The 230,686-nt window shown below is 59.4% G+C and carries 208 protein-coding genes, 2 tRNA genes and 1 other annotated feature (2 of these 211 cut by a window edge); of the genes, 103 read left to right on the top strand and 107 right to left on the bottom strand.

Annotated features, from left to right (window positions below; all coding sequences use genetic code 11):
- Together V8N38_RS08875 and V8N38_RS08870 are read left to right on the top strand one after the other, a co-directional pair.
- Positions 1-351, top strand: partial view of an APC family permease gene (locus V8N38_RS08875; RefSeq protein WP_063989483.1) — the 3' end only. 1,215 nt of this gene lie to the left of the window's left edge; 351 of the gene's 1,566 nt are visible here — the last part of the coding sequence; the start codon falls outside the window, past its left edge; its stop codon occupies positions 349-351.
- A 19-nt stretch (positions 352-370) separates the two neighbouring features.
- Positions 371-1,384 (top strand): Ldh family oxidoreductase, encoded by a 1,014-nt coding sequence (locus V8N38_RS08870; protein WP_060419613.1) that lies wholly within the window; start codon positions 371-373, stop codon positions 1,382-1,384.
- A 46-nt stretch (positions 1,385-1,430) separates the two neighbouring features.
- On the opposite strand, the gene V8N38_RS08865 is transcribed toward V8N38_RS08870, so the two are convergent.
- The 3 genes from V8N38_RS08865 to V8N38_RS08855 form a co-directional block, all read right to left on the bottom strand.
- Positions 1,431-2,111 (bottom strand): hypothetical protein, encoded by a 681-nt coding sequence (locus V8N38_RS08865; protein ID WP_060419615.1) that lies wholly within the window; start codon positions 2,109-2,111, stop codon positions 1,431-1,433.
- A gap of 177 nt (positions 2,112-2,288) precedes the next feature.
- Positions 2,289-2,717, bottom strand: coding sequence for a universal stress protein (locus V8N38_RS08860; RefSeq protein ID WP_033642623.1), 429 nt, complete (start codon positions 2,715-2,717; stop codon positions 2,289-2,291).
- 179 nt (positions 2,718-2,896) lie between these two features.
- Complete coding sequence (locus V8N38_RS08855) at positions 2,897-3,613, bottom strand: autoinducer binding domain-containing protein (RefSeq protein WP_147839482.1); 717 nt, start codon at positions 3,611-3,613, stop codon at positions 2,897-2,899.
- A gap of 339 nt (positions 3,614-3,952) precedes the next feature.
- Between V8N38_RS08855 and V8N38_RS08850 the strand changes: the two genes are divergently transcribed.
- From V8N38_RS08850 to V8N38_RS08840, 3 genes are all read left to right on the top strand, one after another.
- Entirely contained in the window at positions 3,953-5,131 is a 1,179-nt protein-coding gene (locus tag V8N38_RS08850) for an MFS transporter (RefSeq protein WP_147839483.1), read from the top strand.
- A gap of 100 nt (positions 5,132-5,231) precedes the next feature.
- Entirely contained in the window at positions 5,232-5,798 is a 567-nt protein-coding gene (locus V8N38_RS08845; RefSeq protein ID WP_147839484.1) for a GNAT family N-acetyltransferase, read from the top strand.
- Positions 5,782-6,336 carry a hypothetical protein gene (locus tag V8N38_RS08840; protein WP_060419623.1) on the top strand — a complete coding sequence of 185 codons (555 nt, stop codon included), beginning with the start codon at positions 5,782-5,784 and terminating at the stop codon, positions 6,334-6,336. Before V8N38_RS08845 ends, V8N38_RS08840 begins: the two co-directional genes overlap by 17 nt.
- Before the next feature lie 117 nt (positions 6,337-6,453).
- On the opposite strand, the gene V8N38_RS08835 is transcribed toward V8N38_RS08840, so the two are convergent.
- Positions 6,454-6,756, bottom strand: a complete 303-nt coding sequence (locus V8N38_RS08835) for a putative quinol monooxygenase (RefSeq protein ID WP_047730753.1) — start codon at positions 6,754-6,756, stop codon at positions 6,454-6,456.
- A gap of 383 nt (positions 6,757-7,139) precedes the next feature.
- Between V8N38_RS08835 and V8N38_RS08830 the strand changes: the two genes are divergently transcribed.
- Positions 7,140-8,453 (top strand): MFS transporter, encoded by a 1,314-nt coding sequence (locus V8N38_RS08830; protein ID WP_087762294.1) that lies wholly within the window; start codon positions 7,140-7,142, stop codon positions 8,451-8,453.
- 74 nt (positions 8,454-8,527) lie between these two features.
- The gene (locus V8N38_RS08825) at positions 8,528-9,031 is read left to right on the top strand and encodes a DedA family protein (protein ID WP_060419625.1); all 504 of its coding nucleotides are present in this window, start codon (positions 8,528-8,530) and stop codon (positions 9,029-9,031) included.
- A gap of 220 nt (positions 9,032-9,251) precedes the next feature.
- On the opposite strand, the gene V8N38_RS08820 is transcribed toward V8N38_RS08825, so the two are convergent.
- A tRNA-Lys gene (locus V8N38_RS08820) sits at positions 9,252-9,327 on the bottom strand.
- Between the two features lie 349 nt (positions 9,328-9,676).
- Between V8N38_RS08820 and cycA the strand changes: the two genes are divergently transcribed.
- Entirely contained in the window at positions 9,677-11,077 is a 1,401-nt protein-coding gene (gene cycA, locus V8N38_RS08815) for a D-serine/D-alanine/glycine transporter (RefSeq protein ID WP_070913933.1), read from the top strand.
- 51 nt (positions 11,078-11,128) lie between these two features.
- On the opposite strand, the gene V8N38_RS08810 is transcribed toward cycA, so the two are convergent.
- The gene (locus V8N38_RS08810; RefSeq protein ID WP_141958751.1) at positions 11,129-12,052 is read right to left on the bottom strand and encodes a DMT family transporter; all 924 of its coding nucleotides are present in this window, start codon (positions 12,050-12,052) and stop codon (positions 11,129-11,131) included.
- A 67-nt stretch (positions 12,053-12,119) separates the two neighbouring features.
- Here V8N38_RS08810 and V8N38_RS08805 point away from each other — a divergent pair, with 67 nt between their 5' ends.
- From V8N38_RS08805 to V8N38_RS08780, 6 genes are all read left to right on the top strand, one after another.
- Positions 12,120-12,695, top strand: a complete 576-nt coding sequence (locus V8N38_RS08805) for a helix-turn-helix domain-containing protein (RefSeq protein WP_060440248.1) — start codon at positions 12,120-12,122, stop codon at positions 12,693-12,695.
- A gap of 117 nt (positions 12,696-12,812) precedes the next feature.
- Entirely contained in the window at positions 12,813-13,283 is a 471-nt protein-coding gene (locus V8N38_RS08800; RefSeq protein WP_049272896.1) for a helix-turn-helix domain-containing protein, read from the top strand.
- Between the two features lie 86 nt (positions 13,284-13,369).
- On the top strand, positions 13,370-13,969 hold the full coding sequence (gene wrbA / locus V8N38_RS08795) for an NAD(P)H:quinone oxidoreductase (protein ID WP_147839485.1): 600 nt from the start codon (positions 13,370-13,372) through the stop codon (positions 13,967-13,969).
- 236 nt (positions 13,970-14,205) lie between these two features.
- Positions 14,206-14,520 (top strand): hypothetical protein, encoded by a 315-nt coding sequence (locus tag V8N38_RS08790; protein ID WP_016928271.1) that lies wholly within the window; start codon positions 14,206-14,208, stop codon positions 14,518-14,520.
- 134 nt (positions 14,521-14,654) lie between these two features.
- The gene (locus V8N38_RS08785; protein ID WP_060419630.1) at positions 14,655-16,115 is read left to right on the top strand and encodes a TrkH family potassium uptake protein; all 1,461 of its coding nucleotides are present in this window, start codon (positions 14,655-14,657) and stop codon (positions 16,113-16,115) included.
- A 152-nt stretch (positions 16,116-16,267) separates the two neighbouring features.
- Positions 16,268-17,068, top strand: coding sequence for a DNA/RNA non-specific endonuclease (locus V8N38_RS08780; protein WP_015377376.1), 801 nt, complete (start codon positions 16,268-16,270; stop codon positions 17,066-17,068).
- 49 nt (positions 17,069-17,117) lie between these two features.
- Here V8N38_RS08780 and V8N38_RS08775 read toward each other — a convergent pair whose 3' ends face one another.
- The gene (locus tag V8N38_RS08775) at positions 17,118-20,198 is read right to left on the bottom strand and encodes a MexW/MexI family multidrug efflux RND transporter permease subunit (protein WP_147839486.1); all 3,081 of its coding nucleotides are present in this window, start codon (positions 20,196-20,198) and stop codon (positions 17,118-17,120) included.
- Positions 20,199-20,208: 10 nt separating this feature from the next.
- A complete protein-coding gene (locus V8N38_RS08770; protein WP_060440252.1) occupies positions 20,209-21,294 on the bottom strand; it encodes an efflux RND transporter periplasmic adaptor subunit in 1,086 nt (361 codons plus the stop codon).
- Positions 21,295-21,439: 145 nt separating this feature from the next.
- Between V8N38_RS08770 and soxR the strand changes: the two genes are divergently transcribed.
- Positions 21,440-21,913 carry a redox-sensitive transcriptional activator SoxR gene (soxR, locus tag V8N38_RS08765; protein WP_087762292.1) on the top strand — a complete coding sequence of 158 codons (474 nt, stop codon included), beginning with the start codon at positions 21,440-21,442 and terminating at the stop codon, positions 21,911-21,913.
- A 41-nt stretch (positions 21,914-21,954) separates the two neighbouring features.
- On the opposite strand, the gene V8N38_RS08760 is transcribed toward soxR, so the two are convergent.
- The 5 genes from V8N38_RS08760 to V8N38_RS08740 all read right to left on the bottom strand — a co-directional run bounded on the left by V8N38_RS08760 (position 21,955) and on the right by V8N38_RS08740 (position 27,673).
- A complete protein-coding gene (locus V8N38_RS08760; RefSeq protein WP_087762291.1) occupies positions 21,955-23,025 on the bottom strand; it encodes a fimbrial protein in 1,071 nt (356 codons plus the stop codon).
- 18 nt (positions 23,026-23,043) lie between these two features.
- On the bottom strand, positions 23,044-25,536 hold the full coding sequence (locus V8N38_RS08755) for a fimbria/pilus outer membrane usher protein (RefSeq protein ID WP_060440255.1): 2,493 nt from the start codon (positions 25,534-25,536) through the stop codon (positions 23,044-23,046).
- A 15-nt stretch (positions 25,537-25,551) separates the two neighbouring features.
- Complete coding sequence (locus V8N38_RS08750; RefSeq protein WP_060440256.1) at positions 25,552-26,247, bottom strand: molecular chaperone; 696 nt, start codon at positions 26,245-26,247, stop codon at positions 25,552-25,554.
- Between the two features lie 48 nt (positions 26,248-26,295).
- A complete protein-coding gene (locus V8N38_RS08745; protein WP_038875270.1) occupies positions 26,296-26,880 on the bottom strand; it encodes a fimbrial protein in 585 nt (194 codons plus the stop codon).
- Between the two features lie 181 nt (positions 26,881-27,061).
- Positions 27,062-27,673: a response regulator transcription factor gene (locus V8N38_RS08740; protein ID WP_060440257.1), complete on the bottom strand. Its 612-nt coding sequence runs from the start codon at positions 27,671-27,673 to the stop codon at positions 27,062-27,064.
- 403 nt (positions 27,674-28,076) lie between these two features.
- On the opposite strand from V8N38_RS08740, the gene V8N38_RS08735 reads away from it, so the two are divergent.
- Both V8N38_RS08735 and V8N38_RS08730 read left to right on the top strand, forming a co-directional pair.
- A complete protein-coding gene (locus V8N38_RS08735) occupies positions 28,077-28,874 on the top strand; it encodes a winged helix-turn-helix domain-containing protein (protein ID WP_147839487.1) in 798 nt (265 codons plus the stop codon).
- Positions 28,875-29,357, top strand: coding sequence for a hypothetical protein (locus tag V8N38_RS08730; protein ID WP_147839488.1), 483 nt, complete (start codon positions 28,875-28,877; stop codon positions 29,355-29,357).
- A gap of 87 nt (positions 29,358-29,444) precedes the next feature.
- On the opposite strand, the gene V8N38_RS08725 is transcribed toward V8N38_RS08730, so the two are convergent.
- Positions 29,445-29,660 carry a hypothetical protein gene (locus V8N38_RS08725; RefSeq protein ID WP_038875263.1) on the bottom strand — a complete coding sequence of 72 codons (216 nt, stop codon included), beginning with the start codon at positions 29,658-29,660 and terminating at the stop codon, positions 29,445-29,447.
- Between the two features lie 227 nt (positions 29,661-29,887).
- Positions 29,888-29,975, bottom strand: a tRNA-Ser gene (locus V8N38_RS08720).
- A 226-nt stretch (positions 29,976-30,201) separates the two neighbouring features.
- Here V8N38_RS08720 and yccA point away from each other — a divergent pair.
- Together yccA and tusE are read left to right on the top strand one after the other, a co-directional pair.
- A complete protein-coding gene (gene yccA / locus V8N38_RS08715) occupies positions 30,202-30,861 on the top strand; it encodes an FtsH protease modulator YccA (protein ID WP_004928091.1) in 660 nt (219 codons plus the stop codon).
- A gap of 111 nt (positions 30,862-30,972) precedes the next feature.
- On the top strand, positions 30,973-31,302 hold the full coding sequence (gene tusE, locus V8N38_RS08710; RefSeq protein ID WP_100396514.1) for a sulfurtransferase TusE: 330 nt from the start codon (positions 30,973-30,975) through the stop codon (positions 31,300-31,302).
- Positions 31,303-31,336: 34 nt separating this feature from the next.
- Here tusE and yccX read toward each other — a convergent pair whose 3' ends face one another.
- Positions 31,337-31,615 carry an acylphosphatase gene (gene yccX, locus V8N38_RS08705; RefSeq protein WP_060419652.1) on the bottom strand — a complete coding sequence of 93 codons (279 nt, stop codon included), beginning with the start codon at positions 31,613-31,615 and terminating at the stop codon, positions 31,337-31,339.
- Positions 31,616-31,707: 92 nt separating this feature from the next.
- On the opposite strand from yccX, the gene rlmI reads away from it, so the two are divergent.
- Positions 31,708-32,898 (top strand): 23S rRNA (cytosine(1962)-C(5))-methyltransferase RlmI, encoded by a 1,191-nt coding sequence (gene rlmI / locus V8N38_RS08700; protein WP_087762288.1) that lies wholly within the window; start codon positions 31,708-31,710, stop codon positions 32,896-32,898.
- Positions 32,899-32,958: 60 nt separating this feature from the next.
- Entirely contained in the window at positions 32,959-33,276 is a 318-nt protein-coding gene (gene hspQ / locus V8N38_RS08695) for a heat shock protein HspQ (protein ID WP_033637900.1), read from the top strand.
- Positions 33,277-33,333: 57 nt separating this feature from the next.
- Here the strand turns inward: hspQ and V8N38_RS08690 are convergent, their stop codons facing one another.
- Entirely contained in the window at positions 33,334-33,747 is a 414-nt protein-coding gene (locus tag V8N38_RS08690) for a CoA-binding protein (protein ID WP_060419657.1), read from the bottom strand.
- 256 nt (positions 33,748-34,003) lie between these two features.
- On the opposite strand from V8N38_RS08690, the gene V8N38_RS08685 reads away from it, so the two are divergent.
- The gene (locus V8N38_RS08685; RefSeq protein ID WP_060419659.1) at positions 34,004-34,669 is read left to right on the top strand and encodes a DUF2057 family protein; all 666 of its coding nucleotides are present in this window, start codon (positions 34,004-34,006) and stop codon (positions 34,667-34,669) included.
- Positions 34,670-34,791: 122 nt separating this feature from the next.
- The gene (locus V8N38_RS08680) at positions 34,792-35,250 is read left to right on the top strand and encodes a methylglyoxal synthase (protein WP_060440261.1); all 459 of its coding nucleotides are present in this window, start codon (positions 34,792-34,794) and stop codon (positions 35,248-35,250) included.
- Positions 35,251-35,283: 33 nt separating this feature from the next.
- On the opposite strand, the gene helD is transcribed toward V8N38_RS08680, so the two are convergent.
- Positions 35,284-37,338 (bottom strand): DNA helicase IV, encoded by a 2,055-nt coding sequence (helD, locus tag V8N38_RS08675; RefSeq protein WP_060440262.1) that lies wholly within the window; start codon positions 37,336-37,338, stop codon positions 35,284-35,286.
- A gap of 166 nt (positions 37,339-37,504) precedes the next feature.
- Between helD and V8N38_RS08670 the strand changes: the two genes are divergently transcribed.
- Positions 37,505-37,957, top strand: a complete 453-nt coding sequence (locus V8N38_RS08670) for a YccF domain-containing protein (RefSeq protein WP_004928120.1) — start codon at positions 37,505-37,507, stop codon at positions 37,955-37,957.
- 26 nt (positions 37,958-37,983) lie between these two features.
- Positions 37,984-40,119, top strand: a complete 2,136-nt coding sequence (gene yccS / locus V8N38_RS08665; protein ID WP_087762286.1) for a YccS family putative transporter — start codon at positions 37,984-37,986, stop codon at positions 40,117-40,119.
- A 4-nt stretch (positions 40,120-40,123) separates the two neighbouring features.
- On the opposite strand, the gene V8N38_RS08660 is transcribed toward yccS, so the two are convergent.
- Positions 40,124-40,780 (bottom strand): TfoX/Sxy family DNA transformation protein, encoded by a 657-nt coding sequence (locus tag V8N38_RS08660; RefSeq protein WP_060419667.1) that lies wholly within the window; start codon positions 40,778-40,780, stop codon positions 40,124-40,126.
- A 229-nt stretch (positions 40,781-41,009) separates the two neighbouring features.
- Here V8N38_RS08660 and sulA point away from each other — a divergent pair, with 229 nt between their 5' ends.
- Together sulA and ompA are read left to right on the top strand one after the other, a co-directional pair.
- The gene (gene sulA, locus V8N38_RS08655) at positions 41,010-41,516 is read left to right on the top strand and encodes an SOS-induced cell division inhibitor SulA (RefSeq protein WP_047727899.1); all 507 of its coding nucleotides are present in this window, start codon (positions 41,010-41,012) and stop codon (positions 41,514-41,516) included.
- Between the two features lie 357 nt (positions 41,517-41,873).
- Positions 41,874-42,956 carry a porin OmpA gene (gene ompA, locus V8N38_RS08650; protein ID WP_038875614.1) on the top strand — a complete coding sequence of 361 codons (1,083 nt, stop codon included), beginning with the start codon at positions 41,874-41,876 and terminating at the stop codon, positions 42,954-42,956.
- Positions 42,957-43,057: 101 nt separating this feature from the next.
- Here ompA and matP read toward each other — a convergent pair whose 3' ends face one another.
- The gene (matP, locus tag V8N38_RS08645) at positions 43,058-43,516 is read right to left on the bottom strand and encodes a macrodomain Ter protein MatP (RefSeq protein ID WP_019454505.1); all 459 of its coding nucleotides are present in this window, start codon (positions 43,514-43,516) and stop codon (positions 43,058-43,060) included.
- Positions 43,517-43,726: 210 nt separating this feature from the next.
- Here matP and V8N38_RS08640 point away from each other — a divergent pair, with 210 nt between their 5' ends.
- Together V8N38_RS08640 and fabA are read left to right on the top strand one after the other, a co-directional pair.
- Positions 43,727-45,475 (top strand): AAA family ATPase, encoded by a 1,749-nt coding sequence (locus tag V8N38_RS08640; RefSeq protein ID WP_147839489.1) that lies wholly within the window; start codon positions 43,727-43,729, stop codon positions 45,473-45,475.
- A gap of 68 nt (positions 45,476-45,543) precedes the next feature.
- Positions 45,544-46,062, top strand: a complete 519-nt coding sequence (gene fabA / locus V8N38_RS08635) for a bifunctional 3-hydroxydecanoyl-ACP dehydratase/trans-2-decenoyl-ACP isomerase (RefSeq protein ID WP_049200448.1) — start codon at positions 45,544-45,546, stop codon at positions 46,060-46,062.
- A gap of 317 nt (positions 46,063-46,379) precedes the next feature.
- On the opposite strand, the gene rmf is transcribed toward fabA, so the two are convergent.
- From rmf to rlmKL, 6 genes are all read right to left on the bottom strand, one after another.
- Positions 46,380-46,550: a ribosome modulation factor gene (gene rmf / locus V8N38_RS08630; RefSeq protein WP_004928150.1), complete on the bottom strand. Its 171-nt coding sequence runs from the start codon at positions 46,548-46,550 to the stop codon at positions 46,380-46,382.
- A 270-nt stretch (positions 46,551-46,820) separates the two neighbouring features.
- A complete protein-coding gene (gene pqiC, locus V8N38_RS08625; protein WP_147839490.1) occupies positions 46,821-47,381 on the bottom strand; it encodes a membrane integrity-associated transporter subunit PqiC in 561 nt (186 codons plus the stop codon).
- Positions 47,378-49,024, bottom strand: a complete 1,647-nt coding sequence (pqiB, locus tag V8N38_RS08620) for an intermembrane transport protein PqiB (protein ID WP_060440264.1) — start codon at positions 49,022-49,024, stop codon at positions 47,378-47,380. The genes pqiC and pqiB overlap by 4 nt, the downstream gene beginning before the upstream one ends.
- On the bottom strand, positions 49,011-50,327 hold the full coding sequence (gene pqiA, locus V8N38_RS08615; protein WP_084826478.1) for a membrane integrity-associated transporter subunit PqiA: 1,317 nt from the start codon (positions 50,325-50,327) through the stop codon (positions 49,011-49,013). Before pqiA ends, pqiB begins: the two co-directional genes overlap by 14 nt.
- A 73-nt stretch (positions 50,328-50,400) precedes the next feature.
- Positions 50,401-52,305 carry an ABC transporter ATP-binding protein gene (locus tag V8N38_RS08610; protein WP_046686785.1) on the bottom strand — a complete coding sequence of 635 codons (1,905 nt, stop codon included), beginning with the start codon at positions 52,303-52,305 and terminating at the stop codon, positions 50,401-50,403.
- 5 nt (positions 52,306-52,310) lie between these two features.
- Positions 52,311-54,437, bottom strand: a complete 2,127-nt coding sequence (rlmKL, locus tag V8N38_RS08605) for a bifunctional 23S rRNA (guanine(2069)-N(7))-methyltransferase RlmK/23S rRNA (guanine(2445)-N(2))-methyltransferase RlmL (RefSeq protein ID WP_087762369.1) — start codon at positions 54,435-54,437, stop codon at positions 52,311-52,313.
- 103 nt (positions 54,438-54,540) lie between these two features.
- Between rlmKL and V8N38_RS08600 the strand changes: the two genes are divergently transcribed.
- Positions 54,541-55,644, top strand: a complete 1,104-nt coding sequence (locus tag V8N38_RS08600; protein ID WP_038874255.1) for a YcbX family protein — start codon at positions 54,541-54,543, stop codon at positions 55,642-55,644.
- Positions 55,645-55,650: 6 nt separating this feature from the next.
- Here the strand turns inward: V8N38_RS08600 and V8N38_RS08595 are convergent, their stop codons facing one another.
- The gene (locus V8N38_RS08595) at positions 55,651-56,199 is read right to left on the bottom strand and encodes a cell division protein ZapC (protein ID WP_004928171.1); all 549 of its coding nucleotides are present in this window, start codon (positions 56,197-56,199) and stop codon (positions 55,651-55,653) included.
- A gap of 176 nt (positions 56,200-56,375) precedes the next feature.
- Positions 56,376-57,386, bottom strand: a complete 1,011-nt coding sequence (gene pyrD, locus V8N38_RS08590; protein WP_019454516.1) for a quinone-dependent dihydroorotate dehydrogenase — start codon at positions 57,384-57,386, stop codon at positions 56,376-56,378.
- A 258-nt stretch (positions 57,387-57,644) separates the two neighbouring features.
- Between pyrD and ssuE the strand changes: the two genes are divergently transcribed.
- From ssuE to ssuB, 5 genes are read left to right on the top strand one after another with little or no spacing between them, the layout of a single operon-like run.
- Positions 57,645-58,223: an NADPH-dependent FMN reductase gene (ssuE, locus tag V8N38_RS08585; protein ID WP_060440267.1), complete on the top strand. Its 579-nt coding sequence runs from the start codon at positions 57,645-57,647 to the stop codon at positions 58,221-58,223.
- A gap of 24 nt (positions 58,224-58,247) precedes the next feature.
- On the top strand, positions 58,248-59,213 hold the full coding sequence (locus tag V8N38_RS08580) for a sulfonate ABC transporter substrate-binding protein (RefSeq protein WP_060440268.1): 966 nt from the start codon (positions 58,248-58,250) through the stop codon (positions 59,211-59,213).
- Positions 59,214-59,233: 20 nt separating this feature from the next.
- On the top strand, positions 59,234-60,382 hold the full coding sequence (gene ssuD, locus V8N38_RS08575; RefSeq protein ID WP_084826481.1) for an FMNH2-dependent alkanesulfonate monooxygenase: 1,149 nt from the start codon (positions 59,234-59,236) through the stop codon (positions 60,380-60,382).
- An 11-nt stretch (positions 60,383-60,393) separates the two neighbouring features.
- Entirely contained in the window at positions 60,394-61,188 is a 795-nt protein-coding gene (gene ssuC / locus V8N38_RS08570; RefSeq protein WP_060440270.1) for an aliphatic sulfonate ABC transporter permease SsuC, read from the top strand.
- On the top strand, positions 61,185-61,958 hold the full coding sequence (gene ssuB / locus V8N38_RS08565; RefSeq protein ID WP_147839491.1) for an aliphatic sulfonates ABC transporter ATP-binding protein: 774 nt from the start codon (positions 61,185-61,187) through the stop codon (positions 61,956-61,958). The genes ssuC and ssuB overlap by 4 nt, the downstream gene beginning before the upstream one ends.
- A gap of 56 nt (positions 61,959-62,014) precedes the next feature.
- On the opposite strand, the gene pepN is transcribed toward ssuB, so the two are convergent.
- Entirely contained in the window at positions 62,015-64,633 is a 2,619-nt protein-coding gene (gene pepN, locus V8N38_RS08560; RefSeq protein WP_147839492.1) for an aminopeptidase N, read from the bottom strand.
- Positions 64,634-64,968: 335 nt separating this feature from the next.
- Between pepN and V8N38_RS08555 the strand changes: the two genes are divergently transcribed.
- From V8N38_RS08555 to V8N38_RS08535, 5 genes are all read left to right on the top strand, one after another.
- The gene (locus V8N38_RS08555) at positions 64,969-66,669 is read left to right on the top strand and encodes a GGDEF domain-containing protein (RefSeq protein ID WP_147839493.1); all 1,701 of its coding nucleotides are present in this window, start codon (positions 64,969-64,971) and stop codon (positions 66,667-66,669) included.
- 255 nt (positions 66,670-66,924) lie between these two features.
- Positions 66,925-68,130, top strand: a complete 1,206-nt coding sequence (gene pncB, locus V8N38_RS08550; protein WP_060440274.1) for a nicotinate phosphoribosyltransferase — start codon at positions 66,925-66,927, stop codon at positions 68,128-68,130.
- 213 nt (positions 68,131-68,343) lie between these two features.
- On the top strand, positions 68,344-69,744 hold the full coding sequence (asnS, locus tag V8N38_RS08545) for an asparagine--tRNA ligase (RefSeq protein ID WP_038874233.1): 1,401 nt from the start codon (positions 68,344-68,346) through the stop codon (positions 69,742-69,744).
- A gap of 301 nt (positions 69,745-70,045) precedes the next feature.
- Positions 70,046-71,170 (top strand): porin OmpC, encoded by a 1,125-nt coding sequence (gene ompC / locus V8N38_RS08540; RefSeq protein WP_060421783.1) that lies wholly within the window; start codon positions 70,046-70,048, stop codon positions 71,168-71,170.
- 245 nt (positions 71,171-71,415) lie between these two features.
- Positions 71,416-72,606 carry an amino acid aminotransferase gene (locus V8N38_RS08535; RefSeq protein ID WP_060421780.1) on the top strand — a complete coding sequence of 397 codons (1,191 nt, stop codon included), beginning with the start codon at positions 71,416-71,418 and terminating at the stop codon, positions 72,604-72,606.
- A 72-nt stretch (positions 72,607-72,678) separates the two neighbouring features.
- Here the strand turns inward: V8N38_RS08535 and V8N38_RS08530 are convergent, their stop codons facing one another.
- The 7 genes from V8N38_RS08530 to cmoM form a co-directional block, all read right to left on the bottom strand.
- Positions 72,679-73,326: an MBL fold metallo-hydrolase gene (locus tag V8N38_RS08530; RefSeq protein WP_049195843.1), complete on the bottom strand. Its 648-nt coding sequence runs from the start codon at positions 73,324-73,326 to the stop codon at positions 72,679-72,681.
- A 64-nt stretch (positions 73,327-73,390) separates the two neighbouring features.
- Positions 73,391-73,939 (bottom strand): YcbK family protein, encoded by a 549-nt coding sequence (locus V8N38_RS08525; protein ID WP_025302289.1) that lies wholly within the window; start codon positions 73,937-73,939, stop codon positions 73,391-73,393.
- A 180-nt stretch (positions 73,940-74,119) separates the two neighbouring features.
- The gene (gene ldtD / locus V8N38_RS08520) at positions 74,120-75,928 is read right to left on the bottom strand and encodes a L,D-transpeptidase (protein ID WP_071605332.1); all 1,809 of its coding nucleotides are present in this window, start codon (positions 75,926-75,928) and stop codon (positions 74,120-74,122) included.
- 220 nt (positions 75,929-76,148) lie between these two features.
- Positions 76,149-80,597 carry a chromosome partition protein MukB gene (gene mukB / locus V8N38_RS08515; RefSeq protein ID WP_060440277.1) on the bottom strand — a complete coding sequence of 1,483 codons (4,449 nt, stop codon included), beginning with the start codon at positions 80,595-80,597 and terminating at the stop codon, positions 76,149-76,151.
- Entirely contained in the window at positions 80,594-81,322 is a 729-nt protein-coding gene (gene mukE / locus V8N38_RS08510; RefSeq protein ID WP_033637863.1) for a chromosome partition protein MukE, read from the bottom strand. The genes mukB and mukE overlap by 4 nt, the downstream gene beginning before the upstream one ends.
- On the bottom strand, positions 81,303-82,625 hold the full coding sequence (gene mukF, locus V8N38_RS08505; protein WP_004928228.1) for a chromosome partition protein MukF: 1,323 nt from the start codon (positions 82,623-82,625) through the stop codon (positions 81,303-81,305). Before mukF ends, mukE begins: the two co-directional genes overlap by 20 nt.
- Positions 82,622-83,407, bottom strand: a complete 786-nt coding sequence (gene cmoM, locus V8N38_RS08500; protein WP_015377334.1) for a tRNA uridine 5-oxyacetic acid(34) methyltransferase CmoM — start codon at positions 83,405-83,407, stop codon at positions 82,622-82,624. Before cmoM ends, mukF begins: the two co-directional genes overlap by 4 nt.
- Before the next feature lie 152 nt (positions 83,408-83,559).
- Between cmoM and elyC the strand changes: the two genes are divergently transcribed.
- Positions 83,560-84,333: an envelope biogenesis factor ElyC gene (elyC, locus tag V8N38_RS08495; RefSeq protein ID WP_038880809.1), complete on the top strand. Its 774-nt coding sequence runs from the start codon at positions 83,560-83,562 to the stop codon at positions 84,331-84,333.
- A 7-nt stretch (positions 84,334-84,340) separates the two neighbouring features.
- On the opposite strand, the gene V8N38_RS08490 is transcribed toward elyC, so the two are convergent.
- From V8N38_RS08490 to V8N38_RS08465, 6 genes are all read right to left on the bottom strand, one after another.
- Positions 84,341-85,237, bottom strand: a complete 897-nt coding sequence (locus V8N38_RS08490) for a YcbJ family phosphotransferase (RefSeq protein WP_060421759.1) — start codon at positions 85,235-85,237, stop codon at positions 84,341-84,343.
- Between the two features lie 149 nt (positions 85,238-85,386).
- Entirely contained in the window at positions 85,387-86,136 is a 750-nt protein-coding gene (kdsB, locus tag V8N38_RS08485; RefSeq protein WP_004928235.1) for a 3-deoxy-manno-octulosonate cytidylyltransferase, read from the bottom strand.
- Entirely contained in the window at positions 86,133-86,315 is a 183-nt protein-coding gene (locus V8N38_RS08480) for a Trm112 family protein (RefSeq protein WP_004928237.1), read from the bottom strand. The genes kdsB and V8N38_RS08480 overlap by 4 nt, the downstream gene beginning before the upstream one ends.
- A gap of 295 nt (positions 86,316-86,610) precedes the next feature.
- The gene (locus V8N38_RS08475) at positions 86,611-87,837 is read right to left on the bottom strand and encodes a winged helix-turn-helix domain-containing protein (protein ID WP_084826485.1); all 1,227 of its coding nucleotides are present in this window, start codon (positions 87,835-87,837) and stop codon (positions 86,611-86,613) included.
- Between the two features lie 113 nt (positions 87,838-87,950).
- On the bottom strand, positions 87,951-88,172 hold the full coding sequence (locus V8N38_RS08470) for a cold-shock protein (RefSeq protein ID WP_004928241.1): 222 nt from the start codon (positions 88,170-88,172) through the stop codon (positions 87,951-87,953).
- Between the two features lie 222 nt (positions 88,173-88,394).
- A complete protein-coding gene (locus tag V8N38_RS08465; RefSeq protein WP_019454537.1) occupies positions 88,395-88,604 on the bottom strand; it encodes a cold shock domain-containing protein in 210 nt (69 codons plus the stop codon).
- A gap of 525 nt (positions 88,605-89,129) precedes the next feature.
- On the opposite strand from V8N38_RS08465, the gene V8N38_RS08460 reads away from it, so the two are divergent.
- Complete coding sequence (locus V8N38_RS08460; RefSeq protein ID WP_087762277.1) at positions 89,130-90,536, top strand: VOC family protein; 1,407 nt, start codon at positions 89,130-89,132, stop codon at positions 90,534-90,536.
- Between the two features lie 2 nt (positions 90,537-90,538).
- Here V8N38_RS08460 and lpxK read toward each other — a convergent pair whose 3' ends face one another.
- The 9 genes from lpxK to ansB all read right to left on the bottom strand — a co-directional run bounded on the left by lpxK (position 90,539) and on the right by ansB (position 102,846).
- Positions 90,539-91,519, bottom strand: a complete 981-nt coding sequence (lpxK, locus tag V8N38_RS08455; RefSeq protein WP_087762276.1) for a tetraacyldisaccharide 4'-kinase — start codon at positions 91,517-91,519, stop codon at positions 90,539-90,541.
- On the bottom strand, positions 91,519-93,267 hold the full coding sequence (gene msbA, locus V8N38_RS08450) for a lipid A ABC transporter ATP-binding protein/permease MsbA (protein ID WP_147839494.1): 1,749 nt from the start codon (positions 93,265-93,267) through the stop codon (positions 91,519-91,521). The genes lpxK and msbA overlap by 1 nt, the downstream gene beginning before the upstream one ends.
- 35 nt (positions 93,268-93,302) lie before the next feature.
- Positions 93,303-95,534, bottom strand: a complete 2,232-nt coding sequence (locus tag V8N38_RS08445) for a ComEC family protein (RefSeq protein WP_371935058.1) — start codon at positions 95,532-95,534, stop codon at positions 93,303-93,305.
- A gap of 315 nt (positions 95,535-95,849) precedes the next feature.
- On the bottom strand, positions 95,850-96,134 hold the full coding sequence (gene ihfB / locus V8N38_RS08440) for an integration host factor subunit beta (RefSeq protein WP_004928264.1): 285 nt from the start codon (positions 96,132-96,134) through the stop codon (positions 95,850-95,852).
- Between the two features lie 62 nt (positions 96,135-96,196).
- Complete coding sequence (gene rpsA, locus V8N38_RS08435; RefSeq protein WP_004928267.1) at positions 96,197-97,870, bottom strand: 30S ribosomal protein S1; 1,674 nt, start codon at positions 97,868-97,870, stop codon at positions 96,197-96,199.
- A gap of 184 nt (positions 97,871-98,054) precedes the next feature.
- Positions 98,055-98,744: a (d)CMP kinase gene (cmk, locus tag V8N38_RS08430; protein WP_004928270.1), complete on the bottom strand. Its 690-nt coding sequence runs from the start codon at positions 98,742-98,744 to the stop codon at positions 98,055-98,057.
- 266 nt (positions 98,745-99,010) lie between these two features.
- Entirely contained in the window at positions 99,011-100,297 is a 1,287-nt protein-coding gene (gene aroA / locus V8N38_RS08425) for a 3-phosphoshikimate 1-carboxyvinyltransferase (RefSeq protein WP_060421740.1), read from the bottom strand.
- Positions 100,298-100,410: 113 nt separating this feature from the next.
- A complete protein-coding gene (gene serC / locus V8N38_RS08420; RefSeq protein ID WP_147839496.1) occupies positions 100,411-101,496 on the bottom strand; it encodes a 3-phosphoserine/phosphohydroxythreonine transaminase in 1,086 nt (361 codons plus the stop codon).
- 303 nt (positions 101,497-101,799) lie between these two features.
- Positions 101,800-102,846, bottom strand: coding sequence for an L-asparaginase 2 (ansB, locus tag V8N38_RS08415; RefSeq protein ID WP_070913952.1), 1,047 nt, complete (start codon positions 102,844-102,846; stop codon positions 101,800-101,802).
- Between the two features lie 148 nt (positions 102,847-102,994).
- Between ansB and ycaO the strand changes: the two genes are divergently transcribed.
- From ycaO to pflA, 4 genes are all read left to right on the top strand, one after another.
- Positions 102,995-104,758, top strand: coding sequence for a 30S ribosomal protein S12 methylthiotransferase accessory factor YcaO (ycaO, locus tag V8N38_RS08410; RefSeq protein ID WP_087762271.1), 1,764 nt, complete (start codon positions 102,995-102,997; stop codon positions 104,756-104,758).
- Positions 104,759-105,219: 461 nt separating this feature from the next.
- On the top strand, positions 105,220-106,080 hold the full coding sequence (gene focA / locus V8N38_RS08405) for a formate transporter FocA (protein WP_019454548.1): 861 nt from the start codon (positions 105,220-105,222) through the stop codon (positions 106,078-106,080).
- A gap of 54 nt (positions 106,081-106,134) precedes the next feature.
- Positions 106,135-108,417 (top strand): formate C-acetyltransferase, encoded by a 2,283-nt coding sequence (pflB, locus tag V8N38_RS08400; protein ID WP_016928324.1) that lies wholly within the window; start codon positions 106,135-106,137, stop codon positions 108,415-108,417.
- A gap of 280 nt (positions 108,418-108,697) precedes the next feature.
- Positions 108,698-109,438 carry a pyruvate formate lyase 1-activating protein gene (gene pflA / locus V8N38_RS08395; RefSeq protein ID WP_015377324.1) on the top strand — a complete coding sequence of 247 codons (741 nt, stop codon included), beginning with the start codon at positions 108,698-108,700 and terminating at the stop codon, positions 109,436-109,438.
- A 48-nt stretch (positions 109,439-109,486) separates the two neighbouring features.
- Here the strand turns inward: pflA and V8N38_RS08390 are convergent, their stop codons facing one another.
- Positions 109,487-110,638 (bottom strand): MFS transporter, encoded by a 1,152-nt coding sequence (locus tag V8N38_RS08390; protein WP_033637849.1) that lies wholly within the window; start codon positions 110,636-110,638, stop codon positions 109,487-109,489.
- A 163-nt stretch (positions 110,639-110,801) separates the two neighbouring features.
- Here V8N38_RS08390 and V8N38_RS08385 point away from each other — a divergent pair, with 163 nt between their 5' ends.
- Positions 110,802-111,167, top strand: coding sequence for a DUF1801 domain-containing protein (locus V8N38_RS08385; protein WP_060421731.1), 366 nt, complete (start codon positions 110,802-110,804; stop codon positions 111,165-111,167).
- 51 nt (positions 111,168-111,218) lie between these two features.
- Here V8N38_RS08385 and serS read toward each other — a convergent pair whose 3' ends face one another.
- The 5 genes from serS to lrp form a co-directional block, all read right to left on the bottom strand.
- Entirely contained in the window at positions 111,219-112,511 is a 1,293-nt protein-coding gene (serS, locus tag V8N38_RS08380) for a serine--tRNA ligase (protein ID WP_060440286.1), read from the bottom strand.
- Between the two features lie 109 nt (positions 112,512-112,620).
- Positions 112,621-113,907 carry a replication-associated recombination protein A gene (locus V8N38_RS08375; protein ID WP_060440717.1) on the bottom strand — a complete coding sequence of 429 codons (1,287 nt, stop codon included), beginning with the start codon at positions 113,905-113,907 and terminating at the stop codon, positions 112,621-112,623.
- A gap of 67 nt (positions 113,908-113,974) precedes the next feature.
- Positions 113,975-114,586, bottom strand: coding sequence for an outer membrane lipoprotein chaperone LolA (gene lolA, locus V8N38_RS08370; protein ID WP_019454555.1), 612 nt, complete (start codon positions 114,584-114,586; stop codon positions 113,975-113,977).
- 198 nt (positions 114,587-114,784) lie between these two features.
- Positions 114,785-118,435: a DNA translocase FtsK 4TM domain-containing protein gene (locus V8N38_RS08365; RefSeq protein WP_147839497.1), complete on the bottom strand. Its 3,651-nt coding sequence runs from the start codon at positions 118,433-118,435 to the stop codon at positions 114,785-114,787.
- A 120-nt stretch (positions 118,436-118,555) separates the two neighbouring features.
- Positions 118,556-119,050 carry a leucine-responsive transcriptional regulator Lrp gene (gene lrp / locus V8N38_RS08360; RefSeq protein ID WP_004928318.1) on the bottom strand — a complete coding sequence of 165 codons (495 nt, stop codon included), beginning with the start codon at positions 119,048-119,050 and terminating at the stop codon, positions 118,556-118,558.
- A gap of 654 nt (positions 119,051-119,704) precedes the next feature.
- Here lrp and trxB point away from each other — a divergent pair.
- The 7 genes from trxB (at position 119,705) to infA (ending at position 127,113) form a co-directional block, all read left to right on the top strand.
- Complete coding sequence (gene trxB, locus V8N38_RS08355; protein WP_047727946.1) at positions 119,705-120,676, top strand: thioredoxin-disulfide reductase; 972 nt, start codon at positions 119,705-119,707, stop codon at positions 120,674-120,676.
- A 75-nt stretch (positions 120,677-120,751) separates the two neighbouring features.
- Positions 120,752-121,639: a LysR family transcriptional regulator gene (locus tag V8N38_RS08350; protein WP_060421725.1), complete on the top strand. Its 888-nt coding sequence runs from the start codon at positions 120,752-120,754 to the stop codon at positions 121,637-121,639.
- A 93-nt stretch (positions 121,640-121,732) separates the two neighbouring features.
- Complete coding sequence (gene gstA, locus V8N38_RS08345) at positions 121,733-122,350, top strand: glutathione transferase GstA (RefSeq protein WP_060421720.1); 618 nt, start codon at positions 121,733-121,735, stop codon at positions 122,348-122,350.
- Positions 122,351-122,525: 175 nt separating this feature from the next.
- Positions 122,526-124,292, top strand: a complete 1,767-nt coding sequence (gene cydD, locus V8N38_RS08340) for a heme ABC transporter permease/ATP-binding protein CydD (RefSeq protein WP_147839498.1) — start codon at positions 122,526-122,528, stop codon at positions 124,290-124,292.
- Between the two features lie 2 nt (positions 124,293-124,294).
- The gene (gene cydC / locus V8N38_RS08335) at positions 124,295-126,034 is read left to right on the top strand and encodes a heme ABC transporter ATP-binding protein/permease CydC (protein ID WP_147839499.1); all 1,740 of its coding nucleotides are present in this window, start codon (positions 124,295-124,297) and stop codon (positions 126,032-126,034) included.
- Between the two features lie 29 nt (positions 126,035-126,063).
- Positions 126,064-126,789, top strand: a complete 726-nt coding sequence (gene aat / locus V8N38_RS08330) for a leucyl/phenylalanyl-tRNA--protein transferase (RefSeq protein WP_147839500.1) — start codon at positions 126,064-126,066, stop codon at positions 126,787-126,789.
- 105 nt (positions 126,790-126,894) lie between these two features.
- Positions 126,895-127,113, top strand: a complete 219-nt coding sequence (gene infA, locus V8N38_RS08325) for a translation initiation factor IF-1 (RefSeq protein WP_002211347.1) — start codon at positions 126,895-126,897, stop codon at positions 127,111-127,113.
- Positions 127,114-127,318: 205 nt separating this feature from the next.
- Here infA and clpA read toward each other — a convergent pair whose 3' ends face one another.
- Positions 127,319-129,598 (bottom strand): ATP-dependent Clp protease ATP-binding subunit ClpA, encoded by a 2,280-nt coding sequence (gene clpA / locus V8N38_RS08320; RefSeq protein WP_004928343.1) that lies wholly within the window; start codon positions 129,596-129,598, stop codon positions 127,319-127,321.
- Positions 129,599-129,625: 27 nt separating this feature from the next.
- Positions 129,626-129,946, bottom strand: coding sequence for an ATP-dependent Clp protease adapter ClpS (clpS, locus tag V8N38_RS08315; RefSeq protein ID WP_004928347.1), 321 nt, complete (start codon positions 129,944-129,946; stop codon positions 129,626-129,628).
- 356 nt (positions 129,947-130,302) lie between these two features.
- On the opposite strand from clpS, the gene cspD reads away from it, so the two are divergent.
- Positions 130,303-130,524, top strand: coding sequence for a cold shock-like protein CspD (gene cspD, locus V8N38_RS08310; RefSeq protein WP_004928349.1), 222 nt, complete (start codon positions 130,303-130,305; stop codon positions 130,522-130,524).
- Between the two features lie 87 nt (positions 130,525-130,611).
- Here the strand turns inward: cspD and macB are convergent, their stop codons facing one another.
- A complete protein-coding gene (macB, locus tag V8N38_RS08305) occupies positions 130,612-132,558 on the bottom strand; it encodes a macrolide ABC transporter ATP-binding protein/permease MacB (protein WP_047727959.1) in 1,947 nt (648 codons plus the stop codon).
- Positions 132,558-133,622, bottom strand: a complete 1,065-nt coding sequence (gene macA / locus V8N38_RS08300; RefSeq protein ID WP_230200980.1) for a macrolide transporter subunit MacA — start codon at positions 133,620-133,622, stop codon at positions 132,558-132,560. The genes macB and macA overlap by 1 nt, the downstream gene beginning before the upstream one ends.
- A gap of 245 nt (positions 133,623-133,867) precedes the next feature.
- Between macA and V8N38_RS08295 the strand changes: the two genes are divergently transcribed.
- Entirely contained in the window at positions 133,868-134,821 is a 954-nt protein-coding gene (locus V8N38_RS08295; RefSeq protein ID WP_060421702.1) for a VirK/YbjX family protein, read from the top strand.
- A 14-nt stretch (positions 134,822-134,835) separates the two neighbouring features.
- Here V8N38_RS08295 and V8N38_RS08290 read toward each other — a convergent pair whose 3' ends face one another.
- Positions 134,836-136,494 carry an ATP-dependent endonuclease gene (locus V8N38_RS08290; protein WP_038880734.1) on the bottom strand — a complete coding sequence of 553 codons (1,659 nt, stop codon included), beginning with the start codon at positions 136,492-136,494 and terminating at the stop codon, positions 134,836-134,838.
- 187 nt (positions 136,495-136,681) lie between these two features.
- On the opposite strand from V8N38_RS08290, the gene V8N38_RS08285 reads away from it, so the two are divergent.
- From V8N38_RS08285 to ltaE, 5 genes are all read left to right on the top strand, one after another.
- Positions 136,682-137,578, top strand: a complete 897-nt coding sequence (locus V8N38_RS08285) for a lysine exporter LysO family protein (RefSeq protein ID WP_004928363.1) — start codon at positions 136,682-136,684, stop codon at positions 137,576-137,578.
- Between the two features lie 180 nt (positions 137,579-137,758).
- Entirely contained in the window at positions 137,759-139,408 is a 1,650-nt protein-coding gene (hcp, locus tag V8N38_RS08280; protein WP_060421649.1) for a hydroxylamine reductase, read from the top strand.
- Positions 139,409-139,464: 56 nt separating this feature from the next.
- Positions 139,465-140,466, top strand: coding sequence for an NADH oxidoreductase (gene hcr, locus V8N38_RS08275; RefSeq protein WP_087762264.1), 1,002 nt, complete (start codon positions 139,465-139,467; stop codon positions 140,464-140,466).
- Between the two features lie 199 nt (positions 140,467-140,665).
- Complete coding sequence (poxB, locus tag V8N38_RS08270) at positions 140,666-142,387, top strand: ubiquinone-dependent pyruvate dehydrogenase (RefSeq protein ID WP_147839501.1); 1,722 nt, start codon at positions 140,666-140,668, stop codon at positions 142,385-142,387.
- Between the two features lie 75 nt (positions 142,388-142,462).
- Entirely contained in the window at positions 142,463-143,479 is a 1,017-nt protein-coding gene (gene ltaE / locus V8N38_RS08265) for a low-specificity L-threonine aldolase (protein WP_087762262.1), read from the top strand.
- 30 nt (positions 143,480-143,509) lie between these two features.
- On the opposite strand, the gene V8N38_RS08260 is transcribed toward ltaE, so the two are convergent.
- The gene (locus tag V8N38_RS08260) at positions 143,510-144,205 is read right to left on the bottom strand and encodes an N-acetylmannosamine-6-phosphate 2-epimerase (protein WP_087762261.1); all 696 of its coding nucleotides are present in this window, start codon (positions 144,203-144,205) and stop codon (positions 143,510-143,512) included.
- Positions 144,202-145,758 carry a PTS transporter subunit EIIC gene (locus V8N38_RS08255; protein ID WP_089185756.1) on the bottom strand — a complete coding sequence of 519 codons (1,557 nt, stop codon included), beginning with the start codon at positions 145,756-145,758 and terminating at the stop codon, positions 144,202-144,204. The genes V8N38_RS08260 and V8N38_RS08255 overlap by 4 nt, the downstream gene beginning before the upstream one ends.
- Before the next feature lie 167 nt (positions 145,759-145,925).
- On the opposite strand from V8N38_RS08255, the gene V8N38_RS08250 reads away from it, so the two are divergent.
- Positions 145,926-146,753 (top strand): MurR/RpiR family transcriptional regulator, encoded by an 828-nt coding sequence (locus V8N38_RS08250; protein WP_060421676.1) that lies wholly within the window; start codon positions 145,926-145,928, stop codon positions 146,751-146,753.
- Here V8N38_RS08250 and V8N38_RS08245 read toward each other — a convergent pair whose 3' ends face one another.
- On the bottom strand, positions 146,754-147,101 hold the full coding sequence (locus V8N38_RS08245) for a DUF1294 domain-containing protein (protein WP_033654657.1): 348 nt from the start codon (positions 147,099-147,101) through the stop codon (positions 146,754-146,756).
- Between the two features lie 151 nt (positions 147,102-147,252).
- On the opposite strand from V8N38_RS08245, the gene V8N38_RS08240 reads away from it, so the two are divergent.
- Both V8N38_RS08240 and V8N38_RS08235 read left to right on the top strand, forming a co-directional pair.
- Complete coding sequence (locus V8N38_RS08240) at positions 147,253-148,692, top strand: DUF2867 domain-containing protein (RefSeq protein WP_147839502.1); 1,440 nt, start codon at positions 147,253-147,255, stop codon at positions 148,690-148,692.
- Between the two features lie 158 nt (positions 148,693-148,850).
- Complete coding sequence (locus V8N38_RS08235; RefSeq protein WP_147839503.1) at positions 148,851-149,861, top strand: NAD-dependent epimerase/dehydratase family protein; 1,011 nt, start codon at positions 148,851-148,853, stop codon at positions 149,859-149,861.
- Here V8N38_RS08235 and V8N38_RS08230 read toward each other — a convergent pair whose 3' ends face one another.
- Positions 149,862-150,698: an N-acetylmuramoyl-L-alanine amidase gene (locus tag V8N38_RS08230; RefSeq protein WP_087762258.1), complete on the bottom strand. Its 837-nt coding sequence runs from the start codon at positions 150,696-150,698 to the stop codon at positions 149,862-149,864.
- A gap of 187 nt (positions 150,699-150,885) precedes the next feature.
- Between V8N38_RS08230 and V8N38_RS08225 the strand changes: the two genes are divergently transcribed.
- Positions 150,886-152,412: a DUF3300 domain-containing protein gene (locus V8N38_RS08225; RefSeq protein WP_147839504.1), complete on the top strand. Its 1,527-nt coding sequence runs from the start codon at positions 150,886-150,888 to the stop codon at positions 152,410-152,412.
- A gap of 48 nt (positions 152,413-152,460) precedes the next feature.
- On the opposite strand, the gene V8N38_RS08220 is transcribed toward V8N38_RS08225, so the two are convergent.
- Positions 152,461-152,784: a heavy metal-binding domain-containing protein gene (locus V8N38_RS08220; protein ID WP_004928400.1), complete on the bottom strand. Its 324-nt coding sequence runs from the start codon at positions 152,782-152,784 to the stop codon at positions 152,461-152,463.
- A 159-nt stretch (positions 152,785-152,943) separates the two neighbouring features.
- Here V8N38_RS08220 and V8N38_RS08215 point away from each other — a divergent pair, with 159 nt between their 5' ends.
- From V8N38_RS08215 to artJ (V8N38_RS08190), 6 genes are all read left to right on the top strand, one after another.
- The gene (locus V8N38_RS08215) at positions 152,944-153,486 is read left to right on the top strand and encodes a lipoprotein (RefSeq protein WP_049202208.1); all 543 of its coding nucleotides are present in this window, start codon (positions 152,944-152,946) and stop codon (positions 153,484-153,486) included.
- Between the two features lie 264 nt (positions 153,487-153,750).
- Positions 153,751-154,479 (top strand): arginine ABC transporter ATP-binding protein ArtP, encoded by a 729-nt coding sequence (gene artP / locus V8N38_RS08210; protein WP_038884338.1) that lies wholly within the window; start codon positions 153,751-153,753, stop codon positions 154,477-154,479.
- Positions 154,480-154,511: 32 nt separating this feature from the next.
- A complete protein-coding gene (artJ, locus tag V8N38_RS08205) occupies positions 154,512-155,243 on the top strand; it encodes an arginine ABC transporter substrate-binding protein (protein ID WP_147839505.1) in 732 nt (243 codons plus the stop codon).
- A gap of 9 nt (positions 155,244-155,252) precedes the next feature.
- On the top strand, positions 155,253-155,969 hold the full coding sequence (gene artQ, locus V8N38_RS08200; protein WP_025159684.1) for an arginine ABC transporter permease ArtQ: 717 nt from the start codon (positions 155,253-155,255) through the stop codon (positions 155,967-155,969).
- The gene (gene artM, locus V8N38_RS08195; protein WP_033637817.1) at positions 155,969-156,637 is read left to right on the top strand and encodes an arginine ABC transporter permease ArtM; all 669 of its coding nucleotides are present in this window, start codon (positions 155,969-155,971) and stop codon (positions 156,635-156,637) included. The genes artQ and artM overlap by 1 nt, the downstream gene beginning before the upstream one ends.
- A 199-nt stretch (positions 156,638-156,836) precedes the next feature.
- The gene (artJ, locus tag V8N38_RS08190; RefSeq protein WP_033637816.1) at positions 156,837-157,571 is read left to right on the top strand and encodes an arginine ABC transporter substrate-binding protein; all 735 of its coding nucleotides are present in this window, start codon (positions 156,837-156,839) and stop codon (positions 157,569-157,571) included.
- Positions 157,572-157,603: 32 nt separating this feature from the next.
- On the opposite strand, the gene rlmC is transcribed toward artJ (V8N38_RS08190), so the two are convergent.
- The 9 genes from rlmC to V8N38_RS08145 all read right to left on the bottom strand — a co-directional run bounded on the left by rlmC (position 157,604) and on the right by V8N38_RS08145 (position 165,866).
- On the bottom strand, positions 157,604-158,734 hold the full coding sequence (gene rlmC / locus V8N38_RS08185; RefSeq protein WP_087762254.1) for a 23S rRNA (uracil(747)-C(5))-methyltransferase RlmC: 1,131 nt from the start codon (positions 158,732-158,734) through the stop codon (positions 157,604-157,606).
- A 69-nt stretch (positions 158,735-158,803) separates the two neighbouring features.
- Complete coding sequence (locus V8N38_RS08180; protein ID WP_047727995.1) at positions 158,804-159,283, bottom strand: YbjO family protein; 480 nt, start codon at positions 159,281-159,283, stop codon at positions 158,804-158,806.
- A gap of 104 nt (positions 159,284-159,387) precedes the next feature.
- The gene (potI, locus tag V8N38_RS08175) at positions 159,388-160,233 is read right to left on the bottom strand and encodes a putrescine ABC transporter permease PotI (RefSeq protein ID WP_025302238.1); all 846 of its coding nucleotides are present in this window, start codon (positions 160,231-160,233) and stop codon (positions 159,388-159,390) included.
- Complete coding sequence (potH, locus tag V8N38_RS08170; protein ID WP_049202213.1) at positions 160,230-161,192, bottom strand: putrescine ABC transporter permease PotH; 963 nt, start codon at positions 161,190-161,192, stop codon at positions 160,230-160,232. Before potH ends, potI begins: the two co-directional genes overlap by 4 nt.
- A 24-nt stretch (positions 161,193-161,216) precedes the next feature.
- Positions 161,217-162,350 (bottom strand): putrescine ABC transporter ATP-binding subunit PotG, encoded by a 1,134-nt coding sequence (potG, locus tag V8N38_RS08165; protein ID WP_049202214.1) that lies wholly within the window; start codon positions 162,348-162,350, stop codon positions 161,217-161,219.
- A 122-nt stretch (positions 162,351-162,472) separates the two neighbouring features.
- Entirely contained in the window at positions 162,473-163,582 is a 1,110-nt protein-coding gene (potF, locus tag V8N38_RS08160; RefSeq protein ID WP_048233230.1) for a spermidine/putrescine ABC transporter substrate-binding protein PotF, read from the bottom strand.
- Positions 163,583-163,988: 406 nt separating this feature from the next.
- A complete protein-coding gene (locus V8N38_RS08155) occupies positions 163,989-164,468 on the bottom strand; it encodes a YbjN domain-containing protein (protein WP_004938666.1) in 480 nt (159 codons plus the stop codon).
- Positions 164,469-164,604: 136 nt separating this feature from the next.
- Positions 164,605-165,507, bottom strand: a complete 903-nt coding sequence (rimK, locus tag V8N38_RS08150; RefSeq protein WP_038880682.1) for a 30S ribosomal protein S6--L-glutamate ligase — start codon at positions 165,505-165,507, stop codon at positions 164,605-164,607.
- A 56-nt stretch (positions 165,508-165,563) separates the two neighbouring features.
- The gene (locus tag V8N38_RS08145) at positions 165,564-165,866 is read right to left on the bottom strand and encodes a YbjC family protein (protein ID WP_033646672.1); all 303 of its coding nucleotides are present in this window, start codon (positions 165,864-165,866) and stop codon (positions 165,564-165,566) included.
- Positions 165,867-166,096: 230 nt separating this feature from the next.
- Between V8N38_RS08145 and V8N38_RS08140 the strand changes: the two genes are divergently transcribed.
- Positions 166,097-166,360 carry a GrxA family glutaredoxin gene (locus tag V8N38_RS08140; RefSeq protein ID WP_004938676.1) on the top strand — a complete coding sequence of 88 codons (264 nt, stop codon included), beginning with the start codon at positions 166,097-166,099 and terminating at the stop codon, positions 166,358-166,360.
- Positions 166,361-166,404: 44 nt separating this feature from the next.
- On the opposite strand, the gene V8N38_RS08135 is transcribed toward V8N38_RS08140, so the two are convergent.
- The gene (locus V8N38_RS08135) at positions 166,405-166,794 is read right to left on the bottom strand and encodes an inner membrane protein YbjM (protein WP_033637808.1); all 390 of its coding nucleotides are present in this window, start codon (positions 166,792-166,794) and stop codon (positions 166,405-166,407) included.
- Between the two features lie 293 nt (positions 166,795-167,087).
- Between V8N38_RS08135 and V8N38_RS08130 the strand changes: the two genes are divergently transcribed.
- Positions 167,088-168,776, top strand: a complete 1,689-nt coding sequence (locus V8N38_RS08130; protein WP_047728000.1) for an aspartate:alanine antiporter — start codon at positions 167,088-167,090, stop codon at positions 168,774-168,776.
- Between the two features lie 464 nt (positions 168,777-169,240).
- On the opposite strand, the gene V8N38_RS08125 is transcribed toward V8N38_RS08130, so the two are convergent.
- The 7 genes from V8N38_RS08125 to V8N38_RS08095 all read right to left on the bottom strand — a co-directional run bounded on the left by V8N38_RS08125 (position 169,241) and on the right by V8N38_RS08095 (position 176,132).
- Complete coding sequence (locus tag V8N38_RS08125; RefSeq protein ID WP_147839506.1) at positions 169,241-169,984, bottom strand: ankyrin repeat domain-containing protein; 744 nt, start codon at positions 169,982-169,984, stop codon at positions 169,241-169,243.
- 89 nt (positions 169,985-170,073) lie between these two features.
- A complete protein-coding gene (locus V8N38_RS08120) occupies positions 170,074-170,847 on the bottom strand; it encodes an ankyrin repeat domain-containing protein (protein WP_147839507.1) in 774 nt (257 codons plus the stop codon).
- Positions 170,844-172,325 (bottom strand): phospholipase, encoded by a 1,482-nt coding sequence (locus V8N38_RS08115; RefSeq protein ID WP_147839508.1) that lies wholly within the window; start codon positions 172,323-172,325, stop codon positions 170,844-170,846. The genes V8N38_RS08120 and V8N38_RS08115 overlap by 4 nt, the downstream gene beginning before the upstream one ends.
- A 380-nt stretch (positions 172,326-172,705) precedes the next feature.
- A complete protein-coding gene (locus V8N38_RS08110; protein WP_126180655.1) occupies positions 172,706-173,056 on the bottom strand; it encodes a hypothetical protein in 351 nt (116 codons plus the stop codon).
- A gap of 183 nt (positions 173,057-173,239) precedes the next feature.
- Complete coding sequence (locus V8N38_RS08105) at positions 173,240-173,932, bottom strand: 4-hydroxythreonine-4-phosphate dehydrogenase (RefSeq protein ID WP_049202222.1); 693 nt, start codon at positions 173,930-173,932, stop codon at positions 173,240-173,242.
- A gap of 32 nt (positions 173,933-173,964) precedes the next feature.
- Complete coding sequence (pdxA, locus tag V8N38_RS08100; protein ID WP_087762243.1) at positions 173,965-174,966, bottom strand: 4-hydroxythreonine-4-phosphate dehydrogenase PdxA; 1,002 nt, start codon at positions 174,964-174,966, stop codon at positions 173,965-173,967.
- Positions 174,963-176,132: a four-carbon acid sugar kinase family protein gene (locus tag V8N38_RS08095; RefSeq protein WP_147839509.1), complete on the bottom strand. Its 1,170-nt coding sequence runs from the start codon at positions 176,130-176,132 to the stop codon at positions 174,963-174,965. Before V8N38_RS08095 ends, pdxA begins: the two co-directional genes overlap by 4 nt.
- 58 nt (positions 176,133-176,190) lie before the next feature.
- On the opposite strand from V8N38_RS08095, the gene V8N38_RS08090 reads away from it, so the two are divergent.
- Positions 176,191-177,096 (top strand): LysR family transcriptional regulator, encoded by a 906-nt coding sequence (locus V8N38_RS08090; RefSeq protein WP_222706163.1) that lies wholly within the window; start codon positions 176,191-176,193, stop codon positions 177,094-177,096.
- A gap of 55 nt (positions 177,097-177,151) precedes the next feature.
- Here the strand turns inward: V8N38_RS08090 and eco are convergent, their stop codons facing one another.
- Both eco and V8N38_RS08080 read right to left on the bottom strand, forming a co-directional pair.
- Complete coding sequence (gene eco / locus V8N38_RS08085; RefSeq protein WP_049202226.1) at positions 177,152-177,664, bottom strand: serine protease inhibitor ecotin; 513 nt, start codon at positions 177,662-177,664, stop codon at positions 177,152-177,154.
- 140 nt (positions 177,665-177,804) lie between these two features.
- A complete protein-coding gene (locus tag V8N38_RS08080; protein ID WP_060429826.1) occupies positions 177,805-178,650 on the bottom strand; it encodes a 5'-methylthioadenosine/S-adenosylhomocysteine nucleosidase in 846 nt (281 codons plus the stop codon).
- Between the two features lie 147 nt (positions 178,651-178,797).
- On the opposite strand from V8N38_RS08080, the gene V8N38_RS08075 reads away from it, so the two are divergent.
- Both V8N38_RS08075 and ybjG read left to right on the top strand, forming a co-directional pair.
- Entirely contained in the window at positions 178,798-179,532 is a 735-nt protein-coding gene (locus V8N38_RS08075; protein WP_060440313.1) for a phosphatase PAP2 family protein, read from the top strand.
- A gap of 5 nt (positions 179,533-179,537) precedes the next feature.
- Positions 179,538-180,143 carry an undecaprenyl-diphosphate phosphatase gene (gene ybjG / locus V8N38_RS08070; protein WP_060440718.1) on the top strand — a complete coding sequence of 202 codons (606 nt, stop codon included), beginning with the start codon at positions 179,538-179,540 and terminating at the stop codon, positions 180,141-180,143.
- Positions 180,144-180,180: 37 nt separating this feature from the next.
- On the opposite strand, the gene V8N38_RS08065 is transcribed toward ybjG, so the two are convergent.
- Complete coding sequence (locus V8N38_RS08065; RefSeq protein WP_060440314.1) at positions 180,181-181,017, bottom strand: hypothetical protein; 837 nt, start codon at positions 181,015-181,017, stop codon at positions 180,181-180,183.
- 213 nt (positions 181,018-181,230) lie between these two features.
- Between V8N38_RS08065 and deoC the strand changes: the two genes are divergently transcribed.
- From deoC to V8N38_RS08045, 4 genes are all read left to right on the top strand, one after another.
- Entirely contained in the window at positions 181,231-181,911 is a 681-nt protein-coding gene (deoC, locus tag V8N38_RS08060; protein ID WP_038881133.1) for a deoxyribose-phosphate aldolase, read from the top strand.
- A gap of 153 nt (positions 181,912-182,064) precedes the next feature.
- The gene (deoR, locus tag V8N38_RS08055) at positions 182,065-182,829 is read left to right on the top strand and encodes a DNA-binding transcriptional repressor DeoR (RefSeq protein ID WP_060421601.1); all 765 of its coding nucleotides are present in this window, start codon (positions 182,065-182,067) and stop codon (positions 182,827-182,829) included.
- 979 nt (positions 182,830-183,808) lie between these two features.
- Positions 183,809-185,107, top strand: a complete 1,299-nt coding sequence (locus V8N38_RS08050; RefSeq protein ID WP_038881129.1) for an HAAAP family serine/threonine permease — start codon at positions 183,809-183,811, stop codon at positions 185,105-185,107.
- Between the two features lie 92 nt (positions 185,108-185,199).
- Positions 185,200-186,567, top strand: coding sequence for an L-serine ammonia-lyase (locus V8N38_RS08045; protein ID WP_025302221.1), 1,368 nt, complete (start codon positions 185,200-185,202; stop codon positions 186,565-186,567).
- A 54-nt stretch (positions 186,568-186,621) separates the two neighbouring features.
- Here the strand turns inward: V8N38_RS08045 and V8N38_RS08040 are convergent, their stop codons facing one another.
- The 9 genes from V8N38_RS08040 to V8N38_RS08000 form a co-directional block, all read right to left on the bottom strand.
- Complete coding sequence (locus V8N38_RS08040; RefSeq protein ID WP_060421597.1) at positions 186,622-187,287, bottom strand: response regulator transcription factor; 666 nt, start codon at positions 187,285-187,287, stop codon at positions 186,622-186,624.
- Positions 187,284-188,672 carry an FKBP-type peptidyl-prolyl cis-trans isomerase N-terminal domain-containing protein gene (locus tag V8N38_RS08035; protein ID WP_147839510.1) on the bottom strand — a complete coding sequence of 463 codons (1,389 nt, stop codon included), beginning with the start codon at positions 188,670-188,672 and terminating at the stop codon, positions 187,284-187,286. Before V8N38_RS08035 ends, V8N38_RS08040 begins: the two co-directional genes overlap by 4 nt.
- The gene (locus V8N38_RS08030) at positions 188,669-189,091 is read right to left on the bottom strand and encodes a hypothetical protein (protein WP_060435266.1); all 423 of its coding nucleotides are present in this window, start codon (positions 189,089-189,091) and stop codon (positions 188,669-188,671) included. Before V8N38_RS08030 ends, V8N38_RS08035 begins: the two co-directional genes overlap by 4 nt.
- Positions 189,092-189,115: 24 nt before the next feature.
- Positions 189,116-189,670: a fimbrial protein gene (locus tag V8N38_RS08025; protein WP_060440319.1), complete on the bottom strand. Its 555-nt coding sequence runs from the start codon at positions 189,668-189,670 to the stop codon at positions 189,116-189,118.
- 50 nt (positions 189,671-189,720) lie between these two features.
- Positions 189,721-190,359: a fimbrial protein gene (locus tag V8N38_RS08020; RefSeq protein ID WP_147839632.1), complete on the bottom strand. Its 639-nt coding sequence runs from the start codon at positions 190,357-190,359 to the stop codon at positions 189,721-189,723.
- A 71-nt stretch (positions 190,360-190,430) separates the two neighbouring features.
- Positions 190,431-191,195, bottom strand: coding sequence for a fimbria/pilus periplasmic chaperone (locus tag V8N38_RS08015; RefSeq protein ID WP_048321394.1), 765 nt, complete (start codon positions 191,193-191,195; stop codon positions 190,431-190,433).
- Positions 191,196-191,276: 81 nt separating this feature from the next.
- Positions 191,277-193,811, bottom strand: a complete 2,535-nt coding sequence (locus V8N38_RS08010) for an outer membrane usher protein (RefSeq protein ID WP_084826514.1) — start codon at positions 193,809-193,811, stop codon at positions 191,277-191,279.
- A gap of 46 nt (positions 193,812-193,857) precedes the next feature.
- On the bottom strand, positions 193,858-194,394 hold the full coding sequence (locus tag V8N38_RS08005) for a fimbrial protein (RefSeq protein ID WP_060421578.1): 537 nt from the start codon (positions 194,392-194,394) through the stop codon (positions 193,858-193,860).
- A 78-nt stretch (positions 194,395-194,472) separates the two neighbouring features.
- Positions 194,473-194,994, bottom strand: coding sequence for a fimbrial protein (locus tag V8N38_RS08000; RefSeq protein ID WP_025302212.1), 522 nt, complete (start codon positions 194,992-194,994; stop codon positions 194,473-194,475).
- Positions 194,995-195,659: 665 nt separating this feature from the next.
- On the opposite strand from V8N38_RS08000, the gene V8N38_RS07995 reads away from it, so the two are divergent.
- The 3 genes from V8N38_RS07995 (at position 195,660) to V8N38_RS07985 (ending at position 197,550) form a co-directional block, all read left to right on the top strand.
- A complete protein-coding gene (locus V8N38_RS07995) occupies positions 195,660-195,980 on the top strand; it encodes a hypothetical protein (RefSeq protein ID WP_047728024.1) in 321 nt (106 codons plus the stop codon).
- Positions 195,981-196,121: 141 nt separating this feature from the next.
- On the top strand, positions 196,122-197,039 hold the full coding sequence (locus tag V8N38_RS07990; protein ID WP_142109595.1) for a fimbrial protein: 918 nt from the start codon (positions 196,122-196,124) through the stop codon (positions 197,037-197,039).
- Between the two features lie 19 nt (positions 197,040-197,058).
- On the top strand, positions 197,059-197,550 hold the full coding sequence (locus V8N38_RS07985; RefSeq protein WP_225528983.1) for a fimbrial protein: 492 nt from the start codon (positions 197,059-197,061) through the stop codon (positions 197,548-197,550).
- A gap of 100 nt (positions 197,551-197,650) precedes the next feature.
- On the opposite strand, the gene V8N38_RS07980 is transcribed toward V8N38_RS07985, so the two are convergent.
- A complete protein-coding gene (locus V8N38_RS07980; RefSeq protein ID WP_038881127.1) occupies positions 197,651-198,856 on the bottom strand; it encodes a serine hydrolase in 1,206 nt (401 codons plus the stop codon).
- 466 nt (positions 198,857-199,322) lie between these two features.
- Here V8N38_RS07980 and V8N38_RS07975 point away from each other — a divergent pair, with 466 nt between their 5' ends.
- Both V8N38_RS07975 and V8N38_RS07970 read left to right on the top strand, forming a co-directional pair.
- Positions 199,323-200,690, top strand: a complete 1,368-nt coding sequence (locus tag V8N38_RS07975) for a pyridoxal-phosphate dependent enzyme (RefSeq protein WP_147839511.1) — start codon at positions 199,323-199,325, stop codon at positions 200,688-200,690.
- A 12-nt stretch (positions 200,691-200,702) separates the two neighbouring features.
- A complete protein-coding gene (locus tag V8N38_RS07970; protein ID WP_025302206.1) occupies positions 200,703-201,848 on the top strand; it encodes a trans-sulfuration enzyme family protein in 1,146 nt (381 codons plus the stop codon).
- Positions 201,849-201,907: 59 nt separating this feature from the next.
- Here V8N38_RS07970 and V8N38_RS07965 read toward each other — a convergent pair whose 3' ends face one another.
- Both V8N38_RS07965 and V8N38_RS07960 read right to left on the bottom strand, forming a co-directional pair.
- Positions 201,908-202,930, bottom strand: a complete 1,023-nt coding sequence (locus V8N38_RS07965) for an isopenicillin N synthase family dioxygenase (RefSeq protein WP_070913983.1) — start codon at positions 202,928-202,930, stop codon at positions 201,908-201,910.
- Positions 202,875-203,111 carry a hypothetical protein gene (locus V8N38_RS07960; protein ID WP_072271032.1) on the bottom strand — a complete coding sequence of 79 codons (237 nt, stop codon included), beginning with the start codon at positions 203,109-203,111 and terminating at the stop codon, positions 202,875-202,877. Before V8N38_RS07960 ends, V8N38_RS07965 begins: the two co-directional genes overlap by 56 nt.
- 107 nt (positions 203,112-203,218) lie before the next feature.
- On the opposite strand from V8N38_RS07960, the gene V8N38_RS07955 reads away from it, so the two are divergent.
- Both V8N38_RS07955 and V8N38_RS07950 read left to right on the top strand, forming a co-directional pair.
- Entirely contained in the window at positions 203,219-203,875 is a 657-nt protein-coding gene (locus tag V8N38_RS07955; RefSeq protein ID WP_004938759.1) for an HAD family hydrolase, read from the top strand.
- A gap of 89 nt (positions 203,876-203,964) precedes the next feature.
- Positions 203,965-204,585 carry a glutathione S-transferase family protein gene (locus V8N38_RS07950; protein WP_060440323.1) on the top strand — a complete coding sequence of 207 codons (621 nt, stop codon included), beginning with the start codon at positions 203,965-203,967 and terminating at the stop codon, positions 204,583-204,585.
- 13 nt (positions 204,586-204,598) lie between these two features.
- Here V8N38_RS07950 and V8N38_RS07945 read toward each other — a convergent pair whose 3' ends face one another.
- Positions 204,599-205,699: a PQQ-dependent sugar dehydrogenase gene (locus V8N38_RS07945; RefSeq protein ID WP_060440324.1), complete on the bottom strand. Its 1,101-nt coding sequence runs from the start codon at positions 205,697-205,699 to the stop codon at positions 204,599-204,601.
- Positions 205,700-205,830: 131 nt separating this feature from the next.
- On the opposite strand from V8N38_RS07945, the gene V8N38_RS07940 reads away from it, so the two are divergent.
- Together V8N38_RS07940 and V8N38_RS07935 are read left to right on the top strand one after the other, a co-directional pair.
- Positions 205,831-206,250, top strand: a complete 420-nt coding sequence (locus V8N38_RS07940) for a GNAT family N-acetyltransferase (protein ID WP_041034264.1) — start codon at positions 205,831-205,833, stop codon at positions 206,248-206,250.
- Positions 206,251-206,261: 11 nt separating this feature from the next.
- The gene (locus tag V8N38_RS07935) at positions 206,262-207,245 is read left to right on the top strand and encodes a magnesium and cobalt transport protein CorA (protein WP_055312326.1); all 984 of its coding nucleotides are present in this window, start codon (positions 206,262-206,264) and stop codon (positions 207,243-207,245) included.
- 63 nt (positions 207,246-207,308) lie between these two features.
- On the opposite strand, the gene V8N38_RS07930 is transcribed toward V8N38_RS07935, so the two are convergent.
- From V8N38_RS07930 to speB, 4 genes are all read right to left on the bottom strand, one after another.
- On the bottom strand, positions 207,309-208,121 hold the full coding sequence (locus V8N38_RS07930; RefSeq protein WP_100396922.1) for a nitrilase-related carbon-nitrogen hydrolase: 813 nt from the start codon (positions 208,119-208,121) through the stop codon (positions 207,309-207,311).
- Positions 208,118-209,545 carry a purine-cytosine permease family protein gene (locus V8N38_RS07925; RefSeq protein WP_147839512.1) on the bottom strand — a complete coding sequence of 476 codons (1,428 nt, stop codon included), beginning with the start codon at positions 209,543-209,545 and terminating at the stop codon, positions 208,118-208,120. The genes V8N38_RS07930 and V8N38_RS07925 overlap by 4 nt, the downstream gene beginning before the upstream one ends.
- A gap of 31 nt (positions 209,546-209,576) precedes the next feature.
- A complete protein-coding gene (locus V8N38_RS07920; protein WP_102984970.1) occupies positions 209,577-210,962 on the bottom strand; it encodes a sodium:solute symporter in 1,386 nt (461 codons plus the stop codon).
- 77 nt (positions 210,963-211,039) lie between these two features.
- Complete coding sequence (gene speB / locus V8N38_RS07915) at positions 211,040-211,972, bottom strand: agmatinase (RefSeq protein WP_033637774.1); 933 nt, start codon at positions 211,970-211,972, stop codon at positions 211,040-211,042.
- Between the two features lie 248 nt (positions 211,973-212,220).
- On the opposite strand from speB, the gene V8N38_RS07910 reads away from it, so the two are divergent.
- Positions 212,221-213,126 (top strand): LysR family transcriptional regulator, encoded by a 906-nt coding sequence (locus V8N38_RS07910; protein ID WP_060421547.1) that lies wholly within the window; start codon positions 212,221-212,223, stop codon positions 213,124-213,126.
- On the opposite strand, the gene V8N38_RS07905 is transcribed toward V8N38_RS07910, so the two are convergent.
- The gene (locus V8N38_RS07905) at positions 213,117-214,307 is read right to left on the bottom strand and encodes an MFS transporter (RefSeq protein ID WP_141958632.1); all 1,191 of its coding nucleotides are present in this window, start codon (positions 214,305-214,307) and stop codon (positions 213,117-213,119) included. The two genes, V8N38_RS07910 and V8N38_RS07905, sit on opposite strands and share 10 nt — an antisense overlap.
- A 137-nt stretch (positions 214,308-214,444) precedes the next feature.
- Here V8N38_RS07905 and V8N38_RS07900 point away from each other — a divergent pair, with 137 nt between their 5' ends.
- Positions 214,445-215,329 (top strand): LysR family transcriptional regulator, encoded by an 885-nt coding sequence (locus V8N38_RS07900; protein ID WP_147839513.1) that lies wholly within the window; start codon positions 214,445-214,447, stop codon positions 215,327-215,329.
- Positions 215,330-215,344: 15 nt separating this feature from the next.
- On the opposite strand, the gene V8N38_RS07895 is transcribed toward V8N38_RS07900, so the two are convergent.
- On the bottom strand, positions 215,345-216,169 hold the full coding sequence (locus V8N38_RS07895; protein ID WP_015377257.1) for an SDR family oxidoreductase: 825 nt from the start codon (positions 216,167-216,169) through the stop codon (positions 215,345-215,347).
- A 229-nt stretch (positions 216,170-216,398) separates the two neighbouring features.
- Between V8N38_RS07895 and hisL the strand changes: the two genes are divergently transcribed.
- The 9 genes from hisL to hisIE all read left to right on the top strand — a co-directional run bounded on the left by hisL (position 216,399) and on the right by hisIE (position 223,685).
- Positions 216,399-216,446: a his operon leader peptide gene (hisL, locus tag V8N38_RS07890; RefSeq protein WP_100396937.1), complete on the top strand. Its 48-nt coding sequence runs from the start codon at positions 216,399-216,401 to the stop codon at positions 216,444-216,446.
- Positions 216,422-216,548: a sequence feature (His leader region), on the top strand. It overlaps the preceding gene by 25 nt.
- Before the next feature lie 71 nt (positions 216,549-216,619).
- Positions 216,620-217,519: an ATP phosphoribosyltransferase gene (gene hisG / locus V8N38_RS07885; RefSeq protein WP_049202244.1), complete on the top strand. Its 900-nt coding sequence runs from the start codon at positions 216,620-216,622 to the stop codon at positions 217,517-217,519.
- Positions 217,520-217,523: 4 nt separating this feature from the next.
- Positions 217,524-218,831: a histidinol dehydrogenase gene (hisD, locus tag V8N38_RS07880; protein WP_060440329.1), complete on the top strand. Its 1,308-nt coding sequence runs from the start codon at positions 217,524-217,526 to the stop codon at positions 218,829-218,831.
- Positions 218,828-219,916, top strand: coding sequence for a histidinol-phosphate transaminase (gene hisC, locus V8N38_RS07875; protein WP_033646737.1), 1,089 nt, complete (start codon positions 218,828-218,830; stop codon positions 219,914-219,916). The genes hisD and hisC overlap by 4 nt, the downstream gene beginning before the upstream one ends.
- A complete protein-coding gene (gene hisB, locus V8N38_RS07870) occupies positions 219,913-220,980 on the top strand; it encodes a bifunctional histidinol-phosphatase/imidazoleglycerol-phosphate dehydratase HisB (RefSeq protein ID WP_033637767.1) in 1,068 nt (355 codons plus the stop codon). Before hisC ends, hisB begins: the two co-directional genes overlap by 4 nt.
- Positions 220,980-221,570 (top strand): imidazole glycerol phosphate synthase subunit HisH, encoded by a 591-nt coding sequence (gene hisH / locus V8N38_RS07865; protein ID WP_004938803.1) that lies wholly within the window; start codon positions 220,980-220,982, stop codon positions 221,568-221,570. The genes hisB and hisH overlap by 1 nt, the downstream gene beginning before the upstream one ends.
- A 5-nt stretch (positions 221,571-221,575) precedes the next feature.
- Positions 221,576-222,313, top strand: a complete 738-nt coding sequence (hisA, locus tag V8N38_RS07860; protein WP_060421534.1) for a 1-(5-phosphoribosyl)-5-[(5-phosphoribosylamino)methylideneamino]imidazole-4-carboxamide isomerase — start codon at positions 221,576-221,578, stop codon at positions 222,311-222,313.
- On the top strand, positions 222,295-223,071 hold the full coding sequence (gene hisF, locus V8N38_RS07855) for an imidazole glycerol phosphate synthase subunit HisF (protein ID WP_060440332.1): 777 nt from the start codon (positions 222,295-222,297) through the stop codon (positions 223,069-223,071). Before hisA ends, hisF begins: the two co-directional genes overlap by 19 nt.
- Positions 223,065-223,685, top strand: a complete 621-nt coding sequence (gene hisIE / locus V8N38_RS07850; protein WP_147839514.1) for a bifunctional phosphoribosyl-AMP cyclohydrolase/phosphoribosyl-ATP diphosphatase HisIE — start codon at positions 223,065-223,067, stop codon at positions 223,683-223,685. The genes hisF and hisIE overlap by 7 nt, the downstream gene beginning before the upstream one ends.
- Positions 223,686-223,759: 74 nt before the next feature.
- Here the strand turns inward: hisIE and gndA are convergent, their stop codons facing one another.
- Positions 223,760-225,166 (bottom strand): NADP-dependent phosphogluconate dehydrogenase, encoded by a 1,407-nt coding sequence (gene gndA / locus V8N38_RS07845; RefSeq protein ID WP_060440334.1) that lies wholly within the window; start codon positions 225,164-225,166, stop codon positions 223,760-223,762.
- Positions 225,167-226,194: 1,028 nt separating this feature from the next.
- On the opposite strand from gndA, the gene V8N38_RS07840 reads away from it, so the two are divergent.
- The 3 genes in view from V8N38_RS07840 to V8N38_RS07830 are tightly spaced (each overlapping or abutting the next) and all read left to right on the top strand, a layout consistent with a single transcriptional unit that may run on beyond the window.
- On the top strand, positions 226,195-227,022 hold the full coding sequence (locus tag V8N38_RS07840) for an ABC transporter permease (protein WP_084826527.1): 828 nt from the start codon (positions 226,195-226,197) through the stop codon (positions 227,020-227,022).
- Positions 227,012-228,346 carry an ABC transporter ATP-binding protein gene (locus V8N38_RS07835; protein WP_084826528.1) on the top strand — a complete coding sequence of 445 codons (1,335 nt, stop codon included), beginning with the start codon at positions 227,012-227,014 and terminating at the stop codon, positions 228,344-228,346. The genes V8N38_RS07840 and V8N38_RS07835 overlap by 11 nt, the downstream gene beginning before the upstream one ends.
- Positions 228,339-230,686, top strand: the 5' portion of a protein-coding gene (locus V8N38_RS07830; protein ID WP_147839515.1) for a glycosyltransferase family 4 protein. Its footprint extends 421 nt past the window's final position; 2,348 of the gene's 2,769 nt are visible here — the first part of the coding sequence; it begins with the start codon at positions 228,339-228,341; its stop codon lies beyond the right edge, outside the window. Before V8N38_RS07835 ends, V8N38_RS07830 begins: the two co-directional genes overlap by 8 nt.

Below are 230,686 nucleotides of genomic sequence, written 5' to 3'. Positions count from 1 at the left end.
GGCCCGTTGTCGTTTATCATTTCGGCGTTGATCGTCTTCTGGTCCGGCTGGGATACCGTCTCCTGGCTGCTCGGTTTGCAGATCCTGATGTTCTTCATCTACATCCTGTTCAAAAATCAGGTGCCGACCCACGCCGTTAGCCTCCGGCAGCAAATTTGGTCCTCGCTGTGGCTGATCGTCTTCTATGCGCTGGTGATCGCACTCTCCTACCTCAGCAGCTTCGGCGGCATCGGAGCCATTGCCCACCCGTGGGACACCCTTACCATGGCGGTGATTGCGCTGGCGGTTTACTACTGGGGCGCCTATACCTGTTTACCCCAGGCCAATTTTATCGGCGATGAAGAAGAATGAACCCAGGGAGGACATCAAAATGACATCCATGCACGTTCTGTCGCTGGAACAGGCTTATCAACTGGCGTTGCGCGCACTGCGCAGCAACGGTTTCAATCAGGCGCATGCCGAGGCGGTAGCGCAAAATGTCACCCAGGGTGAACGCGACGGCTGCGCTTCGCACGGGTTGTACCGGCTCTTGGGCTGCGTGCGATCGCTGCAGGCAGGCAAGGTTTCTGCCGATGCGATACCCAGGCTGTTCGACCAGGCGCCGGCTATCTTGCGCGCCGATGCCGGCGGCGCGTTTTCTCTGCTGGCCTACCGCACCGCTCTGCCGGCCTTTATCGATAAGGTGCGCACCAACGGTATCGCCGCGTTGACGATCAACCGCTGCGTGCACTTCTCCGCGCTGTGGGCCGACATCGAACCGCTGACCGAGCAGGGGTTGGTGGCCTTGGCCTGCACGCCCAGCCACGCCTGGGTGACGCCGGCCGGCGGTTCGCGCCCGCTGTTCGGCACCAACCCCATTGCCTTCGGCTGGCCGCGCCCGGATCGGCCGCCGTTTTTGTTCGACATGGCCACCAGCGCGACGGCACGCGGCGAAATCGAATTGCATCGCCGCGCAGGCACCCCGCTGCCTGAAGGCTGGGGCATTGATAAGGCAGGCAATCCGTCCACCGATGCCGCCAGCGTGTTGGAGGGCGCAATGCTGACCTTCGGCGGACATAAGGGCTCGGCGCTGGCGGCGATGGTTGAATTGTTGGCCGGGCCGCTGATCGGCGATATGACCAGCAAGGAATCGCTGGCCTACGACGACGGCACCGGTTCGTCGCCTTACGGCGGTGAGCTGATCATCGCGTTGGATCCTGAACGTTTTCTCGGTGCGGATAAGGCGAAATATTTCGCCAGCGCAGAGGCGATGTTTGCTGATATGCAGGCGCAAGGCGCACGCATCCCCGGCGAACGCCGTTATCGGCAGCGGAGGCAGAGCGAACAAGACGGCGTGGAGATCCCCAGGGCGCTATATGACGAAATCGTGGCACTGTGCGATTAGCGCCGGATTGATTCCCTCGCGCCGGCAATCCGGCGCGAGGTGAGTTTTACCCTGCCTGAGCCAAGTCGCTGTGCAGACGCTTGCGCCATACCGGTTTGGTATCCCAGCGGGCGAAGTGTTTCGCCTCTTTACCCGACTGCACCTGATGCCACATGTCTTCTTGCCACCGGATCGGTTCCTTTCCTCGCAACGTTGGGCGGGTCTGTTTAATCGTCCGTTGCAAAATGCCCGCTTCCTTAGCGGTAATGGGCGGCGCCTGTCTGGCGGCGTCCAGCGCCCGGCGGCCCAACGGCTCCATCACCCGGTACAACACGTTGACCTGCTGCTGCGTCGCCTGCTGGTTAGTGCTCATCCCCTTACCCGACCAACCGTCGAAATTTTCACCGGGATCGTCTCCCTGCGCACGATATTCATTACCCGGCCCCTCGACGATATTCCATCCTTGCCAGGTCACCAAAGTGTGTAATCCATCGCGATCCTGCAGGTTTTTATTCTTGATCTGTTTGAGCACCTCGGCGCGGTTTGGCACACCGATCAGGTTCATAAACTCGTCCAGCGCGTCCCAATGCTGCCCCGCGACCAGACCATTCCAGACATTACGCAAACAGTTCCAGGGAATGGTGTGATGCCAGGTCAGCGTGATAAGCGGTTTGGTTGACGCGTGTTGCCAACGGCTCGGTTCACTGCCCCGATCGCCTCTGATGATCCCATCGACTTCTAATGGCATAGCTGCCCCTCTTCTGGCTGAGATGAAGAATATGCGCAAGGCCGGTGGCCCGGTTGGCATAAAAACGTCAGCTAAAATCGTAGCAGCTCAGGCTGAGATGGCAATAAAACGCCAGGCACGCTCTGCAGCCGACCGGCAAACGCAGAACGCGCCCGAAAACGGTGGGCTTAAAACGGATTATCTGACGACCATCACCGAAATATTGGCATGGCGAACGATAGCGGCAGCGTTAGACCCCAGCAGATAGGTTTTCACGCTCGGGCGGCGCGAACCGATGATGATCAGATCGGCGTCGATCTCTTCCGCCAGCTCCAGCGCCTGATCGCGCGCAGAGCCGAAGCTGACGGTGTAATTGAGGCGATCCAACGGCAGATCGATTTCCGACATGATTTTCTTCAGCTTCTCGACCGCCTTCACTTCCGCCTGATTCTCAAATTCCTTGAGACCGAACGAATAGGCAGTCACAAAAGCCGAGGCATCCGGCAGCGCATGGAAGAAATGCACTTTAGCGCCGGACATCTTCGCCAAATATTCCACATGCTTCAGCGCATGTTCGGTCAACAGGTCCTCTTCAATATCGATCGGCACCAAAATAGTCTTGTACATATCACGTCCTTTCTATGTAAACCGGGTGCCTACAGAATACTGCCGCGCACGGGCGCGGTGAATCGCTTTATCACGCTTTTGTGATCGGGGGTAAATACTGATAAGGATAGTTCTTAATTTAACAAAATATAAACATCACACCAATAACGGATAGGCGATTAATTATTTAGTACTCGAGATTAAATCAGCTGCAAATAAACCGCTTTGGCGGTGGCGGCGGTCTTATTGGCGACAGAAAGTTTTTTAATCGAGTTGCCGATATGGAAATTGACCGTGCGCTCGCTCAACCCCATCAACAGCGCGATCTCTTCCGCCGTTTTCCCTTCGCTGCACCAGCGTAAAATGTCTTTTTCACGCAGCGTCAGCACACCTTTTATCGCGTCGTCGTTCACCGAGATCAAGGCTTCACGCAGCGTTTTATGGGCGGTTTGCGCCAGCCAAAGGAAAAAAGTTTCATTTACTGCGCGCGCTTGCGGCGTTTGCTCGGGTAGCGCTTTACCGGCAAACGTCAGGATCCCCAGCCGGCCATAACAATCCTTAACCGACTGCGACCAGCCGGCGCACAGGCCGAATTGCGCCATATGCCGCCAAAGCGTCGGCCGCTCGTGATAAAAGCTTTCGTCCCACTGGAACTGCAGCGTGGAATGGTGAGCGCGCTCAATAACCGGATCCTGCAAATACACCCGCTGCCGCCGGTAATCCTCGAGATAGTTCGCTGAAAAATTCCCTTCGATCAGCATCTTGGGGCGGCTGGCCGGATAACAGGAAAACACGATGTAGGAGAAATAATCAAACCCCAGCGCCTCGGCGCAGGGCTCCAGCTGCGTCAGAAAGCATTCGCGATCGGCCAGGCTGCCAATCACCTCCGCCATGAGCCGTTGAGTGCGGGTATCCATAACGCAGGTTCTCCAGATAGCGATGCCGATTTATCGATAGGTCAGACTCACTATAGAATATCGTCGCCCGGCGCCAGTAGCCGTTTCATATAATAAAAAACACCAACGCTATAACGAAAACAGCTATTCCCTTTAAAATAAGCCTTTTTATTGCACCGAACAGAAAAACTGCGCGAATAGCATAATCTCCTCGGCACGTAAACCTGTTATTCCTGTCATAGACAACGCCACCTATCCACCATTACTTTTCCTGTGAGCCTAAGTTTGATGAATAGACGCCGTCATGCAGAAAATAATGGAGGCGTGCCGCGATAAAAACGAACATGCCAGGAATACAGAATGAGATTAACGGGCTATAACGGTCAGCTTTCCCCGCTTTATCTGATGGCGACCGGCACGTTCGCCATTGGCACCGACGCCTTTATCGTCGCCGGCGTGCTCAGCGACATTTCCGATACCTTTGCCGTCAGCCCCGCGCAAGCGGGGCAGTTGATATCGGTATTCGCGCTGGCTTATATGTTGTTCGCGCCACTGACCGCCTGGCTGCTCGGCAACGTCAACCGCAAGCATATCCTGCAGTTGGCGCTGGTGCTGTTCATCGCCGGCAACCTGGCGTGCGCCTGGGCCACCAGCTACCTGCAGATCGCGTTCGGCAGAGTGCTGGCCGCATTGGGAGCGGCCTGTTACACGCCGCAGGCCGCCGCCGCCGCGGTGGGGCTGGTGGCGGAAAAACGCCGCGGTCTGGCCATTTCCATCGTCTATGGGGGCATGACGTTGGCTATTGCGCTCGGTATTCCATTCGGTACCTTTCTCGCCAAACTGCTCGGCTGGCGTGAAATATTCCTGTTCATCGCCCTGTTGGGGGCAATTGCGCTACTGGGCCTTTCGCTGGCGCTGCGCGCCATTGCGCCACCGGGCAAGCATTCGCTGAAAGAGCGGCTCACCCCGCTGCGGCAAAAGGCGGTGCTGACTACGCTGCTGATCACCTTTTTTGCCGTTTGCTCGGAACACATCGTCTACAGCTACGTCAGCGTCTTGCTGAAAAACACCCAGTTCGGCCCGCAGGCGATTCTTCCCCTCGCGCTGCTGCTGTTCGGCATTGGCGCGGTGATCGGCAATTTTGCCTCCGGTGCGTTAACCGATGCTCTCGGCAGCAAGTTTGTGCTGCTGTTTTCCGTGGCGCTCCAGACGCTGTCCCTGTTTCTGTTAGCCTTTTATGTCACCTCACCCTGGTGGGTGCTGGCCATCTTTCTGGTCTGGGGTATCACCGGCTGGATGTATCTGGTGCCGATCCAACATCACCTGTTGTCGCTGTCGAAACGCTTTGGCGCGCTGACCGTGTCGCTCAACAGCTCGGTGCTGTACGCCGGCATCGCGGCGGGCGGCATGCTGGGCGGCCTGGCGCTCTACGCGCTGCCGGCCCATTACCTGCCGCTGTTTTCGCTGCCGCTCGGCGCCATCGCCCTGCTGCTGACGCTGATCTTTTTCAGAGAAACACTCCCGACGAGTGAACGATGACCGACTTTCCTCACCTTTTTCCACAGCTCATTTTACGCAGCCCACCTCTCGGCGCTGGGCTACACTGCCGGTAGCCCTAATGCGCTGATAAGGAAAAACAATGCGCCCTTTGCCTCTGCAGACTCCCAGGCTGATCCTGCGCCCGTTCACGGCCGACGATCTGCCCCATTTTACCGCCTACCGCAGCCACCCCGACGTGGCGCGCTATCAAAGCTGGAGCGACTACGGCGCCGCCGATGCGCAGGCCTTTTTCGAACGGCAGCGGCGGCTCGAGTTCAACCGTGACGACAGCTGGTTTCAACTGGCGGTCGAGCGCCGCGAAGACGGCGCGTTGCTCGGCGATGTCGCAGTGCATTTCTTCGATGCGGGGCGCCAGGCTGAACTGGGCGTGACCTTCGCGCCCAGCCATCAGCGGCAAGGGATGGCGCACGAGGCGCTGAACGCCGTCATCGCCCTGCTGTTCGGGCCGCTGGCGAAGCACCGCATTACCGCAGTGGTGGACGCGCGTAATCTTGGCGCCGCCGCGCTGTTCGGCAAGCTGGGTTTTCGGCGCGAGGCCCATTGGCGGCAAAACGTGTTTTTTAAAGGCACGTGGGGCGACGAATTCGGTTTCGCTCTGCTGCAAAGTGAATGGTGGGAGAATGCAAAGCATGGCGCTGCTGAATAAATACCTTGGGCAATACCAGTTCTCGGAGCGGCATGCCATCACCATCGCCGCGCCGTCGGCCCGGATACTGGCGGCCGTGGCCGCTTACGATCCCAAGCACGATCGCTTTTTCCGCAGCATGATAGCGCTGCGCGAATTGCCCGCACGGCTGATGCCACGCGATAAACCCAGCCCACCGCCGTTTGGCCTGCATAACTTTTGCCTGCTTGAGCGGGATGAAACGGCGCTGGTCTATGGCCTGATCGGCCGCTTTTGGCAGGCCGAATACGGTCTGGAGGACGTCGCCGACGGGCCGGGGTTTCTGGCCTTCGCTCAGCCCGGCGTCGCCAAACTGGCGTTGGGTTACGTCGTGACCCCTTTGCCGAGCGGCCACTGCCGCCTGGTAACGGAAACGCGCATCTTCTGCCCCGACGACGCCAGCCGACGGCGGTTCACCCCCTACTGGTATACTATTCGCCTGGTCAGCGGGCTGATACGCCGCCGTATGTTGCGCGACATCAGGACCGCCAGCGAGGCCACCGCGCATAATCATTCATAGGATGAATACATTTAGGAGCATTCTCAGAGCATGCCTCAAGCAATAAGGTTATTTATTAACCATTACAAGATGCATTGAGAAGCCATTAGCCCCGCCCCCCTGCGGGGTTTTTTTCATCTAGTCGCCGTTCAAACCGGGAAATACCTGCATAAACAGGAAGGTGCAAGGCTTGCGCTGATGCTGATTGATCTGCGGCACCAGCCGGGTGAAATGCTCGGTCTGGCAATGTACATCCAGGGCGGCGCGATCCGGCCAGCTTTCGATAAAAATAAAATGCCCGGGGTCCTGCTGGTCGATGCACAGCTCATAACTGATGCACAAAGGTTCCTGCCGGGTTTTCTCCACCAGCTCGCGATACCATGGCATAACGGTTTCAATGTGTTCCGGATGGATAAAATCTTCAGCGATGACCTTCAGCATGTTGCGCTCCTGCATTCTGTTTTGCCGTGCCTCACCTTATCGTCCTCACTCCCGAGATGAAAGCCCCCTACTCCAGGCCTATCGCCGGGTTGCCAATTCGGTGATAGCGCACACAGATCTCGATCAAAGCGCTTGAACCTACCCTGGCCCTGTGTGAACTTCCGGTTAACAAAAAAGCAACACACCATTCACCATGGTGATGTCTGCACCACCCTGCCGACCCGATACGCGGCGTTTTTTTCGCCCTCAAAGGCCTGACCATTAGTCCTTTAGACCTTTAAGGATCGCGAAGAAAAACCGGGGTTACCGTCGTGTTGAGGGCAACGGCATCAGGACGGTCCTGTGACCGACGCTTGTCATTCTCAGAAGAGAGGTTAACGCCAGTGAATCACACCACCTATGCCGCTCCTGCGCTCAACGTCGCCATTCGTAAAACCTGGCGCAGGCTGGTGCCATTGATGTTCGCCATGTACTTTATCGCCTTTATCGACAGGGTTAACGTCGGCTTTGCCAAGGACGCGATGGCCATCGATATCGCGCTGTCGCAATCCGCCTTCGCATTGGGTGCCGGGATATTTTTTGCCGCCTATGCGCTGTTCGGCATCCCGGCCAACCTGCTGATGAACCGCTGGGGCGCCAAACGCTGGCTCAGCGCCACCACTGCGCTGTGGGGGGCGCTGTCGGCCTGCACCGGGCTGGTGACCAACGAACAACAGTTTATCGTCCTGCGGTTTCTGCTGGGGATCGCCGAGGCCGGGTTTTACCCCGGCATCCTGCTGCTCGCGTCGATCTATTTTCCCAATAAGGTGCGCGCCTCGGTCATTGGCATTTTCGTGCTCGGCGTGCCGGCGGCCCTGACGCTCGGCTCCCCGCTGTCGGGGGCATTGCTGGAGATGCACGGCGTACTGGGTAAGCCCGGCTGGTTCTGGATGTTCGTGCTGGAAGGGTTGCCGGCCGTCGCCCTCGGCGTCTTCGCCTTTTTCTATCTCGACGATAGCCCGCAGCAGGCCCGCTTTCTGACTGAGGAAGAACGCACGGCGCTGGTCGCACAGTTGGCCGCCGAACAGCAGCAGACCGAAACCAGCAGCGTCAAAGCAGCGATGAGAAGCGGCAAAGTTTGGCATCTGGCGTTGATCTACGGCACCCTGCAGATCGGCGTGTACGGCCTGATGTTTTTCCTGCCTTCGCAGGTCGCCTCGCTGATGGGCACCCATCTCGGCTTCAAGGCCTCGCTGGTGGCCGCCATTCCCTGGGCGTTCTCTGCGCTGGGCGTCTATTTCCTGCCGCGCTTTGCCGACAGAAACACCGCCAGAAGACTACCGATCGCCGTCGCCTGCATGGTCGCGGCGGCGTTAGGGCTGGTGGTCTCTTCCTATGCCGGTCCTTTGCTCGCTATCGCCGCACTGAGCTGTTGTGCAGTCAGTTTCCTGGCGGTACAGCCGATTTTCTGGACGTTTCCCGCTCAGGTGCTCACCGGCCCGGCGCTGGCGGCCGGCATCGGCTTTTGCACCACGCTCGGCGCGGCGTTCAGCTTTTTAGCCCCGCTTATCCGCACCGAGGCGGAACAGCGTTTTCACAGCCCGCATGCCGGGCCGCTGGTGCTGGCCGCCTTTGCACTGCTGTGCGCCGCGCTGTTGTGGGCGCTCAAAAACCGGCGCGCCGACGTGAGCAAGCAAGACGCAAAGATTGCCGGATAGCGGCGCGTTATTTAGCCATTATTGAACCTGCGGATGGGACACTGGCATTCAGCCTCCTCGCCCACAGGTGTTAAATGGATGAATTGACGCACATTATCGCCAAATACAGCCCGGAGCCGGAGATGTTGCTGCTGCTGATTTTCCTGTTTGCGCTGGGTAAATCCGTGATCTTCGTTTCCTCCGTCCTGCCGCCCGCCTCGGTCACGCTGCTGATGGGCATCGTTGCGGGCAAGCACGCGCTGCCTGTCGGCACCGTTTGGGCGGCCATCACCCTCGGGGCCGCGCTGGGATCGATCTTGTCGTTCCACTGCGGCGCGCTGCTATGCCGCCGCGATCTTGGCAGCCGGCTACCGGCGCGTTTTCATGCGCCGCTGCACAAAGCCCAGCGCGCCCTGCAAAAGCGCGGGTTGCCATTGCTGTTCGCCTCGCGTTTTCTGGCGGTAATGCGCTATACCGTACCGCTGATGGCCGGCATGCTGAAGCTGCCGCTGGGGCGCGTCTATGCCACCGCCGCACTCTCGGCCGCCGCCTGGGCGCTGATCTTGATGTCGGCTGCGCATTTATTCCCCGCATCTTGACCTGAAAGATTCTTGGGCAAATGACCGCCCCATGCGCCGACGTTGCGCCAGCGCACAGCCTCTCTTGCCGTATAAACTGCCGTGCAACACCGCAGTTTGCGCCAGATCACCTTTCTGAACATCAGTCGAAAAATGCGAATTTTTTTGCAGAATGCGCGCTTAAAACGGCGCAATGCGGGAAGAAACGGAGAAAAGCCTGGGCGTAACACGCTGATTTGGTTGGTGGGTCGTACAGGGTTCGAACCTGTGACCAATTGATTAAGAGTCAACTGCTCTACCGACTGAGCTAACGACCCAACGGGATAAATTGTCCTCCTCGCCAATGCCGCTGTCAAACGCTTACACTCATTACTTTTTCTCATGCGAATTTTACAACCCTTTGTTTAATCAACGAGATAAGCCGCATAAGGTCTATTAATCCCACCTTTTGAAGAGTAATCTTCCGCTCCCTGAACGTCCGATTTGCCTCCTCCGTGTAAAGATTGATCGACTTTTATCCCGCGTATAAATGTTGTAAACATGTTGCACAAAGGTGGCGTTATTGCACTACCTTACTAAAGCCGGGCCAACCGGATAAATGTATAAAAAAGAGCCACTTCAGAGCTCGCGACTTCACTAATGACAGGTAAAACAGGACATCATCAGATGGTAGATCACTCTAAAATAGCGACTGACGCGACGCCCGCTTCAGAAGATCATCTACGGCGAAACCTCACTAACCGACATATTCAACTGATCGCCATCGGCGGCGCCATCGGCACCGGTCTGTTTATGGGCTCAGGTAAAACCATCAGCCTGGCCGGCCCTTCGATCATCTTCGTGTACATGATCATCGGCTTTATGCTGTTCTTCGTGATGCGCGCCATGGGCGAGCTGCTGCTGTCCAATCTGGAATACAAATCGTTCAGCGATTTCGCTGCGGATCTGCTCGGCCCGTGGGCCGGTTTCTTCACCGGCTGGACCTACTGGTTCTGCTGGGTGGTCACCGGCATCGCCGACGTCGTAGCGATTACCGCCTACGCCCAGTTCTGGTTCCCCGGGCTGTCGCAATGGATCGCTTCGCTGCTGTGCGTACTGTTGCTGCTCGGCCTTAACCTGGCGACCGTGAAGATGTTCGGCGAAATGGAATTCTGGTTTGCGATGATCAAAATCGTCGCCATCGTCGGGCTGATCGTCGCCGGGCTGGTGATGATCGCCATGCAGTTCCAGTCGCCGACCGGCACCGTGGCCTCATTCACCCATCTGTGGAATGACGGCGGCATGTTCCCGAAAGGCATCAGCGGCTTCTTCGCCGGCTTCCAGATTGCGGTATTCGCCTTCGTCGGCATTGAGCTGGTGGGCACCACCGCCGCAGAAACCAAGGATCCGGAGAAATCGCTGCCGCGCGCCATCAACTCGATTCCGATCCGCATCATCATGTTCTACGTGTTCTCCCTGATCGTCATCATGTCGGTGACGCCGTGGAGCTCCGTGGTGCCGGACAAGAGCCCGTTCGTTGAACTGTTCGTGCTGATCGGCCTGCCTGCCGCGGCCAGCGTGATCAACTTCGTGGTGCTGACCTCCGCCGCCTCCTCCGCCAACAGCGGCGTGTTCTCCACCAGCCGCATGCTGTTCGGGCTGGCGCAGGAAGGCGACGCGCCAAAATCGTTCGCCACTCTGTCCAAGCGCGCGGTGCCGGCCAACGGCCTCACCTTCTCCTGCATCTGCCTGCTGGGCGGCGTGGTGCTGATTTACCTGATCCCGAACGTGATGACGGTCTTCACCCTGGTGACCACCGTATCGGCGATTCTGTTCATGTTCGTTTGGACCATCATCCTGTGCTCGTATCTGGTCTACCGTAAACAGCGCCCGGCGCTGCACCAGAAATCGATCTACAAGATGCCGGCCGGCAAACTGATGTGCTGGGTGTGCATGGCGTTCTTCGTGTTCGTGCTGGTGCTGCTGTCGCTGCGCGAAGACACCCGCCAGGCGTTGATCGTCACCCCGCTGTGGTTCATCGTGCTCGGCCTGTCTTACGTGTTCCTGCGCAAGAAGAAAACCGCATGATGCAAAAAGGGGCGGATATCTCCGCCCCTTTTTTCCTTCTAAGCCTCCGCGCTAATCCGCTTCCGTCGCCACCGCCGCTTTATCCTTGCGCCGCACGCGCAGCTCGCTGACCACCACCCCAATCACGATCAACGCGCCCCCCAATAACGCCACGCCCGGCAAACGCTCGCCGGCCAACCGCCCGACGATGCCGGCCCAGACCGGTTCGCCGGCGTAAATCACCGTGGCCCGAGTCGGCGAAACGCTGCGCTGTGCCCAGTTCATGGTCAACTGAATCAAGGCGCTGGCCAGCCCCAGCCCAATGGCGCTGTACAGCAGATAATCCGAATACGGCGGCGGCGACTCGCCGGTCGGCGCCATCATTAAAAATGAGGTCAGCGAGGCGGTCGCCAGCTGCACGATGGTCACCCGGCGGATATTCACCTTACCGGCGAAGGCGCCGATCAGAATGATCTCTGCCGCCATCCCCAGGGTACCGGCCAGCGTCAGAATTTCGCCGAGGCTCAGCGTCATGTCGGTGCTGCTCGGCGCCGCCAGCAGCATCAGGCCGGTAAAGGCCAACAGAATGCCGATCCACGACATGATGCCGGGGAACCGCCCCAGCACCAGCCATTGCAACAGTGGCACGATCGGCACGTACATAGCGGTGATAAACGCCGATTGGCTGCTGGTGATGGTCTGCAGGCCGACGGTTTGCATACTGTAACCAAACATAATCGCCAGCCCAATCAGCCCGCCCGCCTTCAGTTCATACAGGGTCAGGCCGCGCAACACGCGCAGCGAAAACAGGGTCAGCGCCAGCGTAGCGGTGGCGAAACGCAGGCCGACGAAAAAGAACGGCCCGCTGACCTGCATCGCGTGATGCACCGCCAAAAAGGTGCCGCCCCAGATCATGGTGATGAAAATCAACACCGCTTCCGGCAGCCTGATTTGCGGAACCATGGCGGAAATAAAGGATTTTTTTGCTGCTGACACCGGCTTGCCCTTCCTGCTGAGTGCAATATAATGCACAGATCCTGCCAGTATGAGATAAAGTCCGGCGATGAGCAATACGGCGCATAACGCAAAAACCGATCCCCCCAAGGTGCTGCAGTACCTGAGCAGCAATCTGCGCGGCTACCGCCAACAGGCGGGCCTGAGCCAAATGGCGCTGGCCGAGCTTTCCGGCGTCAGCCGTCGCATGTTGGCGGGCATCGAGGCCGGCGATCGCAACGTCAGCCTGGCGGTGCTCGACAAGATCGCCGCCGCCCTGGCGATTTCCTTTACCGACCTGATCCAGGCACCGGAGGCGCGCGGCAGCCATATGGTCGGGGAATTGGCCTGGCAAGGCGCGCAGCCGGGCAGCCAGGCGCTGTTCGCCGCCAGCGTACCGGCGCGGCAGCGGGCCGAGCTGTGGGAATGGACGCTGATGCCGGGCGAGCGCTATGACTCTGCGCCGGACGCCGAAGGCTGGAGCGAAATGATCTACGTGATTGCCGGTACCCTGACGCTGGAGCTGGAACAAGATACGCTGACGCTCACCGCCGGCGCCGCGCAAACCTTCAACAGCGATCAACGCTACGCTTACGCCAACCACGGCGACCTGCCCCTGCGTTTTATCCGCAACGTCGCCTTCTGACCGCCCGCCGGCCCGCACCGGCGGCGGATGTCGTGTCGCTGTCGTGCCGCTGTCGTGGCGCCGCCAACCCGCTCGCCCTACACTGAATGACAGTGACAGCGAACTCAGGAGTGCACCATGCAAAAGTACCGCATCAGGCCATTACGTCTGGAAAAAGGCTGGTCGCAGGAGCAGCTGGCGACGATCGCCGGCCTCAGCACCCGCACCGTCCAGCGGATAGAAAACGGTGAACAGGCCAGCCTGGAAACCTTGACCGCGATCGCTGCCGCGCTGGGCGTGCAGGTCAGCGATCTCAATGCGCAGCCGCAACAGGCAATGGAGGAGGAGACGCCTGACGAACAGCGCATTCGTCGCCAGGTCGCGGCAGAAGGCAAACTGCTGAGCATGGCGGTACGTTTCGCCGTGATTGGCGTGATGTTGTTCGCCATCAACTGGTTTACCCATCCGCAATATCTCTGGTCGCTGTGGGCGATCGGCGGCATGAGCCTCGCGCTGGTCATGCGGGCGGTGCGTACCCTGCTGCTGCGCAATGTCTTCAGCCGCTGGCAGGAACAGCGGCTGGCGCACAAGCTGCGGCGCTTGCCCTGAATCCGCCATTCGACAAAACCAAATTCGTCATTCGCTTCTATGCTTATCAAGGGTTTTTGTTAATCATCTGAGCGGGAGTACGGAACATGACGAAAGTGTTGGTGCTTTATTACTCAATGTACGGCCATGTCGAACACCTGGCGCAGGCGGTGGCCGAAGGCGCGAATCGGGTTAACGGCGTGGACGTGACGATTAAACGCGTGCCGGAAACCATGACGCCGGAGGCCTTTGCCAAAGCCGGGGGCAAACAACATCAGCAGGCGCCGGTCGCCAGCCCGCAGGAGCTGGCGGACTATGACGGCATTATCTTCGGCACGCCGACCCGCTTCGGCAATATGGCCGGGCAGATGCGCACCTTCCTCGATCAGACCGGCGGCCTGTGGGCTTCCGGCGCGTTGTACGGCAAGGTAGGCAGCGTCTTCTCTTCCACCGGCACCGGCGGCGGCCAGGAACACACCATCAGTTCCACCTGGACCACGCTGGCGCACCACGGTTTCATCATCGTGCCGATCGGCTATGCCACGCCAGAGCTGTTTGACGTTTCGCAGGTACGCGGCGGCACCCCGTATGGCGCCACCACCATCGCCGGCGCCGATGGTTCGCGGCAACCGAGCAACGAAGAATTGACCATTGCCCGCTATCAGGGCGAGCACGTGGCAAAAATCACCGCCAAGCTGAAAAGTTAAGCACCCTCCTGCGCCTGTGATTCAAAGGGCCGCGCATTCGCACGGCCCCATCTTGTTGCCGACCCGCCGCAAGGTTAGAATGCCCCTCCCCCGGCCATTCAGCGTCTGAAGGCCAGGCCCGAATTCGTTCTGCCCGTCGCTTGTCAGCCTTAGGCGCGAGGACGGGCGTTCTGTTTTTTGCGCACAGCGAAGGGAATAAGTCAGTGTCTAAAGATTTTGATGAACTAATAAGAGACATGGATCTTATTATTGAAAATGTAGACAGCTTCAAGGCTCTGGCTCCGCGCGCGCCCGAGCCGGCTCCGGCCCCGCCGCCGCCGGTTCATCACTACGATTCGTTCTGCGAGAACATCGCGCTGAAAGTGGTCTTGAAGGTGCTGCTGTCTTCGGTGGACAAGATAGTCAAAGTGCAAATCGCCAACAAAGTCGAGCAAGAGATCGCCCAGATTGAACAGCAGGTGGTGCGCGCCGGCGGCGGCCCGGTGTCGCCGGACGATCTGGCGCAAATGACGCACTATGTGCGCCGCACGGTCAACGACCTGCTGGAATAACGTCTTCCCCGGCAGGCTCACCGGCCATATTTATTCGGCGATATGAATTTTTACGCTATTTTTATATCGCCTGCTTTATGCTTGATACACTTCAATAAATTGACACATTGTCGGCAGGCATTCCGAGCAACAGCATGGTCAGAACCAAACAAATCCTGGTCGTCATTCATCTTTGCAGCTTTTTGGTCCTTCTTTACAGCCTTTCGATGATCCCGCCCCTGCTGATGGGCCTGTTGTATAAAGAAAAAAGCGCCTTCTCATTCTTCTATACCCTGGTGGTGGCCGCCACGCTCGGCGGATTGGGCTGGTTCAGCACCCGCCAGTCGAAAGTGCAGTTGCGCACTCAGGACGGCTTTCTGATCATCGTGATGTTTTGGCTGCTGTTTTCCGCGATCAGCGCCCTGCCGCTGTGGCTGGATGATACGCTGAACGTCCGGCTGGTCGACGCGATGTTTGAGGGAGTCTCCGGCATCACCACCACCGGCGCCTCGGTGCTGAATGACGTCTCGAACGTGCCCAAATCGGTCCTCTACTACCGTTCCCAGCTCAATTTTATCGGCGGCCTCGGGGTTATCGTGTTGGCGGTGGCCGTGCTGCCGCTGCTGGGCATCGGCGGCGCCAAACTTTACCAGTCGGAAATGCCCGGCCCGTTCAAGGAGGAACGCCTGACGCCACGCCTGGCCGATACCTCGAAAAACCTGTGGTTGATCTACCTTGGGCTGGGGTTGGCCTGTACCGTCGCCTTTCGTCTGGCGGGCATGCCGTGGTTCGATGCGTTATGCCACGGCATTTCCACCGTTTCGCTCGGCGGATTTTCCACCCGCAACGAAAGCCTGGGGTACTACGACAGTTCGGCAGTGGAAATGGTCGGCGGCATTTTCTCTATTCTGGCGGCGGTGAACTTCACGCTCTATTTCGTGGCCGTCGGCCGCCGCAGCCTGAAACCGCTGTACCGCAGCCCCGAGCTGCGCTTTTTCCTGTTGATTCTGGCCATCGTCGTGGCGATCGTGTGTATCGAGCTATACCGTTCAGGCATGTACGGCGCCAAAGACGCCTTCGTGCACGGCTTTTTCCTCACCAGCTCGATGATGACCGACAACGGCCTGGCGATTGCCGATTACACCCGGATCCCGTCCCATACCATCATGCTGCTGCTGGCGGCGAGTTTCTTCGGCGGCTGCGTCGGCTCCACCTGCGGCGGCATTAAAGCACTGCGTTTTCTGATCATGTACAAGCAAAGCCGGCTCGAGATCAACCAGCTGGTGCATCCCAACGCCATGTATACCATCAAGGTCGGCAATGCACCGATCCAGGATCGAACGCTGCGCTCCGTTTGGAGCTTCTTCTTTCTCTATGTACTGTTCACCTGCTTGTTTATCTGGCTGCTGAATCTGATGGGCTATGATCTGGTCACCGCCTTCGCCACCGTCGCCGCCTGCATCAACAATATGGGGCTGGGGTACGGAGAAACCGCCGCCGGTTTCGGCACGTTGAACGATGCGGCGAAATGGCTGATGTGCGCCGCCATGCTGCTCGGCCGCCTCGAGATCTATCCGATGCTGATCCTTTGTTCACGCGCATTTTGGCGTTTTTGATCGGCCAAGCGGCGTGTAAGGCGCCGTTCCGCTCTGCTAACGCTGACACATTCGCAACATGAATATGTTGCATTGTTGTATTCGTTTCACTGCGATAAGTTTAATTCACTGTAAATATATACAGTGTTTTTTAACTTATTGAGGATATGAATATGCGCTTTAACAACAAGATGTTGGCCCTGGCCGCCCTGCTGTTCGCCGCACAGGCGTCGGCCGACACGCTCGAATCCATCGACAACTGCGCGGTCGGCTGCCCGACCGGCGGCAGCAGCAACGTGTCGATCGTGCGTCATGCTTATACGTTGAACAACAACAGCACCACCAAGTTCGCCAACTGGGTGGCCTATCACATCACCAAAGACACGCCGGCCAGCGGCAAGACGCGCAACTGGAAAACCGACCCGGCGCTCAATCCGGCGGATACCCTGGCGCCCGCCGATTACACCGGTGCCAATGCGGCGTTGAAGGTCGATCGCGGCCATCAGGCGCCGCTGGCCTCGTTGGCGGGCGTTTCCGACTGGGAATCGCTGAACTACCTGTCCAACATCACGCCGCAAAAGTCCGATCTTAACCAGGGCGCCTGGGCGCGGCTGGAAGATCAGGAACGCAAGCTGATCGATCGCGCCGATATCTCCTCGGTCTATACCGTGACCGGGCCGCTGTATGAACGCGATATGGGCAAACTGCCGGGCACCCAGAAAGCGCACACCATCCCCAGCGCCTACTGGAAGGTGATTTTCATCAACAACAGCCCGGCGGTAAACCACTATGCCGCCTTTCTGTTCGATCAAAACACGCCGAAGGGCGCCGATTTCTGCCAATTCCGCGTGACGGTGGACGAGATCGAGAAGCGTACCGGCCTGATCATCTGGGCCGGTCTGCCGGACGACGTGCAGGCCTCGCTGAAGAGCAAGCCCGGCGTCCTGCCGGAGCTGATGGGCTGCAAAAACTGACGAAAAAACCCGCCTCGGCGGGTTTATTTTTCATTCGGGCGCCGGCGGTTTATTCCGTCAGCGCCTTTTGCGCGGCGGCCAACTCACGCTGCCGGGGCGACGCCACCGCGTGATCGCGCGCCAACAGTGTGTACACCGTCGGCAGCACAAACAGGGTGAACAGCGTGCCCACCAGCATGCCGGACACGATCACCAGCCCCAGACCGAAGCGGCTGGCGGCACCGGCGCCGCTGGCGAACAGCAGCGGGATCAAGCCGAACACCATCGCCCCGGTGGTCATCAGCACCGGCCGCAGGCGAATTTGCGCCGCCTGCAAAATCGCGGCGCGCCGCGTCAACCCCTGATGCATCTGCAGTTCGTTGGCGAACTCCACCATCAGAATACCGTGCTTGCTAATCAGCCCTATCAGGGTCACCAGCCCGACCTGGGTATAAATATTCATCGTGGCGTAACCCAGCGCCAGCGGCAATAAGGCGCCGCAGATCGACAGCGGCACGGTGATGAGGATGATCAGCGGATCCTTCAGGCTCTCATACTGCGCCGCCAGCACCAGGTAGATGATCACCAACGCCGCCAGGAACGCGAACGCCAGCGCGCTGCCTTCCTGGGTATATTGGCGCGAATCCCCCTGCCAGTCGTGGCTAAATTCGGCCGGCAGCGCATTGGCCTGCCGCTCGAGGAAGGCGACCGCTTCGCCCATCGAAACGCCGGGGGCGGGGATGGCCTGCAGGGTGGCGGCGTTCTGCTGGTTAAACTGGGTCAGCTTGTTCGGCTCGACCTTAACGGCCACCGACACCACGGTGGAGAGCGGCACCAGCGTATCGTCCTGCGTGCGAACGTACTGCCGCGCCAGCGCCTGCGGCGTCAGCCGCTGTTCACGCAGGCTCTGCGGGATCACGTCATAGGCGCGCCCGTCCATGCCGAAGCGGTTGAGGTAGTTCTCCCCCACCAGCACCGCCAGCGATTCGCCGATGTCGCTCATGCGTATCCCGAGGCTGTTGGCCTTGGCGCGGTCGATATGCACCTCCGCCAGCGGGTTGTTGTAGTCCAGATCGCTGTCCACCACCATAAACAGGCCGCTGTTTCTGGCATTCTGCTTCACCTCTTCCAGGGTGCGATACAGCTGCGGGTAGTCCTGCGGCGTGCGCAGCACCATCTGCACCGGCAGCCCGCCGGTGGAGCCCGGCAGCGCGGGCAGTTGGAAGGCGAAAATGCTGGTGCCTTCGACGTCGTTCACCGCCCGTTGCAGATCGGCCTGCACCGCCGACGCCGAGCGCTGGCGCGCCTGCCACAGCGTCAGGTTGATGCCGCCGATACCGGACGCCGTGCCGTCGCTGCCGTTGATGATCCAGCGGCTTTCGGTTTCCGGCATGCGGTTGTAAACCTCGTCCAGCTTGTACGCAAAGCGCTCGACATAGTTCAGGTTGGCGTGCTGCGGCGCCTTGATGGCGGTCAGTACGATGGCCTGATCCTCGGTCGGCGCCAGCTCGCGCTGCGGCATCAGGTACAGCAGCGGCAGGCTGATCATCACCAGCAGCGCCAGCGCGCCGGTCACCCAACGGTGGTGCAGCGAGAAATCCAGCGCGCGCGCATAGCGACGCGTCAGGCCGCCGAAGAACCACTCGGCGGCGCGCGCCACGCGCCCTTCGCTCTGTTTGGCCGGCAGTAGAAGAGAACTCATTACCGGCGACAGCATCAGCGCGACTACGCCGGATACCACCACCGCGCCGGCTAGCGTCAGCGCGAACTCGCGAAACAGCGCGCCGGTCAGCCCGCCCATCAGGCCGATCGGCGCGTAGACCGCCGCCAGCGTCAGGGTCATGGCGATCACCGGCCCCGCCACTTCGCGCGCGCCGATCATCGCCGCCGCCAGCGGCGTTTTCCCCTCTTCAATATGGCGATGCACGTTCTCCACCACCACGATGGCGTCGTCCACCACCAGACCGATCGCCAAAACCATCGCCAGCAGCGTCAGCAAATTGACGCTGAAGCCGAAGGCCAGCATCAGCCCGGCGGCGCCAAGGATCGACAGCGGAATGGTCACCACCGGGATCAGCACGGTGCGCAGCGACCCCAGACACAGGTAGATCACCGCCACCACGATCGCCAGCGCTTCGAGCAGGGTATGCACCACTTCATCGATCGAGGCCTGGATAAAGCGTGCGGTTTCGAACGCCAGCGCCATCTTCACGCCCGGCGGCTGCATCTTGTCAATTGCCGGCATCAGGTGACGAATGCCGTCGACGATCACCAGCGGGTTGCCGGTCGGCGTGGGGAAGACGCCGAGAAACACCGCCGGTTCGCCATCCATCAGCGCGCTGGTTTCCGTGGCTGCGGCGCCCAGCTCCACGGTGCCGACGTCTTTCAGGCGCACCAGGCCGTTGCCGTCGTTGCGCACCACCAGATTACGGAACTCCTCCACGCTGGTGAGATCGGTATTCACCCGCACGTTGGCAACCACATACTGCCCTTTCACCTTGCCCGGCGCCGCCTGGTAATTGTTGCGCCGCACCGCGTCGGCCACGTCGGCGGCGGTCAGGCCGCGGCCGGCCAGCCGATCGCTGTCCAGCCACAGGCGCATCGCCATTTTTTGCCCGCCGAACACTTCCACCTTGGCGACGCCGTCGATAGTGGTGAACATCGGCTCCACCACCCGCGTCAGGTATTCGCTCAGCGCCGGCGTGGATAGCGTTTTACTGGAAAAGCCGACATAGGCGACGGCGGTAGCTTCACCGGCGGAGCGCTCAATCACCGGATCGTAAGCCTGCTCCGGCAGCTTGTAGCGCACCTGGTTGACCTTGGCCATCACTTCAGTCAAGGCCTGGGTCGAATCGCGGTTCAGCGCCATGCGCACCGTCACCACGCTGCGCCCCTGCACCGACGAGGATGAAAGGTAGTCAACGCCCTCGACGGACGACACCGCCTGGGCGATCGGCTGCGTGACAAAGCCCTGCATCAGCTCGGACGACGCACCGGGATAGTCGGTGCTGATGGTGATGGTGGAGTTTTCCAACAGCGGGTATTGACGGATCGGCAGTTGGCTGAGCGCCAGCGCGCCGAACAGCAGGATCAGGGTGCTGACCACCAGCGCCAGCACCGGCCGGCGCACGAACAGATCGGTAAATGTCATCGGTCTCTCCTCAAGAACCAGCCTGGGCGGCGTTCAACGTATCCTGCGCCACCGGCTCGGCCGCCATGCCGTCGCTCAGCTTGAGCTGGCCCGAGGTCACCACCCGATCGCCTTCCTGCAGGCCGCTGACGATCTCGACGCGCCCGTCGTTGCGCTCACCCACGGCGACCGAAACGCGTTTGACCGTCATGCCCTTTTCACCCTGCTGTGCCAGGAACACGGTATCGCCGTAGGCCGTGTAGGTCAGCGCCGTTTCCGGCACCGTCAACACCGCCACGCGCTGCTGCTGCGTGACGCGAATGCCGGCGTACATGCCGGCCTTCAGCAACCCCTGGCGGTTGGTCAACGTCGCCTGCACCTGCACGGTGCGGGATTTGCCGATCATCGGGTCGATAGCGGTAATGGCGGCAGGGAAAGCGCGATCGGGATACGCCCCAACCTGCACCGACACCGCCTGCCCCAGCGCCAGCCCGGCGCTGCTTTGTTCGTCCAGCGAGAAGTTGACGCGCAGCGTATCGGCGTCCACCAGGTTCGCCACCGCGTCGGCGGCGTTGAGGTATTGCCCTTCATGCACGCGGCGAATGCCGATGGTGCCGGCGAACGGCGCGCGGATCGCCTTTTGCGCGATTTTGGCCTGCGTTTCCTGCACCGCACCGAGCGCCATATCCCGTTCGGCCAGCGCATCGTCCAGCTGTTGCCGCGCGGTGGCGTTGAGGTTCATCAGCTTGCGCATGCGCGCCAACAGCAGATCGGCATTGCGCAATTGCGCCTGCAGGCGCACCAGCTCAGCCTGCTCGACCGCATCGTTGAGCTGCACCAGCAGTTGCCCCTGCCGCACCGTTTGGCCGGATTCGAACAGAATGCGCGTGATGCGGCCGCTGGTCTCCGCCGCCACAGCCACCTGGCTGGCCGCCTCCAGCTCGCCCACGCCGGCGTAACTGCGCGCCGCCTGTTCACGCAGGGCGGGCGCCAGCGCCACCTTCACCGGCGGATAGGCCGGCGCGCCTTCGTTTTGCCGCGCGGTGGATCGCATCGCAACGGCGGCGACGGCGAGCGCTGCCAGCAGCGCGGCAATAATGAGGTATCGTTTCATCATGTAACGGTTTCTTCCTGATTTTACAGCCAAAGCCATCCTTCCCCCGACGCAGCGCAGGCAGGTGACGAGAGATGCCGGTTGCCAAGCCCGGCTGGCTGCACTATAAAACCTCAGGTTAACTTGAGGTCAAGCTAAGGAACGTGGAATGGCAAGAAATGAACCGATTGACACCTATCGGCTATTGACCGTGGGGGAAGTGGCGAAGCGCAGCGGCGTGGCGGTATCCGCGCTGCACTTTTACGAAAGCAAGGGGCTGATTCAGGCAACGCGCAACGCCGGTAATCAGCGTCGCTACACGCCGGTGGTGTTGCGCTACATCGCGGTGATCAAAATCGCGCAAAGCGCGGGCATTCCGCTGGAGGAGATCCGCGCCACGCTGGGCCGCTTTCCTGCCGGCAGCAAGCTGACCGCCGAACAATGGGGAATTTTGTCCTCCGCCTGGCGCAAAACGCTGGATGAGCGCATTCAGCGGCTGACGGTGCTGCGCGACCATCTCGACAGCTGCATCGGTTGCGGCTGCCTGTCGCTCACCGACTGCCCGCTGCGCAACCCAAACGATATTTTGGGCCAACAGGGCGCCGGCGCGCATATTTTCGAACGCATGACGGAACACCGGTGAGCGAAACAGGTTGCGCACCGGTTATTCCGAGCCCGAACCTCTCAGGGATAGATGATGTTCAACGTGGCCGAGGTGTTGATTTCCCCCTGCGTGACGCCATCGCGCTGATAAGGGTAATAATAAGCCCCCATGCCGATGATGAAGTGACTGTTCAGGCTGCCGCCGGCGGCGACGTGAAACAGTGAGGTGGCGCTGCCGCGATCGACGTTGGAAGGCGACAGTACCACCGGCGAACTCGGCATGTCGCGCTTGACCAGGCGCAGCCCCACCCCTTGCGCCCCGCCCGCATTGGCATTGGTCAACACGCTGGCGTCGGAGGCCAGCAGGTTATTGCTGGACAGGAACATCTCAACGGCGCGATCGGCGATGCCTTCCTGCTGCATGTTCTGGCAGCTGATGTTCAGCGAGAACGGCGTGTAGCCGGGTTGGTTGTTACTCAGCACCTGCGCCACGCCCATTTTGGGCAATCTGACCGTCAGGCCGGCGTTGTCGAAACGGCAGGTGGTGGTTTTCGGCGCGTACTTGATGTTCATCGGCTGGCCATACATATCGCGATCGTCATAAGGCCAATTGCCGGTAAGCAACCAAGTGAGCAGTTTCCCCACCTGCTCCAGCAGCCAAAACGGTAACTCCAGTATGCCGATGCCGGTCACGTCACTCACCATTAAAGCATCATCGAGCATCAGTGTATCGCCCGGTACCACCCGCCCATCCTTAGGCTTTTGCACCAGAGAATAACGAATGGTCATCGGGGAATTTAATTCTGAAGCAGAGTGTTCCCCTCTCCCCCTCAACGTTCTGTCACTTATCTTGTTGGTGATTTCTGCGCGGACCCACTGTTGGCCATCGTTAAAACCGAAAATCGCGGCCTGCGAGTCTTTCGTCGGAAGTTTGATGGTGTAGGAAAAGTTGCTTTTGGACTTGCTGCAGTTAAAGGTGCCGGTGTACTGGGTATTGTATTGCGCCTCCCATACCGGCGTATTGGCGCTCAGCTTATCGGAAAGATCGACGAAAATCGGCGACGCAAACTCCACCCCCTTGCCATAGCAGGAAGCATAGCTATAGCCGCTGAACAGCCCAGACAGCAGCAGCAAAAAAATCAGCCTGATCATAGGTTCGGTTATCCTGTATTAGCGGCAAACGCCGGGCGACGCGTCGAGCGCCAGAGTCGGTTTGGCGATGCGGCAACGGCCGTCGCGCAGTTGCACCGTCAACGCCGTCGGCGGCTGTTCGGCGCGCAGGTACAGCACGCTGGCCTGGCCGACAAAGCCTATCGATCGGCCGTTTTCATCCAGCACTTCGGCACCGAACGGCAGCGGTGCGCCATCGGCACGCTGCGCTCGCAGCTGGAATGGCCGACGTGGGTCAGTCTCGAATTTCAGGTAGCTGACCGCACCGTAGTACGGCACGTGGTTGGCAACGTTGCCGCTGATTTCCGCCCCGCTGCTGTGGCCGGTATCCGACAGCGTGACCGAATTTTGCCGGTACGGCGTAGCATAAGGCACCAGCGCCAGGCCCTGCGCGTTGGTCACAATGCTTTCGTCGCCGTTGACCATCAGCCCTTCGGCCTGCGGCGCTTCGACCACCGTCATGGTGTTGCCGATTTCGTTCGACGCCAGCACATGCCAGGGGATCGCCACCAGGCTGCCGCGCGCGCTGAGGCCGCTCTGGCGATAGTCGTTGCCTTCGCTGTAGGAGACGCCGAGCGTCGAGAGGCGGGTGCGATAGGCCGCATTGAGGCCGGCCATGTTGTCTCCGCCGCTGCGATTGCTGCCGCTCAGCGAGTAGCTCAGGCGGTTGGATTCCAGCGCGTTGCCGCTCAGGCTGACCGTGCTTTGCTGATAGTGAGAGTCCGTCGCCGACAGGCCGGTGCTGAGATAAGCGTTGTTGTCGAACACCGACAGCGGCAGGCTGAACGACAGGTAATAACGCGTTTCTTCCTCACGCTGGCTATTACGCACCCGACTGGCGGAAACGGAGTAGCTGACGCGCCCCAGATTGTTGGAGTATCCCAGCTGGTATTCGCGGCTTTTCGCGTTGGCCGTCCAGTAATCGCGCTGGGAACCGGAGAAGAACAGCGTGCCCCACCCTTCGTTAAGACGCTGGTTCAGGTTAAGCGTAAAGGTATTTTTCGGCCGGGCGGAACGCAGCGCGTCCCAGGTGTTCATATCCAGTTCGGACACGCCCTCCTCGTCGCGCCAGCGGTCAAACTGCCGTTCCAGTTGGCGGTAGCCGTCATTGGAGTAAATGGCGTCGGTAAAGCTGTAGTAACCGCGGGTGGAGTAACGGTAGGCCGCCAGCGTGAAGTTGGTCGCGGTGACGTCGAGGAATTTACTGTAGGCAATACGGAAACTTTGCCCGCTTTCACGGCGGTTTTTCAGGCGGGTATCGGCATGCGTCAGGTCGATGGACACCGCCCCTATCGGCAGGTTCCAGCCACTGCCGAGCAGCCAGGCCTGATAGTCGTCGCTCAAAATGCTGCCGGCATAACCGGTCACCAGGTTGTTGAAACCGTACTGCAGGGTACCCTGCACAAAGCCGGGATCGTAATCGGTATTGCTTTCGTTCACCTTGCCGGCCAGCACGCTGTATTGGCTGACCCCCTGTTTCAACATGTTGGGTACGGCGGAAAACGGCACGCTGAACGACTGTTCGCGCCCATCCGCCTCTTTGACCGTCACCCACAGATCGCCCGCCGAGCCAGTCGGCTGAATGCTGTCGAGGGTAAAGGCGCCCGGCGGCACGTTTTCCTGGTAGATCACGTTGCCGTTCTGCATCACTTTCACCAGGGCGTTGGTTTGCGCCACGCCCCGCACGACCGGTGAAAAGCCCTGCTGCGAGTTGGGGCGCATGCTGATGTCCGACGCCAGCGCCACCCCGCGGATGCGTACCGAGTCGAACAGATCCCCCGGCGAATAAAAATCACCGGCGGTCAGGTTGGACTTGATGTCGGCGAAGCCGCGCTGCAGGTAGCGAGTGTTGTTCTGCCAGTGGCTCCCCCGCCCGCTGCCGTGGCGAAAGCTGCTGCTGTCGCGAAATTGCCAGCCGGCCAGATTGATCCCGGATTCCAACCCGGTATAAAAATCGTCATTGTTGCTGTGATTGCCGTCGCCGCGCGCCTCGGCGTGGTAGTACGTCGCGTTGTAAGCCAGCGTCAATGCGGAGATGCCGCGATTCCAGAAGGCCGGATCCACGTATCCCGCCTCCGACCGGTTGACCCGCGCCTGCGGCACCGTCAGCCGCAGGCTCAGCGCACCGACGTCCATATCGAACCGCCCACCCTGTACCAGCGTGGCGATCGACAGCGTCGTCAACGGTGCCTGGGGCCTCGGCAACTGACTCAGATCGATGCCCAGCCGCTGCGCATCCTGGTAGTCGATTTGGATATCGTCGCGTTGTGTGCCAAACAGCAGCGCATAGCGCCCTTTCCAGTCATGGTTGACATACACATCGATCTCCTGTCGGCCGGCAGGCATGTCATTATTGAGGTAAAAACGCGAGAGATCGGAATCGCGTGATTCGCCGGCCAACAGCGAAGTGTCGAACGTCACCGCCCAGGCCGTATCCGGCAACAAGAATGAAGAGGCGGTCAGCAGCGAGAGGACTTTTTTATTCAGCTTCATTGTTGTTCTTTCAGGTTAGTGTGCGGTGATGGCTTTAGACTTGTAAGCCCCCAGATCGTCGATATACATCAGGTCATAACGGACGTTTTTACTGACCGATCGTTTGCTGGCAGCAAACTGGGAGGAAAACGGCGCGACCATCAGCGAATCAACCAGCAGATGCTTGTCCGTACCCTGGCCGATATTCGCTACCGTGATGAAATACGGGCTGTTGTTGATGACGTTGAACCCTTTGCCATTGGCTTGCAGCGTCAGTTTTTCCATCGCGTTTTCTACGCCGCGGGTTAGCGTCTGCGGGCGGTAGAACAGCTTGATGCGTGACTTGATCGCCAACTGCAGCGTATTGGTGCCCTGGAGGTTTTCTGGCGTCGGCGGGATATCCAGCACGTTGAGATAGAACACCGATTCGCGATCCGCCGCCAATGCGGCGCCGACTTTCTGAATGCGCAGCTGCTGCCCGCTGTTGCCGTTCACTTTCACCACCGGCGGCGACAGCAAAAACGGCACGTTGGCGGTTTCCGGGGTGGAATTGATATCGCCGTCGTCGATCCAGGCCTGAACCAGTGAGGGATCGGCGCCGTTATTCAGCAGTTGGACAATCACATCCTTGTTGTTTGCCGGGTAGATCACCCGCGTCCCGTTAACCACCACATTGGCCTGGGCACCAACGGAACCGAGCAACAACGCCGCTATCATCATGTATTTTTTCATCGTTCCCCCGGGTGGCCAGGCCCATCAAGGGCCTGGCTGTCAGCGCGATTACAGGTAAGAAATGGTGTAAGTCACGTTGGAGCTCAGAGCGCCCACTTTTGCCGCTTCGGCGTTGGTTTTGTAGTAGTACGCGTCCAACGTCAGGGTTTCTGAATCCGGTGCCGCTTTGTCGCCCATGATGTCGGTGACATAAGGCACGTTCAGCTGGATGGGGGTGGAAGAACCGGTTTCCGCCAGAGAGAAGCCCACGTTCTTCGCGACGGAAGCGTCGTTCTCGTTGACCGAGTTGTTCAGCAAATATTTGCCGTCGGTGGAGATGTTATCCGCCGAGGAGAAGTAGATTTTCAGCGGAGTGCCTGCGGTACCGGCCGCCGGCGAACAGCCGGAGAAGGTCAGCGAGAAGGACTTCTTGTTCTTGGTGATTGGCCCAACGGTGTTACCCGCGTCAGTCACCGAGATCGGGCTCAGCGCTACGGTGAAATCCGCGCTCTTGCCGCCGTTAATCGTACAGGTGGTGTCGGTAATGGCGCCGGTAAAGTTAATGACGCCACCGGCGGAATTGTCTTCAGCAAAAGCCACTGGCGCAGCGACCGCAGCCGCCATGATTGCAACAGAAAGCATCTTCTTCATCATGAGATAAAACTCCATAACAGTTTGGTTTGAGGGAATAAATAAAAAACGGCCGCTGCCGGCGGGATGAAATAATCCCTCCCCGTAATACAGAGGCAAAAGGGTGAACACATTCCTGTTTTTATAAAATCAAGCCATCGAGTTATTCGTCAGCCGGTAATGAAAACGGTGAACATAACGATTTCTAGATAACCTCCGAGAAACCGGATGAAATCTCCAATAAGTTGTGCACTCGATTTTTCAACCCCATTTTGCGTAACGCACTGCATTTCTGCGTGCTGACCGTTTTTACGCTTTTATCAAGAATTCGGGAAACCTGAGTCACCGTATAGCCGAAGGAAAGCAAATGGAGCGTTTCCACCTCACTTTCCGTCAGGCGGTTTTTCGTATTGCGAACCGTTCCGCCCTCAACGTCTCCATTTAATGCAGAGCACTGCGTGACCTTATCCACCAGAAAAGAAAACTCTTTACTCATACCGGGGATACTGATTTTTTTATCGAGCACAACCACATCACGCGAGACGGAACGGAATAAAAGACGGCGTTTTTCTTCCGTCGTCAAAAAAACCTTTACGCCATGAATAGCAGACAATAATGTCATCGCCATGCTAAAGCGCAGCATGCTTTTTACCGCATCATCGACGATCAGAATATCGTGGCAATTACGCCCCATAGCCAAAGGCAGATCGTCGTAGTAGGCAATAACGTGATCTTTATGAAAAATCCTTGGCATCAATATTCTTTTTATCGCCTCTCTGAAAAAGATGTTTTCAGATACGATACCGATACTGAGCATACTTCCTCCATCCATGGCTAAGGATAACGGCGATACCTTGCACTAAATACCCGCCGTCTTCTTGGAAAATTCGCATTGCCGTTCGGGAGCAAACAATAAGCGACTGGCACGTAAACCGGTGTCGTAAAACACTAAGATAATTCTGCATCAAACCATTAACAACAGGAACATTATTTTTATTAACGTAAATTTTAATTATTATAATCTATAAAACATTGCATTTTCAGAATTTAACACCAAAAAAGACCAACAAGAGGGTAATTCACCGCACATTCCTTTCGCCGGAAAAATAAAAAAAGACCTGAATTATTTATGTTTTCCGTCCGGAACCTTGACCTCTCCGAAGTTTCACTAAATACTAGCCGCGAACTGGAAGCCTATATCATTATAAAAACCTGAATACATGAAATATATTATCGACCTCTGCGTTATCTATGACGCAAACGCGTGTCGTCTCCAACTCATTGACAATGATGAGTCATCGATACGGATATCCAACCCGGCTTCACGCCTGTTAATTGAAATGCTGACTCATCCGAATATCCCATTGAAACGTGAGATGTTGATAAAAAAGGTATGGGAAGAGTATGGTTTTTCAGGCTCATCGATCAGCCTCAATGTGGCCGTCAGTGAAATAAGGAAAGCATTCAAACTGCTGGGGAGAGAAACCTCCCCCATAAAGACCCTGGCGAAAGTCGGCTTTTGCTTTACCGCCATGATTGATATTTATCCATCACCGCAGACAACCGTGAACGAAACGCCGCCCTCTTCCACATCAGAGCCGCTTTCGCCTCCCCAGCCGGTTGTCGGATCTCATATCACGTCACCGCAGAAGAAGGTAAAGATTAGCGCTATTGCCGCTATCTGCGGCGTATGTATTCCGCTGTTGTTCATCGCGGCCTTCTATCCTATTGAACCGCCCGATCAACCGAGAGAAAAGTTAGTTCCGCTAGGAAAAAAAGACCGCTGCACCTTGTATTCTCTGGATGCGGACAAGCATATTGATGACAATCTGGAAAAAAGCATGGTTAACCAAGCGTTAGAGAGCAGCGGCGTCGATTGCATCAACAGCAAGGCGGATATCTATTTCTCCTCCGTAAAGCACACGTTGACTTATAACACCTTTCTCGGTGTGTGTTATCTCAGTGCGCAAGATCAATATACCCAGTGTGTCACCTACAAAATTCTCAACGGAAAATAAATGGCCGCATTGCACAATCCCAAAATACTGATTATCGGATTTTTGGCGGTGATCCTCTTCATTGTCCTGTTTCGCGTTTTAACACCCGCCGCACCTGTGCATATGAATTGCCAGGCCGATACGATAACTAAAAAACGATTAGCTTCAGGCGATGACCTGGAATTAAAAGTGACGGGCAGTTTATTCATCTATGACGAACACCATGCCATGATCGTGCAGCGCGGGGACATTACCGTAAGAGGAAAAACCTATAGCCTGGATAGAAAAATAAACTTAGAGATAAGGAGGTTAGCTCACGGGTTTTACATGACTACCCACCGAGAAATCAGCAAAACCCCCGACGACAACGCACCGGACGAACTGACCAAAGAAATCCCCATGATCTCTCTCGGCATTAAGAACGGCGTTTTTTCGATGCGTAAAGTTCGGCAGGATGCGTACATCGTTCATGGCGTGCTTTTCCCGGTCACGCTATGCCGTTAACGTGAAAACAGAATGTAATGGAGAGGCAGAAACAGTACAAAGGGCGCGTTTATGGCAAACACGCCCCAGATACCGATTGGGGAGGGACTATTTTACCGACATATCCGTGCGGACGATGCCGTGATTCTTCATCACCTCTTCCATGGTGAGGTTCTCATCATACGGCTTATCATCCACCACGACGTCTTGCGGGCGCACATAGGGTTTGGTCGCGCGTTTGAACATCCACCACCACACGAACACCAGGAAAGCGCCGGACTTCAAAAATATCATGGTCCATAGGGCGACTTGATACCAGTTCATCTCTGTCTCCATAAGAGCATTAAGCGAAATTGATAAGGTGGCGTTGATTATCACCCCGGCGGCGCCTGGCAGCAGCAGGCATCCGGGCAGCCAACCTTGATGACCGCATAATCTCACCGATGCGTGGCCCTTATCAATAGCCGATCGCGTTTCCTGCAAAAGCGCCCCAGTTTCTGGCACGCAAAAGCAAAAAACCCCGTGCTCAGAGAGCACGGGGTCAGAATGTATGGCGGAGGAGCAGAGATTCGAACTCTGGAACGGTTTCCCGTCGACGGTTTTCAAGACCGTTGCCTTCAGCCACTCGGCCACCCCTCCGCAACGACGCGCACTATAAACAGACCTCATTCGCTTGTAAAGCCCAAGCGCGTTCAACCGCGCGAAAAATCGGCGAAGGCGCAGCAAACGGCGAACAAACGCGCACCTCCCCCCGCTGTTGCCGTAATGATAACTAAGGGTAAAGATTGGTAAACAAACTTTAATCAAGCGCTTGCGCTGCCTATTATCGGGATTATTTTGTGATGGCTTGATAAGAGAGAGCATTATGGACCGCATTGTCGTCTCATCTTCTTCGCGCGACTCGCTGCTCAGCACGCATAAAGTCCTGCGCAACACCTATTTCCTGTTATCCCTGACCCTGGCCTTCTCAGCCCTGACCGCAACCGCCAGCACGATGCTGGGTCTGCCGGCTCCGGGTCTGCTGCTGATGCTGGTCGGTTTCTATGGCCTGATGTTCCTGACCCATAAACTGGCCAACAGCCCGGCGGGCATTCTGGCGGCGTTCGCGCTGACCGGTTTCATGGGATACGCCCTTGGCCCAATCCTCAGCTCGTTCCTGAACGCCGGCGCGGGCGACCTGATCATGCTGGCGCTGGGCGGTACCGCAGCCGTCTTCTTCTGCTGCTCGGCGTATGTGCTGACCACCCGTAAAGACATGTCGTTCCTGTCCGGCATGATGATGGCCGGTTTTGTGGTGCTGCTGGTGGCGGTGATCGCCAACCTGTTCCTGCAGATCCCTGCCCTGCACCTGGCTATCAGCGCGCTGTTCATCCTGTTCTCTGCCGGCGCGATCCTGTGGGAAACCAGCAACATCATTCACGGCGGCGAGACCAACTACATTCGCGCCACCGTTAGCCTGTACGTGTCGCTCTACAACATGTTCATCAGCCTGTTGAGCATTCTGGGCTTCGCCCGCAGCAACTGATCGCACGTTACGCATGCCTTCCTGGCCCCGCTCCGGCGGGGCTTTGTTTTTTGCGGCCGAAAAAATTTGCTAAACTGGCGGCCGTTCCGAATTATCCGTTATCGAGGCAGTATGTTGGAGTTTGAAGGTCAGGTTATCGACACTGACGCGCAGGGCTATCTGAAAAACAGCGCCGACTGGCATGAAGGACTGGCGCCACTGCTGGCGGCACAGGAAGAGATCGTGCTCACCGAAGCACACTGGGAAGTGGTGCGCTTCGTGCGCAACTTCTATCAGGAATTTAACACCTCCCCGGCGATTCGCATGCTGGTCAAGGCCATGGCGCAAAAATACGGCGAAGAAAAAGGCAACAGCCGCTATCTGTATCGCCTGTTCCCGAAAGGGCCGGCTAAACAAGCCACCAAGATCGCCGGATTGCCGAAACCGGTAAAATGCATCTGACCGCTCCGCCCGCAGCGCCGCTGCAGCCCGGCATTCAATAGCGAATGCCAAACCCGGCGTAATCGACCACGCCCTGCGGCTCCACCAGCACGCGTTCGACGCGCGCGCTGCGCGGGCCGCCCTGTTTCAACCACGCCACCAGCTTGTCCACCTGCGCCTGCGTGCCGCAGGCCACCACCTGAACGCTGCCGTCATCAAGGTTGCGCGCATAGCCGGTCACCCCCAGCGCCTCGGCCTGCCGCTGTGTGGAATAGCGGAACCCGACCCCCTGCACCACGCCATACACATACGCAGCTATGCAAACTTGTGTCATAATCGCCCCCTTATTCAGTTTTCGTTATGGCATTGCCGTGCTTTTGCACCGCCGTGTCACTCTTTTTCTCCTAGCTGGCAGCATTATTAATTATGACCGTACGCCTGTTTCTCGCCAAAGGACGTGAAAAGTCCTTACTCCGTCGCCACCCTTGGGTGTTCTCCGGCGCCGTTCAACGCGTTGAGGGCAAAGCCCACTCCGGTGAAACCATCGATATTCTCGACAGCCAGGGAAAATGGCTGGCGCGCGGCGCCTATTCGCCCGAGTCGCAGATCCGCGCACGCGTCTGGACCTTCCAGTCAGATGAAGAGATTAACATCGATTTCTTCATCCGCCGCCTGCAGCAAGCGCAAAGCTGGCGCGATTGGGTCGCGCAGCGCGACGGTCTGGACGGATACCGCCTGATCGCCGGCGAGTCCGACGGCCTGCCGGGCATCACTATCGATCGTTTCCAGAATTTCCTGGTGCTGCAGCTGCTGTCCGCCGGTGCCGAATACCAGCGCCCGGCCCTGCTTTCCGCCCTGCAACATTGCTACCCGGAATGTTCGATCTACGATCGCTCCGACGTTGCAGTGCGCAAAAAAGAAGGCCTGCCGCTGGCACAGGGCCCGGTGCTGGGCGATCTGCCCCCGGAACTGCTGCCGATCACCGAACACGGCATGAAGCTGCTGGTGGACATTCAGCAGGGGCACAAGACCGGTTTCTACCTCGACCAGCGCGACAGCCGCCTGGCGGCGCGCAATTACTCCGCCGGCCGTCGGGTGCTGAACTGCTTCTCCTACACCGGCGCCTTCGCCGTTTCCGCTCTGATGGGCGGCTGCGCGCAGGTAATCAGCGTGGATACCTCGCAGGCGGCGCTGGATATCGCCCGGCAGAACGTCGAGCTCAACAAGCTGGATCTGAGCAAAGCGGAGTTCGTCCGCGATGACGTGTTCCAACTGCTGCGCAACTACCGCACCCAGGGCGAGAAATTCGATCTGATCATCATGGATCCGCCGAAGTTCGTCGAGAACAAAAACCAGCTGGCTAGCGCCTGCCGCGGCTACAAAGACATCAACATGCTGGCGCTGCAGCTGCTGAATCCGGGCGGCATTCTGCTCAGCTTCTCCTGCTCCGGCCTGATGCCGACCGACCTGTTCCAGAAAATTTTGGCCGACGCCGCTGTAGATGCCGGACGTGATGTACAATTTATAGAGCAGTTCCGGCAGGCTGCCGATCACCCGGTGATCGCCACGTATCCTGAGGGGCTGTACCTGAAAGGATTCGCTTGTCGGGTGATGTAACTTGAAATGCGCTGCCTTGCCCCCATATATGAGCAAGGCATTGTTTCTCAGGAGGTCATCATGATTGCCAGCAAATTCGGTATCGGACAACAGGTTAGGCATAAACTGCTGGGGTATTTGGGTGTCGTGATCGATATCGACCCGGAATACTCTTTGGAACAACCCAAAGCTGACGAGATAGCGGCGAACGATGAACTGCGTTCCGCCCCTTGGTACCACGTGGTGATGGAAGACGAGGAAGGCCAACCGGTACACACCTATCTGGCGGAAGCACAGCTGGATAGCGAAGCCCAGGAGGCACACCCCGAGCAACCATCGCTGGATGAACTGGCGGAATCCATCCGCCACCAGCTACAGGCGCCACGCTTGCGCAATTGACCGCGCCAAGACCTGAGAAACCCGAGAGGGCCTGGCATCGCGCCAGGCCCTTTTTATTCAGCGCTCCAGCCCCAAACGCGGAATGTCGATTTTCGGACAGCGATCCATCACCACGCGCAGCCCGGCCTGTTGCGCCAGCTCCGCCGCCTGATCGTTAATCACGCCAATCTGCAGCCACAGCGCCTTGGCGCCGATCGCTATCGCCTCTTGCGCCACGCCGTAAGCCGCCTCCGAATTGCGAAACACGTCAACCATATCCACCGGCTGCGGTATAGCGGCCAGCGTAGCGTAAACCGGCTGCCCCAGCAGCGTCTGCCCCGCCAGTTTTGGGCTGACCGGGATCACCTGGTAGCCTTGCGCCAACAGATATGCCATCACCCCATAGCTGGGCCGCGACGGGTTATCGCTGGCACCGACCAGCGCGATAGTTTTCACCTGCTGCAACAGCTCGATAATCTCTTGATCTTGCATCTTTCAACTCCCGTTTATCACACCGCCACTCTCCGCTTCGAGTGTAACCGATCGGCACCCGCTCGGCTAAACGCAACGCGAGGGAAACTTCAGCGCAATCTTATGGTCAGAGGCTGTCGCGGTTCAGCTGCTCATGGTCGTGTCTAATCGCGATAAAATATGTAAAAATGTAAACATAACGCCCGATTGAAAAATTTTGACACAACCTGTGCCGTGTTCAACACTTAGAGCTACGTCACTTTATAAGGAGATAATGATGAAATTTGGTCTGGTGGTTGCGGCGTTGCTCAGCATCAGCATGCCTGCCGCGGCTACGACCCTGAAACTCTCCCCGGACATCGACCTGCTGGTGGTCGACGGCAAGAAAATGACAGGTTCGTTGTTAAAAGGCGCCGACAGTCTTGAACTGGATGGCGGACAGCACCAGCTGCTGTTTAAAGTGACCAAAAACGTCCGCGCCGGCCAGCATACGCAGGCCTATGCTTCCCTGCCGCTGGTTGCCTCCTTCAATACGCAAAAGATCAGCCAGGTGGCGATCGAACTGCCGCGCATCGAGAACGATCGCGATGCGCAACGCTTTGACAAGACGTTGAATTATCTGGTGGTCGATAAAGACGGCAACGCCCTGCCGTTCCGGCATGACGTGCTGCATCCCGACAGCGTCACCTTCAATGCCGATTTGGAAAAGGTGATGACAGATTACAACCGCCAGAATCGCTCCGCCTCCGTCGCGGCCTTCGTTCAGGCGAACGCCGATAATCCCTCAACGCCCTCGCTGGCCGGCACGCCGCTGAACGCTCCAACGGTCACGCTGAAAGGGGAAAACGTGTCGGAACAGATGCTGCAATATTGGTTCCAGCAAGCCGACAAGGAAACACAGAAGCGTTTTCTGCGGTGGGCCAATAAACAACCGGTTCGCTGATCCTTCCCGGCGTCTTTCCCCGCAAAGGCGCCTTTTCTTCGCATTTTCAAGCGCAAACGCTAGGCAGTGAAAAACAGTTTCAGTAATCTGTCGCACATCCCCGATTAGCGAAGGACACCGAGATGGAATTGACCACCCGCACTATCGCCGCGCGCAAACACATTGCGCTGGTGGCGCACGATCACCGCAAACAGGCCCTGTTGGAGTGGGTAGAGAGCCACAAGAGCATTTTGGCGCAGCACCAGCTGTACGCCACCGGCACCACCGGTAACCTGATCCAGCGCGCCAGCGGCATTCCGGTCACCAGCATGCTGAGTGGCCCCATGGGGGGTGATCAGCAGGTTGGCGCATTGATTGCGGAAGGCAAGATAGACATGCTGATCTTCTTCTGGGATCCGCTGAACGCGGTACCGCACGATCCGGACGTGAAGGCGCTTCTGCGGCTGGCGACCGTATGGAATATCCCGGTGGCCACCAACCGCTCGACCGCGGACTTTCTGATCGACTCTCCGCTGTTCAAAAGCGAGGTGGAGATCGCCATCCCCGACTATCAGCGCTATCTGCAAGAGCGCCTGAAATAGTCCTCGCGGCCTGGCTACCGCCAGGCCTGATGCCTACGGTTTTTTCTGCACCGGTACGCCAAGATCTTGCAGCTGTTCGACGAACACCGAAGGGCGTTCACGATCCTGCAACAGCCAGACCTGGTGTTTGGCGCGAGTCAATGCGACATACAGCAGGCGGCGCTCTTCGGCATCCGGAAAATCCTCCGGCTGTGGCAGCAGCACCTCTTCCAACACCGACTCGCGCGCCACGGCCGGGAAACCGTCACGCCCGTCATGCAAACCGGCGATGATGACGTATTCCGCCTGCTGCCCCTTGCTGGCGTGGATGGTCATAAACTCCAGATCCAGCTTGGGCCAGCGGGTGGCCGCTTTCGCCAGCGCTTCCGGTTTCAGATGATGGTAGCGCGCCAGTACCAGAATACGCTCGTCCGGCTTGGCATAGCCGCTCAGTTTATCCAGCAAGGGCTCCAGCTGCTCGTGCGGCAGGATCGCCACCGACTTTTTATTGCCCTTGCTCAGGCTGTTGAGCGGTTTTTTCAACTGGTGCGGGTTCTGCTGCACGAACCGGTTGGCTACCTCACCGATACGTTCATTAAAGCGATAAGTGGTGTCCAGCGCGCACTGCGCCCCTTCACCGAAGTGAGTGGTGAACGCCGTGGTTAACGTCAACTCTGCGCCGCTGAAGCGATAAATCGCCTGCCAGTCATCCCCCACCGCAAACAGGCAGGTCTGTTTGTTTTGTCGACGCAGCGCCGCCAGCAACAGCGCACGCTGCGGCGAGATATCCTGAAACTCATCGACCAGAATATGTTTCCACGGGCTGACAAAGCGCCCCTTGTCGAGAATATTGACCGCCTGATGGATCAGACCGGAGAAGTCCACCGCCCCTTCCTCTTTCAAGGCGCTTTTCCAGGCTTTCAGCAGCGGTGCCATCAGCCGGATGCGTTTTGAAAACAGATCGCGGATTTCTTCATCCGCCTGCTCAATCATTTCCGCCTGGCTGCCACCGTGCATGCGCATCAGCCCCAGCCAGCGTTCCAAGCGGCCCGCCAGCCGATCCGCCAGGCGTTGATCCTGCCAAAAGTCGCCTTCCGGCACTTCCCATTCCAGTTCGTCGCTCAACCATTGACGCCACCCCTTGGCCTGGGCTTTTTTCTCTGCGCACTGTTGTCGCCAATGGGTAATCAGCAACGCTTTGCGCGCTTTGGCATCGGTTTCCAATCGGCTGATGGCCGGGGCTTTGCGGCTGCCCTGTTGAATGATCTGCAGCGCCAATGCATGGAATGTCTTGGCCTGAATGCCGACATCGCCCAAACGCGCTTTGATGCGATCATTCATCTCACTCGCTGCCTGACGGCCGAACGCCAACAGCAAAATTTGGCCCGGCTCCGCCTCCTGACGGCGCAGCAGCCAGCCGGCGCGCGCCACCAGCACCGACGTTTTGCCGCTGCCGGCCCCCGCCAATACCAGAACGGAATCCTCGCCGTTGACCACCGCACGGCTCTGAGAGTCATTGAGCGGTGAACTCTCGACGGTCTGGAAGAAGTCGTGATGTTGCTCCAGCATGCGCTCGGTCCACTGCCGGTTGCGTTGTTCGACGCTGCGCAGCCCCTGCTGCAGCCATTGCAGACACAGATGATAATCAGCCCGGCAGTTATCAAACTCATCCAGACGCGCCACCGGCATCGGCAACGCGGAGAAAGCCTCGTGGATTTGCTGCTGCAGCTTGCCCAGCTCAGACTTTTTAAACCATTTGTCTTGCTGCTCGATGCGCTGGATCTGCGCCACCTGCTGTTGCAACACGCCGGCGCTGACCTCGCTCATTTCTGCGCTCCACTGCTGCCAGGCCTGCTGCAGATAATGATGAAAACGCTGCGTTTCCTGCCATTCGGTGCCGTGCAGCCGCACCACTTTTTCGTCCGGCAATTCAAATTCCAGCTCGCCCCAGACGATGCCGCGCTTGCACCTGACCTGAATCAATTGATTGAAGGGGATCAGATATTCATGTTTTTCCCCGCTCACCTCAACGCCGGCGTGCAGCAACCGCACGCGGTTATAAGGGTGCTGAGCCAGGTGTTTCCCCAGCGATGTCGCTTTAAGTTCCATATCGTCGCGCCATGACTATGTTGAGATTAAATAACGGATATCTGCCAGTTTACCTGTGATAAGCAGTGGCACTCTAGCGCTAAAAAAAGGGTAGAATAGATTTTGCGTTTTTATCGTGAATACGCCCGCATCGCGGTTTGGCCATCATTAGAGCAGAATGACGTCTATGCGTACTGTACTGAATATTCTTAATTTTGTGTTGGGCGGTTTCTTCACCACGCTGGGTTGGCTCATCGCCACGGTGTTCAGCGTGCTGCTGGTCATCACGCTGCCGCTCACCCGCTCCTGCTGGGAAATCACCAAGCTGTCGCTGGTGCCTTTCGGCAATGAGGCAATTCACGTCGATGAACTCTACCCGGAAAAAAGCAATGCGCTGCTCTCCGCCGGCGGTTCGCTGCTCAACATTATCTGGTTGGTGCTGTTCGGCTGGTGGCTATGCCTGTCACACATCGCCGCCGGCATCGTGCAGTGCGTTTCGATCATCGGCATTCCGGTCGGCATCGCCAATTTCAAAATTGCCGCCATCGCGCTGTGGCCGGTGGGGCGCCGCGTCGTCTCGGTAGAAATGGCCCAGCAAGCGCGTATTGAGAATGCTCGCCGCCACTATCATCAGCGTTAATTTTTTCTCCGTTTGAGGAGTTTTTCGTGCTCTCTTTTGCACCCGCAGTTCGTCGTTATACCTACAACAGCAACCTGCTGTATCACCTGCGCATCCTTATTGCGCTGATCGGCACCACCGCCGTTCCCTGGTGGTTGGGCATTCCCAAGCTGACCATCCCGCTAACGCTGGGCGTCGTGGCGGCGGCCCTGACTGATTTGGATGACCGCCTGGCCGGCAGGTTACGCAACCTGCTGATCACGCTGGTGTGCTTCTTTGTCGCCTCTGCTTCAATCGAGCTGCTGTTCCCCTACCCCTGGTTGTTCGCCCTTGGCTTAACCACGTCGACCTGCGGTTTTATCCTGCTCGGTGCCTTGGGGCAACGTTACGCCACCATCGCCTTCGGCGCGCTGCTGATCGCGGTTTATACCATGCTCGGCACCGCCATGTACGATGCCTGGTATCAGCAGCCGCTGCTGTTGGTGATCGGCGCACTGTGGTACAACCTGCTGACGCTGGCGGGCCACCTGCTGTTCCCTATCCGGCCGCTGCAAGAGAACCTGGCACGCTGCTACGATCAGTTGGCCAACTATCTAGATGCCAAAGCCAATCTGTTCGATCCCGATGCCGAGCGCGACGCCGATCTGCCCTGGATGGATGTCGCGATGGCCAACAGCGCCCTGGTCGCGTTGCTTAACCAAACCAAAGCCTCGCTGCTGACGCGCCTGAAAGGCGATCGCGGCCAGCGTGGCACCCGCCGCACCTTGCACTACTATTTTGTCGCGCAGGATATCCACGAACGCGCCAGCTCTTCCCACGTTCAGTACCACGCACTCAGCCGGCAATTCCGCCACAGCGACATTTTGTTCCGCTTCCAGCGTTTGCTGAGCATGCAGGCGCGCGCCTGCCGCCAATTGGCGCAATCGATCCTGCTGCGGCAAAAGTACCAGCACAACCCGCGCTTTGAACCGGCTTTCAGCCGCATTCAGGAGGCATTGGCGCGCATCGCCGAAACCCAGGGCAATACCGAGCAGACCAAGGCGCTGGCGCATCTGTTGAAAAACCTGCATGCGATCGATGCGCAGCTGGCCAATATCGAATCAGAGCAGACGCTGGCCAGCGGGCAAGCGGAAGAGAACAGCCTGGCCGATGACCGCTTAACCGGCTGGAGCGATATCCGGCTGCGCATCAGCCGCCATTTGACGCCCCAGTCGGCCCTGTTTCGCCACGCGATCCGCATGTCGGTGGTGCTGTGCGTGGGTTACGCCTTCATTCAATTCACCGGTATGCAGCACGGTTACTGGATCCTGTTGACCAGCCTGTTCGTCTGCCAACCGAACTACAATGCCACCCGCCGACGCCTGGCATTGCGCATCATCGGCACCCTGGCCGGTATTCTTATCGGCCTGCCAATCCTCTATTTCGTGCCTTCACTGGAAGGACAGCTGGTGTTGATCGTCATCACCGGCGTTCTGTTCTTCGCTTTCCGCACCGTACAATATGCGCACGCGACGATGTTCATTACGCTGCTGGTGCTGTTGTGCTTTAACCTGTTGGGTGAAGGATTCGAAGTGGCAGCTCCGCGCGTTTACGATACCTTGCTGGGCTGCGCCATCGCCTGGGCGGCAGTCAGCTTTATTTGGCCGGACTGGAAGTTCCGCCAACTGCCGGCGGTGGTGGATAAAACGCTGAATGCCAACTGCCGTTATCTGGACGCCATTCTGGTGCAATACCACCAGGGTAAGGATAACGGCCTCGCCTACCGCATTGCGCGGCGAGATGCCCACAACAGCGATGCCGAGCTGGCTTCGGTCATCTCCAACATGTCCGCCGATCCCAAGGCCGACAAGGCGCTGCAGGAAGCCGCCTTCCGCCTGCTCTGCCTGAACCACACACTCCTGAGTTATATCTCGGCGTTGGGTGCGCACCGCGAGCGGCTGAATACCCCTGCCACGCTCGACCTGCTCAATGATGCCGTGTGTTACGTGGACGGCGCCCTGCATCAGGAAGAACAGAACAGCCAGCGCATTGCTCAGGCGCTGGAACAGCTGGCGGAGCGTATTCGCCAAGCCGTTCCGGAACCTGAAAGCAAAGAACAGCTGGTTTTGCAGCAGGTGGGGCTGGTGCTCGAACTTCTGCCGGAACTCACCGCGCTGCACACCCAAATCAATAAGACAGCCTAATCATTCAGGGCCCGCTCGACGGGCCCTGAATCACCGGCTCATGTCCATGGCGGCGCATCGCCATCATATGATCGAACCAGCGCACCAATTCGTTATGCAATTCAGCCGGTAATGCCGCCTGATGATAACCGGCTATCGCCCCGCCCAGCGACAACAGGACTCGCAATCCCAGATTGGTCTGTTGTTGCAGCAGGCTAAGATAGCTGCGTTTCGCGCCCTGCAACCGCAGGTCATAGGCGTTGCGGATACCCGCTCGCCACAACAGCCGCTCCATATTGACATCTATATTCGGCAGCGCCTTCAATCTGCCGTGGTCGCCGGCCTTGAGCCGCTGTTCCCGACGGGCCTCCCTGACAGCTTGCCAAGCCAGCCCCACCAATTCGTTACGTTCCCGCCACAGGGACTCGTCAACCCAGTAATAGCGCAAAGTGATGGGCACTCCGCGCTTGGAATAGACCATATTGACCATGCCCCGAGCGCGAAAGGCCGGTTCCATGCTCGCCGTAGCCCGCAAATACAGCTCGCCTTCCGCTATCACTGCAAACATCACCCCCTCAGCCAACAGCCCATAGCCGCCAAACTGTGACCGCGTGGTGATGGTGCCCAGCGCCGCGAAGCAACTTTTAGCCTGCGTGATTCTTCTCGTCGACATCCTTTTCATAGCATTCCTCCTTTTTAGGTTCCGGTCGTATTATTTCTCTCATCAATGAAAAAAGTAACGTGAACAACTAATTAGAAAAATACGCACTATCCGTCTGCATGCCAATCACAAAAAACACCGGTACAAAAAATGATCGCAATTATGCGAGCCGCTACGAAAATTTGGGTTGATCTTATCCGAAATCAGGGATACTGTATAAACATACAGTAACACGACGGGCGGGAACTTTATGCGTACTCAATCACTCTACCAACCTCATTTTAGCCATGGCTCTTTTACCGCGAACAGCGTTGCGAAGAACACAAATGTCGGCAAAGAGAATGGCTTGATCAGTGAACTTGTTTACAACGAGCGCCAGCCCGCAGTGGCTCAACTGCTGTTGCCCCTGCTCCAGCAACTGGGCAAGCAGTCTCGCTGGCTTCTGTGGCTGACGCCGCAGCAAAAGTTAAGCAAGCAATGGCTGCAGCAATCCGGCCTGCCGGTGGATAAAATGGTGCAGTTGAGCCAAATCAGCCCGGTGAATACGGTTGAGGCAATGGAAAAAGCGCTGCAAACGGGGAACTACAGCGTGGTTCTCGGCTGGTTGCCCGAGCTAACGGAGGAGGATCGTCTAAAATTAAGACGTGCGGCAGAATTGGGTAATGCCTACGGGTTTATCATGCGTCCTCAACGTGACATTGACCCGACTCACGGACACTGTTCCACCCTAAAAATTCACTCTTCTTTGTATCATTAAGTAAATTTAGGATTTTTCCCATCATTTTCGCACCCCGTAGAGGGAACCTTTGCGGGATAAGGCACAAAGCTAGTCCGGCTGCGGTTTGCCAAGCAAAAACGCCCGATGAATCGCCGTTTTTTTAGGCTAAGAATGTTAGCAAATATGTACGATTCCGCGTTTTTTTTTAGAGCCTTATCACATCACACTTGTAACTTTCGCGCCACGTTGTAGACTTTACATCGCCAAGGTTGCTCTATAACGTCAGAAAAACTGGCGAGTAACAAACGAGGGCTTAAACCTTGGCGAAGGAATTTAACCAAGGGCTTAAAACAGCTTTAAAGCTCATTGCCTATTTGGATGATAACGAGGCGCAAAATGAAAAAGACAGCTATCGCATTAGCAGTGGCACTGGCAGGTTTCGCTACCGTAGCGCAAGCCGCTCCAAAAGATAACACCTGGTACACCGGTGCTAAACTGGGCTGGTCCCAGTACCACGACACTGGTTTCTACGGTAACGGTTACCAGAACGGTATCGGCAACGGCCCAACCCACAAAGATCAGCTGGGTGCCGGCGCGTTCCTGGGCTACCAGGCAAACCAATACCTGGGCTTCGAACTGGGCTATGACTGGCTCGGCCGTATGCCTTACAAAGGCAGCGTGAACAACGGTGCTTTCAAAGCGCAGGGCGTTCAACTGGCTGCTAAACTGAGCTACCCAATTGCTGACGATCTGGATATCTACACTCGTCTGGGTGGTATGGTATGGCGTGCAGACTCCAAAGCTAACTACGGCCGCACTGGTCAGCGCCTGAGCGACCACGACACCGGCGTTTCTCCGCTGGCTGCTGTTGGTGTTGAATACGCACTGACCAAAAACTGGGCTACCCGCCTGGACTACCAGTTCGTAAGCAACATCGGTGACGCAGGTACCGTTGGCGCACGTCCAGACAACACCATGCTGAGCCTGGGCGTTTCTTACCGCTTCGGTCAGGATGACGTAGTTGCTCCAGTTGCTCCAGCCCCAGCTCCGGCTCCAGTTGTTGAAACCAAGCGTTTCACTCTGAAGTCTGACGTGCTGTTCAACTTCAACAAAGCAACTCTGAAGCCACAAGGTCAGCAGGCTCTGGATCAGCTGTACTCCCAGCTGAGCTCCATGGATCCTAAAGACGGTTCCGTAGTTGTTCTGGGTTACACCGACGCCGTTGGTTCTGCTCAGTACAACCAGAAACTGTCTGAAAAACGCGCACAAAGCGTTGTTGACTACCTGGTCTCCAAAGGCATCCCGTCAGACAAAATTTCTGCACGTGGCATGGGCAAAGCTGATCCAGTTACTGGCAACACCTGTGGCTACAAAGCTGGCCGCGCTACCAAAGCTCAGATCGACTGCCTGGCACCAGATCGTCGCGTAGAGATCGAAGTTAAAGGTATCAAAGACGTTGTAACTCAGCCTCAGGGCTAAGTTTACTCGCCTAATAAAAAACCCCGCATTGCGGGGTTTTTTTTCGTCCTGTTGTTATCAGAACATTCAAGACCCAGTGTAACTAAGGCGCTCTGCCCCGTTTACTTAGGTTCTTTACCGAGAATCGCCTTCAAATCTTCTTTCAACGACGACATCTGATTCGCATACTTCTCTTTGCGCTCAGCATCTTCGATAAGCTGCACAACCGTTTCCGACAGCGTGACGCCACGACGGCGCGCCAGGGCTGCCAAGCGTTGCCAAACCAAAAACTCCAGATCGATAGATTTTTTACGCGTATGCTGGTGTTCTGCGTTAAAATGACGTTTGCGGCGGGCGCGGATCGTTTGCTTCATCCGGTTATCCAGCTCCGGATTCATATGAGCGGCAATCCATGCAAGTACCTTTACCGGCTCATTTTCCAGCTTCAGCAGCTCGTTAACCGCCTCCTGAGCAGCGCTGTTTTCAATGTAGCGGGTAATAAGTTCCCCTTCCCGGTGCTTCTTCACCAGGTACTTCCATTTCCAACCGCTCTCCAGATTTTCCAGTTGCTGATATTTCATCTTGAGCTCTTCAGTGACCGCGTAACTTCAAATAAGCATAACAGCTTTGCGCCGAATTTCCCCGGCAATTAAGCCGTCTTTTAGACTGTTTTTTGCACAGTCATCGCGCGATGTCAAACTCCCTGACGCCAACTGGCACTCCACATGTATCAAGCCGCCGTTATTCTTGTATAATCGCCCTTTCCCTTTTTAACGATTGCATCTAACACTTTGACCAATAACCGACTTGAATGGCAATCTTTATTGCCGGACGTAACGCCTTATCAGGCGATATTTGATACCGCCGCTCAGTTGGCACCCGTGCCCTTTTCCGCCATTCAGCCTCGGCTGGAAAATGCCCTGACGCTATTTTGCCACCCTCAATCGCCACCGCGTTTCATGCTGTTGAAAGCGCAAGAAACGCGAGAATACCTAGAACTGATCGCACACGCCGTCAACCCGCTTCTGGCGAAGAATACGGCATGCCGCGGCAGCCACTATGCCATTCAGGATGGCAAGGTCAGCATAGAGCCGGCCAGCCGTGGCGATGAACCTTTCGCCGCCGGCGGTGCTTGTCTGTTCCAGGAGTGGATTGAACCGGAGCAGCTGTTTGGTTGCGTACGGATCCACAATGGCGACATTACCCTGCAACCGGGTCTGGTGCACCAGGCCAACGGCGGCGTCCTGATCCTGTCGGCTCGGGCGCTGCTGGCTCAGCCATTGCTATGGCTGCGGCTGAAGCAGATGATCGGCCAGCGCCAGTTCCATTGGGTTTCGCCAGACGAAACCCGCCCGCTGCCGGTAGCCATTCCACCGATGCCGCTGGACCTGCGGCTGATTGTGGTCGGCGACCGTCACGGCCTGGCCGATTTCCACGATATCGAGCCGGAACTGAGCGAACAAGCGGTCTACGGCGAATACGAAGACGATCTGCAGCTGACCGAAGTCGATGATATGGCGCAGTGGTGCGGCTACGTCAACGGCGTGATTGCCGATCGGCAGCTGCCGATGTTAGCGGCCGACGCCTGGCCGCCGCTGATCGTCCAGGCTGTGCGTTACACCGGCGATCAGGGCATCCTGCCACTCTCGCCGGTTTGGCTTGGCCAGCAGCTGTCCGAGGCCGCACTGTATGCCGAAGAGGAGCGCATTACCGCCAAAGCGTTTGAGGCAGCGTTGAATGCCCGCGAATGGCGCGAAAGCTATCTGGCCGAGCGTATGCAGGATGAGATTGAGCTGGGTCAGATCCTGATTGAGACCGAGGGTGAAGTGATCGGGCAGATTAACGGCCTGTCAGTCCTGGATTATCCCGGCCATCCGCGCAGCTTCGGCGAGCCCTCGCGCATCAGTTGCGTCGTGCATCTTGGCGACGGCGAGTTTACCGACGTCGAGCGCAAAGCCGAGCTGGGCGGCAACCTGCATGCTAAAGGCATGATGATCATGCAGGCGTTCCTTATCGCCGAACTGGATTTGGATCAGCAGTTGCCCTTCTCCGCTTCCATCGTCTTTGAACAATCTTACGGTGAAGTGGACGGCGACAGCGCCTCGCTCGCCGAGCTGTGCGCCTTGGTCAGCGCTCTGTCGCAGCAGCCAATCACACAGCAGATCGCCGTCACCGGCTCCGTCGACCAATTCGGCAACGTACAGCCGATAGGCGGCGTTAACGAAAAGGTCGAAGGTTTCTTCGAAGTTTGTTTACGCCGCGGCCTGACGGGCAAACAGGGCGTCGTATTGCCCGTGACCAACGTGCGCCACCTGTGCCTGCGTCAAGATGTCGTCGACGCGGTACGCGAGGGGCAATTCCATCTGTGGGCGGTAGAGAGCGCGGCGGAAGCCTTGCCTTTGCTTACAGGTTGCCTCTACTCTGATGAACAACAGCCGAATTTGTTGGCGGCCATTCAGGAACGGATTGCGCAGGTGAGCCTGCAGGAACGCCGTCGTCCATGGCCGCTGCGCTGGCTCAACTGGTTCAACCACGGCTGATCGGACTTGTTCAGCGTACACGTGTTAGCTAACCTGCGTCCTTCATTAAAATAAGGCTTACTGAGAACATGGTAGATAAACGCGATTCCTATACGAAAGAAGACCTCGAAGCATCCGGCCGTGGCGAGCTGTTCGGCGCCGGTGGCCCACCGTTGCCGGCAGGTAACATGTTGATGATGGACCGCGTGGTCAAAATGAGCGAAGACGGCGGGACTCACAACAAAGGTTATGTGGAAGCGGAGCTGGATATTAATCCGGACCTATGGTTCTTCGGTTGCCACTTTATCGGCGATCCGGTCATGCCTGGTTGCCTGGGCCTGGATGCCATGTGGCAGTTGGTCGGTTTCTACCTCGGTTGGCTGGGCGGCGAAGGCAAAGGCCGCGCGCTGGGCGTCGGTGAAGTCAAGTTCACCGGCCAGGTGCTGCCAACCGCCAAGAAGGTGACTTACCGCATTAACTTCAAGCGCGTTATCACCCGCAAGCTGATCATGGGCGTCGCCGATGGCGAAGTGCTGGTTGACGGCGAAGTGATCTATACCGCTACCGATCTGAAAGTGGGCCTGTTCAAGGATACCGCAGCGTTCTAATCACGCTGACGAGAAGACGGCCACCGCCTTCTTTTCCAACGATCGCGCATGCCGTCACGTCTCTCGTGGCGGCATTTCTTTTATCCCTCAATGCCTTGCACCGCCTCCGCCCTCCCTTCAAGAATCTCCTGTTTACCCACCGCCAGAGCGCCTAAAGCGTGCCTCGTCTATACGAATCACGCTTTCTCGCTCCTCGTCAGGCCAGCGCGAAGCAATAACCCCGCTGAGAACGCCCTGGGTGATGCCACCTCAGAGGCCACAAACAAAAACCTCCGCCAAAGGGCGGAGGTTATTCCTTTTATTTGACAGGGAGCCGCTTAAGCGGTCACAGCCCTGTCTTCCATGGCTTCTCGCCAACCTCCCAGCCATTGAGACCGGGCGTCCACTGATGATTGGTAGGGACAATGTTCCCTGGAACGCCCTAAAATACCTGCCTGATACCCTCTCGAATGCGCCCTTTCCAGACGATCGCGTTTCTGTCTCTTCATGCCTCGTTTCCCTCATTTTGGTCTGGTGGAAAGAAAACAATGGCTGCTTTTTGCGCAGCCACGAGTTATCAATAGCGCTAAAAGAAGAGAAGATCAATGCGCAAAATTCACGCCAATGTCATATTTGTGAGCTACGCCCGAGGAAAGTGCTAAGTGGCTGATCTGCCGGGAAAGGGTTTAACTTTTTGAAATGAAAAAGAAATCCCTGCCAGGGAGAAAAAAATACTTTTCACGCTGACAGGGATTAGACGATTTTAGACCAAATTATGACTAAATGCCGCCCATCTGTGCTGCGATAGCCTGGGCTTCCTGCTGCCAGCCCTGCGCCAGCGTGCGCACCAGGGCATCATAGCCGTCCTCACCCTGTTTCAACTCCAGGCTGAAAGGCCGTTTGATCAAGCGCCCCTGGCGGTTCAGCACCCACTCGCCGCGAACGATCGCCTTGCCGTCAAAGCGGCCATGGAAACCGCTGATGGTCACGTTCAGCACATCCTGATCGCTGCTCATCGGTTGCGAAGAAACCACCCAGCCTGGCAGCGCGCTGCTCAGGTTGGTGACCAGCGTTTGCTGCAGCTGCTGGTCGAGCGGGCTGGCCCACAGGTTGTTCTGGGCTATCACATACTGTACGTCGTTGGTTTGATACACCACGCCGTTCTGCGCCAGATAATCCGCCACGCTCACGTGCTCCAGCCACAGCTGGCGCGTGGAAGCGCCGCTGCTGCTGGCAGCGGCCGGCGCCCCCAGCGCCGGCAACTGATAGTAGGTCTTCTGTGGCGAACTGCTGCAGGCGCTGAGCAACAGCGCCAGGGCTACCGGGATCCATTTCATCATTTCGTGGCCTTCTTCGGCTGAGGGTCAGTGCTGCCGGCGGCTTCAAACACCAGCGCGTTGCTCTTCTCATTCAGGGTGCGCAGCACCGGTTGTAGCTCACGCAACACCTGGTCGAGGCGCTGCATATCGCCCACCATCTTGTTGTAAGCCGGTGAACCAGGCTGGAACCCTTTCATGCTGCGGTTCAGCTCCAGCAGCGTTTTCTGCATGTCCTGCGGCAGCGCCTGCATCTCTTTGCTGGCGATGATGTCGTTCAACGACTTCATGGTCTGCTGCGTCGACTTCATGGTTTTCTGACTTTCCGCCAGCGTCTTGGTCGCTTCGTTGATCATCGGATTGATCGGCATCGCGTTGATCTTGTCCAGCGTCTGCATCAGTTTCTGCTGGATCTGCGCCAGCCCGCCGCTGGTGGTCGGCATCAGCGGATAACCGAACAGCTCGCGCGGCCCTTTCCACGGTTTCTCCTGCGGATAGAAGTCGAGATCGATATACAGCGAACCGGTCAGCAGGTTGGCGGACTTCATCGAGGCGCGCATACCGCGCGATTCCGCGTCCTTCAAATGCCCTTCGATATCGAAATTACCGCCCAGCTGTTTCTGGAAGCGATCCGGCTCGATGCGGATCAGCACCGGAATGCGGTAGTCGTTATCCAGGCGTTGCGCCATGCCCTCTTTATAGAATGGCACCTGAGCCACCGTGCCCAGGCGGATGCCGCGGAACTCTACCGGGGCGCCCGGCTGCAGGCCGCGTACCGAATCGGAGAAGAACAGCAGGTAGTCCTTATGCACGGTATACAGCGAATCCTGCGTGCTGCGCTGGTTGTCGAACAGCTGGTACTCCGCCTTCTCTTTCGCCAGTTCACCGCGATCCCAGCCGTCCGGCACGTCGAAGCTGACGCCGCCGCTGAACAGGGTAGTCAGCGATCCCATCTCCACCCGCATGCCCTGCGCCGACATGTCGAACGCCACGCCGCTGTCTTTCCAGAAGCGTACGTTGGTGGTGACCAGCTGGTCGTAAGGCGCGGTGATGAACAGCTGATAGCGCATGGCGCGTTCTTTAGGATCGAAGTAGCTGGTTTCCACCGACCCGACGCGATAGCCGCGGAACAGCACCGGGTCGCCGGCGTTGAGCTGGCCCGATTTCTCGCTGTCCAGCACGATGCGCAGCCCCTTGGCGTCCGGGGAGGCCAGCGGCGGCGCGTCGAGCAGCTGATAGTTGTCTTTGCCGTCTTTGCCCTTGCTGCCCGGCTGCAGTTCGATATAGGCGCCGGACAGCAGCGTGCCCAGCCCGGAGACGCCTTCACGGCCGATCTGCGGCTTCACCACCCAGAAGGCGGAGTCCTGACGCAGCAATTTCTCCATGCCGGAATTGAGACGCGCTTGCACCATCACCTTGCTCAGATCATCGCTCAGCGTGACGGTTTCCACCACGCCGACGTCCACGCTGCGGCTTTTGATTTTGGTTTTACCCGCTTCCAGCCCTTCCGCCGTCGTGGTGACCAGCGTCACCACCGGCCCCTGATGGCTGAAGTGGTAAAACAGGATCCAGGCGCCGATCAGCGCGGTCACGATGGGAATGATCCACACCGGCGACCAGCGTTTGATCTTCTCAACGTCTGCGACGCTATGATTATTTTCCGTCACCTTGCGGCTCCTTGTTGATTGTTTCACTTGCGCGATCCCAGGTCAGCCGGGGATCAAATGTCATGGCGGCGAACATGGTGAGGATCACCACCAGCGCGAACAGCACGGCGCCCGTCGCAGGATAAATGCTCATCAACTGCCCCATTCGCACCAGCGCCGACAATACGGCGATCACAAATACGTCGATCATTGACCAGCGGCCAACGAACTCGACCACTTCATAAATCAGGTGCATGCGTTCGCTGTCGGCACGCGGCTTCTTCCTGCCGTTGGCATCCCAGCACAGCCAGCCGATCGCCAGCATTTTCAGCGACGGCACCATGATACTGGCGATGAAAATCACCATCGCCACCGGATAAGAGCCGTCCCCCCACAGCAGGATCACCCCCGCCATGATGGTGGAGTTCATCTTGTTGCCCAGCGCCTCGGTCACCATGATCGGCATCAGGTTGGCCGGGATATACAGCATGATGGAGGTCACCAGCAGCGCCAACGTCCACTGCAGGCTGTGGCGGCGGCGCACGTAGCCCTTGGTGTGGCAGCGCGGGCAGCTCACCTGATTGGCCGGCAGGATCGCCGTGCAGCAGGCGCAGGAGCGCACGCCCTGGCGCATGCCGGTGCGCCCCACCGTCAGCGGACGATCGAGACGCGGTGCCGGTTCGATGTCCTGCCACAGCCAGCGCCGATCCACGCACTGGAAGGCGCGCACCTGCAGCAGGCAGAACAGGCAATAAGGCACGAAGCTGCTGCCGATGCCGATATCGCCGTAGGCCATCAGCTTGACGAAGCTGACCAGCACCCCGGCGAGGAAAATTTCCACCATGCACCAGGTTTTGAACTGGAACAGCACCCGGGCCATCCACTCTTTGAGCCCCAGCGGCAAGCGCACTTTGGCGCACAGCAGAACGATCGCCACCATGCAAAACGCCGGGATCAGCTGCACGAACACCATAAACAAGGTGGCCATACTGGCGTAATCTTCCGCCACCATGACCTCCGGAATTTGAATCAGCCGGATTTCGTTGCCGAGGCCGGCGACGCGCATGTTGATAAACGGGAAAATGTTGGCCAGCACCAGCATGAACAAGGCACTGAGCGCGTAACCGATCGGCCGCTTGCGCGGTTCGTCCCAGCGGACGCTGAGCGTGGTTTTGCAGCGCGGGCATACCGCTTTGCTGCCATAGGCCAGCGGCGGTAGCGCCACCAGCATGTCGCACTGCGGGCACAGCATCAGGTTATCCTGGTGCTCCGCCGAAGGTACGGAATGACTATGCTGCTGATGATTGTTGTGGGAACACACCATATTCCTCCTCAATAACGTTGCTCACCGGCACGTCGATACCGCCCGCAGCAGCGCGCGGGCGGTATCGCAACGGTCAGCCGTTTTTCATCGCTTCCAGCTCTTCCCAACGGGCGAAGGCCTGCTCGAGCGCCTGCTCTGCGTTAGCCAGCGCCGTCAGCACTTCTTGCGTTTCGCTGTGCGGCCGCGTGAAGAAGTCGGCATCGCTCATCTGCGCCTGCAGCGCTTCGATTTCCGCCTCCAGCTGTTCGAGCCGCTGCGGCAGCTGTTCCAGTTCGCGCAGCAGGTTGTAACTCAGCTTGGCCGCCGCTTTCTTCGGCTGTTCGGCCTTTTTCTCCGCCGCCGGTTTGCTCGCGCTCGGCGCCGCCTGACGAATCGGTTTCGCCGTGGCGCGCTGATGATGCGCATCGTAATAGCCGCCGACGAAGGCGTTGATCACGCCGTTACCTTCAAAGATCCAGCACTCGGTCACCGAGTTGTCGACGAACTGGCGATCGTGGCTGACCAGCAGCACGGTGCCCTGATAGCCGTCGATCAGCTCTTCCAGCAGCTCCAGCGTTTCGACGTCGAGATCGTTGGTTGGTTCATCGAGGATCAGCAGATTGCTCGGTTTCAGAAACAGCTTAGCCAACAGCAGGCGGTTACGCTCACCGCCCGAAAGTGCCTTCACCGGCGTCATCGCGCGTTTCGGGTGGAACAGGAAGTCCTGCAGGTAGCCCAAGACGTGACGAGGACGGCCGTTGACCATCACTTCCTGCTTGCCTTCCGCCAGGTTGTCCATCACCGTGCGCTCCGGATCGAGATCCGCGCGGTGCTGGTCGAAGTAAGCCACTTCCAGCTTGGTGCCGCAGTGCACGCGGCCGCTGTCGGCTTTCAGCTGACCGAGCATCAGTTTCAGCAGCGTAGTTTTGCCACAGCCGTTCGGCCCCACCAGCGCAATCTTGTCGCCGCGCTGTACCTGAGCGGAGAAACCGCGCACCAGCACTTTTTCGCCGACCTGATAGTTGACGTCTTCCAGCTCGAATACGATTTTGCCGGAGCGGGTCGCCTCTTCCACCTGCATCTTGGCGGTGCCCATCACTTCACGGCGCTCTGAACGCTCGACGCGCAGCGCCTTCAGCGCGCGCACGCGCCCCTCGTTACGGGTACGGCGCGCTTTGATGCCCTGACGGATCCAGACCTCTTCCTGCGCCAGCTTGCGATCGAACTCGGCGTTTTGCAGCTCTTCCACCCGCAGCGCTTCTTCTTTGCTCTGCAGATACAGATCGTAGTTGCCCGGCCAGGAAACCAGCTTGCCGCGATCCAGATCGACGATGCGCGTCGCCATGTTGCGGATAAACGAACGATCGTGCGAGATGAAGACGATGCTGCCGTCAAACTCTTTCAGGAAGCCTTCCAGCCAGTCGATGGTTTCGATATCCAGGTGGTTGGTCGGTTCGTCGAGCAGCAGCACGCGCGGCGAGCTCACCAGCGCGCGGCCCAGCGCCGCTTTGCGCAGCCAGCCGCCGGACAGCGAGGAAAGCTCGGCGTCGCCGTTCAGCCCCAGCTGCAGCAGCACTTCGCTGATGCGGCTGTCGAGCTGCCAGAGCCCCTGATGATCGAGGATCTCCATGATTTGCGCCATGCGCGCCAGGTTTTTCTCGCTCGGATCGCTCTCGACCAGGTGGGAAATCGCATGGTACGCCTTCAGGTGTTCCGCCTGCTCCGCGACGCCTTCGGCCACGAAGTCGAACACGCTGCCGCCGATATTGCGCGGCGGATCCTGTTGCAGGCGCGCCACGATCAGATCCTGTTCGTAGATCACCCGGCCGTCGTCCAGCGGGATCTCTTTGCCGAGGATCTTCAGCAGCGTGGACTTACCGGCGCCGTTGCGCCCGACCAGACACACGCGCTCGTTGTCTTCGATATGAATTTCGGTGTTGTCTAAAAGCGGCGCATCGCTGAAAGAAAGCCAGGCGCCGGACATGCTGATTAACGACATAGTAATTATTTTCCTTCGCCGGCGTGAGTCACCAGCCAGCAGTTGTGGATCTGACGGTTACGGGCAAAGTCCTGCGACAGCGTCTTGGCGGTGATCTCTTTCGCCTCCAGGCCCAACGCGCTCAGCCCTGCCATATCCATTTGGAAACCGCGCTTGTTGTTCGAGAACATGATGGTTCCGTTACGGCGCAGCAACCGTTTCAAATCTTTCATCAGCGCCAGATGATCGCGCTGCACGTCAAAAGTGTTCTCCATCCGCTTGGAGTTGGAGAACGTCGGCGGATCGATGAAGATCACGTCGAACTGTTCGTTGGCGTTGCTCAGCCACGACAGGCAGTCGGCCTGGATCAACCGATGCTGACGGCCGGTCAGGCCGTTGGCGCGCAGGTTCTTCTCCGCCCATTCCAGATAGGTACGCGACATGTCCACCGTGGTGGTGCTGCGCGCGCCGCCCAGCCCGGCATGCACGCTGGCGGTGCCGGTATAGGCGAACAGGTTGAGGAAGTCCTTGCCGTTGCTCATCTCGCCCAGCATGCGGCGCGCGATGCGGTGATCGAGGAACAGGCCGGTATCGAGATAGTCGGTCAGGTTGACCCACAGCTTGGCGTTATACTCTTCCACCAGCAGGAATTCGCCTTTCTGCGCCAGTTTCTCGTACTGGTTCTTACCCTTCTGCCGCTCGCGGGTTTTCAGGATCAGCTGATTCGACGGCAATTCCAGCACCGCCAGCGTCGCGTTGATCACATCGAACAGGCGCTGACGCGCTTTTTGCGCATCGACGGTTTTCGGCGGCGCATACTCCTGCACCACCACCTTGCTGCCGTAGCGGTCCACCGCGACGTTGTATTCTGGCAGATCGGCATCGTACAGGCGGTAGCATTCAATGCCCTGCTGTTTCGCCCACTTGTCGAGCTTCTTCAAGTTCTTGCGCAGACGGTTGGCGAAATCTTCCGCCACCTGCACGCCGCCGGTAGTGGCACCGGCCGGGTTCGCCGCCAGCTGATAGTTTTTCTGCACGCACTCCAGCGGGCCGTTTTTCGCCTTGAACTGGCGCTCGGCGCGCAGCTGCAGGCAGCTCAACAGCTCCGGCGAGGCGCTGAACAGCGAAAGCTGCCAGCCGCCGAAGGCGCTTTTCATCACGCGGCCCAGCATGTTGTGCAGCGCGATCAGCGCCGGTTCGCTTTCCAGACGCTCACCGTACGGCGGGTTGCTGATCACGGTGCCGTGCGGGCCTTCCGGCAGCGGATTGGTCAAGCGCGCCACGTCGCCGACGTTGAAGGTGATCAGCTCGGCGACGCCGGCGCGGCGGGCGTTGCCGCGCGCCATTTCAATCACCCGACGATCGATATCGGAGCCGAAGAAGCGAGAGGCGGTTTCCTGCAGGCCGCGGCGTGCGCGCACCTGCGCTTCGGTGGTGACTTCACGCCACAGTTCGGCGTTGTGGCCGTTCCAGGCGCTGAAGCCCCAGTGTTGGCGGTGCAGGCCCGGCGCGCGATCGGCAGCGATCATTGCCGCTTCGATCAAGAGCGTGCCGGAGCCGCACATCGGATCGAGCATCGGCGTGCCCGGCTGCCAGCCGGAACGCAGCACGATGGCGGCCGCCAGGTTTTCCTTCAGCGGCGCCTGGCCGGTGAGATCGCGGTAACCGCGCTGATGCAGGCCTTCACCGCTCAGATCGAGCGCCACGCTGGCCATATCGCGCTGCAGGAAGACGTTAACGCGAATATCCGGCTGCTGCTTGGCGACCGTCGGGCGTTGGTCAAGTTTGCGGGTAAAGCTGTCGACGATGGCGTCTTTCACCTTCAGCGCGCCGTACTGGCTATTGCGGATCTCTTCGTTCACGCCGCTGAAATGCACGGCAAAGGTTTTATCCACGCCAAAAATGCTCGGCCAGTCGATCGCCTGCACCCCGAGGTACAGATCCAGATCGCTGTGCACGCGGAATTCGTTCAGCGGCAACAGAATGCGCGAAGCCAGGCGGCTCCACAGCAGGCTTTGGTACAGAAGACGATCGTCACCCTGAAAATGTACCCCACCCTGCACCACTTTGCAGTCGTGAGCGCCAAGCGCTTCCAGCTCGCTTTTTAACAGTTCTTCCAATCCACGCGCCGTGCTGGCAAACAGAGAGTTCATATCGTGCTTATCACCAAAAAGAAAATTGTTGCGCATTATAGCTAATCCGCACCGCTTGTCATAAAGTTGCTCCCTTCTATTTAATCATCGCACGGAGATAAGGGTGATCACGCTTTCCAGACTCTACGTCCATCCGGTTAAATCACTGCGCGGTCTGCAGCTTTCTTACGCCCAGGTCGGCAGCAGCGGTCTGGCCTTCGACCGCAACTTTATGATCACCGAGCCGGATGGCACCTTTATTACCGCGCGCCAATACCCGCAGATGGTGCTGTTCACGCCGGCGCTGCTGCCGGACGGGCTATTCCTGACCGCGCCGGACGGCGAAAGCGCCGCCATTCGCTTCAGCGACTTCGCCGCCGCGCCGCAGCCGACCGAGGTATGGGGCAACCATTTCACCGCGCTGATCGCGCCGGATGAGATCAACCGCTGGCTGAGCGGCTATTTCCAGCGTGACGTGCAGCTGCGCTGGCTGGGGCCGGAGTTGACCCGCCGAGTGAAAAAGCACCCCGAAATCCCGCTGACGTTTGCCGACGGCTATCCTTATCTGCTGATTAACCAGGCTTCGTTCAACGATCTGCAGCAGCGTTGCCCCGGCAGCATCAAGCTGGAGCAGTTCCGCCCCAATCTGGTGGTGAGCGGCGCAACCGCCTGGGCCGAGGACGGCTGGCAGGTGATCCGCGTCGGCGACGTCATGTTCGATCTGGTGAAACCCTGCAGCCGCTGCGTGCTCACCACCGTCAGCACCGAGCGCGGCCGCAAGCACCCGAGCGGCGAACCGCTGAGCACGCTGCAAAAATTCCGTTCCGCCGACAACGGCGACATCGATTTTGGCCAGAATATGATCGCGCGTAACAGCGGCATCATTCGCGTGGGCGATACGGTGGAAGTTCTGTCGACCAAGCCGCCGCGCCCTTATGGCGCCGGGAAAGTGGTGGAGAGCGTGCAAGCGCCGCAAGACAGCGAGCACAGCGTCACTATCGAATACGAAGGAAAGGTGTTTACCGGCAATAACCAGCAGATCTTGCTCGAGCAGCTGGAACAGCAAGGCATCCGCGTACCTTACTCCTGCCGTGCCGGGATTTGCGGCAGTTGCCGCATTACGTTGCTGAGCGGTGAAGTCGCGCCCCTGAAGAAAAGCGCGCTGGGCGACAACGGCACCATCCTGTGCTGCAGCTGCATCCCGAAAAGTGATTTGACCCTGGCGTAATCCGCCTTATACCGCCCTGTCGTAAGCCGGGGCGGCGCTTTCATCCTGCGCGCAGGGTTTCAACCGATCGTGCATCACCTTGATGGCATCGCCCAATACCATGGTGCGGCCAGCGACCGTCAGCTGATTTTGCGCCAGCAGGCACAGGCTGGCGTTATCCCCGGCCTCTACCACCAGCAGGCGCGCTTCCGCGCCGCTTTCCATCACTTTCACCGCCGCCAGCTCGCCGTTTTTCGGCTGCAACGGGTAATGCTGCTGCGAGAAATGCCAGCTCTTCGGCATCAGCGGTTTCAGGAAACGGTAGGCGACCAGCGCATTCAACACCAGCTCGGCGCGCTGCTCATGGCTGAGTTTGACCTGTTTGCACTGTTCTTCATAGGTGAAATAAAGGGCAGCGTCGTCCACGCAAAAAGCGCATTCATCGAAGGCGTCCGGCGTTAACATTTTGGCCGGGAAACGTGAACGAAAGATCATACCATTAGCTAAATCCAGCATTAGCCGATCGTGTTCGGCATCAAAATACCAACGCCAATTATCGTCAGGTTTTATCTTCATTTCGTATCCTTCTCGCTGCCTATGCCAACGCTGCACTCACCCTAAAAGGCGATTTTATCACCGATAAAATAGCTTAAACATCGGATAATTCCGCGAACGATATTTATGCTAACGAACAAAATATAGACGAGCCGGGGGCAGAAATAAACCCCCGGAATAAAATGAGAGGAAAAATATTAGATATGGGTAACGATATCTTTAATCAAACGTGGGCCATGATAGATAAATCCGGAATAAATTTGCAGCAGGCTCGCGCCGGCCTCCATTTTTTCGCGCGCCGCCGTCAGCGAATCGATGCCGCCCACGCCGATAATCGGCAGGCGCCCTTGCAGTTCGGTGGAGAGACGACGGATCACTTCGGTGCTGCGTGATTGCAACGGACGCCCACTTAACCCGCCCGCTTGTTCGCAGTAATTCAGCCCCTGGATCAATTTTCGATCCAACGTGGTATTGGTGGCGATCACGCCATCGATATTATGCCGCACCAGGCTATCGGCAATTTGGATCAATTCTTCTTCTGAAAGATCCGGCGCGATCTTTACCGCCACCGGCACATATTTGTGATGGCGCGCATGTAATTCCTGCTGCTTATTTTTAATCGCCGCCAAAAGATCGTCCAGCGCTTCGCCATACTGTAAGGATCGTAACCCCGGCGTATTCGGTGACGAGATGTTAATCGCGATATAACCGGCATACGGATAAACTTTATCCATGCAGATCAAATAATCGTCTTTGCCCTGTTCGACCGGGGTGTCTTTATTCTTGCCGATATTGATCCCAAGAATGCCGCCGAAATGGGATTTCTTAACGTTTTCAACCAGATTGTCCACGCCATGGTTATTGAACCCCATGCGGTTGATCAGGCCTTCCGCCTCGACCACGCGGAACAAGCGCGGCTTGTCGTTGCCCGGTTGCGGGCGCGGCGTCACGGTGCCGACTTCCACATGGCCGAAGCCCATCGCGCCGAACGCATCGATGCACTCGCCGTTTTTATCCAGACCGGCGGCCAATCCCAGCGGGTTTTTAAACGACAGCCCCATGCAGCTGACCGGTTTGGTCGGCACGGACTGGCGAACAAGAAACGCTAATGGGGTGCCGGTAATACGGCTGAGCTGACGAAAGGTCACTTCGTGCGCACGTTCCGGATCGAGCTGGAACAACGCTTTCCTGATGAGGGGGTAGTACATGGACTCTCCTGATTTCCCGGTTGCAAACCGGGGGCGTATTATCCGGTATCCCCCGCCCAATTGGAATTGATTAAAGGCAAAAAAAGCCGTTTTTACGCAACCGTTTTCCCGCTTCGCCGCCAAATCGGCGCCAATCCGCTTTTGCGCATATCGAAATCAAAAAATGAGATTTAAAAAACGCGCCCGATTGCTGGTAGGTTTAAAACACTTCCTGTTGATTTTCTAATTAAACCTAACTTTTAGTTATAAGGAGTGGCAATGCGCGTTATATCACTGGCCGGCAGCCCACGCATCCCATCACGTTCCGCCGCACTGCTCGCGCTGAGCCAGAACTGGCTGCGGCAGCAAGGGGTGGAAGTGACGGCTTATACCCTGCACGACTTCGATGCCGAAGACCTGCTGTATGCCAACTTCAACAGCCCGGCGATCAAGGCGTTTGCCGACCAGCTGGCGCAGGCCGACGGCCTGCTGATTTCCACGCCGGTTTATAAAGCGTCGTTTTCCGGCGCGCTGAAGACCTTGCTGGATCTGCTGCCGGAACGCGCTCTGGATCATAAGGTAGTGCTGCCGCTGGCAACCGGCGGTTCGATCGGCCACATGCTGGCGGTGGACTATGCGCTCAAACCGGTGCTGGCAGCGCTGAAAGCGCAGGAAGTGCTGCACGGCGTATTCGCCGACGACAGCCAGGTCCAACTGACCGGTGAAGGCGCCACGCTCACCGACGCCGTCGCTACCCGGCTGGAAGAGGCGTTAGCCAGTTTTTATCTGGCGCTTGGCCGCCGCAAACCGCCCGCGCTGCGCGTCGCCTCGCCGCTGGCGGCGCGTCAGACCGCCTGAAAGGCCTGGAAAAGGAGAGCCTGAATGAAAGAACGCATCGCTTTACGGCGCTGGCTGAGCGCCGCCACCCTCACCGGCCTGCTGTCGCTGGTCTGGGCCAATGCCGCCGCTGCGCAGGATCCGGCGCAGTTCCGCATCGGCTACCAAAAAGGGTCGGTCAGCCTGGTGCTGGCGAAGAGCCACCGGCTGCTGGAGGAACGTTTCCCCGCCACCCGCATCAGCTGGATCGAGTTTCCCGCCGGCCCGCAGATGCTGGAGGCCTTGAACGTCGGCAGCATCGATCTGGGCAGCACCGGCGATATTCCGCCGATTTTCGCGCAGGCTGCCGGCGCTGACCTGCTGTATGTCGGCGTTGAGCCGCCCAAACCCAAGGCGGAAGTGATCCTGGTGCCGGAAAATAGCCCGATCAAAACCGTCGCCGACCTGAAAGGCCATAAGGTCGCCTTCCAGAAAGGCTCCAGCTCGCACAACCTGCTGCTGCGATCGCTGCAAAAGGCCGGCCTGCAGTTCACCGATATCCAGCCCGCCTATCTGACGCCCGCCGATGCGCGCGCCGCCTTCCAGCAGGGCAACGTCGACGCCTGGGCCATTTGGGATCCTTACTATTCCGCCGCGCTGCTGCAGGGCGGCGTGCGAGTGCTCGGCGACGGCACCGATCTGAACCAGACCGGTTCCTTCTATCTGGCGGCGCGCCCCTATGTCGAAGCCAACGGCGCCTTTATCAGCCAGGTCTTGACGGTGCTGACCCAGGCCGATGCGCTCACCCGCAGCGACCGGGCGCAAAGCGTGACCCTGCTGGCTAACGCCATGGGGCTGCCGGAACCGGTGATCGCCAGCTATCTGGATCACCGCCCGCCGACCGCCATCACACCGCTCGATGCGCGGACGATCGCCGCGCAGCAGCAAACCGCCGACCTGTTTTACGCCAACCGGCTGGTGCCGGTGAAGGTTGACATCTCGCAACGCATCTGGCGCCCAAGCGCACAATAACTCATGGGAGAAGATTAACGATGAGCCTGAACGTTTTCTGGTTTTTACCCACCCACGGCGACGGCCACTATCTTGGCAGCGCACAGGGCGCGCGCAGCGTCGATCACGGTTATTTGCAGCAGATCGCCCAGGCGGCGGATCGGCTGGGATTCGGTGGGGTACTGATCCCCACCGGCCGCTCGTGCGAAGACTCCTGGCTGGTGGCCGCCTCGCTGATCCCGGTCACCCAGCGGCTGAAGTTTTTGGTCGCGCTGCGGCCGGGCATCATCTCCCCTACGCTGGCGGCGCGCCAGGCGGCGACGCTGGATCGCCTGTCCAATGGGCGTGCGCTGTTCAATCTGGTCACCGGCGGCGATCCGGAAGAGCTGGCGGCCGAGGGGCTGCACCTGAGCCATGAAGAGCGCTACGAAGCCTCAACCGAGTTCACCCATATCTGGCGCCGGGTGCTGGAAGGCGAAACCGTCGATTTCGACGGCAAGCATATTCAGGTGAAAGGCGCCAAACTGCTGTACCCGCCGGTGCAGCAGCCGCGCCCGCCGCTCTATTTCGGCGGATCCTCCGCCGCCGCGCAGGATCTGGCCGCCGAACAGGTAGAACTGTATCTCACCTGGGGAGAGCCGCCGGCGCAGGTTAAAGAGAAGATCGAAGAGGTGCGCGCCAAAGCAGCGGCGAAAGGCCGCCAGGTACGCTTCGGTATCCGCCTGCATGTCATCGTGCGTGAAACCACCGAAGAGGCCTGGCGCGCCGCCGACCGGCTGATCGCGCACCTCGATGAGGAAACCATCGCTAACGCGCAGCAGGCCTTTGCGCGTTTCGACTCCGTCGGCCAACGGCGCATGGCGGCGCTACACGGCGGCAAAAAGGATAACCTGGAGATCAGCCCGAACCTGTGGGCCGGCATCGGCCTGGTGCGCGGCGGCGCCGGCACCGCGCTGGTGGGAGACGGCCCGACGGTCGCGGCGCGCATGCAGGAATATGCCGATCTGGGCATCGACACCTTTATTCTCTCCGGCTATCCGCATCTGGAAGAGGCCTACCGCGTCGGCGAACTGCTGTTCCCGCACCTCGATCTGGCGCAGGAGGAAACGCCCGCGCGCCTTCAGCCGGTGCGCCCGCAGGGCGAAGTGGTGGCCAACATCTATGTTCCGCAAAAAGTGTCGCAGAGCTGAGGAGCGCCCCGATGGCAAAGAACGCGCAACGCATCCTGTATCGGCTGGCCCCCTGGGCGCTGCCGCTGGCGCTGGTGATCCTCTGGCAGATCGCTGTCGAAACCGGCTGGCTGTCCAACCGCATTTTACCGGCGCCGAGCGCAGTGCTGGCCGCCTTCTGGAGCCTGAGCCAAAGCGGCGAACTGTGGCAGCATCTGAGCATCAGCAGCCAGCGCGCGTTGATCGGCTTTGCCATCGGCGGCAGCATCGGGCTTACCCTCGGCTTTATTACCGGGCTGTCGCGCTGGGGCGAACGCCTGCTGGACAGCTCGGTGCAAATGATCCGCAACGTGCCGCACCTGGCGCTGATCCCGTTGGTGATCCTGTGGTTCGGCATCGATGAATCCGCCAAGATCTTTCTGGTGGCGCTCGGTACGCTGTTCCCGATTTATCTCAATACCTACCACGGCATCAAAAACATCGATCGCGGCCTGTTGGAGATGGCCCGCAGCTACGGCCTGAGCGGTTTCCGCCTGTTTACACAGGTGGTGCTGCCGGGCGCGCTGCCGTCGATTATGGTCGGCGTGCGTTTCGCTCTTGGCTTCATGTGGCTGACGCTGATCGTCGCCGAAACCATCTCGGCCAATTCGGGCATCGGCTATCTGGCGATGAACGCGCGTGAATTTCTGCAAACCGATGTGGTGGTGGTGGCCATCGTGCTGTACGCCCTGCTCGGCAAGCTGGCGGACGTGGGCGCGCAGCTGCTGGAGCGCGTCTGGTTGCGCTGGCATCCGGCCTATCAACTGAAACAGGGAGAAGCGCTATGACCCTTCCCGCTCGCCTTGCGCAAGGCACGCCGGTGACGCTGGAGTCCATCGGCAAAGGTTACGGCAACCGCACGGTGCTGGACACTATTCAGCTGCACATCTCCGCCGGGCAGTTCGTGGCGGTGGTCGGTCGCAGCGGCTGCGGCAAAAGCACCCTGCTGCGCCTGCTGGCCGGCCTAGAACAGGCCAGCAGCGGCGTGCTGCTCAGCGGCAACGCGCCGCTTGCCGCCGTTAAAGAGGATACCCGGCTGATGTTTCAGGATGCGCGCCTGCTGCCGTGGAAAACGGTGATCGACAACGTGGGGCTGGGGCTGCGCGGCCAGTGGCGCGATGCGGCGCTGCAGGCGCTGGACGCGGTCGGCTTGGCGGATCGCGCCCGCGACTGGCCGGCGGCGCTGTCCGGCGGGCAAAAACAACGGGTCGCCCTGGCGCGCGCGCTGATCCACCGCCCTCGCCTGCTGCTGTTGGACGAACCGCTCGGGGCGCTGGATGCCCTGACGCGCATCGAGATGCAGGGGCTGATAGAAACGCTGTGGCAACAGCACGGTTTTACCGTGCTGTTGGTCACGCACGACGTCAGCGAAGCCATCGCGCTGGCGGATCGGGTGATCCTGATCGAAGAGGGGCGCATCGGGCTGGATCTCTCCCTCGATCTGCCGCGGCCGCGCCGCAAAGGCTCGGCCCGGCTGGCGGAACTGGAAGCCGAAGTGCTGGAACGGGTATTATCGCCGCCGGCTACCGGGGCCAGCCCGCGCCAGGCGGCGAATTGAACGGATAAAAAAAGGGACGGCAAAAGCCGTCCCTTGATCTATTCAGCGTGAAAAAATCAGGCGTCGAGCGCCTTGCTGATCTTCTCGTACAGATCGCCGGACAGGTTTTCCAACCCTTTCAACTGTTCCAGCGCCTTGCGCATCAGCGCCTGGCGGCCCGCGTCGTAACGCTTCAGGCGAATCAGCGGTTCAATCAGGCGCGCGGCGATCTGCGGGTTACGCTGGTTGAGATCGCTGAGGATCTCCGCCAGGAACTGATAGCCGCTGCCATCCGCCGCATGGAACGCCGCCGGGTTACCGGAAGCGAAGCCGCCGATCAACGAGCGGGTGCGATTCGGGTTGCTCAGGCTGAACGAGCGGTGTTGCAACAGCGCACGCACCTTGCTCAGCACGTCTGCCGCCGGGCTGCTGCCCTGCAGCACGAACCATTTGTCCATCACCAGGCCATCCTGATGCCAGCGCTCGTCGAACGCCGCCAGCAGCGCATCGCGGCACGGCAGCTGGGCCGCGACCGCGGCGGACAGCGCCGCCAACGAATCGGTCATGTTATCCGCCTGGCGATACTGTTCGCTCACCAGCTGATCCGCCAGCGCCACATCTTCGCCGAACGCCAGGTAGCCCAGGCAAACATTGCGCAAGGCGCGCTTGGCGATCTCGGCGTGCTCCACGCGGTAGCCGTCGGTCTTGTTGGCGTGATACACCGCCAGCCACTCATCGGCCAACTCACGCGCCAGGCAGCGTACTATCGCTTCGTGCACCGCAGCGATCGCTTCCGGATCGATGGTGGCGAACAGCTCGGCGATTTCGTTCTCCGACGGCAGCGTCAGGATCTGCGCCGCCAGCGCCGGATCCAGTTTTTCGTCCAGCAGCACCGCGCGGAACGCATCGGCCACGTGCAGCGGCAGCGACAACGGCTGCTTCTGCTGGTGCCGCGCCACGTTCAGCTTGATATAGGTCGCCAGCAGGCTCTGCGCCGCATCCCAGCGCGCAAATTCATTGCGCGCGTGCTGCATCAGGAAGGTCAGCTGCTGGTCGCTGTACGGATAGTCCAGCTTCACCGGCGCGGAGAATTCGCGCAGCAGCGACGGCACCGGCTTGTGCGCCACGCCGTCGAACACGAAGGTCTGCTCCGCTTCGGTGACGTTCAGCACGTTGTTGACCGGCAGACCGCCCTTTTGCAGTGGAATGACGTTGCCTTCGCTGTCGTACAGTTCGATATCCAGCGGGATATGCAGCGGCAACTTCTCCGGCTGATCGGCGGTTGGCGCGGTTTTCTGGCTGACATGCAGGCGATACTGCTGGGTTTGTGCGTCGTATTCGTCGCGTACCGTCAACAGCGGCGTGCCGGACTGGCTATACCAACGGCGGAAGCGCGAGAGATCGACGTTGGACGCATCCTCCATCGCCTGCACGAAATCGTCGCAGGTGGCGGCGCTGCCGTCGTGGCGTTCGAAATAGAGCTGCATCCCTTTCTGGAAGTTCGCTTCCCCCAGCAAGGTGTGCATCATGCGGATCACTTCGGAACCCTTTTCATACACCGTCAGGGTGTAGAAGTTGTTCATCTCGATCACTTTGTCCGGGCGGATGGCGTGCGCCATCGGGCTGGCGTCTTCGGCGAACTGCGCGCCGCGCATCACGCGCACATTATCGATGCGGTTGACCGAGCGCGATCCCAGATCGGAACTGAACTCCTGATCGCGGAACACCGTCAGCCCCTCTTTCAGGCTGAGCTGGAACCAGTCGCGGCAGGTCACGCGGTTACCGGTCCAGTTGTGGAAGTATTCGTGGCCGATCACCGCTTCAATATTCAGGTAGTCCTTGTCGGTGGCGGTTTCCGCCTTCGCCAGCACATATTTGGAGTTAAAGATATTTAACCCTTTGTTCTCCATCGCGCCCATATTGAAGAAATCGACCGCCACAATCATATAAATGTCGAGATCGTATTCCAGGCCGAAGCGGGTCTCGTCCCACTTCATCGAGTTCTTCAGCGACGTCATCGCCCAGTCGGCGCGATCCAGGTTGCCGCGATCGACGAACAGCTCCAGCGCGACCTTACGGCCGGAGCGGGTGGTGAAGCTGTCGCGCAGCACGTCGAAGTCCCCCGCTACCAGCGCGAACAGGTAGCAAGGTTTCGGGAACGGATCCTGCCATTGCACCCAGTGGCGGCCTTCGGCCAATTCGCCCTGGCCGATGCGGTTGCCGTTCGACAGCAGGAACGGATAGCGCGCCTTGTCGGCCACGATACGGGTAGTAAAGCGTGCCAGCACATCCGGGCGGTCCTGATAATAGGTAATGTGGTGGAAGCCTTCGGCTTCGCATTGCGTGCACAGCGCATCGCCGGACAGGTACAGCCCTTCCAGGGCGGTGTTTTTCGCCGGGTGAATGTCGTTGACGATGGTAAGAGTGAATTGTGCCGGCAACTCTTCGATGATCAGCTGGTTATCCTGCTGACGATAGGCGCTCCACGGTTGACCGTCGACCTGAATGCTCACCAGCGTCAGATCTTCGCCATCCAGCACCAGCGGGGCGCCGGCCGTGCCCTGACGTTTGATTTTACTGACGGCGGTCACGCGCGTGGTTTCCGCGTCCAGACTGAAGTCCAAATCGATATCGGTCGTGGTGTAATCAGGCGCGCGATAATCGTGGCGATATTTTGCCTGTGGCTGTTGTGTCATAAAAACCCTTAAACGTCTCAGTGAGTTATAGGTGCAGGTCGCTCTTCTCCTCCGCGCCGCAGCCGGTGTGTTCCCCTGCGGCGCACGGCGGACCTGATTGTGAATAAACTGTATCACAGCTGGCCGAAAAGCCCAGAGCCGCCGGGCGACCACGAGAGAGAAATCAGAGGCAAATCATAAATCGCCCGCCAGACGACAGCGCGGGTGACCAATGGCTAAATAGAAATCAGCATTTAATGCTAAAAAACCGCCGTCCGGGCGCGCCGGCATAGTTGAGGCGGCACAGGTGGCATAGTGGTATAATTGCCGAATCAGGCCCAGGGATGACTCGCACTATGAAAATCAAATACGCAATCTATTTTTTTACCCTGTGCCTGATGACCTCCTTCTCGCTGTTCATCGTCGAGGAGCTGCTCGAAGCCCATACCGACTACCGCGATAACCAGCTCAACCTGTATAAGATCGATCGCGCCAAAGAAATCTCCGAGGCCTTCCAGGCTTCGCTGCAGGCTCACCGCCTCAAACGATTGAGCCTGATCGATCCGCAAATCACCCGCGCGCAATGTTTGGCCGCCGATCGGGTGGCGCGTGAGAAAATTGCCCGGATCCGCGAGCATCTGAACGATCCGGTCGCCAGGCAGCTCGGGGTGCGGCAAAAAATCGCCGCGCTGTCGATGATCGGCCTGATGGAACAGCTGTTGGATAACGACAACCTGCAGCTTTCGCAGGTCAACAACGCCAATGCCAATTTGTTCAACATCAACAGCGCCTATTACATCTCGCAAACCAGCAAGAGCTATTACCGCTACACCTACGATACCCGGATGGTGGATACCGATTCCTTTATGTTTCTCGAGGCCATTCGCCTCAACAACCGGCTGAATATGTCACTGACGGAGTTAAGCGATCAGATTATCGACGTCAACGTCAACCCGCTCGATCGCAAAGACGCCTACCTGAAGTCCATTCAGTTGACCGGCGTGCTGAACGCGCTGAGCACCCGATTGATCTTCATGAAGATCAACTACGACGACGTGCAAACCACCGAGCTCGTCAATCAGTTGCTCACCCTGGTGTCGGCCGAACGTCTCAAGCTGATCACCGATGGGTTATACACCGCCATCAATACTCAAAAACCCTATCCCGCAGCGCTTATTTCGCGCTATGTCGACGAGCTGAGCGGGCTTTCGCAGGCGCTGTATCAACGCAGCTTCGAGCTGGAAACCGTCGCTTCGCGTCACAAAATTTACGATAGCCAGACCACCATTTACGGCATGATCGCGCTCGCCGGCCTGGTGGTGTTGCTGTTCATTTTGCCGGCGCTGGTGTTCTGCACCAACATCAACCGTTGGCTGACCAAGACTCACAACAATATCGTTCGGCTGTCCCGCGGCGAGATGAATATCGATCGCAACGACGCTTTCTACAGCCGGGAACTGATCGCCATCAGCGACGCCATTCAGCAGCTCAGGCAATACCAGCTGGACAAGGTCTCGCTGGAAAGTGAGAAGCAACTGTTGATTAAAGAGCTCGAGGCCTCTTCCTTCCTCGATCCGCTCACCAATATTTATAACCGCCGTAAATTCTTCCTTGAATGCCAGCTGCTGGGTGACAGCAGCTATCCACAGGCCTTTTGCCTGATCGATATCGACAATTTCAAACAGCTCAACGACAGCTATGGCCACGACGTAGGTGACCAGGCGCTGGTGGCATTCGGCCACCTGCTGCAACGCGCGTTCCGCGCCAGCGACATTTTCTGCCGCTACGGCGGCGAAGAGTTCGCGGTGCTGCTGGGCAACTGTTCGTTGGACAACGCGCGGGACATCATGGAGCAATTGCGCACCCGTACTCATCGCCTGACGCTAAATCTGACCGACGGACGGCAAGTGCGTTTCACCACCAGCTGCGGCATTGCGCCGGTCAACGCGTTCACCGCGCTGCAGGCGGCGATCAAACAGGCGGACGAAGCGCTCTATTTTTGCAAAAAGAACGGCAAGGATCGGGTCAGCGTACACACTCAGATCGGGTTTATCTGATTCGCTGTTTAAAATAATTAACATTATAATTTTTATGACTAATTAGGCTAAGTCATTCACCTTACAGGCATATCTGGCTTTTTTTCTTCCCCGCCGCCGCTAGGCCGCCATAAAGGCACGTTTAATCCTCGACCCGCTTTGGTGATTTATGGTGTGATGCAGCTTCAATAACAGGATAATCCGGGTATACTCCACCCCCACTTTTATGATTATCCGGATTTGGACACGCGCCTGACGAGGATGCTGTAACGCGCTATGACTCAATACGCTTCCCCGATTTTGACATCACTGCTTGATACCGATGCTTATAAGCTTCATATGCAGCAAGCAGTGTTCCATCGCTATCCCGCGATCAGCGTGGCGGCGGAATTCCGCTGCCGCGGCGACGAACTGCTGGGCGAATATGCCGACGAGATCCGCGCGCAGGTGGCGCTGATGAGCCGGCTGGCACTGACCGACGCCGAATTCGCTTATCTCTCGGGCCTGCCTTTCTTCCGTCAGGATTATCTGAACTGGCTGCGGACGTTCCGCTACGATCCGCAGCAGGTGATCGTCGAGAACCGCGACGGCAAGCTGCACATCCGCATCGCCGGGCCGTGGCGCGAAGTGATCATGTGGGAAGTGCCGCTGCTGGCGGTGATCAGCGAAGTGGTGCATCGCCGCCGCTCTGCGCAGGTGACGCCGGAACAGGCGGTGGCACATCTGCAGACCAAGCTGGCGCAGTTCAAGACGCTGGCGGGCGATCTGGACCTTTCGCGCTTCAAGCTGATGGACTTCGGCACTCGTCGCCGTTTCTCTCAGGGCGTTCAGCAGGCCATCGTCAGCACCTTGCAGGCCGAATTCCCGTACCTGTCGGGCACCAGCAATTACGATCTGGCTCACCAGCTCGGCCTGGCGCCGGTCGGCACGCAGGCGCATGAATGGTTCCAGGCGCACCAGCAGATAAGCCCGGTGCTGGCCAACAGCCAGCGCGCCGCATTGCAAGCCTGGCTGGATGAATACCCGGACCAGCTTGGCATCGCGCTTACCGACTGCATCACCATGGATGCCTTCCTGCGCGACTTCGGCCCTCAGTTCGCCGAGCGTTATCAGGGGCTGCGCCACGATTCGGGCGATCCCGTCGAGTGGGGTGAAAAGGCCATTGCCCACTACGAGAAACTGGGCATCGACCCGATGAGCAAAACGCTGGTGTTCTCGGACAACCTGGATCTGGACAAAGCGCTGGCGCTCTACCGCCACTTCTATCAACGCATCAACCTCGGATTCGGCATCGGCACGCGCCTGACCTGCGATATTCCCGGCGTCAAGCCGCTGAATATCGTGATCAAACTGGTCGAGTGCAAAGGCAAACCGGTGGCCAAGCTCTCCGACAGCCCCGGCAAAACCATTTGTCAGGATCAGGCGTTCGTCAGGGCCCTGCGCAAAGCCTTCGATCTGCCGCTGGTGAAGAAAGCCAGCTGATCCTTCTTTATATAGAGAGAAAGCCGGCCCGGTTCACGCGCCGGCTTTTTTGTTTTTATCCCGAACGCCCTCTTTTCAGCCAGCCGCGATAAATGTTGCGCCAATCCGATGATTTCTGCTTGTGCTCTGCACCGCGGCAAGTAACATAGCCATTACCCCCATATTCTTGGGTTGTAAGCTATTTCTAAACCAAATTATTAAAGAGAGAAATCTATGAGCGTAGTGCCTGTAGTCGACGTACTGCAAGGTCGTGCTGCGGTTGACAGTGAAGTCACCGTACGCGGCTGGGTACGTACCCGGAGAGATTCAAAAGCTGGTATCTCCTTCCTGGCCGTCTATGACGGTTCCTGCTTTGATCCGTTACAGGCCGTCGTTAATAATTCTCTGCCGAATTATCAGGATGAAGTACTGCACCTGACCACCGGTTGCTCAGTTGAAGTGACCGGTAAGGTCGTCGCCTCACCGGGCGAAGGCCAGAGCTTCGAACTGCAGGCCACCGCGATCAAAGTGGTCGGCTGGGTCGACGATCCAGACACCTACCCGATGGCGGCCAAGCGCCACAGCATCGAATACCTGCGCGAAGTGGCTCACCTGCGCCCGCGCACCAACCTGATCGGCGCCGTGGCGCGCGTGCGTCATACCCTGGCGCAGGCGATCCACCGCTTCTTCCATGAAAACGGCTATTTCTGGGTGTCCACCCCGCTGATCACCGCTTCCGATACCGAAGGCGCCGGCGAGATGTTCCGCGTGTCCACGCTGGATCTGGAAAACCTGCCGCGCACCGACAAGGGCACCGTCGACTTCAGCGAAGACTTCTTCGGTAAAGAAGCCTTCCTTACCGTTTCCGGACAGCTGAACGGCGAAACCTACGCCTGTGCGCTGTCCAAGGTTTACACCTTCGGCCCAACCTTCCGCGCCGAAAACTCCAACACCAGCCGCCACCTGGCGGAATTCTGGATGATCGAGCCGGAAGTGGCCTTCGCGACGCTGGACGACGTTGCCGGCCTGGCCGAAAGTATGTTGAAGTATGTGTTCCAGGCGGTGCTGGATGAACGTGCCGATGACCTGAAATTCTTCGCCGAGCGCGTGGATAAAGACGCAATCTCTCGTCTGGAGCGTTTCGTTTCTTCCGATTTCGCGCAGGTGGACTACACCGACGCCATCGAGATCCTGCTGGCCTCGGGCCAAACCTTCGAAAACCCGGTTTCCTGGGGCATCGATCTCTCTTCCGAGCATGAACGTTACCTGGCTGAGAAACACTTCCAGGCGCCGGTGGTGGTGAAAAACTACCCGAAAGACATCAAAGCGTTCTATATGCGCATGAACGAAGACGGCAAAACCGTCGCGGCCATGGACGTTCTGGCACCGGGCATCGGCGAAATCATCGGCGGCTCGCAGCGTGAAGAACGCCTCGACGTGCTCGATCAGCGTCTGGAAGAGATGGGGCTGAATAAAGAAGACTACTGGTGGTATCGCGATCTGCGCCGCTACGGCACCGTGCCGCATTCCGGTTTCGGCCTGGGCTTTGAACGTTTAATCGCCTATGTCACCGGCGTGCAAAACGTGCGCGATGTGATTCCATTCCCGCGCACGCCACGTAACGCAAGCTTCTAATTTATACGATCAAACGTTTTTTAAACGATTTCGTTACAAAACAAAGGCCAGCATCGCTGGCCTTTCGCATTTTTTAATATTGACGCACGTCACAAAGTTCCCTAAAAATTACATTTAGTTACACATACTTTCTTTTTGCAACCTGATTGGGACATTGGTATCATTTTCGTCCTAGATTAACCCGCCTGTGAATGGAACACTGCGTTCAGACACAGGACGACACCAATCTATCAACAATAGTTCCCAAAGAATTATTGGCGGCAGTGGCAAAGGTGTCCGAATAACACCAATGAGGGTAATAATGATGAAGCGCAACATTCTTGCAGTGGTTATCCCGGCTCTGTTGGCTGCTGGTGCAGCAAACGCAGCTGAAATCTACAACAAAGACGGCAACAAGCTGGATCTGTACGGCAAAGTTGACGGTCTGCACTACTTCTCCAAAGACAAAGGTAATGACGGCGATCAGACCTATGTTCGTTTTGGCTTCAAAGGTGAAACTCAGATTACTGACCAACTGACCGGTTACGGCCAGTGGGAATACAACGTTCAGTCCAACCACTCCGAGTCTCAGGGCACCGAAGGCACCAAAACCCGTCTGGGCTTTGCCGGTCTGAAATTCGCTGACTACGGCTCCTTCGACTACGGCCGTAACTACGGCGTACTGTACGACGTGGAAGGCTGGACCGATATGCTGCCAGAGTTCGGTGGCGATACCTACACCTACACCGACAACTTCATGACTGGCCGTACCAACGGCGTTGCGACCTATCGTAACAACAACTTCTTCGGTCTGGTTGACGGCCTGAACTTTGCTCTGCAATACCAGGGCAAGAACCAGAACGACGGTCGTGACGTTAAGAAACAGAACGGCGACGGCTGGGGTATCTCCTCTACTTATGACATCGGCGAAGGCGTAAGCTTCGGCGCTGCATACGCTTCTTCCAACCGTACCGACGATCAGAAACTGCGTTCCAACGAGCGTGGCGACAAGGCTGACGCATGGACCGTGGGCGCGAAATACGACGCCAACAACGTTTACCTGGCGGCCATGTATGCAGAAACCCGTAACATGACTCCATTCGGCGGCGGTGACTTCACTAACACCTGTGCTGCTTCTGAAAAATGCGGCGGCTTCGCCAGCAAAACTCAGAACTTCGAAGTGACTGCTCAGTACCAGTTCGACTTCGGTCTGCGTCCAGAAGTGTCTTACCTGCAGTCTAAAGGTAAAAACCTGAACGTCCCAGGCGCGGGTTCTGACCAGGATCTGGTTAAATATGTTTCTGTTGGTACCACTTACTACTTCAACAAAAACATGTCCACCTACGTTGATTACAAAATCAACCTGCTGGATGACAACGCGTTCACCAAAGCAACCGGCACCGCTACTGACGATATCGTAGCTGTTGGTCTGGTGTACCAGTTCTAAGTTGTCTCGCTTAACGGCGGTTTACCGTCGGCTAAGTTAAAAAAACAGGGCCTCGGCCCTGTTTTTGTTTGTGTCAGCCGGTAACTTTTTATCCTGCCAATTTCTCCTTCCCCATCATTTTTTCTGCCTAATACTCCCCCTTCGCAAGATCGCGGTGTTTTTGTCGCAAACGGTTGGCAAAGCCGGTAACTGGCGTTACCCTGATGCTTCTGTCTGCTTAACTCCGAGATTTGGAAGCACCTGACATGTTTGAAAAAATCACCGCCGCACCCGCCGACCCGATCCTGGGCCTGACCGACATTTTCCGCGCCGACGCCCGCCCGAATAAAATCAATTTAGGGATTGGCGTTTATAAAGACGAAACCGGTAAAACCCCGGTGCTGACCAGCGTAAAAAAAGCTGAGCAGTATCTGCTGGAAAATGAGACCACCAAAAACTATCTCGGTATTGAAGGCATCCCGGCGTTCGCCAGCTGCACGCAAGCGCTGTTGTTCGGCAAAGAGAGCCCGATCATCGCCGATCGTCGCGCGCGCACCGCACAGACGCCAGGCGGCACCGGCGGCCTGCGCGTGGCGGCAGACTTTATCGCTAACCAGACCAGCGCCAAACGCATCTGGATCAGCAACCCAAGCTGGCCGAACCACAAGAACGTCTTTAGCGCCGTGGGCCTGGAAGTGCTGGAATACGCCTACTACGACGCCGCCAACCACGCGTTGGATTTCGACGGCCTGCTGAACAGCCTGAAACAGGCGCAGGCCGGCGATGTGGTGCTGTTCCACGGCTGTTGCCATAACCCGACCGGTATCGATCCAACGGCGGAGCAGTGGGCGCAGCTGGCCGAACTTTCCGTCGCCAACGGCTGGCTGCCGCTGTTCGACTTCGCTTATCAGGGCTTCGCCAATGGACTGGAAGAGGATGCGCAGGGCCTGCGTATTTTCGCCGCCAAACATAAAGAGCTGATCGTCGCCAGTTCCTACTCGAAAAACTTCGGTCTGTACAATGAGCGCGTCGGCGCTTGCACCATTGTGGCTGCCGATGCCGAAACCGCCGACCGCGCCTTTAGCCAGGTGAAAGCGGCGATTCGCGCCAACTACTCCAACCCGCCGTCACACGGCGCCGCCGTGGTCGCTACCATTCTGGGCAACGACGCTCTGCGCGCGATGTGGGAGCAGGAACTGACCGATATGCGCCAGCGTATTCACCGCATGCGTCAGCTGTTCGTGAATACTCTGCAGGAGAAAGGCGCGCAGCAGGACTTCAGCTTCATCATCCAGCAGAACGGCATGTTCTCGTTCAGCGGCCTGACCAAAGAACAGGTGCTGCGTCTGCGTGAAGAGTTCGGCGTCTACGCCGTGAACTCAGGCCGGGTGAACGTGGCCGGCATGACGCCGGACAACATGGCGCCGCTGTGTGAAGCCATCGTCGCCGTGCTCTAAAAGCATCGACGCAGGTCATAAAAAAAGGGGCGCTCTATGCGCCCCTTGATTTTTCCTGCCGGGAAATAATCGTTACCACACCGCCGGCTCTTCGCGCAGGAACGGGTTGGTCTGGCGCTCGTGGCCGAAGGTCGACATCGGGCCATGGCCGGGAATAAAGCGCATGTCGTCGCCCAACGGCAGCAGTTTGGTACGAATAGAGGCAATCAGCGCCTGATGGTCACCGCGCGGGAAGTCGCTGCGCCCCACGCCGCCGTTAAACAGCACGTCGCCCACCAGCGCCAAACGCGCCTGCTCATTGATAAAGACGATGTGGCCCGGCGTATGCCCAGGACAGTGCAGCACCTTGAGCGTCATCTCGCCCACCTGCATCTCATCGCCTTCCAACAGCCAGCGGGTCGGCGTCAGCGGCGCGCACTCTTCCAGTCCAAACATCCGACTCTGCGCCGGCAAACCGTCCAGCCAAAACGCGTCTTCTTTATCCGGGCCGTAGATCGGCACCTGATAATGGTCCGCCAGCTCCGCCGCCGCACCGACGTGATCCAAATGACCGTGCGTCAGCAGAATCTGAGTGATCGTCACCCCCTGCCGCGCGACTTCCGCTTTGATTTTCTCCGCTTCACCGCCGGGATCGACCAACGCCGCCTGCTGCGTGTTTTCGCACCAAATCAGGCTGCAATTCTGGCTAAAGGCGGTAACGGGAATAAGATGGTATTTCATAAGGCTCCAACGACAATAACGCCGCATCCGCAAGGGGCGGCGTTATTCACTGATGGCACAGCGATTACCAGGTCCGAACCGGGCCGGTATCGATGTGTACGAAGTTGCTACGTGGGTAATATCCTACACCACCGGCGCGCATTTTTAACGCCGCTTTACGGATATTACTCAATTGGATGCCTTCGATATGGAAATCCATCGCCTGGCCTTTGGTGTGGTAGCTGTGCTTGGCCACGCCGCGGCTATGCGCACGCAGTTCGTTGTTGGTATCTACGGAACGGTATCCGGAGATCAGCTGCACCGGCTTGCTGGTGCCCAGCAGCCCCTGCAGGCGATAGAGGTGATCAAACAAGCGGGGATCGATCGATTTAACCTTGTTGGCGCGATAATCGCGGAACAGATGATTTAGCCGCACCAACTCTTCTTTATTGTAACCTTTGCCGTCAAAGAACTCGGCTTTAATAGATTCACCGGTATTCAGGTTATTCAGCACTAAAATACGCGGCCGAGCGGTGGAAAGACTGGCAAACGCCTGCCCTGGAAGCAGCGCTATGCCCATAGCGGCGCCACCTAGCGCCAGCCATTTACGGCGGTGATGATCAATTTTGTCCATGACTCTGTTAAACCCGGCAAGAATGTCAAAATAAATGCACAAAGCAGCGCACTGTCCGAACCATAACCGCCTGCGTATGCTGAGTCAACCCGCGATACGCCTAGGTTTACAGGCCCCCGGCGACGAGGGCCTGCGGTATAGCCAAACATTCTGACCGTTATTTATTTATAATTACTGCATTTACTGCATTAATTTTTTGGCCTGAGCCAAAATTTGTGCGCCCGATCGCACCGTATTATCATAATTGTAAATATCTGTACGGAATTGCGGTTGGCCGTCATCCGAAACCCAGGCGGTCAGATAATACAGTTTTACGGGAATACGCTGGCGAATATTCACATAAGTGGTATTCCCCTCTTTCAGCGTGGAAGACACGCGGCTGTTGTTCCAGCCTGCGTCCTGCAGCAGCATATTCGCCAAATCGGAAGCCTTGTTCACCCGCACGCAGCCGGAGCTGAGCGCACGGATATCTTTCTGGAACAGGCTGTGGTTCGGGGTATCGTGCAGGTAGATGGCGTCCGAGCTCGGCATATTGAACTTGAAGCGCCCCAGCGAGTTGGTGGCACCCGGCGCCTGACGGACGCGATACGGGAAATTGCGCGCAGAAACCATGCTCCAGTCGATCATCGCCGGGTTGATCACTTCCGCATCGTTGCTCCAACCCGACAGCACCGTATAGCCGTGTTTCTGGAAGTAATTACCGTCGCGCATCGCCTTCGGCACAATGTCCTCGCGCACCAGCGTGGTCGGCACGTTCCACGGCGGGTTGACCACCACGTTGTTCAACGCGCTGCTCATCAGCGGCGTCTTACGGCTCGGCCGCCCGACGATAACGCGGGAAGACAGCACTTCATTGCCGTTCTGGTAGTAGGTCAGCGAGTAGTTGGGAATGTTCACCATAATGCCGGTGCCGACATGCCCCGGTAAAATTCGCAGGCGTTGTATATTCAGCGCCAGCAGCGCGGCGCGGGTTTTCGGTGACACGTTGAGCCACTCACGGGTGCGCACGCCGATCACGCCGTCCGCCGTCAACCCCTGCCATTTCTGGAAGCGCTTGACGCCCTCCACCAGCTCATTGGTATAAAGATTGTCGCTCACCACGCTGCCAATCTGCGGCGGCGTCTGCTCCGCAGTCAACTCCGTTACCGGCGCCGCCGATGGGCTGACCGTCACGCGGCTTTTCTCTTCGTCTACCGTCAGCCCGCCGTCGTCGGGCTCATTGCTCTTCGCCGAAACCACCGCCGGTTCCGGCTCCGCTTCCGGCGCCGAGGCGGCCAGCATGCCGGTACGCGTCAGGATCTCACGCAGCGCCGGGATATCGTTGCTCATTTGGCCTGGGCGCAGGCTCGGGCCGCTGCCCACCTGTGGCCACGGACGATTGTCCGCCAGCATGTCGCGCAGCGCCTGATGCATCTTGGCGTATTGCGGATGTTGCGGCGCGAGCGAATTCACATAGCTCAGGGTACGCGCCTGGCGCACCGCCAGCTGCCATTGGTTGATCACCGCGGTGGGCGGCAAGCCAAGCTTGTAGGGAATATTGCTGTACAGCCAGTTGTTGCCGTTGGCACCGATGGCAGAGACGAACTGCAAATAGCCCAGCATCGCATCGGACAGCACCGCATCGCGGCCCGCTTCACTGAGCGCCGGATCGGTCAACATCTTCACCCATTGGGTAAACTGCGGCTGCACGCCGGACATCGCCAGTTCGGCCAGCTGCTGCTGAAACTGCTGAACGGCTTCGCGATCCTGCCACATCGGCTGCATGTGATTCGCCGCATACAGCGGTGCCAGCGTGGAAAGGTAGTGCAAATCCATGCCGCGCGGCAACGCGGCCAGCAGCTCAGAACGGCTCTGCGCAACGGACATGCCTGCTGATGCCACCGGCAACGCCGTAACGGTAGCCGATGCGGAAAACGACGACACAAGACTACAGGCGATAGCGCCACTCAGCGCCAAACGTCGTAGAGAGTTTCCCTTTTTAAGCAACATCCCTTGCCCCCTGTATGCTCACAAAAAAAACGTCAAAAACTGCATATAGTTTCAGTATACAAACAGAAAGGCCGTTTCGCCCTGCGGGCGTCGAATAACTGTTTATGTGATTAAACTAACCGCTTTTCAACGGATAAAAAAGCAGGACTATCATCCACGCGCACAAAAAAATAGCCACCCTGCGGCGGCTATTTTCGGATTTTTAGGGCGTTTTTCTGCGTTACGGCGTTTCAACCGGCGCAGTACCCAGCGCCGGCGGCTCGCCGGCGAAACCGCGCAGCCCCACCACGTGCACATGCTCGTGGTTCTGGAACACTTTACGCACCAGTTTATAGGTGGTGCCCTTCTCCGGACTGATGTTTTCCGGCGCCGCGATGATCAGCTGCATCTCCAGACGGTCGCACAGTTCGAACAGCGTAGCGATCGACTTGGCATCCAGACGCGCCGCTTCATCGAGGAACAGCAGGCGACACGGCGAGATGTCTTTACCGCGCAGGCGGCGGGATTCTTCTTCCCAGCTCTGCACCACCATCACCAGGATTGACATCCCGGTACCGATGGCTTCACCGGTAGACAACGCGCCGCTTTCCGCACGCAGCCAGCCGTCGGAGCCACGGTATACCTCCACTTCCATCTCCAGGTAGTTGCGGTAGTCCAGCAACTCCTCGCCGATGGTCTGTGGCGTGCGCTGCCCCATGTCGATCTGCGGATTCAGGCGCTGATACAGCTTGGCCAACGCTTCGGAGAAGGTCAGACGGTTGCTGTTGAACAGATCCTGATGCTGTTCCTGCTGCTCGGAGAGCACATCCAGCAGGGTGGCATGCGCTTCGCGCACATTGACGTTCAGGCGCACGCTCTTCACCTGGCCGAAGGAAACGGCCTGCAGACCCTGGTTCAGCATGCGAATGCGGTTCTGTTCGCGCTGAATGGTTTTGCGAATGATGTTGGCCACGCTTTTCGAACTGATCGCCAGCTTCTGCTCGCGCGCGGTCAGCTCTTCGGTCAGACGGCCCAGCTCAATTTCCATCTGTTCGATGGCCTCGACCGGATCGTCGGTGCGGATGATGTCCTGACGGATGCGCTCGCGCAGGTGCTGGTACACCGCGATATAGAACTGAATCTTACGCTCCGGCCGCTTCGGATCTTCCGACAGGCGCAGCACATCGCGCAGGTGTTCGTTATCCGCCACGGCCAGACGCAGCGCACCGAGCGCCTTATCCGACATCGAGCGCAGCTCGTCGCCATCCATATACGCCAGCTCGCGGCGGTGCAGGCGGCGTTCCACGCCGTTGTCTTTCACCAGGCGCATCACCGCGCACCAGCCCGCCTTGGCGGTCACCACCTGCTCACGCAGCTGATGATAATCGCGTTCCAGCTTGCGCAGTTTCTTCTGCAGGCCGTCCATTTCGGCTTCGCAGAAGGTCAGCTGCTTCTCCAGCTGGTTGCGGCGAGCGCGGTTGTTGCTCAGCGCCGCATGCAGTTCGTCGCGACGCGCACGGGCGCGCGCTTCGGCATTGGCGTCGGCCTGCACGCCGATGTCCACCAGCTCTTGGCTCAGCTCTTTCAGCATGTCGCGCTTGGCGTCGTACGAGCTTTTCAGCGAGGCCAGCACCTGGCTGTACTGGGTGAACTGGGTTTGATACTGACGCAGTTGCTCACGGGCGCGGGCGCGTTCGGCTTCCGCCTGCTCCAGACGCTGGCGCAGCTTATCGTTCAGATCGTTGTTGGCATTCTGCATGCCGGCAGAATCGGTGTAGCTGAAGTGCGCACGACGCTGCACCACTTCAGTGAGCGCGAACGCCTGCTGTTTAGCCTGACGCTGCACGCTTTGCGCCTGCGCGTAATCCTGCTGCAGCTGTTCATGCTGCTGCGGATCGCTCTGCAGCACCGACAGCAGCGGTTCCAGCTTGGTCAGCGACACGCCGTGCTGTTGGATATGACGCGCGGCGTCCTGCGCTTCTTCCAGCTCTTCGCGGATCTCGTCGACGCGGTCCTGCAGCGTTTCATCGTTCAGCAACGACACCAGCGGCATCAGGCGGTTGAGTGCGGAAATGCCCTCTTTGGCCTGTTCGTACTGCTGACGCTGCTGCTGGTTCTGCGCTTCGTGATTGTTCAGCGCACGTTCGATCTCGCCACGACGGGCGTTCAGGCCGCGGATCTCCGCTTCCGGGTCGGCGTCGAACGCCACCGCCAGATGGGTACCGATAAAGCGGCTGAAAGCCTGGTGCGAGCGCTGGGTTTTCTGCACGTCGAACGACAGCGTGGCGTAGCGCTCCGCCAGCGTTTCACGCTCGGCATGCAGCACTTCCAGACGGTTTTCGCGCGCCGCGCGGCCGAACAACGGCACTTCCGGATAACGGGAGTAACGCCACTGGCGATCGGCGATTTTCACCACCACCGCTTTGTCCTGCTCTTCAACGGCGAACACGCTGTCATCGAACGACTGCGGATCCCCTTCGATCAGGTAAAGATCTTCCGGGCAATCTTCCAGCCCTTCAAGCATCTCACGCACCAGCGACAGATCCGGCACCACGATAGCGTGGCGCGAAGGGCCGTACAGCGCCGAGAAGTAAGGCGCGTCGTCGATGGTGACGTCATCGTAAATTTCTGACAGCAGCACGCCGCCGAAACGTTCGGCCAGCGTGACCAGGCGCTGATCTTCCGCGCCGCCCGGCTGGCTGAGACGTTCGATCTGCGCTTCCACTTCACGTTTGCGGGCCGCCACTTCGTCGCGCTCGACGGTGGTTTCACGCTCGCGCTCCAGCAGCTGCTGCATGTATTCGGTCACCTGCTGGCTGTTTTCCAGCGGCTCTCCGCTCTGATCGCTGAGCTGGCCCAGCGCGTCCTGCGCCGCCAGCCACACCGGCGCGCGCGCCGTCAGCTCACGGATGCGCTGCTGGATCTGCTCCAGCTCCTGGCGCATCTCCATGCGGCGTTCGCCGGCTTCGCTGACGTTCTGCGACAGCGCTTCCAGGCGCTCTTCCAGCTCCTGCTGCAGCATATCGAGATCGTCAGGCTGGTACTCTTGGCCATGGCGTTTGCAAAACTCTTGCAGCAGGCGCTCGGCGTCCTGCTGCGAGCGCAGACGCTGTTCCAGTTCGCTCAGGCGCAGGCGCAGCGGCTGAACGCGCTCGGCGAGGTGCTGCTGTGAAGGCCAGTCGCGCAGCAATTCGCGCGCGCACTGCCAGGCTTCGCTGCGGCTGACCTGGCCGGCGATTTTCCCCACCAGCTGATAGGCCTGTTCGAACTGGCCGTGCGCGGCGTCGGCCACGCTCAGCTTCTGTTCCAGCATCAGCAACGCTTCGGTCGCTTCCTGTTCGCGGGCCTGGAAGGTGTCTAGCCACTGTTCGGCGTTATCGGCGGTCAGATCCGGCAGTTGGCACAGGGCGCGTGCGCGCTCCAACGCCTGCAGCGCCTGCTGGTACTGAATGGCGCGGGTCTGCTGCACGTCGAGCGCCTGCTGGTAGTCGGCCAGCTGGCTCTTCAGCTCATCCACTTCCAGCTCGGCCGCTTCGGCACGCGCTTCGTTTTCGGCCTGCTGCTCGCTCGCCTCGGCCACCACTTCGTTCTGCTCTTCCAGACGGTAGGTCAGCTCTTCCAGATCGGCTTCATAGCGTTCGATCTTCTCCTGCTGACGCATCGCCGTCTGCACCAGATTCAGGTGATCGCTGGCGGCCTGGTAATCGGTTTCCAGGTCGGATTCGGCACCGCTCTGTTCGCTCAGCTCACGCGCCATTTCCACATGGCGATACTGTTCGGCGGCCAGCTGCTTGCGGCTGCCCAACAGATCGCTGCGCAGCGCCAGCGCGCCGTCCAGATGGATGCGGCGTTCGTTGGCGTGGCGCATATAGTCCGCCGCCACATAGGAAGTGGCCTCGGAAATCAGATGTTTGAACAGATCGCGGTCCGACTGGGTGACGCGAATCGCCTCCAGCGTCATGCGGTTTTCGCGCAGCGCCGCTTCCATGTCCTGGAACGCCTTGCGCACGCCGCTGTTTTCCGGCAGCAGGTAATCGCGCAGCGAGCGGGTAATGGCGCTGGAAATACCGCCGTACAGCGACGCTTCAATCAGACGGTAGAACTTGCTGCGATCGGCGGACGAACGCAGACGTTTCGGGATCACGCCCAGATCGAACATCAGCGAGTGGTAATCGGTGATGGAGTTGAACTGCTTGAACTGCACCCCCTCCATCTCTTCCACGCGATCCTTCAGCTCCTGCAGCGACAGCACGCGCGCCTGGCGCTCACCCACCGTCTGGGTCAGCAACTCGGTCGGCTGCACCGCGGTCGGCAGGCCCTGGATGGTGAACGGTTTGATGTCGACCTTGCGATCGCGCCCCGCCACCTGCTGCAGGCGCACGCCCACCACCACGCGCTGGTGGCGCGAGTTGACGACGTCGAGAGTCGAGTAACACACGCCGGCACGCAGCTTGCCGTGCAGGCCTTTATCGCGCGAGCCGCTGGTGGCGCCCGCTTCGGTGGTGTTACGGAAGTGCAGCAGCGTCAGATCGGGGATCAGTGCGGTGACGAAGGCCGCCATGGTGGTGGATTTCCCTGCCCCGTTACCGCCGGACAGCGTGGTCACCAGCTCATCCAGATCAAAGGTGCGGGCGAAGAAGCCGTTCCAGTTAACCAGCGTCAGCGAGCGAAATTTACCGCGTTCAATCATTCCTGTTCATCCTCTGCACCGTCAGGAGCGTTATCAACCTGCTGATCCTCAGCCTCATTCTCATCGTTCAGCGACAGGCTGGTTTCAACCGGCATCGCCTCGCCGTCGCGAATCATGCGCAGCTGCGCTTCACGCGGATCGTCGCCGCTGCGCACGTCGGCGCCGAAGCGGAACACCGCCTCGGTAATGCGGAACTTGCTGCTGTCATTGCCCATGAAGTAGACCATGCCGAGGCGGCGCAGGCGGTTCAGCGAGGTGCGCACCTTTTCGTGCAGCTTCTGCCGATCGAGATCCGAGCCGGTGGAGCGCTGGTTGACGAACTTCAGCAGCTTGTTCTCATCGGCCAGGCTCAGCAGCTCGTCGTACAGCTCCTGATGGCTGAAAATACCCTCATGCGCCAGGCGCTCGGGGCTGAGATACAGGTAGCACAAGATTTTACCGACCATCATATCCAGCTCGGACAGCACCGAACGCGGGATCAGCGTGGTGGAGCGCGGGCGCAAATAGAAGAAACCTTCCGGCGCCCGAATCAGCTCGACGCTGTAACGGGTGTAAAATTCTTCCAGCTCATCCTGGAAATCCATTAAAAAGGCGTGGTTGTCCAGCTCATCGATACCGATGTGACGACCCGCGCGCAGTTGGCTATCCAGCGCCGGGAACAGCGAGTTGGACAGTGCCTTGGCCAGCTTGACTGGCATTACTTGTTCAATATTTGTCGATGACATGGGCCTGGACCTTGGCTCCGTAATCATTGATTGCCTGCCATTCCGCCGGCAACCCTGAGAAATCTGCTTCAGCCACACCGAGGCGCACTGCCTGGTCGACCACTAAGCGTGCCACGTCGAAATGACGCGCACGCGGATATTGCGCCAGATAATCGCGCATCACCGCTGCAAGGTTGAGCGGCATCTGCTGTTCCTGATACACCTTCAGCGCCTCTTCGATCATCGCCGCCAGCTGTTCGCGAATTTCGCTGAACTCTTCGAACTCCAGATCCGGCGGCAGTTCCCCGGTCACTTCCTCACTGCGCAGTGCCAGTTCTTCGTCGCGCATGTCCAGCAGACGATCGGCATTGGCATGGGTCAGCGCCCACGGGTGGTCGAAATAGGTTTGCACCGACTGGCGCAGGCGTTGGGCGAACACGCGGTTTTTATCCATATCGATAGCGGTACGGATAAATTTATGTACGTGGCGATCGTAGCCGATCCACAGGTCGATCGCCTGCTGGCCCCAGCTGATGATGCGATCCAGCTTGCTCTGCAGATCGAACACCAGCTTGTCGACGAAGCCCAGCTCCACGTTGCCGAGGGTCGCGTCCTGGATGCGCAGCAGGTTGGCCTGCAGCTTATCGCCCGCCGCATCCAACGTATCTTGCAGCTCGCGCAGGGTGCCCGAGGTTTCCGACAGCAGCATCTCGCAGCTGGAGATCGCCGCCCGCCAGTCTTTGCTCAGCAGCGCCGCGATGTCGTTTTTCACGCTCTGCTGCTGCTCGTCCATCACGCGTTGGGTCATGTCTATGCTGTCGAAGATTTCCGCCACCGAATATTTCAACGGCGCGAACACGTTGCGGTGCCAATGGAAATCGTCGCCGCCCTCGTCGGCGGCGTCGGCGGCGCGCTTGAGTTCCTGCGCCACGATCGACAGCTGCATCGACAGACGCAGCGTGGAGAATTCGCGTTGGCGAATATAGTAATCGGTAATGCCGATACCCAGCGGCGTGAGGCGGTAAATCGCATTGCCGTCCGCCAGTTCGCTGGTAAAGCGGTTCAACAGGCGCTGGCGCACCATGTCGTTGATCGCATTGTTGGCGCGCATCGCCACCGTTTCATGCGTCTGTTCAAAACCCTTGCTGACATGGCGAAATGCATCAACCAGCTCACCTTCGCTCATCTCGCCGTCCAGCCGTTCGCCGTTCAGGGTGGCGATGGCGAGCAGAAATGCGAGACGCTCCGTAGGGAGCGAAATAGAGAAATCATTTTTCCGTGCCCAGGCGACCAGTTCGGGTACTGTCTGGGAAAATTCACTCATAGTTCGTCCTTCAGGTTTGGTTTATGCGCCATGACGTGAATATAGCGCCCCAAACTCACGTACGGCTCCTGCCGGCAATAGTGCTGTTCAAGCGCCAGTAACTCTTCAAATTTTTGTGTTTGCAGCTGTCTGCTCTGCAGATAGTCGTGGAACACCCGCACGCCGGTTTTACCGCCGATACGCATGCCCAGCTGTTCCAGCCAACCGTAGACCAATAGCGGATCGTGCGGATATTGCGGCGACAGCGAACGCTTGCGGCGCCGCCTGACCTCGGGATCCACCAGTTGGAAATTACCCAACACCACGTTGCGCATCAAGAGGCCGTTGGCGTTGAAGAACATCAGCGACAGCGCGCCGCCCGGCGTCAGGCAGTCATACAACGCCTGCAGCGCCGCTTCGGGCTCGGCGATCCATTCAAGCACTGCATGAAACAATATCAGATCAACCGGCTGTTCCAAATGTTGAGCGATATCCTGCGCAGAACTTTGTACGAATTGCATGTTCTGGCTCACACCTTTCTGTTCCGCCAGCTGCGCGGCGCGCTGGATCATCTCACCAGAAAGATCGCACAACAACACCTGATGTCCTAATTCTGCCAGCTGGCAGGCCATATGGCCTTCACCGCCCCCGGCGTCGAGGATGCGCAGCGGCCGCTGCGGCAACTGCGCCAGCAACCCGGTCAGATCCTGCCAAACCACCGCCTGGCGGATTTTTCCTTTCGTGGTGCCGTAAATATTACGCGCAAATTTTTCAGCAATATCGTCAAAATTGCGATCCTGCATGGACAACGGCTCCGCTGATCTCATTCTTGTCGGCGGCAAAGCGCACGCCCATTCAAACCTGCTATTTTGGCACAGACTGGCTTAGAATGTATCTTCTTGCGGCCTGTTTATGCCTGGATGCCGCTTTTTCACCCAAAAGGATCTGATTTTCGATGCTGTTCAACCTGAAAAAGTTCTTTGGCGCCATGCTGATGCCGCTGCCGCTGTTGATGCTGCTGATGGGGCTGGCGCTGCTGCTGCTGTGGTTCACCCGCTGGCAAAAAAGCGGTAAGACGATTTTTACGCTGAGCTGGCTGTTTTTACTGCTTTTCAGCCTGCAGCCGGTGGCCGACCGGCTGCTGAGGCCGATCGAAGCCCAATACCAGACTTATCGCGGCAACGATCCGGTCAGTTACATCGTGGTGTTGGGCGGGGGCTATACCTACAATCCCGATTGGGCACCCAGCTCGAATTTGCTCGGCAACAGCCTGCCGCGCGTGACGGAAGGCGTGCGGCTTTACCTTGCGCATCCCGGCGCCAGAATGGTGTTTACCGGCGCATCCGCCGGCAGCATGCAAAGCAACGCCGCCACGGCGGCGCTGGTGGCCGAAAGCCTGGGCGTGCCGCGCAGCGATATGGTGATCCTGAGGGAACCGCGCGATACCGAGGAAGAAGCCGCTCAGGTCGCCAAGTTGGTCGGCGAGCAACCGTTCATTCTGGTGACCTCCGCCAACCATCTGCCGCGCGCCATGCGCTTCTTCGAGGCGAAAGGCCTGCACCCGATCCCGGCGCCGGCCAACCAGTTGGCGATCGACTCGCCGCTGAATATCTGGGATCGCGCCACACCCTCCTCGATGTTCCTCGGCCATACCGAACGTGCCTGGTATGAAACGCTGGGCAGCCTGTGGCAATGGCTGAAAGGCGCGGATCGCGCCGGCGCCGAGTAAGGCCCGTTCAACCGGCCAGCCAGGGCAGCAGCTGTTGCGACGCATAGTCGAACGGCCGCCGCTCCAGCTTGCCGGTATGAACCAAGCGCCCTACCGCTTCCCACACCACATACAGCCAGCGCCGCGCCAGGAAAGCATCGGCGACCGGCGCGCGCTGCAGATAGCGGAACAGCAGTTGGCTGGGCATACCCGCCTCGCACAGGCGGAAAAGATCGTATTCGCGTGGCGCCCACAGCACCACGCCGGGATTGAGCATCGCCAGCAGCTGATCGCTTTTGGGATCCTTCAGCATGCTGCGCAGCGACAAGTTACCGTGCACCAGAACACAGGGATCGTCGAAGCCGACGAAGAAATGGGTCAGCGCTTCGCGCGTGCGGTACAGCAAACGCCGATCCGCCATGGTCAGCTGTGGGGTGGTGAGATTGACTACCGTCGCCCACAGCACTTCGACCCGCTGTTGATACCAGCAAAACCAGTCGTTCTCCTGCGTGCTGTCCACGCTGCCGACGCTGCCGTGACTGTCGATGCGGTGCCAGGCCAATATCCCGTCAACGATCTGTTCCATCAGCATGTTCCAGCGATCCGGCGAGCGCGTCGGCGCTTCAGCCGACACGCCGCGCAGGCGCTCGATCAGCAGGATTTCCTTATACGGCGTCTGTTGAGTACACACCACGCCGTACACCGTGGGCAGCCGAATATCCCCGTCGCGCGCCAGCATCGACAGCTTGTAAGCCTCCTGCTGGGCGATGCCTTGACAGATAAAGCTTTTCGCCATCAGCGGGATCGCGTTGCCCTGCCGATCGTACAGCGAATACATATGCGCATAAGGCTGTTCACTCACCCGCTCCAGCCGGCTGATGGACTCACCCAGCACAATGCTCAGTTCAGCGCGTAACTGCTCCATAAGGCATTCACCTCAGGCTAATAAGGGGATACGTAACATCATCGAACGGTGAGCGGAAAAATTCTTCAACGCAGATCAACAAAACGGGGAACAATCATGGGGGGTGTTGCATCGTCGGCGCGTTGCGCGGCGCGCCGACGAACTCAGGCTCAGGGTTGGATGCTGTCACGCACGCGCTGGAGATCTTCCGGCGTATCGACCCCCACGCTCGGGATCGCTTTCGCGACCGCCACGTGGATTTTTTCACCGTACCACAGCACGCGCAGCTGTTCCAACAGCTCGATCTGTTCCAGCTGGCTCGGCGCCCAGCTGACGTAGCGACGCACGAAGCCGGCGCGGTACGCGTAGATGCCGATATGGCGCAGCAGGCTGTCGCCGATGCTCTCTTTCGACGCGGCGAAACGCTCACGATCCCACGGAATGGTGGCGCGTGAAAAATAGAGCGCGTAGCCCTGCGCGTCCATCACGACCTTCACCGCATTGGGGTTGAAAGCCTCTTCGGCGCTCTCGATCGGCACCGCCAGCGTCGCCATACCGGCCTGGCTGCCCGCCAGGTTCTCCGCCACCTGACGCACGATCACCGGTGGGATCAGCGGTTCGTCGCCCTGCACGTTAACGATGATCTGGTCGTCGGCAAAGCCGTAGTGCGCGATCACTTCCGCCAGCCGTTCGGTGCCGGAATGGTGGTCCGGGCTGGTCATGCACACTTCGCCACCGGCGGCTTCCACCGCTTTGGCGACTTCAGGGTGATCGGTCGCCACGATGACGCGGCTGGCGCCGGACTCGCGGGCGCGCTCCATGACGTGTACCACCATCGGCTTGCCGTGAATATCGGCCAGCGGTTTACCCGGCAAACGGGTCGAGGCGTAGCGGGCGGGAATAATAGCGATAAAACTCATGCGTGTTTCTCATCCAGCGACAGCGCACGCGCTTCATTTTCCAACAGCACCGGAATGCCGTCGCGCAGGGGGTAAGCCAACCCGTCCGCTTTGCACACCAGTTCCTGGTTTTCTTTATTGAAATAGAGTTTGCCGTTGCATACCGGGCAGGCAACGATTTCGAGTAAACGGTGGTCCATGCATCCTCCGTAAGGGGATAGGTCATCTGGGAAAGGCTGTGAGGATAGCATAACGCCCGGCCTCAGGTTAATCACCGGTGGCGCCAACCCACCGATATTTCCTCATCGCGCGGGGGCAACCGCTTGAACTGGGGCGCATCCCAGCGTAGAATTTTGTGATACAAATCACAAAAAGGCCGTGATACGTGATCAAACGTCTGCATAAAATCATCGCTCTGTTCGCTAACTTCAGCCACTGAGCCCCTTTGTAACGAGCGGCGCTGAACTTCGTTTTACCCACCGACGGCGTCGTTCGTTATTCCACTTCCCAGCCGGCCCCCCATTCAGCGGCCAACGCCGCCGGAATGTCGCCCAGCGCGACGCGTTGCGCACCGTGCCATTTGGCCGTACGCGCGATGGCCTGCCGGATATCCTGCGCCCGCTGTTTGCCGAAGCGCACCTGCGGCTCCGCATGGAAGCTGATGATCTCGAACACCCCCTGGCGACGGTGCGCCTTGGCGTCAATGCGCCCCACCAGCTCACCGCGGTGCAGCACCGGCAGGGTGAAGTACCCATAGCGACGTTTTTCTTTCGGCGTATAACACTCCAGCCGATAGTCAAAGTTGAACAACTCCAGCGCCCGCCGCCGATCCCAAACTACCGGATCAAAGGGGGACAACAGGCTGGTGACCGTCGATTTGAGTTTGCTCTGTTCCGCCAGCGGCAGCAGTTCCGCCAGAGATTCATGCACATAGAACGGCCCTTCCAGCCCCTCTACCTGTACGGGCGTAATCTCCCCCTGCTCCTGCAGCTCTGCCAGCAAGGCTTTTGGCGCCACGCGTTTCAGCCGATAGTAATCTGCCAACCATTCAGCGCGAAAGATACCCAGATAGCGGCAGGTGCGGCGCAGCATCTGCCTGCGCGCCTGCTCCGCAGGCAGCGTATGACGCGCATCGTCCCAGGCCGGCAGCAACCTTTCGGTCAGATCGTAAACCCGGTGGAAGTTGCGGCGTTCGGCTACCATCAGCTTGCCGGCGGTAAACAGGATCTCCAGGTGTCGTTTCTCCGGTTTCCAGTCCCACCATCCGCTGTTGCCCTTTTTCTCGGCGCTGAAATCGGCGGAGCGCACCGGCCCCTGTTGTTCGATGTGCCGCAGCAGGCTGTCCATCGCCGCCTGGTGCTGCTGCACCCAGTCGGCGGAATATTTCCAGCCCATATCATGAGGCGCCAGCATGCGGTGCCGCAGCAAACCAAAATCCTCAATCGGCAGGAAACAGGCTTCGTGCGCCCAATATTCGAACAGCTTGCGGCCGGCAAGCGCCTGCTCCAGCCATTCCGACTGATAGGCGCCCAAACGGCTGAACAGCACCAGATACGGGCTGCGGGCGACGACGCTAATGGTATCGATTTGTAACAGCCCCATGCGCTGGATCGCGCTCACGACGTCATCGGGCTTAGCCTGGCGTTTAAGCGGAGAAAGCAGCCCCTGGGCGGCAAGGTGCAGCGCGCGAGCGGCGGTAAGGGAAATTATCGGGGTGGTCATCCTGATATCCGTGGCAAGTAGGCAGTGGCCTGATAATAGTGGATATCGAGGGATTTATCTTCGCCAGTGCTTGCGGGTGGCGACACCGGCACTGGCGAGGAAGGAGGGTGCGATCAGAACGCGATAACGTCTGCCGCGGACAGCCCATGCGAGCTGCGATAGATCGAGAACTCAACGTTCTGACCTTCGTTCAACGACTTATTTTTGGTGTTGGCGATAGCGTTGCGATTGACATAGATTTCGTCGCTGCCATCTACCGGTGAAATAAAACCATAGCCTTCGGCCTGATTAAACCATTTCACGCGGCCCATTTTTAACACAGTATTTTTAAACATAACTTATATCCTTTTACTTGAGCATCCTTGACAACGTCTTTTTTTATATTGTCTGGACGCTACCAGCCCATCCTAAAGTTTTTCGTAACAAACCTCTCGTGAGCAAAAAAATAAAAAACCCGCACTAAGGCGGGCTTGTTGAACTTAATATCTTCCGCATGACTCGGCGCTAAAGCGTCACCATGGTTGTATTAAGATCTCTTATACGCGTTCCCTGTATTCTTACAGAGCAACTACGTTGGCGGCAGCCGGCCCGCGCGGGCTGTCCTGGATGGTGTACTCGACGCGCTGGCCTTCAGCCAGGGTCTTGAAACCGTCGGTCATGATTGCGGAGAAGTGTACGAATACATCTTTGCCGCCGTCGTTCTGCTCAATGAAACCAAAACCTTTGCTTTCGTTGAACCACTTAACCTGACCAGTCTTCTTAGACATTACATTTACCTTTAAATATATTTACAAAACCTGCCATAAGAGGCAATTGGGGCCATTTCAGAAACATTACTTATGGGAGGTACTTAGAAGGTTCGTCTTTGAAGCGGAATCGGATGATAACGTTTTTGGAGGAACTGCTTAACTCTAAACTCGAACATAAATAGGTCTGGATTACAGGCCGACTTGCATTTACTCATAAATCTGGTGAATGCACAAGAGGTTTATTGCATTAAATTCGCCATTACGCCGAATTTATTTTTATCCTCCTGAATATACATGAATTAATTTACCGTTCTTCGCAGCCCATCCACCGCCTCTTCCCCCAGGCCGGCGCATCATTTGTCCGTCTGTGCGCTGCAAATGAGAGCTAACGCATAAAACTCTAATATGCTTGGCGCCTCTATAACAAATCCCAAATCAGATGGCTAAACTTGAGGGGAAAACAAGGCAGACGGCTTTTTCGCCAGCACTTTTGCCGCTAAAAACACGATTTTTCAGATTATGCTGAATCAAGGAGCTATGCGCATGACCGCCCAGCAGTTCGTTTCACCTAATGAAATCCGCGCCAGATTCTCCCACGCGATGTCGGACATGTACCAAAAGGAGGTACCGCTGTACGGCGATCTGCTGGAGTTGGTGGCGGAAACCAATCGACAGGTTCTGCGCGAAGACGCCGCACTGGCTCATCAGTTGCAAATCACCGGCGAGATAGAGCGCCTCGCCATGGAGCGCCACGGCGCGATCCGGGTCGGCACTGCGGATGAGCTGGCCACCCTGCGCCGCCTGTTCCGGGTGATGGGCATGGCGCCGGTCGGTTACTATGACCTGTCGGTAGCGGGCGTTCCGGTGCACTCTACCGCTTTTCGCGCCGTACATGAAGACGCGCTGCAGATCAGTCCTTTCCGCGTGTTCACCTCCCTGCTGCGCCTGGAACTGATAGAAGATCCCGCGCTGCGTGAGCTGGCCGAGCGCTTGCTGGCGCGCCGCCGCATCTTTACCGATCGCGCGTTGGAACTGATCGCGCTGCAGGAAACGCAAGGCGGATTGAATGCAGCGCAGGCGCAAGAGTTTGTCGAACAAGCGCTGGAAACCTTCCGCTGGCACAATCAGGCGACGGTCAGCGCCGAAGAATACCGGCAGTTGCACGATCAGCATCGCCTGATCGCCGACGTCGTGGCGTTTAAAGGGCCGCATATCAACCACCTGACGCCGCGCACGCTGGATATCGATCGCGTTCAACAGGCGATGCCCGGCCGCGGCATTACGCCCAAAGCGGTCATCGAGGGCCCGCCGCGCCGCCGCCGTGCAATCCTGCTGCGCCAGACCAGCTTCAAGGCGTTGGAAGAAAGCGTCGATTTCGTTGAGCACGACGGCCACGCCATCGCCGGCCACCATACCGCGCGCTTCGGCGAGATCGAACAGCGCGGCGTGGCACTGACGCCTAAAGGGCGCGCCCTCTACGACCGCCTGCTGCAGGCGACCAACGATGCACTGCAGGCACCGCCAAGCGAGAAGAACGCCGAGCGCTACTATCAACTGCTGGAGGAAAACTTCCGGGCGTTTCCGGATGATTACGCCACGCTGCGCGAGCAACAGCTGGCGTGGTTCCGCTATTTCCCGACCGAATGCGGCCTGGCGGCCAAAGAGTCGCTGGATAAGCACAGTACCCTGGAGCAACTGATCGAGAAAGAACACGTTCGCTTCCAGCCGCTGGTGTATGAAGATTTTCTGCCGGTCAGCGCAGCGGGGATTTTCCAGTCAAATCTGGGGGACAGCCGCCACGCGCAGTACAATGCCGCTTCCAGCCGGGCTACGTTTGAACAAGCGTTGGGCAGTGAGGTGATCGACGAGCTGGCGCTGTATCAGCAAACCCAGCAGCGTTCGCTGGAAGCCTGCGCGCAAGCCCTGGGGCTTGTCACGCTGGCATCCTGAGGTTACTTGGTCAGCAGAGATTCGATATCCTGCAGCAGTTGCTCAGCCTGAGCGGACGGTAGCACCGCGTCAACCGGTAAATACCACCAATTAGGCTGGGCAAAGGCGCGGCACTTCACCGCGTCCTTCTCCGTCATCAGCAGCGTTTGATCGGCTGCAACCAGCGCCGTCAGCTGCGGCTGCTGATATTCCTGATGATCGGCAAACGCCACTTCCTGCACCACCTCGACGTTCAGCTTTTCCAACGTCGCGAAGAAACGCGGCGGATGACCGATGCCCGCCATCGCCACCACGCGCGGCAGCTCGGCCGCCGGGCGACGTTCACCGCTCAGCAGGTTCACCGCGTCACGCGCCTGCAGGCGCATGGCAATCTCCCCCGCCTGCGCCACGCCGCCATTGGCGACGCGCGCATCGACGCTGCCAAGCCGCGCGGCACGCTCGCGCATCGGCCCGGCCGGTAACCACCAGCCATTGCCGAAACGGCGCACGCCGTCGATGACCACCAGCTCGAAGTCACGCTGTAAGGCATAGTGCTGCAAGCCGTCGTCGGTGATGATCGCATCCAGCGGCTGTTGTTGCAGCAAGGCCTGTACCGCCTCGGCTCGCTTGGGCGCGATCGCCACGGGCGCGCCGGTGCGCTGATAAATCAGCACCGGCTCATCCCCCGCCTCGCGGGTCGAGGTATTCTGATTGAGCACCAGGGGATAGACCGCCGACTTGCCGCCGTAGCCGCGCGAAACCACGCCAACGCGATAGCCCCGCTGCTGCAGGTGTTCCACCAGCCAGATCACCATCGGCGTTTTGCCGTTGCCGCCAGCGGTGAGGTTGCCCACCACCACCACCGGCACCGGCGCGCGCCAGCTTTTGCGCAGGCCACAGCGATAGCTGAGGCGAATCAGCCAACTGAGCAGGCCATACAGCCAGGAGAGCGGCAGCAGCGCCAGATAAAGCAGCGAACCGCCGGACCAGATGCGCTCAATCATTATTGACCAAACTGCATGCGGTGCAGCTGCGCATAGGCGCCCTGCCGTTCAAGCAATTCGGCGTGCTCGCCGCGTTCGACGATGCGGCCGTCCTCCACCACCAGGATCTCGTCCGCCTTCTCAATCGTCGACAGACGGTGCGCGATCACCAGCGAAGTACGGTCTTTCTGCAACTCGTCCAGCGCAGCCTGGATGGCACGTTCGGACTCGGTATCCAGCGCAGAAGTCGCCTCATCCAGGATCAGGATCGGGCAGTCGCGCAGTAACGCACGCGCGATGGCGATACGCTGACGTTGGCCGCCGGACAGCATTACACCGTTCTCACCGATCACCGTATCCAGGCCGTTCTCCATCTTGTTGATGAAGTCCATCGCGTACGCCATTTCGGCCGCTTTCTCAATCTGCTCACGGCTGTATTCGCTCTCGCGCGCATAGGCGATGTTGTTGGCGATGGTGTCGTTGAACAGGTGCACGTTTTGCGAGACCAGCGCCACCTGATTACGCAGTGAGGCCAGGGTATATTCACGCAGATCGTAGCCGTCCATCAGGATTTCGCCTTCCTGGATATCGTAGAAACGCGTCAACAGATTGGCGATGGTGGATTTGCCCGAACCGGAACGGCCCACCAATGCGACGGTCTTGCCTTCGGCGATTTTCAGGTTGATATCGCGCAGCGCCGGCGTTTCCTTGGACGGGTAGTAGAAGGTGACGTTGCGGAATTCGATATCGCCTTTCGCACGCTTCACTTCGCGGGTGCCGGTGTCTTTTTCCTGTTCCATATCCAAAATGGAGAACAGCGTCTGGCATGCCGCCATCCCGCGTTGGAACTGGGCATTGACGTTGGTCAGCGACTTCAGCGGGCGCATCAGCGCGATCATCGACGAGAACACCACGGTAATGGTACCGGCGGTCAGGGTTGACATCACGCTTGGGAAGCTGGCGGCAAACAGCACGAACGCCAGCGCCAGCGAAGCGATCAGCTGAATGATCGGATCGGAAATCGAAGACGCGGAGACCAGTTTCATGCCCTGTTGACGCATGCGGTTGCTGACCGAGTTAAAGCGCTCGGTTTCCACCTGCTGGCCACCGAAGATCAGCACTTCTTTATGGCCTTTCAGCATCTGCTCGGCGCTGGTGGTCACCTGTCCCATGGTGTTCTGCATGTTCTTACTGATGTTGCGGAAACGCTTGGACACCAGGCGAATGGCGATGGAGACGATCGGCGCCAGCACGATCAGGATCACCGACAGCTGCCAGCTGTAGTAGAACATCATGATGAACAGGCCAATGATCGAGGCCCCTTCACGCACCACGGTCACCAGGGCGCTGGAAGAGGAGGAAGCCACCTGCTCGGAGTCATAGGTAATGCGCGACAACAGCGTCCCGGTAGACTGCTGATCGAAGAAGGCCACCGGCATTCTCATCATGTGGCCAAACAGGCGGCGGCGCATCTGCATCACCACCATGCCGGAAACCCAGGAAATGCAGTAGCTTGAAACAAAGCTGGTCACGCCACGCATCAGCATCAGCGCAATCACCGCCAGCGGCATCCACACCAGCACGCTGCTGTCGGTTTTTCCAAACCCATCGTCCAATAGCGGTTTAAGCAGAGACAGCATCAGCGTGTCCCCCGCTGCGTTCATAATCAACGCAATGGCGGCCACAATCAGCCCGGTCTTAAAAGGAGTGATCATCGGCCAGAGTCGACGGAACGTCTGCCAGGTCGAGAGATCTTTATCATTCATCATGCAAATACCAGCATCGGAAGAAATAGCGGCCTATTTTACTCATTATCACCCTCTACGCCAAACCGCTGATGGTACCAACGGGGCATTAATTGTTCGCGAAAGCCTTTAATTTGCCAATCGTTGTCGAAAAAAAGTACCGATAACTGGCCGGAGCGCGTCGTATCACGCCATGTAATGCCATTTGCCCGGTATCTGGCGACCACTTTACGCGCCGGCAATCGCCATTTGTTGTAACGAGATGCTGACGCCAGCGCCACCTCAGGATTGACCGCGCGCAGAAACGGCGGCGTCGAAGACGTTCTGCTGCCATGGTGCCCCACCTGCAATACCGTGGCCGCCAAACGGTCGCGGCGCAATCGAATCAGCTGTGCCTCCGCCTTCTTTTCCGCGTCGCCGGTAAGCAGCAGGCTGTATTTCCCGTCGTCGATGCGAATCACACAGGAGTCGTCATTGACCGGCCTTTTGAGCGTTTTCGGCGGCCACAGCACCTCGAATTGCAACGACTGCCATCGCCAACGCTCTCCGGCGACGCAGGGCAAGTGCCCCTCCCCGCGTATCGGGCTGCGCACCGTCGCCTGTGGAAACGCACTCTGTACCGTCGACAGCCCGCCGATATGATCGAGATGAGCATGGCTGATGATGATCTGTTCCAGTTCAATACCCCGCCAGTTCAGCATCGGCAAAACATGCCGCTCGGCGGCGCTGCCTGCAGGCCAACGATCGCCGGTGTCATACAATATTCCTTTGCCGTTTTGCTCTATCACCATCGCCAGGCCGTGCCCGACATCGAGCATATCGACGCGCCAGCGGTATCCCGGCTCTTTTCCTCGCCACAGCACGCAGCATATCGCGATCGTCGCCAGGCCCGGCGCATAGCGCCACCACCAATGAAAGCGCCAACAGATAACGATAAGCCATCCCGCTATGCTGGCCAGCAGCGAGGCAGCCCCCAAATCCACCCAACCGCGCTGCAGGTAATGCAGCGGCACAAACACCCCGCTCAACGTGAAATCGGCCAACCACCAAAGCCCGTAACTTAGCGAGGGGAAGACGCCGCCAATCACCGCCAGCAAAATCAACGGCACCGTCACCAATGAGACGATGGGCACCGCCCAGAGATTGGCCGGCAACGAGGTCAGCGTCAGGCCTAAAAACAGCGCGACCTGCATCGGCACCAACAGCAGCGTCATGCCCAGCTGAATATGCAGCCAGCGTACCGGCGCCCAATACCAGGCGGAACGAAATCGCTCGCCGAGCGGCGCCCATTCGAACCAAAAAATCAAACACCCTACTGCCAACACCGACAGCCAAAAACTGTCTGACAATACCGCCAGCGGATCGCACAACAAAATCAGCCCGACGCACCACAGCCACACTTGCCAGGAAGAACAATGAACGCCGCGCAAGCGCAGCAACATCCACAGCGTCATCGCCAGCGCGGTGCGTACCGCCGGTGGCTGGGCGCCCACCAACCAGACATAGATCAGCGTCGCCACCCAGCCCGCGACCAGCGGAAAGCGATAACCAATCAGATGGGCGGGAAGAAAAAACTGCAGCGCACGCAGCACCGCCCAAAACAAAATGGCGACCATCGCCACATGTAGCCCCGAAATAGCCATCAGGTGCGCAATGCCGGTTTTCAGCATCAGCGTGCGCAAAGCCTGTTCCAGTGCGGTGCGTTCCCCAAACGCCAGCGCCAGCAACACTGCCTTGTAACGCAATTCACCGATGTTGGTTTCCGCATGGCTGATTATGCGCTGGCGCAGGCCGCAATCGCCATCCAGCAAACGAGCCTGCCTGACCTGCGCGGTCAAAGGTTGGCGCTGCGCGATTGCCCAACGCTGGCTGTCAAAGCCGCCTTCATTGAGCTTGCCGTGCACCGGCCGCAAACGCAGTTTCAACTGCCAGCGCTGCCCGGCGCACAGACGCTGCCGTTCTGGGGCCCACGTCGTGGTAAACGTCAGCGCAGGCACCAACCAATGGCCGTCGACTCGCTCGATGCGCATCAGCGTCTGCTTACTGGCGGCAGGCTCCAGTGCGACACTACTCACCTGCGCCACCGCCGTTACATCCGGCATGCGGCTTAGGTGCTCCATTTGCCCAAGCAGGCTTCCGGCGTTGAAAACCGCCCATATGAATCCCAAACCCAGACAGGCCAAATAACGACAGATCGGCCAACGGGTGCGCAGCAGTAAACCGGCGACAAACAGCATCGGCCACAGCAGCCATGGCTCTGGCAACCGCGGTAAAACCAGCAGCGGCAGGATGCCGCAGATAACGGCGAATATCGCCAGATCCAGCGAAATTTTGATCGCTCTTCTCCCATCGGCTCCACCATGAGCAAAAACGCGTCACGGCAAGCAAGCAGGATCGTTGAGGCGATATGTCGCCGCCAGCGGGCTTTAACGAAGATGCGGTGAGCATGGCAGGATAAGAGAGGCCTATGCAGCAGCCACACCGCAAATGCGGCGCAGTACGCAATTCACTTGCGTGTCATGGAGAATCGCAGGCGAAAAAAAACGGCGCCTTAAAGGCACCGTTTTATATTCTTTACAAGCAACAACGCTATGAGCAGTCAGCGACTAGCCATAGATATTGGCGCGGTCACGCAACTCTTTGCCGGGTTTGAAGTGAGGAACGTACTTGCCGTCCAGCTCAACTTTGTCACCGGTTTTCGGGTTGCGGCCTACACGCGGGGCACGGTAGTGAAGAGAAAAACTGCCGAATCCGCGGATCTCAATGCGTTCGCCCTCGGCCAGCGTTGCGGCCATGTGCTCAAGCATCTCTTTCACTGCATCCTCAACGGCCTTCGCCGGAATATGAGATTGCTGGCCAGCAAGTCTTTCAATAAGTTCAGACTTGGTCATAGTACCTCCAAGCTTTGCAGCTAAACTACCGTATCGGGGCGGTCAGAAACCGCCCCCCGTCATTACTCGCCTTTAGCCGCTTTGAAAGCTTCAGCCATTGCGTTAGAGAAGTTGCCTTCTTCCTGTTTGTTGTTAACAGTTGCGATGGCGTCTTTCTCGTCAGCTTCGTCCTTAGCACGTACGGACAGGCTTACAACGCGGTTCTTACGGTCAACGCCGGTGAATTTAGCTTCAACTTCGTCACCTACGTTCAGAACCAGAGTTGCATCTTCAATGCGGTCGCGAGAGGCTTCAGATGCACGCAGGTAACCTTCTACGCCGCCTGCCAATTCAACTGTAGCACCTTTGGCGTCAACTGCAGTGACTTTACCAGTAACAATAGCACCTTTCTTGTTCATAGACAGGTAGTTATTGAACGGGTCTTCAGCCAGCTGCTTCACGCCCAGGGAGATACGCTCGCGCTCTGCGTCAACTTGCAGAACAACCGCTGCGATTTCGTCGCCTTTCTTGTATTCACGTACTGCTTCTTCGCCTGCAACGTTCCAGGAGATGTCAGACAGGTGAACCAGGCCGTCGATGCCGCCGTCCAGGCCGATGAAGATACCGAAGTCAGTGATAGACTTGATTTTACCTTCAACACGGTCGCCCTTGTTGTGGGTTTCTGCGAACTGCTGCCATGGGTTGGATTTGCACTGCTTCAGGCCCAGGGAGATACGACGACGTTCTTCATCGATGTCCAGAACCATCACTTCCACTACGTCGCCCACGTTAACAACTTTGGACGGATGGATGTTTTTGTTGGTCCAATCCATTTCAGAAACGTGTACCAGACCTTCAACGCCTTCTTCGATTTCTACGAAGCAGCCGTAATCAGTCAGGTTGGTTACACGACCAGTCAGCTTGGTGCCTTCTGGGTAACGTTTCGCGATAGCAACCCATGGATCTTCGCCCAGCTGTTTCAGGCCCAGGGATACACGAGTACGCTCGCGGTCGAACTTCAGCACTTTAACAGTGATTTCATCGCCAACATTGACGATTTCGCTTGGGTGCTTAACGCGTTTCCAAGCCATGTCAGTGATGTGCAGCAGGCCGTCTACGCCGCCCAGATCAACGAATGCACCGTAGTCAGTGAGGTTCTTAACGATACCTTTAACTTCCATGCCTTCCTGCAGGTTTTCCAGCAGTTGATCGCGCTCAGCGCTGTTCTCGGATTCGATAACCGCACGGCGAGAAACGACAACGTTGTTGCGCTTCTGATCCAGCTTGATGACTTTGAACTCAAGCTCTTTGCCTTCCAGGTGCAGAGTGTCACGTACCGGACGCACGTCAACCAGGGAACCTGGCAGGAACGCGCGGATGCCGTTCAGCTCGACGGTGAAGCCACCCTTCACTTTGCCGTTGATAACACCGGTTACAGTCTCAGCTTCTTCGTAAGCTTTTTCCAGCGTGATCCAAGCTTCGTGACGCTTAGCTTTCTCACGGGACAGCAGGGTTTCACCGAAGCCGTCTTCAACAGCATCCAGAGCAACGTCAACTTCGTCACCAACCTGGATTTCCAGCTCGCCCTGGGCGTTTTTGAATTGCTCAGCCGGGATGGCAGACTCAGATTTCAGACCGGCGTCAACCAGTACGATATCTTTGTCGATAGCAACAACGACGCCACGAACGATGGAACCCGGGCGGGTTTCGATTTCTTTTAAGGATTCTTCAAAGAGTTGAGCGAAAGATTCAGTCATGTTGTTAATCTTCAGGGTTCTTTAGTTTAACGTCCATTTAGCGTCCCGCCGAATGGGGTTGTTTCACATACCCCGCCATTGGCTCCATGCCGACAGGGTTTAAGGTTACAGGGGTAAAATTTTACCCGATATATTGCGATACCGCTATGACAAATATGACAAAAAGCCAATAGCGCCGCCGCGCTTATTGCTGCGGCAACGCCAACACTTTCTGTGCATACGTCAACGCCTGCCGGATCACTTCTTCGATCGACATGCTGGTAGAATCCAGCACGAGGGCGTCAGAAGCGGGCACCAGAGGCGCGATAGGCCGATTACGGTCACGGTCGTCCCGTTCCTTTATCTCGGCTAAAAGACGTTCAAAGTTAACATTAAAGCCCTTCTCCTGCAACTGCAGCATGCGGCGGTGCGCGCGCTCCTCCGAGCTGGCGTCGAGGAAAATCTTGACCGGCGCGTCCGGGAACACCACCGTGCCCATGTCGCGGCCATCGGCAATCAGGCCGGGCGCCTCGCGGAATGCACGCTGGCGGCGCAGCAGCGCCTCGCGCACGCGCGGAAACGCCGCCGCTTGCGACGCGGTGTTGCCGACGGTTTCGGTGCGGATCTCATTGCTGACGTCCTCACCTTCCAAAATCACCTGCAGCTTGCCGTCCTGGGCAACGAAGCGAACATCGAGATGTGCGGCCAGCGGAACCAGCGCTTCCTCAGAAGTGATATCCACCTGATGATGCAACGCCGCCAGCGCCAGCACGCGATAGATCGCGCCGGAGTCCAGCAAACGCCAACCAAGGGACTCGGCCAACGCTTTACACAGCGTGCCTTTGCCTGCGCCACTTGGTCCATCAACGGTTATCACCGGGGCTGTAGCCGTCATTTCTCTCTCCTTCAGGTAGAAAACCTCACAGAGACACGGTGCGCTTCGGCTCAAGGCCCGCGCGCCGCACTCTCTGTCACCTGCCCAATCAGGGGCAAATACGGTGGCGTATTATACGCTGCCCTACGGCGATCTGTTACCCTGGAACTGTCCGGTTGTTGAAAATAAGCGCACAACCGCGAAAAAGTATAGAAGAAACGCCGGTCGCCAAAGGTTAAAAACGATAAAGGCCCACAAAGGGGCCTTAAAATAAACGATTTGACGGGTTACGCCGGCTGGCTGATGCGCGCCAGCTGTTCGAAATAGTCCGGGAAGGTTTTCGCGGTGCATTTCGGATCGAGAATGGTGACCGGAGTATCCGACAGCGCCACCAGCGAGAAACACATCGCCATGCGATGATCGTTGTAGGTGCCAATCTCGGCAAACTGCAGTTTGGCCGGCGGCACGACGTGAATGTAGTCTTCGCCTTCGTCCACTTCCGCCCCCACTTTACGCAGCTCGGTGGCCATCGCCGCCAGGCGGTCGGTCTCCTTCACCCGCCAGTTGTAGATATTGCGGATGGTGGTCGGCCCCTCGGCAAACAGCGCCGCGGTGGCGATGGTCATCGCCGCGTCCGGAATGTGGTTCATGTCCATGTCGATGCCGCGCAGTTCACCGCGGCTGCATTCGATGAAATCGTCGCCCCAGGTAATGCGCGCGCCCATTTTCTCCAGCACGTCGGCAAACTTGGTGTCGCCCTGCACGCTTTTGCGGCCGATGCCGGTCACGCGCACGGTGCCGCCCTTGATAGCCGCCGCCGCCAGGAAGTAAGAGGCGGAAGAAGCATCGCCCTCAACCAGGTAATCGCCCGGCGCGATATACGTCTGACGCCCCTGGATATGGAACACCCGGTAGTTGTCGTGGCTCACCGATACGCCGAAGGTGCGCATCAGATGCAGCGTGATGTCGATGTACGGCTTGGAAACCAGCTCGCCCTTGATGTGGATCTGCGTATCCTGCGGCGCCAGCGGCGCGGTCATCAGCAACGCGGTCAGGAACTGGCTGGAGACGCTGCCGTCAACGGTGACGTCGCCGCCCTGGAAGCCGCCGCGCAGGCGAATCGGCGGGTAATCGGTCTGCTCGAGGTAATCAATCTGCGCCCCGCCCTGGCGCAACGCGTCCACCAAATGGCCGATCGGGCGCTCTTTCATGCGCGGTTCGCCGGTCAACACCACGTCGCCTTCGCCGAGGCACAGCGCCGCCGCCAATGGGCGCATCGCCGTCCCGGCGTTGCCGAGGAACAGTTCCAGCGGCTGGCCGGCCACCAGCGGCCCGGCCACGCCGGTCACTTCGCACACGGTGCGATCGGCGGAAAGCTGATAGTTCACGCCCAACGCCTGCAGCGCGTTCAGCATATGACGCACGTCGTCGCTGTCCAGCAGGTTGGTCAGCCGGGTCGTGCCTTTCGCCAGCGCCGCCAGCAGCAGAGCGCGGTTAGAAACGCTCTTGGAGCCGGGTAAGTTGACGGTGCCATTGACCAGGGCGACCGGGTGTAACGTCAGGGAATCCACCATGTGAACAAAACTCTCCAATTCTGATAAACGAAACGGCTCCGGAATAATGCCGGAGCCGCTTTAATGCAAAAGGACAACAGCCTGAGCAGCCCGCGTCGGGCGGGCTGACGGAATCAACCGTGACGACGTTCGAAGTCGGCCATGAAGTCGGTCAGCGCCTGCACGCCGGCCAGCGGCATGGCATTGTAAATAGAAGCGCGCATCCCGCCAACTACCCGGTGGCCTTTCAGCGCCTGCAGGCCGATGGCTTCGGCTTCGCTGAGGAACACCTTGTCCAGCGCCGCATCGGCCAGCTGGAACGGCACGTTCATCCAGGAACGGTTGGCGATCGCCACCTGGCTGCGGTAAAAGTCGGATTTATCGATGGTCGCGTACAGCACTTCGGCCTTGGCCTGATTGCGTTTTTGCATCTCCACCAGGCCACCCTGCTCTTTCAGCCATTTGAACACCAGCCCGGACAGGTACCAGGCGAAGGTTGGCGGGGTGTTGAACATCGAGTCGTTTTCGGCCAGCACGGTGTAGTCGAGGATCGACGGCACTTCTTTGCGCGCCTTACCCAGCAGATCGTCGCGTACGATCACCAGCGTCAGGCCGGCCGGGCCGATATTTTTCTGCGCGCCGGCGTAAATCACGCCGAAACGGCTGACGTCGAGCGGGCGGGACAGGATGGTCGAGGAGTAATCGCCGATCACCACCTTGTCGCCGAAGTCCGGCGTTTCATCGATGGCCACGCCGTCGATGGTCTCATTCGGGCAATAGTGGACATAGGCCGCGTCGTCGCTGAGCTGCCACGCTTTCATCGGCTTGATGCCGCTCAGGCCGTCGATACGGGTTTTCACGTCGATGACGTTCGGGGCGCAATACTTTTCCGCTTCCTTGATGGCGCTGTGCGCCCAATAGCCGCCGTCGATATAGTCGGCGGTGGCCTTGTCGCCCAGCAGGTTCAGCGGCAGCGCGGCGAACTGCGCGCGGGCGCCGCCGTGGCAAAACAGCACTTTATAGTTGGAGGGGACTTTCAGCAGATCGCGCAGATCCTGTTCCGCCTGCTCGGCAACGGCGATGAATTCTTTGCTGCGGTGACTGATCTCCATCACTGACGTGCCCAGACCGTGCCAGTTGCACAGTTCCTGTTCCGCACGACGCAACACTTCCACCGGCAGCATCGCCGGGCCAGAGCTAAAATTATAAACCTGAGTCATTTCCCCTCACCACATTCACTGTTCGCCGCAGAAAAGCGACCTGTCGAAAAGACGCCCGAAGTTAACGCTCGCGTTAACCAACCCATCGGTTTTATCACTCACGCCCCATGGCTGCAACGCTTATTCACCCGTCGGCGGCAAACGGCCGCGCCGGGTGATGACAGGCTCTGCGGCCGTCGCGATTGTTTGGACGATAAAACCCTGCGACATGGGGAAATTCAGCGGGTTAACGCGGTGTTTTATGCTGTATTCAGCCAAGATGGCTGCGGGAGCCCCGGTCGGCCCCCGCAGAAGAGAAAACGATCAGTACTGATTAAACATCTGCTGGATTTGCTTCGCATCTTTGGTTTGCGTCAGCGCCAGCTGCAGCAGAATGCGCGCTTTTTGCGGATTCAGCGTGCCGGCGGCAACAAAGCCGTACTTGGCGTCGTCCACTTCCGCATCTTCGGTGGTGGCGCCGGTTGGCACGCGCGATGAACGCACCACCGCCACACCGTTGTGCGCCGCCGTCGCCAGGGTGTCGAACACCGTTTTATACAGGTTGCCGTTGCCGACCCCGGCACTGACGATGCCCTGATAGCCTTCGGCGATCAGCGCCTTGGCCGGCGCATCGGAGGCGTTGGCATAGTTGTAGACGATGCCGACCTTCGGCAGTTCGTTCAGCTTGCTGACGTCGAACGGCGTATCCCGGGTATGCTTACGCTGCGGCGAGCGCTGGTAATCGATCTTGCCGTTGTGGATATATCCCAGCGGGCCGTAGTTTGGCGACTGGAAGGTCTGCACGGCGGTAGTGTTGGTCTTGGTGACGTCGCGCGCATCCAGCACGGTGTCGTTCATCGCCACCAGCACCCCGCGGTTGGCCGATTGCGGATCCGCCGCCGTCACCACCGCATTATACAGGTTGAACGGACCATCGGCGCTCATCGCCGTCGCCGGCCGCATCGCCCCCACCAGCACCACCGGCTTGTCGCACTTCACCGTCAGATCGAGGAAGTAGGCCGTCTCTTCCAGCGTATCGGTGCCGTGGGTGATGACGAAGCCGTCGGTCTTGCCGCAGTCGGCGTCAATTTTCTTCGCCAACGTCAGCCAGACCCGATCGTTCATGTCCTGCGAACCGATGTTCACCACCTGCTCCCCCTGCACGTTGGCGATGTTTTTCAGCGCCGGCACCGCATCGACCAACGCCTCGACGCCCAGCTTGCCCGCCGTATAGTTGGATTTCGTCGCCGAATCGCCGCCGCCGGCAATGGTGCCGCCGGTCGCCAGCAGGGTGATGTTGGGCAGCGCCAGCGCCGAGGCGCTGAAGCCGGTCAACAGGAGGGTTAACGCGCTGAGTTTCACTGATTTCATTAGATTTCTCCGTGACAGATAACTCGCTGAATTATGGCCTTTATCCTTAAAAAAACTGTGACTTTGCCGCCGCTTTAGGAATACGTGGAGCTCCAGCGTAAAACCCCGTATCATTGCGCGTTTTTAGTACGCGCAAAAAGTGAAGACAATGACGCAAACTTTTATCCCCGGTAAAGACGCCGCCCTGGAAGACTCCATCGCCCGTTTCCAGCAGAAACTGAGCGACCTCGGTTTCAACATCGAAGAAGCCTCCTGGCTGAACCCGGTGCCGCACGTGTGGTCAGTGCACATTCGCGATCGCGATTGCCCGCTGTGCTTCACCAACGGCAAAGGCGCCAGCAAAAAAGCCGCGCTGGCCTCCGCGCTGGGTGAATATTTCGAGCGCCTGTCCACCAACTACTTCTTCGCCGATTTCTATCTGGGCAAGCAGATTGCCGAAGGCGATTTCGTGCACTACCCGAATGAGAAATGGTTCCCGATCCCTGAAGACGACGCGCTGCCGGCCGGCATCCTCGACGAACGCCTGCACGCCTTCTACGATCCGCAGCAAGAGCTGAGCGCCAGCGATCTTGTCGATCTGCAATCCGGCAATGCCGATCGCGGCGTGTGTGCGCTGCCGTTTACCCGTCAGTCCGATCAGCAAACCGTGTACATCCCGATGAATATCATCGGCAACCTGTATGTTTCCAACGGCATGTCCGCCGGCAACACCGCCAATGAAGCGCGCGTGCAGGGCCTGTCGGAAGTGTTCGAGCGCTATGTGAAAAACCGCATCATCGCCGAATCCATCAGCCTGCCGGCGATCCCGGACGAAGTGCTGAACCGCTACCCGGGCGTGGTGGAAGCCATCGCCAAGCTGGAAGAGGAAGGTTTCCCGATCCTCTCCTATGACGCCTCGCTGGGCGGCAACTACCCGGTCATTTGCGTGGTGCTGTTCAACCCGACCAACGGCACCTGCTTCGCTTCGTTCGGCGCGCACCCGGACTTCGGCGTGGCGCTGGAGCGCACGGTGACCGAACTGCTGCAGGGCCGCAGCCTGAAAGATCTCGACGTGTTCACCGCACCGACCTTCGATGACGAAGAAGTGGCGGAACACACCAACCTGGAAACGCACTTCATCGACTCCAGCGGTCTGATCTCCTGGGATCTGTTCAAACAGGACGCCGATTACCCGTTCGTTGACTGGAACTTCAGCGGCAGCACGCAGGAAGAGTTCGCCACCCTGATGAGCATCTTCGACAAAGAAGACGCGGAAGTGTACATCGCCGACTACGAGCACCTGGGCGTCTACGCTTGCCGCATCATCGTGCCGGGCATGTCCGACATTTATCCGGCGGAAGACCTGCTGCTGGCCAACAACAGCATGGGCGCGCACCTGCGCGATACGCTGCTGGCGCTGCCGGGTAGCGAGTGGGAGCCGGAAGAGTACCTGGCGCTGATCGAGCAGTTGGACGACGAAGGGCTGGACGACTTCACCCGCGTACGCGAACTGCTGGGCATTGCCAGCGGCAAAGACAACGCCTGGCATACCCTGCGCGTGGGCGAGCTGAAGTCGATGCTGGCGCTGGCGGGTGGCGATCTGGATCAGGCGCTGATCTGGACCGAATGGACGCAGGACTTCAACGCCTCGGTGCTGAGCCCGGCGCGCAGCAACTACTACCGCTGTCTGCAAACGCTGCTGCTGCTGGCGCAGGAGCCTGAACGCGAAGCGGCGCAGTACTACACCGCGTTCGTGAAGATGTACGGCCAGGAAGCGGTCGACGCCGCCTCCGCCGCCATCAGCGGTGAAGCGCGCTTCAACGGGCTGTTCGCCGTCGATGCCGATCTGAAAGCGCTGCCGGCCCATCAGGCGCTGCTGGCGGCCTACGAGAAGCTGCAGGCGGCCAAACGCCGCCACTGGGCCAAGGCCTAAGCATCATCAGGGGGTACTGCCACTTTGGGAGTACCCCTGCTGCCAAACGCCGCACTTCGCTGCGGCGTTTTCATTTTTGCGGTGTATTTCAACGCATTCGCTTTTATTTTCTCGCCGGAAAATTGGCGGTTAAACGACCATAAAAATAAATAAACCGTCAATTGTTGCCGGACGGTGAAATAATAATTAACCGATAATTAAACTTTCAGCGCTGCGCGGCGACAAAACGCCTAAAAATTTAACTTTACCCTACGCCGTCCACCCGGTGAATTCAAAAAAATTTGCAAACATTAAAAAAATGTTTTTACTTAAAAATCAATAAATTAACCATAAAAACCACACAAAAAACACGTCATTTTGCCGCTCTACTTCCCCGCCTTATGATCCAAATCAAATTTTCCCCTATACTGCTTTGCTAGTATCTCATTGCGTTGTTTTAACCCTTAAGAGCGAGAGTTAGTTTGAAAACTGACAGCCCCTTCGATCTGATTTTACCTGCGGCCACGGCGAAAATCGCTGAAGATGCCGGCGTGTATAAAGCCACCAAACATCCGCTGAAAACGTTTTATTTGGCGATCACCGCCGGTGTCTTCATTTCCATCGCCTTCGTCTTCTACATCACGGCGACCACCGGCACCGCCGGCGTGCCTTTCGGGCTGGCGAAACTGGTCGGCGGCATCTGCTTCTCTCTCGGGTTAATGCTGGTGGTGGTGTCGGGCGCCGACCTGTTCACCTCTACCGTACTTATCGTCATCGCCAAGGCCAGCGGCCGTATCAGCTGGGGCCAGCTGGGCGCCAACTGGCTGAACGTTTATCTCGGCAACCTGGTCGGCGCGCTGTTCTTCGTGGCGCTGATCTGGTTCTCCGGCGAGTATATGGTCGCCAACGGCCAGTGGGGCCTGAATGTCCTGCAAACCGCAGACCACAAGCTGCATCACACCTTTATCGAAGCCGTGTGCCTCGGCATTCTGGCTAACCTGATGGTCTGCCTGGCGGTCTGGATGAGCTACTCCGGCCGCACTCTGACCGACAAGATGCTCGCCATGGTGCTGCCGGTCGGGATGTTTGTCGCCAGCGGCTTCGAACACAGCATTGCCAACATGTTTATGATCCCTATGGGCATCGTGGTCAAACACTTCGCCACGCCGGAGTTCTGGCAAGCCGTAGGGGCGGTACCTGAGCAATTCGCTCATCTGACAGTAAGCAATTTCATCATCGACAACCTGATTCCGGTCACCATCGGCAACATTATCGGCGGCGGTCTGCTGGTTGGGTTGACTTACTGGGTAATTTATCTGCGCGGGGGCCGCGAACAGCACTAAGCTGTGAGTTACCGCGTGCAGAGTTAGAAATCCACAATCAAAGGTAGGTGTACAATGACCGAACTTAACGAGAAATTAGCCAACGCTTGGGAAGGTTTCAGCAAGGGTGACTGGCAGAATGAAGTCAACGTTCGTGACTTCATCCAGAAAAACTACACGCCTTATGAGGGTGACGAATCCTTCCTGGCTGGCGCAACTCAAGCCACCACCACCTTGTGGGACAAGGTTATGGAAGGGATCAAACTGGAAAACCGCACTCACGCGCCGGTTGATTTCGACACCAACGTTGCTTCAACCATCATTTCTCACGACGCGGGTTACATCGCCAAAGAGCTGGAAACCATCGTAGGTCTGCAGACCGACGCCCCTCTGAAACGCGCGCTGATCCCGTTCGGCGGCATCAAAATGGTCGAAGGTTCGTGCAAAGTGTACGGCCGCGAACTGGATCCGCAGCTGAAAAAAGTGTTCACCGAATACCGTAAAACCCACAACCAGGGCGTATTCGACGTTTACACCAAAGACATCCTGAACTGCCGTAAATCCGGCGTGCTGACCGGTCTGCCAGATGCCTACGGCCGTGGCCGCATCATCGGCGACTACCGCCGCGTGGCGCTGTACGGTATCGACTTCCTGATGGCCGACAAACTGAACCAGTTCAAATCGCTGCAGGAAAAACTGGAAAACGGCGAAGATCTGGAAATGACCATCCAGCTGCGCGAAGAGATCGCTGAACAGCACCGCGCTCTGGCTCAGATCAAAGAGATGGCCGCCAAATACGGTTACGACATCTCCGGCCCGGCCACCAGCGCGCAAGAAGCGGTGCAGTGGACCTACTTCGGCTACCTGGCCGCGGTAAAATCCCAGAACGGCGCCGCCATGTCCTTCGGCCGCGTGTCCACCTTCCTCGACGTGTTCATCGAGCGCGACATCAAGGCGGGCAAACTGACCGAAGAACAAGCGCAGGAACTGATCGACCACCTGGTGATGAAACTGCGTATGGTGCGCTTCCTGCGTACCCCTGAGTACGATGAGCTGTTCTCCGGCGACCCAATCTGGGCAACGGAATCCCTGGCCGGTATGGGCGTCGACGGCCGTACCCTGGTCACCAAAAACAGCTTCCGCTTCCTGAACACCCTGTACACCATGGGGCCGTCTCCGGAGCCGAACATGACCATCCTGTGGTCTGAGAAGCTGCCGCTGAACTTCAAGAAATTCGCGGCGAAAGTGTCCATCGACACCTCTTCCGTTCAGTACGAAAACGACGACCTGATGCGCCCTGACTTCAACAACGATGACTATGCCATCGCTTGCTGCGTCAGCCCGATGATCGTCGGTAAACAAATGCAGTTCTTCGGCGCCCGCGCCAACCTGGCGAAAACCATGCTGTACGCCATCAACGGCGGCGTTGACGAAAAGCTGAAAATGCAGGTCGGCCCGAAAGAAGCGCCGATGATGGACGAAGTGCTGGACTATGACAAAGTCATGGCGCGCATGGACCACTTTATGGATTGGCTGGCCAAGCAGTACGTGACCGCGCTGAACATCATTCACTACATGCACGACAAGTACAGCTACGAAGCTGCGCTGATGGCGCTGCATGACCGTGACGTTTATCGCACCATGGCTTGCGGCATCGCCGGTCTGTCCGTGGCGGCCGACTCCCTGTCTGCCATCAAGTACGCGAAAGTCACCACCATTCGCGACGAAGACGGCCTGGCCATCGACTTCAAAGTAGAAGGCGAGTATCCGCAGTTCGGTAACAACGACGCTCGCGTCGATGACATCGCCTGCGACCTGGTGGAACGTTTCATGAAGAAAATTCAGAAACTGCGCACCTACCGCAATGCGGTACCGACTCAGTCCGTACTGACCATCACCTCCAACGTGGTGTACGGTAAGAAAACCGGTAACACCCCGGATGGCCGCCGCGCAGGCGCACCGTTCGGCCCAGGTGCCAACCCGATGCACGGCCGCGACCAGAAAGGCGCAGTAGCCTCCCTGACCTCGGTAGCCAAACTGCCGTTTGCCTACGCGAAAGACGGGATCTCCTACACCTTCTCCATCGTGCCTAACGCGCTGGGTAAAGACGACGACGTGCGTAAAGCCAACCTGGCGGGCCTGATGGATGGTTACTTCCACCATGAAGCCTCCATCGAAGGCGGCCAGCACCTGAACGTCAACGTGATGAACCGCGAAATGCTGCTGGATGCGATGGAAAACCCTGAGAAATACCCTCAGCTGACCATCCGCGTTTCCGGTTACGCCGTGCGCTTCAACTCGCTGACCAAAGAGCAACAGCAGGACGTGATTACTCGTACCTTCACTCAAACGATGTAATACGCCAACCGGGCGGGAAACCGCCCGGTGCCAACGACAGGGCCGGTTCTGCCGGCCCTTTTCTCCCACCGCTCTCCCCTGACTCTGTAGAGTCTGTTTTGCCGGACATCTATACTGAATGGATAGCCGGCAAAACAGTTATCCGGCAACTGACTGGCCGACAGGCATCATTACCCCCGGTGGCGGGCTCACCCCGCCACTGCATCGCAGATACCTGGCCGGCGGCCACGCGCCTATTTTTAGACTGCGTTTGACAGTCAATATTGGAGAAAACCCCGCAATGTCAGTAACTGGTCGCATCCACTCCTTCGAATCCTGCGGCACCGTCGACGGGCCCGGGATCCGCTTTATCGTCTTTTTCCAGGGCTGCCTGATGCGCTGCCTCTATTGCCATAACCGCGACACCTGGGATACCCACGGCGGCAAAGAAGTGACCGTCGAAGAGCTGATGAAAGACGCGGTGGCCTACCGCCACTTCATGAACGCCTCCGGCGGCGGCGTGACCGCGTCCGGCGGTGAGGCGATCCTGCAGGCTGAATTCGTGCGCGACTGGTTCCGTGCCTGCCACGCCGAAGGCATCAATACCTGCCTGGACACCAATGGCTTCGTGCGCCGCTACGATCCGGTGATCGACGAGCTGCTGGACACCACCGATCTGGTGATGCTGGACCTGAAACAGATGAATGACGAGATCCACCAGAACCTGGTCGGCGTCTCCAACCACCGCACGCTGGAATTCGCCCGCTACCTGGCGAAACGCAACCAGCGCACCTGGATCCGCTACGTGGTGGTGCCGGGTTGGTCAGACGACGATAAGTCGGCGCACCTGCTGGGCGAGTTCACCAAAGACATGACCAACATCGAGAAAATCGAGCTGCTGCCCTACCACGAGCTGGGCAAGCACAAATGGGTGGCGATGGGGGAAGAATACAAGCTGGACGGCGTTCATCCGCCGAAGGCCGAGACCATGGATCGCGTCAAAGGCATCCTGGAAAGCTACGGCCACAAAGTCATTTACTGATTGGCGCAGTGCCAAAGAAAAACCGGCTCATGGCCGGTTTTTTTATGCTCAGGCGGCGGCGAACGGCGTGTGATGGTGATCCGGCTTCTGCTTCTTCAGCAGCATCAGCAGGTAAACCAGCGCCACGGCGGCGATCATCACGAACAGCACGCGATCGGAGTAGTTTTGCATCAGCAGCGCCGTCATCGACGGGCCCAGCAGGCTGCCGATGGTGTAACTCATCAGCAGCGCCTGGTTCATCGCCACCAACTCGTGCGGCAGCGCCTTCTCGCAGGCCCAGGACATCGCCACCGGGTACAGGGTAAAGCCGGCGCAGCCGAGGATGAACAGCGAAGGCGCCATGGCGTAGTTGCCGAGCATCGCTACGCTGGCGAGGATCACCACGAACACCTGAATGCGCAGCACCAGCAGACGCCCGTAACGATCGGCCAGCCGCCCGACCGGCCACTGGCCGACGATGCCTGAGCTGACCAGCAGCGCCATCCAGTAACCGACGTTGGCGTCGCTCATGCCCTGATGGGAGAGGTACAGCGGCATCAGGCCGTACAGCGAACCGAGCACGATGCCGGAAATGATGCAGCCATTGATGCCGAGGCGCGCGCTGCGGCGTCTCAGCATTGTCCACACTGCCGCCTGCTGCGGCTCGTCTTCATGGCGGTTGACCCGCGCAAACAGCATCGGCAACATCGCGCTGATCACGATGGCGGTCACCCACGGCACCACGTGCAGCAATTCCGTCGAGGTCATGCTCAACAGCAATTGGCCGGTCACCGTACCGAGGTAATAGACAATCATATAGGCCGCCAGCAGCTGACCGCGGTTGCTCAGGTTACCGCTGCGCAACAGCGCGCTCTCCACGATCACCCAAATCCAGGCGCAGCCGACGCCGGCGAAGAAGCGCCAGCCCAGCCAGCTCCAAAAATCGATCGACAGCACCATGCCGGCGGTCGCGGCGGCGAACACCAGGCAAGAAAGATGATAGCTGCGGGTAAAGCCGACGCGCTGGATCAGTTTGCCCGCCACCAGCGTGCCCAACAGGTTGCCGCTGAAATAAGAGGAGCTGACCATTCCCACCTGCCAGGTCGACAGCTGAGCATGGGTTAACCAAAGAGGCACGAGCGTATTCAAAACGGCAATGGATACCGTGAGCAGCAAGAGGCCGCAGAGCAATAAGAGCACTGGGCGGGAGTATGCGGACATAGTGAGATTGTGACCGAACGCGCAATGAGAGTGCGCGCATCATGCCACTGGCGATAAAAAAGTCAATCGCCTCTTATCATTCCACCGCACGATTTGTTTCCGGCTAACTGGCTGAAAAAGCGCTATGCTCAGCGCAGAGCGAATTTGACGACAAAGAGGCAAGATGAGTCAGGCAAATGATGCGGCGGTAGAGGCCCTGCTGGCGGACATCGGCAGTACGCAAGGTGACCTGCTGGCCATTGTGCAGCAGGTGCGGCGGATCGCTGCGGCGAGCGGCAACGGCGTCACCGAATCGGTCAAATACGGCGGCATCATGTTCTCGCATAGCCAATTTTTCTGCGGCGTTTTCGCCTATCGCCACCACGTCACGGTGGAGTTCGGCCACGGCTACCGATTGGAAGATCGTTATCTCCAGCTCGAAGGCAACGGCCAGTATCGGCGGCACATCAAGCTCCACTCGCCCGACGAGGTGAAAAGCAAGCATCTGGCGGACTACATTCAACAGGCTTATACGCTGGCGACGGGCTGAATTCTCGGCATAAAAAAAGCGCCCGCAGGCGCTTTTTTCGTGGTTTGTCGTTTAGCCGATGTATTCCAGGCCGCCCATATATGGACGCAGCACTTCAGGTACCTGAATGCGGCCGTCGGCCTGCTGGTAGTTTTCCAACACCGCCACCAGCGTACGGCCAACCGCCAGGCCGGAGCCGTTCAGGGTGTGAACCAGACGCGGCTTCTTGTCGGCTTTGCTGCGGCAGCGCGCCTGCATGCGGCGTGCCTGGAAGTCCCACATGTTGGAGCAGGACGAGATTTCGCGGTAGGTATCCTGCGCCGGCAGCCACACTTCCAGATCGTAGGTTTTGCATGCGCCGAAGCCCATGTCGCCGGTGCACAGCAGCACCTTGCGGTAAGGCAGGTTCAGCAGCTGCAGCACTTTTTCCGCGTGGCCGGTCAGCTCTTCCAGGGCATCCATCGAATCTTCCGGACGAACGATCTGCACCATTTCAACCTTGTCGAACTGGTGCATGCGGATCAAACCGCGGGTGTCACGGCCGTAAGAACCGGCTTCCGCACGGAAGCATGGCGTGTGTGCGGTCATTTTCAGCGGCAGAGATTCCTCTTCCACGATCTCGTCGCGCACCAGGTTGGTCAGCGGCACTTCCGCCGTTGGGATCAGCGCATAGTTGCTGCTGTCGGCTTCTTCTTCCAGCGGACGGGTATGGAACAGATCTTCGCCGAACTTCGGCAACTGGCCAGTACCGTACAACGTGGCGTGGTTGACCAGGTAAGGCACGTAGGCCTCCAGGTAGCCGTGCTGCTCGGTGTGCAGATCCAGCATGAACTGAGACAGCGCACGGTGCATGCGAGCGATTTGCCCTTTCATCACCACGAAGCGCGAACCGGTCAGCTTAACCGCGGCGGCAAAATCCAGCCCGCCGGCCATTTCGCCCAGATCGACGTGATCGCGCACCGTGAAGTCGTACTGGCGCGGTTCGCCCCAGCGGGTCACTTCCAGGTTTTCGCTGTCGTCTTTACCATCCGGCACGGCGTCGTCCGGCAGGTTAGGCAGCGTCAGGGCGTAATCGCGGATCTCGCTCTGCAGCGCATCCAGCGCCGCCTTGGCGGCATCCAGCTTGTCACCCAGCTCGTTCACTTCGCGACGCAGCGGCTCGATGTCTTCCCCACGCGCTTTGGCCGCGCCGATGGATTTCGATCGGGAGTTGCGTTCCGCTTGCAGCGTTTCAGTTTCTACCTGCAGAACTTTGCGACGTTCTTCCTGCGAACGCAGCAGATCCAGATCGAGTTTAAAGCCTCGGCGAGCCAGTTTGACGGCGACTGCGTCTAGCTCATTACGCAGCAGATTGGGATCGAGCATGCTAATCCTGTGCTTGTTGTTATTGAAAGAAGTGTTGTTGTTCTATGCGGCTGATTTATAGCCGCATAAAAGAAGAGTGATACCCGCTAACCTTACCGCAACGGCCTCGCTAGCGGTAGCGTTTTGTCGGGCTATTTTGATCCTGCTCAGCCAGCCATGCCAACTTTTCGCCGATTTTCCCTTCCAGCCCACGCGAGGTCGGTTGATAGTAGCGCGTATGGGCCATTTCAGGCGGGAAATAGTTCTCGCCGGCGGCGTAGGCGTTGGGTTCGTCGTGGGCGTAACGGTACTCCGCCCCCAGCCCCATCTCCTTCATCAGCTTGGTCGGCGCGTTGCGCAGGTGCTCCGGCACGTCATAATCGGCCTGCTCTTTGGCGTCGCGCATGGCGGCCTTGAACGCGGTGTAGACCGCGTTGCTCTTCGGCGCGCAGGCGAGATAAACGATCGCCTGCGCGATGGCGCGCTCGCCCTCCGCCGGCCCCACGCGGGTGAAGCAATCCCAGGCGGCGATCGCCACCTGCATGCCGCGCGGATCGGCGTTACCCACGTCTTCAGAGGCAATCGCCAGCAGACGGCGGGCCACATAGAGCGGATCGCCGCCGGCGGTAATGATGCGCGCATACCAGTACAGCGCGGCGTCCGGCGCCGAGCCGCGCACCGATTTATGCAGCGCGGAAATCAGGTCGTAATAACGGTCGCCCTTGTTGTCGAAGCGCGCGCTGCGTTCGCCCGACACCTCTTTCAGCAGCTCCGGTGTCAGCACCCGCACGCCTTTGGCGTCTAACTCCGCCATGTCCGCCATCATTTCCAAGCTGTTCAGCGCCCGGCGCGCGTCGCCGCCCACCAGCTCCGACAGCAGGCGGCGCGTTTCCGCCGGCAGCTCGATATTCTGGGCACCAAAACCGCGCGCCTTGTCGCCCATCGCCTGATCCAGCACCTGGCCGATATCTTCGGCGGTCAGCGCCTTCAGCAGATAAACGCGGGCGCGGGACAACAGCGCCGAGTTCAGCTCGAACGACGGATTTTCGGTGGTGGCACCGATAAAGGTGATGGTGCCGTCTTCGATGTGCGGCAGGAAAGCGTCCTGCTGGCTCTTATTGAAACGGTGCACTTCGTCGACGAACAGGATGGTGCGGCGGCCGGCGTCGCGATTTTGCCGCGCCCGTTCGATCGCCTCGCGGATCTCCTTAATACCGGAGGTCACGGCGGAGATCCGTTCGACATCCGCCTGACCGTAACGGCCGATCAGCTCTGCCAGCGTCGTCTTCCCGGTGCCCGGCGGCCCCCATAAAATCATCGAGTGCAGCTGCCCGGCCTCGATGGCGCGCGGCAGCGGCTTGCCGGCGGCCAGCAGATGCTGCTGGCCGATATACTGCGCCAGCGTGGTCGGCCGCATACGCGCGGCCAACGGCTGGAACTCGTTCTGGGAAAAATCGAGCGACAGATTATTACTCACTTGCACCTCACTGGCGCTGGTCGTCCAGCGTCACCCCCTTCGGTGGGGTAAATTTGAATTTGGCCGGATCGGCGGCGACGTTCTGTTGGCTTTTCAGCGTGTAGGAACTGCGCTGACCATCCTGCTCCACCGCAGCGAAGCTGCGAATGGTACCGCTGTTGGTCACGCTGATGGCGAACTGCTTCAGGTTGCCGCTGGCGGACTTCGGCGTCAGCTCGAAATCATCGCCCTTTTGCTTCACGTTGTACTGTTTCCAGTCGCTGGCATTATTGCGGGTGATCAGCATAAACGGCGTATTGCCGGTGGCGTTCTTCAGCCAGGTCGCCGTCACCTGCTCGACGAACGGGTTATAGAACCACAGGGTCTGGCCATCGGAGACCAGCACGCTCTCATCAGGCGACGTCATATGCCAGTTGAACAGGTTTGGCCGCTTCACCCACAGCTCGCCTTCCCCCTGTTGCACCGCGGCGCCGTCGGCGCTGGTCACGGTTTGTGAGAAGCTGGCGTGGAAACTGTTCACCTTCGCCAGGCGACTTTGCAGATCCTGCGCGGCATCGGCTAGCACGGAGGTAGAAGCGAATCCCGAAAGCAGACAGCAGGCAACTAACAGTTTTTTCATTATTCCAGATACCTTATGAAATGCGTTAACCGCAGGGCGACGCCGTGCGGGTCAAATCAACCCTTTACCCGGTTACTTTACCCGAAGCCGGCGATCGGCCGGTAGGCCAATGTTCCGAGAAGAAACGGGTTTACGCTTCTTTGCACAAGGGCCGCTTAAGCGGCCCTTTCTTATTGAATTGCAATGGCTAAACGACCATCAATCGTGCCGAGGCGGCGCCAGCACCTCGCGGTTGCCGTTGTGCCCCTGCTCGCTGACGATGCCCTGCGCTTCCATCTGTTCGATGATGCGCGCCGCGCGGTTATAACCGATGCGGAACTGGCGCTGCACGCCGGAGATGGAGGCGCGGCGTTTATCCACCACGAAATCCACCGCCTGGTCAAACAACGGATCCAGCTCTTCGTCACCGTCCATACCGCCGCCGGCACCGCCCTCGCCGTCTTCGCCGCCGCTGAGAATGCCCTCTTTATATTGGGGCCGCTCGCGCGCTTTCCAATCCTTGACCACCGCGTGCACTTCCTGATCGCGCACGAATGCGCCATGTACGCGCACCGGAATTGAGGAGTTCGGCGCCAGATAGAGCATGTCACCCATACCCAGCAAGGACTCAGCCCCCCCCTGATCGAGGATGGTGCGGGAGTCGATTTTGCTCGACACGGTAAAAGCGATACGCGTCGGGATGTTGGCCTTGATAAGGCCCGTGATCACATCCACCGACGGACGCTGGGTCGCCAGCACCAGGTGGATACCCGCCGCACGCGCTTTCTGCGCCAGGCGAGCGATCAACTCTTCGACCTTCTTGCCGACCGTCATGATCAGATCGGCGAATTCGTCGACCATCACTACGATGTACGGCTCTTTCTCCAATACCGGCGGCGTGATGTCCATGCTGTCGGTCGGCTTCCAGAACGGATCCGGGATCGGGCGCCCCATCGCTTCGGCCTGATCGACTCGCTCGTTGTAGCCAGCCAGGTTACGCACGCCCAGGGCAGACATCAGCTTGTAGCGGCGTTCCATTTCACCCACGCACCAACGCAGCGCATTGGCGGCGTCTTTCATGTCGGTGACCACATCGGTCAACAGGTGCGGAATGCCTTCGTAAACCGACAGCTCCAGCATTTTCGGGTCGATCATGATAAAGCGCACTTCTTTCGGCGTGGCTTTATACAGGATGCTCAGGATCATGGCGTTGACCCCGACCGACTTACCGGAACCGGTGGTACCGGCGACCAGCAAGTGCGGCATTTTACCCAGATCGGCCACCACCGGCTCGCCGGAGATGTCCTTACCCAATACGATGGACAGCGGCGACGGGTTGTCACGGAAGGCCGGGCAATCCAGCACTTCGCGCAGGTACACCGTCTGCCGCTTGGCATTCGGCAGCTCCAGACCGACGTAAGGCTTGCCGGGGATCACTTCCACCACGCGCACCGCCGAAGTCGACAGCGAGCGCGCCAGATCGCGCGACAGGTTGGAAATACGCGCCGCTTTAACGCCCGGCGCCAGATCCAGCTCGAAGCGGGTGATGACCGGCCCCGGCAGGATGTCCACCACATCGGCTTTCACGCGGTAATCGGCCAGGCTGGCCTCCACCAGGCGCGCCTTCTGTTCCAGCGCGAAGGAGTCGACCGGCTCCACCTCTTTCGGCGCTTCGGTCAGCAGATCCAGCGTCGGCAGCGGCGTGGTCGGCTTCTGCAGCGGCTGATCGTTGCGCATCAGGAACGGGTGAATCAAGCTGTCCATCGCCGGATGTTGCTCGGCCTGAGTTTGCTGAGGCGGCTGCTGCACCGGTTGCTGCGGCTGCTGATATTGCGGCTGCGACGGCTGTTGATACTGCTGTTGCTGCGGCTGTTGGTACTGTTGAGGCTGCGAGTGCGGTTGCTGAGGTTGGGCAACCGGCGCGGCAGGCTCAAACTGGCCGAACGGCACGTCGTCCTCTTGCTCGCTTTGCTGTTCAATGCGCTCTTCAAGCTGCGGGGACAGCGTGAACATCGGCTCGCTCGGGCCATCGTCCACTAAATCCGCCATCGGCGAGAAGCTGAAAGCATTGCGGGTATCGACCGGGCTGGCAGCCGGCGCCTGCGGGGCCGGTTCTTGCTGGCCGTAGCGTGCCTGCTGCTGCTCGGCGAACGCCTGGCGCAGCGCGGCCTCTTGCAGCGCCTCTTCGTCGTTCTGTTGATAACCTTCGCCATAACGTTGGCTCTGCTGTTCGGCAAACGCCTTGCTCAGCTCAGCTTCCTGCAGGGCGCTTTCGTCATCTTGCTCCGGCGCATAGGTTTCACCGTAGCGTTGGCTTTGCTGCTCGGCAAACGCCTGACGCAGCGCCGCTTCCTGCAGCGCCTCTTCTTCCTGCGGGCTCACCGCCGTCGGCTGCTGAGGCTCCACCTCGGCCTGGCGCTGTTCCTGCTCGGCCGCACGCTGCGAAGGCAGCTTGATGCCGTAAGAAGCCAGCTCGCGGCGCGTCGGAATACGTACCGGATTCGGCCGAGGCAGCTCAGGGCCGATGCCCTGTTTAACCTGCGGATTGCCGTCGCTGGTGGCCGTGAAAGCCGGCATGAAGGTCGCCGCTGCGGCGCCCGCAGCGGCAGCGGCTGCCGTATCCAGCTGTGGCTTGGCGCCGGTGGCGCTGAAACCACCCGCTCCGCTGACGTCGGCACTGTCGCGCTGCGCGGCAGTAAAATCAAAGGGAGAACGCGCCGGCGGCTGCGGCGCAGCCGGCTCTTGCCAATTGCCCAGGCGCGGCTCATCGTCGTCCCGATAAGGGTCGACGGGACGCGTCGCCTTAGGCGCAGGCGTTTCTTCCGGGATTTCGAAGGAATACAGCGGCGGCGTGGCGTCTTGCGCCGGGGCGCTCACCGGGTGCTGATTAACCGAGGTCGGCGCGGCCGGCGCCACCGTTACCGACGGCGCCTGTGTGGCGATCGGTGCGGCAACGGGCTCGTGGATCTCTGCCGTCAACGCCGGTGCAGGCGAAGCCGCCGGCGCGATTGGCGCGACGTCGGCTTCAACCTCACCATCGTCGGCTCGCAGGCCGCTGAGCAACGGATCGGCGGCGTCTTCCGCTGCCTCTTTGGCGCTTTCGGTGACCGAAGGCGCGGAGAACAGCACGTCGTCATCGGCGGCCGCGGCTCCGGCGGCGGTTGCGGCAACCGCGGCTGCGGCGCCCTTCCCTGCCTGCTCAGGCTCGTCGTCAACGTAACGTTCGTCATCCTCGAAATAGCGCTCTTCGCGGCGCGAGCGGTTGGTCATCACCGTCGCGACGCCCAGCACAGCACCGCCGATCTTCTCGGCGATCACCAGCCAGGACCAGCCGGTAAACAGCGTCAGCCCCGCCGCCCACACGCACAGCAGCGCCAGCGTGGCGCCGATGCCGTTGAACCACGGCAACATGGCGTTGCTCAGCAGGCTGCCGATCACGCCACCGGAAGCGAAGTAATAGAGATCGTCAACGTTCAGCGCCGCCAACCCACAGGAGGTAAGCACTAACGCCAGGGTGCCGATCAGGCGCAGGGAGAGCGCGAAATAGTCGATGTAGTCTCTGTTGCCGCGCTGGCGATAGGCCGCCCAGCACAGGACCAGCATGATCGGCGGTATCGCGTAGGCGAGCACCCCGAAGGTGAAGAACAGCGTGTCGGCCAACCAGGCCCCAACACCGCCGCCCAAATTGTGAATCGGCTCATGCCATGCGGTCTGTGACCAGCTTGGGTCAGACGGGTTGAAGCTGACCAGCGCAGCCATGAGGTAAACGGCAAAAATCGCTACCACGATAAGCACAGCTTCCAGCAAACGCCGGCCACTGCTGAGTCTTTTCAGGGTAACTTCTTTATCTTCTGTATATTCCTGGCTCAAGAAAGGCTCTCCAGGTTCCTGTTAGCTGACATAGCAACAGCGCCGAGAAGCTTCCCCGGCGCCGAAACTGTATGAATAAACAGGAGTGTAACCAATTTAATCAGGTTTTGCACCTGCACCTTACCGTGTTTTGATAACCAGACGGTTACTCTGTTTCACTTCTTCCATCACTACGTAGGTACGGGTGTCGTTGACCCCCGGCAAACGCAGCAAGGTTTCACCCAACAGTTTGCGGTAAGCCGACATGTCCGGTACGCGGGTTTTCAACAGGTAGTCGAAATCGCCGGAAACCAGATGACACTCCTGAATTTCTTCAAGCTTCTGCACTGCCGAGTTGAATTGCTCAAACACATCCGGCGCGCCGCGGTTCAGCGTGATCTCCACGAAAACCAGCAGGGACGCATCCAGATAATGCGGGTTGAGCAATGCGGTATAGCCATGAATGAAACCCTGGCGCTCGAGACGGCGCACGCGTTCTAAACATGGTGTCGGGGATAACCCCACGCGCTTCGAAAGCTCGACGTTCGAAATACGCCCATCCTTCTGCAGCTCATTCAGGATGTTGCGGTCGATACGGTCAAGATCTTTACCCGGGCGTTTCTTGTTGTCTGCCATTATTATTGTCTCTCTTATTTTCTTCCGTGCACTTGCCACACCCTAGCCAACGTCAATGTGTAAGGGTTCGTTCCAAGCGAAGACCCGATGCCTGTCATATGCTTCTTCACTACCATCATTCCACGCCGCGCAGCCTGTCTGTCCAACCCCGCGCGACGCCGGTAACGACGTTTAGGTCGAGAAAAAATCTGCAAACGCTTGCGCGCCCTGCTCCGCACATCCACCGCGCATTGCCGCCTCGCGGCGCAAATACGTACGATTTGCTGGTGTTACGGGGATAATTTCTTCTTCCTATGATGTTTTCGCAAATGCGCAGCGGATTGTCAAAGTAAAAGAAGCAAAATCAGAACAACGTACCGTCACGAAAAGTCTGCATCCCATTTTTGGTTATGAATCGCTGGCAGATAAACCCCGGCAGGGAGCGGCTGAAGTCGCAGAAGGCGCCGTTTTTGCGCGGTTGGCGATTCGGCAGCCGAATGCGGCTTTGATAAGGTAAATTTCTGCGTTCAGCGTACGATTTGCCGACAGCGGGTGCATTAATAGGCGACAACTATCATACAAATCGTTAACAACGTCGCCCGGCGCTTTTTTTACTGCGCCATTTTCCCTACAATCGGTTCCATTGTCCGCCATTGTGGAATAAAGAGGTTATTCATGGGCACGGCTAAACATAGCAAATTACTGATTCTGGGCTCCGGCCCGGCCGGTTACACCGCCGCCGTTTACGCGGCGCGCGCCAACCTGAGCCCGGTGCTGATCACCGGTATGGAACAAGGCGGCCAGCTGACCACCACCACCGAAGTGGAAAACTGGCCGGGCGACGCCGAAGGCCTGACCGGCCCGGCGCTGATGGAGCGCATGCGCGAGCATGCGGAGAAGTTCCAGACTGAAATCGTCTTCGATCACATCAACAGCGTCGATCTGCAGCAGCGTCCGTTCCGCCTGTTCGGCGACAGCGGTGAATACAGCTGCGACGCGCTGATCATCGCAACCGGCGCCTCCGCCCGCTACCTTGGCCTGCCTTCCGAAGACGCGTTCAAGGGCAAAGGCGTTTCCGCCTGTGCGACCTGCGACGGTTTCTTCTACCGCAACCAGAAAGTCGCCGTGGTCGGCGGCGGCAACACCGCCGTTGAAGAAGCGCTGTACCTGTCCAATATCGCCGCCGAGGTTCACCTGATCCACCGCCGCGACAGCTTCCGTTCGGAGAAGATCCTGATCGACCGGCTGATGGAAAAAGTGAAAAGCGGCAATATCGTGCTGCACACCGACCATACGCTGGACGAAGTGCTGGGCGATGAAATGGGCGTGACCGGCGTGCGTATCCGCAGCACCAAAGCGGAAAACGAAACCCGCGAACTGGAACTGGCCGGCGTGTTCATCGCCATCGGCCACAGCCCGAACACCGGCATCTTCGGCGGCCAGCTGGAGCTGGAAAACGGCTACATCAAGGTGCAGTCCGGCATTCACGGCAATGCGACCCAAACCACCATCCCCGGCGTCTTCGCCGCAGGCGACGTGATGGATCACATTTACCGCCAGGCGATCACCTCCGCCGGCACCGGTTGCATGGCGGCGCTGGACGCAGAGCGTTACCTGGACGGCATCGCCGGCGCAGAAGTCTGCTAAGGCTTTCTCGCCACCAGCAAAAAGCGGCTCTCGAGCCGCTTTTTTTGTCTTCGCTCCTCAAGAGGATGCACGCCGATGCATAATCTTCTTCACTGGCGCCTGCTGGTTGCCGTCGCCGACAACGGCACCATCACTCAGGCTGCGGCGATCTGCGGTATGACGCAGTCTGCCGCCAGCCAGGCCATCGCTCAACTGGAGACAATGCTGAGCACCCGGCTTTTGGTGCGCCAACCGCACAATGTCGTCCTGACCCAAAGCGGCCAGCAGATCGTCGCCCATGCCCGCACGATGTTGGAAGCACTGCGGGCCATTCAGCAGTGTGCGCAACAAGCCGGCAACGCACACGCGGGCAAAATACGCCTGGCCAGTTTCCCGTCGGCATTCAGCAAGCTGTTGCCGCCGCTGCTGCGTAAATTTCGCCGTCTGTACCCCGACATTGAGCTGATTACGCTCGAGGGCACCGATCACGAAGTGGAGAGCTGGTTAACATCGGCGACGGCAGACATCGGCGTGGTGCTCAATCCGGCGCCGGAGCGGCAGTGCTTCCCTTTGGGAGAGGATGCCTGGCTGGCGGTCGTGCCCAGCGCGTATCCGCTGGCGCGAGCGCGGCGGCCGGTGGCGCTGGATGCCCTGTTCCGGCTGCCTTTTATCCTGGCGACCGGCGGGTGCGATCTCAATGCGCAAAGCTTGGCGCAGCAGTCGGGCCTGGCGCTGGCCGATATCCGCGCCACCGTCAGCGATTGGCAAACGGCATTGACGCTGGTCAGGGAAGGCACGGGCGTCGCGCTGATGCCCGCGTCCGTGATCCCGCCCGACGCGCTTGGGGTTTGCGCTCTGCCGCTCGTTGCGCCGATTTATCGCCGTTTCGGCCTCGCGTGCTCATCCGAGGCGGCGGCCCGGCTCCCCGTCCAAACCCTGCTGAGTTACCTGCGAGAACAGGAGCAAACTCTGGCCAGTCGCTGAGCTAATAGCGGCTTTCTGAAATTTCCATTTTCCCGCCGGTGCCCGCGTCGGCATGCTGTGGCAAGCGTTCTCATTGACCCACAAGGAAATAGCATGAAGCTGTATTTTGCTCCCGATGCCTGCTCGCTTGCCCCACATATCGTCCTGCGCGAATTAGCGCTCCCCTTCACCCTGATCAGGGTGAACAATCGCAGCAAGCGCTGCGCCGACGGTGAGGATTTCTATCGCATCAACCCCAAAGGTTACGTCGCCGCCCTGCAACTGGACGATGGCAATGTGATCACCGAAGGCTCCGCTATCGTTCAATACCTCGCCGACCTGCGCCCAGAGCGCCGGCTGGCGCCGCCACCGACGGCCTTTGAGCGGGTACGGCTGCAGGAATGGCTTAATTTCATCACCAGCGAGATCCATGCCGGCGCCGCCCCTTTATTCAATGACGCCCTGCCCGACGGCGCCAAGGCGTTGCTGCGCGACAAGTTGAGGCGGCGATTGGGTTATATCGCGCAAGCTTTGGCACCACAAACTTATCTGCTGGGAACGCATTTCAGCGTCGCAGACGCTTATCTGTTTACCGTGTTGCGCTGGATGGCGCGCTTCGAGATTTCGCTGAGCGAGTGGCCGCCGCTCCAGCATTATGTGGCGCGGATCGCAGAGCGAGCGTCGGTGTGCGCCGCTCTGGAAGCCGAGGCCGCGAGTGAGGAAGTCAAATAGTCGGTAACGCGTCTGTTATAGCCACATTTGGCCGCTTTATTATTTTCAGTCTGCCGGGTGACGAGGTAACATGGGACCTCGCTTGTTTGCCGCCGATTGCGCCAAACACTATTATTTAACAGTACGTTAACCCAGCCCGTAACAAACGGGCGCCGGCGATGCAGACGCATATCTGATGAAAAAAACCAGACAGCAACAGTTAACCCGTTGGCTTAAAACCCAGAGTTCGTTAGCGCAGCGTTGGCTGCGCCTTTCCATGCTGTTGGGGCTGTTCAGCGGCCTGCTGATCGTGGCGCAGGCCTGGCTGCTGGCCAGCCTGCTGCACGCCCTGATCATCGAACATACCCCGCGCGAACAGCTGATCCCTTCGTTTATCTGGCTGGCCGCCGCGTTCGCGCTGCGGGCGCTGTTAAGCTGGCTGCGGGAACGGATTGGTTTCCTGTGTGGGCAGGTGATCCGCCAGCGCATGCGCCAACAGGTGCTGGATAAGCTGCAGCAGCTCGGCCCGGCCTGGATCCAGGGCAAACCGGCGGGCAGCTGGGCCAGCATCATCGTCGAACAGATCGAGGATATGCAGGACTATTACTCGCGCTATCTGCCGCAGATGTATCTGGCGGTTTTCATCCCGCTGCTGATTTTGATCGCCGTCTTCCCGATCAATTGGGCCGCGGGCATCATTCTGCTGGCAACCGCGCCGCTGATCCCGCTGTTTATGGCGCTGGTCGGCATGGGAGCCGCCGACGCCAACCGCCGCAACTTCGTGGCGCTGGCGCGCTTGAGCGGCAACTTCCTCGACCGCCTGCGCGGCCTGGACACCCTGCGGCTGTTCGACCGCGCGCAGGCCGAAACCGCGCAGATCGCCAAATCCTCCGAAGACTTCCGCAGCCGCACCATGGAAGTGCTGCGCCTGGCCTTCCTCTCTTCCGGCGTGCTGGAGTTCTTCGCCTCGATCTCCATCGCCGTGGTGGCGGTGTACTTCGGCTTTTCCTACCTCGGCGAACTCAACTTCGGCAGCTACGGCCTCGGCGTGACGCTGTTTTCCGGTTTTCTGGTGTTGATTCTGGCACCGGAGTTTTTCCAACCGCTGCGCGATCTCGGCACCTTCTACCATGCCAAAGCGCAGGCGATCGGCGCGGCGGAAGCGCTGGAAACCTTCCTCAGCGCCGAAGGCGAGCAGATGGGCAACGGCACGCGGCAACTGCCCGCCGATCAACCGCTGACGCTGCAGGCGAACGCGTTGGAAATCCTGTCGCCGAACGGCGTACTGCTGGCCGGGCCGCTGAGCTTCACCCTGCAACCGCAGCAGCGCGTGGCGCTGGTCGGGCTGAGCGGCGCCGGTAAAAGCTCGCTGCTGAATCTGCTGCTCGGCTTCCTGCCCTATCGCGGGTCGTTGACCGTCAACGGCATTGAGCTGCGTGAACTGTCCGCCGAAACCTGGCGCCAGCAGCTGAGCTGGGTCGGCCAGAACCCGCATCTGCCGGCGCAAACCCTGCGCGCCAATATTCTGCTGGGCTGCCCGCAGGCCGACGAAGCGCAGCTGCAGCAGGCGGTGGAACTCGCCTACGTCAGCGAACTGCTCCCTTATCTGCCGCAGGGGCTCGACACCGAAGTGGGCGACAACGCCGCTCGCCTGTCGGTCGGCCAGGCGCAGCGCGTGGCGGTCGCCCGGGCGCTGATCGGTCCGCGCCGCCTGCTGCTGCTGGATGAACCGGCCGCCAGCCTCGATGCCCACAGCGAACAGCGGGTGATGCAGGCGTTGAATGCCGCTTCGCATCAGCAAACCACCCTGCTGGTGACGCACCAGCTGGAAGATACCGAAGACTACGATCAGATTTGGGTGATGGATAACGGGCGCATCGTGCAACGGGGCGATTACGCCACCCTCAGCGCCCAACCGGGCCTGTTTGCCACTCTGATCGCCCATCGCCGCGGGGAGCTTTAATCATGCGCGTTTTGCTGCCGTTTTTGGCGTTGTATCGCCGCCATAGCCTGCTGATTAGCCTGGGCATCCTTTTGGCGATCGTCACTCTGCTGGCCAGCATCGGCCTGCTGGCACTCTCCGGCTGGTTCCTGGCCGCCTCGTCGCTGGCCGGATTGGCGGGCCTGTTGACCTTCAACTACATGCTGCCGGCCGCCGGCGTGCGCGGCGCGGCGATCTTCCGCACCGCCGGGCGCTATGCCGAGCGAGTCGTCAGCCACGACGCCACCTTCCGCGTACTGTCGCATCTGCGGGTGTTCACCTTCAGCAAGATCCTGCCGCTGACGCCGGGCGGCATCGCCCGCTTCCGCCAGGCCGAGCTGCTCAACCGCCTGGTGGCGGACGTGGACACGCTGGATCATCTTTATCTGCGGGTGATCTCGCCGTTGATCAGCGCGGCGGTGGTGATCCTGGTGGTCACCTACGGCCTGAGCTGGCTCGATCCTGCGCTCGCCCTGACGCTGGGCGGCATTCTGTTACTGTTGCTGCTGCTGGTGCCGCCGGTGTTTTATCGCGCCGGCAAGCCGATCGGCGGCCAGCTTACCGCCCTGCGCGGCCAATACCGAACCGACCTGACCGCCTGGCTGCAGGGGCAGGCCGAGCTGGTGGTGTTCGGTGCCGTCAACGACTTTCGCCAGACGCTGAACGCCACCGAACAGCGGTGGCAACGCCGCCAGTGGCAGCAGGCCTCGCTGAGCGGCAAGGCGCAGGCGTTGATGATCCTCGCCAGCGGGCTGACGGTGACGCTGCTGCTGTGGCTGACCGCCGCCGGCATCGGCGGCGATACCCAACCCGGCGCGCTGATCGCACTGTTCGTCTTCGCCGCGCTGGCGTCGTTCGAAGCGCTGATGCCGGTCGCCGGTGCCTTCCAGCATCTCGGCCAGGTGATCGCCTCCGCCACGCGGGTCAAACAGATCATCGATCGTCAGCCGGAGGTCACCTTCCCTGCCACCGGCCCGGCCGCCGCCGATCGCGCTCAGCTTAGCCTGCGGCAGCTGAGTTTCACCTACCCCGACCAGCCGCAACCGGTGCTGCGCGACGTCACGCTCGAGGTCGCGGCCGGCGAACACATCGCCTTGCTCGGCCGCACCGGCTGCGGCAAGTCCACCCTGCTGCAGCTGCTGACCCGCGCCTGGCGCACCGACGGCGGCAACATTCTGCTCAACGGCGAACCGCTGGAGGATTATGATGAAACCACGCTGCGTCGGATGACCACGGTCGTCAGCCAGCGGGTGCATATCTTCAGCGATACACTGCGGGAAAACCTGCGGCTGGCCGCGCCGGACGCCGACGACGCTAGCCTGAGCGAGGTACTGCAGCAGGTGGGGCTCGGCAAATTGCTGGACAGCGACGGCGGGCTGAACGCCTGGCTGGGCGAAGGCGGCCGGCAGCTGTCCGGCGGCGAACAGCGCCGTCTGGGCATCGCCCGCGCGCTGCTGCACCCAGCCCCGCTGCTGCTGCTCGACGAACCGACCGAAGGGCTGGACGCCGAAACCGAGCAGCAGATCCTGGCGCTGCTGCGCCGGCATTGTCAGGGAAAAACGCTGATCCTGGTGACGCACCGTCTGTACGGCCTGGAGCATCTCGACCGCATTTGCGTGATAGACGACGGCCGGATTGTCGAACAGGGCGATCACGCCACCCTGATGCGCCGGCAGGGCCGCTATGCCCGCTTTCGCAACCGTATCAGCAACCTGGCGCCGTAATCGGCCCGTAGAGGACGCAGAGAGCCTGTATGCGCATCGTTAAACTTTCCCCCCAGTCGCTAGCGTTTCCCTCGCCTGAGGGCGCCCTGCGCGACCCTAACGGCCTGCTGGCTATCGGCGGCGACCTGACGGCGCCGCGGCTGCTGGCGGCCTACGAGCGCGGCATTTTCCCCTGGTATTCGCCGGGGGAAGCGATTCTGTGGTGGTCGCCCGATCCGCGTGCGGTGCTGTTCCCGACAGAGTTTCATCTCAACCGCAGCCTGAAACGCTTTTTGCGCCACGATCCGTTTCGCATCACGCTCAACCACAACTTCGCCGCGGTGATCGCCGCCTGCGCCCATCGGCCGGATGAAGGCACCTGGATCGGCCCGGAGGTACAGCGCGCCTATCAGCATCTGCACCGCCTCGGCTACGCGCACTCGGTGGAGGTATGGCAGGATGATCAACTGGTCGGCGGCATGTACGGCGTGGCGCAGGGCGCGTTGTTCTGCGGCGAATCGATGTTCAGCCGCGTCACCAACGCCTCAAAATGCGCATTGATGGCCTTTTGCCGCCATTTTGCCGCTTATGGCGGGGAATTGATTGACTGCCAGGTGCTGAACGCTCACACTGCCCGCCTTGGCGCGCGTGAAATTCCGCGCCGTCAATTTTTGCAGCAGCTCAGCACCCTTCAACGGCGGCCTTTGGCGCTGGCGTGCTGGGAGCAGCAAGTCATATCCCCACAGCCGGTTGAACCGCCCTCTCCAGTAAACTAATTGGTGGAAACGGTGCAATGTTCACCGACACATCTTTACATAATGGGGGTTTTTCGGCATTATCTTGCCGGTTAAAAACTAAGGTAGTTAGACCTAGAGGATTCGATGGCCAAAGAAGACAATATTGAAATGCAGGGCACCGTTCTTGATACGCTGCCGAACACCATGTTCCGCGTTGAATTGGAAAACGGGCACGTGGTAACCGCACACATCTCCGGTAAAATGCGTAAAAACTATATCCGCATCCTGACGGGCGACAAAGTCACTGTAGAGCTGACCCCGTACGACCTGAGCAAAGGCCGCATTGTCTTCCGTAGCCGTTAATCGGCTCACCGCGCGCCACACGCTGGCGGCATCGAGGATGTAATCCCTCGGGAGCCCTTTCCGTTTACCCCCGCAGCGACGTTACACAACGGGTTGCAGGTGCGCAGGTAAACTGAGAGGGCTCACTCGTTTCTGTTGTACGGTGAATCTCACCCATAAAAAAAGCGATGCCGAAGCATCGCTTTTTCTTTGCCTGAAGGCAGCCTTAGTGTACCGCGCCCTCGTCCGCCTTGCGTTTGGCGGCGCTGAGGAAGTGGTAGGTCAGCTGTTTCTTGTCCTTGTCCAGCTCGACCTTCACGGAACCGCCGTCCACCAGCGAGCCGAACAGCAGTTCGTTGGCCAACGGTTTTTTCAGGTTCTCCTGCATGACGCGCGCCATCGGGCGAGCCCCCATCGCACGGTCGTAGCCCTTCACCGACAGCCAGTCGCGCGCTTCGTCGCTCACTTCCAGCGAGACGCCCTTCGCATCCAGCTGCGCCTGCAGTTCGACGATGAACTTGTCGACCACCTGCTGGATCACCTCGGTAGACAGATGGTTGAACCAGATGATGTTGTCCAGACGGTTGCGGAACTCCGGCGTAAACACCTTCTTGATCTCTTCCATCGCGTCGGTGCTGTTGTCCTGCTGCACCAGGCCGATCGATTTGCGTTCGGTTTCCCGTACCCCGGCGTTGGTGGTCATCACCAGGATCACGTTGCGGAAGTCCGCCTTGCGGCCGTTGTTGTCGGTCAGCGTCCCGTTGTCCATCACCTGCAGCAGCAGGTTGAACACGTCCGGATGCGCCTTCTCGATCTCATCGAGCAGCACCACCGCATGCGGATGCTTGATCACCGCATCGGTCAGCAGCCCGCCCTGATCGTAACCGACATAGCCCGGAGGCGCGCCGATCAGACGGCTGACGGTATGCCGCTCCATGTACTCGGACATGTCGAAACGCAGCAGCTCGATATCCATCGCCTTGGCCAACTGTACGGTGACCTCGGTTTTCCCGACCCCGGTCGGCCCGGCGAACAGGAAGGAACCGACCGGCTTGCGCTCGTGGCCCAGACCGGCGCGGCTCATCTTGATCGCTTCGGTCAACGCTTCGATCGCCTGATCCTGGCCGAACACCAGCATCTTCAGGCGATCGCCCAGGTTTCTCAGCACGTCGCGATCGCTGGCCGACACGGTTTTCTCCGGGATGCGAGCGATGCGCGCCACCACGGATTCGATATCGGCCACGTTGACGGTTTTCTTGCGCTTGCTGGCCGGCATCAACCGGCTGCGGGCGCCCGCCTCATCGATCACGTCGATCGCCTTGTCCGGCAGATGACGATCGTTGATGTATTTCACCGACAGCTCCACCGCGGCGCGGATCGCCTTGGCGGTATAACGCACGTCGTGGTGCGCTTCATACTTGGCCTTCAGGCCGTTGATGATCTGAACGGTCTCTTCCGCCGTCGGCTCGGTGATGTCGATCTTCTGGAAACGGCGCGCCAGGGCGCGATCCTTTTCGAAGATGTTGCTGAACTCCTGGTAGGTGGTCGAGCCGATCACCCGGATCTTGCCGCTCGACAGCAGCGGTTTGATCAGGTTGGCGGCATCCACCTGCCCACCGGAAGCCGCGCCGGCGCCGATGATGGTGTGAATTTCATCGATGAACAAAATGCTGTTCTGATCCTGTTCCAGCTGCTTGAGCAGCGCTTTGAAACGCTTCTCGAAGTCGCCGCGGTATTTGGTGCCGGCCAGCAGTGAACCGATATCCAGCGAATACAGCGTGCAGTCCGCCATCACTTCCGGCACGTCGCCCTGCACGATACGCCAGGCCAGGCCCTCGGCGATGGCGGTCTTGCCGACGCCGGATTCGCCGACCAGCAGCGGGTTGTTTTTACGACGGCGGCACAGCACCTGAATCGCGCGCTCCAGCTCACGATCGCGGCCGATCAACGGATCGATGCCGCCCACACGGGCCAACTGATTGAGGTTGGTGGTGAAGTTTTCCATACGGTCTTCCCCTCCGGACTGCTCTTCGTTCACCGGGTTTTCCGCATTCGGCGCTTGGCCCGGCTCGTCTTTACGCGTGCCATGTGAAATAAAGTTCACCACGTCGAGACGGCTGACGTCGTGTTTGCGCAGCAGATAGGCCGCCTGCGACTCCTGCTCGCTGAAGATGGCCACCAACACGTTGGCGCCGGACACTTCGCTGCGGCCGGAAGATTGCACATGGAAGACCGCGCGCTGCAGCACGCGCTGGAAGCTGAGCGTCGGCTGAGTGTCGCGCTCTTCTTCGCCGGCGGGCAGCGTCGGTGTGGTTTGTTCGATGAAGGCTTCCAGCTCCTGGCGCAACGCGGCCAGATCCACCGTACATGCCTCAAGCGCTTCTCGCGCGGCAGGGTTGCTCAGCAACGCCAGCAACAGGTGCTCCACGGTCATAAACTCGTGTCTGTGCTCACGCGCCCTGGCGAAAGCCATGTTGAGACTGAGTTCCAGTTCTTGATTGAGCATAAGCACCTCCCCAATAGATTGCCTTATTCAGGCTTTTTCCAGCGTACAAAGCAACGGATGCTCGTTCTCCCTTGCGTACCGGTTCACATGGACGACTTTGGTTTCCGCCACCTCGGCGGTAAAAACACCACAGATCGCCTTGCCTTGATAGTGGACCGTGAGCATCAGTTGCGTTGCGCGTTCAATATCATAAGAAAAGAACTTTTGCAGAACGTCAATCACAAATTCCATCGGTGTGTAATCGTCGTTGTTAAGTATAACTTTATACATAGACGGCGGTTTTACCGCATCGATTTGTTTTTCTTCGGCCAAGTGTTCAAAGTTTAGCCAGTCGTTGTTATTGCCCATCGCTGCTCATCTTCTCTGCTCTGCCCTCTTATATGGGGGCAGGTTTCGGTTATTCAAAGTGGGGGATAGTTACTATTTTATCATCTTCGGCTTCGTCCCGCCGCACTGTAACGTGCGCAAAAAAACGGGCCAATTGTGACTGAATCGTGGCAATAGCGTTACCTGCTTCAAACTTTGGTGAACTGCTCCCCGCCGACAAAAGCCGATCCCTTGACGGCCCGATCATTTGCTCTAGAGTGTAAATTCGTGGCTGGTGGTCTTTTAACCACCCTTTGTCCACGCTGCTACCCGCCCACGGCGGGTGCGAAATCAGTTATTCATCTCACTTAAAATAGCGTTGCGAGGGATGTAAAAGCATGGAGACGGGTACTGTTAAATGGTTTAACAACGCCAAAGGTTTTGGCTTCATCTGCCCAGCCGGCGGTGGCGAAGATATTTTCGCGCATTATTCCACCATCAAGATGGATGGTTACAGAACGTTGAAGGCGGGCCAGCAGGTCAGCTTCGACGTGCATCAAGGGCCAAAAGGGAACCATGCCAGCCTTATTGTGCCGGTGGAAAGCGAGGCGCTGTCCTAAACGCTTCCGGCAGCGTCGCGCTGCATTGACCGTGACTGCGATAAAAATGCCAGCCGCCGTGTGACTGGCATTTTTTATGCCTTTTACTTACTCGCGCGCCAGCGCATCGATCGGATTCAGCCGCGCGGCATTGCGCGCCGGCAGATAGCCGAACACCACCCCGATGCCGGTGGAACAAAGGAACGCGCTCAGCAACGCCGCCGGCGGGAAGCTGATCTGCCAGCCCGGCAATACCAGCTGCACCGCCAGACCGATGGCGAACGACAGCGTAATCCCCAGCGCGCCCCCCACCAGGCAGACCAATACCGCCTCGATCAGGAACTGCTGCAACACGTCGCCGGAACGGGCGCCCACCGCCATGCGGATGCCGATCTCGCGCGTGCGTTCGGTCACCGACACCAGCATGATGTTCATCACGCCGATACCGCCGACCACCAGCGAAATCACCGCCACCAGCGTCAGGAACAGCTGCAGCGTGCGGGTGGTTTTCTCGGCGGTTTGCACCAGGCTGTCCATGTTATAGGTGAAGAAGTCCTTCTTGCCGTGGCGCAGCGTCAACAGGCGCGACAGCTGCTGTTCCGCTTCCTTGCTGTCGTAACCGTCGCGGATGCGCACGGTGATCGAGTCAAAATAATTGTTGCCCATCAGCCGGTTGGCCATGGTGCTGTAAGGCACCCACACGTTCAGCGTCTTGCTGCTGCCGAACATCGACTGCTTCTCCTTGGCCACGCCGACCACCGTCGCCGGCATATTGCCTACCAGGATCACCTCGCCCACCACGTTCTTCTGGTGCGGGAACAGCCGCCGCTGGGTATTGGCGTCGATCACCACCGTCTGCGCCTGCGACTGCACCTGCAGCGGATCGATGCCGACGCCTTGGGTAAAGCTCATGCCGTACACGCGGAAGAACTGCTCGCTGACGCCGTTGACGTTGGCCGCCGCGTCGACGTTGCCCAAGCGCAGCCGCATGCTGCTGCTGATGCTCGGCGACAGCGCGCTGATGTAAGGCTGTTCGCGCAGCGCATCGAGATCGCCGTATTTCAACGATTGCCGGTAGGTCGGATCGTCATCGCCGAAGTCCTTGCCGGGGTAGATGTCGACGGTGTTGGTGCCGATGGATTTGATATCCGCCAGCACCATCTGCTTGGCGGCGTCGCCGATCACCAGGATCGACACCACCGAGGCAATGCCAATAATGATGCCAAGCATGGTCAGCGCGGTGCGCATCTTGTTGGCCGCCATCGCACGCCAGGCCATCACCAGCGCCTCGCGGAAACGGCCGCCCACCTGCCGCCAGGAAGCCGCCGCCGCGGCCAGCGCCAGCGGCTTGGCCTGCGCATTCTCCTGCGGTGCCGGACGCGAATCGGCGATAATCTCGCCGTCGCGGATCTCGATGATCCGCTCCGCCTGGCGCGCTACCGCCGGATCGTGGGTCACCAGGATCACGGTGTGGCCCTGGGCGCACAGCTGTTTGAGGATCGCCATCACTTCTTCGCCGGAGTGGCTGTCGAGCGCGCCGGTCGGTTCATCCGCCAGGATCACCTGCCCGCCATTCATCAGGGCGCGGGCGATGCTGACGCGCTGCTGCTGGCCACCGGAAAGCTGGCTCGGCCGGTAGTTGACGCGCTCCCCCAGCCCCAGACGCCGCAACAGCGCCACCGCCCGTTCGCGCCGCGCCGCTTTGCCCAGCCCCGCATACACCGCCGGCACTTCGACGTTGTGCGCCGCACTCAGGTGCGGCAGCAGATGATAGCGCTGAAAGATAAAGCCGAAATGCTCGCGCCGCAGCTGCGCCAGCGCATCGTCGCTCAGGGTGGCCACATCCTGCCCGGCCACCCGATACACGCCGGCGCTCGGCTTGTCCAGACAGCCGAGAATGTTCATCAGCGTCGATTTGCCGGAGCCGGAGGCCCCCATGATCGCCACCATTTCACCGGCTTCAATGCTCAGGCTGATCCCCTTCAGCACCTCCACCGTCTGCTCGCCGGAACGGTAGCTGCGGCGGATGCCGCTCAGCTGCAACAGCGCCGCCATCAGCCGGCCTCCACGCCGCCGCGGCTGACGATCACCTCATCGCCCGCCTCGAGGCCGCTGAGGATCTGCACGTCGATATTGTTGCGCAGGCCGATAGCCACCTCGCGCTTCTCTTCCTTGCCCTGTTTCAGCACCGAGACGTGGTAGCGATTGTCGGCGATCTGATCGCCCAGCGCCGCCAGCGGGATCACCAGCGCCTGCTCGACGCCGGCCAGCTGAATATGCACCTGCGCCGTCATTTGCAAGCGCAGCAACCTTTCCGGGTTGGGCACTTCGAAACGCGCATAATAGAAGATGGCGTTGTTGACCTTTTCCGGCGTCGGCTGAATGTCTTTCAGCACGCCGTCGAAGCGCCGGGTCGGATCGCCCAGCACCGTGAACCAGGCCTTCTGACCCGGCTTGAGGTTAATGACGTCGGCCTCCGATACCTGCGCCTTCACCAGCATGGTGCCGAGATCCGCCAGCGTCAGAATGTTCGGCGCCTGCTGCGCCGCGATCACCGTCTGGCCTTGCAGCGTGGTGATCTGCACCACGTCGCCATCCATCGGCGCCTCGATGCGGGTATAGGCCAGGTTGATCTTGGCGGTATCCAGGCTGGCCTGGTTCCGCGCGATCTGAGCATTGATGGTGCCCACCTGCGCCTTCTTCACCGCCAGCTGCGTCGCCGCCTGATCCAGATCCTGGCGCGACACCGCCTGCAGCTTGGCCAGCGCCTGGTTGCGCTGCAGCGTGACCGCCGCCAGCTGCTGTTCGGCCTGCGCCTGCAGCAGTTGCGCATGCAGTTCACGCAGCGTCGCCTCGCCTTCGCGGATGCTGTTCTGCGCCTGTTGCGGATCGATAACCCCCAGCAACTGGCCTTTCTTCACCTTGTCGCCGATCTCGACATACAGCTTTTCCAGCTGTCCGCTGACCTGCGCGCCGACGTCGACCTTGCGCACCGCGTCCAGTTGGCCGGTCGCCAACACGTTCTGCTGCAGATCGCGCTGGGTGACCTTTACCGTTTTGAAATCGGTTGGCGCCGGATGGCGAAAGTGCCAAACGGCCGCCGCGGCAAGCGCCGCAATGACCGCCAGAACGAGTATCCAGCGGCGTTTATGTCCTTTAAACCCTGTCAAAATTGACCTGCCTGTGCTTGTGAATATCAACCGCCCATTGCGGCGGCGGAGCTAAATTAGCACGCACCGTAGGGAATAACTAAACCTTAGCTCAACACAATGTGGAGACACGCCTGGTTACAGTTCAGCATTGAACTCCCGTTTAGTGAAGCCTTGATGAAATAGCGCCATTCAATACAGCCAAGGATTTCATCATGTCACAGCTCAGCTACCCACTCGCCTCCGCCCGGCCGCTTAACGGCTGGCAACTGATGACGGCGCTGATCAATGGCGAAAAGGCACCGAGCAACGCCTGGAAAAAAACCTCGTTTCGCCTGAAGTTTCTCGGCCGTTCGCTGCTCAACTGGCGCACTACCAGCGGCCTGCTCAGCACCCTGGCCAGCAACCCGCTGCTGGAAGAGATCCTGAGCGCGCAGCCGAACCTGCCGTGCAAACTGCATCGCCCGTATCTGGCGGCCAACATGAGCAAGATCGAATGCCTGTTCGCCCTGCGCGATCATTACGATCTCATCGCGCAGCGCATGCCGCTGAAGATGCGCCTCGGCCACCTCGGCCCGCAGTCTTTCGTGCTGGCCAGCGCGATGGGCAAAAACGAAGCGCCGATCGCGCTGGAACTGGCGGCGATCGACAAGCTGAATAAGGAAGGGGAAGCCACGCTGCTGCTGCGCAACGCCAACGGCGTGATGCTGGCGGAGATCACCTTTGCGCTGATGCATTATCAGCAGCAACCCACGCTGTTCATCGGCGGCCTGCAGGGCGCCAACCATGAGGTGCCGCACGCCGAGATCCAGCACACCACCAAAGAGTGTCACGGCCTGTTCCCCAAACGCCTGGTGCTGGAAGGCATCTGCACGCTGGCGCGGCACCTCGGTATCCGCCAGATCGTGGCGGTCGGCAACGCCACCCATATCTATCAAAACTGGCGTTACCAGAGTAAGAAGAAGGACAAACTGCACGCCGATTACGATCAGTTCTGGCTGTCGATGGGCGCCAAACCGCTCGACAGCGGCTATTTCCTGCTGCCCGAACGCATCGCTCGCAAGCCGATCGAAGAGATTGCCAGCAAGAAGCGCGCCGAGTATCGCCGCCGCTATCAGCTGCTGGACGAGCTGGAACAAGGATTGGCGGCGCATTTCTGCGCCCGATAACGCCCGGCTGGCCGTCAGTCCGCCCGGCCGCGCGCCAGCCAGATCACCCGTGAGAACATTTTCTTCAGCAGCGGCGGCACCGAGTCCGTGCCCCATTCGCCGGCCTGCATCGCGACCTCGATCGCCAGATCCGGCTTCGACGAGTGGTGGACCGCTTTCAGGATCACCTTGCGCACCGGCATCTGCGCGTTGAGCGGCACCGACGCCATCCGGTGATAAACCGGGCCGAACCCTTCGCGGAACATGAAGTGCTCCATGTCCGGCGCCGGCAGCGCGGTCAGCCGATCGCGCTCGTTGTCTTCATGATTGTCCAGCAGGCTGCGCACGGTATTGGCGTACTTTTTGCCCGCCTCGTCGCCGTCCACCAGCGCATGCCACTCGATGCCCATGCGGCGGGCAAAGCGCAGCAGCGGCTTCAGGCCGCACTGGGCGAATTCGATGACCCTCACCCCTTCCGCCTCGAAATGGTAGCCGCACTGGCGCGCCAGCTCGTTCAGCAGCCACACTTCGGTCTCGCCTTCCACCAGCAGCCAGCAGCGGGCGAACAGCGACGACGGCCGGTTGAAACGGATGTGAAACGCGATGCGCCGCCCGTCTTCGGCGCTCAGCCCGCGCGGCCCGAGACGGTAGGTCGCGACCCGCCCCGACTCGCGCACCAGCCGGCAGACGTGCTCCACCGGCACCAGCGACACCAGTTCGCTGGAGTTGGTGGTGGTGATGCGCTGCAGCGGCAGCTGATTGAGCAGCCCCCAGGCCACCGACAGCATGATCGGGTGCAGGCGAGTTTCCGGGTCTTCCACCAGCAGCAGCGGCCGGGCATGCGGATCCAGCTTGACGTCGCCCTTGGCCTGCAGCAGGGTGGAAAACATCCCGAGCAGGATCAGGCGCATGCTGCGGCTGTTCGGTTCGGCCACCATGCGGTTGATGCCATCCAGCGCACGCCAGGCATCCTGCTCCGGTTCGCCGCCGCGGCGGCGCGGCCGCGCCACCTGCGAACTCTGCTCGGCAAAATAGTGCTCCAGCAGCTGCTGCATGGCCGCCAGGCCCTGGCGCAGCTCACCGTTGGTCAGCTTCTGCGGATTGCGCACCAGCTCGCGCGTCAGCTGATCCAGCTGCTGCGCCAGCGCCTGGGTATCGGGTTTGCGTTCATCGCCGAGGCTGCTGGGGCGCAGGCGGCGAATAAAGCGCGCGTCGCGCAGGCGCAATACCGGGTGGATGCGGATGATGGCGTGGGCCAGCTGTTCGATATGGTGCAGTTGAAAGGCGTTGCCGTCGGCGTCGAGAAAACCGCGCCAGGTGCACACCGTGCCGTCGTCGGCCAGCTCGCCCTCGCAGCGATAATGAATGCGGCTCAGGCCATCTTCCCCCTTGACCCACAGCGGCGTCAGGTGGCGATAGCGCGGCAGGTGCGCATGGCCGATGTCTTTTTCGCAGAAGGTGAACACCACCTGCAGGTGGCGCTCTTTGGCCGACTCTTCACCGGGGGGAAAATGAAAGTCGTGCGCTTCAAACCGATACAGCTTCTGCTCCGGCGCCAGCAGCAGCGTCAGCGCATCCAGCAGGCTGGATTTACCCCAGGCGTTTTCGCCGAGCAACAGCGTGTTGTCGTCCAGCATCAGGGACAGCCGATTAATGCCGCGAAAACCTACAATTTCGATACGCTCCAAGAACATCCGCCGCCTCCCGTGCGCGCCGTCGCCTCTTCAATGAGGTGACCTTCACAGAGCATGGTCAAAAAACCCCTTGCAGGTCAAGCGGCCAACGTCAAATCTGCCGCTTTACTCCGGCCGGGCTTTTGGTTAGCGTGTGCTCCTCGCCGCCGTTCGGCGCGCTTCAAAACTCAAGGACACAAGCTGCACCATGTACTCAGGACTGTTGATTATTCTGTTACCGCTGATTGTCGGTTACCTCATTCCCTTACGCCATCGCCCGCTGCTGGTGCTGATCAACCGTCTGCTGAGCTGGATGGTGTACGTGATCCTGTTTTTCATGGGTATCAGCCTGGCGTTCATGGAAGATCTCAGCAGTAACCTGGTGCTGATCTTCCAGTACAGCGCGGTGTTCTTCTTCTGCATTCTCTGCGCCAATCTGCTGTTGCTGGCGCTGCTGGAGCGGCGCATGCCATGGCGCAGCAGCCATAAACAGGAAAAGCTGCCTTCGCGCGTGCACATGGCGCTGGAGTCGCTCAAGCTGTGCGGCGTGGTGCTCGGCGGCTTCCTGCTCGGCCTGACGCAGTGGCAATGGCTGCAGTTCGCCCATAAAGGCAGCGAATATGCGCTGATCTTCCTGCTGTTGCTGGTCGGCATTCAGCTGCGCAACAGCGGCATGACGCTGCGCCAGATTGTGCTCAACCGCCGCGGCACGCTGGTGGCGTTGGTGGTGACCGTCGCGTCGCTGGCCGGCGGCGCGCTGGCGGCGCAGCTGCTGGGGCTGCCGGTCAAGGCCGGGCTGGCGATGGCCTCCGGCTTCGGCTGGTATTCGCTGTCGGGCATTCTGATCACCGACGCCTACGGCCCGGTGATGGGCAGCGCCGCGTTCTTCAACGATCTGGCGCGCGAGCTGGTGGCGATCATGCTGATCCCGACGCTGGTGCGCCGCAGCCGCTCCACCGCCCTCGGCCTGTGCGGCGCCACCTCGATGGACTTCACCCTGCCGGTGCTGCAGCGCAGCGGCGGGCTGGACATGGTGCCCCCCGCCATCGTGCACGGCTTCCTGCTCAGCCTGCTGGCGCCGGTGCTGATCGCCCTGTTCTCCTGATCCTTTCCCCTGGGGGCCGCCCGGCCCCCAAAGCGTAATAATTCCCATCCGCACGGCAAAATTGCGCTAAATCAAACTTGCCCGCAGTAGTCGCACAAAAGCCTTTTGCAACCCCGATCGCCGATCTATGCTTTTAAACAAGCATTACAAATGCAACTTTAAAAATAAAAGGAAGCGACTATGTTCTGTGTGCAATGTGAACAAACCATCCGTACCCCGGCAGGCAACGGCTGCGCGTATGCTCAGGGCATGTGCGGCAAGACGGCGGAAACCTCCGATCTGCAGGATCTGCTGGTGGCGGCGCTGCAGGGGCTCTCCGCCTGGGCGCTGCAGGCGCGTTCGCTGGGCATCGTCGACCACGAGATCGACAGCTTCGCCCCGCGCGCCTTCTTCTCCACCCTGACCAACGTTAACTTCGACTCTCAGCGCATCATTGGCTACGCGCGCGAAACCCTGCTGCTGCGCGATTCGCTGGCCGCCCGTTGCCGGCTGCTGGACGCCGGCGTACGCGTCGATCACCCGATGGCGGCGCTGCAGCTGGCCGGTGACGATATGCCTGCGCTGCTGCAACAGGCGGCGCAGTTTGCCCTCAACAGCGACAAGGCCGAGGTAGGCGACGACGTCCACGGGTTGCGCATGCTGTGCCTGTACGGCCTGAAAGGCGCGGCGGCCTATATGGAACACGCGCACGTGCTCGGCCAGTTCGACGAGCAGCTCTATGCCGACTACCACGCCTTTATGGCCTGGCTCGGCACCCGGCCGCGCGACGTCGACACCCTGCTGAACAACGCCATGGGCATCGGCAAGATGAACTTCAACGTGATGGCGATCCTCGATCGCGGCGAAACCCAGGCCTACGGCGATCCGCAGCCCAGCGCGGTCAACGTGCGCCCGGTAGCCGGGAAAGCCATTCTGATCTCCGGCCACGATCTGAAAGATCTGCGCATGCTGCTCGAACAAACCGAAGGGCAAAACGTCAACGTCTACACCCACGGCGAAATGCTGCCGGCGCACGGCTATCCGGAACTGAAAAAATTCAAGCACCTGGTGGGCAACTACGGCAGCGGCTGGCAGAACCAGCAGACGGAATTCGCCAAATTCCCCGGCCCGATCGTGATGACCTCCAACTGCATCATCGATCCGAACGTCGGCAACTACGGCGATCGCATCTGGACCCGCAGCATCGTCGGCTGGCCGGGCGTCAATCATCTGGAAGGCGACGACTTCGGCGCCGTGATCCGCCAGGCGCAGGGCATGAACGGCTTCCCTTACACCGAGATTGAGCACCTGATCACCGTCGGCTTCGGCCGCCAGACGCTGCTGAACGCCGCCGACACGGTGATCGATCTGGTGTCGCAGAAAAAACTGCGCCACGTCTTCCTGGTCGGCGGCTGCGACGGCAGCCGCGACGAGCGCAGCTACTTCACCGACTTCGCCCGCAGCGTGCCGCAAGACTGCCTGATCATGACGCTGGCCTGCGGCAAGTACCGTTTCAACAAGCTGGACTTCGGCACCCTGGAAGGGCTGCCGCGCCTGCTGGACGTCGGCCAGTGCAACGACGCCTACTCCGCCATCATGCTGGCGGTCAAGCTGGCGGACACGCTCGGCTGCAGCGTCAACGAGCTGCCGCTCAGCCTGGTGCTGTCCTGGTTTGAACAGAAGGCGATCGTCATTCTGTTGACGCTGCTGTCGCTGGGGGTGAAAAACATCGTCACCGGCCCGACCGCGCCAGGCTTCCTGACCGACAACCTGATGGCGATCCTCAACGAGAAATTCGGCCTGCGTCCGATCACCACCGTCGAGCAGGATATCAACGCGCTGCTCGCCTGATGCCGTTACGTTATGGGGCCGCCTACGCCGGCCCCTTTGCTTTTTGAGGTGCCCCGATGACTCAACCCACTCCGCTTTGCCCGAACCGCATGCAGGTGCATTCCATCCGGCGTGAAACCGCCGACGTCTGGACGCTGAACCTGATCTGCGACGTTTTCTACCCTTATCAGGCGGGCCAGTTTGCGCTGGTCAGCATCCGCAACAGCGAGGAGACGCTGCGCGCCTATACGCTCTCCTCCTCGCCCGGCCAGAGCCGCTTTCTCAGCATCAGCGTGCGCTGCCTGCCGGACGGCGTCGGATCGCGCTGGCTGACGCAAGAGGTCAAGCCCGGCAACACGCTGTGGTTGTCCGACGCGCAGGGCGAGTTCAGCTGCGAGCGTCACCCGGCCGATCGTTATCTGATGCTGGCCGCCGGCTGCGGCGTGACGCCGATCGTCTCGATGTGCCGCTGGCTGACCGCCAACCGTCCGGCCTGCGATATCGCCGTGATCTTTAACGTACGCACCCCCGCCGACACGATTTTCGCCGATCAATGGCGCGCGCTGTGCGCCGCTCATCCGCAGCTGCGCCTGACGCTGATGGCCGAGCGGGATCTGCAACCCGGCTACCTCAGCGGCCGCATCGATGAACAGACGCTGCGGCAGGCGGCGCCGGATATCGTCGAACGCACGGTGATGACCTGCGGCCCTGCGCCCTACATGGAACAGGTGGAGCAGCTTTGCCGCCGGCTCGGCGTGCCGGCCGAGCGTTTCCATAAAGAGCAGTTCCACACGCCGACAACGCAGGCCGATGCCACCGAAGGGCTGACGCTGCGCGCCGCCCGCCCGCTGCGCGAATTCCGCGTGCCGGTCGGCAGCACGCTGCTGGCGGCGATGGAGGCCAATGCCCTGCCGGTCAACGCCGCCTGCCGCGCCGGGGTGTGCGGCTCGTGCAAAACCCGCATCCTCGAGGGCGACTACACCACCACCAGCACCATGACGCTGAGCGCGGAAGAGGTAGCTCAGGGCTATGTGCTGGCCTGCAGTTGCCAGCTGCAGGGCGACGTCACGCTGGCGTGATCCCCTGGCCCCATCGCCGCGATGGGGCATTTATCGGCAAGCTCCCTCATCCCCGCCCGGTTACACTTTCCTCCGTCCTACGCTCTTTACCCTTCCTGACCGCATCTCGTCCACAGCCGGTAAGCTATGCTTGCAGTTGTTCTGCTGCCACTCACCGGATCGAGTACACATCGTTTTTCAAACCATGTTTGGGGGAACCATGAAGCAAACCGTAGCCACACTGATCGCCAAAACGCTGGATCAAGCCGGCGTAAAACGCATTTGGGGCGTGACCGGCGATTCGCTCAACGGCCTGAGCGACAGCCTGCACCGCATGGGCACCATCGAATGGCTGGGCACCCGCCATGAAGAGGTGGCCGCCTTCGCCGCCGGCGCCGAAGCCCAGCTCACCGGCCAGCTGGCGGTGTGCGCCGGTTCCTGCGGCCCCGGCAACCTGCACCTGATCAACGGGCTGTTCGACTGCCACCGCAACCATGTGCCGGTGCTGGCGATCGCCGCACACATTCCTTCCAGCGAAATCGGCAGCGGCTACTTCCAGGAAACGCATCCGCAGGAGCTGTTCCGCGAATGCAGCCACTATTGCGAGCTGGTTTCCAACCCGGAACAGCTGCCGCGCGTGCTGGAGATCGCCATGCGCAAGGCGATCCTCAACCGCGGCGTCTCGGTGGTAGTCTTGCCGGGCGACGTGGCGCTGCGCATGGCGCCGGAGGACGCGACCCTGACCTGGCATACCCCGGCGCTGCCGCTGGTGCAGCCGCCGATGAGCGAGCTGAACAAGCTGGCGGAGACGCTGAATCAGGCGAAGAACATCACCCTGATGTGCGGCAGCGGCTGCGCCGGCGCGCACGATGAGGTCGTCAAGCTGGCCGAGCTGCTGCAGGCGCCGGTGGTGCACGCGCTGCGCGGCAAGGAGCACATCGAGTGGGATAACCCGTACAGCGTCGGCATGACCGGGCTGATCGGCTTCTCCTCCGGCTATCACGCGATGATGAACGCCGACACGCTGGTGCTGCTCGGCACCCAGTTCCCCTACCGCGCGTTCTACCCCACCAACGCCAATATCATTCAGATCGACATCAACCCCGGCAGCATCGGCGCGCACTGCCCGGTCAACATGGCGCTGGTGGGCGATATCCACACCACCCTCAGCGCCCTGCTGCCGCAGCTGGAGCCCAAGCGCGACCGGGCGTTCCTCGACAAGGCGCTGGAGCATTACCGCAACGCGCGCAAGGATCTCGACGGGCTGGCGACCGCCAACGACGACCAGCCGATCCACCCACAGTATCTGGCGCAGCAGCTCAGCCAGTTCGCCAGCGACGACGCCATCTTTACCTGCGACGTCGGCACGCCGACGGTGTGGGCCGCCCGCTACGTGAAAATGAACGGCAAGCGCCGCCTGCTCGGTTCGTTCAACCACGGTTCGATGGCCAACGCCATGCCGCAGGCGATCGGCGCCCAGGCCACCGCGCCGGATAAACAGGTGATCGCCATGTGCGGCGACGGCGGCTTCACCATGCTGATGGGGGATTTCCTGTCGCTGGCGCAGCTCAAACTGCCGGTGAAAATCGTAGTGTTCAACAACAGCGTGCTGGGGTTCGTGGCGATGGAGATGAAGGCCGGCGGCTATCTGACCGACGGCACCGACCTGCATAACCCGGACTTCGCGGCGATCGCCAACGCCGCCGGCATCAAGGGCATCCGCGTGGAAAAAGCGTCGGATCTGGACGGCGCGCTGCAGGAGATGTTGGCGCACCCCGGCCCGGCGCTGCTGGACGTGGTCACCGCCAAGCAAGAGCTGGCGATGCCGCCGCAGATCAAGTTCGAACAGGCGAAAGGCTTCAGCCTGTACATGCTGCGCGCCATCATCAACGGCCGCGGCGACGAAGTGGTCGAGCTGGCGAAGACCAACTGGCTGCGCTAAGCAAGCTGCCCCGGTGAAATAAAGGGTATATGATGCCATGTACCCTTTTCCTCTCCCTTACATTCCAGGAACCCTATGCTTATCGATCTACGCAGCGACACCGTCACCCGCCCCAGCGCCACCATGCGCCAGGCGATGGCTCAGGCAGAGGTCGGCGACGACGTCTACGGCGATGACCCGACGGTCAACGCGCTGGAGGCCGAGGCGGTACGCCTGTCGGGCAAAGAAGCGGCGCTGTTTTTGCCCAGCGGCACCCAGGCCAACCTGGTGGCGCTGCTGAGCCACTGCCAGCGCGGCGACGAGTATCTGGTCGGCCAACAGGCGCACAACTATAAATACGAGGCCGGCGGCGCGGCGGTGCTGGGCAGCATCCAGCCGCAGCCGATCGAGGCCGACGCGGACGGCACGCTGCCGCTGGACAAGCTCGCCGCCGCCATCAAACCCGACGATATCCACTTCGCCCGCACCCGGCTGCTGAGCCTGGAAAACACCATCAGCGGCCGAGTTCTGCCGCAGGCCTACCTGCAGCAGGCGTGGCAGTTTACCCGCGAGCGGCAGCTGGCGCTGCATATCGACGGCGCGCGCATCTTCAACGCCGCCGTGGCGCTGAACCTGCCGTTGAAAGAGATCGTGCAATACTGCGACACCTTCACCATTTGCCTGTCAAAAGGATTGGGCGCACCGGTCGGATCGCTGCTGTGCGGCAGCGAGGCCTTCATTCAGCGCGCGCTGCGCTGGCGCAAGATGACCGGCGGCGGGCTGCGTCAGGCCGGCATCCTGGCGGCGGCCGGTCTTTACGCTTTGGAGCATAACGTCGCGCGGCTGCGCGAAGACCATGACAACGCGGTCTGGCTGGAGCAACAGCTGCGGCAGATCGGCGTAGAGATCGCCGAACCCGGCGCACAGACCAACGTGCTGTACCTGCGCCAATCGCCTGCGCTGGCGGCCAAATTCGGCCCGTGGATGCGCGAACGCGGCGTGCTGATCAGCAGCGGCCCGCTGACGCGCATTCTGACCCACCTCGACGTCAGCCGTCAGGATCTGCAGCGGGTGGTCGAGCTGTGGCGGGAGTTCCTCCAGCAGCACGCCTGATCCCTCCTCCCCGGCGCGCCGGGGAGCCCTTCACCGCCCACCGATGGCCTCGACAAAACGGCGAGTGATCTGCTGCGGGCGCGTAATGGCGCCGCCCACCACGACCGCATGCGCCCCCAACGTCAGGCAGCGTGCGGCCATCGCCGGCGTTTCGACATTGCCCTCGGCGATGACCGGCACCGGCACCGCCGCCAACACCGCGCGCAGAAAACCGAAATCGTCCTCCGCCAGTCGGGCGCCCCGGCTTTCGGCGGTATAGCCGTGCAGCGTGGTGCCCACGCAGTCGAACCCCAACCTGGCAGCCTCTTGCGCCTCTTCCACGGTGGCGATGTCCGCCATCAGCAGCAGCCGGGGATACCTGGCGCGGATCGCGGCAACCAACGCCGCCAGCTGCAGCTCCCCTGGCCGAGGGTGGCCGGTCGCGTCCAGCGCAATCATCTGTGGCGCCGCAGCCATCAGCTCATCGATTTCACGCAGGGTCGGCGTGATATAGACATCGCTACCGGCATAATCGCGCTTGATAATGCCGATCACCGGCAGCGCCACCGTGCGCATGATGGCTTTAACGTCTTCGACGCCGTTGGCGCGAATCGCCGCCGCACCGCCTTGCTCGGCCGCCAGCGCCATGCGTGCCATGATAAAATCGCTGTGCAGCGGCTCGTCGGCCAGTGCCTGGCAAGACACCACCAGCCGGCCCTTAATCTGCTGCAAAATGGAAAGCGTCATAAATCCAACAACTCCTCGACTTCGTTTTTAATAATGGTCACGTGCGGGCCATAGATCACCTGAACGCCGTTGCCGCGAACGATCACCGCCCGCGCGCCGCTGGCCTTCAGCCCGCCCTCGTCCAGCAACCGGCTCTGTTTTACCGTCACGCGCAGCCGCGTGGCGCAACAATCCAGTTCGACGATATTCTCTTTGCCACCCAGCGCCGCCAGCACCTGCTGCGAGCGTTCGGTGCCGCTCATCACCGCTTCCGGCACGGTTTCCACCTCGCGCCCCGGCGTTTTGAAATTGAAGCGCAGGATCAGGAAACGGAACGTGAAGTAGTACAGGAAGAACCAGGGCACCCCGACCAGCGGCACATACATCCAATGGGTTTTCGCTTCGCCCTGCAGCACGCCGAACAGCATGAAATCGATAAAACCGCCGGAGAACGTCTGGCCGATGGTGATATGCAGAATGTGCGCGATCGCAAACGCCAGGCCGTCGAACAGCGCGTGCACCACGTACAGCGCCGGCGCGATGAACAGGAACGAGAATTCGATAGGCTCAGTGATGCCGGTCAGGAAAGAGGTCAGCGCCGCCGACAGCAGCAGCCCGCCGACGCGCTTGCGGTTCTCCGGGCGCGCGCTTTGGTACATCGCCAGGCAGGCGCCGACCAGGCCAAACATCATGGTGATAAAGCGGCCGGACATGAAACGCGCCGTGCCGATGTAGAACTGCTGCGTATTCGGGTCGGCCAACTGGGCGAAGAAAATGCGCTGCGTGCCTTCCACCAGCTGTCCGTTGATCACTTCGCTGCCGCCGAGCGCGGTGGTCCAGAACGGCAGGTAGAAGATGTGATGCAGGCCGAACGGCCCAAGCATGCGCAGCACGAAGCCGTAGATAAAGGTGCCGAGATAGCCGCTGGCGTCCACCAGGCCGCCCATGCCGAAGATCAGCCGTTGGAAAGGCGGCCACACCACGGTCATCAGGGCGCCGACCGCCATCGCCGCCAGTGAGCTGACGATCGGCACAAAGCGCGAGCCGCCGAAAAAGCCCAGGAACGGCGGCAGCGCTATTTTGTTGTAGCGGCCGTGCAGATACCAGGTCACCAGACCGATGACCACCCCGCCGAACACCCCGGTCTCCAGCGTCTGGATCCCGAGAATCGTTCCCTGCCCCACCGCGCCGGCGTTCTGCGTGGCCAGCGTGCCGTTGATTTTCAACAGCGCATTGATGGTGGCATTCATCACCAAATAGGCGATCAGCGAGGCCAGCCCCGCCGTGCCCTTGTCGCTTTTGGCCAACCCCACCGCCACGCCGACCGCGAACAGGACCGCCAGGTTGGCGAACACGATGGCGCCGGCGCTGGCCATCACCGTAAATACGCTTTGCAGCCAGCCGACGTCGAGCCAGGGATACGCCTCGACGGTATTGGGGTTGGACAGCGCACCGCCGATCCCCAGCAGCAGGCCGGCCGCCGGCAGCACGGCGATCGGCAGCATGAACGATTTGCCGAACAGCTGGGCTTTTTCGAACCAGCCGCCGGAGCGTGACAATTCTGGTGTTGACATAAATTTTTCCCCGCTATCATTTTTATGATGAAAATTTTTACCACATTAAAATTTATTTAATGAAAATTTTATTCATAACGATGATCGGCTTCACAATCCGTCGATTTTGCTGGCGAGCGGCGGCGTCTTTCCGCCACAATAGAAACGGGCATACTCAGAAAGGTAACGTGATGAATACAGGCAACTTGTTATTGCGGCTGCGGCAGGATTTGGCGGGGTACAGCCCCACGCTGCAAAAGCTCGGCAACTATCTTCTTGCGGAGCCCTCCCGCGCCGTTTACCTGACCATCACCGAACTGGCGCGTGAAAGCGCCACCAGCGAAGCCAGCGTCACGCGGCTGTGCCGCCATCTGGGCTGTAAAGGCTATACCGAATTTAAAATGGCGCTGGCCCTCAGCCTGCAACAAAACCAGCCGGAGGCGACGACGCGGCAAAGCGCAACGGAAAATTTGGTGGAAGAGAGCGTGCAGGCGCTGCGGGATACCGGCGCGCTGTTGGATCCTCAGGCGCTGCAACAGGCGGCGGACAGCCTGCAGCGTTGCGCTTCGGTACAGATTTACGGCGTCGCCGCCAGCGCCATCATCGGCGATTTTCTGCACTACAAACTGTTGCGCCTCGGCAAACCGGCGCAGCTGTTCAGCGACATGCACCGGGCGGCGATGAACGCCGCCTCGCTGAGTGAGCGGGATCTGCTGATCGTCATCTCCAGCTCCGGCTCCACCAAGGACGTGCTGCATGCGGTGGCGTTGGCCAAAGGGCGCGGCGCACGCGTGATCGCAATCAGCAACACCCAACGCAGCCCGCTGGCTAAAATGGCGGATACGCTGCTGGTGGCAGCCAAACCGGAAGGGCCGCTGACCGCCGGTGCCCTGCCGGCCAAGGTCGGCGCCATGCTGCTGGTGGAGTTGATGATCGCCGAACTGGCTCAGCGCGATCCCGCCTACGCTCAGGCGATGCAGGCTACCGCGAGCGCTACCCTACCGCTGCTGTTGTAATCAGAAGATCCAGCGGCCATAAACCCAGTACCACAGCCCCAGCACCGCCACCAGGTTGAGCGCCACGCTGAGGATGAACCAGGTTTTAAACGGCTGCTTCTGGGTTTTGTGGCGAAACAGCTGCTGTGCCGCCAGTGCGCCCAACCATCCGCCCAGCGCGCCGAACAGCAACAGCGTCGCCTCCGGTACCCGCCGCCACCCTTTGCGCGCCGCCAGCTTATCGCCGCCGTAGATCAGAAACGTCAGCAGGTTGGCCAACAGCAACCACATCCACACCGGATGCAGCGAGAACAGGCTGGCGACCAGCGCCAGGCCCAGCAGGGCGTAACAAATCACATTGAGCTTCATGACATCCGGTTTTTCGTTCGGTAAGGGGGCGCGTAGTGTGAACCTGCGCCAGGATGGATGCAACCGGCTTATACCCATACAAAAAGTGCATTTAAACCCTGAATTTGGCATCCTGTCGTTCTGCCAATCCTCTACCGCACAAGGCGGCCCGATGACACCCCAACGCGTACTGGTTCTTGGAGCCAGCGGCTATATAGGCCAGAACCTGATCCCGCACCTGATCGAACAGGGGCACCAGATTACCGCCGCCGCGCGGCGCATCGAGTGGCTGCAGGAGCGGAACTGGCCGCAGGTCAACTGCCTGTATGCCGATCTGTATCGCCCGGATACCCTGAGCGCGGCGCTGTGGGAGATCGATACGCTTTACTATCTGGTACACGCGATGGGCGACGGCGACGATTTTATCGAGAAGGAGCGCCAGGCGGCGGAAAACCTACGCGACGCGCTGCGCAATGCCGGCGTCAAACAGGTGATCTTTCTCGGCGCGCTGCAGCCGAACGACGACAGCTCACCGCACCTGGCGGCCCGCCGCCTGACCGGCGAGATCTTGCGCCAGAGCGGCGTGCCGGTGACCGAGCTGCGCGCCGGCATCATCGTCGGCCCCGGCTCGGCGGCGTTCGAAGTGATGCGCGACATGGTCTATAACCTGCCGGTGCTGACGCCGCCGCGCTGGGTGCGTTCGAAGTCGTCGCCGGTGGCGCTGGAGAACCTGCTGGTTTATCTGGCCGATCTGCTGGCGCACCCGGCGCAGGAGCACCGCATCTTCGACGTTGCCGGGCCGGAGTACCTCAGCTATCAGGATATGTTCAAACGCTTTATCGCCCTCAGCGGCAAGCGGCGCTGGCTGATCCCGATCCCTTTGCCGACGCGGCTGATTTCGGTGTGGTTCATCAGCCTGATCACCTCGGTGCCGCCGCCGATCGCCCGCGCGCTGATCCAGGGGCTGAAGCACGATCTGCCCGCCGACGGCCGGCCGCTGCAGGCCCTGATCCCGCAGCGGCTGCACACCTTTGATCAGGCGGTCGCCACCACGCTGCAGCGCGAACAGGAGGTGGTCGATTCCGCCGACTGGGGCTACGATCCGGCGGCGCGGGCCCGCTGGCGCCCCGGCTACGGTTACTATCCAAAACAGGCCGGTTGTTCGCTTGACACCGCCGCCACCCGCGAGGCCCTGTGGCAAACGGTGCAGCAGCTGGGGGGCGAAGAAGGCTATTTCTACGCCAATATTCTGTGGCGGATCCGCGCTCGCATGGACGACATGATCGGCAACGGGGTGGTCTACGGCCGCCCGGCGCGCGCGACCCTGGCGCTGGGCGACGAGATCGACGGCTGGAAAGTCATCACGCTGAAGCCGCTGCGGCAACTGGCGCTGCTGTTCGGCATGAAGGCACCGGGGCTGGGGCGGCTGAGCTTCAGCATCACCGATCACGGCGATCGCCGCACGCTGGACGTGCGCGCCTGGTGGCATCCGGCCGGCTTCAGCGGGCTGCTGTATTGGTTCGCCATGATGCCCGCACACCTGTTCATTTTTCGCGGCATGGCGAAGCGCATCGCCGAGCTTGCTGAGAGCCGGGATCGCCAACAGCGCTGAACGCCGTTCATTTGTCGATCAACCGCACAGTTTGCCGCTGTGCTTCGGGGCTTTCCGATTGCATAGCGCACGAAATCACGGAAGAATGGCATCTTATTTGCTGGGAGCGCCGCAAGCGCCCGCCGGTATTCCGATTTTGGGTGAGAATAGAGTCCGTTATGAAGGTATTGGTCACCGGTGCCACCAGTGGGTTAGGCCGTAACGCCGTTGAATATCTGCGCCGCCAGGGCATCAAAGTGCGCGCCACCGGCCGCAACCAGGCGATGGGCGGCCTGCTGGAAAAAATGGGCGCGGAGTTTATTCATGCCGATCTCACCAATCTGATCTCTTCGCAAGCCAAGGCGATGCTGGCGGACGTCGACGTGCTGTGGCACTGCTCCAGCTTTACCTCGCCCTGGGGTACCGAAGAGGCCTTCGAACTGGCCAACGTCCGCGCCACCCGCCGCCTCGGCGAATGGGCGGCGGCCTACGGCGTAGCGCAGTTCATTCACATCTCCTCCCCGGCGATCTATTTCGATTACCACCATCACCGCAACGTGACCGAAGACTTCCGCCCGCAGCGCTACGCCAACGAATTCGCGCGCAGCAAGGCCGCCGGCGAGCAGGTGATCCAGCAGTTGGCGCTGTCCAATCCGCAGACCCATTTCACCATTCTGCGCCCGCAGGGATTGTTCGGACCGCACGACAAGGTGATGCTGCCGCGGCTGCTACAGATGATCAAACGCTACGGCAACCTGCTGCTGCCGCGCGGCGGCGCGGCGATGGTGGACATGACCTATCTGGAGAATGCGGTGCACGCCATGTGGCTGGCGACGCTAAAAGAAGATACCCCGTCCGGCCGCGCCTACAACATCACCAACCAGCAGCCGCGCCCGCTACGCACCGTGGTGCAGCAGCTGATCGACGATCTGGGCATGAAGTGCCATATCCGCTCCGTCCCCTATCCGATGCTCGATATGATGGCGCGCGGCATGGAACGCCTCGTCAGCAAAAGCGAGAAGGAGCCGGTGCTGACCCACTACGGCGTCGCCAAACTCAACTTCGACCTCACGCTCGATACCACCCGCGCGCAGCAAGAGCTGGGCTATCAGCCGATCGTCTCGCTGGAAGAAGGCATCGCGCGCACCGCCCGCTGGCTGAAAGATCACGGCAAGCTGCACGGCCTGTAATCAACGCGCCGCGCCGTACTTCACCAGCAGCGCATCGACAATCGCTTCACTCTCTGCATCCGGCTCGCCGCGCACATCGTCGGGCCGGAAGTGCATCTGAAACGCCGCTACCACGTTGCGCTGCTGCCGCGCATCCCATGACGGGTCGATCGCATAGCCGTAACGCGCCAGCTTTTCGAGCAGCGGCGCCATCGGTACCGGCGCATGACGATCGCGCCCCGCCAGCAAACGCTGCACGTCTCGTTCGTCCGGCCAGGCGCCGATGCCGGCCTGGGCCAGCTGCCGCCAGGGGAACAGTGGGCCGGGATCCTGTTTGCGCTGCGGCGCGATATCGCTGTGCCCCACCACGTCCTGCGGCTGGATGCCATAGCGTTGGATAATGTCGCGGCTCAGCGGGATCAGCACGGCGATCTGCTCCGCCGTATAGGGTTGCCAGTGGGTGAACAGCATGCTGCGGGTGAAGCCCTTGTTGACGATTTCGATGCCGATCGAGGTGTCGTTGAGGTTGCTGCGACCGCGCCAGGCGCTGGTGCCGGCATGCCAGGCGCGCATCGCCTCCGGCACCAGCCGGTACACCGTCGGTTTGCCGTGCTCGCGCTGCGGGTGTGCCGGCAGCAGATAATGGGCGCTGACGTGCTCGTCGGTCAGCGTTTTCAGCGATGAATGGAAGTCTTCCGCCGTGTAGTGCATCACCAAAAACCGGATGCGCTGATCGGCACCCTGCGCCTGATGCAGGGTTTCGAGCTGGTAAGCGCCGCGATCGACGAGCGTGTCCTGCTGTGGATTTTGGCACCCCGCCAACAGCGCGGCGGCGATAATCCCTGGCCAAATTTTCACTTATCCTCCTGATTGTCGTCCGTGAAAATGGTAAGGCGACGCGATTAGCCTGTATCCAATCATCACGCTCATCGAGAAATGATGACAGATAGCGCCGATGTGCAAGCGAGTGTTTCTCTCGGCTGGCGCCCTGCGCCCCCCATGATAGTCTCAAAGTATCATCTGCGCTGAAAGAGCGGAGTCGAACATGTTCACACCACGCTATCTGTCCTGGTTGCTCTGTGCCGCCATGCTGCCGCTCAGCGGCTGCGATCAGCAAAAAGTCGCCGGTGCGATGGGCGGGAGCACGCCGCCCCCGGCCGCTCCCGCCGCCACTGCAAGTGCGCCGGCCTATACGCCGCTGACTGCCGATCAGCTGTACCAGTTGGTCAGCCCGGTGGCGCTGTTCCCCGATAAGTTGCTGGCGCAAGTGTTGGCCGGCGCGGGTTACCCTGACCAAATCAGCGCCGCGGATGCCTGGCTGGCGCAAAACCGCGGCCTGCAGCCGGCGGCGCTCAGCTCGGCGGCCGACGCTCAGCCCTGGGATCCCAGCGTGCGCGGCCTGGTGCAATTCCCCGACGTGCTCGATCAGATGGCGAAGAACATCCCCTGGACCACCGCCCTGGGCAGCGCCTACCTCAACGATCCCACCGACGTGATGAACGCCATTCAGGTAATGCGCCAGCGGGCGGCCAGCCAGGGTACGCTGAAAAACACCCCACAGCAGCGCATCGTCGTGGCTCCCACCACCCGTTACGTTGAGCAACAGTCTTATCGCCAGAGCGTGGTCGCAGCGCCGGGCGAAACCATCGTCATCGAGCCCAGCCAGCCGGATACGGTTTACGTCCCGCATTACGATCCCTGGGTGGCCTACGGCACGCCGATCCCCGCCTACCCCAGCTATCAGTATCAGCCTTCGGGCTATAGCGGCGGCGACATGTTGGCGGCCGGCGTGATCAGCTTCGGCGTCGGCATCGCGGTCGCCTCTTTGCTCAACCAACACAACAGCGGCTGGCACAACTGGGATATGCGCTGGGACGATCGACGCCAACCGGTGGTCTACCGCAATGCGCCCTACGTGTCGCATTCCACCACCGTGGTGAATCGCGTCACCAACATCAACCAATATAACAACGTCAACAATGTGAATCGCAGCACCACCAGCACGGTGAACAACTACAATACGCCCCCCGCCGCGCCGACGCCGCGCTTCAATCAATCGACGCCGAACGCGGCGCCGCAACAGCCGCGCGTCGCGCCTGCGGCCCATGCGCCGATGACCATGCCGAACTTTGCGCATACCCAACCGGTAGCGGCCGCGCCGCACGTGCAACAATCGGTCAACGCGCCCCATGTGCAGCAACCGATGAGCATGCCGACGTTCACGCATACCGCGCCTGCGGTGCCCCACGCGCAGCAACCGATGGCCGTGCATTCAGCGCCGGTACAGACGCATCCAATGCCGGCCGTCACGCCGGTGCATCAATCCGCCATGCGGCCACCGGTTCAGGTCGCACCTCACGTCGCTCAGCCGGCGGTGCGCGAACCGGCCGTAGCGCCGCACCCGGCGGTAGTGCGCCCGACGCCGATGCCGCAAGAACGCGTCATGCCGCATCCGGCCCCGGCGCCGCAGATCCGCCCGTCGTTCGTTCAGCCGATACAGCATCGCCAGGAGCCGGCGCCGGTAAAACCGCAGGAGCACCGCCCGATCGTCGAGCAGCACAAGGTGGGGTAAAGCAAGAGAACGTCGCCCCGGCAGAATGGCCGGGGCGCGAGAATGGCGTTAGCGGCTGACTTTCACCGCGGTGCCGCTGACGGTCACCATCAGCATGCTGCCGTCTTTACCAACGGTTTCATAATCGATATCAATGCCGACCACCGCGTTGGCGCCCAGCTCTTTCGCCTGATCTTCCAGCTCTTCGAACGCGATCAAGCGCGCCTTGCGCAGCTCTTTCTCATAAGCGCCCGAGCGGCCGCCGACGATATCGCGCACGCCGGCGAAGAAATCACGAAAAATGTTGGCGCCGAGGATCGCTTCGCCGGTCACGACGCCGCAGTATTCGGTGATGGTGAACCCTTCCAGGGTCGGGGTAGTTGAAAGCTGCATCAGAATTCCTTGTTTGATTAATTCAACGTATCTATGACCAGAGGATTGGCATTATGTTCGCTTAATCAATGGCACGCAGTACGAATGCAAGGCCAAAAAACGCATTTATACTGTAAGCTATCGGTCTTCATGGTAGAGACTTTCACATAAGGTAATAAGATGAAAACAAAAACGATTGCGGCTGTTTTACCCTTAGCGCTGTTGCTGAGTGCCTGTACCACGGTGGAACCGGCATACAAGGATATCGGCACCCGCAGCGGCAGCTGTGTGGAAGGCGGCCCGGATACGGTCGCGCAAAAGTTCTATGACCTGCGCATCCAGCAGGGCGCCGGCCTGCCGGACAGTAACCGCCTGGCGCAGCTGCAACCTTACCTGAGCAAAGTGCTGTATCAGGATCTGGTCAGCGCCGGCCAGAACCCGGGCAAGCACCGGATAACCGGCGATCTGTTCTCCGGCAATGCGCAGGGGCCAAGCAGCGCGTCCGTCGCCAGCGCCTCGACCATTCCTAACACCGATGCGAAAAACATCCCGCTGCGCGTTGACTTGAGCTACCAAAAAGACGCCAACAGCACCGTGAACTGGCAGGACGAAGTGCTGATGGTACGCGAAGGCACCTGCTGGGTGGTTGATGATATTCGCTACCTGAATGTTCCAGCGCACGCCACCAACGGCAGCGTGCGCCAGGTGCTGGAAAACCAGTAACCCGCAATACCCCGGCCGACGCGGGCTTGCCGCGTCGGTCATCCCCGCCGTCCGCCCACCGCTCGAATTTCGTCCAATAGAAAAAATTTCGCTACCGATCTCACAGCCTGCGCCACAAATCCCCTCCCTCGGCTTGAGTCGCGGTATCTTGTGCTAATCTTTTACTGTCCCGCCGCACACTCATAAATTTTAACGCACAAAGATTGCATAAGTATTCTGTGGAAGTTAACATTTGCGGCATCAATGTCTATTCAATTCTGGCGCATGAGTATTCAACTTAACGGTATCAATTGCTATTACGGCGCTCACCAGGCGCTGTTTGACATCACGCTGGATTGTCCAGCCGGGGAAACCCTGGTGCTGCTTGGCCCAAGCGGCGCCGGGAAAAGTTCATTGCTGCGGGTGCTGAACCTGCTGGAAATGCCGCGTTCGGGCCAACTGCAGATCGCCGGCAACCAATTCGACTTTAAGCAGGCGCCGGGCGAGAAAGCCATTCGCGAACTGCGCCAAAATGTCGGCATGGTCTTCCAGCAATACAACCTGTGGCCTCACCTCACCGTGGTTCAGAACCTGATCGAAGCGCCTTGCCGCGTGCTGGGTCTGACCAAGGCTCAAGCGATGGAGCGTGCCGACAAGCTGCTCAAGCGTCTGCGCCTGACCGACTTCGCCGATCGCTTCCCGCTGCACCTTTCCGGCGGCCAGCAGCAGCGCGTGGCGATCGCCCGTGCCCTGATGATGGAACCGCAGGTGCTGCTGTTCGATGAACCGACCGCGGCGCTGGATCCGGAAATCACCGCTCAGATCGTCAGCATCATTCGCGAACTGGCCGGCACCGGCATCACGCAGGTGATCGTCACCCACGAAGTGGAAGTGGCGCGCAAGACCGCCAGCCGCGTGGTGTACATGGAAAACGGCCACGTGGTGGAGCAAGGCGACAGCAGCCACTTCACGCAGCCGCGGACCACCGAGTTTGCCAACTACTTATCACACTAACAATTAACTTGCTGTAATTTGGGGAGTTTGCGATGAAAAAACTAATAATCGCCGCCATTCTGGCCGGCATCAGCGTTTCCGCCTCCGCAGCCGAAACGATCCGTTTCGCTACCGAAGCCTCCTATCCTCCATTTGAATTTATTGACGCCGGCAACAAGATTCAGGGTTTTGATGTCGATCTGGCCAACGCCCTGTGCAAAGAGATGCAGGCCGAGTGCACCTTCACCAACCAGGCGTTCGACAGCCTGATCCCGAGCCTGAAGTTCAAGCGTTTCGATGCGGTCATGGCCGGTATGGACATCACGCCGGAGCGTGAAAAGCAGGTGCTGTTCACCAAGCCGTACTACGATAACTCGGCGCTGTTCATCGCGCAGAAAGGCAAAATCGCCGACGTGGCGGCGCTGAAAGGCAAGAAAGTGGGCGTGCAAAACGGCACCACCCACCAGAAATACCTGGCCGACAAGCACCCGGAAATCACCACCGTGCCTTACGACAGCTACCAGAACGCCATTTTGGATCTGAAGAACGGCCGCGTTGATGCGGTGTTCGGCGATACCGCAGTGGTCAACGAGTGGCTGAAGCAGAATGACGCGCTGGCGGCAGTGGGCGCCAAAGTGACGGATAAAGACTACTTCGGCACCGGCCTCGGCATCGCGGTACGCCAGAAGAACACCGATCTGCAGGGCAAGTTCAACGCCGCTCTGGACAAGATCAAGCAGGATGGGACCTATGAAACCATCTACAAAAAATGGTTCCAGCAGTAATACGCCCCGATGAATGAATTACAACCTTTAGCAAGCGCCGCCGGCATGACCGTCGGCCTTGCCGTTTGCGCCCTGATCCTCGGGCTGATTCTGGCGATGCTGTTCGCCGTATGGGAATCGTCCCGCTGGAAAGCGGTCAGCTGGCTCGGCACCGCCTGGGTGACCGTGCTGCGCGGCCTGCCGGAAATCCTGGTGGTGCTGTTTATCTATTTCGGCTCGTCGCAGCTGCTGCTGATGCTCTCCGACGGCTTTACCCTCAACCTCGGTCTGTTCCAGCTGCCGATTCAGCTGGCGATCGACAATTTCGAAGTCAGCCCGTTCCTGTGCGGGGTGATCGCTCTGGCCCTGCTCTATTCCGCCTACGCTTCGCAGACGCTGCGCGGCGCGCTCAAAGCGGTGCCTCAGGGGCAGTGGGAATCCGGCCAGGCGCTGGGGCTCGGCAAGGCGGCGATCTTCTTTCGCCTGATCATGCCGCAGATGTGGCGCCACGCCCTGCCCGGCCTCGGCAACCAGTGGCTGGTGTTGCTGAAAGACACCGCGCTGGTGTCGCTGATCAGCGTGAACGATCTGATGCTGCAAACCAAGAGCATCGCCACCCGCACCCAGGAACCTTTTACCTGGTATGTGATCGCCGCGGCCATCTACCTGCTGGTGACGCTGTTCAGCCAATACGTCATCAAACGCATTGAGCTGCGCGCCACGCGCTTTGAGCGGGGGCCGGTCTGATGATTGAGTATTTACCGGAGATTCTCAAAGGGTTGCACACCAGCCTGACGCTGACCGTCGCCGCGCTGATCGTCGCGCTGGTGCTGTCGCTGCTGCTGACGGTGATACTGACGCTGAAAACGCCAATCCTGACGCCGCTGGTCAAGATCTACGTGACGCTGTTCACCGGCACACCGCTGCTGGTGCAGATCTTCCTGATCTACTACGGCCCCGGTCAGTTCCCGGCGATCCGCGACTACCCGTGGCTGTGGAACCTGCTGTCGCAGCCCTGGCTGTGCGCGATGATAGCGCTGGCGCTGAACAGCGCGGCCTACACCACGCAGTTGTTCTACGGCGCGGTGCGCGCCATTCCCGCCGGACAGTGGCAGTCGTGCGAAGCGCTGGGCATGTCGCGCCGGCAGACGCTGCGCATCCTGCTGCCGTTCGCCTTCAAGCGCGCGCTGTCGTCTTACTCCAACGAAGTGGTGCTGGTGTTCAAAAGCACCTCGCTAGCTTACACCATCACGCTGATGGAGGTGATGGGCTACAGCCAGCTGATGTACGGCCGCACCTACGACGTCATGGTATTCGGTGCCGCAGGCCTGGTGTACCTGTGCGTCAACGGCCTGCTGACGCTGCTGATGCGCTTGGTGGAGCGCCGCGCGCTGGCGTTTGAACGCCGCAACTGAGGCCGCCTCCCTCCATGAGCCCCGCCATTGCGCGGGGCTTTTTTTATCCCCACAGCAATACTTAATCATTTATATTGCATTTTAATTCACCCAGTGGCAGGGTTATCAGCAGGCGCACACGTAAAAACCTCTGGCGATTACCAGTAAAAACAAACGATAGCGAATAATCACTTTCAGGATTCAGACAGGAGCTCTACGCATGAAAAAACTGCTGCTTGCCGCGACGATGTTGGCCGGGATCACCTTTAACGCTACCGCGGCCGAGACCATCCGCTTCGCCGCTTCCGCCACCTACCCGCCGTTCGAATCGCTGGACGCCAACAACCAGATCGTCGGCTTCGATATCGATCTGGCCAACGCGCTGTGCAAGCAGATGCAGGCGCAGTGCACCTTCACCAACCAGGCGTTCGACAGCCTGATCGCCGCGCTGAAATTCAAGAAATACGATGCGGTGATTTCCGGTATGGACATCACGCCGGAGCGCAGCAAACAGGTCGCTTTCACCCAGCCTTACTACGCCAACTCGGCGATCGTGATCGCGCAAAAAGGCAAGTTCAGCTCGCTGGCGGATCTGAAAGGCAAAAAGCTCGGCATGGAAAATGGCACCACCCACCAGAAATACATGCAGGACAAGCATCCGGAGATTAACACCGTCTCTTACGACAGCTACCAGAACGCCATTCTGGAGCTGAAAAACGGCCGTATCGACGGCGTGTTCGGCGACACCGCCGTGGTGAACGAGTGGCTGAAAACCAACCCGCAGCTGGCGCCGGTGGGCGAGCACATCACCGATGCGCAATACTTTGGCACCGGCCTCGGCATCGCGGTACGCCCCGACAACCAGGCGCTGCTGGCCAAGCTGAACGCCGCGCTGGACGCCATCAAGGCCGACGGCACCTACAAGGCCATCAACGACAAGTGGTTCCCGCAGTAAGCAATAAGGCCCGGTTATCCGGGCCTTATGTTTTATAAAATCCGCACCAACAGCGTCAGCACTTCGTAGTGCGCGGTATGCGGGAACATGTCAAACAGCTGCACCCGTTCGATGCGGTACCCCGGCAACATCTCGATATCTTTCGCCATGCTCTCGGCATTGCAGCTGGAATAAAGAATATAGTCCGGCGCCATCTGGCTCAGGTAGTCGCACAGCGCCTGGCCGATGCCGCGCCGCGGCGGATTGACCAGCACCAGCTGCGGCACCTGACCTTCGGCGGTGGCGAAGCGGGTGGAATCGAGCGCCTGAAAATCTACGTGTAGCAGCCCTAACCGCTGCGCCGACTGGCGGGCGCAGGCGATCGCTTCTGCGCTGATTTCGATGCCGGTCAGCCGCGTTTGCGGTTGCGCGCAGTGCAGGCCGAAACCGCCGACGCCGCAGAACAGATCCCACATGCTGTCGATACCCAGCGCGCGCACCCAGTCGCGGGCGGTGGCATACAGATCGGCGGCCACCTGCGGGTTGGTCTGGAAGAAGCTTTGCGGGCGGATGAACAGCGGCACCTGATTGAACCGCTCCTCCAGCGCCTGCTGTTCGGTCAGCGCAATCTCGCGCTCCCCTTCCATGATCGCCATGTGCACCGGCTGAATATTGGCGGAGATCACCTTGAGCTGCGGCAGCTGCTGCTGCAGCCACGGCAGCGCGGCGCGCAGCTGCGCCAGCTTGGTTTCCGAACGCAGCACGAAGCGCAGCATCACGCCGCCGTCGAGCGTGCTTTCGGTCAGCAGCAGGTACTTCAGCTCGCCGCGTTTGCGCGCCACGTTATACGGCGTCAGGCCCGCGCGGGCGATAAAGCTTTTCAGCACCGCAAACATCGGCGCAAAGGCGGCGGGATACAGCGGGCAGCCGCTCAGATCGACCGGCGTGCCGTCGCGGTGCAGCATGCCGAGCAGCGGGCGCTCCACGCTGCCGCTGACCACCATCTTGGCTTTATTGCGAAATGCGCTCAGCTCTCCCGCCACCGGCTGCAGCCACTGCGCGACGTCGCGCCCGGCCAGCAACGATTGCAGGTGATGCTGTTTGTCGGCCAGTTGCTGCGGATAGGGCTTTTCCAGCCACTGACAGGAACGGCAGGTGCCCGCCGTATACAAAGCGCAATGCATGAAGATTACCGTGAAGTTCAGGATGACGAATTAAGGGCGCAGAGTTTACCACTCCGCGCGCCTAAAATCTCACTTGCGCGCGGCGAAGAAGCGGCGGCTGGCGGTAGGGACGAACAGCAGCGCCAGGATCACCACGTCGGGGATCTTTTGCAGGATCAGAACGTGCAGGATTTGGCCGCTGGTTTCCCCTTCCACGGTAAACACCTCGGGGAAAACGCTGCCGATGGTGGCCAACAGCAGGTAAAGCACCACGATGCACTGGCAGACCACATAGCCCCAGCGCCCCCAGTTGCGGCCGCGCATCACCGCAAAGCCGCAGCTGATTTGCAGGCACAGCAGCATCAGGCCGGCCAGAAAAATAAGGGTAGAATCCCACGCCTGCGCGCTGGTGTTGACGAACTCCTGCGCACCGTCGACGCCCAGTTCACCCAACAGCAGCACCACGCTGATACACTTGATCGCGACCATGGCGGTACCCGCCACCATCACCGGCACCGGCGCATCCGAAGTCGATCCCATTCCCTGCCCGCTTTTCAGCATGTCTGACATATCCGTGTTCCGCTACGACGCGCCACCAATACAGATGGCGCATGTAAAGTCAGGTAGTTAGTTGCAATACTTATTGATTGCAAAAATAGCAGGTTTGTTACGATTCAGCTACGGGCCGCCCGCTGTAATTCACGCGATCGTTGTTTTTCCGAGCGCGCCATAAACCACCAGGCGATCAGGCCGAGAATGCCCACCACCAGCAGGATCAGGCTGGCCAACGCGTTAATTTCCGGATTCACCCCCATGCGCACGCTGGAGAATACCAGCATCGGCAGCGTGGTGGCGCCCGGGCCGGAGACGAAGCTGGCGATCACCAGATCGTCCAGCGACAGGGTGAACGCCAGCATCCAGCCGGAGATCAGCGCCGGCGCGATCATCGGCAAGGTGATGACGAAGAACACCTTCAGCGGCGGCGCCCCCAAATCCATCGCCGCTTCTTCAATTGAGCGATCCACCTCGCGCAGGCGCGAGCTGATCACCACCGCCACGTAAGCGGTACAGAAGGTGACATGCGCCAGCCAGATGGTGAACATGCCGCGTTCCGACGGCCAGCCGAAGGCGTGCCCCATCGCCACGAACAGCAGCAGCAGCGACAGGCCGGTGATCACGTCCGGCATCACCAGCGGTGCGGTCAACATAAACGCAAAACCGGTCGAACCGCGAAAGCGGCCGAAGCGCACCATCACCACGGCGGCGATGGCGCCCAGTACCACCGCGGCGGTGGCGGAGGCGGCGGCGATGGTCAGGCTGAGCCCCACCGCGCTGATCATCGCCGAGTCGTGAAACAGTTCGGTATACCAGCGCGTGGACCAACCGGCCCACACCGTCACCAGTTTGGAGCTGTTGAAGGAGTAGATCACCAGCATCAGCATCGGCGCATACAGAAAGGTAAAGCCGACCGTCAGGATGGCGATGCGCCACGGTGAACGCACTACCGGCAAGTTGTTCATTCCTGCCCCCCCATTTCCTTGTTCTGGTGTTTGTGGAACCACAAAATTGGCACGATCAACAGCAGCAGCATGATGGTAGCGACCGCCGAGGCCACCGGCCAGTCGCGGTTATTGAAGAACTCCTGCCACAGCACGCGGCCGATCATGATGCTGTCCGGCCCACCGAGCAGTTCCGGGATCACGAACTCGCCCACCGCTGGAATGAACACCAGCATCGAACCGGCGATGATGCCGCCGCGCGTCAGCGGCACGATCACGCTGAAGAAGGTTTTCAGCGGCCGGGCCCCCAGATCCAGCGACGCCTCCACCAGCGAGTAATCCAGCCGGATCAGCGCCGTGTAAATTGGCAGCACCATAAACGGCAGATAGGAATAAACGATGCCGATATACACCGCCAGGTTGGTGTGCAGGATCACCAGCGGCTGGTCGATCACCCCTAGCCACATCAGAAAGTTATTCAGAATGCCGTTGTTTTTCAGAATGCCCATCCAGGCGTAGACACGGATCAGGAACGAGGTCCAGGAAGGCAGGATCACCAGCAGCAGCAGAATGTTGCGGGTTGACGCCTTGCTGTGGGCCACCGCCCAGGCCAGCGGATAGCCGATGATCAGGCAGCACAGCGTCGAGACCGCCGCCACGCGCAGCGACTGCAGATAGGCGTCGATATACAGCGGATCGTCGGTCAGCTGTAGGTAGTTGGCGAAGTTGAGCGCGATATTCAGCTTGCCGTCCGCCCAGCTCAGCAGTTCGGTGTAGGGCGGCACCGCCAGCGCCAGCTCCGCCAGGCTGATTTTGAACACGATCAGGAACGGCAGCATGAACAGCAGCGTCAGCCATAAATACGGCAGCGCGATCACCAGCTTGCGGCCGTGAGCCATCAGCAGGCGGTGGAACAGCGCCTTGAAGGTGCCGGGCGTTTTGGCCGGCGGTTCCGGCGTGCGTTCAGAAAGCAGGGTCATACGGGTTACTCCTCACCGGCTCCACTACACTGTCAACACTACGCAGCTGTCGGTTTCCCAGCACAGACGCACTTCATCGCCCCAGGTCGGCATCCCCTTGCGGAAACGGTGGCCGTTTTGCAGCTGGGCGCTGATAATCTGCCCGCTGTGCAGCTTCACGTGATAGATGGACAGATCGCCCAGGTAGGCAATGTGCGCCACTTCCCCCACCGCGAAGTTGCAGCCGTCTGCCGGCACCTGTTCGCACAGCAGGATCTTCTCCGGCCGCAGCGCCACCTGGATCGGCACGCCGTCCACCACCGAAGCGTCCGGATCCACCTTGATCGCATGGCGCAATCCGGGGCTTTGCAAGATCAGCGCGTCGTCGTGCCGCTCCTGCAATACGCAGTCGAAGACGTTGACCGAGCCGATAAATTCGGCGCTGAAGCGGCTGTTCGGATGCTCGTAGATCTCTTCCGGCTCGCCGATCTGCACGAACTTGCCGCGGTTCATGATGGCGATGCGCCCCGCCATGGTCATCGCCTCCTCCTGATCGTGCGTCACCATCACGCAGGTCACGCCGACGCGCTCGAGAATGTCGGTCACTTCCAGCTGCATGCGATCGCGCAGCTTCTTGTCCAGCGCGCCCATCGGCTCATCCAACAGCAGCAGCTTCGGCCGCTTGGCCAGGCTGCGCGCCAGCGCCACCCGCTGCCGCTGGCCGCCGGAAAGCTGGTGCGGCTTGCGCCTGGCGAACTCCTGCATGTGCACCAGCGCCAGCATTTCCGCCACCCGTTCGGCGATTTCTGCCCGCGGCATTTTGTCCTGCTTCAGGCCGAAGGCGATGTTCTGCTCTACCGTCATATGCGGGAACAGCGCGTAAGACTGAAACATCATGTTGATCGGCCGCTGGTACGGCGGCACATGCGACATATCCTGCCCATCGAGCACGATCTGCCCTTCCGAGGGTTGTTCGAAGCCGGCCAGCATGCGCAGCAAGGTGGATTTGCCGCAGCCGGACGGGCCGAGCAGCGCAAAGATTTCGCCCTTGTAGATGGTAAGGCTGACGTCTTCGACCGCGTTCTGCCCGTCGAAGGTTTTGGTGAGGTTACGGATTTCCAGCAGAGGGGTGAAAACCTTCTGCGACTTGGCTTGAGGACGAGGGATGGCGTCGTTCAATCGGGGTGCTCTCCGGCGTAAAGCGGCACAAAACCACGGCGAGCGCCGTGGCCCAAAACGGCAATGCAGGCGGGGGCACCCGCCTGCCGGTTTACCGACGATAGGGGGCTATCCCCCTATCATCACTTCCCGCTTTTAACTTTAGTCCATGCGCGGGTAATGACACGGTCCAGCTTCGGCGACTGCACGTTGAGCGTGAACAGCTTGGCGCGAACATCGGCCGGCGGATAGACGTTCGGGTTATCGCGCACTTCGGCATTCACCAGCGGCGTGGAATCCTTCACCGCATTGGCGTAGTAAACGTGATTGCTGATGTCCGCCATCACGTCCGGCTTCAGCAAGAAGTTCAGGAACTGGTAGGCAGCATCCTTGTTCTTGGCGTCCGCCGGCATGGCGAACATGTCGAAGTAGGTCAGCGCCCCCTCTTTCGGGATCGCATAGGCCACATTCACGCCGTTCTTCGCCTCTTTGGCGCGGTTGGCCGCCTGCATCACGTCGCCGGACCAGCCGATCGCCACGCAGATATCGCCGTTCGCCAGATCGTTGATGTACTGGGAAGAGTGGAAATAGCGGATGTTCGGCCGCAGCTTCAGCAGCAGATCGTTGGCCGCGCCGGTATAGTCCGCCGCGTTGGTACTGTTGGGATCTTTACCCAGGTAGTGCAGCACGGTGGCGTAGACTTCGCTCGGCGCATCGAGGAAGGAAACGCCGCAGCTTTTCAGCTTCTCGAGGTTTTCCGGCTTGAAGATCAGATCCCAGCTGTTGACCGGCGCGTCTTTCCCCAGCACCGCCTTCACCTTGTCGACGTTATAGCCGATGCCGGTGGTCACCATCATGTAAGGGATGCCGTATTTGTTGTCCTTGTCGTTGTGCGCCACCAGCTTCAGCATCTCGGGATCGAGATTTTTGTAGTTGGGGATTTTGCTCTTGTCGAGCGGCTCGAAAATGCCGGCCTGCGACTGACGCTCGAGGAAGTTGGACGAAGGAACCACCAAATCGTAGCCGGTGCTGCCCGCCATCAGTTTGCCTTCCAACACCTCGTTGGAGTCAAAGACGTCGTACACCACCTTGATACCGGTTTCTTTCTGGAATTTGGCCAGGGTATCCGGCGCGATATAGTCGGACCAGTTATACACGTGCAGCGTTTTCTCTTCGGCTGACGCCGTGACGGACGCGGCCATCAGCAGGCCGGCAACCACACCCGATAACCACTTTTTACGTTGGGTGACCATCCGTAACTTCCTCCAAAACAGGGTGAATCATAGAATTGAACTTGTATCTGCAGCGATACAAAACCTTTCCTGATTGAGCGCAATCGTTGCAACCGCGAACTGAATGGCTATGCATATGATTGCATGTGCCTTTTTTCACTGCCCTGCTCGCGTGGTCACAAGGGAAATCGCAAGCCCTTTGCAGAATCAGCAGCATAGCCGCTGCTACCGCAACCCGCCAGCCCCCGGGGTAAAAAACGCCTTTTATCGATTTTTTATGCAGTTTTTCTCTATGTGATACGCCATTAACGGCACAAAAGGCGAGAAAGATCGGGCGGCAAAGGCCAAAGTGCAGAATATTTTATTGCGGAGGGGAATAACGGCAGCATGCCGCCGGAGCGACGGCATGCTTAAGGTACGGCGAGGATCAGTGCAGCATCGGCTGACGCACAGCGCCAGCGGGGATCTCTTCTTCATCCCCCATAAACAGCAGATCGTTCGCCCGCGCTTCGAGGATCACCATCGAGACCTGCTCTTCACCCTGCTGCATAAAGTGGGTGAACTGCTCATAGGTGATGCCGACCGCCACGCTCAGTGACTGGCAGACGATCAGCTTCGGCAGGTTGTCGTCCTGAATGTCGACAAAGGCTTTGATGGTCAGCGAACTGGCGTTGATTTGGCTCAGATCCGCCACCAGCGGGATCAGCGCGGTCGGCTTCACCTCGGCCAGCGCGGAGAACAGAATGACGTTGTCCACCAGATCTATCTTGGCGTCGAACACGCCGTCGAAGTTCTGCATGTGCGGCAGGTGCAGCGCCTGGCAGGAATCGCACTCAAAGAAAGAAATGCCCGACTGATCCAGCCAGCGCCGCAACAGCGCCAAATCGGGGACAATGAGTGAATCCATAATAACCAGCCTCACAATATTCAATACGCGAAAAGGCGCATAGCTTACGGAATATTCACCCGATACGCCACGATCAATGCGGCTTAATTCACTAATTAAGATATTGCTCGGCGAGAAAAGCGCGCCGCCCGCCCCGTCACCCGCCGGATTTCAGGCGAAAGCCAGGCCGGCCGCGCTGCTCGATGTATTCGATCATCATACCGGCGATGTCCAGCCCGGTGGTGGTTTCCACGCCTTCGAGCCCCGGTGACGCGTTGACCTCCATCACCAGCGGGCCGCGCTCGGCGCGCAGGATATCCACCCCGGCGACGTCCAGCCCCAGCGTGCTCGCCGCTTTCACCGCGATCGCCCGTTCTCTGGCGGTGATGGTCACCTTGCGGGCGGTGCCGCCGCGGTGCAGGTTGGAGCGAAATTCGCCGGGCTTGGCCTGCCGCTCGATGGCGGCCACCACCCGGCCGCCCACCACCAGGCAGCGCACATCGCTGCCCTGCGCTTCGCGCACGTATTCTTGCACCAGGATATGCGCGTTCAGGCCGCGAAAGGCGTCGATCACGCTTTCCGCCGCCTGGCGGGTTTCCGCCAGCACCACGCCGATGCCCTGCGTGCCTTCCACCAGCTTGACCACCAGCGGCGCGCCGCCGACCAATTCGATCAGATCGCCGGTGTCGTCCGGCGAATGGGCGAAGCCGGTGATCGGCAGATCGATGCCCTGCCGCGCCAACAGCTGCAGCGAACGCAGCTTGTCGCGGGCGCGGGTAATGGCCACGGATTCGTTTAGCGGGTAGCTGCCGAGCAGCTCGAACTGGCGCAGCACCGCCGTGCCGTAAAAGGTGATGGCGGAGCCGATGCGCGGGATCACCGCATCGTAACGCTCCAGTTGGCGGCCGCGATAATGAATGGTCGGCGCTGCCGGATTGATGTTCATGTAGCAGGAAAGCGGATCGATAATATCGATGCTGTGCCCGCGATCTTCCGCCGCTTCACGCAGCCGCTTGCATGAGTAGAGCGTTCCGTCGCGAGAAAGAATGGCAATTTTCACTCGTCACCCCAAAAAGACCAACGCCTGCCCGGCAGGCGGGTTAGCGGCCGCGGCGCTCAGGCGCGCGGATCGCTGTCCTGATTATCTTTCGATTGCGGCTTGCGGCGATCGTTTTCCGGCGGCAGACCGCCGCGCATCAGCGGCCCGAAGCCCTGCACCACGCGCCACACCAGAAACGCCGCCGCCGGCACCATCAGCGCCACGCCGAGGAAAATCATGCCGACCGCCGCCTGCTGCGACGCCAGCCAGCCCGGCAGCTGCAGGTGGCCGTGAATGCTGAGGTAGGCCAACACCAGCATCACGATGCCCAGCCCTTCCAACACCAGCACCGGGCGCGGTAAGTCACCGAATGAACGCATATTTTTCTTCTCCAGAAGGTCTGCCCCCAGTGTAGTGAATTCCCGTCGGCGGCGACAGCCCCGGCCGACTAATTGGTTACATGAATCAGATTAACAGGTAATTCCTGCTTTTTTTTCACCGCCTCAACGGGCATAGTAGGCGCCATCATGACGCAGGTAATGACTTTTCGGTGACGGGATGTCGTTGCGGTAGCGAACAATTTATTGAAAATCCAATTAAGGAGCGTTGCATGTTTGCAGTAATCTTCGGGCGTCCTGGCTGTCCTTATTGTGTCCGCGCTAAAGAACTGGCGGAAAAACTGACTGAAGAACGCGACGATTTCAACTTCCGTTACGTTGACATCCACGCGGAAGGCATCACCAAGGCCGATCTGGAAAAAACCGTCGGCAAACCGGTTGAAACCGTGCCGCAGATCTTCCTGGATGAGAAGCACATCGGCGGTTGCACCGATTTCGAAGCTTACGCCAAAGAACACCTGAACCTGTTCCAGTAAGTTTTTGAACGACAAAGACAAAAAGGCGCTTAACGCGCCTTTTTTTATTGCCGCTGCCGCCGGTGCAGCTGCTGCAGCGTCTGCAACAGGCCGAGGGCGAACAGCATCAGCATCGCGCCAAACACGCACCAGAACACCGCGCTGGTGGCATAAGCCAGCTCCTGCCAGAACGAAGAGGACGGCGTCAGCCAAAAGTGGCGGATCAGCAGGCACAGCGGCAGCGCATACAGCGCGCCGAGCAGCGGGCAAAGCAGCCGCTTGCGGCTCGACAGATAGCTGGCGATCGCACCGGGGATCACAAACAGCAGCAGGCCGGTTTCACCGTGGTGCTCATGATCCGTGCTACCGAACAGGCCGGTTTGCTGGCCGAGAAACACCAGGCTGAACAACAGAAAACAGCTGAGAATGCCCAGCCAATATCTATAACTCGTCATGCGAATTCTCCCCCGCCCAATTACTGCATCAATAGAAATCGGCCTGGCCCCCGCGCGGAGACGCTGAACCGAATTTTTTCCTTGGTCAAAAGAGAGTTAAATGCGCACGGCGGCGCAGGAAATCAGCTTTCTGTGCTGGCTGTCATCGGTCATAGCGTCTAGAATGAACGCCGCCGAACGATGGTTCGCTTCGCCTTACGCTGGTGGTGATTTATGACGTCGTTTTAAGGCTGAATTTATCTCTTATAGTTATCTATATCAAGCACTTACTGGTAAACAATAAGTTATCCTCCGTGAACATAAACGTCGCTAGTTTGTTAAACGGTAACTACATTCTGTTACTGTTCGTGGTACTCGCACTGGGGCTGTGCCTCGGTAAACTCCGTCTGGGCTCCGTCCAACTCGGTAATTCCATTGGCGTTTTGGTGGTTTCGCTGCTGCTCGGCCAGCAACACTTCGCCATTAACACCGAGGCGCTGAATCTCGGCTTTATGCTGTTTATTTTCTGCGTCGGCGTGGAAGCCGGGCCCAACTTTTTCTCGATTTTCTTCCGCGACGGCAAAAACTACCTGATGCTGGCGCTGGTGATGGTCGGCTCGGCGATGGTGCTCGCCATCGGTCTCGGCAAGCTGTTCCACTGGGACATCGGCCTGACCGCCGGCATGCTGGCCGGCTCGATGACTTCGACGCCGGTGCTGGTGGGCGCCGGTGACACGCTGCGCAACACCATCGTCAACGGCCCGGCGCTGCTGGCGGCGCAGGATCATCTGAGCCTCGGCTACGCTCTCACCTACCTGATCGGTCTGGTCAGCCTGATCTTCGGCGCGCGCTACCTGCCGAAGCTGCAGCACCAGGACCTGTCCACCTCTGCCCAGCAGATCGCCCGCGAACGCGGCCTGGACACCGACAGCCAGCGCAAGGTCTACCTGCCGGTGATCCGCGCCTACCGCGTCGGCCCCGAGCTGGTGGCCTGGGCCGACGGCAAGAACCTGCGCGAACTGGGCATCTACCGCCAGACCGGCTGTTACATCGAACGCATCCGCCGCAACGGCATTCTGGCCAACCCGGACGGTGACGCGGTGCTGCAGGTGGGCGACGAGATCTCGCTGGTCGGCTACCCGGACGCCCACGCGCGGCTGGACCCGAGCTTCCGCAACGGCAAGGAAGTGTTCGATCGCGATCTGCTCGACATGCGCATCGTGACCGAAGAGATCGTGGTGAAGAACAGCAACGCGGTGAACAAGCGCCTGAGCCAGCTGAAGCTGACCGATCACGGCTGCTTCCTCAACCGCGTGATCCGCAGCCAGATCGAAATGCCGATCGACGACAGCATCGTGCTCAACAAAGGCGACGTGCTGCAGGTGAGCGGCGACGCGCGCCGGGTGAAGAGCGTAGCGGAGAAGATTGGCTTTATCTCGATCCACAGCCAGGTGACCGACCTGCTGGCGTTCTGCGCCTTCTTCATCATCGGCCTGCTGATCGGCCAGATCACCATTCAGTTCAGTAACTTCTCGTTTGGCATCGGCAACGCCGCCGGCCTGCTGATGTCCGGCATCATGCTCGGCTTCCTGCGCGCCAACCACCCGACCTTCGGCTACATTCCGCAGGGCGCGCTGAACATGGTGAAAGAATTCGGCCTGATGGTGTTTATGGCGGGCGTGGGCCTGAGCGCCGGCGCCGGCATCGGCCATAGCCTGGGCGCGGTCGGCGGCCAGATGCTGATTGCCGGGCTGATCGTCAGCCTGGTGCCGGTGGTTATCTGCTTCCTGTTCGGCGCCTACGTGCTGCGCATGAACCGCGCCCTGCTGTTCGGCGCCATTATGGGCGCCCGCACCTGCGCACCGGCGATGGAGATCATCAGCGACACCGCACGCAGCAATATCCCGGCGCTGGGCTATGCCGGCACCTACGCCATCGCTAACGTGCTGTTAACGCTGGCGGGTTCACTCATCGTGGTGCTATGGCCGGGGATACTCGGCTGATCGATTAGCGGGAGAGATGGATCAGCGATAAAAATATTTTGATTTTTTTGTTGCCGGCCAGAACTTTCGTTGGGGGCCGCAGTCTGAATTAGTGCCACTGCTTTTCTTTGATGTCCCCATTTTGTGGAGCCCGATAATCCCGCCTTTTAGGTTCAAGATTATCGGGTTTTTTGTTGCCTGAAACAGCCCGCAATACCTGCTGTCGCTGCCTCGTCGTCAGACATAAAGCATCCTGCCTCTGGGTGTCGCTTACGCCAGCATCCCCATCAATGTGCAGGTTTCAAAATAGAAACGCTGCTTGTGGGTTCGCCACTGTTCGGTGGCGCCAAAAACGGCTCTTAACAGCACCACTCTCGTCACCATCAGCTGGGTGCTCTTTGGTGGCTCATTCCCTGTATGTCATCACGTCATGGAAGTGCACTGGGGGAAGTGCCAGCATTGTCCGCCATGAGACTCGAGGCAAACTAATTCACCTGTTTTATTTTTTCTTTAATTTTAATTAGCTTTTTTATGTACGCATTACTCTTATCCCCTTTGGCTATTTCCGCAGAAATCAGAGAAAGGAAGCTGTCATTAAAATCATCTTTGGCTAAGGGGTTAGCGCCATGAGCCAAAAGAACCTCAATGTGCTCAGGGCAACTGTTATACAGCGCATTAATTAATGGAGTTCTGTTCATAGACCCTTTGATATTAACATCAGCTTTGTACGCAATCAGCACCTTTAATGTTTCGGTATTCTTCGCTTCAAAACTTTCAAAAATAATAGGTTGATTATGAACCTTATCTCTGGCGTTTGGAGAAAGGCCACCTTCCAGCATGGCCTGTATCCAGACGCCTTTGTCCGCCTTCATAACAAATTCAGCTGGGCTACTCCCCCCCTCAGCTCTTGGCTGCAGTGGGTCTGCTCCCGCCTTGATCAGAGCCGTAATGATCTTGAGCCGCTCTGGCGTGTTCTTGTCAAAGATAGCGTTATTTATCGCCCAGAATAATAACGTCATCTCCGCCTTGGCCGGCCGATTTAACGTTTCTTTGCTTACCGTCGGTAAAACCTTATCCAGCTTTTGCCTGTCACCCTCGTAGATGATCTTGGCGATGTCCAGCTGCTTACCTTCAAAGTAATCCTGTGGTTGTAGATCCCTACCTTGTTCGCATCCCTGCATCATGAGCATCGACAGCAACATGATAATGATAAGAGTGCTGTGCCTCATGCCATCTCCATTTTTAACATAACCACGGCCCAACTTTGCTTTATTACCGTATCAGTATCCCTCTACACCCTTGGGATACTGAGAACAGCTTATTTACTGACAGGAGCAGGCGGCCATTTCCCGCCACGCTTAATTAGCTCGTCTTTGATGCGCTCAAGAGACGCTTTCGCCTCACTGCCGTCCTGACTCCTATTAATCAGCCGTTGCAGTTGATTGCCCATCGTCCAACCCGAGTTGCCTCTTATATCGCTATCGGCACCTTTTTCTAAAAGAAGAATGACGTGGTCATAGGAGTGATAGTCTAAAGCATCGATGAGCAGCGTATCACCCAGTGAATTTCTTATATTTATATCAGCACCATGCTCCAACATGACCTCTAATGTTTCTGTGTTTTTTGCAAAGATGCTATTAAATATAATGGGTTGATTATGAACCTTATCCCTAGCATTTGGAGAAAGTCCGCCCTCTAACATAGCCTGTATCCAGATACCTTTATCCGCTTTCATAACAAATTCAGCTGGGCTACCTGGCGTGTTGGGTTGAGGCTGTAAAGGATCTGCGCCGGCTTTTACCAAATCAGTGATAATTTTCAGCCTTTCAGGTGTGGTTTTATCATAGATGGCATTGTTTATTGCCCAGAACAATAAGGTCATTTCTTCCTTAGCTGGACGATTTAAGATCTCTTTGTTTACTGATGATAACTGTTTATCCAACTGCGGCCTGTCACCATCATAAATGGCTTTGGCAATGTCCAATTGCTGACCGTCAAAATAATACTGCGGTTGTAAATCCATACCTTTTTCGCACCCCTGCATGATGAGCGTAGACACTACCATCGTGATAATGAGAATAAGTTTTTTCATATTCTTCCCTTGATTGTGGCAATGTCATCGTCTTTTTCATTTTCAATGCATTGTATCGCCTGGTCTATACCGTGCTTATCCAGCAGTGAGCCTGTTCCACCGGAAAGCGTGTGTTTTACTCCCACGGCGTCAGGCGCCAACATGGACAACCGTTCTTTCGCCATAACCGCCGGCGGATAAAATTTGAGGTCTTTGGCATCCTCCCACAAATCAACCTCCTGCAGCTTGGTCAACAGCTCCCCTTTCACGCGATACGCCTGAATATTATCGACACTACCTATTATAGAGCCGCCGTATTTTTCTACGGTTCCCGCATGCAATCCAGCGGCATTAAACGTCCAAGCTGGCTTGCCGCTGGCCATGGAGGCAGCAGACGCCATGCCACCGCCTAATGAGTGACCTGCAACGTCGATATTGGATACCTTTGAAATTTTATCGCCAATACCAACCGCTTTTTTGTAGTATTCAGAATTAAGCCCTATTCCCTGAGCACCGTTGTTTTTCCAGTCACTGAGATTTTTAATGCCTGATAAGTCACCCCTTATTAAGGCTTTTTGGGTTGCGCGGCTTATTCCCTCCGGGAACTCGGGTGCCCGCGATCCGCGGAATACCACCGTCGGGTTCATCGCCTTGCCAAAGACACTTTCGTCTGGCTGATAAACTCGGGCTAAAAAGTCAGGATTCATTGGTTTGTCATAAAGCATGTTACTGCTCAAACCAAGCCGGCCCAGCGCCCCATCATTGTTACTGATGTCCTTCCAGCCCTCAGGGATGTCTATCGTGTCCTTGAGCGGGTTAGTGGTCTTGTAAACATTCTCAGCCAGCTTCGCTTTTTCGACCGCGACGTTGTTCTCCGCCAATCGCTGTGCCGCCATGCGCGCATCCGGGTAAATGCTGCGGTTGCCTCGCCCTATCAGGTACTGGCGTTCTTGCCAGCGTTCTGCCTTGGTCATCGGACGAATGGCCTGTACCGTGGCGGCAACGGTTGCCACTGCGGTAGCGATGGCTTGCTGCAGAGGGGGATTCCGGGTCGTATTCTGCCTCGCCGGCAGCACCGTCGGTTTTGCCCGCCGGCCATAGCGGCTGACCATTTCTTCATAGCGGGCGATCACGCGCCCTGTAGGATAAAAGGCAGGAAGAGAGCTGCCGGGATAGCGCTGTAATCGGCCTTCCGCGTCGACGTAAAACGCGTATTTGGTCGGCGTCCAGGCGCCTATTTCCTCATCAATCGCCAGCAAACCGCCCCGGTTGAGATCATCGAACACGCTGCGCTTCACAATCGCGTCCTCACGATAACCGGTGACGCCAATACCGGATTGAGTATTACGGGTTATGGAATACCGGCTGCTTATCGATATGCCGGCTGCGCCGCCGAACAGATAATGCCGTTCCAGCTCATGGCACGCTTGTGTCGGGGTGAGTATCCGGGAGAAACTTTCCGGCGCCGTGTGTTCAGAAAAGAGAGAGAGCAGCTTCATACGGCACCAGTCCGTACGTCGCTTCCCTGGGGCGGCGTTCCGGCCCCTTTCCTTGTCACCTCGCCGAGATTTAGCGAACGATAACGCATTGGATATCCTTATCTTGCAGGTCACTGCATGTCCGTGAATGTTCGAAAAACTAGCACAATTCAGCAAAGATTGCTTTGTTGTCTTGCTGTTCACACCGTAACACTCGGTGGAGGAAATTCATGCAGTGGCGTTTTTCGGCAGCGGCGTCTGGCAAACGCCATAGGAAAATAAATCTCAGATAAAAGTCTGGCGGAGAATCAGAAGGGATATAGAGAAAAAGAAAAATGGCACACCCGACGTTGCTGGGCTGCTTTTGCTGCGCCGGCCCAGGCCGGCGCAGCAACGCCCGTTTAGAACCGCTGTTTGATAGGTTCATCACTGTTCAGATTGCCGTTGGCCTGCGCTTCCCCGCAGGTGGTGGGGCCAAAGGCCACCACTTTGCCGTCGCTGTTTCTGAAGCCGACGTAGAACGGCGTCACGGTGCCGTTCGGCAAGCGGTGGTTATAGTCGTGGCACACGCCCTGGCCGTTCAGCGTCGGCCGGGTGGCGATCGGCGCGCCGAAATCCCGGCTGACCGAGCGCTTGTCGGCGCCGACGTGAAAGGCCTCGGCGATCTTTTGATCGCGCAGCAGGCTGAAGGTATCGCAGCCGGTTAACAACAGGCTCACCGCCACAACGGCACTCCCTAACCCTTTATTCATTTTTCACTCCCTCTATATATATTGAACCTGGCGGCAATTACGCTGTTTTGCCGGGTAAACGTCGGCGAGCGCCCAAGGGCGTGCCTGCTCGCTAGAGCATTAAAAAGAGAAGCCATACAAATTAATGATTCAACGAATGAGATAACCGCCCCATCGCCGTGGAAAGAACCGAATGGAGACGCGTTACAGTTTGCGGATCACATTGCCAATCAGGCATTTCACGGCGTTGACTTGCGCCGTCAGCCCCGGCTTATCGGCGGGAAACACACCGTCCAGCGCCGCGGTACCGACGGTGAAGCCAACCGCATTGCCCGTCACCACGGCGGCGATGCGATCTTCGCGGTCGATAGAGCCGGCGATATAAACCGGTTTGTCGACCGCATCGCACACCCGCCGAATCAACGTCGGCACGTCGCCGGCAAAGCGGTAGGCCAGCAGATCCAGCCCTGTCACGCCCGGTAAAGCGGCGCGCTGGCGGGCGCTGGCGACAATATCGTCAATGTCACCTTCCAGCACGCTGGGGTGGCCGCTGATGCGGCCGGCAAACGGATAGTAGCGTAGGCCAGACTGACGAATGATCGGCAGCACGCTTTCCGGCCGCGTTCCCCCCATCAATACATCAACGCCCAACGCCAGCGCCGCGCGCGCCGAATTCATCTCGCTTTCCTCATCCAGGCTAACCACTTCCAGATAAGCGGTGGCGCCACCGGCGTGGATCGCCTGCGCCAACTGTTTGAGTTGATCCAGCGGCAGGCCGATATCCTTAAAGCCGATATGCTTCACGCCGGCAGCCAGCACCTCTGGTAGCCGCGCTTGCGCATCGGGCACCGTGCTGTCGTTGCGCGTCAGCATGAAAATAAACTCGGGTGTGTGCATGGTGTTTCCTTATTGTCTTCAGGTGATATGAGTTATTGGGCGTGCAACATTTTTTCCGCCTGCCGGAAGGCGTACAGCAGGCTGGCGTGTTCCGCCCGTCCGCTGCCCGCGATATCGAACGCCGTACCGTGGTCGACCGAGGTGCGGATAAACGGCAGGCCGACGGTGACGTTAACGCCATGATCCACCCCGAGATATTTCACCGGGATCAGGCCCTGGTCGTGATATTGGGCGACCACGATGTCGAACTCCCCGCGCCGGGCGCGCATGAAAACGGTATCGCCGGGCCAGGGGCCGCTGACGTCCAACCCCTGTTCCCGCGCCAGGGCGATGGCGGGCACGATGACGTCAAGATCTTCGCGGCCGAACAGGCCATTCTCCCCGGCGTGCGGATTCAGGCCGGCCACCGCAATGCGCGGTTTCGCTATGCCTAACGCCCGACAGGCCGTTTGCGCCAGATGAAACGCGCGCAGTTCGTTTTCCACGGTCGCCGCGTCGATGGCGTCCCGCAGCGAAACGTGAATGGAAACCAGGATCACCCGCAGCTCGTCGTTGGCCAGCATCATGGCGAAGTCCTGGGTGCCCGAGCGCGCCGCCAGGATCTCGGTGTGCCCCGGATAATCGATCCCCGCCAGGCGCATCGCCTCCTTGTTCAGCGGCGCGGTGACGATGCCGGCGATACGCCCCGCCAACGCCAGATCGATGGCGGCAACCACCCAGGCATAAGACGCCGCGCCCGCGCGCTTATCGAGCCTGCCGAGGGGCAAGTCCGCCGGCAGCGCAACGCCGGCGGAATAGACGGCGGTTTCTCCCCGCATCCAGGCTTCGTCCCATCCCGCCAGCGAGGCGGGCAGCTCGCGGATGTGCAGCGTCAGCCCCAGACTGGCCGCCGCGCGCGCCAGGGCACCGGCATCGCCAATCACTACATAAGGCGTGCTCAACCGCTCTGTGGCCGCCAGTTTGGCGATGATCTCCGGCCCGATGCCGGCGGGATCGCCCATGGTTATCGCCAGCGGCAAGGTGGAAAGGGTCATCGTTCTTCTCCTTCTCGGTCAGCGCGCAACCGGGTTACGCAGTTCAACAACGTGGCAGCCCGGCCAAAACCGCCCGCCTTGGTGGCGAACGGCAGCCTGCGGCCCGGCAGATTTAACAACCCGAAAGGCACGCCGGGTTCCACCTCACCGAACAGCGTCAATGAGCCGGCCGCCATGGCGTCGACGATGCGCCGCGCGGTATCGCCGCCGGTCGCCACCAGCCCGTCGAAGGCGGGCGTGCAACGGCTGACGACCGCGCCCAGCGCAGCGGCATGATCCGCCGTGGCCGCTCGCGACCGGGGCGACATCAGGCAAACCACATCGGCACGCGCAAACGCCGCTCGCACCTCTTGCGCTACCGCCTCGGGATCGGCCGCTTCCGGCAGCGTGACCAGCACCGCGCCCGCCTGCCGCAGGCTTGCCAGCTGGGCGTCATTCGCCGGATGCAGGCTGCCAATCGCCACCAGCACCTTGCGGGCTCGCAGCGGCGGTTGAGCGGGCGGCGCGTTCTCCTCCGAGGACAACGCACGCGACAGCGCCGCCGCCAGACCCGGCGATCCCACCCACACCACCGGTTCGGCAATGCCGATCCGCCTCACGACCTCATCCAGCTCGCCGTTGTCTGCGGCGTCGAATACCTGAAAGCGCGTCGGCTCCAGCCCCGCCATGCGCTCCATGACGTAGCCGGTGACGATCGGGTTCTTCGGATCGCGCGCAAAGGCGGTCTGCTCCAGCGCGACGCCGTCGACGTATTGCCGGCCGCCCACCGTGGTGCGGCCGGCATCCGGGAAGGCCGGCGCGACGATGGCGAGACGGCGCCCGCTGCCCGTCAGCGCCCCGCGCGTTTCCGGCCCCAGATTGCCACGCAGCGTGGAATCCACCGTTTTGTAGATGAGGCGCGCCGGTTTCACGCAGGCGGCGGCATGGCGAAAACGCCGCTCCGCCTGCTCCGGCGAAACGAAGCGGGAATCTAAATCGAAGGCGACGATCTCAGCGCCCTGCAACGCGGCATCGGGCAGGCGCAGCATGACGCAGGCATTCAGTCCGCGTGCGGCGAACGGGGCCGCGCCGTCGAGCGCGCTGGTAAGATCATCGGCGAGAATGGCAATCATCGCAGTTACCCGTAAGTGGAAAGTGATGCACACTTTGGCGGATTTGGCTGGCAATAAAAAACGATTTGCGTAGTATCAATGATTGATAAAAACTCAATCAAAAGGGGGCACAGTGCGTCAACGAAGATTGCCTAACCTGGCGGTATTGCGGGCTTTCGAAGCTACGGTGCGGTACGGCAGCGTGTCGAAAGCCGCCAAATCTCTCAACGTTACCGACGGCGCCGTCAGCCGTGCGGTGCGCGAATTCGAGCAGACCCTGGGATTCGCGCTGTTTCAACGCACCAGCCGCATGGTGCACCCGACGCCGCAGGCGCAAGAGCTGGCGAGCGAGATCGGCCGGGGGCTGGACAACCTGCAGTCGGCGATCGACCGCGCCTGCCGGCATCATCAGAATCGCCCGTTGGTGATCTCCTGCGAGCCGACCTTTCTGATCCGCTGGCTGATCCCGCGTCTGGCCGGTTTGCAGCAGGCGGTGGGGAAAGAACGCGATCTGCAGCTGGTCTCCGCCGGCGGCGCCGTCGCCTTCTCGCGTGAAGGCATCGATCTGGCGATCCGCCGCAACGATTTCCCGATCGCCGACGACGTGCTCGCCCGCCCGTTCCTCAAAGAACGGGTCGGCCCGGTATGCCGCCGGGAGCATGCCGCGGCGGGGCGTGAACTGCGCGGTACCCTGCTCCACACCGAGACGCGCCCGTACGCCTGGCGCGACTGGTGTGCCTACAGCGGCATCGAGATCCGGCCGGGCAACGAGCTGCGTTTCGAACATTTCTATCTCAGCCTGCAGGCGGCGGTCGCCGGTGCCGGTATCGGGATCGGCCCGTTGGCGCTGGTGGCGGATGATATCGTCAATGGCGCACTGGTGGCGCCATATGGCTTTGCGCCTGACGGAACGGATTACGTGCTGATGACTCAGGCCGACGGCCAGGAGGATGCGATATTCTCAACGGTGTTGGATTGGCTGATCGCCATGGGGGAAGAAACCGAACGGGCGGTGTTGGTGGGCGAAAAAAAAGCGTAACGGGGAGAAGTCTCCGCCTGCCGCGCAGGGCAAGCGGAGTGGCGTCAGGCGGCGATTACTTCTGTTCGGCCTGGCTTACGGTATCTTCGGCTTTCCAGATGCGGTATTTCACTTCCGCGTCTTTCGGCGCGTACACCACGATCGGCAGGCGGCTGTTGTAGCGCTGCATCGCGGCATCACCCAGGTTGGCGGCGATGAATTGCTTGGTCTTGGTGTTGTCCGGGCAGCCCATCAGCGTGGAGGCCGGATCGGACAGCTTCTCCAGCACCAGGTAGTCATAGCCCCAGCCGGAGAGGGTTTTGGTCTCCAGCGTGCCGCCAATCATGTGGCGGTTGCAGTCCACTTCCAGCGTCTTGCCGATCAGCAGCTCCACCTTGTAGTTCTCTTCGTGCTCTTGCTTCGGCAGGTAGATCACCTGGCGGTTCATGCCCTTCTCGGCTTTCGGGTAAGGCGCGATTTTTTCCAGCGGCTGTTTGCTGATATCCGCATCATCGCCAGAGGTCGCCGCCATGGCGCCGGCGGAAACGGCCATCAGCAGGCCAGAAAATACAACGGATGCCTTGTTCATGTTTTATCCCTACACGTTGTCAAATAATCCGCCTATAAACTAATACACTACAGCCAAGCTCGCCACAGGTTTAATCTTCTTTACAATAGGCGATCAATAGTGACAATCGCCTGATATCGCCGATTAACCGGAGTAATGACTCAGCGTTTCTTCAGGTTGGCAACATAGGCCTTCACCACCTGATAGACATAATCCTGGCATGCCAGCCCGGTTTGCGGATCGTATTTGCCCTGATTGGTGATGTTGTTGGACAACACGCGAATGCCGACGAACGGCACCTTGAACTCGGCGGCGATCTGCGCGGCGGAGGCGGTCTCCATCTCTTCGACCGACGTCCGGTAGCGGTCGTGGAAATAGCGAATGCGATCCAGCTCGCTGTTCCATACGTCGGCCGAGCCGATCACCCCTTCCACGACCTTGCCCTGTCGGTAATCGCTCTTAACGCTTTGCGCAATCGCCAGCAGGTTGGGGTCGGCGGGAAACTGACGCAGGCTGTGCGCCTTTTTGTCCTCGCCGGCGCTGCCTTTGGAAGCCAACAGATCCATCGGCTGCCACTGCCGCGAGTCGCTGCCTTCCCCCAACGCCTTGGCCGGCGTTTTGAACGCCCCGAGATTGACCGAATATTTGCCCAGCACGATGTCATATACTTTCAGTGCCGGATCATGGCCGCCGGCGGTACCCTGGTTGATGATCGCCACCGGGTGAAACTGCGTGGCGGCGATCGCCGTGGCCGCCGCGGCGTTGGACATGCCCTTCAGCGTCTCCGACACCACCACCGGGTAGCCGTCTACGGTGCCGTGCCAAAAGCGCCAGCCGCCGATCTGCTCCTCGCGCGGGTTTTCCAACCGCTGGGCAAAACGTTCCGCCTCCACCGGCATGGCGCCCTGCACCACGATCGGCCCGGCCGCCGCAGGTTGGCCAAAGCTCAGCGGAGAAAAGGCCGCACCGGCAGCCGCCAACAGTAAGACACGCGCTTTATTCTGCATCACCACATTCTCATCCCGAAAAAAAGCAAACGATTACCTTAGCCGAAGGCGGTGGCCTCGGATAGGGTTTTCTTACCGGTGGACTAAGGTTTTCTTAAGACAGAATTATTACAGTGGCGTTATTCAATCCTGCCACCGAGCCTGCGCGTGAATCCAGAATCGTCATTAAATCAATCCTCAACGGCACCGCAAATTAAGACAACCGCCCTTTACTCCCTGCCGGCATCCTTTTACCGTTGGCAGGTTTTTGGCCTGCTGATCAGCGGCCTGCTGTTCCTGTGGCTCTCCCGCAACGAACAGCTGGACTGGGCGATCAGCAATTATTGGTACGATCCCGCCAGCGGGCATTTCCCGTGGCAAAACAATTATTGGCTGGATCTGATCAACCACCGCCTGCTGAAGCAAATAGTGATCGTCGGGGCGGTACTGACGCTGTTTTGGGGCATCTATCGCCGCAGTGCGCGCCTGATCGTGACCATGCTGTTGATCGGGATCGGCCCGTTGGTGGTAGGCATTCTCAAGGCCACCAGCGCGCACTCCTGCCCGTGGGATCTGATCGAGTACGGCGGCAAAGCGATGTCCTTCCCGCTGTTCGGCGCGGTACCGGCGCTGCCGGGCCCCGGCCGCTGCTTCCCCGGCGGGCACGCCTCGAGCGGTTTCGCGGTCATGGCGTTGTTTTTCCTGTTTTATCCGCAGCGTCCGCGCCTGGCCTGGTGGTGCTGGTGCGGCGGCATTGCGCTCGGCATGCTGATGGGCTTTGGCCAGATCATGCGCGGCGCCCATTTTCTTACCCATAACCTGTGGGCGGGTTGGTGGGTTTGGTTAAGCCAGTTGGCTATTTATTGGACGGTTAGCGGCTATTGGCGCCGCAAGACGAGGTAACGGTTATGGAACAGTTGAACCATTTTCTTTTCGCCTGGATCAATGCGACCCCGGCGTCTCCCGAGTGGACGATCGATTTCGCCACCTTTTTGGCGCGCGATCTGATCATCATCGTGCCGCTGCTGATCGTCGGCCTGTGGCTGTGGGGGCCGCAAAGCCAGCTGGTTTCGCAGCGTCAGGTGGTGGCGAAAACCACTATCGCGCTGCTGTTCGCCATGCTCGCCGCCGCCACCATCGGCGCGCTGCTGCCGCATGAGCGCCCGTTCGTCGCCGGCGTTGGCTATACCTTCCTGGCACATGCGCCGGACAGCTCGTTCCCAAGCGATCACGGTACCGCCATCTTTACCTTTGCGCTGGCGTTCCTGTTCTGGCACCGGGTCTGGTCCGGCGTGCTGCTGATGATCGTCGCCGTCGGCATCGCCTGGTCACGCGTTTACCTCGGCGTGCACTGGCCGCTGGATATGGTCGGCGGTTTCCTGCTCGGCCTGGTCGGCTGTCTGTTCGCCCAGCTGGTGTGGAATCTGTTCGGCGATGTCATCGCCGACAAGCTGTCGCGCCTGTATCGTTTCCTGTTCGCCTTCGCCATTCGCCGTGGCTGGGTGAAAGAGTAACTGCACAACATGACCGGGGCGTTACCGCCCCGTTATTTCACACCACGCCGGTGGTCACGCAAAACGCCCGCGTTTTTCCCGCCCCCAGCATCATTCCCGCCTCTTCCTCCAGCGCATTCGGGCGACAGTTCGCCGGCTGGATAAAAGCCAGCAGCCGCCGGTTGCCCTGAACGGCGATGCGCCGCAGGCCATAGTTGAATTGCCCGGTAGCGAAGCGCGTCACATAGCGCCGGCCTTGCGGTGCCAGCATAAAGAACTCGGCCTGATCCACATAGCGCGACAGATCGTCGGAGCACAGCAGTTCCTGCCCGAGCGCATCCCCCAACAGCGCCGGCGCCGGCAGGTTCTGACGGAATACCGCGTCGGGAATGCAGCCGTAGTTGAGGCGACACACATAGCGCAGCGGCTGCGGCCGCTCGGCCAGGTTGGTGACCGTCATCTCAATGGCGAACTGCGCGCTCTGCGCCGCCAGACGCAGCGCCGGGCCGATGCGCCAACGCCCACCCGCCCGCTCCCCCTCGCCGTGCAACGTCAGCTCATCGCCCGCCAGTTGGAGCCACACGCGTTGCATCTGCAGCGGCTCACCGTCCTGATTCGGCCAGGCAGGACAGAACGCGGCATCGTCAGCGCGCTTTCTTCCGGCGCCCTTTACGCTGCGGCGGCCCGACTTCAGCGAATAACCGTCAAACTCGGCGTCCCAGATCGCGAGGCCCTGATACGGCAAAACCGTCAGTGCGCCACGATGATTCGCCAACGTCAGCATCGGCCCGCGTTCTGTGCAGCGATGCGTGCTCACCGCGAAATCCGCATTGCGGAACAGTTCCTGCCGATGCGCCCCGAAAGCTTCAGGAGCCAGATCGATGTTGATCTTCATCTTTTTTCCCTCGACGTTGCGCCCGCGCAGGCCGCGAGCCCTTAAATGTTATTTAAATAACAAATGAAACGCCTTTAAGTTATACCTATAACAGCCTGATAGCGACGATCGGATCGACATTTTTTAAACATCACTAGGTTTATCGGCATCTGAATGTTATTATTTTCACATTACCCATCCCGCTTACTGTCTTAACCTCACTAAGGAATCGCGATGACCACCGAAACCATCGATTACGCCAGCTATGTTGACCACACCCTGCTGGCGATGGACGCCACCGAACTGCAGATCGCCAAACTGTGCGAAGAAGCGCAGCAGCACAACTTCTATGCGGTATGCGTCAACTCCGGCTACGTGCCGCTGGCAGCCCAGCTGCTGCAAGAAAGCACCGTAAAAGTCTGCTCGGTGATCGGTTTCCCGCTGGGTGCCGGCCTGACCGTCGCCAAAGCCTTTGAAGCCAAAGCGGCAATCGCCGCCGGCGCACAAGAGATCGATATGGTGATCAACGTCGGCTGGTTGAAAAGCGGCCTGTTGGACGAAGTGAAAGCCGACATCGCCGCCGTGCGCGAGGTTTGCGCGGCGATCCCGTTGAAGGTAATATTGGAAACCTGCCTGCTCAGCGATGCGCAGATCGTCCAGGTTTGTGAAATGTGTCGCGAACTCGATGTGGCCTTCGTGAAAACCTCCACCGGCTTCAGCACCGGCGGCGCTCGGGAAGAGCACGTCAAACTGATGCGCGAGACCGTGGGCAGCGAAATGGGCGTGAAAGCTTCCGGCGCCGTGCGCGATCGCGCCACCGCCGAGAAGATGATCAACGCCGGCGCCACGCGTATCGGCACCAGCTCCGGCGTCGCCATCGTTTCCGGCGCGCAGCCGGCGGCGGGCAGCTACTGATCGTCGGCATGCCCTGACGGGCACAGCCAATACACTCCGATGCGGGACAATACGGGCGGCCAAGGCGGCCCGATATTGCCCCGCATTGTTGTGTTTAGCGCCGGACACGCCGGCACGCCCTTTTACCTCTACTACCTGTGGGAAGACGGACCTATGGAAACGCGGCGCGAAGAACGTATCAACCGGCTAGTTCAGGCGTTAAAACGCGCTGACAAGATCCACCTGAAAGAAGCCGCCGTGCTGCTGGGGGTCTCGGAGATGACCATTCGCCGCGATCTGAGCGCCGAACCGGCGGCGGTGGTGCTGCTCGGCGGCTATGTGGTGACCGATCCGCGCAGCAACGGCGTGACCAACTACTTCGTTTCCGATCAAAAAGCCAAGCAGGTGACGGAGAAACGGCGCATCGGCCTGCTGGCGGCCCCGTTGATCAATGAAAACGACACGGTGTTTTTCGACTGCGGCACCACTACCCCGGCGATCATCGACGCCATCGCCGACGAGCTGACCTTCACCGCCGTCTGTCATTCGCTGAACACCTTCCTGGCGCTGCAGGACAAACCGAACTGCAAGGTGGTCCTGTGCGGCGGTGAGTTCAAGCCGAACAACTACATCTTTTCCAGCGTCAGCGGCCGTAACGAGCTCGATCACATCTGCCCGAACATCGCCTTTATCTCCGCCGCCGGCCTCAGCCTGCAGCACGGCGCCACCTGCTTCAACTTCGACGAGCTGGAGATGAAGCATCGCGCCATGGCGATGGCGCAGCAAAAGATCCTGGTGGCAGACCACAGCAAGTTCGGCAAAACCAAACCGGCCTGCATCGGCCCCCTGACGCAGTTCGATCGGGTGATCAGCGACCGCCAGCCGGACGCCGACTTCATGGCGTTCTTCAACGACAACGCCATCGCTACCCGCTATTAGTCCGCCTTCTGCGCCGTCGAAACCGACGGCGCACCGTTGCAATCCCCTTCTTTCTCCGCCCGAAAATGAACAAATAATGCGCAATCGATTCGCGTTTTTCGCTTATCCGCACGCAACATCAGGTTAATAAAATGCAACAGGTCACCCGAGTGATTATTTTCTCGCAGGCTAAACCGGCTGTCGGCTGCGTGAATTAACGACTATTTATGGCTTTTATATGATAAATCGCGCCAAAGGCCGGGATGTTTAAATAAACGGCGGTTTAAGCGATTGCAGCAAATCTCGCCAATACCTGTTAGGTATCTGTTATTTATATGATGAATGGTTACGCATTTTTATCCGCTAACCACGTAAGTAATTTCCCTTCGTTATTAGCGGTGATTTTTAACAAAAAGCCATTAAAAACAAATAGATGAATTGAATTTCACTTAAAAATACAATGTGATCTACGTCACTAAAACTGCTTAATCCGGGTTTTTCGCTAGATCCAAAACCACGCATAAAATATATTGCTCGGCTTGCTGCTGAGCACAGCGCTTTATCCGGCTAATTATTGTACAAACCGCATAATCGCAGAAATCTTTATGAGAGCGTTCTCAGCACAAAATCTTACACAAATGTGCAACAAATGCGCGAAAAATCGATAAAAAAGCGGATAACTGCACATATTGCGCATTTGAGAGCAGGATCACGGTTGTTTCTACTGTAAATCGTTATCTTGCCGCCAACAAAAATCGACAGGCAAAGACCTGTCGGCAGCGATAACGACTTTTATCACCCGTGACGGTGAAAAGTCTTTAGTGAATTACCCGGCGCTGTGCCTTGGTAATGAACGCAATAAACAACCAGGGGGACGCCAAAACATCCCCGCAAGCAACACCTGATTCTTACCGCAAGCGTTGCCTGAATAGGACGTTTGACGGTTTAACCTTAAGTTTTGCCTTTTAATTTTAAATTCGTGTTCACTTCGGAGATATTTATGGACACTACACAGACCGGCACAATTGCCTCTGCGGCCTCGGGCTCCAGCAGTACCTGGCGTAAAACGGATACCATGTGGATGTTGGGCCTGTACGGCACCGCCATCGGCGCAGGCGTCCTGTTCTTGCCAATCAACGCCGGTATCGGCGGTTTGATTCCTCTGATCATCATGGCCATCATCGCTTTCCCGATGACCTTCTTTGCCCACCGCGGCCTGTGCCGTTTCGTTCTGTCCGGCAAAAATCCCGGTGAAGACATCACCGCCGTGGTAGAAGAGCACTTCGGCATCACCGCCGGTAAACTGATTACCCTGCTGTACTTCTTCGCCATCTACCCGATTCTGCTGGTTTACAGCGTGGCGATCACCAACACCGTCGACAGCTTCATCACCCACCAGTTGGGCATGACATCGCCACCGCGCGCCATCCTGTCGCTGATCCTGATCGTCGGCCTGATGACCATCGTGCGCTTCGGTGAGCAGGCCATCGTGAAAACCATGAGCATCCTGGTCTTCCCGTTCGTCGCGGTGCTGATGCTGCTGGCGGTGTATCTGATCCCTAACTGGACCGGCGCCATCTTCGAAAACGTGTCGCTGTCCGGCAGCGGTACCGGCATGGGCCACGGCCTGATCATGACCCTGTGGCTGGCGATCCCGGTAATGGTGTTCTCCTTCAACCACTCGCCGATCATCTCCGCCTTCGCCGTCGCCAAACGCGAAGAGTACGGCGCAGACGCCGAGAAAAAATGCTCCCGCATTCTGGCTTATGCACACATCATGATGGTGCTGACCGTGATGTTCTTCGTGTTCAGCTGCGTGCTGAGCCTGACGCCGGAAAACCTGGCGGAAGCCAAGGCGCAGAACATCTCGATTCTGTCTTACCTGGCTAACCACTTTAACAACCCGATGATCGCGTACATCGCGCCGGTTATCGCCTTCGTCGCCATCACCAAATCGTTCCTGGGCCACTACCTGGGCGCCCGTGAAGGCTTCAACGGCCTGGTTGCCAAGTCGATGAAGAGCCGCGGCAAAACCGTCAGCACCGCCAAGCTGAACCGCATGACCGCAATCTTCATGCTGGTGACCACCTGGATCGTCGCCACCCTGAACCCAAGCATCCTGGGCATGATCGAAACCCTGGGCGGCCCAATCATCGCCATGCTGCTGTTCCTGATGCCGATGTACGCCATCCGTAAAGTGCCTGCCATGCGCAAGTACAGCGGCCACATCAGCAACGTGTTCGTGGTTGTGATGGGTCTGATCGCCATCTCTGCTATCGTGTTCAGCCTGCTCGGCTAATCACGTCCGGCCGGCGCCGCTGCGCGCCGGCCCTCCCGCACTCCCCCATTTCCCGTATTCACCGCCTGAAACCTGAAGAAGGAGGCGAGACCATGGTCAGCGTTTTCGATATTTTCAAAATTGGCATCGGCCCATCCAGTTCCCACACCGTTGGCCCGATGAAAGCCGGCAAACAGTTCGTCGACGATCTGATCGCCCACCAGCAGCTGCAGGACACTACCCGCGTGGTGGTCGACGTGTACGGTTCGCTGTCGTTGACCGGTAAAGGCCACCACACCGATATCGCCATCATCATGGGCCTGGCCGGCAACCTGCCGCACGACGTGGACATCGACAGCATTCCGGGCTTTATCCGCGACGTCGAACAGCGCGGCCGCCTGCCGCTGGCCAACGGCCATCACGAGGTGGATTTCCCGCTGCACGGCGGCATGAATTTCCACAGCGACAACCTGCCGCTGCACGAAAACGGCATGCGCATCCGCGCCTTCGCCGGTGAACGCCTGCTGCACAGCAAAACCTATTACTCGATCGGTGGCGGTTTCATCGTCGACGAAGAGCACTTCGGTCAGTCCGCCGAGGGCGCCACGCCGGTGCCCTACCCGTTCAAATCGGCGCACGATCTGCAGCAGCATTGCAAAGATACCGGGCTATCGTTGTCCGGCCTGGTGATGCAGAACGAGCTGGCGCTGCGCAGCAAGGCGGATATCGACGCGCATTTTGCCGATGTCTGGCAGGTGATGAGCGCCGGCATCGAGCGCGGCATTAACACCGAAGGCTTGCTGCCCGGCCCGATGAAAGTACCGCGCCGCGCCGCCGCGCTGCGCCGCATTCTGGTGACCGGCGACAAGAACAATATCGACCCGATGAACGTGGTCGATTGGATCAACATGTTCGCACTGGCGGTCAACGAAGAGAACGCCGCCGGTGGCCGTGTGGTCACCGCGCCGACCAACGGCGCCTGCGGCATCATCCCTGCGGTGCTGGCTTACTACGACAAGTTCATCCGTCCGGTAAACGCCAATTCCTACACCCGCTACTTCCTGGCGTCCGGGGTGATTGGCGCGCTGTACAAGATGAACGCCTCGATCTCCGGCGCCGAAGTGGGTTGTCAGGGGGAAGTGGGCGTAGCCTGCTCGATGGCGGCGGCCGGGTTGACCGAGCTGCTGGGCGGCAGCCCGGCGCAGGTGTGCATCGCGGCGGAGATCGCCATGGAGCACCATTTGGGGCTGACCTGCGATCCGCTCGCCGGCCAGGTTCAGGTGCCCTGCATCGAACGCAACGCCATTTCCGCCGTCAAGGCGGTCAACGCCGCGCGCATGGCGATGCGCCGCACCAGCGAACCGCGAGTTTGTCTGGATAAGGTGATCGAAACCATGTACGAAACCGGCAAAGACATGAACGCCAAATACCGCGAAACCTCCCAGGGCGGGCTGGCGATCAAGGTCGTGGCCTGCAATTGACCGCCACGGCAAATCACTAAAGGCGCCGGCCGTTCCGATCTGGCCGGCGCCGTTTCAATGCCGCTCTTTCCCTGCCGCAACGCCCGGCTGAATGCCGGCTCGAGCCCCCACGGCGCCGGGACGGGCGCTGTGCCGCAGCCAACCGTAAAGTTCGGCATTACGCCGGAATCCCATCTTGCGCATAACGCTCATCTTGTGATTGCTGACGGTTTTCACGCTGATGTCCAGCATCCGCGCAATTTGCGTCACCCCCATCTCCCGCGTCATGCAGCGCATGATCTCCTGTTCCCGCAGCGTCAGGCCTCGGTGCTGACATACGCAGTTCATGCCACAACCCGGCCTACCCGGCCATTTGCTGCGCCGCTCCAGTTCGGCGCTCACCTGATACAATGCCGATACCAGCGGCGTATCGTGGTAAATGACGCCGGCCTCCAGCGAGCATCGGGTGCCGACGGTGCGTTTATGCCGCCCCTCCGGCGTTCGCAACGAGAAATACAGCGTTTTGCGCCCTGCGGCCTGCGCCTCAAAGAAGTGACAAAAGCAGCTTTGCACGCCAGGAGGAAAATAGCAGAACACCAGATCGGCTTCGTGAACCTGCTGCGTATCCAGTAACAGCGTGCGCTTGCCGTAAGTGCTGAAATGCAGCGCCAGGGCCTCCTGCCAACCGGCGCTGAAGTAACGGTTTTCATCAAATAGCGCGATTTTTATCATGGTGTTCATCCCTGCCCTCCCGCCGTTCCGGCTTCCCGTTTAACCGCCTGGGCCCCCTTTGTCGGAGCCTGACTGTTGTCGATGCGTAATTCATAAATCATGGTGGCGTTAGGTGGCACTTTCGGCGGGTAGCCGGTTTCGCCGTAGGCCAGCGCCGGTGGCACGACCATCGTCAGCGAACCGTGGTTATGCAGATGGCTTATCGCCTCCCTGAACAGCGGCGGATACTCGGACAGCGGTTGCGACAGCACCTTGCCGCTCAGTTCCATATCCTGGATCACCGTGCCGTCGGTCAATTTCTCCTTCACGACCACATCGACCACCGCCGTTGGCGCCAGCGCGCCCTCTCCGGCGTAATCCACCCGATACCAAAAGCCCATCGCCGATTGTTTTACGCCCTTTTGTTGACTGAACTGCGCCAGATAATCTTCATCACGCCGCCGCTGTTCGTTAACGCGTTTCTCACGCGCGGCCATGGCGGCGGCATCCGCCTGCGCCGTCAGCGTATTCAGTTCATCCGGCGGCAGCTGCAAACGCCCCGACACGCTATCGATGACGCCCGCCAACAGGCTGTCGCGGTCCACCGGTACGCCCCAGCTTTGACGCTCCGTCACTACCCCCTGAATATCCCGCCCCAGCGCACTGCCCGCCGCATAGGACAAACGCTTGCGTTCATCCTTCAACTGCTCCGGCGTCACCTCCCATTGCAGCCGCTTATGCAGCGCCAACAGCGCTTCGCGCGTCTGCTGGGTCACTTTCTGCTCATCGGCCCGTTTCTGCTCACTCGCCTCCAGCGCGGTACGCAGAGCGTGCAGTTCCTCCTGGTGCTCGCGCTGGCGTTGTGCAAGCGTCTGTGCCGATGCCTGCGCAGCGGACTCCAGCTCGGTGACGCGCCGTTCGGCCTGCATCGCCGTCGCTTTGGTTTTGGCGGTTTCCTGCGTCGCCTGCCGCAGCAACGCCTCGGCGCGCTGCGCATCGGGCGAGCCGCGCCAGGCGGCGCCCAGCCCGGCGATCCACTGCTGCAGCGTTGACGAATCGGGCAACGTCGCGACGGGTGGCGTCGCTTTCTCCGCCCGCAGCGCGGCGAGTTCCTGGCGCAACACCGCCAGTTCCATTCGCTGGCGCGCCAGCTGTTGGTCACGCGCCAATAATTCCTGGCTCAGCGTAAAAGCTTTGGCCGGGGAAGCCGGCTGGTGGGTATCCGACGGACGCTTTGCCGGCTCACGCTTTTTTTGCCCCGCCCCGCGGTCGGCGGGCGCCGCGTTTTCGCTCGCCGGCGCGGTGTTCTGCCGTTGATACTGCTCGGCAAACTGCAGCAGCGCCGGCACGCCGTCGTCCGCCTGCGCGACGCCGGTGAACAGCAGAGCCGCACAGCCCAGCAGGCGCAGCCTCATTTAACCTGCTCCCCGCGATCCGCCAAGCCGGTCAACACCGCCTGATTCACCCCGGCGCACAGATAGTTGACCTTGTAGCGATACAGCGCATCCACCGTCTCCTGCGTGTCGCCGTTTACCCGTGCGCGCAAGTTGGCGTACTGCGAAGCGCCGCTCATCAGGCTGTCGAAGGCCTGTTTATAGCGCTGATATTGTTTCTCGTCGATCGTGCGCAATGCACCCAGTTGCTCCTGGCACTGCTGCAGCTGCTCGGCCTCACGCTGCTTGCGCAAAGCCTCTTCTGACGGAGCTTGCACAGCCTGATTTTTGGTGTTCACAGCCGGCTTGCCCGACTTTTGGTTTTGACAGGCGGCGGCGCTCAACGCCAACAGGCACAGCAGGCCCATGCGCAGGGCGCGATTGAGGGGCTTTATCATCATTGCGTTTTTTGTCCTTGTAGACGCTTATTCGTATTCCAACGTAAAAGTGGCCACCGCGCTGAAGGTGCCGCGGCCGATGGACTTCGATTGGATGGCCTCCGGCTCCCCCTGCACATAGGCCTGCAGCGTGAGCGTGGTGTTACCGGCATTCAGGCGGAATTTATCGCTGGCGCGATTGAGCGGCAGCGCCTTGCCGGTGCTGTCCTCCAGCCCGATGCCGATCCCCGAGGCCAGGCTGCCGGCATCCAGCGCCAACAGGCCGGGCAGCTTAGCGTTCTCGGTGCCGGTAAACGTGATGGCCACCGTATTGCCCAGGCTGAGATCGCACTCGGTCAGGTGCAACGCGAAGCTTTGGCTATGGGTGCGGGTGTTCAGATACAGGTATTTGTCGACGATGGTGCCGAAATCCAGTTGGATATCCTCATCTCCCGGCTGAATGACGCACGGCTCGGCTACCAGCGTACCGTGAAAGCGCATGTTTTCCGCCGCAGTCGCCGGCGGCGCCATCATGCCGGCCGCCATGACCATGCCTGCCCCCAACAGCGCGCTCCGGCGCCGGTTCGTCTCTGTCGCGCGCATGTCGCCACTCCCTTTGGTTGTGCTTGCGCCGGTCCGACGCAAGCGGCGTATTAGTCGTAATAAAGGCGGAAATCGATCGCCGCACGGTAGGCGCCGGCGCTCAGCGTCGCCGGGGTTCGCACCGGCGTCACCGTATACGTCAGGGTGTTTTGCCCCGGCGTCAGCAAGATCGGTTTGTTACGCGCGCCGAGGCGCACCGGCAGGCCGCTGGCATCCGCCAACTGCAGCCCCAAGCCGGTGACGCCGGCTACCCTGACCAAACCCGGCGCGTCGTCATCCGCAGGCGCGGTAAACGCCACGGACACCGCAGGTTGACTGCCGCTCCAGGCCAGAACCCCGGTCCAGGCGTCGCGGTTGCTCGCCGGCGCCCGCAGACAGTCTTTCAGCGTCAGCTCGAACACCACCGGCGTGCCGCGATCGCCCGGGCGCTGGAAGTGCGCCGTTCCCGTCTCCCCCAGCCACACTTCCTGACGAGCGGTGGTCATTTCCAGACTGCAGGCGCTTTCCGTCAACGCGCCGTAGACGTGGAGCGTGCCGTTCGCGCCCTCCACGTCCCAGTTGTCCACCGCGCGGGCCGGCGGCATCAGCATCAGCATCGTGCCTGCCGTCAGCGGTACCATCAGCGCGGCCAATACCGTCAGGCCGATAGTGCGTCGCTGATGACGTTCATAGGCCTTTCCCAACAGCATGGGGATCTTTCGTTGCATGATTCGTTCACTCCGCTGTATTCACTCTGTCTTCCCTGCTTGCGCGCGGATCGTCATTTGGCGACCGGCACGACCTGGCAGGCATTGCCGGCGCAGCGGAAGTTCAACTGCGGCCGCCCACCGTAATCGTTGATGTATGCCAGCGACGGGCCGTTGCCGAGGCTCGCGGCGGAGACGTTCAGCGGGGCACTGGCCTTCGGCGCCACCATCAGCGGTTCAAAGCCCGCCGCCCCTTTTCCGCCCTTGCCGGCGCTCGCCTCAACGATCGTCACGTAATAAGGGGTCGGGTTATTCACCACGTACTTGTCGCCCTGCCGGGTCAGCGTCAGCTGCTCCTGCCACGGTGCGGCGTTCTTTTTCGGGGCGAGCGCCGCCGGGCGATAAAACATTTTGATGCGCGTCTGCAGCGCTATCTGCAGCGTGTTCGGCTTATTGCTGCGCGGCGGGATCTCGCGCAGGTTGAAGTAATACAGCGTCTCCCTGTCCTGCGGCAGCTGACGCGCGGCCGGCAGCGACTGGATCTTCACCTGGCTCGGTTTGCCCGGCTCCACCCGTTGCACCGGCGGCAGCACAGTGAAAGGGCTTTGGATTTTGTTGCCGCGATCGTCTTCGATCCATCCCTGCGCCAGATACGGCAACTGTTTGTTCTGGTTACTGATGTTGAGACTGACCGTTTTCAGGTCGCCGTCGAAAATCACGCGCGTGCGATCCAGCGCGATAGCCGCATGAGCGGGCAGGCTGACCGCGCCGATCGTCAACGCGGCGGCGAGCGGGCCCACAAGGAAAACGGTCTTTCTGGTCATAGTCAGATTCATCATGTCTTCACGGTTCCAGTCGGCCGTAAGCGGACGAGCCCGCCCCGGCGGTTTAGCGGCGGAGCGGGCTCCGCCGGGTGTATGTCAGTTGGCGTCAGCCGCCGGCTTGCTGCCGGTAAGAGGACGGCAAGGCAGCAGCAACGTGTTCATCAACATTTCGGCCGGCAGCGGCGACGGCAGCTGGATTTCACACTGCGCCGCGCCGTTCCAGTGCACGCTCATGCGCTCGCCGGGGTTAAGGCCGGACAGGTAAACGCTGCCGCCGTCATTGATGATGCCGGTCTCCTGTTTGCGGGCATTCAGCACCGTGGCACCAAACGGCGGCTCGCTGCCGTCCGCCAGCTTGACGATCGCCATCGCCTTCTCACCGGCAATCACTTCAAACTTGCGGTAGCCGATGGCCCCCTCGGTCAACGTGGCCTGCACCACGGAACGCGTCGCCTCGACGTTGTCGCTCAGGCTGTTGAGATCGATGCTGGCCTTGTTGCGGTAGTAGCTGTTTACATCCGCCACCACCGCCTTGCCGTAACGGTTGGTCAGCACCGTACTGCCGTAGCCGCGCACCGGCACACCGGCGACGCCTTCGGTATCGAGCAGCAAGCGCGTCCCGCCCGGCGTGTTGACGCGGTGCAGCACCGCCCCTTCCGCCGCCATCGTCAGGCCGCCCTGCGCACCGATGCCGACGGCGCTGTAGCGGCCGGCCTGGTAGCTGGCGTTGGCGTTGATCTGCGCCATGTCGCCCTGATGGCTGTAATAACCGCTGGCCGTCGCTCCGCTGCGTGCGGCGCCGGCGCTGATCTGATAGTTGTTGTGTTCATCGACCCGGTTGTAGTACCCGACCCGGTGAGCGTTCTCTTCGCGATCGAGCGTCATGTTGTAACTGAGCGTGCCTGCACTGCCCCAGGGCAGCGACAGCGACAGATACATCCCGTCGTCGTTGCGCTCGTTATAACGGTTGCGATAGGCCGACAGCGACACGCTGACGTTCTTGAAATCGCCGATGTCGAAGTAGCGCGATACCATCAGGTTGTAACGATCGTTCGGCGCCCGATCCCAGTAGGTTTGGTGGCTGTAGTTGAGATAGGTGCTCAGCCCCAGTTCGCGGAACTGCTTGTTGAAGGTGATGGTGTACATCTCCTTGCTCTTGCCGCTGCGCCCCCCTTCGTAACGCGCATCCAGGTAGTCCCCCATGCTCATGAAATCTTCCTGGGAGAAGCGGTAACCGGCAAAGGTGACCTGGCTGTCGTATTCATCGAAGTTCTTCGAATAGCTCAGCCGGTACGAACCGCCGGTCAGCGTGCCATCCTGCGGCAAACGCGCACGCGACTGCGTGGCATCGAACGACAGCGCCCCCAGCGCCATCAGATCGCGCCCGATCCCCAGCGACAGCGCGTTGTAATCGCCGCCGGCGATGCCCCCGCCGTACAGCGACCAGCCGTTGCTGATCCCCCAGGAGAACTCGCCGGTGCCGAACATCGGCCCGCGCAGATGGTGCCCCCACTCTGACGGTTTGCCCGTCGCCAGCTTGTAACGCACCGTACCCGGCCGCGTCAGATAAGGAATGTTGGCGGTGTTCATCTTGAACTCCTGCACGCTGCCGTCTTGCTCTTCGACACGCACGTCCAGCTCGCCGGAAACCGCATCGTTGATGTCCTGAATGCGGAACGGCCCCGCCGCTACCTGCGTTTCATACAGCACGCGCCCCTGCTGGCTGACCACCACCTTGGCGTTGGTTTTCGCCACGCCGGTCACTTCCGGCGCATAGCCGCGCAGGTTGGGCGGCAACATGCTGTCGTCGGATCGCAGACTGACGCCGGTAAAGCGCAGGCTGTCGAAAATGTCGGAGTTCAGGTAATCCTCACCCATCGTCAGCCGCGAACGCAGCGCCGGGATCGCCCGGTAGGCGTAATAGCGGCTCCAGTCGAACTGTTTATCGGTAGGCTGAGAAGAACCGGTCTGATGGTTGAGGTTGGCCTGCCAGTCGGCGCGCAGACGCCAGGCGCCCAGGTTGGCGCCACCGGTACCGTTGCCGCTCAGGCTGTAACTGCTGCCGCCTTTCTGATGCTTTTGCGTTTGGGCGTTGACGTTATAGTCAAACAGCAGCCCGGGAATACCGTCATCCCAGCGCGAAGGCGGGTCCCAGTTTTCCGAGCTGTATTCCAGATAGGCCTGAGGAATGTTCAGATACAGTGAGGAGCTGGCAAGATCGCCGCGGGCTTCCATCCCCGCCAGACTGGAAGCGTCAAGGCAACGGCCGCCGTGCGTCCAATTCAGCGTGCTTAACAGTTTTTCTTTCAGCCCCAGTTGGTTGACCAATTCCGGCGAAAGACAGGCTTCGCTGCCTTTTGGATCGTTCTCGGGCGCCATAAACGTTACCGGCTGTTCCGGCAGATCGTTCTTATTGACGTGCACCACCATGGTATAAACGCCCGGCATGATGTAGCCGCTGCGCGTAAATTGGCTCAGATCGATATTTTTACGATCGTTGATGTCCAATACGTCGGTATTGAATTGAATCACGTCGGCGGCATAGACCAACGCGATTGGATTTCCCAGAGAAAGGGCAACGCAAAGCCCCAAGGCCTGAAGACGAAATAACTTCCCTGCCGGTGAAAGCATAATAAAGTCCTTTCAATAACGAATTAACCGTCAGTACGAGAAAAAATCAAAAATAATCCAGCTTAAAACGCACTGTGGAAAAATACGCTCCCACCTTCAACGGCTGGTGATTCGGCATCAACGTCATGGAATAATTCAGCACTCGGTTTCCCGGTATTATTCCCTCCATCGGCAAAGGTTTCCCTGGAATAACCGCCGTGCCGCTGCTGTCTTTTATCTCCAAGGCAACGCCGCGCGCATCGCCCTGTACGCCAAACAGAGCACCTTCCGCATAACCATCAAACGTGACCTGAAAGAATTTCCAGTCAGGCTTGTTTTCCGGCCGTTCCAAAATGCAATTGACCAATTCGATACTGAAAGGTTTGGTCATCCCCTGGCCGTCACGAATGATCTGTCCGAGAGGAATAGTGTCCATATCGATCGTCTGATCGCGGCTGCCGGCAGCAATGGCGCAGGCGGTGTCGATAATGGCGCCGTGCATGTTGACTTTGCCCCACCCCTGCGCGGCGGAAATTGCATAGCCGGGCGCAAACGCCAACGACGCCAAAAGAACGGCACCCGCTCGATTCCTTGGTAAAAACATCGCGACATTCCTTTGACAGGGAGATTCACCAGGCATGCGGCGAACCCCATGCCTGGTTGATTAAGCCTTCGGACTCACTTACTGATAAGCCAGGGTGAAATCGGCTACGGCAGTGAAATCGCCCGGAACGATGGCGGCGGAAGCGCCTTCACCCTGCAGGTAGGCGGCGAAATGCAGAGTGTTGTTGCCGGTGTTCAGGGTCTGCGCGGTAGTCGCTTCACCCAGTTTGATCGGCTGACCATTGTAAGAGATGGCTACGCCGGCGCCGCTGGCGGTACCCGCGATACCCAACAGATCCTTGTCGGTGGACGACGCTACGCCGCTGAAGGTGGTTTTAACGGTTTTCAGTGTGGTGATATCACACTGCTCCAGTTTGATTTCAAACGGACGCGGGTTGGATTTGCCGCCGTTTTTCAACGCCACGTTGGAAACCTGGCCCAGATCTACGGTCTGATCGATCGACTCGGGTGCAATAGAGCATGGCGCATCAATAATAGAGCCCGTGAAGGTGACCTTACCGTGTCCCTGATCGGCTGCCTGTGCAAAAGAACTTGCGCCAAATGCAATCACTGCAGCCATCATGATTTTGTTAAGTTTCATAGAACCTATATTCCTTATAAGAAAAAATGCATATTCCAATCAAGAAAAAGAGCAACAGGAAACCCGCTCGCGCTTATATATGCGCAGCCCTGATTCTTTAGCATCTTGCTGGTTGGTTAACTGCCAAAACCCAAAGACACCGACAATAAACATGTCGATTACGGCAAGTTCGCAGCGGCCCACCCATTAATGAATTCGTCATATAAAAATAAACAAAATCACAACAAGCAGAGACCAATACTTTCTAATCCGCCCTTCTTGTTCGGCGATGAATATTCTGGCAAATGCCTCCAAGCAAAAAAAGGCTTTTTTTGATCAAGGCGAACATTCGCAATTTATTTCCTAATTGAAGTTAATTTACTGTTATTTTTAGGCTCATAGATCGTAAAAGATGCTTTTATAGAGCAATATCCTGTTTTTCTGTGATTCCCAAGTAATCAGATCGCAAAGTGGCACTTTGTGAATATAATAAACCAAAATTTTAGGTTTCAGCGTGACGCCACCCCTGCCTTGGTATAGGTAAAAACGGGGCGGGCAACGCCTTTTTTTTCAATCCTGATAAATAGATAGGATTTTTCTTTGTTCGCGTTTTACCTCGTTGTTGGTAGGCAGCGAAAGTTTGTTTTTTCTTAGGAATACGGCAATCGGAATACAGAGGAAGTGCTATGGAAGCGTTATCTCCGAAACAAAAGGAAATACGGCAATTGCAGCACGATCTGCTGCAAACATTATTTGCGCAGTCACCCCGCAAGTGCCCCGTCGCCGGTCTGCCGCCGCCGCAGCAATGGCTATCGACGCGGCAACTGGCCAATGCCGTTAACGTCGGTGTTTACCGGGCTCGGCGGCTGTTGTTGGATCTTGTCGCCCGGCAAAAAGTGATTGTGACGGACGGCTCTATCAACAACTCGTTGAGGTGGTATCCCACCGCGTTGCTGAACGGTGATAACGACGGCATCCCCAACAGAGATGCCCTCACTCCCCTTTAACGGAATAAATATGGCCAACCGGCCTGATTGGCGATATTTCATTGCGGAGTAATGCCGCACACTATTTATATATATTGGGATATTATCGTGAGAAAAACAGCCCTGCTATTTTTACGTTGCTGCCTGGCATTATCTTTCTTCATGCTGCTTGGCAATGCCAACGCATTTACCTGCCGCACGTCCGATGGCGGACTGATTCCACCCGGGGGCTCGACCACGCCGGTTGACGTCCGGGTACGCATCGGGCCACAGCTTTCTTATGGCAAAAACGAAATCGTCAACGTCAGCCAGGTCACCTGTAAAAACGACGTCGCGAGCTGGTATGACTATCTCAAAACCGACAGCCCGGCGCTGTCGATGAACAGTGCGATTTTTGGCACCATCGGCAGCGGTACCACCATCAACGGCAGCGATTACAACTCTCCGGTGCCATCAGGTATCAGCGTACTCAGCCTTACCGGGTTACAGACCCAGTCGGTCGCCATCCGGGTCTATATCGTGTTGAACCGTTTCCCAACGCCGGATATCAAGGTGAACAAGGGCGACGTCATCGGCCAAATAAACTTTATTCAGACCAACGATCAGCCGGGTTGCCCGCAGTGCGGCGTTTATCGCTGGCGCCTGATCGCCGACAACGACGCCTACTTCGTCACCACCAGTTGCACCATCAACAACGGCCAGCAAATCAATGTCGACTTTGGCCAGATCCGCCAGGACTTTCTGACTCAAAGCGCCAGCGACGCCCAAATCAAACAGGACAAGGCGCTCAGCTACCAATGCGACGACCAGAGCGCGACGCAGGATATTCTGATCCGCATGGTCAGCGACGCCAGTGGCTTCTCCAGCGATTTTATCAAAACCAGCAACCCTAACGTCGGCGTGGCCATGGTGTACAACGGCGCGGTGGTAAAGCCCAACAATGCCTTCAGAACGCGCATCGTTAACGGGCTGGGCAACGACACCGTAACCTTTGTGCCGGTGAAGAACAATGTGCCTTACACCAGCATCGCCACCGGGCCGATGTCAGGCTCGGCCACGCTGATCTTCAGCGCACCTTGAAACGGGAGCCGGAATGAACATGACGAAAAAAACGCGCTGCGCTCTGCTGTGGTCGCTGAGTCTGATCAGCGCCACCACCCAGGCCGCCGACCAGGGCACCAAGGTCAACATCACCGCCACCGTGGTGGCGCCTCCGCCTTGCGTGATCAATGACGGACGCACCATCGATATCGACTTCGGCAAGGTCGGCATCAAGCGCATCGACGGCAATCGCTATATGCAACGCATCGATTACAGCATCAAATGCGAGTTTCTGGATAACAGCCGCCAGCTGAAAATGAAGATCATGGGCGGCGCGGCGGCCTTCGACGGCAGCGTGTTAACCAGCAGCGTCAATGGATTGGGCATCAAGCTGTTGGCCAACGGTAAGGCCTTCGCCATCAATACGCCGCTGAACATCGATTACGCCAATCCGCCGACGCTTGATGCAGTGCCGGTGAAAAACAGCGCCGTCACCCTGGCGGAAGGCGATTTCACCAGCGGCGCCACCATGCTGGTGGACTACTTTTAATCACCGCGCCCCAGGAACTCGCGAAAAAAAAGCCGCAACGTCTCCGTTGCGGCTTGGTCGAGAATCTTGCGCCCGGGGCGCGCGCCTCACATCAGGGTATTTAGCCGAAGATCCCGCCGAACCACTGGCTCAGCTTCATCATCACCATATCCCAGATGCGGCTGAAGAAGTTGCCCTCTTTCACCTCTTGCATCACCACCAGCGGGTGTTGCTCGATGGTTTTGCCGTCCAGCTGGAAATCGATGGTGCCGACCACCTGGTTTTTCGCCAGCGGTGCTTCCAGCGTCGGCTGGGTCAGCTTGTAGCTGGCCTTCAGGTTTTTCATCTGCCCTTTCGGAATGGTGACCGAGGCGTCTTTCGCCACGCCGAGCGGCACTTCGCTGACGTCGCCGAACCACACTTTCTGGGTGACGAACGGCTTATCGGCCTTGATCGGCGTCGCGGTTTCATAGAAGCGGAAGCCCCAGGTCAGCAGCTTTTCGCTTTCGCTGAAGCGCACGCGATCGCTCGGCGCGCCCAGCACCACCGAGATCAGACGCATCGGGCCGTCGGTGGCCGACGCCACCAGGTTATGGCCGGCGCCGCTGGTGTAACCGGTCTTGATGCCGTCGACGTTCAGGTTGCTGCTCCACAGCAGGCGGTTACGGTTAATCTGGCGGATCTTGTTAAAGGTGAACTCTTTTTCTTTATGCAGCGCGTATTCGTCCGGCACGTCGCGGATCAGCGCCTGGCTCAGCAGCGCCATGTCGCGCGCCGTGCTGTACTGCCCTTCCGCATCCAGACCGTGCACCGTCAGGAAGTGGGTATTCTGCAGCCCCAGGGATTTGGCGTAGTTGTTCATCAGGCCGACGAACGAATCCTGGCTGCCCGCCACGTAGTCCGCCAGCGCGATGCTGGCGTCGTTGCCCGACTGGATCACGATGCCCTTATTCAGCTCCAGTACCGGCACCTGATCGCCCGGCTTGATGAACATCAGCGAAGAACCGCGCAGCGCCGGGTTACCGGGCGCCCAGGCGTCTTTGCCGACGGTGACCAGGTCTTCCGGCTTGATCTTGCCGGCCTTGATCGCCTGGCCGATCACGTAGCTGGACATGATCTTGGTTAGGCTGGCGGGATCGAGACGGGTGTCGGCATTGCCTTCGGTCAGCACCTTGCCGCTGTTGTAATCCATCAGAATGTAGGCCTTGGCGTCTACCTGCGGCGGCGCCGGCGGCTCGGCCGCGTGCACGGCCGGGGCGGCCAGCAACAGGATGCCTACGCTGAAGGTCAGTTTTTTCAGGGAAGTGGATAAGTTTTTTTTCATCATGACGTCGCCAGAGTGTCCATTCAAACCATTGAAATAGCGTTAACTTTCAAACATGTTCACGTTTTAAGCCAACCAGCGAGAGTGGCCCGGTGCGCGCGTGCCGGCCGCAACCCCCTGCGGCGCCCATAGCGGGTAACGCAACGCACCGAAAATGCCCTTGCTGTGAGTTTATGTGATTTATCTTATTTTTGCAGGGTTTAGCGTGAATTTTCAGCATTTTTACATAACTGTACGCAGGCCCCCGCTTATCGTTCAAAAAAGCATCGCGACGCGTATTTTTGCATCCACCCACGGCTACACGGCCAAGCATCTGCACCGCTAAACATCTGCGCATCTATACGTCTAAAAAAAATTAATATATTCCATAATGGCATATAGAACCGTTATTTGTTCTTTTTAAAGCGCTTATCCTCAGCGTTATCATCCATATAACGACTTTTATACCGAATAATCCTGGAGATGAGTCATGGCGATCCCCCATTCCGTCATCGAGATGATTGGCAATACCCCGATGCTGGAACTGACCCAGTTCGATACCGGCCCGTGCCGGCTGTTCGTCAAGCTGGAGAATCAAAACCCCGGTGGTTCGATCAAAGACCGCGTGGCGCTGTCAATGATCGAGCAGGCCGAGCGCGACGGCAAGCTGCAGCCGGGCGGCACCATCATCGAAGCCACCGCCGGCAATACCGGCCTGGGACTGGCACTGGTGGCGGCGCTGAAAGGCTATAAGCTGCTGCTGGTGGTACCGGACAAGATGAGCCGCGAGAAGATCTTCCACCTGCGCGCACTGGGCGTGGAAGTGCTGCTGACCCGCTCGGACGTCGGCAAGGGGCATCCGGCTTACTATCAGGATTACGCCAAACGCCTGGCCGGGGAGATCCCCGGCGCCTTTTATATCGATCAGTTCAACAACCCGGCCAACCCGGCGGCCCATACCACCACCACCGCGCCCGAACTGTGGCGGCAGATGGAGCATGACGTGGACGCTATCGTGGTTGGCGTCGGCTCCGGCGGCACGCTGGGCGGGCTGAGCCGCTATTTCGCCGACGTTTCGCCGCAGACGGAATTCGTGCTGGCCGACCCTGCCGGCTCTATCCTGGCGGACTATCTCGACAACGGCCACATCGGGGAAGCGGGCAGCTGGCTGGTGGAAGGCATCGGCGAAGACTTCGTCCCGCCGCTCAGCGACTTTGACCAGGTCCGCCACGCTTACCGCATCGGCGACGCAGAAGCCTTCACCACCGCGCGCGATCTGCTGCGCAAGGAAGGCGTGCTGGCGGGCTCGTCCACCGGCACCCTGCTGGCCGCCGCACTGCGTTACTGCCGCGCACAGACCGAACCCAAGCGAGTGGTGACCTTTGTCTGCGACAGCGGCAATAAATACCTGTCTAAAATGTATAACGACCACTGGATGCTGGAACAGGGTCTCCTGAGCAAACCGCAGCACGGCGATCTGCGCGATCTGATCGCCTACCGCCACGACGAAGGTGCGGCCGTTTCTGCCGCGCCGGACGACACGCTGGCGATCGTGCACGCCCGCATGCGGCTGTACGACATCTCGCAGCTGCCGGTGCTGGAAGGCGATCGGGTGGTCGGCCTGATCGATGAGTGGGATCTGCTGAACGCCGTCCAGGCCGACGCCGCCCACTTCAGCCTGCCGGCCAGTAGCGCGATGACCAAGCAAGTCCATACGCTGCAAAAAGAAGCCGGCTACGAAGAATTGCAGGCCACCTTCAACCATGGCCACGTCGCGGTAGTGCTCGACGGCGAGCACTTCCTCGGCCTGATTACCCGCACAGACGTGCTTAACGCCTGGCGCCAAAAATTACGTTAATAAGGACCCATTATGGCCAAGTTTGATACGTTGACCGTTCACGCCGGTTACACCCCGGACGCGACCGGAGCAGTGATGCCGGCGATTTACGCCACCTCCACCTACGCCCAACCGGCGCCGGGCGAGCATACCGGCTACGAATATTCCCGCAGCGCCAACCCGACGCGCACCGCGCTGGAAAGCGCCATCGCCGAACTGGAAGGCGGCAGCCGCGGCTACGCCTTCGCCTCCGGCCTGGCGGCCTGTTCCACGGTGCTGGAGCTGCTCGATAAAGACAGCCACCTGATCGCGGTGGACGATCTGTACGGCGGCACCTATCGCCTGCTGGAAAAGGTGCGCAGCCGCACCGCCGGCCTGCGCGTCACCTACGTGTCGCCGGCGGATCTCGCCGGGCTGGAACAGGCGATCGAGCCGGATACCAAAATGATCTGGGTGGAAACCCCGACCAACCCCTTGCTGAAACTGGCGGATCTGAGCGCCATCGCCGCGATCGCCAAAAAGCATCAGCTAATCAGCGTGGCGGACAATACCTTCGCTTCGCCGTATCTGCAGCGTCCGCTGGATCTGGGCTTTGACGTGGTGGTGCACTCCGCCACCAAATACCTCAACGGCCACTCCGACGTGGTGGCCGGCGTCGCGGCGGTGGGGGATAACCCGGCGTTGGCGGAGCAGCTCGGTTTCCTGCAAAACGCGGTCGGCGGCATTCTCGATCCGTTCAGCAGCTTCCTGACGCTGCGCGGCATCCGCACCCTGGCCCTGCGCATGCAGCGCCACAGCGACAGCGCGCTGCGCATCGCCCAGTGGCTGGAGAGCCAGCCGCAGGTGGAAAATGTCTACTATCCCGGCCTGCCGAGCCACCCGCAGCATGAGCTGGCGGCGCGCCAGATGACGCGCTTCGGCGGCATGATCTCGGTGCGGTTGAAAGGCGACGACGCCTATGCGCGCCGGGTCATTCAGCGCTCGCGCCTGTTCACCCTGGCGGAAAGCCTGGGCGGCGTGGAAAGCCTGATCAGCCAGCCGTTCAGCATGACGCACGCCTCCATTCCGCTGGAACAGCGCCTGGCAACCGGCATCACGCCGCAGCTGGTGCGCCTGTCGGTGGGGATTGAGGATGTGGAAGATCTGATCGCCGATCTGCAGCAGGCGCTGGCGGAATAATCGCCAGAATCAATCGCCATCAGCCCGGCCGACGCGCCGGGCTTTTTTGTGCCTGATGTTCAGACGCCGATGACGTCCCGATAAAAGCGCTGTGCCACATCGGGGTGGGAACGGATGCGGCCTTTCAGGTAGTTATACCCTACGTCGCGCAGCAGCGGGTTGAGCGGATCGCTGGCCGGGCCGCGCGCCTGCGCCGCCAGCGACGGCGGCAGTTGATACAACGGCACCACCGCGTCCAATCGCGCGCCGAGGAAGAAGGCGATCGACAGCCTGTCGCGCCCCGCCGGCGGCGTTTCCACCCGGTGCACCGTGGCGCGCAGGTAGCCGTTGGTCGCCAGCTCCAGCAGCTCGCCGATGTTCACCACGAAGGTGTCCTCACGCGGCTGGGCGTCAATCCACCGCCCTTCGCTCACCTCCACCTGCAGCCCTTTTTGCGCGTCCTGCAGCAGGAAGCTGAGAAAGCCGGAGTCCTTGTGCGCGCCGACGCCCTGTGCGCTGGCGGTAGCGTCCCGCCCCGGGTAGCGAATCAGTTTGATGTGTTCGTTGGGCTTCTCGCCGTACAAGCGATCGAAAGCCTGCTCCGGCAGCGACAGCGCCAAAGCGAAAGCGCGCAGCAGCCGCAGCGACATGGCGGTCATCGCCTGTTGCCACTGCAGCAGCAGCGGTTTCAGCGTCGGCAGCGCCGCCGGCCACTGGTTTGGCCCCTGCAGACGCGCCCAGCGCGGGGTGTCGTCAGACAGCGTCAGCGCCGGGCGTTCGGCGCCGATATCGAACTGCTCACGCCAGTCCGGCTGGCCACGCGTCAGCTCCGCCGCCGCCCGGTTGTAACCACGAAAGTGCGGCGAATGCACCATCTGCACCGCCAATTTGTCGGCTTCCGGCAGCGCGAAGAATTGTCGCGCGCCCTGCTGCAGCCGCGCATTCAGCGCACTGTCCACACCGTGCCCGCGCAGATAGAAAAAACCGACGTCGCGGGCCGCCGCGCGCAAATCGTCAAGAAAGGCGCGCCGCCGGCGCGCATCGCCGTCAAGCTGCGAAAGATCCAGCAGCGGCAGCGTCTTCAGCGTCGTCAGGTGCGTCATCATGCGGTTCCTCTTCTTCCCCGATCGCGATCGGGCTGCCGTACAGGCGAATAATCAACATTGTCTCTCTCCAGCGGGTGGCTGCGTTTGCCTCATAGTTATCACCGCGCTCGCCGGGGCGGCCAATATTGTTGCGTTCTAAGTTATGCAAACGTTCAACAAACTGTCGCAAAACCGTCATCAATGTTTCTTATGCTCTGCGCAATTTCGCCGACGCCGCTGGCTGGCGATGGGCGCTATCCGCTATCCTGTAAACGACCTCATACCCTGCCTGCCGGAGAAATACTGATGGATTTAGCCTTATTCGACCTGGATGAAACCCTGATTGACGATGACAGCGCCAGCCTGTGGATCCGCTGGCTGGTCGGCCAGGGCTTCGCGCCGGCGGAGCTGGAACTGCAAGAGCAGCAGCTGATGCAGCTCTATTATCAGGGCAAGCTGTCGATGGAGGACTATATGCAGGCCACGCTGGCGCCGCTGACCGGCCTGAGCGTGCAAACCGTAGCCGGCTGGGTGCAACGCTACATTCGCCGCGATATCCTGCCGCGCGTCTACCCCGCCGCCCGTGAACGCCTACAGTGGCACCGCGAGCGCGGCGACTGCATCCTGGTGATCTCCGCCACCGGCGAGCACCTGGTGGCGCCGATCGCCGAACAGCTCGGCGCCGACGATGCGCTGGCGATCGGCGTGGAAATCAGCGACGGCCGCTTCACCGGCAACACCTACGGCACCATGACCTACCAACAGGGTAAGGTGATCCGCCTGCAACACTGGCTGGCGCAGCATCCGCACCTGAAATTCGAACACAGCCACGGCTACAGCGACTCCCTCAACGATAAGGCGATGCTGCAATTCGTCGACAGCGCTACGGTGATCAACCCCGACAGCGAGTTGAGCGCGCTGGCGGCGGAACACGGCTGGGAAGTGTGCCGCTGGGAGCGCTGAGCGGCAGGCAAAAAGTGCCCTGCGGTGTGACAAAAAGCGCGTTGTGGCGTAGGTATTAAGGGTCTTTAATCCGCTAACGGAGTTATCCCATGCTGACCATTTGGGGTCGTGAGAATTCGAACAACGTCAGGAAGGTGCTGTGGTGCGCCGCCGAACTGGGGCTGAGCTATACCCACATCAACGCCGGCGGCGCGTTCGGCAAGGTGAACGAAGAAAGTTACCGCGCGCTGAACCCGAACGGCCTGGTGCCGCTGCTGCAGGACGATGACTTCGTGCTGTGGGAATCCAACACCATCGTGCGCTACCTGGCGGCGAAATTCGGCGACGCGACGTTCTATCCGCAAGATCTGCAGGCACGCGCCGCCGCCGAGAAGTGGATGGATTGGACCACCTCGACCATCGTCCCGGCCTTCACCATCGTCTTTTGGGGCCTGATCCGCACCGCGCCGGAATTGCGCGACATGGCGAAAATCGAAGCGGCGATCGCCACGCTGGAAAAACACTTCGACGTCATTGAACAGGCGCTGGCACATCAGCCTTACCTCTCCGGCGACGCGTTCGGCTTTGGCGATATTCCGCTCGGCAGCTTCGCCTACGCCTGGTTCGAGATGCCGATCGCCCGCCGTTCGCGGCCGAACATGGAGCGCTGGTATCAGCAGCTGCGCACTCGCCCCGCCTACCAGCGCGGCGTGATGAGCGAACTCACCTGATCGCTGCGGGGCGTTACGACGCCCCGACTTTCAGCAGCTTGCCGTCCTGCTCGTCCGTCAGCAGATACAGGTAGCCATCCGGCCCGCTGCGTACCTCGCGAATGCGCTCGCCGCGATCGCCCAGCAACCGCTCTTCCGCCACCACCTTGTCGCCTTCCAGCGTCAGGCGAATCAGTTCCTTTTGCGCCAGCGCGCCGATGAACAGCGAGTGCCGCCAGGCGGGGAAGCGCTGCCCGTCATAAAACGCCATGCCGCTGAGGCCGGGCGAAACCCGCCAATAGTGCAGTGGCTGTTCGGTGCCGGGCACCCGTTCCCCCCTGGCCTCCGGGATCGGCTGGCCGGAATAATTGATGCCGTAGGTGGCCAGCGGCCAGCCGTAGTTTTTACCCGGCTGCGGGAGGTTGAGCTCATCGCCGCCGCGCGGGCCGTGCTCGTGCTCCCAGATCGCGCCGCTCCACGGGTTCAGCGCCAGCCCTTGCGGATTCCGGTGGCCGTAGGACCAAACTTCCGGCCGTTTGCCGGCCTGGCCGACCCAGGGGTTGTCCGGCGGCACTGCGCCTTCGGCGGTCAGCCGCACCAGCTTGCCCTGCAGCTTGTCGGTCTCCTGCGCCGTCGGCCGCTGGTTGTTTTCGCCCAGCGCGATAAACAGGTAGCCCTGCCGGTCGAACGCCAGCTTGCCGCCGAAGTGATTGCCGACCGACAGCTTGGGCAGCTGGCGGAAGATCACCTTGAAGTTTTCCAGCCGCGCGCCGTCTTCGCTCAAACGGCCGTAGCCGACCGCCGTGCCGGCTTTGCCGCCCTCGCCCGGTTCGGCGAAGCTGAGGTACACCCGGCGGCTGGCGGCGAAGTCGGGGGCCGGCAACACCTCCAGCAGGCCGCCCTGCCCCTCGGCGTAAACCTGCGGCACGCCGGCGATCGGCGGCGACAGGCCTTTGCCCTGCTGCCACAGCCGCAACCGGCCGGGCCGCTCGGTGATAAGCAGGCCTTGTTCCGCCGGCAAAAAGGCCAGCGACCACGGGTGTTCCAGGCCGTCTTGCAGTTGGCTGACCGTCGGCGCGGCGTGCAGCAGGCCGCTGCACAGCAGCAAACCGGCCAGCAAAGTCAATCGGGGCATGGCATCCTCCTGGAGGTGAAATGACCCGTTTAGTGTAGCCCACTCAGCGGGCGCGGTCGTTTGCATTACATTTCAACAGGTTGCCTTTTGGCCGCAGTGTGCTTAAGTTAACGCATCACCCAGGAGGAATCATGGACATTACCGTTACCGACGCGATTGACGAACACACCCTCGATGCGATCAGGCAAGGCCTGCGCGCTTACAACCTGCCGCATATCGACGCCCGTCACCGCAAGCCGCTCAGCGTCTATGCGCGCGACGAGGCCGGCACGGTGATCGGCGGGCTGACCGCCGAAACCTGGGGCAACTGGCTGAGCGTCGAGTGGCTGTGGGTGGCGGACTCCCAACGCGGCAGCGGCCTCGGCGGCCGGTTGATGCGCGCCGCCGAACGCGAGGCGCAGGCGCGCGGCTGCCGCTACGCTCGCCTGGATACCTTCAGCTTCCAGGCGCGGCCGTTCTACGAAAAACTCGGCTATCAGCTGCAAATGACGCTGAAAGAGTATCCGGTGGAACATGAGTGTTATTTTCTCACCAAAACCCTGACTGATTAATGGATGGACGGATGGACAGCAAAAGCATGGTGGTGAACTGTGTGGCGTACAAAGCCGGCCAACGGCTGGGCGAAGTGACCATCGACGATATCAGCGAGGTGGTCAAACAGCCGGACACCTTCGTCTGGCTGGGGCTCCGGCAGCCGGAACCGGCGTTTATGCGCAAGGTGCAGGAGGAGTTCGGCCTGCACGATCTGGCGATCGAAGACGCGCTGTGCGCGCACCAGCGGCCGAAGCTGGAGACCTACGGCGATTCGCTGTTCATCGTGGTTAAAACCGCGCAGTGGGGCGAGCACGACGAAATCGAATACGGTGAAACCCACTTCTTCGTCGGCAAAAACTTTCTGGTGACGGTGCGCCACGGCGCCTCGCCCAGCTACGCGCCGATCCGCGCCAAGGCGGAAGAGAACCGCAAGCAGATGTGCCGCGGGCCGGGCTTCGCCCTCTATTCGGTGCTGGACTTCGTGGTGGACAACTACCGCAGCGTGGTGGCGCGCTTCGAGAGCACCATCGAGAATATCGAAGCCAACATGTTCCAGTCGGAGTTCGATCAGGCGGCGATCGAGAACGTCTATACCCTGCGCCGCCATCTGCTGGCGCTGCGCAACGCCGCACTGCCGATGGATGAAATCTGCAACCAGCTGATCCGCCTGCACGAAGAGGTGATCCCGAAAGAGCTGCGCGCCTACGTGCGCGACGTGCAGGATCACGCACATCAGGTGGTCAGCAATATCGACGACATGCGTGAAATGCTGACCAACGCCATGCACGTCAACCTGGCGCTGGTGACGGTCAAGCAGAACGAAGTGGTGAAACGGCTGGCGGGCTGGGGGGCGATTTTGGCCATTCCGACGGTGGTCTTCAGCCTGTACGGCATGAACTTCGCCGACATGCCGGAGCTGAAGTTCCCGTGGGCCTACCACGCCACGCTGGGGGTGACCGCCGTCGGCTGCATTTTCCTGTATCAGAAGCTGAAGAAATCGGGCTGGCTGTAAACGCCAAAACGGCGGCTGTTGCCGCCGGCAAAAATCCTCTGCGGGGCAGCCCGCCCCGCCGCTTCAATACAGCAGCGGCCGCCGATCGCGATGCACGTGATTGTGGCGGCCGATGCGCTTGTCATCGGCCGCGCCGATATCCATCGATGCCAGCACCATGCCTTCGCCCGCCAGGCTCTGCGTCAACGGGTAACCGTCGGCGTCGACGATCGCCGAGCCGCCGATCCACGCGACGCCGCGCTCCGTTTCGCAACGATCGCACACCGCGATGAACAGCCGATTGACGGCGGCGTTGGCCTGCGCCTTCACCATCTCCGCCGGCCGTTCGCCCTGCGGGCGCGGCGCCAGCGGCCAGTTGACCGGCGCGCACAGCAACTGAGCGCCGGCCAGCGCCGGCAGCCGCACCCACTCCGGGAATTCGAGATCGTAGCAGATCATCACCGCCAACCGGCCAAAGCGGGTCTCGATGACCGGCGGTGGCCGATCGCCGGCGGTAAAAATGGTGCTCTCTTCGTGCCACAGGTGCGCTTTGCGATAAATCGCCCTCACCCCCTGCGCATCGATCAATGCCGCACTGTTGGCCACCTCGCCATCGGGCAGGCGCTCGCAGAAACCGGCGACGATCGCCACATCCAACTCGCGCGCCAGGGCTCCCCACAGGCTGAGGCTCGGCCCGTCTTCGGCCTCGGCCAACGCGCGCGCCTCCGCCTTATCGCGCAGCACGTAGCCGCTGTTCACCAGCTCCGGCAGCACGATGACGTTGGCGCCGCACTGCGCCGCCCGGCGGATCGCCTGGGCGGACAGCGCCCGATTGTGTTCCGCTTCCCCGACCCGCAACGCTAACTGGCAGCATGCGACGCTGATTTTTTCCTTCACTCCCGTTCTCCTTCCAATAAACCCTCGCAGCACAACGCCACCCGCCGTTCGGCTTCAAGATCGAGCTTCCGGCACATCACGACATAAACGCTCCCGGCCACCAGCAGGCCGACCAGAAAAGCGATATCCGCACCGCCCAGTAAAACAGCAAAGGGGCCGGTGTAAAAGCCCAACGTCATGAACGGCACCATCGCCAGCAGGCCGATCGCGTAGGCCGTCAGGCCGGAGCGCCCCCAGCGGCCGTAGATCCCCGCCGGGTTGAAGATTTCACCGATCGCGTAATGCCCGCCGCGCACCACGTAAAAGTCCATCAGATTCACCGCCGTCCAGGGCACCAGGAAATACAGCATCAGCAGCACGAAGGTATTGAAGCTGGCGAGATAGCTCGCCGGGATAGCCAACGCCACCGCAAACACCGTCAGGGCGACGACGCCAATGCCGATCATGCGTAATCTCAACGTCGGCGTCACTTTACGGAACGCGTCAATCGCGCTGAGGCTGGTCAGCATCGCGCCATAACAATTGACCGCCATGATGCCGACCAGCGAGGGCACGGCGATCAGCACGGCCAGCGTGCCAAATCCCGGGTAAACGGCATTACCCACCGCCTGTACGCCGCCGATCGCATCGGGGGCCGGTAGGGCTGAGGCCAGAAATGCGCCCAGCGACATCAGCCAAAGCGCCGATCCGGCCGCCCCCAGATAAGTCCAAAAGATCACGTTGGTAGACGGCGTTTCCTGCGGCAGATAGCGCGAATAGTCGGAAACGTACACCGCGTAGCTGATCTGGTAGCCGGCGGCGGCCGACAGCTGAATCAAAAAGGCCGCCCACGAGAAATGCCCGGCGCCGACGGCGGCATCCATCCGCAGCGACAACACGGCGCCGATCGTCAGCACGCCGAACACCGCCATCATCACATAGGTCAGCCAGCGCTGCACCGCATGCAGCATATCGTGGCCGACGATCGCCAACAGCACGGCCACCGCGATCAGCAACGCATACCAGGGCAGACGGTGGCCCGGCAACACCGTGTTGATCGCATCGGTCGCGAGAATAACGTTGAACACGTTGAAGCCGATGTAAACAAACACCACGGCGGCAAAGGGAACGATGGCGCCACGCAGGCCGAATTGGGCCCGCGACTGGATCATCTGCGGCAGCCCCATGCGCGGCCCCTGATTGGCATGACACGCCATGAAGAACGTGCCGAACCCTACGCCGGCGGCAATGGCCAGCATCGAATAAAGCGCGCCCAACCCCAACGCAGGGCCGGTGAAACCGACCACCATCGTCGTCAAAACGAAATTACCGGTAAACCAAAACGGCGCCTGATGCCAAACCTTGCCATGCCGCTCGTGACGGGGCACATAGTCTATCGAGCGCACTTCAATTTTTGGGCGTGACGCCACATTGCGATTGTTCATGTTCCACCTCGTCGCGATCATTAGCCTCGTCTCAACGCTCGGTTTGCGGCTGCAGCTGCGCTGCCGGGCGGCTCAACAGGCTGCCCAACACGAAGGCGATGCCGCCGCCCAGCAGGCCGCCGTAGATTGGGCTGTTGGCGTCGATGCCGTGCCAGGCCATCAGCCCCACCACGCACAGGCTGCCGGTCAGCATGCTGGCAATGGCGCCGGCGCTGGTGGCGCGCGGCCAGAAGATCGCCCCCACCAGCGGGATCAGCATGCCGCCCACCAACAGGTTGTAAGCCAGCGTCAGCGCCGCCAGCACGTCGCGTACCACAAACGCCAGCCCCAGCATGACCACGCCCATGAGAAGCGTGGTGAAGCGCCCGGCGGCCAACCCGCCGGAAGGTTTGCGCCGGATGGCCGGCAATACGTCCTCCAGCGCGATGGTGGAAGAGGCCAGCAGGCAGGCGCTGGCGGTGGACATCAGCGCTGCCAACGCCGCGGCGGCCACCAGCCCGCTGACGCCGACCGGCAACACCGCCTGCGCGATGGCGGCAAAGGCGCCGTCGGTGTTGCTGAGCGACGGCAGTACGATCTTGCCGGCCATGCCGATCAGCGCGCCGGTCACGCCGTACAGCACGCAATAGACGCCCGCCCCCAGCCCGGCGAAGCGCGCCACGTTGGCGCTGCGGGCGGTAAACACCCGCTGCCAAATGTCCTGGCCGATCAGAATGCCGAAGAAGTAGATCAGGAAGAACACCAGAATGGTGTCCAACCCGATCGACGACAGTTGGTAGTAACCGGCGGGCAGCAGGCTGGTGAAGGCTTCCCAGCCGCCGGCCTTGACGATGCTCATCGGCATCAGCACCAGCATCATGCCGACGGTCATGATGATGAACTGAATGATATCGGTCAGCGTCAGCGACCACATGCCCCCCAGCGTCGAATACAGCACCACCAGCCCGCCGCCGAGCAGGATAGACGCGCTGAACGACAGGCCGAACATCACCTGCATCACGCTGCCGATGGCGATGATCGAGGTCACCGCCACCATCAGGTCATACGCCAGCATGATCGCGCCGCTGGTGACCCGCGCCGCCGGGTGATAGCGCCGCGACAACACCTGGCTGACGGTATACAGCTTCAGCTTGAGCAGCGGCTTGGCCAGCACCAGGCTCAGCACCACGATGCCCAGCCCGAGCGCGCCGCACAGCCAGACGCCGGAGATGCCGTAGGTGTAGCCGAGTTTGACGCTGCCGATGGTCGACGCGCCGCCGAGCACCACCGCCGACAGCGTGCCCAAATACAGCCCCGGCCCCAGATTGCGCCCGGCGACCAGATACGCCTCTTTGGAATTGGCGCGGCGAATGCCCATCCACCCCACCGCGCCTATCACCAGAAAGTAAAACACCACGACCAGCAGATCGAGATTCATGGGTACCTCCACTCCGTTGTTATTGTTATCAGGGGCCCCGACGCAACCGCTCCGCCGGTAGGGTCAGCGCACCGGCCTCAGCGGGCCGGCAGCACGCACAACATTTCAAACAGCAGGTTGGCGGCCAGCAGCGCCGTGTTGCCGGAGCGATCGTAAGGTGGCGACACCTCCACCACGTCGCCGCCCACCAGGTTCAGCCCGTGGCAGCCGCGCACGATCTCCAGCCCCTGCCAGACCGACAGCCCGCCGACTTCCGGCGTGCCGGTGCCCGGTGCGAAGGCCGGATCCAGTCCGTCGATATCGAAGCTGAGGTAAACCGGCGCATCGCCCATCTGTTCGCGGATCTCCGCCATCAGCGGCGTCAGCGACCGGTGCCAGCAGGCCTCGGCCGGCACCACGCGGAAGCCCTGGCGCCGTGACCAGTCGAAGTCGTCCGCCGCATAGCCGCTGCCGCGCAGGCCAATCTGCACCACCTTTTCCGGCGCCAGCAGCCCCTCCTCGAACGCGCGGCGGAAGGTGGTGCCGTGCGCCAGCTGTTCGCCGAACATCTCCTCATTGGTGTCGGAATGCGCATCAACGTGGATCAGCCCGACCGGGCCATGCCGACGGGCGACGGCGCGCAGCACCGGCAGCGTCAGCGTGTGGTCGCCGCCGAGCGTCAACGGCATGCAGCCGTGCGCCAGGATCTCGTGGTAAGCCGCCTCGATGCGCTGCACGCTGTCCGCCAGGCTGTAAGGGTTGATGGCGACATCCCCCAGATCGGCCACCTGCAGCCGTTCGAACGGGGCGGAGCCGGTGCCCATGTTGTAAGGGCGGATCATCACCGACTCCTGGCGGATCTGGCGCGGGCCATAGCGGGTGCCGCTGCGGTTGGAGGTGCCGATATCCAGCGGAATGCCGACAAAGGCGGCATCCAGACCGTGCGCCTGGTCGGCCGCGGGCAGGCGCATCATGGTGGGAATACCGGCAAAGCGCGGCATGTCGTTACCGCTTTGGGGTTGGTTCAGCATGGCGTTTCCTTGTCTTTATCTGCGATGAATTGAAACATTTGAGCAACATTCGCAGACTACCCCGTTGGCCACCCCGGCTACCATTCCCGCTTTTGCATGTAAACATCGAAAAACGCGATGCAACTAACTTATTGAAGTATTGATTTTTATTTCCAATTCATGCCATAAGGAAGGCCATATCTTCAGCGCCGCCCCTATTTCTTCGATGTTAAAAATGGGTTAACCGGCCGACGTTCTGCGGAGGGGGAATGCTCACCAACCTAAGCGATATCGATCTGAAACTGCTGCGGGTGTTCGTCGCGGTGGCAGAAGCCCAGGGCGTCAGCGCCGCGCAGGAAACGCTGCTGATGAACCAATCCACCATCAGCACCCACCTGGCCTCGCTGGAAACCCGGCTGGGTTTTCGCCTGTGCCAACGCGGCCGCTCAGGCTTCCGGCTGACGCCCAAGGGCGAACGCATGCTGATCGCCTGCCGTTCGCTGTTCAACGCCGCCCGCGACTTCACCCGGGTCAGCCAGTCGCTGAACGGCCTGCTGACCGGCGATCTGCAGATCGGTCTGGTGGATAATCTGGTTTCGCTGCCGGGCAACCCGTTCAGCCAGGCCATCAAACACTTCCAGCGCCGACATCAGGACGTGCAATTGCAGTGCCGCATCTGTTCACCGAACGAGATTGAGCAGGGGCTGCTGCACCGGCAGCTCGATCTGGGCATCGGCTACTTCGGCCAACAGTTGGAGGCGTTGCGTTATCAGTCATGGCTGGAGGAGACGCAGGCGATCTACTGCAGCGCGGATCACCCGCTGTTCGCGGTGGAAGAACCGGAGCGCGAGCAGATTGAAAACGCGCGTTGGGTCAAGCGCGGCTACCTGCTGGCGCAGCAGCTGTGCCCGATCGCGCCGCCTCACCTGGCTGCGGTGGCCCACCATATGGAAAGCGTCGCCCATCTGGTACTGAGCGGTTCCTGTCTCGGCTACCTGCCCACCCACTACGCGGCGCGCTGGGTGGAACAGGGGCTGCTGCGGCAGCTGGGCGGCGCGGCGCTCTCTTACCGCGCCACGCTCAGCCTGGTCAGCCGCCCTGTCCAGCCCGACGAGGCGTTGAACGCGCTGCTGGAGGATTTGGCGCGCGCCGCACGCCAATCACCTCATCGCTGAGAGGCCAGCGCCCGATTCATGGCAAACAGCGTGCCGGTTAAAGACAGGATGAGGAGCCCGATGATGGCCCAAGCAAAAGAGGCCGCTCCGCCCTTGTCGAGCAGCATGCCGCCGATCGCGCCACCGGCGGCCACGGCGGTATTCCAGCCCGTCGTATACATGGACTGCGCCACGTCGGCCGCGCGGCCGGAAAGGCGTGACAATGCCGTCTGCGTGAGGGTGGCGAAACCGCCGAAAGCCACGCCCCACAATGCGACCGCGAGATAAACCATCGGGGCTATCCGTCCCCCACTCCCCAGCAGCACGGCGGCGAGGGCAAAAATGACGATGCTCATCACCGTAAGAGATTGGACTCGTCGATCGACCAGCATCCCGGCGACGCCCAATCCGGCAATCGCGCCCAGCCCGAAGATAAACAGTACGATGTCGACCCGCTCGGATAACCCCGACGGCTTGAGGAAAGGCTCCAGGTAGATATACAGAATGTTGTGGGCAACGATGAAGGTGAACACCACGAACAGCACGGCGCGGATCCCGCATTGCAAGAATACGCCGCTCAGAGACGGGCGATGCGCCTTAGCCTGGCCGGGGAAATCCGGCACGATGGCGATGATCCACACCACGAGCATCACCGCCATCAACGTCATCAGGCCAAAGGCGCCCTGCCAGCCGATGGCTCGGCCAAGCAACGTGCCGAGCGGTACGCCGAGCACCAGCGCCAGGGTGGCGCCGGCGCCGGAGATCGCAATAGCGCGGCCGCCAAGATGGGCCGGTGACATGCGCACGGCGTAACCGGCCAGCAAGGACCAAACGATGCCGCCGAAAACGCCGGCGAAGAAACGCGTCGCCAATGAGACGTGGTAATCATGCGACAGCGCCGTGACGAGGTTGACGATGGCAAAGCCGCCGATCGCGCTCAAGAGCAAGGGGCGGCGCCGCATGCCCTGCGTCAATGCGGTGAGCGGAATGGCGGCGACCAACGCCCCCACCGCATAGGCGGTGATGAATTGCCCCGCCAGGCTTTCAGACACGCTCAAATCGCCCGCGATCGAAGAAAGCACGCCCGCCGGCATGATCTCGGTCAGCAGCGTGATGAAAGCGGCCATCGCCAACGCCAGCAGGCCCCCCAGCGGCAACCGCTCGCTGCTCGCGGCAGGCGCAGATATCGTCGTTTGATTCATCAATCACTCCCCATTCAAAGATGTTTCCGCCCATTGCGGATGACGTTTGCATCATGCTGCCCACTCGCCGATAAAAGAAAAACAGGCTAAAGTGAATAACACTCATGACATAAAGGTCATCAATAGAATGGAAGCCTATGGAAAGCTTGGGTTCTCTCGACGTTTTCGTGCGGGTCAGTGAAAGCCGCAGCTTCACGGCGGCCGGGCAACAGCTGGGGATCTCCGCGTCGGCGGTCAGCAAAACCATCGCCCGGCTGGAGGAACGGCTCAACGTGCGGTTGTTTCACCGCTCCACCCGCACGGTCAACCTGACGCCGGAAGGCGCCTTGTTCCTGGAGAGGTGCCGACGCATTTTGAGCGAGGTGAAAGGCGCGGAAGCCGAACTGTTGCAAACGCGAGGAACGCCCCAGGGTAAGCTGCGCATCAGTCTCCCGTCGCTGGGCACGCTTTTCATGCCAAAACTGGGGGACTTCAAGCGCCGCTATCCTGAGATCGAGCTGGATATTGATTATTCGGATCGGTTGGTTGACGTGATTGAGGAAGGTTTCGATGCCGTTATCCGCAGCGGCACCCCGAGCGATTCACGGCTGGTTGCCCGTCGGTTGGGGACCTGCCGCAAGGTTTTCGTTGGCGCGCCAAGCTATTTCAGCCAAGCGGGTATGCCGAGCAAGCCCGAGGATCTGACAAGCCATGCCCGTTTGCATTATCGCTTTCCCAGCACCGGCAAACTGGATGTCTGGCCGCTGGGGGACAAGACGGAGACGATCCCCGAACGGCCGGCCAGCATGGTGACAAATACCCTCGATCCGCAGGTGTGCTTCGCGGAGCAAGGGCTCGGCATCGCTTATTTGCCGGAGATCGCCGTGCGCAGACAGCTGGAACAGGGTAGCCTGGTGACGGTTCTGGATGAATACGACCGCGAGAACATGGTTTTTCATGTCCTCTGGCCGTCGGGCCGCCACCTGTCAGTCAAAATCAGGCTGTTCGTCGACTTTGTGACGAGCCACCTTTTCCCGCTTTAAACGACGTATGCTGCCTTAACTGACCGGCATGCGCGCCGGATCGGGATACTGGTACTCAAAACCCAGCTCGTTGCAGATGCGGTTGCCGTCCACCAGCCGCTCATCCTGCTCCGCTTCGTCGGCGAACTGCGGCGGCTCCAGGTGCAGCTGCTCGGCCAGCGCCGGATAAAATTCGCGTTTGGCCGGATGACGCGGCGCGCACAGGTTGTACACGTGACCGCCCTTCGGCAGCTTCAGCAACAGCTGGATGGCGGCGATGACGTCGTCCTGGTGCACCAGATTCACCCCCTGCGAACCGCCCTTCACATCGAGCTTGCCCGCCAGGAAGCGACCGGGGTGACGATCGGCGCCCACCAGCCCCGCCAGCCGCAGAATGTCCACCGAGGTGTTCGGCAATTCATGCAGCCAGCGCTCCAGCTCGGCCAGCACCCGGCCCGACGGCGAGACCGGCCGCAGCGGCGACTCTTCGCGCAGCGTGCCGGCGGTTTCGCCGTACACCGAGGTGGAACTGGTAAAGATCACCCGCGGCACGCCGAAGGCCATCGCGCTGTCCACCAGCATACGCACCGCATTGAAATAGTTCTCGCTGCCTTCGACGGTGCGGCGAGCGGGCAGCGTCACCACCAGCGCATCCACGCGCAGCAGCGATTCCAGATCGTCCGGATCGCACACCAGCTCCGGCGTCAGCTCCAGTTGATAGCATTCGATGCCGCTCATGCGCGCGGCCTCGACGCCGTCCGGCGTGGTTTTGCTGCCGACCACATCATACCCGCGCCCCATCAGCGACAGCGCCAACGGCATGCCCAGCCAACCCAAACCAATAATGGCTACCTTTTTCATCCTCTTCCTCTCCTGAAGATCGCAGCGCCCTACCCCTAAGGCTACGCCACTGTGCACGGCGATACAATCTGCCCGGCTTAAGGTTAGGTAAAGCCGTCTGTGGCTAATAACCTAACCTGTTTCAATAAATTAAATTTATGACGTTAAAAAAGGGTTGCGCGGTGGACAGCGGATAGTTTAGCTTAATTGGCATACGGTTTTTACCGGCTTTTGATTAGAGAAAAACACCATGACACGCGTTCAGTTCAACCACCATCATCACCATCACCCTGACTAGTCTTTCAGGCGATGAGTGCTGGAAGACGGTTTGTTAATCTTCCAGTGGCGCGCAGAACGCAAGAGAGAGCCCTCGGAAGATTTCTTCCGAGGGTTTTTTTTTGGCTCCGGACAGACAGAAAAGAATAGTTTTTACAATAAATTCATAAAATTACAGATTAAACAGAGGTTACCATGCTGGACAAGACACGTTTACGGATCGCAATGCAGAAGTCGGGCCGCCTGAGCGATGAATCCCAGGAGCTGCTGGCGCGCTGCGGCATCAAGATCAACCTGCAGCAACAGCGCCTGATCGCCTTCGCGGAAAACATGCCGATCGATATCCTGCGCGTGCGCGACGACGACATTCCGGGCCTGGTGATGGACGGCGTGGTCGATCTGGGCATCATCGGCGAAAACGTGCTGGAAGAAGAGCTGCTCAGCCGCCGCGCTCAGGGCGAAGACCCGCGCTACTTCACCCTGCGCCGCCTCGATTTCGGCGGCTGCCGCCTGTCGCTGGCCACCCCGCTCGACGCCGAATATACCGGCCCGCAAAACCTGCAGGACGCCCGCATCGCCACCTCTTACCCGCACCTGCTGAAGCAATACCTCGACAAGCAGGGCGTGCGCTTTAAATCTTGCCTGCTGAACGGCTCGGTGGAAGTGGCGCCGCGCGCCGGCCTGGCCGACGCCATCTGCGATCTGGTCTCTACCGGCGCCACGCTGGAGGCCAACGGCCTGCGCGAAGTGGAAGTGATCTACCGCTCCAAGGCCTGCCTGATTCAGCGCGACGGTGAAATGCCGGAAGCCAAGCAGCAGCTGATCGACCGCCTGATGACCCGCATTCAGGGCGTGATCCAGGCGCGCGAATCCAAATACATCATGCTGCACGCGCCGAGCGAGAAGCTGGACGAGATCGTCGCGCTGCTGCCGGGCGCCGAGCGCCCGACTATTCTGCCGCTGGCCGGCGCGCAGAACCGCGTGGCGATGCACATGGTGAGCAGCGAAACCCTGTTCTGGGAAACCATGGAAAAACTGAAAGCGCTCGGCGCCAGCTCGATTCTGGTGCTGCCGATTGAAAAGATGATGGAGTAACGCCATGTCGACCTTCAACACGCCGATCGATTGGGCAACGTGCAGCGCCGAACGCCAGGCCGAGCTGCTGATGCGCCCGGCAATCGCCGCTTCCGACAGCATCACCCGCACGGTGAGCGAGATCCTCGACAACGTGAAGGCCAACGGCGATCGGGCGCTGCGCGACTACAGCGCCCGTTTCGACAAGGCGGACGTCGCCGCGCTGCGCGTCAGCGCCGAGCAGATCGCCGCCGCCTGCGCCCGACTGGGCGATGACATCAAACAGGCGATGGCGGTGGCCGTCGCCAACGTGGACACCTTCCACAACGCGCAGCGACTGCCGCCGGTGGACGTCGAAACGCAGCCGGGCGTGCGCTGCCAGCAGGTGACCCGCCCAATCGACTCGGTGGGCCTGTATATTCCCGGCGGGTCGGCGCCGCTGTTCTCCACCGTGCTGATGTTGGCGACGCCGGCGCGCATCGCCGGTTGCCGCCGGGTGGTGCTGTGTTCGCCGCCGCCGATCGCCGATGAGATCCTGTATGCGGCGCAGCTGTGCGGCGTGCAGGAAGTGTTTCAGGTCGGGGGCGCGCAGGCGATCGCCGCCCTGGCGTTCGGCACCGAAAGCGTGCCGCGCGTGGCGAAAATCTTCGGGCCGGGCAACGCCTTCGTGACCGAAGCCAAGCGGCAGGTCAGCCAGCGTCTCGACGGCGCGGCCATCGACATGCCGGCCGGGCCTTCGGAGGTGCTGGTGATCGCCGACGCCGGCGCCACCCCGGCGTTCGTCGCTTCCGATCTGCTGTCGCAGGCCGAACACGGCCCGGATTCGCAGGTGATCCTGCTGACGCCGGACGCGGCAATGGCGCAGGCAGTGGCCGAAGCGGTGGAAAGCCAGCTGGCCGAGCTGCCGCGCGCCGAGACCGCCCGCCAGGCGCTGGCGAGCAGCCGCCTGATCGTAGCGCGCGATCTGCCTGAGTGCGTGGCCATCAGCAACCGCTACGGCCCGGAGCACCTGATCATTCAGACCCGCAATGCGCGCGAGCTGGTAGACGGCATCACCAGCGCCGGCTCGGTGTTCCTCGGCGACTGGTCGCCGGAGTCCGCCGGCGATTACGCCTCCGGCACCAACCACGTGCTGCCGACCTACGGCTACACCGACACCTGCTCCAGCCTGGGGCTGGCCGATTTTCAAAAACGCATGACGGTGCAGGAACTGACGCCGCAGGGCTTCAGCAACCTGGCCGCCACCATCGAGACGCTGGCTGCCGCCGAGCAGCTGATCGCCCACAAGAACGCCGTGACCCTGCGCGTCGCCGCCCTGAAGGAGCAAGCATGAGCATCGAAAAACTGGCGCGCGCCAACGTTCGCGAGCTGACCCCTTATCAATCGGCGCGCCGCCTCGGCGGTAAGGGCGACGTGTGGTTGAACGCCAACGAATACCCGATCGCGCCCGAGTTCCAGCTGACCGCGCAAACCTTCAACCGCTATCCGGAGTGCCAGCCGGCGTTGGTGATCGAACGCTACGCCGCCTACGCCGGGGTGAAAAAAGAGCAGGTGCTGGTCAGCCGCGGCGCCGATGAAGGCATCGAGCTGCTGATCCGCGCCTTCTGCGAGCCGGGTAAAGACGCCATCTTGTTCTGCCCGCCGACCTACGGCATGTACGCCGTCAGCGCCGAAACCTTCGGCGTGGAGCGCCGCACCGTAGCCGCCAAAGAAGACTGGCAGCTGGATCTGCCGGCCATCGCAGACAGCATGGACAACGTGAAGCTGATCTACGTCTGCAGCCCGAACAACCCGACCGGCAACCTGATCGATCCGGACTCTCTGCGCAACCTGCTGGAGCTGGCCAAAGGCAAGGCGATCGTCGCGGTGGACGAAGCCTATATCGAGTTTTGCCCGCAGGCCTCGGTGGCCGGGTGGCTGAGCGACTATCCGCACCTGGCTATCCTGCGCACGCTGTCGAAGGCCTTTGCGCTGGCCGGCCTGCGCTGCGGCTTTACGCTCGCCAACGAAGATCTGATCGCCCTGCTGCTGAAAGTGATCGCGCCTTACCCGCTTTCGACGCCGGTGGCGGATATCGCCGCGCAGGCGCTGAGCGAAGAAGGTATCCGCACCATGCGCCAGCGCGTCACCGACATTGCCGCCACCCGCAGCTGGCTGCAGCAACAGTTGGAAAAATGCGCCTGCGTCGAGCAGGTTTTCGCCAGCGACAGCAATTACCTGCTGGCCCGCTTCACCGCCTCAAGTAATGTGTTTAAAAGCTTGTGGGATCAGGGCATTATCTTACGAGACCAAAACAAACAGCCCGGGTTGTCCGGCTGCCTGCGCATCACCATAGGCACCCGCGACGAATGTCAACGCGTGGTGGACGCCTTGTCCGCCCTGCCCGGTGCCAACCAGACTCGCCAGGAGCCAATGTGAGCCAAAAAATCCTCTTTATCGATCGTGACGGCACGCTGATCGCCGAGCCACCGGAAGATTTCCAGGTTGACCGCCTGGACAAGCTGGCGCTCGAGCCGGACGTGATCCCTTCCCTGCTGGCGCTGCAACAGGCGGGGTATCAGCTGGTGATGATCACCAATCAGGATGGGCTCGGCACCGCCAGTTTCCCGCAGGAAACCTTCGATCCGCCGCACAACCTGATGATGCAGATCCTCAGCTCGCAGGGCATTCAGTTCGCCGATGTGCTGATCTGCCCGCACCTGCCGGCGGACAACTGCGACTGCCGCAAGCCGAAAACCGCGCTGGTGAAGGGTTACCTCGAACCCGGCGTGCTGAATGCCGCCCACAGCTACGTGATCGGCGATCGACCGACCGACGTGCAGCTGGCAGAAAACATGGGCATCCAGGGGCTGCGCTACCAGCGCGGCGTGCTGGGCTGGAAAGAGATCGTGCGCCAGCTGACGCTGCGCGATCGCCATGCGCGGGTTAATCGCGTGACCAAAGAGACGCAGATCGACGTCAACGTGTGGCTGGATCGCGAAGGCGGCAGCAAGATCAAAACCGGCGTCGGCTTCTTCGATCACATGCTGGATCAGATCGCCACCCACGGCGGCTTCCGCATGGAGATCGACGTCAAAGGCGATCTGTATATCGACGATCACCACACGGTGGAAGACACCGGCCTGGCGCTGGGTGAAGCGCTGAACAAGGCATTGGGCGACAAGCGCGGCATCGCCCGCTTCGGCTTCGTGTTGCCGATGGACGAATGCCTGGCGCGCTGCGCGCTGGATATCTCCGGCCGCCCGCACCTGGAGTACAAGGCCGAGTTCAACTATCAGCGCGTCGGCGATCTCAGCACCGAAATGGTCGAGCACTTCTTCCGTTCGCTCTCTTACACCATGGGCTGCACGCTGCACCTGAAGACCAAGGGCAAAAACGACCACCACCGGGTCGAGAGCCTGTTCAAAGTGTTTGGCCGCACGCTGCGCCAGGCGATCCGCGTCGAGGGCAATACCCTGCCGAGCTCGAAAGGAGTGCTGTGATGAACGTGGTGATTTTGGATACCGGCTGCGCCAACCTGGCCTCCGTCACCTACGCGGTGCGGCGCCTGGGCTATCAGCCGGAGGTGAGCCGCGATCCGGAGATCGTGCTGCGCGCCGACAAGCTGTTCCTGCCGGGCGTCGGCACCGCACAGGCGGCGATGGATCAACTGCGCGAGCGCGATCTGATCGAACTGATCAGGGCCTGCACGCAGCCGGTGCTGGGCATCTGCCTCGGCATGCAGCTGCTGGCGGCCAGCAGCGAAGAGAACGGCGGCGTGACCACGCTCGGCCTCATCGATACGCCGGTCAAGCAGATGACCGACTTCGGCCTGCCGCTGCCGCACATGGGCTGGAACCAGGTGTCCGCGCAGGCGGGCCACCATCTGTTCCGCGGCATCGATGACGGCGCCTACTTCTATTTCGTTCACAGCTATGCGATGCCGATATGCCCCAGCACCATCGCCCAGGCGAACTACGGCGAGCCCTTCACCGCCGCCGTGCAAAAAGACAACTTCTTCGGCGTGCAGTTTCATCCAGAACGTTCTGGAGCGGCCGGCGCACAACTGTTGAAAAACTTTCTGGAGATGTAGGCAGCATGATTATTCCGGCTTTGGATTTGATCGACGGCAACGTGGTGCGTTTGCATCAGGGCGATTACGGCCAACAACGCGACTACGGCAACGATCCGCTGCTGCGCCTGCAGGACTATCAACAACAGGGCGCCCAGGTGCTGCACCTGGTCGATTTGACCGGCGCCAAGGATCCGGCCGCGCGCCAGATCCCGCTGCTGCGCAAGCTGCTGGCGGGGGTTGACGTGCCGGTGCAGGTCGGCGGCGGCATCCGCAACGAGCAGGACGTCAGTGCCCTGCTGGAGGCCGGCGCCACGCGCGTGGTGATCGGCTCCACCGCGGTGAAACAGCCGCAGTTGGTGCAGAGCTGGTTCGAGCGCTACGGCGCCGACGCGCTGGTGCTGGCGCTGGACGTGCGCATCGACGCGCAGGGCGTGAAACGCGTAGCCATTAGCGGCTGGCAGGAGGATTCCGACGCCACGCTGGAACAGGTGGTGGAGCAGTTCCTGCCCTACGGGCTCAAGCACGTGCTATGCACCGACATTTCGCGCGACGGTACGCTGGCTGGGTCCAACGTGGCGCTGTATCAGGAGATCGGCCGCCGTTATCCGCAGGTGGCCTTCCAGGCCTCGGGCGGCATCGGCAATCTGGACGACATCGCCCAGCTGCGCGGCAGCGGCGTTGCCGGCGTGATCGTGGGGCGCGCCCTGCTGGAAGGTAAATTTAGCGTTGAGGAGGCGATCGCATGCTGGCAAAACGGATAATCCCGTGCCTGGATGTTAAAGACGGGCAAGTGGTGAAAGGCGTGCAGTTCCGCAACCACGAAATCATCGGCGACATTGTGCCGCTGGCGCAGCGCTATGCGCAAGAAGGTGCGGACGAGCTGGTGTTTTACGATATCACCGCCTCGAGCGACGGCCGGGTGGTGGACAAAAGCTGGGTATCGCGCGTGGCGGAGGTGATTGATATCCCGTTCTGCGTCGCCGGCGGCATTAAAAGCGCCGAGGACGCCAGCCAGATCCTGTCTTTCGGCGCCGACAAGATTTCAATCAACTCGCCGGCGCTGGCCGATCCTGAGCTGATTAGTCGCCTGGCGGAACGCTTCGGCGTGCAGTGCATCGTGGTAGGCATCGACACCTGGTTCGACAGTGAAACCGGCAAGTATCACGTCAACCAATATACCGGCGATGAGAGCCGCACCCGCATCACCCAGTGGGAAACCCTCGACTGGATACAGGAAGTGCAGCGCCGCGGCGCCGGTGAGATCGTGCTGAACATGATGAACCAGGACGGCGTGCGCAACGGTTACGATCTGCAGCAGCTGCGCCTGGTGCGCGAGGCCTGCAAGGTGCCGCTGATCGCCTCCGGCGGCGCGGGCACCATGGAGCACTTCCTGGAAGCGTTCCGCGATGCGGACGTCGACGGCGCGCTGGCGGCGTCGGTGTTCCACAAACAAATCATCAATATCGGCGAACTGAAAAGGTTCCTGGTTGAACAAGGCGTGGAGATTCGCGTGTGCTGACAGAACAACAGAGAAACCAGCTGGACTGGGAAAAAACCGACGGTCTGATGCCGGCCATCGTGCAGCACGCCGTTTCCGGCGAAGTGCTGATGCTGGGTTACATGACGCAGGAAGCGCTGGCGACCACCGAGCAGAGCGGTAACGTCACCTTCTTCTCACGCACCAAGCAGCGTCTGTGGACCAAGGGTGAAAGCTCCGGCCATTTCCTCAAGGTGGTCAGCATTACGCCGGACTGCGATAACGACACGCTGCTGGTATTGGCCAACCCGATCGGCCCGACCTGCCACCTCGGCAACAGCAGCTGCTTCCACCCGGCCGCCAGCGACTGGACGTTCCTCTATCAGTTGGAGCAGCTGTTGGCGGAGCGCAAGCACGCCAGCCCGGACAGCTCGTACACCGCCAGCCTGTATACCAGCGGCACCAAGCGCATCGCGCAGAAAGTCGGGGAGGAAGGCGTGGAAACCGCGCTGGCCGCCACGGTCAACGATCGCGAAGAGCTGACCAACGAAGCTTCGGACCTGATCTATCACCTGCTGGTGCTGCTGCAGGACCAGGATCTGGATCTGAGCGCGGTGATCGGCCGGCTGCGCGAGCGGCATCAGAAAAAAGCGTGACGTTAAATTACACGCAATAAAAAAGCCGCCGGGCGTTAACCTCGGCGGCTTTTTTTATCGCTCAACGAGCGGGCTTATTCCATCCATTCGGTATGGAACACGCCTTCCTTGTCGATGCGTTTGTAGGTGTGCGCGCCGAAGTAGTCGCGCTGCGCCTGGATCAGGTTCGCCGGCAGCACCGCGGAACGGTAGCTGTCGTAGTAGGCGATCGCAGCGGAGAAGGTTGGCGTAGGGATACCGTTCTGCACGGCATAAGCCACCACGTCACGCAGCGCCTGCTGGTATTCGTCGGCGATTTGCTTGAAGTATGGCGCCAGCAACAGGTTGGCGATATCGGCGTCCGCCGCATACGCGTCGGTGATCTTCTGCAGGAACTGGGCGCGGATGATGCAGCCGGCGCGGAAGATCTTGGCGATTTCGCCGTAGTGCAGATCCCAGTTGTTTTCTTTAGACGCGGCTTTCAGCTGAGAGAAGCCCTGTGCGTAGGACACGATCTTGCCCAGATACAGCGCGCGACGCACTTTCTCGATGAATTCGGCTTTGTCGCCGGTGAACGGCGCCACTTTCGGGCCGGTCAGCACTTTAGAGGCAGCAACGCGCTGATCTTTCAGCGAGGACAGGTAGCGTGCGAACACCGATTCGGTGATCAGAGACAGCGGTTCGCCCAGATCCAGCGAGCTCTGGCTGGTCCACTTGCCGGTGCCTTTATTGGCGGCTTCGTCCAGGATCACATCGACCAGGTATTTACCCTCTTCGTCTTTCTTGGTGAAGATGTCTTTGGTGATGTCGATCAGGTAGCTGTTCAGCTCGCCCTTGTTCCACTCGGCGAAGGTTTCGGCCAGCTGCTCGTTGCTCAGGTTCAGCGCCTGCTTCAGCAGAGAATAGGCTTCGGCAATCAGCTGCATGTCGCCGTATTCGATACCGTTGTGCACCATTTTCACATAATGGCCTGCACCGTCTGCGCCGATGTAGGTCACGCAAGGCTCGCCTTCCGCAACCGCAGCGATTTTCTTCAGGATTGGCGCCACCAGCTCGTAAGCTTCTTTCTGGCCGCCAGGCATGATGGAAGGCCCTTTCAGCGCGCCCTCTTCACCGCCGGAAACGCCGGTGCCGATGAAGTTGAAGCCCTGGTCGGACAGTTCGCGGTTACGACGGATGGTGTCCTGATAGTAGGTGTTGCCGCCGTCGATCAGAATATCGCCCTTGTCCAGGTGCGGAGTCAGCGAGGCAATGGTTTTATCCGTCGCTTCGCCCGCTTTCACCATCAGCAGGATGCGGCGCGGTTTTTCCAGCGATTCAACAAACTCTTCAACGGTGTAATACGGCGCCAGGTTTTTGCCCGGGTTCTCAGCGATCACTTCGTCAGTTTTGTCGCCAGAACGGTTGAAAATGGAAACGGTGTAACCACGGCTCTCGATGTTCAGCGCGAGGTTGCGGCCCATTACCGCCATGCCGACAACGCCGATTTGTTGCTTGGACATTTAGGAACTCCTGTCTGAGATAATTACTACATTGTAATCATATAGTTATACAACATAGTAGGGATGCATTGCTTTATTGTACATGATTATTCCTAAGCATGTACCTATCGCAGCCATAACAATCTTTACAAAATCACGCACAGTTGGCAGCTAAGTATACGTCCTGAGCTCATTGCTACATTACCGGTAACATTGCAGAAAAGAAAAGGTTCGGATGTGCGGTCTGCCGCATCATGCCAACGGCTAAAAATCAACCAGAATATGTGGACCAAGATGAGGATACCGCATCGCCTAACCTGCACCACCCCCTCGGAAGAAACCATCCAATGACGCGCCACGCTTGCATTTTGGCCTGTAATCCTACAATTCCTAGCAATTGCACATATCTCATTTGAATATGTCATCACTGGTTACTAGGAACAGACTGAAACCCTGAAAATCCAGAGGCATTACAAGTGATTTGGTGGTAGGATAATAAAGGTTTTCTAGCCTATTTTTGCTGAAAATAGTTTCAGCATATAAATGAAAACCGACACCCCCTACCCTCTATTGGTTCTCGCTTACCAAGGGCGGTAGCGTGCTTTTTTAGGCTGAAAACGCTTATGCAGAGCAATGTTCAGCCTAAAAATCAGGCAACCTGTATGCAGGGAATTCAGTGTTCACTTCTGTTTCATCGAGAAATGCGATGTTTTTTTGCCGAAGTGAACGCATCGAAAAACAAAAGAAAATCTTATATATCACTAATGTGTTCCGCGGCATTACAGTAAGATAGAAACACGCTGGACAATAGCCCGCGGTAATACCATGCAGGTTGCGCGGGGATGAAACAGATTCTGTTTACGATATGAAAATCTCCGAGAGAAAATGTTGGCGTATTTTCCATGGAGTGCTTACGGAAACCTGTGTTTAGCCCTATAGCTATTTTCACACCCTCCGTCATATCAATAACGCATCCGTTCCACATGATTATATTGCGAAGAAAGTTAAACCATGACGTCAAAAAAGTTAATCAATAGCCTAGGTGTTAAATGAATATTTTCTCTATTCTTGTTAAGACTTTTTATCGGTGTCTTCATACACTTGCCACCAATAAGAATCTTGTTATTTCACTTTCTAAACGGGAAATCGGCAGTAAATACAAAGGGTCATTTATCGGGCTTCTTTGGTCGTTTATTAACCCAGTATTGATGATGGTGATTTATACCTTCGTTTTCAGCGTTGTATTCAAAATCCGCTGGAGTGCTGGAGTCGATTCCAAAGGAGAATTTGCGTTAGCATTATTCATTGGTTTGATTTTCTTCGGGCTTTTTTCTGAATGCATTAACCGCGCTCCTTCATTGATTGTTAATAATGTCAACTATGTTAAGAAAGTTGTTTTCCCAGTTGAAACACTGCCGCTCGTATCTTTGCTGACCGCGCTGTTTCAAATGGTGATCAATTTGATCGTCTGGTTGTTATTTTATGTGGCGATTGTTGGACTCCCTAACTGGCACATTCTATGGTTACCGGTGATTATTGCGCCATTCCTTATGATGGTCCTGGGCGTATCCTGGTTCCTCTCATCACTGGGTGTTTACTTGAAAGACATCGCACAAGTCGTTGGCGTGCTCACCATGATTCTGATGTACCTTTCGCCGATATTCTATCCGATTTCCATGCTGCCTGACGCGTATCACATCTTCATGCAACTCAGCCCATTGACTTACGTGATTGAGCAAGCGAGGGATTGCATGATGCTCGGCAAGAATATCGTCTGGGGCAGTTGGGGCATTTACACCCTCACCTCGTTCGTCATCATGCTGTTAGGTTATGGTTGGTTTATGTTCACGCGTAAAGGGTTTGCCGATGTCATCTGAATTCGCAATTTCAGTCAAAAATATTTCGAAACGCTTTGAAATGTACGCAAACCCAAAGCATCGCTTATATCAGATGCTCTCGTTTGGTCGCCGTACGTTTTTCAAAGAGTTCTGGGCATTAAATGGCGTCACTTTTGACGTTAAGCGCGGAGAAACGCTTGGCATTTTAGGCCGTAATGGCGAAGGCAAAAGTACCCTGCTGCAAATTATTGCCGGCACCTTGACGGCCACTTCTGGTAGCGTCGAAGTCAATGGTAAACTGGCTGCACTTCTGGAACTCGGTGCAGGCTTTAATCCCGAGTTCACTGGTCGTGAAAACGTGTACCTGAGCGGCATTATCCTCGGTATGACGCGCGGCGAAATGGATCAGAAATTTCCCGAAATCGAAGCTTTTGCCGACATCGGCGAACATATCGATCAGCCGGTCAAAACCTACTCCAGCGGGATGTATGTACGCCTGGCTTTCGCCGTTCAGGCTTGTATAAAACCCGAAGTGCTAATCGTAGATGAAGCACTGTCGGTCGGTGATGAGAAATTCCAACGCAAATGCTTCGATTATATCGAATCGCTGCGTGCGCAAGGATGTTCAATTATCCTGGTGACGCATTCCACGTCGACCGTTGAGAAGTTTTGTCAGCGTGCCATTTTGTTGCGAAAAGGTCGGGTAGAGGCCATCGGTAGCGCCAAAGAAATCATCGACCAATACCATGCCCTGCTGTACTCAGATGAAAAAACTTACCTGCGCTATCTGAATAACATTGCTAAAAATACCAACAAATCCGCCGACACCCCCGTGAAGGACGGCCAAGACAGCGTCGCCAGCCCTGAGGACTCAATCGCGGAACAAGCCGAAGCGCAAGCAGAAGGCGAACTGACCAGCGGCGCACTCATTGAAAGTTGGATTATAAAAGATATACACGATCAGCCATGTGATCTTTTCCGCATTAGAGAAAAGGCCATCATTAGCTTCGACATTAGCGTGTTTGGGCCGATAGAAGAGCTGCAAGCCGGCTTGGTCATTAAGACCGTTGAAGGCATCACGGTATTTGGCACCAGTACCTTATACCATAAAAAAAATATCCATGATGCTAAAGGCGGCGATATTCTTAGGGCAACGTTTGAACTTGACCTGGCTCTGTGCGAGGGTAGCTATTTTGTTTCATTAGCTATTGCCAACTCCATCAGCCACGCCGATATGTCCTATCTTGATAAGAAAACCGACGTGATCGTCCTTAAGGTCATAGAGCCTCGTACAACAATGTCAGGTATTGCTGCCTTGCCTGTTTCGTTATCACTCGAAAAGTGGTCAGGAGAATATGAATAAATCGATACTTATCATAACTCAGTATTACTCTATCGGCGGGTTGGAGACCTATATCGACACCCAGGTAAAGGATCTGGTTGCCCAAGGTTATCAGGTACACCTTATGTCCGCCGCTGTCGCAGACTCGACACTGTTGCCCGAAGAGCTGAGCTCATACCACGAAAATGCCGATTTGAATATAGGCTCTATCGGTCAGCTCAGCCAGGCGATCGATTCGATACGTCGAGTAATTAAAGAGAAGAATATTGATCTCGTTCATGTTCACCCCTTTGACTGTATTTTCCCCGCAGTGATTGCTGCAGATTGTGAGAAAGTTCCTTCACTGTTGACGCTGCATGGGCCGTTGTCCCTGCAACATTTCACCAAGAACATTTATAACCAAGCGCTGGCCATTTATTTTTTAAAGACGTTGCAAACAATATTTTGCGTGTCTCAAGAAACAGCGGACCAACTGGCGGAAATTATCGACCATCCTTCGGTCATGATCATTCCTAATCTAATCAATGATAACCAAGTCCAAAACGCAAAGATAGAGAGCGCTGAGAATAAAAACTGGTTGATCGCGAGTAGATTAGACAGCGACAAATCCGATGGTATTATAAGCTTCATCGACTTCGCTAGTCGCTGCGAATCAATAGATGGCTTGGATATTTATGGGGCCGGTGATCATGAACACCTAATCAGAACTTATGTCAGCGATAACGATTACAGCGACTGGGTTAATTTTAAAGGTACCGTTAGCAACATTCCCGCCGTGATGAAAAACTATGCCGGCTTTGCAGGTATGGGACGTGGCGTACTTGAGGCGGGGTTTAGTCATATCCCTATCTGCCTCGTAGGATATGACGGCATCAAAGGAATACTTGATGATGAACTCTTCAAGCAAGCCGCCTATTGCAATTTTTCAGGCAGGAACCTGAGCAATGTCGACGAAGAGCAACTCATTGCCGAGTTTTCCAGCGCCCGCCCTATTTCTCCATCTTTGCTCAACCACCACCAAAGTAAAGGTCGATGGAGTCAGATTTTCGAAAGCTTGCCGACTCCTGATAAAGAAAGATATGACAACAGCGATTCATTAAGTCTTTATCAAAAATTAGCAGAAGCATCTACATCGCAGAACGACGAAAACTATTTATACACTAACGAATTTATTACTACCATTTTTAAAACGGTAGCAAATCGTTTATTAGAAAGCCGCGCTATTACAACTGCGCACGATGAAATTTTAACCGAGAACGTCGGAATGAAAAATAAACTCGATAAGGAAATGGGTGCTCTTCAGAGTAGTACAGACATTCCCCCTAATGCCGAGCAGTCTGTGATGGCAAAATTAAGTGCAATAGAGAAGCAAAATCAATCGTTGCAACAAGACGTTAAATCTCTGGTTCAACTCTTGACCTCTATGGCGGAACAGCAAAACCAGCATACGCAAACCCAGGCACAAGCCGTGGGAGCAAGCTCGATGCAAAAGATCAGATATTGGTTACAGCTCGCCGGCCAGGCTGCCACCAGGCCTGAAAAACGTTATGAGTTAGCTAAAACTCTTTACTGGAAACTTCCCGAGCCTCTGAGAGTAAAACTACACTCACAACGCCATCGCTACGTGCAAAAGTATTTTCAGTACCGCTGCGATGCTGCTGCAACCGAAATTACAGCCCCAGAAAACTTGCCTGCATGGCTCCTCGAGCTGAACAAAGCGGAAAAAGTCGTCTTTATTCCTTGTAGTTTTGAATTTGACGAATTAGTTAACCAACGTCCGATTAATGCGGCAAAATATTTTGCTGAAAAAGGGTATAAAGTTATTTTTATCGCCTGGCAATGGACACCACAGGAGTCTTTATCAAAAGGTTGCTCACAGGTGTGGAAAAACGTTTACCAAGTGCCTTTGTATGAATTCGTCAATCAAACCAAACAATGTAATTTAAATGGCAAAACAGCGCTATTCATCATTACTCTGCCGGCGCAGGTATTTATACCAGCCATCTACGATTTCAGAATGCAAGGCTGCCACATTGCTTACGACATCATGGATGAGTGGGAGTGCTTCAATCAAGTTGGCCAAGCACCTTGGTATCTGCGAGAAGCGGAAGAAACTATCGTTTTGCAAAGTGATTATGTATGCGGTGTTGCTCCATCATTGCGCGATAAATTCGCCACACTTCGAAGCGATATTGAGGTGATCGGCAACGGCTACTCAGAAAATGTATTGGGCGATACACGCAATATTGCACAAAGTACCTCCAATAAAGTGGGCTACTTCGGCCATCTTACGGATTCTTGGTTTGACTGGGAGATCATCTTTAAACTGGCCGAACATTACCCTCAGCATCATTTTGAAAT

This window comes from Serratia nevei, assembly GCF_037948395.1.
GTDB classification, from domain to species: Bacteria; Pseudomonadota; Gammaproteobacteria; order Enterobacterales; family Enterobacteriaceae; genus Serratia; species Serratia nevei.
The sequence above is the reverse complement of the archived record's forward strand: the minus strand, read 5'-3'. Positions and strand labels throughout refer to the sequence as shown.

Excerpts from the sequence above, each read along its gene's own strand:
- V8N38_RS08805 (WP_060440248.1), top strand. The coding sequence starts at position 12,120 with ATGAGCAATACGGCGCATAACGCAAAAACCGATCCCCCCAAGGTGCTG.
- cydD (WP_147839498.1), top strand. The coding sequence starts at position 122,526 with ATGAAAAAAACCAGACAGCAACAGTTAACCCGTTGGCTTAAAACCCAG.
- V8N38_RS08045 (WP_025302221.1), top strand. The coding sequence starts at position 185,200 with ATGGTCAGCGTTTTCGATATTTTCAAAATTGGCATCGGCCCATCCAGT.
- V8N38_RS08475 (WP_084826485.1), bottom strand. The coding sequence starts at position 87,837 with ATGACCACCCCGATAATTTCCCTTACCGCCGCTCGCGCGCTGCACCTT.
- V8N38_RS07840 (WP_084826527.1), top strand. The coding sequence starts at position 226,195 with ATGAATATTTTCTCTATTCTTGTTAAGACTTTTTATCGGTGTCTTCAT.
- V8N38_RS07970 (WP_025302206.1), top strand. The coding sequence starts at position 200,703 with ATGGCCAAGTTTGATACGTTGACCGTTCACGCCGGTTACACCCCGGAC.
- V8N38_RS08220 (WP_004928400.1), bottom strand. The coding sequence starts at position 152,784 with ATGCAGCTTTCAACTACCCCGACCCTGGAAGGGTTCACCATCACCGAA.
- V8N38_RS08610 (WP_046686785.1), bottom strand. The coding sequence starts at position 52,305 with ATGTCGTTAATCAGCATGTCCGGCGCCTGGCTTTCTTTCAGCGATGCG.
- artJ (WP_033637816.1), top strand. The coding sequence starts at position 156,837 with ATGAAAAAACTGCTGCTTGCCGCGACGATGTTGGCCGGGATCACCTTT.
- gndA (WP_060440334.1), bottom strand. The coding sequence starts at position 225,166 with ATGTCCAAGCAACAAATCGGCGTTGTCGGCATGGCGGTAATGGGCCGC.
- V8N38_RS08290 (WP_038880734.1), bottom strand. The coding sequence starts at position 136,494 with ATGTTCTTGGAGCGTATCGAAATTGTAGGTTTTCGCGGCATTAATCGG.
- V8N38_RS08740 (WP_060440257.1), bottom strand. The coding sequence starts at position 27,673 with ATGCTCAGTATCGGTATCGTATCTGAAAACATCTTTTTCAGAGAGGCG.
- yccX (WP_060419652.1), bottom strand. The coding sequence starts at position 31,615 with ATGACACAAGTTTGCATAGCTGCGTATGTGTATGGCGTGGTGCAGGGG.
- V8N38_RS08285 (WP_004928363.1), top strand. The coding sequence starts at position 136,682 with ATGTACTCAGGACTGTTGATTATTCTGTTACCGCTGATTGTCGGTTAC.
- soxR (WP_087762292.1), top strand. The coding sequence starts at position 21,440 with ATGGCAAGAAATGAACCGATTGACACCTATCGGCTATTGACCGTGGGG.
- pqiC (WP_147839490.1), bottom strand. The coding sequence starts at position 47,381 with ATGATGAAATGGATCCCGGTAGCCCTGGCGCTGTTGCTCAGCGCCTGC.
- ltaE (WP_087762262.1), top strand. The coding sequence starts at position 142,463 with ATGCTTATCGATCTACGCAGCGACACCGTCACCCGCCCCAGCGCCACC.
- rmf (WP_004928150.1), bottom strand. The coding sequence starts at position 46,550 with ATGAAGAGACAGAAACGCGATCGTCTGGAAAGGGCGCATTCGAGAGGG.
- potH (WP_049202213.1), bottom strand. The coding sequence starts at position 161,192 with ATGACCCTGCTTTCTGAACGCACGCCGGAACCGCCGGCCAAAACGCCC.
- V8N38_RS08155 (WP_004938666.1), bottom strand. The coding sequence starts at position 164,468 with ATGGATTCACTCATTGTCCCCGATTTGGCGCTGTTGCGGCGCTGGCTG.
- ompA (WP_038875614.1), top strand. The coding sequence starts at position 41,874 with ATGAAAAAGACAGCTATCGCATTAGCAGTGGCACTGGCAGGTTTCGCT.
- V8N38_RS07925 (WP_147839512.1), bottom strand. The coding sequence starts at position 209,545 with ATGAACAATCGCAATGTGGCGTCACGCCCAAAAATTGAAGTGCGCTCG.
- aat (WP_147839500.1), top strand. The coding sequence starts at position 126,064 with ATGCGCATCGTTAAACTTTCCCCCCAGTCGCTAGCGTTTCCCTCGCCT.
- rlmC (WP_087762254.1), bottom strand. The coding sequence starts at position 158,734 with ATGCATTGCGCTTTGTATACGGCGGGCACCTGCCGTTCCTGTCAGTGG.
- hisC (WP_033646737.1), top strand. The coding sequence starts at position 218,828 with ATGAGCATCGAAAAACTGGCGCGCGCCAACGTTCGCGAGCTGACCCCT.
- V8N38_RS08225 (WP_147839504.1), top strand. The coding sequence starts at position 150,886 with ATGTTCACACCACGCTATCTGTCCTGGTTGCTCTGTGCCGCCATGCTG.
- hisA (WP_060421534.1), top strand. The coding sequence starts at position 221,576 with ATGATTATTCCGGCTTTGGATTTGATCGACGGCAACGTGGTGCGTTTG.
- artQ (WP_025159684.1), top strand. The coding sequence starts at position 155,253 with ATGAATGAATTACAACCTTTAGCAAGCGCCGCCGGCATGACCGTCGGC.
- asnS (WP_038874233.1), top strand. The coding sequence starts at position 68,344 with ATGAGCGTAGTGCCTGTAGTCGACGTACTGCAAGGTCGTGCTGCGGTT.
- V8N38_RS08110 (WP_126180655.1), bottom strand. The coding sequence starts at position 173,056 with ATGAATAAAGGGTTAGGGAGTGCCGTTGTGGCGGTGAGCCTGTTGTTA.
- V8N38_RS08735 (WP_147839487.1), top strand. The coding sequence starts at position 28,077 with ATGAAATATATTATCGACCTCTGCGTTATCTATGACGCAAACGCGTGT.
- fabA (WP_049200448.1), top strand. The coding sequence starts at position 45,544 with ATGGTAGATAAACGCGATTCCTATACGAAAGAAGACCTCGAAGCATCC.
- V8N38_RS07940 (WP_041034264.1), top strand. The coding sequence starts at position 205,831 with ATGGACATTACCGTTACCGACGCGATTGACGAACACACCCTCGATGCG.
- rpsA (WP_004928267.1), bottom strand. The coding sequence starts at position 97,870 with ATGACTGAATCTTTCGCTCAACTCTTTGAAGAATCCTTAAAAGAAATC.
- V8N38_RS07985 (WP_225528983.1), top strand. The coding sequence starts at position 197,059 with ATGACGAAAAAAACGCGCTGCGCTCTGCTGTGGTCGCTGAGTCTGATC.
- aroA (WP_060421740.1), bottom strand. The coding sequence starts at position 100,297 with ATGGTGGATTCCCTGACGTTACACCCGGTCGCCCTGGTCAATGGCACC.
- V8N38_RS08730 (WP_147839488.1), top strand. The coding sequence starts at position 28,875 with ATGGCCGCATTGCACAATCCCAAAATACTGATTATCGGATTTTTGGCG.
- V8N38_RS08020 (WP_147839632.1), bottom strand. The coding sequence starts at position 190,359 with ATGCTGTTGGGAAAGGCCTATGAACGTCATCAGCGACGCACTATCGGC.
- V8N38_RS08255 (WP_089185756.1), bottom strand. The coding sequence starts at position 145,758 with ATGTCAACACCAGAATTGTCACGCTCCGGCGGCTGGTTCGAAAAAGCC.
- ybjG (WP_060440718.1), top strand. The coding sequence starts at position 179,538 with ATGGAACAGTTGAACCATTTTCTTTTCGCCTGGATCAATGCGACCCCG.
- tusE (WP_100396514.1), top strand. The coding sequence starts at position 30,973 with ATGTTGGAGTTTGAAGGTCAGGTTATCGACACTGACGCGCAGGGCTAT.
- V8N38_RS08040 (WP_060421597.1), bottom strand. The coding sequence starts at position 187,287 with ATGAACACCATGATAAAAATCGCGCTATTTGATGAAAACCGTTACTTC.
- lpxK (WP_087762276.1), bottom strand. The coding sequence starts at position 91,519 with ATGATTGAGCGCATCTGGTCCGGCGGTTCGCTGCTTTATCTGGCGCTG.
- V8N38_RS08780 (WP_015377376.1), top strand. The coding sequence starts at position 16,268 with ATGCGCTTTAACAACAAGATGTTGGCCCTGGCCGCCCTGCTGTTCGCC.
- lolA (WP_019454555.1), bottom strand. The coding sequence starts at position 114,586 with ATGAAAAAACTGTTAGTTGCCTGCTGTCTGCTTTCGGGATTCGCTTCT.
- V8N38_RS08580 (WP_060440268.1), top strand. The coding sequence starts at position 58,248 with ATGAAAGAACGCATCGCTTTACGGCGCTGGCTGAGCGCCGCCACCCTC.
- V8N38_RS07965 (WP_070913983.1), bottom strand. The coding sequence starts at position 202,930 with ATGACGCACCTGACGACGCTGAAGACGCTGCCGCTGCTGGATCTTTCG.
- V8N38_RS08350 (WP_060421725.1), top strand. The coding sequence starts at position 120,752 with ATGCATAATCTTCTTCACTGGCGCCTGCTGGTTGCCGTCGCCGACAAC.
- V8N38_RS08860 (WP_033642623.1), bottom strand. The coding sequence starts at position 2,717 with ATGTACAAGACTATTTTGGTGCCGATCGATATTGAAGAGGACCTGTTG.
- clpS (WP_004928347.1), bottom strand. The coding sequence starts at position 129,946 with ATGGGCAATAACAACGACTGGCTAAACTTTGAACACTTGGCCGAAGAA.
- deoC (WP_038881133.1), top strand. The coding sequence starts at position 181,231 with ATGACCACCGAAACCATCGATTACGCCAGCTATGTTGACCACACCCTG.
- kdsB (WP_004928235.1), bottom strand. The coding sequence starts at position 86,136 with ATGAGTTTTATCGCTATTATTCCCGCCCGCTACGCCTCGACCCGTTTG.
- lrp (WP_004928318.1), bottom strand. The coding sequence starts at position 119,050 with ATGGCAGACAACAAGAAACGCCCGGGTAAAGATCTTGACCGTATCGAC.
- clpA (WP_004928343.1), bottom strand. The coding sequence starts at position 129,598 with ATGCTCAATCAAGAACTGGAACTCAGTCTCAACATGGCTTTCGCCAGG.
- wrbA (WP_147839485.1), top strand. The coding sequence starts at position 13,370 with ATGACGAAAGTGTTGGTGCTTTATTACTCAATGTACGGCCATGTCGAA.
- V8N38_RS08140 (WP_004938676.1), top strand. The coding sequence starts at position 166,097 with ATGTTTGCAGTAATCTTCGGGCGTCCTGGCTGTCCTTATTGTGTCCGC.
- V8N38_RS08770 (WP_060440252.1), bottom strand. The coding sequence starts at position 21,294 with ATGATGAAACGATACCTCATTATTGCCGCGCTGCTGGCAGCGCTCGCC.
- V8N38_RS08480 (WP_004928237.1), bottom strand. The coding sequence starts at position 86,315 with ATGGACCACCGTTTACTCGAAATCGTTGCCTGCCCGGTATGCAACGGC.
- V8N38_RS08750 (WP_060440256.1), bottom strand. The coding sequence starts at position 26,247 with ATGAAAAAATACATGATGATAGCGGCGTTGTTGCTCGGTTCCGTTGGT.
- V8N38_RS08000 (WP_025302212.1), bottom strand. The coding sequence starts at position 194,994 with ATGAAACTTAACAAAATCATGATGGCTGCAGTGATTGCATTTGGCGCA.
- V8N38_RS08785 (WP_060419630.1), top strand. The coding sequence starts at position 14,655 with ATGGTCAGAACCAAACAAATCCTGGTCGTCATTCATCTTTGCAGCTTT.
- mukE (WP_033637863.1), bottom strand. The coding sequence starts at position 81,322 with ATGTCATCGACAAATATTGAACAAGTAATGCCAGTCAAGCTGGCCAAG.
- ssuE (WP_060440267.1), top strand. The coding sequence starts at position 57,645 with ATGCGCGTTATATCACTGGCCGGCAGCCCACGCATCCCATCACGTTCC.
- V8N38_RS08850 (WP_147839483.1), top strand. The coding sequence starts at position 3,953 with ATGAGATTAACGGGCTATAACGGTCAGCTTTCCCCGCTTTATCTGATG.
- cspD (WP_004928349.1), top strand. The coding sequence starts at position 130,303 with ATGGAGACGGGTACTGTTAAATGGTTTAACAACGCCAAAGGTTTTGGC.
- V8N38_RS08490 (WP_060421759.1), bottom strand. The coding sequence starts at position 85,237 with ATGGAGCAGTTACGCGCTGAACTGAGCATTGTGCTGGGTGAGTCCATC.
- V8N38_RS08135 (WP_033637808.1), bottom strand. The coding sequence starts at position 166,794 with ATGACGAGTTATAGATATTGGCTGGGCATTCTCAGCTGTTTTCTGTTG.
- V8N38_RS08725 (WP_038875263.1), bottom strand. The coding sequence starts at position 29,660 with ATGAACTGGTATCAAGTCGCCCTATGGACCATGATATTTTTGAAGTCC.
- V8N38_RS08385 (WP_060421731.1), top strand. The coding sequence starts at position 110,802 with ATGAGTCAGGCAAATGATGCGGCGGTAGAGGCCCTGCTGGCGGACATC.
- cycA (WP_070913933.1), top strand. The coding sequence starts at position 9,677 with ATGGTAGATCACTCTAAAATAGCGACTGACGCGACGCCCGCTTCAGAA.
- hisH (WP_004938803.1), top strand. The coding sequence starts at position 220,980 with ATGAACGTGGTGATTTTGGATACCGGCTGCGCCAACCTGGCCTCCGTC.
- V8N38_RS07950 (WP_060440323.1), top strand. The coding sequence starts at position 203,965 with ATGCTGACCATTTGGGGTCGTGAGAATTCGAACAACGTCAGGAAGGTG.
- cmk (WP_004928270.1), bottom strand. The coding sequence starts at position 98,744 with ATGACGGCTACAGCCCCGGTGATAACCGTTGATGGACCAAGTGGCGCA.
- V8N38_RS07955 (WP_004938759.1), top strand. The coding sequence starts at position 203,219 with ATGGATTTAGCCTTATTCGACCTGGATGAAACCCTGATTGACGATGAC.
- serC (WP_147839496.1), bottom strand. The coding sequence starts at position 101,496 with ATGACTCAGGTTTATAATTTTAGCTCTGGCCCGGCGATGCTGCCGGTG.
- V8N38_RS07960 (WP_072271032.1), bottom strand. The coding sequence starts at position 203,111 with ATGACGGTTTTGCGACAGTTTGTTGAACGTTTGCATAACTTAGAACGC.
- V8N38_RS07945 (WP_060440324.1), bottom strand. The coding sequence starts at position 205,699 with ATGCCCCGATTGACTTTGCTGGCCGGTTTGCTGCTGTGCAGCGGCCTG.
- V8N38_RS08670 (WP_004928120.1), top strand. The coding sequence starts at position 37,505 with ATGCGTACTGTACTGAATATTCTTAATTTTGTGTTGGGCGGTTTCTTC.
- helD (WP_060440262.1), bottom strand. The coding sequence starts at position 37,338 with ATGGAACTTAAAGCGACATCGCTGGGGAAACACCTGGCTCAGCACCCT.
- V8N38_RS08470 (WP_004928241.1), bottom strand. The coding sequence starts at position 88,172 with ATGTTTAAAAATACTGTGTTAAAAATGGGCCGCGTGAAATGGTTTAAT.
- rlmI (WP_087762288.1), top strand. The coding sequence starts at position 31,708 with ATGACCGTACGCCTGTTTCTCGCCAAAGGACGTGAAAAGTCCTTACTC.
- V8N38_RS08180 (WP_047727995.1), bottom strand. The coding sequence starts at position 159,283 with ATGTCAGACATGCTGAAAAGCGGGCAGGGAATGGGATCGACTTCGGAT.
- V8N38_RS08015 (WP_048321394.1), bottom strand. The coding sequence starts at position 191,195 with ATGATGAATCTGACTATGACCAGAAAGACCGTTTTCCTTGTGGGCCCG.
- V8N38_RS08030 (WP_060435266.1), bottom strand. The coding sequence starts at position 189,091 with ATGATGATAAAGCCCCTCAATCGCGCCCTGCGCATGGGCCTGCTGTGC.
- V8N38_RS08745 (WP_038875270.1), bottom strand. The coding sequence starts at position 26,880 with ATGATGAAGAAGATGCTTTCTGTTGCAATCATGGCGGCTGCGGTCGCT.
- artJ (WP_147839505.1), top strand. The coding sequence starts at position 154,512 with ATGAAAAAACTAATAATCGCCGCCATTCTGGCCGGCATCAGCGTTTCC.
- potF (WP_048233230.1), bottom strand. The coding sequence starts at position 163,582 with ATGGTCACCCAACGTAAAAAGTGGTTATCGGGTGTGGTTGCCGGCCTG.
- mukB (WP_060440277.1), bottom strand. The coding sequence starts at position 80,597 with ATGATTGAACGCGGTAAATTTCGCTCGCTGACGCTGGTTAACTGGAAC.
- V8N38_RS08240 (WP_147839502.1), top strand. The coding sequence starts at position 147,253 with ATGACACCCCAACGCGTACTGGTTCTTGGAGCCAGCGGCTATATAGGC.
- V8N38_RS08530 (WP_049195843.1), bottom strand. The coding sequence starts at position 73,326 with ATGAAATACCATCTTATTCCCGTTACCGCCTTTAGCCAGAATTGCAGC.
- ansB (WP_070913952.1), bottom strand. The coding sequence starts at position 102,846 with ATGAAATCAGTGAAACTCAGCGCGTTAACCCTCCTGTTGACCGGCTTC.
- V8N38_RS08660 (WP_060419667.1), bottom strand. The coding sequence starts at position 40,780 with ATGAAAAGGATGTCGACGAGAAGAATCACGCAGGCTAAAAGTTGCTTC.
- V8N38_RS07990 (WP_142109595.1), top strand. The coding sequence starts at position 196,122 with ATGCTGCTTGGCAATGCCAACGCATTTACCTGCCGCACGTCCGATGGC.
- V8N38_RS08825 (WP_060419625.1), top strand. The coding sequence starts at position 8,528 with ATGGATGAATTGACGCACATTATCGCCAAATACAGCCCGGAGCCGGAG.
- V8N38_RS08685 (WP_060419659.1), top strand. The coding sequence starts at position 34,004 with ATGAAATTTGGTCTGGTGGTTGCGGCGTTGCTCAGCATCAGCATGCCT.
- V8N38_RS08840 (WP_060419623.1), top strand. The coding sequence starts at position 5,782 with ATGGCGCTGCTGAATAAATACCTTGGGCAATACCAGTTCTCGGAGCGG.
- artM (WP_033637817.1), top strand. The coding sequence starts at position 155,969 with ATGATTGAGTATTTACCGGAGATTCTCAAAGGGTTGCACACCAGCCTG.
- V8N38_RS08595 (WP_004928171.1), bottom strand. The coding sequence starts at position 56,199 with ATGAAGATAAAACCTGACGATAATTGGCGTTGGTATTTTGATGCCGAA.
- V8N38_RS08005 (WP_060421578.1), bottom strand. The coding sequence starts at position 194,394 with ATGTTTTTACCAAGGAATCGAGCGGGTGCCGTTCTTTTGGCGTCGTTG.
- ycaO (WP_087762271.1), top strand. The coding sequence starts at position 102,995 with ATGACGCAAACTTTTATCCCCGGTAAAGACGCCGCCCTGGAAGACTCC.
- V8N38_RS08215 (WP_049202208.1), top strand. The coding sequence starts at position 152,944 with ATGAAAACAAAAACGATTGCGGCTGTTTTACCCTTAGCGCTGTTGCTG.
- V8N38_RS08775 (WP_147839486.1), bottom strand. The coding sequence starts at position 20,198 with ATGACATTTACCGATCTGTTCGTGCGCCGGCCGGTGCTGGCGCTGGTG.
- V8N38_RS08145 (WP_033646672.1), bottom strand. The coding sequence starts at position 165,866 with ATGCGTTCATTCGGTGACTTACCGCGCCCGGTGCTGGTGTTGGAAGGG.
- V8N38_RS08870 (WP_060419613.1), top strand. The coding sequence starts at position 371 with ATGACATCCATGCACGTTCTGTCGCTGGAACAGGCTTATCAACTGGCG.
- V8N38_RS08025 (WP_060440319.1), bottom strand. The coding sequence starts at position 189,670 with ATGCGCGCGACAGAGACGAACCGGCGCCGGAGCGCGCTGTTGGGGGCA.
- V8N38_RS08690 (WP_060419657.1), bottom strand. The coding sequence starts at position 33,747 with ATGCAAGATCAAGAGATTATCGAGCTGTTGCAGCAGGTGAAAACTATC.
- gstA (WP_060421720.1), top strand. The coding sequence starts at position 121,733 with ATGAAGCTGTATTTTGCTCCCGATGCCTGCTCGCTTGCCCCACATATC.
- V8N38_RS08680 (WP_060440261.1), top strand. The coding sequence starts at position 34,792 with ATGGAATTGACCACCCGCACTATCGCCGCGCGCAAACACATTGCGCTG.
- mukF (WP_004928228.1), bottom strand. The coding sequence starts at position 82,625 with ATGAGTGAATTTTCCCAGACAGTACCCGAACTGGTCGCCTGGGCACGG.
- V8N38_RS08800 (WP_049272896.1), top strand. The coding sequence starts at position 12,813 with ATGCAAAAGTACCGCATCAGGCCATTACGTCTGGAAAAAGGCTGGTCG.
- deoR (WP_060421601.1), top strand. The coding sequence starts at position 182,065 with ATGGAAACGCGGCGCGAAGAACGTATCAACCGGCTAGTTCAGGCGTTA.
- V8N38_RS08460 (WP_087762277.1), top strand. The coding sequence starts at position 89,130 with ATGACCGCCCAGCAGTTCGTTTCACCTAATGAAATCCGCGCCAGATTC.
- V8N38_RS07900 (WP_147839513.1), top strand. The coding sequence starts at position 214,445 with ATGGAAAGCTTGGGTTCTCTCGACGTTTTCGTGCGGGTCAGTGAAAGC.
- V8N38_RS08535 (WP_060421780.1), top strand. The coding sequence starts at position 71,416 with ATGTTTGAAAAAATCACCGCCGCACCCGCCGACCCGATCCTGGGCCTG.
- V8N38_RS08865 (WP_060419615.1), bottom strand. The coding sequence starts at position 2,111 with ATGCCATTAGAAGTCGATGGGATCATCAGAGGCGATCGGGGCAGTGAA.
- ldtD (WP_071605332.1), bottom strand. The coding sequence starts at position 75,928 with ATGTTGCTTAAAAAGGGAAACTCTCTACGACGTTTGGCGCTGAGTGGC.
- V8N38_RS07910 (WP_060421547.1), top strand. The coding sequence starts at position 212,221 with ATGCTCACCAACCTAAGCGATATCGATCTGAAACTGCTGCGGGTGTTC.
- V8N38_RS08835 (WP_047730753.1), bottom strand. The coding sequence starts at position 6,756 with ATGCTGAAGGTCATCGCTGAAGATTTTATCCATCCGGAACACATTGAA.
- V8N38_RS08390 (WP_033637849.1), bottom strand. The coding sequence starts at position 110,638 with ATGTCCGCATACTCCCGCCCAGTGCTCTTATTGCTCTGCGGCCTCTTG.
- hisF (WP_060440332.1), top strand. The coding sequence starts at position 222,295 with ATGCTGGCAAAACGGATAATCCCGTGCCTGGATGTTAAAGACGGGCAA.
- ssuD (WP_084826481.1), top strand. The coding sequence starts at position 59,234 with ATGAGCCTGAACGTTTTCTGGTTTTTACCCACCCACGGCGACGGCCAC.
- cmoM (WP_015377334.1), bottom strand. The coding sequence starts at position 83,407 with ATGCAGGATCGCAATTTTGACGATATTGCTGAAAAATTTGCGCGTAAT.
- hcp (WP_060421649.1), top strand. The coding sequence starts at position 137,759 with ATGTTCTGTGTGCAATGTGAACAAACCATCCGTACCCCGGCAGGCAAC.
- pyrD (WP_019454516.1), bottom strand. The coding sequence starts at position 57,386 with ATGTACTACCCCCTCATCAGGAAAGCGTTGTTCCAGCTCGATCCGGAA.
- speB (WP_033637774.1), bottom strand. The coding sequence starts at position 211,972 with ATGCTGAACCAACCCCAAAGCGGTAACGACATGCCGCGCTTTGCCGGT.
- pflB (WP_016928324.1), top strand. The coding sequence starts at position 106,135 with ATGACCGAACTTAACGAGAAATTAGCCAACGCTTGGGAAGGTTTCAGC.
- eco (WP_049202226.1), bottom strand. The coding sequence starts at position 177,664 with ATGAACAAGGCATCCGTTGTATTTTCTGGCCTGCTGATGGCCGTTTCC.
- yccA (WP_004928091.1), top strand. The coding sequence starts at position 30,202 with ATGGACCGCATTGTCGTCTCATCTTCTTCGCGCGACTCGCTGCTCAGC.
- V8N38_RS07935 (WP_055312326.1), top strand. The coding sequence starts at position 206,262 with ATGGACAGCAAAAGCATGGTGGTGAACTGTGTGGCGTACAAAGCCGGC.
- ihfB (WP_004928264.1), bottom strand. The coding sequence starts at position 96,134 with ATGACCAAGTCTGAACTTATTGAAAGACTTGCTGGCCAGCAATCTCAT.
- cydC (WP_147839499.1), top strand. The coding sequence starts at position 124,295 with ATGCGCGTTTTGCTGCCGTTTTTGGCGTTGTATCGCCGCCATAGCCTG.
- macB (WP_047727959.1), bottom strand. The coding sequence starts at position 132,558 with ATGGCGGCGCTGTTGCAGCTGAGCGGCATCCGCCGCAGCTACCGTTCC.
- ompC (WP_060421783.1), top strand. The coding sequence starts at position 70,046 with ATGATGAAGCGCAACATTCTTGCAGTGGTTATCCCGGCTCTGTTGGCT.
- V8N38_RS08115 (WP_147839508.1), bottom strand. The coding sequence starts at position 172,325 with ATGAAGCTGCTCTCTCTCTTTTCTGAACACACGGCGCCGGAAAGTTTC.
- V8N38_RS08465 (WP_019454537.1), bottom strand. The coding sequence starts at position 88,604 with ATGTCTAAGAAGACTGGTCAGGTTAAGTGGTTCAACGAAAGCAAAGGT.
- hisD (WP_060440329.1), top strand. The coding sequence starts at position 217,524 with ATGTCGACCTTCAACACGCCGATCGATTGGGCAACGTGCAGCGCCGAA.
- sulA (WP_047727899.1), top strand. The coding sequence starts at position 41,010 with ATGCGTACTCAATCACTCTACCAACCTCATTTTAGCCATGGCTCTTTT.
- serS (WP_060440286.1), bottom strand. The coding sequence starts at position 112,511 with ATGCTCGATCCCAATCTGCTGCGTAATGAGCTAGACGCAGTCGCCGTC.
- pdxA (WP_087762243.1), bottom strand. The coding sequence starts at position 174,966 with ATGACCCTTTCCACCTTGCCGCTGGCGATAACCATGGGCGATCCCGCC.
- V8N38_RS08125 (WP_147839506.1), bottom strand. The coding sequence starts at position 169,984 with ATGAGGCACAGCACTCTTATCATTATCATGTTGCTGTCGATGCTCATG.
- ssuC (WP_060440270.1), top strand. The coding sequence starts at position 60,394 with ATGGCAAAGAACGCGCAACGCATCCTGTATCGGCTGGCCCCCTGGGCG.
- pncB (WP_060440274.1), top strand. The coding sequence starts at position 66,925 with ATGACTCAATACGCTTCCCCGATTTTGACATCACTGCTTGATACCGAT.
- V8N38_RS08375 (WP_060440717.1), bottom strand. The coding sequence starts at position 113,907 with ATGCGGCCGACCACGCTGGCGCAGTATATCGGCCAGCAGCATCTGCTG.
- poxB (WP_147839501.1), top strand. The coding sequence starts at position 140,666 with ATGAAGCAAACCGTAGCCACACTGATCGCCAAAACGCTGGATCAAGCC.
- trxB (WP_047727946.1), top strand. The coding sequence starts at position 119,705 with ATGGGCACGGCTAAACATAGCAAATTACTGATTCTGGGCTCCGGCCCG.
- V8N38_RS08035 (WP_147839510.1), bottom strand. The coding sequence starts at position 188,672 with ATGAGGCTGCGCCTGCTGGGCTGTGCGGCTCTGCTGTTCACCGGCGTC.
- V8N38_RS08065 (WP_060440314.1), bottom strand. The coding sequence starts at position 181,017 with ATGAAGATCAACATCGATCTGGCTCCTGAAGCTTTCGGGGCGCATCGG.
- V8N38_RS08555 (WP_147839493.1), top strand. The coding sequence starts at position 64,969 with ATGAAAATCAAATACGCAATCTATTTTTTTACCCTGTGCCTGATGACC.
- V8N38_RS08050 (WP_038881129.1), top strand. The coding sequence starts at position 183,809 with ATGGACACTACACAGACCGGCACAATTGCCTCTGCGGCCTCGGGCTCC.
- elyC (WP_038880809.1), top strand. The coding sequence starts at position 83,560 with ATGCTGTTCAACCTGAAAAAGTTCTTTGGCGCCATGCTGATGCCGCTG.
- V8N38_RS08245 (WP_033654657.1), bottom strand. The coding sequence starts at position 147,101 with ATGAAGCTCAATGTGATTTGTTACGCCCTGCTGGGCCTGGCGCTGGTC.
- V8N38_RS08010 (WP_084826514.1), bottom strand. The coding sequence starts at position 193,811 with ATGCTTTCACCGGCAGGGAAGTTATTTCGTCTTCAGGCCTTGGGGCTT.
- V8N38_RS07895 (WP_015377257.1), bottom strand. The coding sequence starts at position 216,169 with ATGAAAAAGGTAGCCATTATTGGTTTGGGTTGGCTGGGCATGCCGTTG.
- V8N38_RS08845 (WP_147839484.1), top strand. The coding sequence starts at position 5,232 with ATGCGCCCTTTGCCTCTGCAGACTCCCAGGCTGATCCTGCGCCCGTTC.
- artP (WP_038884338.1), top strand. The coding sequence starts at position 153,751 with ATGAGTATTCAACTTAACGGTATCAATTGCTATTACGGCGCTCACCAG.
- V8N38_RS07905 (WP_141958632.1), bottom strand. The coding sequence starts at position 214,307 with ATGAATCAAACGACGATATCTGCGCCTGCCGCGAGCAGCGAGCGGTTG.
- pqiA (WP_084826478.1), bottom strand. The coding sequence starts at position 50,327 with ATGGTGTGTTCCCACAACAATCATCAGCAGCATAGTCATTCCGTACCT.
- msbA (WP_147839494.1), bottom strand. The coding sequence starts at position 93,267 with ATGATGAATGATAAAGATCTCTCGACCTGGCAGACGTTCCGTCGACTC.
- pflA (WP_015377324.1), top strand. The coding sequence starts at position 108,698 with ATGTCAGTAACTGGTCGCATCCACTCCTTCGAATCCTGCGGCACCGTC.
- V8N38_RS07975 (WP_147839511.1), top strand. The coding sequence starts at position 199,323 with ATGGCGATCCCCCATTCCGTCATCGAGATGATTGGCAATACCCCGATG.
- potI (WP_025302238.1), bottom strand. The coding sequence starts at position 160,233 with ATGAACAACTTGCCGGTAGTGCGTTCACCGTGGCGCATCGCCATCCTG.
- V8N38_RS08755 (WP_060440255.1), bottom strand. The coding sequence starts at position 25,536 with ATGAAGCTGAATAAAAAAGTCCTCTCGCTGCTGACCGCCTCTTCATTC.
- V8N38_RS08525 (WP_025302289.1), bottom strand. The coding sequence starts at position 73,939 with ATGGACAAAATTGATCATCACCGCCGTAAATGGCTGGCGCTAGGTGGC.
- hcr (WP_087762264.1), top strand. The coding sequence starts at position 139,465 with ATGACTCAACCCACTCCGCTTTGCCCGAACCGCATGCAGGTGCATTCC.
- V8N38_RS08790 (WP_016928271.1), top strand. The coding sequence starts at position 14,206 with ATGGATCTTATTATTGAAAATGTAGACAGCTTCAAGGCTCTGGCTCCG.
- V8N38_RS07835 (WP_084826528.1), top strand. The coding sequence starts at position 227,012 with ATGTCATCTGAATTCGCAATTTCAGTCAAAAATATTTCGAAACGCTTT.
- V8N38_RS07980 (WP_038881127.1), bottom strand. The coding sequence starts at position 198,856 with ATGATGAAAAAAAACTTATCCACTTCCCTGAAAAAACTGACCTTCAGC.
- matP (WP_019454505.1), bottom strand. The coding sequence starts at position 43,516 with ATGAAATATCAGCAACTGGAAAATCTGGAGAGCGGTTGGAAATGGAAG.
- V8N38_RS08295 (WP_060421702.1), top strand. The coding sequence starts at position 133,868 with ATGTCACAGCTCAGCTACCCACTCGCCTCCGCCCGGCCGCTTAACGGC.
- ssuB (WP_147839491.1), top strand. The coding sequence starts at position 61,185 with ATGACCCTTCCCGCTCGCCTTGCGCAAGGCACGCCGGTGACGCTGGAG.
- V8N38_RS08260 (WP_087762261.1), bottom strand. The coding sequence starts at position 144,205 with ATGACGCTTTCCATTTTGCAGCAGATTAAGGGCCGGCTGGTGGTGTCT.
- V8N38_RS08855 (WP_147839482.1), bottom strand. The coding sequence starts at position 3,613 with ATGGATACCCGCACTCAACGGCTCATGGCGGAGGTGATTGGCAGCCTG.
- infA (WP_002211347.1), top strand. The coding sequence starts at position 126,895 with ATGGCCAAAGAAGACAATATTGAAATGCAGGGCACCGTTCTTGATACG.
- rlmKL (WP_087762369.1), bottom strand. The coding sequence starts at position 54,437 with ATGAACTCTCTGTTTGCCAGCACGGCGCGTGGATTGGAAGAACTGTTA.
- hspQ (WP_033637900.1), top strand. The coding sequence starts at position 32,959 with ATGATTGCCAGCAAATTCGGTATCGGACAACAGGTTAGGCATAAACTG.
- V8N38_RS08760 (WP_087762291.1), bottom strand. The coding sequence starts at position 23,025 with ATGATCAGGCTGATTTTTTTGCTGCTGCTGTCTGGGCTGTTCAGCGGC.
- V8N38_RS07995 (WP_047728024.1), top strand. The coding sequence starts at position 195,660 with ATGGAAGCGTTATCTCCGAAACAAAAGGAAATACGGCAATTGCAGCAC.
- V8N38_RS08105 (WP_049202222.1), bottom strand. The coding sequence starts at position 173,932 with ATGCACACACCCGAGTTTATTTTCATGCTGACGCGCAACGACAGCACG.
- V8N38_RS08120 (WP_147839507.1), bottom strand. The coding sequence starts at position 170,847 with ATGAAAAAACTTATTCTCATTATCACGATGGTAGTGTCTACGCTCATC.
- pepN (WP_147839492.1), bottom strand. The coding sequence starts at position 64,633 with ATGACACAACAGCCACAGGCAAAATATCGCCACGATTATCGCGCGCCT.
- V8N38_RS08080 (WP_060429826.1), bottom strand. The coding sequence starts at position 178,650 with ATGCAGAATAAAGCGCGTGTCTTACTGTTGGCGGCTGCCGGTGCGGCC.
- hisG (WP_049202244.1), top strand. The coding sequence starts at position 216,620 with ATGCTGGACAAGACACGTTTACGGATCGCAATGCAGAAGTCGGGCCGC.
- V8N38_RS08235 (WP_147839503.1), top strand. The coding sequence starts at position 148,851 with ATGAAGGTATTGGTCACCGGTGCCACCAGTGGGTTAGGCCGTAACGCC.
- V8N38_RS07920 (WP_102984970.1), bottom strand. The coding sequence starts at position 210,962 with ATGAATCTCGATCTGCTGGTCGTGGTGTTTTACTTTCTGGTGATAGGC.